This is a genomic window from Mesorhizobium sp. M4B.F.Ca.ET.214.01.1.1 (assembly GCF_004791545.1).
Classification (GTDB): domain Bacteria; phylum Pseudomonadota; class Alphaproteobacteria; order Rhizobiales; family Rhizobiaceae; genus Mesorhizobium; species Mesorhizobium abyssinicae.
Map to the genome: position 1 here is coordinate 230,687 of NZ_SRUX01000001.1, position 229,800 is coordinate 460,486.

A 229,800-nucleotide genomic window follows, 5' to 3' on the forward strand; every position below is an offset into this window, starting at 1 on the left:
TGACGGCGAGCGCGTCGACAATGCGGCCGCGCGGATCGACAATGGCGGAAATGCCATTGTTAGCCGCACGCAACAAAGGCAATCCATTCTCCACCGCGCGAATCTGGGCCTGCCTGAAGTGCTGGTATGGGCCCGGCGTATCACCGAACCACGCATCGTTCGTGACGTTCACAATAAGCTGAGCTGACGTTGCGTCAACTGCCACAAGGTCGGGGAAGATGACCTCGTAGCAAATGAAGGGGAGCGCGCGGACGCCATCCGGCAATACGATCGGATGGCGCTCGTTGCCGGGCGCGAAATTCATCGGGCCGGCGACCAGCTGCTCGACCCCGAAGCGGTCGAAAACGTCGGCGAAAGGCAGATATTCGCCGAACGGCACCAGATGGATCTTGTCGACGGCGTCGGCGATCTCGCCCTTGTCGTTGATCGCCACCACGGAATTGTAATAGCGGCTGCCGGCGCCTGCCGCCGAGCCGCCCTCCTCGCGGACGACGCCAGCGATCAGCATCTGGCCTTCGCCGAGCATGTCGCCCAGCGCCGTCAGCGCGTCCGGGCGCTCGGTGAACAGGAACGGCACCGAGGTCTCCGGCCACAGGATCAGCTGCGGCCTGGCATGGCCGGCTTCCGGCGCCTTGCCCGAAAGGCCAAGCAAGGTGGCGAAGATGCGGTCGCGAACCGAAGCGTCCCATTTTTCGCTGAGGTCGACATCCGGCTGGACGATGCGGACATCGACCGAACGGGTCGCCGGCTCGAGCGGAGCGGCAAGCCTGACATAGCCGAAGCCGACATGGGCGGCGACGAGCATGCCGAGCAGCGCGAAGCCCAGGCGAAGCTGGCGCCGCGCAGCGACCAGCGCGGGCAGCGAAAAGACGAAGACGGCGAGCGCGTTCATGCCGATCATGCCGGTCACGGACACGCTCTGCATCAGCAGGGGTACCGGCATCGCCGCATAGCCGACGGCGTTCCAGGGGAAGCCGGTGAACAGGAAATCGCGCAGCCATTCCGCCAGGCCGAAGCCGAAGGCCAGTGCCGCGATGCGGCCGATGCCGTTGCTCCACAACAGCCGCGCCACGACCGTGGCGAAACCGTAGAAGAAGGCGAGCCCGAAGGGGATGCCGACCACCGCGAAGGGCAAGGCCCAGGCGAAGCTGTCGGCCTCGACAAGCAGCGCCTGGCCGATCCACCACAGGCCGGCGAGAAAATAGCCGAAGCCGAACCACCAGCCGATGGCGAAGGCCGGCTTCAGCCGCCTCAGCCAACCGTCGGAAGCCTCGCCGGTGGCGCCGTCGAGCAGCCAGACCAGCAGCGGGAACGAGATGAAGCAGACGGCGAAGAAATCATAGGGCGCCTGAGCGAGGACCGCCAGCGCTCCGGCGAGAAACGCCACCAGCGCCCGTCGCCACCCCCAGAGCAGAATTATCCGGCCGGCCAGGCGCTGCATTGAGGCTTCCGAGTCGCGCGAATCACGGCAAAAGATTTATCAGGCCGCGGTCCGCGCTCCAAACATCGATAAGCGCAATCTGATGTTACCGGTGCCAGCCCTCGATGCTGTGGCCGCTCAGCCGCTCGGCTTCCTCGCGCGGGACCGCGCGCAAGGTCTGCGTGAAGGTCCAGACATGGCCTTCGGGGTCGCGGGCGCGGTATTGCCGTTCGCCATAGAACTGGTCGGTCGGTTCCTGGATGATCTCGGCCCCGGCCAGCCGCGCCTGCTCGCAATGGGCGTCGAGCCCGTCCTTCAGCCGGATATAGACAGACTGGGTGTTGCGGCCACCGACGGAAGCGGGGCTGGCGACATGGTCGGCCCACTCTGAATCGACGACGATGTAACCGTCGCCGAAGCGCATTTCGGAATGGACGAGGCGGCCCTCGGCATCGCTGACGACCATGCTCGGCTCGAAACCGAAGGCCGCTTCAAGCCAGGTCAAAGCCGCACGCGGGTCCTTATAGAATATGCCGGACCCGAGGACGGCATGCTTGAACGGATCCTCGACCGTCATCAGGCGGGTTTCAGGCCTGCTCGGTGCGGGCGGCGCGGCGGCGGCGCTCGCCCTTCTGGACCTGCACGATGCGCACGCGCTTGACGCGGCGCGGATCGGCGTCGAGGACATGGAACTCGAAGCCGGGTATGGCCTGCACCACCTCGCCGCGGGCCGGCACGCGGCCGAGCGTGTTGAAGATCATGCCGCCGATGGTGTCGACATATTCGCCATGCTCGCCGGCGGTGAAATCCTCGCCGATCATCTTGGCGACCTCGTCGATCTCGGCCTTGCCGTCGACGATGAAGTTGCCCTCGCCGGACTGGGTGATCATCGGCTCGTCGTCGTCATGCTCGTCCTCGATGTCGCCGACCACCATCTCGACGATGTCTTCCAGCGAGGCGAGGCCGTCGGTGCCGCCATATTCGTCGATGACCAAAGCCATCTGGGTGCGCGTCGTCTGCATGCGGCCCATCAGGTCGGAGGCAAGCATGGAGGGCGGCACGAACAGCACCGGACGGATCAGGTTGAGGTCGCCGATGGTGCGGGCGAGATCGACCTGGGCGAGGTCGAGAAGCGCCGCGGCCGGCGTCTTGCGGCTGGTGCGACCCTTCTTGACGCGGGCAACCTTGGTGATGTGGGCGAGCACGTCGCGGATGTGGACCATGCCGCGCGGGTCGTCGAGCGTTTCGGAGTAGACCGGCATGCGGGAATGACCGGACTGCTCGAAGAGGCCGAGCAGATCGCCCAGCGTCGTCGTGATCTCCACCGCCTCGATGTCGGCGCGCGGCACCATGACGTCCTCGACGCGGACTTCACGCAGCCGCAGGATGTTGTTGAGCATGGCGCGCTCGCCGGGGGAGAAGGCGCCGGCATCGCTCGCCGTTTCGGCAAGCGCGCCGGCGATCTCCTCGCGCAGGCTGGTGCCGTTGCGCTGCCTGAACAGGCCGAGCACGCGATCGAACAGGGAAGGACCGGCAGGCGATGGCTCGCTGGCGATGCTGCCGGTCGTGGTACTCGGACTCGAGCCCTCTTCCGTCTTTTCGGAAGGCTTGGCCGCACTGCCGGCGTCGGGGCGGGCGGCAGTCTCTGGTTTGTCGTTCATCGTCGTCCGGTCAATTGGTCTTTTTAGTTACGCGTAGGGATCGGGAATGGCAAGCCTTGCGAGCGCCGCGCGCTCGATCGCTTCCATCTCCTCGGCCTCGGCGTCGGTCTCGTGATCGTGGCCCAGAAGATGCAGCAGGCCATGGATGACGAGATGGGTGATATGGTTCGCCAGCGGCTTGTCTTCCAGTGCCGCTTCCCGCGCGACCGTCTCGGCGGCGAGCACGATATCGCCCAGCATCGGCGGCAGCGGACCGCCCTTCGGGAACGGAAAAGCCGGGAAAGACAAGACGTTGGTCGGCTTGTCCTTGCCGCGCCAGCCGGCGTTCAGCGTGCGGATGTGGGCGTCGTCGGAAAACACGATGCTGAGCTCGGAAGCGCCGTCGACGCCGGTTTCGGCAAAGGCGGCAGCCACGGCGCGATCGACCAGGCGCGTCAGCCCCGCCTCGTCGGGCCAATCGCCGGCCTCAATCGAAATATCGATGTCGACGGGCAGGCCGCCGCCTGGTTTCCTGTCTTCAGCCATGCGGCTTTTTTCGTCAGCTTTCCGCGCCCAGGCCCCTGGCCAGCTTGCCGTCGCGGTCATAGGCCTTGACGATCTCGGCGACCAGCGGATGCCTGACGACGTCGCCCTCGTTGAAGCGCACCGTCACCATGCCAGTGACGCCGTCGAGGATGCGCAGCGCCTCGACAAGCCCGGACTTGGTGTTCGGCGGCAGGTCGATCTGGGTCGGGTCGCCGGTGACGATCATGCGCGAATTCTCGCCGAGACGGGTGAGGAACATCTTCATCTGCATCGGCGTCGTGTTCTGCGCCTCGTCGAGGATGACGGCGGCGTGCGCCAGCGTGCGGCCGCGCATGAAGGCCAGCGGAGCGATCTCGATCACTTCGGCCGCGATCGCCCGCTCGACCTTGTCGGCCGGCATCATGTCGTAAAGCGCGTCGTAGAGCGGCCGCAGATATGGATCGACCTTCTCCTTCATGTCGCCGGGCAGGAAGCCCAGCCGCTCGCCGGCCTCGACCGCCGGCCGCGACAGCACGATGCGCTCGACCATGCCGCGTTCGAGCAGCATCGCGGCATGCGCCACCGCCAGATAGGTCTTGCCGGTGCCGGCCGGGCCGATGCCGAAAACGAGCTCGGAGCGCTCCAGCGCCCGCATATAGGCGTCCTGGTTGAGCGAGCGGGCGTAGATGGTCTTCTTGCGCGTCGCTATCTGGGCGGCGGACATCTTGCCCTTGCGCTCCAGCGTCGGCAGCGTCAGCTGGTCGTCGGCGGCGATCGCCATGCGCACGGCGCCGTCGACGTCGGACTGGCCGATGTCGACGCCCTTCTGGAGGATGCCGTAGAGGTTGTCCAGCGCGCGGCGCGCCTGCTCGGCGGCCGAGGCCGAGCCCTTGATCGTCAGCTGGTTGCCGCGCGAGCGGATGTCGACGCCGAGCTTCTGCTCGAGCCGCGCCAGGTTCTCGTCGAACTGGCCATACAGGGCGCTGGCAAGCTTGTTGTTGTCGAAGGTCAGAACGATGTGCGCCATGTCGGAAGCCCCGGATGCCTGGTTCGGGGGCAGGTTCTTCAGTTCAGCAGCGCTCAACCGTCTCTCCTCATCTGCCGAGGCTTGTGGCTATGCATGTCGTTGTCCCAAAACCGCGGGCTCAATCTAGCGACATGCATCAGGCCAACTCGGCGAACAGGCTATTGTAGCCCGTCCTTGTGATTCGTACCTCGATAATGTCACCGATTTCGCCGGCCTTTTCATCAATAATAACGGGCTGCAGCCAGGGCGAACGGCCGACCTTCTGGCCAGCCTGGCGGCCCGGCTTCTCGATCAGCGTGCCGATGGTCCTGCCGACGAGGCTGGCGCCGAAATCCTGCTGCTGCTTCAGGAGCAGGGCCTGCAGGCGCTGCAGGCGATCGTCCTTGACGGCTTCCGGCACGTGATCGGGCATTTCGGCGCCAGGCGTGCCCGGACGCGGCGAATATTTGAACGAGAAGGCCGAGGCATAGTCGACCTCGCGCACCAGCTGCATGGTCGCCTCGAAATCGGCTTCCGTCTCGCCGGGGAAGCCGACGATGAAATCGCCTGACATGGCGATATCGCCGCGCGCGGCGCGAATGCGATCGATCAGCGCCAGATAGTCGCGCGCCGTATGCCTGCGGTTCATCGCCTTCAGGATGCGGTCGGAGCCCGACTGCACCGGCAGATGCAGATAGGGCATCAGCGCTGGCAGGTCGCGATGGGCAGCGATCAATTCGTCATCCATGTCGCGCGGGTGGCTGGTGGTATAGCGCAGCCGCGCCAGGCCAGGGATCTCGGCCAGCCTGAACAGCAGGCGGCCCAGCCCCCATTCCTCGCCGTTTTCGCCCTCACCGTGCCAGGCATTGACGTTCTGGCCGAGCAGCGTCACCTCGCGCACGCCGGCCTCGGCCAGGCGTTCGGCCTCGGCAACGATCTGCGCCACCGGCCGCGAGACTTCGGAGCCGCGCGTATAGGGCACGACGCAGAAGGTGCAAAACTTGTCGCAGCCTTCCTGGACGGTGAGAAAGGCGGTGACGCCGCGCCTGGCGACCTCGGCGCGCTTCGGCTGCGGCAGATGCTCGAACTTGTCCTCGACGGCGTAGTCGGTCTCGACGATCTTCTCGCCGCCGCGCACCCTTGCCAGCACGTCGGGAAGCCGGTGATAGGTCTGCGGGCCGATGACCAGGTCGACGGCCGGCGCGCGGCGGATGATCTCGGCGCCTTCGGCCTGTGCCACGCAGCCGGCGACGCCGATCAGCAGCTCGCGGCCGGTGCCGGCCCGTTCGGCCTTCAGGTCGCGGATGCGGCCAAGCTCGGAATAGACTTTTTCCGCCGCCTTTTCGCGGATATGGCAGGTGTTGAGCAACACCAGGTCAGCATCATCGACCATATCGGTCGCGACATAGCCGTCTGCCGCCAGCGCATCGGTCATGCGCTGCGAGTCGTAGACGTTCATCTGGCAGCCATAGGTCTTGACGAAGACTTTCTTCGCCGCCGGAGGGGTAGCCAGGCCGTCGGCAGCGATGCCGATGTCGTTGCGTTCTGTCGTGTTCAGGTCCATCGGGCGGCTTCTAACGCCTTTCAGCGACAAAAAACAGACGATTCTCAACCTTGGCGCCGGGTCCCGGATGCGCGAAGGGGCGCGTCAGCGGCTCGGGCGCGGCTCGGCCAGCGCCGCCTGCACCATCTCGCGCACCCGGCTTTCCATCAGCCTTGCCGTCTCCTTGCGGTTCGAGCCCTTGGAGAAGGCAATCGGCTCGCCGAAATGCAGCTCGACATCGAGCGCGCCTTCGGCGAGCAGCACCTTGAGATGCGGCATCAGGTCCTCGTCGCCGATCCAGGCGGCGATCGGCCGGTGGCGGCGGCCGAGCGGCACGCCATGCAGCCTGGTGTAGACGATCGCCACCGGCTGGATAAACACTTGCTCGGTCGCCCCTTCCGAAATCGCCATCGAGGCGGCGCCGAACAGCGTGCTCTTGAAGGGCAAAAGCAGGTTGCCGTCGCCGGTCGAGCCTTCGGCGAACAGCACCATGGCGTCGCCATTGGCCATGCGGCCGGCGATCTCGCTGGCCTGGTCGCCCGAGCTGCGCTTGCGCTCGCGCTCGATGAAGACGGTGCGCTGCAGCTTCGACAGCATGCCGATCATCGGCCAGTTCGCCATGTCGGCGCGGGCGATGAACTTCACGTCGACCCTGGAGCCGAGCACCATGATGTCGGTCCAGGAGATGTGGTTGGACGCGACCAGCAAGGGGCGCTTGGCCGACAGCGCGCCCTTGACGTGGATGCGCAGGCCGAGCGCCCTGGCGATCATCCGGTGCCAGATCTTGAGGATGAAGGTTTCCGGCCACAGCCCGGTCTTCATCGACAGGATCTGCAGCGGCACCAGGACCAGCGAGCCGGCGACGACCAGACCAAGCGCCAGGAAAATCCGTAATTTCTTGATCATCAGCGCGCAGGCCCTGTCCCGGCGTGTCGCTAGCGAAGATCGCGGCGCATGACAAGCGCGCCGGTCGGGCCGCGCTCGGGCGATCTGTAGTAGTTGGCGCGCTTGCCGACCTCACGGAAGCCGAGCCGCCGGTAGAGCGCGATGGCCGCCACATTGGTCTCATCGACCTCGAGGAACAGCGCCTCGGCTCGTTGCGCGTGCAATTCGCGCAGCACCGCGTCCATCAATTGCCAGCCAAGCCCCTGGCGGCGGTGGGAGCGGGCGACGGCTACGGTGAGAATCTCGCCCTCGCCTGCCGCCAGCCGCGCCAGCACGAAGCCGACCGGTGGCTTGCCGCCCTGTCCGGTTTCGCGCGCGGCATAGCCGAATACGGTGTCCTGTTCGAGCAAAGCCGCGAACTCGCCGTCGCTCCACGGCCGCACAAAGTCCTCCTGATGCAGCACCGAGACAGCCTCGCTGTCGGCAACCGTCAGCGGCTGAAGCGCATAGTCCCTGCGGCGCGGCTGAAAGAAGGGAATGCGCATCAGCTCTTTTTTCCTTCCGGACCATGATCTTGCCCAAAAACCGGGGCCCACTTTTTGGGATCATGGTCTTGTCTTGGAAGAATGAAACCGGCTTGCGGCTTGGCATCGGCGCCGCGCAGATAGAGCGGCTTGGGCTTGTCGCCCACGCCCTTTTCAGCGGCCAGCCGGGCATAGACGGCGATGTCAGCGGTGGCGCCGGTCGGACCGATGTCGAAGGCGCGCCCGGCCGATGCGGCGATCTTCTCCGCGGCGGTGCCGGCCAGCGCGGCGGACGTCTCCACGGCAATAGCGGTGGCTTGCGCGAGCGTGGCCACCGCCGGACCGTAAGTCAAAACTAACGCTTTGTCATAGGCGGCGACATGGATCTCCTCGCGCCCGGCGTCGAGGGCGGCGAGCACGGCACGACCGGGAAAGGACGCGGCCGCCTCTGCCGCCAAAGCTTCGAGCGTGGTCACGCCGATCGCCGGGATCTTCAGCGCCAGCGCCAGGCCGCGCGCGGTGGAAACGCCGACGCGCAGGCCGGTGAAGGAGCCGGGACCGACGGAGACGGCAATGGCGTCGAGGCCCGCGTAGCCTGTGCCGGCCGCTTTCAGCGCCGCGTCGATGACCGCCATCAGATGCTCGGCATGGCCCTTGCCGAGGTCGAGCACCTGGCGGCCAAGCTCGCGCCCGGCCGCGGCGTCATAGATGCTGGCGGCGCAGAGAGTGGCGGCACAGTCGATGGCAAGCAGCTTCATGGTTCGCCGGTTAACGCCCTGGGTCGAAAAACAATTCCCTGTGCCCGCCACGGCCCGTCCCTGCAAGGGGCAAGGTGGATATTTGTTATGCGGCTTGGCATGGCCAGGGTCGAGAACGCCCTCCAACGATCGCGGTGGCTACGCCGGCTCTGAGATGCGCAGCATGTGATTGTCCCAGACATAGTCGGGCTCGGAGCGCCTGGCGCCATTGCCCTCGACGATCTCGCCGGCGCCGGTGGTGGCCATGAAGCCCGAACCATCGGGCGCCAGGCCGCAGACCTCGACCAGCGCCCTGGTGGCGACGACGTCGCCGCTGGCGGCGTCGATGACGGCGAGCGAATTGCCCTCCGGCGAGGTGACGGCGACCGTGCCGGCGGCGGGATTGGCGGCGACCGAGCCGATATAGTTGCGGAAGCCGGCGAGCACATCCTGCGGCATGTCGAGCAACTGCAGGTCCTTGCCGCGCGCCGCGCGACCGATCAGCAGCGGCCGGTCGGTCGCCGGGCCGCGATACTGGCAGCCGAACCAGACCGTGCCGGCCTGGTCGCAATCCATGTGGCGGATCGACAGCTGGTGGAGCGCCGACGGCAATTCGTGCTTTTCGATGAGATCGCCGGTGATGCGGTCGACCAGCACATAGGACGGCTTCATGGTGGCGATGTTGAGCTCGGCGCGGCCGTAGTCCGGATGGGTCTCGATGCCGCCATTGGCGACCGCGATCGTCCGGCCATCGCCGAGCAGAAGCAACTCATGCGGCCCCATGCCGTAGGTCGGGAATTCGCCGATGCGCTTGAAGCCCGAGCGCGCGTCATATACGCCGACGACGCCGGCAGCATTGTCGAAATCATTCTCGGTGGCATAGAGCAGCGCGCCGTCGGGCGAGAAGACGCCGTGGCCGAAGAAATGCCGTCCGGCGACGCTGGCGATGGTCAGCGGCTTGTCGCGGCCGGTGTGGTCGAACACCACGGCAAAGGTGCCGGGCTGCCGGGCAAAGACCACGGAGCGCTTCGACACCGGATCGAAGGTGACGTCGTGGCCACGGTCGGGCAGGTCGATCGCATGCAGCACATCGCCTGCCTCGGACAGCACGGCGGCGCCATAGCTGCCGTCGCGCCTGACGAAGGCGGTGGCGAAGACCGCGTCGGCATCAAGCGTCTTCGCCCAGGCACGCGGTGTCATCGCCGCCACGAAGCCGGCGCCGGCGGCCCTCAGGAAATCGCGACGGTCGATCAGCGGCGTGCGTACCGCAGTCATGGCTCAATCTCCGTCCAGGGACGAAAACCCGGCGGTGAGGCCGAACTCAGCGGTCAGCCTGGTGCCGATGAGGGTGGTCAGGCTGGAGGTGATAAGCGCGAAATGATCGAGCTTGCCGCGCAGCACCGGATCGGCGAGCGCTTTGTCGATCGGACCGGTGACGGATTTGGCGGTCGCGACGCCGTTGGCGAGCTGGATGTGGATGGACTCGGCCATCCATTGCGCATCGGCCGGAAGCGCATCGCCAAGCTTCGAAGCCACGAACAGCGCATCGATACCGGAGAGATTGCCGGCCAGGGAATCCGTCGTGTTTTGCGAGCGCCAATAGATCGCCTGCCTGGGCTTGTCGCCTTCCGGCTTGCCGCCCAGGAACCCTTTGAGGCGCACGTCGCGGACCATCTCCAGCTCGTTGATGAAGACGCCGACAAGTTCGGTCACAGCTTCGGTGCCGTCGCGGTAGAGCGCGTTCTGCGGTCCCGGATTGGCCCAGAGCGCGGCAAATCCGTCCGGCTTCTTCCACGCCTCGTCAACCTCGGCGGCCATCGTTTCGATATTGCCTGCGACGGCCGCGCCATAGCCGCAGCGATAGGGATCGTCCTTGCCGGCAAGAGCGTCGGCGCCGTCGCCGTAAAGCACGAACTCGAGCGCGCCGAGCCCTTGCATGGCGACGCTCTTGCCCGCCAGTTGCGCCGGATCGCTGGCGGTCGGGTCCTTGCCGGCCAATGCCGCCTGCACCTGCTTCAGGCCGATGCCCTTGCGGTCCGGCCAGTAGAGCATGCGCTCCAGCCGGTTGTTCTCCTTGATCGGCCCGAAAGCGATGATTTCAGCCGATGACCAGGCTTCGACCGTGGCCGAAAACTCGGCACGCGCCGCCTCGAGGCCGCTTTGCGACGGCGCATCACAGAGCGCCCGCACGGCCTTGGTCAAGCTGCCGGCATGGTCGCGCAGGTTGGCATAGGCAGGACGGATAAAACCATCGATCGCCCGCTGGATGACAGCGGAGGCCCTCACCTCAGCCGATGCCGGGGATGCGCCGACCATCGCCAGGGGAAGAAGGAGAGCAAACGCAAGACGCTTCGACATCACAGGGACTCCAGGAATTTGACCAGCGCATCGCGGTTCGCCGCATCGGCGGCGGCAAAGCGGTCGCGCGCCTTCTGCCCCTCGCCGCCATGCCAAATGATCGCCTCGGCGAGGGTGCGGGCGCGCCCGTCATGCAGGAAGAACATATTGCCGTTGACCGTTCCGGTCAGGCCGATGCCCCACAGCGGCGGCGTGCGCCATTCACTGCCTGTCGCGTCGCCGACAGCCTGTCCATCGGCGAGGCCCGGCCCCATGTCATGCAGCAGGAAGTCGGAATAGGGCCAGATCAGCTGGAAGGCCTGCGCCTTGTTGGGCGTGCCGCGCAACGTCACGAATTTCGGCGTGTGGCAGGAAATGCAGCCCATCTCGTAGAACTGCTTCTTGCCGGCGAGCACCTGGCGGTCGTCGATGTCGCGCCGGGCCGGCACGGCGAGGTTCTGCGAATAGAAGGTGACGAGGTCCATCACCGGCGGCGGCGCCTCGACCGGGCCGAGCCGCTGCTGCACGCCGTTCGGCATGGCCAAGCAAGCCTTTTCGGCCGCGGTGCAGTCGCCCCAATGCTTCGGCGCCTCCGGCGTCGAGATGCCGATGTCGCCGGCGAAAGCGTCCGCCGCCTGCTCGCGAATGGACGGCGTCTCAGCCTTCCAGCCGAAGCGGCCGAGCGTTAGCCCGCCGCTGGCGCCATCGCCCACGATGTTGGGACGGCCGGAAATGCCGTCGCCATCGCGGTCATCCGGATCGGCGTGGGCGAGGATGTCGGCGGGCGCGATCTGCTCGATCAGGCCGAGGCCGATCATCGGCGGCGTCAGGCGCGGCGACAGCGTGGTACGCGGATCGAGCGGACCGTAGCCGAGGCCGTCGACGGAATAGCCCGGCTTGCGCAGTGAGACCACGGAGCCGCCGGCGAGCGTCACCTTCTCTTCCTGGTAGTCGACGCGCATGCGGCCTTCGCCCTTGAGGCCGGGAACCGCCAGCCCCTGCAATTGCGAGCCGTAGACCGGATCGGGGAAGTTCAGTAACTTGCGGGCGGCAAGCTCGGCTCTCTCTTCCTCGCTGCTTGCATCGCGCGCCAGGCGCAGGAACATCGAGGTGGTGCCGGCGCCGCCTTCCGGCGGCCGGCCGCGGCCGTCCTTCAGATGGCAGTTCTGGCAGGCGCGCTCGTTGAACAGCGGCCCAAGCCCGTCCGATGCCTGGGTCGAGGAGGGTGAGGACACCCAGTTCTTGCGGAAAAGCGCATTGCCGAGCCTGAAGGTGCCTTCTTCCTCGAAGGTGATGTTGGCGGAGGGCTGCGAGAAGGCGTCGCGGCTGACGTCCTTGCGCGACGTGCCGGCGCCACCCTGCATCAGCTCGAACGGCTCGGGTTTGGAGAAATCCGCGGTTGGCCTGGTGACGGCGATGACACGCGCCAGGTCCTTCGGCGTCAGATCGCTGCGCGCGGCGGCAAGGCCCGCGGGCAGCGGGTCTCCAGCCAGCGCCGAAGCGGTGGCCACCACGGCAGGAATGAAAGAAAGCCCGCGAACCAGCCAGGCCAGCGAGCTTTTCCTGGAAGGCGAGGAAGGCGAGCCCTCGGCCCGCAGCGAGCGGCGCAGGAAATCTAGGCGGCGCCGCATTCCCGCATGTCCTTACTCCGCCTCGTTGGCCGAGTCGGCATTGAGCTGCCCGTATTTCTCCTCGCCGATCGAGGCGAGCAGGTCGAGCTGCGTCTCGAGGAAGTCGATGTGACCTTCCTCGTCGGCAAGCAGTTCCTCGAACAGTTTCATCGACACGTAGTCGCCGGCCTCCTGGCAGATCTCGCGCGAACGCTTGTAGGCGGTACGCGCGTCGTACTCGCCGGCAAGATCGGATTCGAGCACTTCCTTCACGTTCTGGCCGATGCGCAGCGGCGCCACGGACTGAAGGTTCGGATGCCCCTCGAGGAAGATGATGCGGGCCACCAGACGGTCGGCATGCTGCATTTCCTCGATCGATTCCGCCCGTTCCTTCTTCGCCAGCTTGGTGTAGCCCCAGTCCTCGAGCAGCCGGTAATGGACCCAGTACTGATTGACGGCCCCCAGCTCCAGAAACAGGGCTTCGTTAAGCCGCTCGATGACCTGCGGTTCGCCTTTCATGGGTTCTGCTCCCGTATTGGCCGCGCAAGCCTCTGACGCGGTCCAGGTGTGAAACGATGTCGGCGCCGCTCGCCTCCGAACGGGCGTGGTAGTGCTCGGTGACCCGAATGATCGTTTCCACCACATTTGGGAAGCAGCCGCAACAGCGACCGCGCTTGCGCATGGCATGGTAGACTTTCGCCGGCACGATCAGCTGCCAGGGATCCTCATCCAGCAGGCCGACGATCGTCTGCTCGATCTCCTTCTCGGTGATGATGTTGCAATGGCAGATCAGCATTCACTTGCCCTGGCTGACGGCGCCGCTCCGGCGCCGTTTGGCTTGTTTCTCATTCGAGCATGATCTTGTCCAAAAACCGACTACCCCTTTTGGGGATCATGCTCGCGCCTTACTTGAACACCTTGTCCGGCGCGTCGAGGCTGTCGGAACCTTCGAAGGCGATGTCGTTGAGCTTCAGGGAGCCGACGGCGCGCTCGATCGACTTGGTCTGGTCGATCAGCGCATCGATCGCCGCCTGCACGGTGGCGTTGCCTTCGGCGTTGCCCTCGGCGATCTGCTGGTCATAGGCCTCGCCGGCGAGCGCGCGCGCCTTGATCGCCTCCATCCTGGCGACTGAGACGTCGAGCTTGTCCGACAGTTCCTTGTCGATCGCCGGGTCGGCGGCCTTGACCATGTCGGACACGGAAGGCCCTGAAACGACCGTGCCGTCGAGGCGCGTATAGCTGGCATGGTAGGCGGCGCGGATGCCGACGGCGTCATAGAGGTGGGAGTTGTAGGTGTTGTCCGAGAAGCAGTCGTGCTCCTCTTCCGGATCATGCAGCAGCAGGCCGAGCTTCATGCGCTCGCCGGCGAGTTCGCCATAGGACAGCGAGCCCATGCCGGTGAAGATGGTCGAGATGCCGGCATTGGTGTCGCCATCGACCAGGTTCTTGCGGGCAGCGCCGCCTTCCTTCCAGTTGTCGACCATCTCCTGCAGGTCGGAGACCAAAAGGTCGCTCGCCGACTTTAGATATTCGGCGCGGCGGTCGCAATTGCCGCCGGTGCAGTTGGCGAGGTCATAGTCCGTGTAGGGTCGCTCGCCGGCGCCGGGACCGGTGCCGTGCAGATCCTGGCCCCAGAGCAGGAACTCGATGGCGTGATAGCCGGTCGCGACATTGGCCTCGACGCCTCCCGCCTCCTGCAGCGTGCCGGACAGGAATTCCGGCGTCAGCTTCGAGGCGTCGATCTTCTTGCCGTCGATCTCGATCTCCTTGTTGGCGATCACGTTGGCGGTATAGAGCGAATTGGTGTCGGACTCGCTGCCGTAGCTCTTGGCGACATAGTCGATCAGGCCTTCGTCCAGCGGCCAGGAATTCACCTTGCCTTCCCAGTCGTCGACGATCTTGTTGCCGAAGCGGTAGACCTCGGTCTGCTGGTAGGGAACGCGCGATGCCTTCCAGGCTTCGCGGGCGGCGTTCAGCGTCTCCGCCGACGGCTTGGCGAGGAGCGCGTCGACGGCCTTGTCGAGCGCCTGCGCGGTGGTCAGCGAATCCTCGTATTTGGCGAGCGCGATGTCGGCATAGGTCTTGATGACCGCCTTGGCGTCGGTTGCGGCCTTGGCCGGCAGCACGAACACCACAGCGGTCAGCGCGGCAGTCGCGCAGATAGCAGCGAGCCTGCCGCCATTACGTGCTGTCATCATCGTTCTCCAGTTCCTTGGGAATTCGCTAAAGGGCGCGCGTGCCAGCCCGCGCCGAGGCATGGGCATGCCGCCGGGCACAACATGGACCGCGCCGTTGCGCGGCTCGTGGAAGAAAGACACCGAAATGCCTCCAATCGAAAGGGTTCAAGGCCCAGACATCAAAGGGATGCGCTCGTCGCGCGAGCCCCCATAAAGCGGCGAAGGGGTTGGAAGTCAACAGGCCTATCCAAGAAAATTCAATTGAAACAACTGTTTAGAATAATTCTAAACTATAACTATCAACTTTAAGCCTTTGCCGACGCGACGTAATCGTGGAATGCGGCGATTGACAGGTGACCATTCCGGGTGCGACCCGGACCGGGGCGATTGCGGCGGCGGCAGACAATCGCCACCTGGCGGAAGATCCTAGATTTGAACGCAAAAAGGGCTGCGATGAAGAACGGGGTGGTCATTGTCGGTGCGGGTCACGCTGGCGTGCAAGCGGCGGCGAGCCTGCGCGAGGAAGGTTACGACGGCCGGGTCATCCTGATCGGCGACGAGAGCGAACTGCCCTACCACAAGCCGCCGCTGTCGAAGACCTTCATCAAGGACCCGGACGCAAAGCCGCAGCCCCTGCGCGGCGAAGCCTTCTATTCGGGCAGCGCCATCGACTACCGGCCGGGCGTCCGCATCGAGGCCATCGATGCCGGCGCCCGCAGGCTGGACGTATCGGGCGGCGGATCGCTCGCCTTCGATCACCTTGTTCTGGCGACCGGCGCCCGGCCGCGCCTGCTCAAGCTGCAAGGCTCGGAGCTTTCCGGCGTGGTGTCGCTGCGATCGCTGGCCGATGCGCGGCTGATCCGCGAGCTCAGCGCCCAAAGCGAGGATGTCGTCATCCTCGGCGGCGGCTTCATCGGCCTCGAGATCGCCGCCACGCTCAGGGCGGCAGGGCGCAATGTCACCGTCGTCGAAGCCGTCGACCGGCTGCTCGGGCGGGCGGTGGCGCCGGTCATCGCCAGTCATGTCAGGCAGCGCCTGGAAGCGATCGGCGTGCGGATTCTTACCGGCACCACCGTTGCCGGCCTGGAAGGCGAAGGCGGCCGTGTCTCGGCCGCGATCACCTCCGGCGGCGAAAGGCTGCCGGCGCAGATGGTCATCATCGGCATCGGCGTGGTGCCGAATGTCGAACTGGCCGAGGCGGCCGGCATCGCGATCGCCAACGGCATCCGCGTCGACCAGCAGATGCGCAGCTCGGCACCGGATATCCTCGCCATCGGCGACGCCGCCTCCTACCGGCACTGGTTCACCGGCGCCGATGTGCGGCTGGAATCGGTGCAGAACGCCACCGACCAGGCGCGGCTTGCCGCGCGCACCATCCTTGGCCACGCGGACGCCTATTCGGCGGTGCCCTGGTTCTGGTCGGATATCGGTGACATGAAGCTGCAGATGGTCGGGCTGACCTCGGGCGGCGACAGCCATGTCGTGCTGGGCGACCTGGCCGAGAACAAGTTCTCGATCTACCACTATGCGGGCAGCCGGCTGCTCGGCATCGAATCCGTCAACCGCCCCGGCGACCATATGCTTGGCCGCAAGATGCTCGGCGCCGGCTTCTCGCCGACGCCGCAGGCCGTTGCCGGCGGGCCCGATGTGCTGAAGGCGGCGCTCGCCGCCTTCCAGGAGGAGCCCGCCAGGGCTGCGGGCTAGACGCTCCAACCTCTCCCCGTGGGAAGGGTCGCTGCGAAGCGACGGGGGGCATCAGCCCCACCCGGACCTTCGGTCCGACCTCCCCACAAGGGGGAGGCAGGGTTGGCGCTACGCGGCGCGCGCCTCGCGAATCGAGCTTTCCAGAATGTCGAGCGCCTCGTTCATGACGCTATCCTGGATGGTGATCGGCGACAGGAAGCGGATGACGTTGCCGTAGACGCCGCAGGTGAGCAGGATCAGGCCCTTGTCCAGCGCCTTGAGGCGCACCGCATTGGCGATTTCGGCCGAAGGCAGGCCCTTTTTCACATCGTTGAACTCGACCGCGTTCATGAAGCCGGGCCCCCTGATGTCGACGATCTCCGGCACGTCCTCCCGGATCGACTGCAGCCGCTGCTTCAGCCTGCTGCCCAGCGCATTGGCGCGATCGCAAAGCTTTTCCTCCTCGATGACGTCGAGCACGGCGTTGGCGGCGGCGACGCCGATCGGGCTGCCGCCATAGGTGCCGCCGAGTCCGCCGGGGCCGGGCGCATCCATGATTTCGGCGCGTCCGGTGACCGCCGACAGCGGGAAACCGCCGGCCAGGCTCTTGGCCATCGTGGTGATATCGGGCGCCACCTCATGATGGTCCATGGCGAACATCTTGCCGGTACGGGCAAAACCGGTCTGCACCTCGTCGGCGATCAGCAAAATGCCGTGCTGGTCGCAGACCTTGCGCAGCGCGGTCATGAAATCACGCGGCGCCTCGTAGAAACCGCCCTCGCCCTGCACCGGCTCGACGATGATGGCGGCGACGCGGGCGGGATCGACATCGGCCTTGAACAGCCTGTCGAGGGCGGCGAGCGAATCGGCGACCGTCACGCCATGCAGCGCCACCGGGAACGGCGCGTGGAAGACATCGGCCGGCATGGCGCCGAAGCCGACCTTGTAGGGCACCACCTTGCCGGTCAGGGCCATGCCCATGAAGGTGCGGCCGTGGAAGCCGCCGGAAAAGGCGATGACGGCCGGGCGGCCAGTGGCGTTGCGGGCGATCTTGACCGCATTCTCGACCGCCTCGGCGCCAGTAGTGACGAAGATCGTCTTCTTGTCGAACTTGCCGGGCAGCAGGGCGTTCAGCCGTTCGGCCAGCCTGACATAGCTCTCATAGGGCACGACCTGGTGGCAGGTGTGGGTGAAGCGATCGAGCTGCGCCTTGACCGCCTCGATCACCTTGGGGTGGCGGTGGCCGGTGTTGACGACGGCGATGCCGGACGCGAAGTCGATGTAGCGGCGTCCCTCGACATCCCAGATTTCCGAGTTCTCGGCGCGATCGGCATAGATCTGCGTGGTCATGCCGACGCCGCGCGAGATCGACTGGTTCTTGCGTTCGGAAATGGCTGAATTTTTCATCTCATCCCTCATCGGGCCATCCCTCATCGAGACTGGGCCCGTTCTCGTTTGATGCCGTTGGCACCCGTTCTCGCCTTATTTAACGTTTTCCTCAAGTCGGCACCATCGCCGGGCAATTGGGCCTGCTCGGCACGGTCGCCTGAACATAACCAGTCCGCCCCCTGCGCGCAGGACAGAGGTTTTCTTTTTTCGGAGATCGACTATCCTCGCGATCGTCCGCGGCGCCTGCCGTAGGGAGCGGCCCGCGCGGTTGAGGGAACCATGAGCAGGAACGCGACGCCTTCCGTCCGGCCGCTTCCGGTCAACGCCTTAAAACTGTTGTCTTTTCCTGGTTCCACGATGCTCGCCTGCGCCTTGGCGGCGCTGTCGCTCGCTGGGTGCCAGAAGCAGGAGGCGGCGGCAAAGAAATTGCCGATCATGGTGCGCGCCGAAACGGTCAGGATCGCCGACTACGCGCCACGGACCTCGCTGACCGGCGTGATCGCCGCGCGCACGCTGAACAACCTGTCTTTCCGGGTCGGCGGCCGGATCGCCGAGCGGCTCGTCGACGTCGGCCAGCATGTCGACAAGGACGCGGTGCTGGCCCGCATCGATCCGCAGGAGCAGGAATCCGACCTGCGCTCGGCGCAGGCCGACCTCGATGCCGCGCAGGCGCAGTTGACGCAGGCCGCCGCCGCCTTCGAGCGCCAGAAGACCTTGCTCGGCCAGGGTTTCACCACGCGGCGCGACTATGACACGGCCGACCAGGCGCTGAAGGTGGCGCAAGGCAGCGTCGATGCCGCGCAGAGCGCGTTCGCGAATGCCAAGGAGAACCTGTCCTTCACCGAGCTCAAGGCCGGCGCGGCGGGCTTCATCACCGCCCGCCAGGTCGAAGCCGGGCAAGTGGTGCAGGCGGCGCAGACCGTCTTCACCATCGCCGAGGACGGCGATCGCGACGCGGTGTTCAACGTCCAGGAAACGCTGGTCGCGCGGACGCCGCAAACGCCAGCGGTGACGATCACGCTGTTGTCCGACCCGCAGGTCAGGGCGATGGGCAAGGTGCGCGAGATCTCGCCGGCGGTCGATCCGGCTTCGGGATCGATCCGGGTCAAGGTCGCCATTCCCGACACGCCCGCCGCCATGCCGCTGGGCGCGGCCGTGATCGGCTCGGCCAGCGCCAAGCCGATCAAGGCGATCCTGCTGCCCTGGCAGGCGCTGACCTCGACCGACGGCAAGCCGGCGGTCTGGGTGGTAGACCCATCGAACAAGGCGGCGACGACGACGCCGGTCGAGGTGCTGGCCTTCGATTCCGGTGTGGTCGTCATCAGCAGAGGGCTTGAGGCAGGCCAGAGTGTCGTCACCAATGGCGGCCAGTTGCTCAGCCCCGGACAGGCGATCGAGATCGCGGGAGCAGGCCAATGAAGCGGCTGCCGCCCGTGCTTGTGCCCGTCCTGCTGTTGCTTGCGCCGCTCGCCGGCTGCTCGCAATCGGAAGACAAGCCGCCCGAGATCATCCGGCCAGTGCTGTCGGTGGTGATCGAGCCGCGCACCATCCAGACCTTCGGCTTCGCCGGCTCGATCGAGCCGCAAGTCAGCGCCGACCTCTCCTTCCGCCTGCTCGGCCGCGTCGTCGCCCGCGACGTCAAGGTCGGCGACATCGTCACCAAGGGCACGACGATCGCAGCCCTCGACCCGACGGCGCTGGAGCTTGCGGTGCAGGCGGCCAAGGCCGAGCTTTCCAACGCCGAGGCGCAGTTCGCCAACGCCGCCGCCAGCGAGGAGCGCCAGCGCCAGCTGCTGGCCGCCGCCAACACCTCGCAGGCCGTCTTCGATGCCGCCCAGCAGGCGCGCAAAGCGGCCGAGGCCGGCGTCGAGCGGGCCAAGGCCTCGCTTGCCAAATCGCAGGAGCAGCTCGGCTATGCGCGCCTGTTCTCGGATTTCGACGGTGTCGTCACCGCCGTCGGCGCCGAGGTCGGCCAGACCGTGTCGCCGGGCCAGACGGTGGTCACCGTGGCGCGCTCGGACCTGCGCGAAGCGGTGGTCGACATCCCCGACCAGCTGACCGGCGACCTCGCCGCCGGCACGCCGTTCGAGGTCATCCTGCAATCGCTGCCGACCATCCAGACCGAAGCCAAGCTGCGCGAAATGGCGCCGCAGGCCGAGGGCTCGACCCGCACCCGCCGCGTCCGGCTGACGCTGACCGATCCGCCGATAGCGTTCCGGCTCGGCTCGACGGTGACGGCGACACGCGTGACCAAGGTCACGCCGACGATCGAACTGCCGCTGTCGGCGCTGCTCGAGAAGGACGGGGCCGCCAAGGTCTGGATCGTCGACCCGAAGACGTCGAGCGTCAGCGCGCGCGAGATCAAGGTGGCCGCCAAGGGCGCCGCCACCTTCACGGTCAGCGAAGGGCTCGAGGCCGGCATGCGCGTCGTCACCGCCGGCGCCCACAGTCTCGCCGAAGGACAGCAGGTCAAGCTACAAGAAGGGGGAGCCATATGAAGGGCTTCAACCTCTCCGACTGGGCGCTCAACCATCGCTCGCTGGTGTGGTACTTCATGCTGGTCTTCGTCGCGGCCGGCGTGTCCGCCTATCTGAACCTCGGCCGCGAGGAAGACCCCGCCTTCACCATCAAGACCATGCTGATCCAGGCCAACTGGCCCGGCGCCTCCGTCAACGAGACGGTAACGCAGGTGACGGATCGCATCGAGAAGAAGCTCGAGGAGCTCGACAGCCTCGACTATACCAAATCCGTCACCACCGCCGGCAAGACCGTCATCTTCGTCAACCTGAAGGACACCACCAAGGCGCGCGATGTCGTGCCGACGTGGATCCAGGTGCGCAACATGGTCAACGACATCTGGCCGCAATTCCCGCAAGGCGTGGTCGGGCCGTTCTTCAACGACCGTTTCGGCGACGTTTTCGGCAACATCTACGCCTTCACCGCCGACGGGCTGACGCCGCGCCAGCTGCGCGATTATGTCGAGGATGTCCGCACCAAGATCCTGACCGTGCCGAACGCCGGCAAGGTCGACCTTGTCGGCGCCCAGGACGAGGCGATCTACCTCGAATTCTCGAGCCGCCAGATCGCGGCGCTCGGCCTCAACCAGCAGGCGATCGTGGCCAGCCTGCAGGCGCAGAACGCCATCACGCCGTCCGGCGTCATCCAGTCCGGACCGGAGCGCATCAGCGTGCGCGTCGGCGGCCAGTTCACCTCGGAAGAGAGCCTGCGCGCCATCAACCTGCGCGTCAACGACCGCTTCTTCCGGCTGAGCGACGTGGCGACGATCAGGCGCGGCTATGTCGACCCGCCGACGTCGCTCTTCCGCTTCAACGGCCAGGACGCCATCGCGCTCGCCATCGGCATGAAGCCCAACGCCAATCTGCTGCAATTCGGCGAGGCCCTGCACGAGGAGATGAACAAGGTGCTGGCCGACCTGCCGGTCGGCGTCGGCGTGCATCTGGTCGCTGACCAGCCGGTGATCGTCGAGGAAGCGGTGTCGGGCTTCACCCGCGCCCTGTTCGAGGCGGTGGCCATCGTGCTTGCGGTGTCGTTCATCAGCCTCGGTATGCGCGCCGGCTTCGTCGTGGCGCTGTCGATCCCGCTGGTGCTCGCCATCACCTTCACCGTCATGGCCTATCTCGGCATCTCGCTGCAGCGCATCTCGCTGGGCGCACTGATCATCGCGCTCGGCCTGCTGGTCGACGACGCCATGATCGCGGTCGAGATGATGGTGGCGCGGCTGGAGGTCGGCGACAACCTGCGCAAGGCGGCGACCTACGTCTACACCTCGACCGCTTTTCCGATGCTGACCGGCACGCTGGTGACGGTCGCCGGCTTCATCCCGATCGGCCTCAACAACAGCGCCGCCGGCGAATACACCTTCACGCTGTTCGTCGTCATCGCCGTGTCGCTGCTGGTGTCATGGATCGTGGCGGTGCTGTTCGCGCCGCTGCTCGGCGTCACCATCCTGCCGGCGACGATGAAGGCCAAGCATCATGACCAGCCCGGGCGCTTCACCTCGATGTTCCGGCGCGTGCTCGTCCTTTCGGTGCGCCGGCATTGGCTGACCATCATCGCGACGGTGCTGCTGTTCGCCGCCTCCATCGCCGGCTTCGGCCTCGTCCAGCAGCAGTTCTTCCCGCCGTCCGACCGGCCGGAGCTGATCGTCGACTGGAACCTGCCGCAGAATTCGTCGATCACCGAGACGCGCGACCAGATGGAGCGCTTCGAAGGGCGCGCGCTGGTCGGCAATCCCGACATCGACCATTTCTCATCCTATATCGGCCAGGGCGCGGTGCGCTTCCTGCTGGCCTATGACGTGCAGCCGGCCAATCCCTATTTCGGCCAGACGGTCATCGTCACCAAGAGCATCGAGGCGCGCAACCGGGTCAAGCCGGCGCTGGAAAAGCTGCTGCGCGAGGAGTTCGTCGGCACCGATGCCTTCGTCAAGCCGCTCGAGCTCGGGCCACCGGTCGGGCGTCCGGTGCAGTACCGTGTCGGCGGTCCCGACATCCAGACGGTGCGCGACCTGGCGCAGGAGTTCGCCGGCATCATTTCCGCCAACCCGCAGCTGGCGGCGCCCACTTTCGACTGGAACGAGCCGCAGCGTATGCTGAGGGTCGACGTGCTGCAGGACAAGGCGCGCCAGCTCGGCATCACCTCCTCCGACATCGCCAGCGCGCTGAACAGCACGGTCGGCGGCGCCACCATCACCCAGTTGCGCGACGCCACCTATCTGATCGATGTCGTGACTCGCTCGCGCGAGGCCGATCGCGGCTCGGTCGCAACACTGCAGAACATGCAATTGCCGACCGGGACCGGCGATGCCATCCCGCTCGCCGCGGTGGCCAACATCCGCTACGAGCTCGAGCAGCCGACCGTGTGGCGGCGTGACCGGATTCCGACCATCACCGTGCGCGCCGGCCTGGTCGGCGACGTGCTGCCGGCCACAGTCGTCGACGAGCTGAAGCCGTCGGTCGACGCGTTCATCGCCAAGCTGCCGCCGGGCTATTCGGTCGAGACCGCGGGCTCTGTCGAGGAAAGCGCCAAGAGCCAGGGGCCGATCGCGGCCGTCGTGCCGTTGATGCTGTTCGTCATGGCGACCATCCTGATGGTGCAATTGCAAAGCTTCCAACGCCTGTTCCTGGTCGTGGCAGTGGCGCCGCTCGGCCTGATCGGCGTGGTGGCGGCACTGGTGCCGAGCGGCGCGCCACTCGGCTTCGTCGCCATCCTCGGCGTGCTGGCGCTGATCGGCATCCTGATCCGCAACTCGGTGATCCTGATCGTGCAGATCGAGGACCTGGTCGCCGAAGGCAAGGACCGCTGGGCCGCCGTCATCGAGGCGACCGAGCACCGCATGCGGCCGATCGCGCTGACGGCCGCGGCCGCCAGCCTGGCGCTGATCCCGATTGCGCGCGAAGTGTTCTGGGGACCGATGGCCTACGCGATGATGGGCGGCATCATCGCCGGCACCGCGATCACGCTGCTGTTCCTGCCGGCGCTTTACGTGACGTGGTTCCGCATCAAGGAGCCGAAAGACCGGCGGCAAGACGGCGTGCATAACGAGGCGGTGTCAGAGAGTGGTGCGGCGCATTTGTGAGTCAAGTTGCGCGGCACAGAAAGCTACGCCCTCACAAACCCCTCACTCGCCCTCAACAGGTTGCGCGTATAGTCCTCGCTGACCCGGTGGCCGATCAACTGGCTCGCGGTCAGCGTCTCCACTGCATCGCCGTTCTGCATGACCATCAGCCGCTCGCACATATGGGTGATGATGGCGAGGTCGTGGCTGACCATCAGGAAGGTCAGCTTGCGCCGTCGCCGCACCTCTTCGAGCAGGTTCAGCACCTCCGCCTGAACCGAGGCGTCGAGCGCCGAGGTCGGCTCGTCGAGCAGCAGGATCGAGGGCTCGAGGATCAGCGCGCGGGCGATGGCGACGCGCTGGCGCTGGCCGCCGGAGAGCTGGTGCGCGTAGCGGAAGCGGAAACCATTGCCGAGGCCGACCTCGTCCAGCGCGCGTTCGATACGCTTCTCGCCGTCGGCAAAGCCGTGGATGGCGAGCGGCTCCTGCAGCAGGCGGTCGACCGTCTGGCGCGGATGCAGCGAGCCATACGGATCCTGGAAGACCATCTGCACCTCTCGGTAGAAGGCCTTGTCACGCTTCTTGCCCAGGGTCTTGCCGTTGACGGTGATGCTGCCGGAGGCGATCGGCGCCAGGCCGGCGATTGCCCTCAGAAGCGTCGATTTGCCGGAGCCGCTCTCGCCGACCAGCCCGTAGGACTCGCCTTCCTTGACCTCGAGGCTGACGCCCTTCAGCGCGCGAAAGCGATCGAAGATCACTTCCACTCCGTCGACGGAAAGCGCCGCGGTCATGCAGCCCACTCCGGCTTGCGGTCGAGCACCGGCAGCGGATGGCGCTCGAAGCCGATCCTCGGCATGCAGTTGAGCAGGCCGCGCGTATAGGGATGCCGGGCGTCGCGCAGCTCTGAAGCCTTGAGCTGCTCGACCACCTTGCCGGCATACATGACGATCACCCGGTCACAGAAGGACGAGACCAGGCGCAGATCATGCGAGATGAAGATCAGGCCCATGCCGCGCTCGGCGACCAGCCTGTCGAGGATGTTCAGCACGTCGAGCTGCACGGTGACGTCGAGCGCCGAGGTCGGCTCGTCGGCGATCATCAGCTCCGGCCCGGCAATCAGCATCATGGCGATCATGGCGCGCTGACCCATGCCGCCCGAGACCTCGTGGGGGTGGAGGTCGAAGACGCGCCGGGGATCGCGGATCTGCACCGCCTCCAGCATGGCCAGCGCCCGCTCGCGCGCTTCTGCCTTTGAGACGCGCTCATGCGTGCGCAGCGTCTCAACGATCTGGCGGCCGATGCTCATCACCGGGTCGAGCGAATATTTCGGATCCTGCAGGATCATGGCGATGCGGTTGCCGCGCAGCGCCCGGCGCTGGCGCGACGGTATGGAGAGCAGGTCGATGCCGTCGAAGCTGAGCTTCTTGGCCGAGACCTCGGCCTGCGGCGCGGTCAGGCCCATGATGGCGCGGCCGGTCTGCGATTTGCCGGAACCGCTCTCGCCGACGATGCCCAGCCGCTCGCGGCCGAGCGAGAAGGTGACGCCGCGCACGGCCTGGACCAGGCCGGTGCGGGTCGGGAAGGTGACCCGCAAATCGTCGACGTCGAGGAGTGTCCCCTTTGACTGCGCGCTCATTGGTCGCCGCTCCTCGGATCGAGCGCGTCGCGCAGGCCGTCGCCGAGCAGGTTGAAGCCGAGGCTGACGATAAGGATGGCGGCACCCGGTGCGGCGGCCACCCACCACTGGTCGAGGATGAAGCGCCGGCCTGACGCGATCATCGCGCCCCATTCGGGCAGCGGCGGCTGCGCGCCGAGGCCGAGGAAGCCGAGACCGGCGGCAGTCAGGATGATGCCGGCCATGTCGAGCGTCACCCGGATGATCAGCGAGGAGATACAGAGCGGCATGATGTGGCGCAGCACGATGCGGAACGGCGAGGCGCCCATCAGTTGCACCGCCTTGATGAAATCCGAATTGCGCACCGTCAGCGTCTCGGCGCGCGCGATGCGGGCGTACGGCGGCCAGGAGGTGATGGCGATCGCCAGCACGGCGTTCTCGATGCCGGGGCCAAGCGCGGCGACGAAGGCCAGCGCCAGCACCAGTTTCGGGAAGGCGAGGAAGATGTCGGTGATGCGCATCAGGACGGCGTCGGTCCAGCCGCCGGCGTAGCCGGCGACCGTGCCGACCAGAAGGCCAATCGGCGCGGCGATGACGGCCACGAGGATCACCACGTAGAGCGTCCAGCGCGAGCCGTAGACGATGCGGGAGTAGATATCGCGACCGAGGTCGTCGGTGCCGAACCAGTGCGCGGCGCCGGGCGGCAGCAGGCGCGCATTCTTGAGGTCGCCGACGGTCGGCGAATAGGGCGCCAGCACGTCGGCGAAGGCGGCGACCACCAGCAGGGCGATGATGATCAGCAGGCCGAGAACCGCCAGCCGGTTGGCGGAGAAGCGCCGCCACGCCACATAGGCGCGGCCGAGCCTTGCCTGCATGCGCGAGGCCGGCCGCTCGCTGAGCAGCCATTCGCGACGGCTCTGGATGATCTCGGCGCTCATGCAGTCTTGGTCCTCGGATCGAGCACGCGGTAGAGCAGGTCGGAAAGAAGATTGATGCCGATGAAGACCGAGCCGATGATGATGGTGCCGCCGAGCACCGCATTCATGTCGGCGTTCTGCAGCGAATTGGTGATGTAGAGGCCGATGCCCGGCCAGGAGAACACGGTCTCGGTCAGCACAGAGCCTTCGAGCAGGCTGGCATAGGAAAGCGCGATCACCGTCACCATCGGAACCGCTGCGTTGCGCAGCGCGTGGCCCCAGATGATGCGCGTTTCCGACAGGCCCTTGGCGCGCGCAGCGACGACATATTCCTGCGCCAGTTCGTTCAGCATGAAGGAGCGGGTCATGCGGCTGATGTAGGCGAGCGCGAAATAGCCGAGCAGCGAGGCCGGCAGGATGATGTGGCGGAAGGCGTCGTAGAAGACATCCCATTGCCCCTGCATCGCCGCGTCGAGGAGGTAGAAGCCGGTGATCGGCGTGAAGGTGTATTCGTAGACGACGTCGAGCCGCGCAGGAAAGGCCACCCATTGCAGCTTGGCGTAGAACAGGACGAGGCCGAGCAGTCCCAGCCAGAAGATCGGCACGGAATAGCCGATCAGTCCGATAATACGCACGATCTGGTCGATGAGACTGCCCCGCTTCACCGCGGCCAGTACGCCGAGCGGCACGCCGATGACGGCGCCGATGATCGTGCCCAGCGTCGCCAGTTCGATGGTCGCCGGGAAGACGCGGCGAATGTCGGACATCACCGGATTTGTGGTCAGCACCGATGTGCCGAAATCGCCGCTGAGGGCGCTTTTGACATAGATGAAGAACTGCTCGATCAACGGCAAATCGAGGCCCATCTCGCGACGCGTGCGCTCGACGACGGCGGTGGGAGCCCGGTCGCCGAGCACGGCCAGAACCGGATCGATCGGAATGACGCGGCCGATAAAGAAGGTAACCGCGAGCAGACCGAGATAGGTCGTCACCGCGATCACCAGGAAGCGGCCGATCGACGACAGAATGGCCACGGCAGGGGCGCTGCCACGCCCCGCCGCCGCCTGGTTTTCAGCCACGCTCACGCGCGCGGTCCGACGAGGCTATTCCTTCGAGACCACCCCGACGAAATTGGTGTCGAAGCTCGGGCCAAGCGCGAAGCCCTTCAGGTTCTTGCGCAGGCCGGCCACCTCGAGTTGCTGGTGGATGACGACGAAGGGGCTGGTGTCGAGGATCTTCTTCTGCAGGTCCTCGTAGAGCGCGGCACGCTTGGCGGAATCCTTCTCAAGCAAGGCCGCCTCGGTCTGCTTGGTCAGGTCCGGAATGTCCCAGGCGTTGCGCCAGGCCAGCGTCTTGATCTTGGCGGAGTCGGAGTTGTCCGGGTTCGACGCAAAGGTCTGGGCGTTGGAGTTCGGATCGAAATAGTCCTGGCCCCAGTTGCCGATATAGATGTCGTGGTTGCGGGCGCGGTACTTGGTCAGCGTCTGCTTGCCGTCGCCGGGGATGATCTCCAGCTTGATGCCGGCCTGGCCGAGCGTCTGCTGGATCGATTCCGCCATGCCGGTGGTCGGCTGGCCGACGCGCACATCCATGGTCACGCTGAAGCCGTCAGGCAGACCGGCCTTGGCCAGCAGTTCCTTGGCCTTGGCGACGTCGAACTTGTACGGATTCGCATCGATAGCGCCGAGGTCGCCCTTGGGCAGGAAGGACTGGTGGATCTCGCCGATGCCCTTGAGGATGGTCGAGCTCAGCGCATCATAGTCGACCAGGTATTTGAACGCCTGGCGGACTTCCGGCTTGGCGAGGTTCGGGTTCTTCTGGTTGAGGCTGATATAATAGACCGTGCCCTTGGGCGCGCTGGTGGTGGTGAGATCGTCCTTCTTGGCGATGGCATCGAGGTCGTTCGGCTCGAGGTTGCGGGCGACGTCGATGTCGCCGGCCTCCAACGCGAGGCGCTGCGCCGAGCTTTCCTTCATGTTGCGATAGATAACGCGGGCGAGCTTGGCCTTCTCGCCATTGTAATTGTCGTTGCGCTCCAGAACGACGGCCTCATTGGCGCGCCATTCGCGCAGTGTGAATTGGCCGGAGCCGGCATAGCCGGTCTTCAGCCAGGCATTGCCGAAATCATTGTCCCATTTGTAGTCGGCGCTCGGCGTGACCGCCGCGACATGTTCCTTGACCAGCTTGGCATCGACCACCGACGCGACCGTTGCGGACAGGCAGTTCAGGACGAAGCTCGGCGCATAGGCCTTGTCGACGACGAACTGGAACGTGGTGTCGTCGACGGCCTTGGCCTTCTCGGCGACATTGTCGCCGCTGATGCCGAACTGGTTGATGATGAAGGCCGGGCTCTTGTCCAGCTTGATGGCGCGCTCGAAGGAATAGGCGACGTCGGCAGCAGTGATCGGGTTGCCGGAGGCGAACTTCATGCCGGGCTTGAGTTTGAAGGTGTAGGTCAGGCCGTCGTCCGAGACGCTCCAGCTCTCGGCCAGATCGCCCTTGACCTTGGAGGTGTCGCTGAGGTCGAGGCGGACCAGGAGGTCATAGGTGTTGCCGGTGACCTCGGCGGTCGACAGTTCGAACGCCTCGCCCGGATCCATGGAGATGATGTCGTCGATGGCGAAGCCCTCGACCAGCGTGTCGGCCGGGGTGACCGCGAAAGCGGGCGCGGCGAGCAGAGCGGACAACGCCGCGCCCGCAAGCAAGGCACGAGAGCGAAGAGCAAACTTTTCCAGCATCATGGTGGTCGTTCCCTGTTTTGTTGATTTGTCGACCTGAGTTCCCGGCTCAGGATTGCAGAATTCTTTTCGAGGTCGCGCGCGTATCGAGCCGCTTACCGTCGTGTTTTTTGTCCAGTTGGTCAACACCATATCCGGCGGCCCCGAAGCCGGCAACGCGCATTTGCTAGGCAACGTATTGGACCAGAACGAGCCATTGCGAGGCGAGGCATGGGCCGGCCAATGGGCGCCGCCGATCGAGGACAATTTGCTATTTTTCGCCGTTACTTCAGCGCAGCGACAAGGGCGGCGTCGGGGAAGCAGGTGGCGGCGCGACCGTTCTTTGCCTGCCAGTCGCCGATCGAGCGGCGCGTCTTGAAGCCCGGCAGGCCATCGGCGCTGCCGACGTCGTAGCCCTTGGCCTCCAGCGCCCGCTGCAGGGCGGCGATGTCGGAGCGGTGGAGGTCGCCGACCGGCCCCCAGCTTGCGGTAAAGGTGGCATCCCCCCTGGCGATGCGGTCGGCGGCATGGCCGATGAACAGCGCGTAGAGGTCGCTGGTGTTGTATTCTTTGAGCACATAGAAATTCGGCGTGACAATGAAAGCCGGTCCGCTGCGGCCGGCCGGCATCAGAAGAAAGCCCTCGGCCTTGAGCTCGCTTGCCTGGAACGCCTTGTTGTCGGCGCGCCTGATGCCCATCGCCACCCAGTCGGCAAACTTCTTGCCTTGGTCGGGTCCTTCGAGCGAGCAGGATACTTTGGCAGGCACGATCACCTCGGTTCCCCAGCCGCGGCCCCTCACCCAGCCATAGTGGACGAGATAGTTGGCGATCGAGGCCAGCACATCCGGCGTCGAATTCCAGATGTCGGGCCGGCCGTCGCCGTCGAAATCGACGGCATGCTTGAGGAAGGAGGTCGGCATGAATTGCGGCTGGCCGAGCGCGCCCGCCCAGGACGATTTCATCGCGTTGACCGGCGCCAGCCCACGCTCGACGATCTCCAGCGCCGCCAGCACCTCGGTGCGGAAGAAATCCTTCTTGCTCGACATGAAGGCCTTGGTGCCCAGCACCTCGAAGGCGTCATAGGGCATCTTGGCCGCGCCGAAGCCGGTCTCGCGGCCCCAGATCGCCAGAAGCACCTCGCCCGGCACGCCGTAGCGTTTCTCGATCAGCCCCAGCACCCTCGCATTGGCGCCCTCGCGGGTCCGTCCGCCGGCGGTGACGGCGCGAACAGTCTTCTCGGCGAAATAGGCGCCGGGCGGCCCGAACTCGGCCTGGTGCTGCTTCTCGGGCGTCGTCGGCTTCTCGCCGGGCATGACGAGGTCGGGCAGCTTCAGGTTCGGCTTCACGCCGATGAAGGCCTCGTCGAAGGTCTTCCTGGAGATGCCCTTGGCCTTGGCTTCCGGCCAGAGGTCGCTCTGCAGCCAGGAGCGAAACTGGTCGTCGACGGAAGCGGCGGAGGCGGGCAGGGTGAGGAGCAAAATGAACAGAGCCGCGAAGAGGGAAAGCGCAGCCAGTTTTGAATGCTTGCGTTCTGTCGCGCCCCCCTCTGTCCTGCCGGACATCTCCCCCACTTGGGGGGAGATTGGCCGTCGCCTTGGCTTTCGCCAATCGCCAACGCTGAAGGAAGAACGCCGCGAGCGAAGCTGCCAATCTCCCCCCTTGTGGGGGAGATGTCCGGCAGGACAGAGGGGGGCGCGAAGGAATGCTGTCATTTCCAGGCTACCTCCTCGTTGAAGCCCTCAAAACGCTGTCCTTGACCGCAGCGCGGCGGCCAGTGTGCCTTCGTCGAGATAGTCGAGCTCGCCGCCGACCGGAACGCCATGCGCGAGCCTTGTCACCTTGACCTCGAAGCCGGAGAGCTGGTCGGTCAGGTAGTGCGCCGTGGTCTGGCCTTCGACCGTGGCGTTGACGGCGAGGATCACCTCCTTGACCTCGCCGCCGGCGACGCGGTCGACCAGCGAGCGGATGTTGAGCTGGTCGGGGCCGATGCCGTCGAGCGGCGACAGCGTACCGCCGAGCACGTGGTAGCGCACATTCATCGCCGCCGCGCGCTCCAGCGCCCAGAGGTCCGAGACGTCCTCGACGACGATGAGCGTGCCGGCGTCGCGGCGCGGATCGGTGCAGATCATGCAAGGGTCGGAGGTGTCGACATTGCCGCAGGTCGAGCAGATGCGCACCTTGTCGACCGCCTCGCCCATGGCGGCGGCGAGCGGCTCAAGCAGCTGCTCCTTCTTCTTGATCAGATGGAGCGCGGCGCGCCTGGCCGAACGCGGGCCCAACCCCGGCACCTTGGCCAGGAGCTGGATCAGGCGTTCGATCTCTGGACCGGCGATTCGTTTCGACATCGCACTGATCTAGGATTTTTCAGAGCGGTTTGGAACATGCACCAGCGGGGAATGATCCGCCATGCTGCCAGGCGGACCATCGATTGCCGGTCAGATCAGTAGGCTTCGAGCGGCCGGCTCTGGCTGACGATCATCGCGCCGATGGCATCGGTGTTCTCGGGCGTCGACTGGAAACCCATCGCGGCTTCCTGCGGCGCGCTCGGCACCGAGGTGATGTAGCGGTTGTTCAGGGCGCCGCCGAAACGCGAAGCATCCGGCTCTGCCATCGGCTCCTGCATCGCCACCACAACCGGTTTCGCCGCGACGCGGCCCGCCTTCGCCGCAGGCGCAATGGCGGCGGTCATATAGGTTTGCTCGGCAGCACCGGCTCGGTTCGTTGCCGTCCTGGCCGCGGACGCGGGCTCCACGGCAGCGGTCATCAAGGCCTGCTTGGCCGGATCCGGACGGACAATCGTCTTGACCACCGGCTCGGCGGACGCGACCAGCACCGGGGCGGTGGCAGGCGCCGGCTGCCTTGGCGTGGCCGAGGCCATGGCGACCATCGGCTCGTCCGGCAGCGGCTGCCAGTTGCGGCCGCGCTTCTCGTAGAAGGCGTTGCCGCCGGCGACCATCGTGTAGTGCATGTTCTTGTAAGGGAAGCGCAGGCCGGCGGTGTGGAAGAACATGGTGTTCTTCAGCTTGGCGTTGCGCTCGCCCTTGAGCACGGCGTCGGCGGCCTCCTCGACATCGGGCATCGCCCTCGAATTCATCGGCCGCGTCATCACGCCGGGGGCAAACTGGCCCCGCTCGCCGACGACCTCGCAGATCGTGCTGCCGTGCTGACCCGAGCGCAGCCGGTTCATGACGACCGTGCCGACGGCGATCATGCCGTCGCGGCTCGACCGGTTGGATTCGAAGAACATCGCCCTTTGAAGGCATTCCCTGTCCTTGGGGGTGGCGCCGTAGGAGCGCGAGCTCAGGAAACTCGGCGTGATGGCATCGGTCAGCTTGGCCACCGACATGCCGTGCGAAGTGGTCTGGCTGCAGCCGGCCAGAAGCAAGGGGGAAGTGACGATGCCGAGGAACAGCAGCGGCGTCTTCCATCGCGTCGCGATCAACAAAAAAGCCTCATTTCCAGATGCCAGCCCGCCCCGAGATGTGGCAAGAATGAGACTCTTAAAGGCAAAAAGATGGCTAAAGGATTAGCATTCGTGCAGCATAGGTAAAACTTTATGAATGGCTGGAAACGACCGCGTGAACAAAGCCGGGGAATGTCTTAACAACTGCCCCGGCGTCCGATTTCCGTTCATAATCAATTAACTGGAGGCAGCCGGCTCAGAACGGCAATTTCATTCCGGGCGGGATCGGCAAGCCTGCCGTGAGCGCCTTGGTCTTTTCCTGCATGACCTGCTCGACCTTATTTTTGGCGTCATTGTGGGCGGCGAGAATGAGGTCCTCGACGATCTCGGCCTCATCCTCCTTGAGCAGCGACGGATCGATCTTCAGCACCTTCATCTCGAACTTGCCGGTCAGCGTCACGCTAACCAGGCCGCCGCCCGCCTGCCCGGTGGCTTCGAGCGTGGCGATCTCATCCTGCATGGCCTGGAACTTGGCCTGCATTTCCTTCGCCTTGCCCATCAGGCCGAGAAGATCCTTCATCCAAATGTCCTCTTCAGTTCATTGTTGGAGCATGATCTTGTCCGAAAACCGGTTCCCACTTTTCGGGATCATGCTCTAGATTTCGTCGTCATCCGCCGCCGGATCGACCGCCAGGTCGGCCTCGGCCTCTTCCACTTCCGGCACGTCCGGAATGCGCACATCGATGATCTTGGCGCCAGGGAAGCGGGCGAGGATGGCGGCGACCGTCGGGTCGCTCTTGGCATCAAGGAAGGCGATCTCGCGCTTCGTCGTTTCCATCTCAGCCAGCGTCTGCCCGCCATCTTCCTTCGACAGCGAGACCAGCCAGTTGCGGCCGGTCCAGGCACGCAACTTGGCGGTCAGGTCGTTGAGCAGCATCTTCGGCGCATCTTCGGTCAGGCTGACGTCGAGGCGGCCGGGCTCGATGCGCACCAGCCGCACGCAGCGCTTGATCAACACCTTGAAGGCGATGTCGCGATTGGCATCGGCAAGGGCGGCAATGTCGGCCAAGGACTTCACCGGCACAGCAGGCGTTTCGACGACCGGTTCCGGCGCCGCGACAAAGGCCGCGGGCACGGGCTGCGCCTCGACCAGCCGCATCGTCTGCGCGCCGCCTCCGGCGGACGGCATGCGCGCCTGCGCCACAGCGCTGGCGCCGCCATTGCCGGGGCTTGCCGGCGCCCCGTTGGCGCGCGGCGCGCCATTCGGAACCGGCGAAGCGCCCTCCAGCGATTTCAGCGCCTCGTCCAGTGTCGGCAGGTCGGCGGCATGGGCGAGGCGGATCAGCACCATCTCGGCGGCGCTCACCGGCCGGTTGGAGGACTGCACTTCGGGGATGCCCTTCAGCAGCATCTGCCATGTCCTGGACAGCACGCGCACCGACAGGGCGCTGGCGAAATCGCCGCCGCGCCGGCGCTCATCCTCGGAGAGCGAGGCATCGTCGGCAGCCGTCGGCACGAAGCGCAGCCTGGTGACGAGGTGGTTGAATTCGGCAAGGTCGGTGAGCACCGCGGCCGGATCAGCGCCGGTGTCGTACTGGGCGCGGAATTCGGCCAGGGCCGCCGCGACGTCGCCCTTCATGACATGCTCGAACAGGTCGACGATGCGGGCGCGGTCGGCGAGGCCGAGCATGGCGCGCACGGCCTCGGCGCTGACCGTGCCGCTGCCATGGGCGATCGCCTGATCGAGGATGGAGAGCGAATCGCGCGCCGAGCCTTCGGCAGCGCGCGCGATCATCGCCAGCGCGTCGTCGTCGACCGAAATGCCTTCCTTGGCGGCGATCGCCGACAGATGCGCGACCAGCGCGCCGGCATCGATGCGCCTCAGATCAAAGCGCTGGCAGCGCGACAGGACCGTGATCGGCACCTTGCGGATCTCGGTGGTGGCGAAGATGAATTTGACGTGCGGCGGCGGCTCTTCCAGTGTCTTCAGCAGGCCGTTGAAGGCCTGGGTGGAGAGCATGTGCACTTCGTCGATGATGTAGACCTTGTAGCGGGCCGAGACCGGCGCGTAGCGCACGCGCTCGATGATGTCCCTGATGTCGTCGATGCCGGTGTGCGAGGCGGCATCCATCTCGATGACGTCGACATGGCGGCCCTCCATGATCGCCTGGCAATGCTCGCCTGGGATCGACAGATCGACCGAAGGCTGGTCGACGGTGGCGGTCTTGTAGTTCAACGCTCGCGCCAGAATGCGCGCCGTGGTCGTCTTGCCGACACCGCGCACACCGGTCAGCATCCAGGCCTGGGCGATGCGCCCGGAGGCGAAGGCGTTGGTCAGCGTGCGGACCATCGGCTCCTGGCCGATCAGCTCGGAGAAATTCGAGGGGCGGTATTTGCGCGCCAGAACCCGATAGGCGCCTGCCTTATCCGTCCCCAAGTTTCCGGCTTCGCTCATTCGCCGTCAAAGCTCCCAGGACCGCGACGGAAGGCGGCCGATACCTGCGCATAGTTTCGCCCGCACGGCTTGGCGCCGTCAATGTCGCGAGAGAAAGGCGAAGAGGCGGGAGGCTGGAACAATGACCCGTTCCGGGCTCGTTAGGGCTGCTTCCTTCCGGACCTGACCCGGTTGGCGAGTGGATCGTCCACCACCAACCTCCCGCGCTCCATATCGGCAATTCGGCGATGAAATGCAAGGGCAGACCTGATTGAGCAGCCCAAACCGGATGTGCCGCGGGGCAGCAAGACCTTCAAATCCGCAATATCGGCCAATGATTCGCTTGCAGCCCCATTGCAGCCGCTCTAGCGTTCATGGCTCAAAAGACGCTGCAATGCCCACAAAAGTGAAGGAAACGCCAATGCTGCCGGGCCTCAAGGCCGGATTCACGCTCGACGCCAGGCTGGAGGCGGACAGCGAGCAGCTGATGTGGCTCGGCCTGTGCGAACTCAGGCTGATGAACGATTGCCGCTGGCCATGGCTCATCCTGGTGCCGCAGCGGCCGGGCGTGGAGGAAATCCATGACCTGACGCCGCTCGACCAGGCGATGCTGACCTTCGAGACCAACATGGTGGCGCAGGCGCTGAAGAAGGCGACAGGCTGCACCAAGATCAATACCGGCGCGCTGGGCAACATCGTGCGCCAGCTGCACATCCATGTCATCGCCCGTTCGGAGGGCGATGCGGCCTGGCCAGGGCCGGTCTGGGGGCATGGCCTGCGCGAGCCCTACAGCAGTTCCGAGATCCGGCGGTTTGCCGAAACGATCAAGGCGGCGCTATAAGCTGACCTCGTGCCCATCCCCGAAGCCCTGAGTCCCCATGACCTTCCGCCTGTTTGACGCGCCCTTGCGGGAGCCGAGCCAATTCGTCGGCTTCGCCGGCAACACGATCGACCGGCAGTCGGAGACGCGCGCCGACGACTCCGTCGAACAGGCGCTCGCCGATGCCGCGACGCGGCTTCTCTTGATGCATGGCGGCCGGCTCTACCTGAAACTCGACGCCGACAACTTCGACCCCTGGTTCGCGGCACCGGAAAGCCAGCCGTTCAAGGTCGCGCTCGACCAGGGTGTGCTGCTCGGCTTTTCCGACGCCGGCCCGGTGCTGGCGGTGCCGGCGGGCATCGAGCCGGAAGAGCTTCCCGAGACCGTCAAAGCGATCGACTACCGCTCCGTCTACATGCAGGGCCTGATCGACGAGGCGGCGGCCGGCGCGCTGGCGCAAGGGGCGGCTCTTCTTGCCTGGCATGCCAGCCACGCCTTCTGCTCGAAATGCGGCAACCGTTCGGAAATGCGCGCCGGCGGCTACAGGCGGCACTGCCCGGCCTGCGGCACCGATCACTTCCCGCGCACCGACCCGGTGGCGATCATGCTGACGGTGACGGCGGACAAATGCCTGCTCGGGCGCGGCCGGCATTTTGGACCCGGCATGTATTCAGCACTTGCCGGCTTCATCGAGCCCGGCGAAACGATCGAGGCGGCGGTGCGCCGCGAAACGCTGGAGGAGGCCGGGATCCGGCTCGGCCGCGTCGTCTACCACGCCAGCCAACCGTGGCCGTTCCCCTATTCGCTGATGATCGGCTGCTTCGGCGAGCCGCTCAACGACGACATCCAGGCCGATCTCAACGAGCTGGAGGACTGCCGCTGGTTCTCGCGCGACGAGGTGCGCCTGATGCTCGACAGGACGCATGCCGATGGCTTGATCACGCCGCCCAAGGGGGCTATCGCGCATCACCTCATCCGCGCCTGGGTCGACAGCGAATAGGAGCAGAAGAATGATCCGTCACACCGTTGTGTTCACGCTGAAGCATCCCTTGCAGTCGCTGGAAACGAAGCGCTTCCTGCACGACGCCAAAAAGATCCTCACCGGGATCAAGGGCGTCACGCATTTCGAGCAGTTGCGGCAGGTGAGCCCGAAGAACGACTACCAGTTCGGCTTCTCGATGGAGTTCGCCGACCAGGCGGCCTATACCCGCTACAACGAACATCCCGACCATGTCGCCTTCGTCCGCGACCGCTGGGTGCCCGAGGTCGAGAAATTTCTCGAAATCGATTATGTGCCGCTTGGCTTTGGCTGAGATTGGATCGAGCGCCAATGTCTGAGATTAGCCCGGACCTTCATGAGGTCGTCATCCCAGGGCGGAGCGACGCATCAAAGGGCACAGAGGAGCAGAATTCTGCACCGTGGGCGGCGCTCGACCCTAACGGCATGGATCCTCGGGTCTGCGCGCGTCGCGTCGCTCCTTGCTTCGCCCGTGGATGACGAAGCGTCTCGCCTGACCTCGCAAGCGCAGCCAGCTAATCCGCGACCTTCCACTGCTCGCGCGACGCGCTTGCCGGATAGACGCCGAGGATGCGCATTTCGCGCGAGAAGAAGCGCAGTTCGTCGAGCGCCAGCTTGACCAGCGGATCGTCCGGATGGCCCTCGATGTCGGCATAGAACAGCGTCGCGGTGAAGGCGCCGAGCTGGTAGCTCTCCAGCTTGGTCATGTTGATGCCGTTGGTGGCGAAGCCACCCATCGCCTTGTAGAGCGCGGCCGGCACATTGCGGACGCGGAAGATGAAGGTGGTCATCATCTTGGCATCGGCAGACGGCCGCTCGGCCCACTGCTTGTTCTTGGTCAAAACGACGAAGCGGGTGACGTTGGAGTCGGTGTCCTCGACGTTCTTCTCGATGATGTTGAGGCCGTAAAGCTCGGCGGCGAGTGCCGGCGCCAGCGCCGCCATGGTGCGATCCTTGACCTCGGAGACCATCTTGGCCGAGCCCGCCGTGTCGCCGGCGACCACCGGCTTCCAGCCATTCTTGCGGATGTATTTGCGGCACTGGCCGAGCGCATGAATGTGGCTGTGCACGGTCTTGATCTCTTCGCGCTTCACCCCCGGCAGCACCATCAGCTGGAAATGGATCGGCAGGAAATATTCGCCGACGATGTGCAGCCGCGATTCCGGCAGCAGGTGATGGATGTCGGCGACGCGCCCGGCAATCGTGTTCTCGATCGGGATCATGGCGAGCTCGGCCTTGCCGGTCTCGACCGCGTTGAAGGCATCCTCGAAGGTCGGGCACGGCAACGGCTCCATCGACGGGAACATGTTGCGGCAGGCGGTGTCGGAATTGGCGCCCGGCTCGCCCTGGAAGGATATTCTGTTGGTCTTTTCAGGCATGCCCAATATCTCAGTTTGAAAGGATTTCCCTGGCGCGCTCCAGGTCGTCGGGCGTGTCGACGCCGAGCGGCACGGACTGCACGATCTCGGCATCGATGCGCATGCCGGCCTCCAGCGCCCGCAGCTGTTCCAGCCGCTCGCGTCGTTCCAGCGGCGACGGCTTCAGCGCGACGAAGCGCTCGAGCGCGGCTCGCCGATAGGCGTAGAGGCCGATATGGTGATAGAGCGGCCCCTCGCCCCAGGGCGCGGTGGCGCGGGTGAAATAGAGCGCCCTGAGCCGTGTCGCAGACAGCGGCGAACCGACGATCTTGACGACGTTCGGATTGGTCTTCTCCTCGTCGCGGACGATCTCGACGCCGAGCGTCGCGATGTCGACCGATTTATCCTCGAGCGGCTTCAGCGATGCGCCGATGATCTGGGGATCGATGGTCGGCAGGTCGCCCTGCACATTGACGATGGTTTCGACCTTTTTCTCCGGATCGAGCGCATTCAGCGCCTCGAAAATGCGGTCGGAGCCGGACTGGTGATCGTCACGCGTCATCACGGCCTCAAAGCCGTGCGCGCGCACCGCTTCCGCCACCGCCTCGGTGTCTGTCGCCACCACGACCCGGCCAAGCCCGGCCTCGGCGCCGCGGCGGGCGACATGGACGATCATCGGCACGCCAGAAATGTCGGCCAGCGGCTTGCCCGGCAGGCGGGTCGAGGCCATGCGGGCCGGGATAAGGATGAGCGTGGACATCGGTGCGACGGGGCGTTGGAAAAGGGGGCTGGCGAAAGTGGCAAAAGGTCTCACTGGAAGCGCCCTTATAGGTGTTGCAACGCCGGAGCAAAAGACCTAGTTTCCGCCCGATTTGACCGGCCTGAGAGGTCGGTTCGGGATACCGACGGACGGAGTGGACGGATCGGTCCGCCGGAAAAGGGAGCAAGGGGCGCATGGATTCCAACGAAGTCAACAAGCTGCTCGCCGGTCTCCTTGGCACCGTCTTCGTCGTCTTTTCGGTCGGCATCGTGTCCGACGCGCTGTTTGCCTCGCCCGCACCCGAGAAGCCCGGCTTCGCCATCGAGGCGGCAGAGCCCGCCGAAGGCGGCCCGGCCGCCCCGGCCGCTGAAGCCAAGCCGATCGCCGACCTGCTCGCCACCGCCAATGTCGAGGCGGGCGCGGCCGTGTTCAAGAAATGCCAGGCCTGCCATTCCGGCGAGAAGGGCGGCCCGAACAAGGTCGGCCCCGATCTCTGGGACATCGTCGACCGTCCCGTCGCCGAGCATGAGGGCTTCGCCTATTCGGCCGGCATGAAGGATTTTTCCAAGGGCGGCGCCGAGAAGTGGACCTACGACAACCTCAACCACTTCATCACTTCGCCGAAGAAGTTCGTGAAGGGCACGGCGATGGGTTTTGCCGGCCTGCCGAAGGACGAGGACCGTGCCAACGTGATCGCCTATCTGCGCACGCTGTCGGACAGCCCCAAGCCGTTGCCGGCGCCCGGCGCTTCGGCCGAAGCCAAGCCTGCGGAAGGCGCCGCGCCGGCCAAGCCGGCCGAGGGCGCAGCCCCCGCCAAGCCGGCGGCACCCGCTCAATAAACAATTTGTCATAAAGACATCCTCAGAAAAGCCGGGTTCGTCCCGGCTTTTCTGTTAGGAAAACCGCATGTGTGGCGACAAAGCCGGCGCATTGCGGTTTCCACGGTCGTCAAATGATCTAGATTGCCGGTGGGGATTGTTCGCTAGAGGAGAACGCATGACGGTTGGCCGAACTGTTCTCAAATCCGCACTGATAGCGGCCGCCCTTGCCGGCAGCCTGCAGGCCGGCTTCGCGGATGAATGGCGCACCACCTCCTCGCTGATCGGCGACTCCAAATACGGCGACAACTTCCAGCACTACGACTATGTCAATCCGGACGCGCCGAAGGGCGGCACCTACAATTCCGTCGTTCTCGGCACCTTCGACAGCTTCAACCCCTACATCGTGCAGGGTTCGCCGGCCGCGGGGCTGGTCGGCTTCGGTGGCGGGCTGCTCTACGACACGCTGATGGAGCAGTCGACCGACGAAGGCAGCACCAGCCATCCGCTGATCGCGGACGCCTACAAATATCCGGCCGACTATTCCTCGGCGACCTACCGGCTGGACCCGAGGGCCAAATGGCACGACGGCGAGCCGATCACCACCGACGACGTGATCTGGTCCTTCCAGGTGCTGAAGGCCAACAGCCCGCAATACAGCCGCTATTTCGAGAACGTTACCGACGCCGTCGCCATCTCGGACCGCGAGGTCGAGTTCCATTTCAACCAGAAGGGCAATCGCGAGCTGCCGAAGATCATCGGCGACCTCGCGGTGCTGCCGAAGCACTGGTGGGAAGGCACCGACGCCAACGGCAAGAAGCGCGATGTCACCAGACCGACGCTGGAACCACCGCTCGGCTCGGCCGCCTACAAGATCGCCAGCTTCAAGCCGGGTTCGGAAATCGTCTGGCAGCGCGTGCCGGACTATTGGGCCGCCAAGCTGCCGGTGAAGATCGGCCGCGAGAATTTCGATACGCAGCGCTTCACCTACATCCTCGATGACAATGCCGCCTGGCAGGCCTTCACAAAAGGCGGACTTGACGACATCAAGCCGGAAAACAGCTCGAAGCGCTGGAAGACGTTCTATAATTTCCCGGCGATCCAGGCCGGCGACGTCATCAAACAGGAATTCAAGACCACCTCACCCGAGCCGATGCAGGCCTTCATGCTGAACCAGCGGCGTCCCCTGTTTGGGGATCGCCTGGTGCGCGAGGGACTGACCTATCCGCTCGATTTCGAGACGATGAACCGCACGCTTTTCTATGGTTTCAACACCCGCACGCAGAGCTATTTCCAGGGCACGGAACTGGCATCCAGCGGGCTGCCGCAGGGCAAGGAGCTGGAAATCCTGGAAAAGTACCGCGACAAGCTGCCATCCGAGCTCTTCACGCAGGAATTCAAGCTGCCGGTCTACGATACCCCTCAGGCCGAGCGGAAATATCTGAAGCAGGCGGTCGAGCTGTTCGCCAAGGCCGGCTGGGTCATCAAGGGCGGCAAGATGGTGAATGCCAAGACCGGCGCGCCGTTCAAATTCGAGATCCTCGGCTGGAACGATACCGACCAGGTCATCGCCAGTCCCTGGATCGCCAATCTGCGTAAGATCGGTGTCGATGCGACGCTGCGCATCATCGACCAGACCCAATATGTCAACCGCGTCAACAATTTCGACTACGACGTCATCATAGGTCAGCTCGGGCAGTCTGAATCGCCCGGCAACGAGCAGCGCGACTTCTGGACTTCGAAGGCCGCCGATAAGCCTGGGTCGCGCAACTATGCCGGCATCAAAGATCCGGTCGTCGACGCGCTCGTCGACCGCATCATCTTCGCCACCGACCGCGACGACCTCGTCGCCGCCACCCACGCGCTCGACCGGGTGCTGCTGTGGAACTTCTATGTGGTGCCGCAATATTACCGCGCCGTGTTGTGGCTCGCCTACTGGAACAAGTTCGGCATCCCGGAAAAGCAGCCGACCTATAGCGGCGCCGACCAGAGTTCCTGGTGGATCGACCCGGCGAAGGAAAAGGCGCTGGCCGCCAAATACAAGAGCAGCAATTGATGGGTCGACAACCGACGATGGCGCGCTCCCGCCGCGATGTCCTGGCGCTCGGCGCCGCCGCCACGGCCGCCGCGCTATTACCCAGCCGCGCCTTCGCCGCCACTCCGACGGGCGTGAAACTGCACGGCCTGTCGGCCTTCGGCGACTTGAAATACAAGCGGGATTTCGCGCATTTCGACTACGTTAACATCGACGCGCCGCAAGGCGGCACGTTCAACTTCTCGCCGCCCAACTGGGGCTACAACCAGAGCCCGCAGACCTTCAACACGCTGAACTCCTACACGCCCAAGGGCGATTCGCCGCCCCGCATGGGCCTGTGCTTCGATTCGCTGATGACCAGGGCGCTGGACGAGCCGGACGCCGTCTACGGCCTGATTGCCGACGGCGTGACGATTGCGGACGACCGCAACAGCTTCACCTTTTCGCTGAGGCCCGAGGCGCGCTTCCATGACGGCACGCCGCTGACCGCCGAGGACGCGGCCTTCTCCTTGAAGCTGTTCAAAGAAAGGGGCCATCCCGACCTGTCGCTGTCGCTAGCCCATCTCGACGATGCGGTCGCCGTCGATCCGCGCACGCTCAGGCTGAGTTTCTCCGGCAAGCAATCCGCCCGCACCATCCTCAACATCGTCGAATTCCCGATCCTGTCGAAGGCCTTCTATACCGCCAACCCATTCGATTCCTCGCAACTCAACCCGCCGCTCGGATGCGGCGCCTACAAGGTCGGCCGCTGGTCGGCCGGGGCCTGGATCGAATTTGAGCGGGTGGCCGACTATTGGGGCAAGGATCTTCCGGCCAATCGTGGCCAGAACAATTTCGAGCGCATCCGCATCGAGTTCTACCAAGATCGGACCGCCGGCTTCGAAGCCTTCAAGAAGGGCGAGATCCTCTACAGGGAGGAGTTCACTTCGCGCGTCTGGGCGACGGCTTACGACTTTCCGGCCTTCACCGCCGGCAAGGTGGTCAAGCACGAATTCCCGGCCGAGGCCTTGCCCTCGATGCAGGCCACCGCCGTCAACCAGCGGCGTGAGCAGTTTCGCGACCCGCGCGTGCGGCAAGCGATCGGGCTCTGCTTCGACTTCGAATGGACGCGGCGCAACTTCTTCTACGGCTCCTACGAGCGCTCGCAATCGTGCTTCGAGAAATCGGACTTTCGCGCGCAAGGCACGCCTTCGCCCGAGGAGCTTGCCCTGCTGGAGCCGCTGCGCGACCAGCTGCCGCCGGAGACCTTCGGCGAGGCGGTGACGCAACCCGCCTCGGACGGTTCGGGGCGCGACCGCAAGATGCTGGGCAAGGCGGCCAAGCTGCTCGCCGGGGCCGGCTGGAAGCGGTCCGGCGATTTCGTCGTCAACGACAAGGGCGGACGGCTGGCGGCCGAGTTCCTGGTCGATGACGAAACCTTCGTCCAGGTCTATTCGCCTTGGATCGCCAACATGAAGGCGGTGGGCATCGACGCCACGATCAGGCTGGTCGATTCAGCGCAGTATGAGCTCAGGCAGTCGACCTTCGATTTCGATCTGTTGTCGGCCGCCTTCTCCTTTTCGGCGACACCGACCCGCGACGATGTCGAGATCTTCTTCCATTCGAGCACGGCGACGGTCACCGGCTCGCGCAACCTGCCGGGCATAGCAAGCCCGGCGATCGACGCGCTGATCGACGCCGTCGGCGCCGCCAAGGACCGCGAAAGCCTGACCGTTGCGATGCGGGCGCTCGATCGGGCCTTGCGCGCGCGGCGCGATTGGATTCCAAGTTGGTTCCTGGCGAATCACCGAAGCGCCTATTGGGACATGTTCGGCTTTCCGGAACAGAAACCCGATTTCGGCTTTCCGGTCGAGACGCTGTGGTGGGTCGACAAGGGCAAGGCGGCAAAGATTGGCAAAGGGTGAATTTCTTGCGGGCGTTGGCGCCGCCCCTCACCTGCCTGCCGGCATCCTCTCCCCGTATGGTAACGGGGAGAGGGAGGCCTTCACCAATGGTTTCGCCAATCGCAAGCGTCGCAGCGAAAGCGCCGAGATTGGGGCCAGCCCCTTTCTCCCCGTCTCTATACGGGGAGAAATGTCCGGCAGGACAATGAGGGGCGGCGCCGGCGTCGACAATTGGTCTGAAGCGACTGCCTTGGCGACGCTTTCAGGTACGGCGGGCCTACTCAAGAAGGACGATGCCTGATGGGCGCCTATATACTGCGCCGCATCCTGTTGATGATCCCGACGTTGTTCGGCATCATGGCGATTTCCTTCGCCGTCATCCAGTTCGCCCCCGGCGGGCCGGTCGAGCAGGTCATCGCCAGGCTCACCCACCAGGGCGGCACCGACCGCCTGGGCGGCGGCGGTGGCGATGCCGGCGGCGGTGGCGGCAATGTCGATGTCGCCGGCGACGTCAGCTCGAAATATCGCGGCGCGCAAGGGCTCGATCCGGAATTCATCAAGAAGCTGGAAAAGCAGTTCGGCTTCGACAAGCCGCCGCTCGAGCGCTTCGGCATGATGCTGTGGAACTACGCCCGCTTCGATTTCGGCGACAGCTATTTCCGCGACATCTCGGTGCTCAAGCTGATCCTGGAAAAGATGCCGGTGTCGATCTCGATCGGCCTGTGGATCACGCTTCTGTCCTACCTGATCTCGATTCCGCTCGGCATCCGCAAGGCGGTCAAGGACGGCTCGGCCTTCGACGTCTGGACCAGCGGCGTGGTCATCGTCGGCTACGCCATTCCCGGCTTCCTGTTCGGCATCCTGTTGATGGTGCTGTTTGCCGGCGGCTCGTTCTGGGACTGGTTTCCGCTGCGCGGCATCGTCTCGGACAATTGGGACCAGCTCTCCTGGCCGGACAAGATCGTCGACTATTTCTGGCACATGACCTTGCCGCTGACGGCGCTGGTGCTGTCAGCCTTCGCCACGACGACGCTGCTGACCAAGAACTCCTTCCTTGAAGAAATCCGCAAGCAGTATGTGGTGACGGCGCGCGCCAAGGGCCTGTCGGAGCGCAAGGTGCTCTACGGCCACGTCTTCCGCAACGCCATGCTGATCGTCATCGCAGGCTTTCCCGGCGCCTTCATCTCGGCCTTCTTCACCGGGTCGCTGTTGATCGAGAACATCTTCTCGCTCGACGGGCTCGGCCTGCTCGGCTTCAAGTCCGTCGTCGACCGCGACTATCCGGTGGTGTTTGCCAACCTCTACATCTTCTCGCTGCTCGGCCTGTTCATCAATCTTCTGTCCGACCTCATCTACACATGGGTCGATCCGCGCATCGATTTCGAGCGGAGGGACGTCTGATGGCGGAAGCCGCTGCCGCAACGACGCCCGCCCGCATCGCCCGCCCCTGGCTGTCGCCGCTCAACCAGCGGCGCCTGCAGAACTTCAAGTCGAACCGGCGCGGCTTCTGGTCGTTGTGGATCTTTCTCATCCTGTTCGTGCTGTCGCTGTTTTCCGAGTTCATCGCCAACGACAAGCCGATCATCGCCTCCTACAAGGGCGAGATCCTGTTTCCGGTGCTGGTCGCCTATCCGGAAGAGAAATTCGACGGCTTCTATGCCGTGACCGATTATCGCGACCCCGTCATCCAAGACGAGATCAACGCCAATGGCTGGATGATCTGGCCACCGGTGCGCTACTCCTACCAGACGGTCAACAACGCCATTCCCGAGGCGGCTCCGACCAAGCCGTCCTGGCTCTACGACAAGAAGACGCTCTGCAACCAATACCCGCAAGGCGCGGCCGACCCGAACTGCTCGGTCGGCAACTGGAACTGGCTGGGCACCGACGACCAGGCGCGGGACGTGCTGGCGCGGCTGATCTACGGCTTCAGGATATCCGTCCTGTTCGGCCTGATCCTGACCGTGGGATCGTCGCTGATCGGCGTGGCGGCCGGCGCCATGCAGGGCTATTTCGGCGGCTGGACGGACCTTCTGTTCCAGCGCTTCATCGAGATCTGGTCGGCAATCCCGGTGCTCTATCTGCTCCTCATCGTCGCCGCCATCTTGCCGCCCGGCTTCTTCATCCTGCTCGGCCTGATGCTCTTGTTCTCCTGGGTGGCGCTGGTTGGCGTGGTCAGGGCCGAGTTCCTGCGCGCCCGCAACTTCGAATATGTCAACGCCGCGCGCGCCCTCGGCGTGCCCAACCGCACGATCATGTTCCGGCACCTGTTGCCCAACGCCATGGTGGCGACGCTGACCTTCCTGCCCTTCCTGCTCTCCGGCTCGATCTCGACGCTGACCTCGCTCGACTATCTCGGCTTCGGCCTGCCGCCGGGCTCGGCCTCGCTCGGCGAAATGCTTAAGCAGGCGCAGCGTAACCTCAACGCGCCGTGGCTCGGCATTTCCGCCTTCATCGTCATCTCGCTGATGCTGTCGCTGCTGGTTTTCGTCGGCGAGGCGACGCGCGACGCCTTCGATCCGCGCAAGACGTTCAAATGAGCGAGCCCCTGCTTTCCGTCCGCGATTTCAGCGTCGCCTTCGCGCAAGGCGGCAAGCAGTCGCTGGCCGTCGACCACATCTCCTTCGACATCGCCAAGGGCGAGACGGTGGCGCTGGTCGGGGAGTCCGGTTCCGGCAAGTCGGTCTCGGCGCTGTCGGTGCTGAAGCTCCTGCCCTACCCGACGGCCAGCCACCCGTCCGGACGGATTCTGTTCCAGGGCGCCGACCTGTTGGCCATGGACGAGAAAGCGCTGAGGCGCGTGCGCGGCAACAAGATCACCATGATCTTCCAGGAGCCGATGACCTCGCTCAATCCGCTGCACACAATCGAGCAGCAGGTCGTCGAGGTGCTGAAGCTGCACCAGGGGCTCGGCGACAGGCAGGCTCGAGCGCGCACGCTGGAACTGCTCAACGAGGTCGGCATACGCGACCCGGAAAAGAGGCTCGACGCCTATCCGCACCAGCTTTCCGGCGGCCAGCGCCAGCGTGTCATGATCGCCATGGCGCTGGCCAACGAGCCGGAGCTTCTGATCGCCGACGAGCCGACGACGGCGCTCGACGTCACCGTGCAGGCGCAGATCCTCGAGCTGCTTGCGAAGCTCAAGGCCCGCAAGGGCATGTCGATGCTGTTCATCACCCATGATCTCGGCATCGTCAGGAAGATCGCCGACCGCGTCTGCGTGATGACCAAGGGCAAGATCGTCGAGAGCGGCCCGACCAAGGACATCTTCGCCAATCCGCAGCATGCCTATACCAAGCACCTGCTGGCGGCCGAGCCGAAAGGCAAGCCGCCGGCTGCGAATACCGACGCCAGGGCGGTGATGATGGGCAAGGACATCAAGGTCTGGTTCCCGATCAAGCGCGGCTTCTTCCGCCGCACCGTCGACAATGTGAAGGCGGTGGACGGGATCGACGTCACCGTGCGGGCCGGCCAGACGCTCGGCGTCGTCGGCGAATCCGGCTCGGGCAAGACGACGCTTGGGCTGGCGCTTGCCAGGATGATCTCGTCGACCGGAACCATCCAGTTCGACGGGCGCGACATCAACCAGCTCTCCTTCAATGCCATGCGGCCGCTCAGGCGCGAGCTGCAGATCGTTTTCCAGGACCCGTTCGGCTCGCTCAGCCCGCGCATGTCGATCGCCGAGATCATCGAGGAAGGACTGAGGATCCACGAGCCGAAGCTCACGCCCGACCAGCGCGACGACAAGGTCGTCGACGTGCTGAAGGAGGTCGGGCTCGATCCCGAGACGCGCAACCGCTATCCGCACGAATTCTCCGGCGGCCAGCGCCAGCGCGTGGCCATCGCCCGCGCCATGGTGCTCAACCCGCGCTTCGTCATGCTGGACGAGCCGACCTCGGCGCTCGACATGAGCGTGCAGGCGCAGGTCGTCGACCTCCTGCGCAGCCTGCAGGCCAAGCACGATCTCGCCTATCTGTTCATCAGCCACGACCTGAAAGTCATCCGCGCGCTTGCCAACGACGTCATCGTCATGCGCAATGGCCAGATCGTCGAAGCCGGGCCTTCCGAACAGATTTTTGGCAGCCCGCAAACCGACTATACTCGGGCACTGATCTCGGCCGCGTTCCGGATCGAGACGGCGCCGACCGGCGTGGTCAGCGAATAGGCAGGGCCAAAGCTGAAATGACAGGGAAGAAAAATCCGCACATGGAAAAAGGCCGCGTCCTGCTTGCCGTCACCGGCTTTCATCCGCAGCGCTGGCGCGAGCTGCTCTCGGCCCAGCGCGAGGTGGTGCTGGAGCCGGACGGCGCCAGCGATCCCTCGATTACCTATGCGGTGGTGTGGAAGCAGAAGGCCAACCTGCTTTCGTCCCTGCCCAATCTGCGCGCCATCTTCTCGATCGGCGCCGGCGTCGACCATATCTTCGCCGATCCCGGCCTGCCCGACGTGCCGATCGTCAAGGTGGTCGCCGACAACCTCACCCAATACATGACCGAGTATGTGGTCTGGCGCGTGCTCGACCATCACCGCCAGGGCATGCTCTATCAAGCGCAGCAGAAGAAGAAGACCTGGCACGAACCGCCGCAGCGGCCGGCCGGCGACATCTCGGTCGGCATCATGGGGCTCGGCAATCTCGGCCGCGCGGCGGCGTCGGTGCTGTTGTCGCTGGGCTTCGCGGTCAATGGCTGGTCGCGGACGGAGCGGCCGATGAAAGGTGTTTCCACCTATGCGGGCGAGGTCGGGCTGATCCCTTTCCTCAACGCCACCGACATATTGGTGGTGCTGCTGCCGCTGACGGCCCAGACACAAGGCATCGTCAACTACAGTCTTCTGAAGGAACTGCGCAAGCGCAACGGCCTCGGCGGCTCGGTGCTGATCAATGCCGGACGCGGACGCCTGCAGAAGGATGCCGACATCCTGCGCGCGCTGGAGGACGGCACGCTGAAGGAGGCGAGCCTCGACGTGTTCGAGGTCGAGCCGTTGCCGAAGACCAGCCCGCTATGGGCGCATCCGAAGGTGTTCGTGACGCCGCATGCGGCGGCGACCTCCGATCCTGTGCATCTGGTGCCGATCATGCTGCGGCAGATGGCGGCTTACGAGCGCGGCGAGAAGCTCGACAATATCGTCGACCGCGAGGCCGGATACTAAATCCTCAAGACGGCTTCGAGCCGGGCAGTTCGAACTTGTTCTTCTTTTTCGGCTGGCCGCAGTCGCGGCGCTCGATCGACCGGTTCATGGCGTCGATCTGGCCGCTTGCCCTGTCGCTGTCGCGCGTCGCCTTGGAGCGCATGTCGGGCGTGAACGGACCGAAACCCATGGCCGGGTTGGAGAAGGTCGTCTTGGCGGTCGTCGGCAGGTGATTTTGCTCGGCCAGCCCATTGCGCTGGGCAATCAGCTGATCGCACGGCACGCTGTCATATTGCAGCGAGGACTGAACGTCCTCGTCCTGGCGTTCCGCCATCGAGGTGCCGCCGACGCAGCCGGCCATTGCCAGGCACGAGGCCAAGGCCATCATGTTCCAGCGCATGGTGTCCCTCTCTTTCTGTGTCCGCCCCGTACAACCCCGACACGAGATTCGGGCTTTTTCGCAGCAGGAACCTGGCGCAGGTTCACGACGTCGACGATTTCCCCGCCACCACGGCGAGGCCATCGATCGGCTCGTGGCGGTCGTGGCGGACGATCGTGCTGTCCAGCGACAAGATCGAAAAGCCGCTGGCGGCCAGAACGCCCCGCACGTAGCCTTGCGAATGCGCATAGCGGCGGGACGGGCGCAGCGCGAAACCGTTGCCGCCGTCCAGTTCTCCATCAGCCAGCGTCTCGACGGAGAAGGCAAACAATCCATCCTCGGAAAGCATGCCGGCGACGGTGCTCACAATGCCTTCGAGCGCGCCGACATAGATGAACACGTCGGCCGCCACCACCAGATCGGCCTTCGGGCCGGCAAACGCAAAGTCCTGCAGGTCGGCCTTGACGAGCCGGTCGTAAATGCCCTTGGCCCGCGCCTGCTTCAGCATGGCCGCCGAGATGTCGCAGCCCTCCAGCCGGTCGGCGATCGGCCGCAGCCTTTCGCCCATCAGGCCGGTGCCGCAGCCGAGGTCGACCGCCAGAGAGAAGCGGCCCGGCCGGACCGATCGAATGGCGTGATCGAGGAATTCTGGCATCCGGTAGCCGAGCTTGCCGACGAGCGACTCCTCAAAGGTAGCTGCATACTGGTCGAACAGGGTCTCGACGAAGGCGCTGGGCGGGGCTGCCGCAGCCGGCGCCTTGCCGATTAGTTGCAGCTTCAGCGCGGCGCCCAGCCGGTCCGCAGGCTCCAGCCGCATCGCCATCGCCCAGGCCTGCGCGGCCTGCTCGGGCTGGCCGGCGGCTTCCTGCATCTCGCCGAGGCGGAACCAGCCGGCCGACCATTGCGGCGCCAGCTCGAGCGCGCCGAGCAGCAGCTCCGCCGCAGCAGTGGGATCGCCGGAGGCGCCGAGCATCTCGGCGAAGTCGGCGCGGCGGTCGGCGGTCAGGTCGCCGGACGAGGCCTGGAACGGTTTCATGGTGCAAGGATCCCACCGGCGATCGGACCGGCGACTGGCTGTAGGATGAGTCAGCAGTCTCTGGCAACAGGCTTCCCGCGCCGGATTTAGCCACTATCTTGAAGCCATGCGCGCCAGCGACCTGCTCAAGCCCCGCCCCGAGGGCCTCTACTGCCCGCCCGGCGATTTCTTCATCGACCCGGTGCGGCCGGTGGCCCGCGCGCTGATCACGCACGGCCATTCCGACCATGCGCGCTCCGGCCACGGCTCGGTGCTCGCGACCCGGCAGACGCTCGACATCATGGCGTTGCGTTATGGCGAGGATTTTGCCGGGGCCACGCAGGCCGCCGTCCTCGGCGAGACGATCGACCTCAACGGCGTGTCGGTCAGCTTTCATCCGGCGGGCCATGTGCTGGGCTCGGCGCAGATCGCAGTCGAGCATCGGGGCATGCGCATCGTCGCTTCCGGCGACTACAAGCGCCAGAAGGACGCCACCTGCCAGCCGTTCGAGCCGATCCCTTGCGACATCTTCATCACCGAGGCGACGTTCGGCCTGCCGGTGTTCCGCCATCCGCCGGACACCGAGGAAATCGTCCGGCTGCTGAAATCGGCGGCGCAGTTTCCGGAGCGCTCGCACCTGATCGGCGCCTATGCGCTCGGCAAGGCACAGCGCGTCATGCGGCTCTTGCGCGACTGCGGCTACGACAGGCCGATCTATATCCATGGCGCGCTGGCGAAGCTCAGCGAATATTACCAGAGCCAGGGCATCGACCTCGGGCAGCTCGACCCAGCAACGGTCGACAGCGGCGGCAAGGACGATTTCGCGGGCGCCATCGTCGTCGGTCCGCCGGCGGCCTTCGCCGACCGCTGGGCGCGGCGATTTCCCGACCCGATCTCCTGCTTCGCCTCGGGCTGGATGCGCATCCGCCAGCGCGCCAAGCAGGGCGGCGTCGAACTGCCGCTGATCATCTCCGACCATGCCGACTGGGACGAGCTGACCGCCACGATCAAGGAGACGGGTGCTTCGGAAATCTGGGTGACCCACGGCCGCGAGGAAGCGCTGGTGCGCTGGTGCGAGCTGGAAGGCATCGCAGCGCGGCCGCTGCATCTGGTGGGCTATGAGGACGAGGGCGATTGATGGGACATAGCTTGCCAATCGCCATCGCAGCGCTCTACGGCCCCCCTCTCTGTCCTGCCGGACATCTCCCCCTCAAGGGGGGAGATTGGCAGTTTCGATGCCGACGCATCCCTCGCGGCGCTGGAGATTGGCGAAAGCCGGCGCGACATCCGATCTCCCCCCTCGAGGGGGAGATGGCCGGCAGGCCAGAGAGGGGGGCCTCGCGCCAGCTTTCGCAATTTGCGCAGAGCGCCCAGCCATGAACCGCTTCGCCGAGCTCCTCGACCGCCTCGTGCTGACGCCGTCGCGCAACGGCAAGCTGACGCTGCTGACCGACTATTTCCGCAGCGTCGAAGACCCGGACCGCGGGCTGGCGCTGGCAGCGATCACCGGGGACCTGTCGATCGCGGCGGTGAAGCCGGCGATGCTGCGGGCGCTGGTGGTCGAGCGCATGGACCCGGTGCTGTTCGGCTATTCCTACGACTATGTCGGCGACCTCGCCGAGACGGTGTCGCTGGTCTGGCCGCAGGCGCCCGGAAATATCCCGAACCACGCGCCGACGCTGGCCGAGGTGGTTGGCAAGCTGCAGGCGGCGAGCCGCTCCGACGGACCGAAGGTGCTGGCGAGGCTGCTCGACAGCGCCAGCATCTCGGCGCGCTTCGCCATCATCAAGCTGGTGACCGGCGGCCTGCGCATCGGCGTTTCGGCGCGGCTTGCCAAGCAGGCGCTGGCCGATCTCGGCCAGGTCGACGTCACCGAAATCGAGGAGCTGTGGCACGGGCTGACGCCGCCCTACATCTCGCTGTTCGCCTGGCTGGAGGGCAAGGCCGGCAAGCCCGAACGGACCGCGCTGGCGCTGTTCAGTCCGGTGATGCTGGCCAATCCGGTCGGCGACGGCGATCTCGAAAAGCTCGATCCGGCCGACTATGCGGCCGAATGGAAGTGGGACGGCATCCGCGTCCAGGCGGTGTGCGAAGGCGGCATCCGCCGGCTCTATTCGCGCACCGGCGACGACGTCTCCGGCGCCTTTCCGGACCTTGCGGCGTCGATGGATTTCGAGGCAGCGCTCGACGGCGAATTGCTGGTCGGCGATCCGCGTGAAGCGACGGGTACCTTTTCCGACCTGCAGCAGCGGCTGAACCGCAAGAGCGTGTCGTCGAAAATCCAGCAGCAATATCCGGCCTTCATGCGTTGCTACGACGCGCTGCTGATTGGCGGCGAGGATTTGCGCGCGCTGCCTTTGCGCGAAAGGCGGGCCCGGCTCGCGGCCTTCATCGGCACGCTCGATCCAAGCCGCTTCGACCTCTCGCCGCTGGTCGAATTCCCCGACTGGCAGGCGCTGGAGGAGCTTCGCCAGGCGCCGCCGCATCCGATCATCGAAGGGGTGATGCTGAAGCGCTGGGATTCGCCCTATCTCGCCGGACGGCCGAAGGGGCCGTGGTTCAAATGGAAGCGCGATCCGCACACGGTCGACGCGGTGCTGATGTATGCGCAGCGCGGCCATGGCAAGCGCTCGAGTTTCTACTCCGATTACACCTTCGGCGTCTGGTCGGGCCCGGAAGGCGCGGAAGAGCTGGTGCCGGTCGGCAAGGCCTATTTCGGCTTCACCGACGAGGAGCTGAAGCAGATCGACAAATATGTCCGCGACAACACTGTCGAGCGCTTCGGCCCGGTGCGCTCGGTTCGCGCCGACCGCGACAACGGCCTGGTGCTGGAGGTGGCGTTCGAGGGGCTCAACCGCTCGACCCGGCACAAATCGGGCGTCGCCATGCGTTTTCCGCGTATTTCACGGCTGCGCTGGGACAAGCCGGCGGCCGAGGCGGACCGCATCGAGACGCTGCAGGCGCTGCTGGATTAGGAAATCCGACGCTACTGCGCGATCGAGACGCGGACCTCGTAGATGTCGACCGACTTGCCCTGCTTGTCGAAGTCGGAGTTGATGGCAATGGTGCCGGCCGCGCCCGGCTGCTTGTCCGGGAACTGCACGTCGAACAGATATTCGTTGCGTTCATGACCGACCGCATAGCGCTTGCGGCCGCAATCGCCGAGCTCGCCGAAATTGCAGTCGACTGAGATCTGCGTCTCCTTGCCCTCTTCCGAGCGGGCGACGATGTCGAACATGGCATGCTTGCCGACGAGCTTTTCCAGCACGCCCTGGCCGACGTCGAAGGCGATGGCCGAACCGGAAGCGCCGGAGCGGATGCGCAGGAACGAGCCGGTGTCGTCCTGCATCACCTCGGCCTTGGCGTCGGCGGGCGCCGCGACATGGGTCGGGTCAGCCGGTGAGAAGACACTGATCCAGTCGCGCTGCTGCGCGGCCTCGCCCTGTTTTTCCGGCGACCCGGCGGGCGGCTCGGCCGCCTCGTCGTCCTCGACCGTCGGCGGCGCCTGGGGCGGGCCGGTGTCGAGTTCGGCCGCGGTCTTGAAGACGCCGGTCTGCTTGGCGAAATAGAGCCCGATGCCGGCGGCGGCCAGCAGCGTCACGCCGAGGAAGATCGCCGTCAGCGGCAGGCGACGTCCCCTGATCCGCCGCTCGTCGCGATCCGGCGCCACCTCCGCCTCGCCGTCTTCCGCTGCGGCGGATGCCGGCGAATCGAGCGTCGGCGCATCGGGAAGGTCGCCGGGCATGATGTCGGGGACGACTGGCAGCACGCGCGAGCGTGGCGCATCGGAAGCTGAAGGCTGCACAGGGCCATCGACCACGATCGCCGGCGACGGCTGAGCGGTTTGCGTCGGCGGTTCCACAGTGGGCGCCGGCGCGGCGGTCTCGTCCGACATGGCGATTTCAGGGGCAACCGCCGCCGCCGTGTCACTCTCGTCCAGCGCGGCGACATCGGGGACCGCCGGCAGGAACTCCGATTCGATCTCGGCGATCTTGGCCTGCACCGCCTTGCGGCGCTTGATGGCCATTTCCACGGTCACGTTCGGATTGGCCTGCAGCACGCGGTCGAGCGCGGCAAAGGCCGAGCGATAGACCCGCTCGCGAAAGACGCGGTCCTCGGCATTGCCCTTCTCGAAGGCGTTGCGGATCGCTTTTTCGATCGCGTCCAAGCCAAATCCCTCTGCACATTCCTGCCATGATCGTTAGCGGCAGGCGGCCAATCAATCAACGGGCCGGCGGCCGCATTCTGCGCGGCGCAACCGGACAAACCGGATTTCGGCGGTTTTTTTCAAGGAAATCAACCTATTTCGCCGAAGCGGTCCCGCACCAGCCGGCAGGCGCCGTGCTTCGAACCGGCGTCGCATTGCTCCTGCGGCTGCTTTGAGGCAGACCCGGAGCCGGCGCGAATGCCAGTTCCGGCCCGAATTCGCGGTTGCTTATTTGAATTCGCCGCAAGCCATCTTGAATTCGCGGCGGGTTGAGTCTATCACGCAGCCCATCTTGGAGGCCTAGCGCTTCCCGGGCCGCTTTAGCTCAGTTGGTAGAGCACATCATTCGTAATGATGGGGTCGCGTGTTCGAGTCACGCAAGCGGCACCAGTTCCTCTGCTCGAAATGCTTTATTTCCAAGAGGATACACTGGATCTGGGTGGCATTCCAACCACCCGAAAATCCACCTCGGATGACTTCGTTGGCAGGTCGGGTCGTGTCTCCATCTTGAAATCTGGCCGCTGTCGTCGCCAGCTTTCCCAGCCATCCGGTGCAGACGCTGCTGAGGGTTTGAGCGATCTCTGGCATCTATGGCCGATACAAAAGCACCGGCACGGTGGCGTCAGCCGGTTACACAGAGCGGGAAATATCTCCGGCCTTCTGGGCGTGGTGCGTCAGCGTCCCAGGAATAGGCAAGGTCAAGCTGCGTTCCGCGTCGGCGAAGGGCGGAGGACTGGGAGAGATGAGCACCATGCGCGCGGCGCGTCTGGAAGTCGGCAGGACATGGACGGGGGGCGGTCCGCGTGCGGACGCCTGGCCGACGGGTGCAACGACCACGCAGCGTCACCTCGCGGCGATCCTGGCTTGCGACGTGGTCGGCTATTCGCGCCTGACGGAACGCGACGAGCGCGGCACGCTCGAACGGCTGAAGATCTACCGCAAGGATCTCCTCGAACCACTGGTCTCCGAGCATCGGGGGCGGATCGTCAAGCGCACCGGCGACGGCATGCTGTGCGAGTTCGCCAGCGTCGTCAACGCAGTGAACGCGGCGATCGCGATCCAGCAGGCCGTGGCGGACCGCGAGGCGGAGACGGCCGAGGAAGAGCGGATTCACTTGCGCATCGGCGTCAATCTCGGCGACGTGGTCTGCGAGGAGGACGGCGACCTCTACGGCGACGGGGTCAACATCGCCGCCCGCCTCGAAGGCATCGCCGATCCTGGTACCGTGGTTGTCTCGGGCACCGCCTACGACCACCTTCAGGGCAAGCTCGACTGCGGCTTCACGCCGCTCGGCGAGCTGCGTCTGAAGAACATCGAGCGGCCCGTGCGCGCCTACCGCGTCGAGACCGACGCCAGCGCCGCGGTGGCTGCACCGCCTCCCTTGCCCGAGAGACCCTCGATCGCTGTCCTGCCTTTCACCAACATGAGCGGCGACCCCGACCAGGAATACTTCGCCGACGGGCTGGTCGAGGACATCATCACCGGATTGAGCCGGGTGAACTCCTTCTTCGTGATCGCCCGCAATTCGTCCTTCACCTACAAGGGCCGGGCGGTGGACCTGCGCCAGGTCGGGCGCGAGCTGGGCGTCCGCTACGTGCTCGAGGGCAGCATCCGCAGAGCAGGATCGCGGGTGCGCATCAGTGGGCAGTTGGTGGACGCGATCAGCGGACACCATATCTGGACCGACCGTTTCGAGGGCGACCTGAGCGACATCTTCGACCTGCAGGACAAGGTGACCGAGAGCGTCGTCGGCGCTGTCGAGCCGAGCATCCGGCTGGAGGAGATCAAGCAGGCGCGCATGAAGCCGACCGACTACATAAGCGCCTACGACCTCTACCTTCGCGCGCTGCCGCGCTTCTACAGCATGACGCGCGAAGGCTTTGCCGACGTGCGCCGGCTCACCAACGAGGCGCTCAGCATCGACCCCGGCTTCAACCTGGCGAAGGGACTCGGCGCCTATATCCGCAGTCTGTCCGTGAGCCAGTGCTGGCATGAGCCGGACGATACCCGCGTCGCCGCGCGCATGGCGCGCGAGGTGCTGGCGGAAGCGCGCGACGACCCCACGAGCCTGCGCTTCGCCGCGCAGGTGATTGCCTACAGCGCGAAAGAGTACGAGATGGCGCTGCGCACGATCGAACGATCCCTGCTGCTCAACCCCAATTCGGCGCAGGGCCATACGGGCTGCGGCTGGGTGAACGCGCATTCCAGCCGCCCGCTCGTCGCGATCGAGCACTTTCACAGGGCCATGCGGCTGAGCCCGGTCGACCCCGAGAAGGGCATCGCGCTCTCCGGCATCGGCATGAGCTACCTGATGCTCGAGCGCTACGAGGAAGCGCTGGCATGGGGAGAACGCGCGCTGCACGAGATGCCGAACTACGGCTCGTCGCACCGGGTGGTTATCATGGCGCTGGTCAAACTGAACCGGCTTCACGAGGCGCAGGCGGCGGCGCGGCGGCTTATGGAGGCTTTCCCGACATACACGCTCACCCTGCAGAGACAGATCAACCCGTGGCTGGACAAGGTGTTCGCCGAGCGTTACGTCGAGGCGCTGAGCATCGCCGGCGTGCCGGAGTGATCGTCGCGGCTGCAAAGATGCGCTCTCCCGCGCGTCACGCCCGCAAGTCAGACAGCGTGCCGCAGGTCCGGGTCCTTGTCGAAAAGGTCTCGGGACGCGAGGCAAGTGCATAGGCGATGTCCATCGCCGACCCGAGCGATCCGGTTTTTCGCGCCTAACCTGCGATCATCACCGAAGCGGCAGTCGAAACGCCCGCGCCGTTTCCAACGCGGGCGCTGCCGATCGGTGCGGTTTGGCACGGCATTCGCCCCATAACGAATTTGATCCATAGCAATGAGCGAGGACGTATCCTGCGCTAATATCGGCAAGGATCGATCGGCAGAAATTCGCGAGGCCGAAGCCGGCTGAAAAAGGGAGGTCACACAGATGATGATCCGCACTCTCTCCACCCTGGAATGCACGAAAATGCTGGCGGCCAACCGCACCGGACATTTGGCTTGCGCGAAGGACGGACAACCCTATGTCGTGCCTTTCAACTACGCCTATGCCGACAGCCACCTCTATGCCTTCTCGCTGTTGGGCAAGAAGGTCGACTGGATGCGGGAGAATCCCCTGGTGTGCGCCCAGGTGCAGGAACACACGCAGGGGCGCGGCTGGAAAAGCGTGATCGTCGAGGGCCGCTATGAGGAACTGCCGGACCGGATCGGCCACAAGGTTCAACGCGACCATGCCTGGGCAGTGCTGAGCAAGCACGCGGGCTGGTGGGAGCCCGGCGCGCTCAAGCCTGTCACGCCTCCTCTTTCAGATAGCCTGCCGCATGTCTTTTTCCGGATCCTCGTCGAGCAGGTCTCGGGACGGGAGGCAACTGAATAGCCAGCGTCCACGGCAGCAACCGGAGCATCTCCGGAGCCTATCCGCCCAGCGTCGCCACCGTCTTCAGCGCGCCATCCAGCATGTCGCCCTTCTCGTCCTTCAGCGCGGCTTCGCGCAGGCGGCGGATCCAGTCGGCGGCATCGCCGCGAGGCCTAGCGCTTCCCGGGCCGCTAATGATGAGGTCGCGTGTTCGAGGCACGCAAGCGGCACCAGTTTCCCCTCCAATCGCAATTGTACCACCGCGGCGCGTCAAGCCGTATTTGGCGACGTCAGTGTTATGAAAGTCTTGGCCCGCTCGCAGCGGTCAATGCCAGAATCCATCAGACCGCATGTCGACTACAAATCTTCATCTTCGCAAACATCCGTTGGCATATTAGTATCTAATATTAAATTACTCTAATTTAGCTGCAGATACTTCAAGTTACTAGTTTCAAACAACTACAACTTCTGCGTTCAATGTTAATTATTGTCTTTCATAGTGACATCCATATGGAGTCACACATGAGCGACATCTCGGCATCAAGGTACATTCTGAGCGGATTGACGGCTTTTTCCTATGTCGTCGTCTATTCACTCGCGTCAGCGCTCGGCCTGAAAGTCGAAAACGTTCTGGGCGTCCCTGAAGCTCTTTTGCTCGTTGCGGCCATCGTGGCGAGTGCCAGCCTTCTGAACAGGGCACCTCTGTTCAGGGCCGCACTGGAAAATTTTCTTTACGGGACGCTGCTCGTTTTTCCGATCACAATCGCGGTCTATCTCGCCGCACGCTCGAACGTGCCTTGGGCCGACGAAGAGCTGCGGCAGATGGATCAGGCGCTGGGCATCAACTGGCCAGCCTTGATCGCTTTCGTGGACAGCCGAAAAAATCTCTCATTCGTCCTGAACATCGCCTACAGAAGCTTCCATTTCCAGCTCCTGATTCTGCCCTTTATGTTGGCATCGACCGGGCATGTCCTGCGGTCGTATCAGATGACAATTGCGTATGCCGTCATCTGCTTCGTTTCCTGCGTCATTTCTATCTGGTACCCAGCGCTAGGCACCTACAGTGTCTACCATATGGACCCCAGCAATCTAAAATACATCGACGGAAAGCTGGCGACCGTCTTCCTTGATGAACTGATTGGGATCCATTCAAATTCCAACTTTGTTTTCGATTTTGGGCGAGCCGAAGGGATCATGACTTTCCCTTCCGTCCACGCCGCCATTGCGGCCCTCTGTGCATGGGCCGCGTGGGATGCGAAATGGCTCCGCTACCCCATGCTCCTCCTGAACATACTGATGGCAGCTTCCGCCGCCATCGTATCGAACCACTACGTGGTGGACGTCATCGCCGGCATAGGGGTCGCCGGGTTTTGTATTTCAGCGGTGTCGTTCGTTACCCGACCGAGGCGTTCGGCAATTGGCTCGCGCCCGCAAGGCCTCAACGCTCTACCCGTTCCGTCAATCTCCGACATATCTGCGTGATCTCGGCCCTGGCCATCTCCCAAAGTGCCAAGAACCGTTCCTTGGAACCCGCATCGCCGTCTTGGCGAGCCGCAATCCACGATTTCCAAAGGAGTGGCTGCAGCCTTGCTGTCCCCCCTATCCCAGCGTCGCGACCGTCTTCAGCGCGCCATCCAGCATGTCGCCCTTCTCGTCCTTCAGCGCCGCCTCGCGCAGGCGGCGGATCCAGTCGGCGGCATCGTCGCGGCCCTTCAGCATATCGAGCGCTGAAAGCACGCGGTCGAATTTCGACTGGGCGCGGGCGTGGGTGTCGCTGTAGCCCTTGATCAGCCGGCGGCAGTTCAGGATTTCCGTGCCAAGCGCGTAATCTTCGCGGGCGTGGGCGAGCGCCAGGTCGTACCAGCGTTCCAGATGCTCGACCTCCATCCTGTGGCGCAGCAGGCGGCGGCGCCAGCGGCGCAGGCCGCCAATGACCCACAGCATGGCGAAGCCGGTGAAACTGTCGGTGCGGATGTGGCGGCCGCGGTTGATGCGGCGGTCGAGGAAAGCGGCAAGCTTCGGCCGGTCCTCGATGTAGCTGCCCAGCCCGGCTGGCAGCGTGCCGCAGAACTCCTCGATGCGCGGATGGAAATATTCGGTGACCTGCAGTACCGTTCCGTCCTTGACGCCGACCTCCTTGCGCACGCGCCTGTCGCGGGTCGAGCGAGTCTTGAGGTCGGCGACGCGGATCATGTCGTCGTAGCACATGGCGTTGGCCAGATGTTTCGCCGCGGCGATCGACAGCGCATAGGCGTGCTCCGGGCCATCCAGCGCGACGGCCTTGTCCAGCCGGTCGAGATACTCGCCGCCATAGGCGATGTCCTGGTAGTCGACGACTTTTTTCAGGCCGCGTTCGGCCATGTCGCGCACCGGCTCTGGCAAGGCACCCACGCGGGCGGCGAGCTCCTGCCAGCCTTTCAGCAAGATTTCCGGTCCACGGACCTTCGCCGTTGACCTGGCTTCAGGAGCGGCAGGCTTCGTCGCCGCCTGCTCGCCTGCCGGTGCAGCCGCGATGCCGCGCGCGCGATCGTAAGCGGCGGCGAAGGCGGCGAGGCTGGCTCTGACGCCGCGGCCGCCGGCGCCGATCGCCTGCTCATAGTTCTCCCGCGCAAAGGGCAGCGCATCGGAACCGGCCAGCGCGCCGAGCAGGCTGGCCGAGATCATGGTGCCATTCTCGGCGGCGATCTGGTCCATGTCGAAGGCGATGAATCGCCTGGCCGCGGCTTGCGCCGTCGCGTGCACCCTCTCCGACGAGGCGCGGCCGTCGCCCGGCTCGATCTTTTCCGACACCGCGGCGATGCGATGCGAGGAGGCGATCAGAGTCGTGCGCTCGGGCGTCACGAATCCCCTGATGATGGCGCGGCCGGCTTCCATCAGCTCGGCGGCGATCAATATGTCGACGTCGCCCTGCGAAGGCGACAGCGCGAAGACGGGCAGCCGGCCGGTGTCGCGGGCCATCTCGATATAATAGATCGTAGCACCCGTGCGCTGGGCGACGCCTGCCACCGAGGTCGACTGGGCGATGTAGCCACTGCGCTCGGCGACGTCGGTAATCCAGTCGGCGAGCACGCCGCCGCCCTGGCCGCCGACGGCGAGCACGGCGAGCTTTATCACGCGCTCTTCGTCATGGGCGCCCGTCCTCGGGTGCAGCGCTGCGTTGTGATCAAGCATCGGCAAACACCAGCCGGCGGCTTTCGCGGCGGCGCTGCAGGCGCCCGATCACCGCACGCCGCGCGCTTTCGAGGAAACGGTCCCAGCGGCCGGGATTGTGGACGACATCGGCGCGGTAGAAGGACGGGCAGAGCACGGCGGCGTCCGCCACCTCGCCGCAATTGCCGCAGCCGACGCAATTCTGGTCGATCGATGCCACCGGATCGTCGCGCAGCGGGTCGTCGAGCGACTTGACCGACAGCGAGGGGCAGCCCGAGAGCCGCATGCAGGCGTGGTCGCCGGTGCAGATGTCCTCGTCGACGCCGAACTTCGGTTTGACGACCCTTGTCCCCCCCTTGATCGCCTTGTCGACCAGCGGCTTCTCGCGGCGCTGGCGGTTCAACATGCATTCGGAGGAGGCGACGATGACTTTCGGCCCCTTCTCCTCGGTCGTCAGCGCCTCGCGCAGCGTCGCTTGCATCTTGCCGACGTCATAGGTGCGATCGATGTGGCGCAGCCATTTCACGCCCATGCCCTTCACCGCCTCGGTGATCGGATGTTTTGTGGATTTGGTGCGGTTCGAGGCGCGCGAGGACAGGATGTCCTGCCCGCCGGTGGCGGCCGAGTAGAAATTGTCGACGATGACGATGACGCCGTCGTTCTTGTTGAACACCGCATTGCCGATCGAGGAGGTCAGGCCGTTGTGCCAGAAGCCGCCGTCGCCGACGAAGGAGATCGAGCGGCGTTTTGCATCAGGCGAATTGAACGCTGACGCCGAGGCCGGCCCCAGCCCGTAGCCCATAGTGGTGGCGCCGAGCTCGAAGGGCGGCATGATCGAGAACAAATGGCAGCCGATGTCGGAGGCGATGTGGTGCTTGCCGAGCTCCTGCTCGACCAGCTTGGTCGCGGCGAAGATCGGCCGTTCCGGGCAGCCGATGCAGAAGCCAGGCGGGCGGCCGGGGACGACGTTGATCAGGTCGGCGGTGTCGACGCCTTCGCCCGATTTGTTCGGCGCCCTCACCTCGCCCGGCAGCAGATGCGGAGCATGCGCCCGCAGGAAGGAGCCGATGCCGTCGAGCATGACCTGGCCGGTATATTCGCCGGCCATCGGCAAATGCTCCTTGCCCACCAGCCTGGTGCCGCGGCCGGCCTTGTGCAGCATGGCGGCAAAAGCCTGTTCGATGTAGTTGGGCTGGCCTTCCTCGACGACCAGCACCGCTTGCTTGCCCTCGCAGAAAGCGAGGAACTCGTCGTCGACCAGCGGATAGACGGCGTTCAGCACATAGAGCGACACGTCGGTGTCGCCATAGGTGTCGGCGAGGCCGAGCCGCTGCAGCGCGCGGATGACCGAATTGTACATACCGCCCTGCATGACGATGCCGACCGAGCCATGATCGGAGCCGAAGATCTCGTTGATCTTGCGGCTCCTGATGAAATCGACCGCCGCCGGCCAGCGCTTCGCCACCTTCTCCTTCTCATGCAGGAAGGAGGCGGGCGGCAGCACGATGCGGCCGGTGTCGCGGCGCGGCGCTTCCAGCGCATCGGCCACCGACATTGGCGGCCGCTTGTTGTCCTTGGCGACAAAATGGCCGTGGACGTGGCAGCAGCGGATGCGCACCTGCAGCATGACCGGCGTGTTGGAGGCTTCCGACAGCTCGAAGCCGTCCTCGACCGCCTTGACGATCGAGGGCAGGTTCGGGCGCGGATCGAGCAGCCAGACCTGGCTCTTCATGGCGAAGGCGTGGCTGCGCTCCTGCATAATGGAGGAGCCCTCGCCATAGTCCTCGCCGACGATGATCAGCGCGCCGCCGGTGACGCCGCCGGACGCCAGATTGGCCAGCGCATCGGAAGCGACATTGGTGCCGACCGTCGACTTGAAGGTGGCGGCACCGCGGATCGGGTAATGCACGGAGGCGGCAAGCATCGCAGTGGCGGTGGCTTCCGAGGCACTCGCCTCGAAATGCACGCCGAGTTCTCCGAGAATGTCCTGCGCGTCGGCGAGCACGTCCATCAAATGGCTGATCGGCGCGCCCTGATAGCCGCCGACATAGCCCACGCCGCATTGCAGCAGCGCCTTGGTGATGGCGAGAATGCCTTCGCCGGCGAACTCCTGGCCGGCACCGAGCCGGAGCTTCTCGACTTCCTTGGCAAAAGACCGTTCGGCCATGGTGGCCTCCTTCCGTTGCCGCCGGCATCCGGCGGCGCGTACGTCTAGATGTCGTGCTTGCGGATGTTCTTGAGCATCTTCTGCAATATGGCGATCAGGGCCGCGTATTCGGCGTCGTCGACGCCGTCGAACATGGCCTCGAAGGCATCGTGCATGGCCGGCCAGGCGCGTGTGAACAGAGCCCGGCCGTCATCGGTAAGGAATACATGGCGGAAGCGGCTGTCGGAGACACCCTGTTCACGCCGCACCAGGCCCTGCCCCTCAAGCGTGTCGAGCGTCCGGCTCAAGGTCGACTGCTCGATCACCGTGTAGACCGAGAGGTCATTGACGGTGACGCCGTCGGTCACCGACAGCACGGCCAGCGTGCGGACCTGCGGAATGGTCAGGCCCTGCTTGCGGAAATCCTCGCGCAGCGTGGCGTTGTAGCGGCCCATGATGCGGTTCATCAGGTAGGGCGCGAACTGCTGCAGGCCGATCTCGCCCAGGGTCGAGATGCGCTGGCGCTTCTGCTGGACCTTCTCCTCCATCACAGCCTCCCTGCCAGCAGGTAGCCGGAGCCGCCGCCAAGCCCGGCGCCGGGATGCGTGGAGGCGCCGATATGGTAGAGGCCCTTGATGCCGGTCGCATGGTTGCGGCTTGCCTTGAACGGCCGCCACAGGAAGGCCTGGTCGATGGTCGACGAGCCGCCATAGGGATCGCCGCCGACCAGGTTGATGTTCATCGCTTCGAGATCGGCCGGCGAATAGGCACGGCGCGCGATCACGCTGGCGCGGAAGCCGTCGATGTGGTTGGCGAGGATCGCTTCGACGCGGTCGGCATAGGCCTCGCGCAACTCGGCGGTCCATTGCCCGTCCGCCGGAGCCGCGAGCTTGCCGGCGGCATCGCCCTTGATGTGGCGCGGCGCCTCGGGAAGCTGCAGCCAGAGGATCGCCTTGCCCGCCGGGCAACGCGACGGATCGAGCGCGTGCGGCTGGCCGACGCAGATGGTCGGCACTTCCGGCAGCAGGCCGCGCAGCGCTTCGTTGCAGGCTTTGGAGACGCCGTCGAGGCCGGGCGTCAGATGCAGCAACGCCACCTTGTCCAGCCCCTCGCCGCGCCAGGCCGGCGGCTTGCTCAAGGCATAGTGGATCTGGAAGTTGCCCTTGCCGTAGCGATATTCGCGCGTCGCGTCGACAGCCGCTTCCGGCGCATCCCTGCCGAGCAGGCGGCCATAAAGCTGGGTCGGCGTGACCGAGCAGATGACGCTCTTTTTTGCGTGCACCGTTTCGCCAGAGGCCAGCCGCACACCGGTGGCGCGGCCGCCTTCGAGGATGATGGAGGCGACGTCCGCGTCGGTGGAGATCACGCCGCCGCGCTCCTTGATCAGCGCCTCGAAGGCGGCGAGCAGGTTTTTCGCGCCGCCCTTGACGATCGGCGCGCCGGCAGCCTCCAGCGCAAACGCAATGACCTTGGCGATCTGACCGGAAAAGGCGTCTTCCGGCCCGAGGCCGGCATGCAGCACCCAGGGCGCCCAGAGCGCACGGATCGTCTCGGATGTGTAGGCCGTCTCCAGCCAGCCGCGCGCCGGCGCCAGCGCCTCGCCGAGGAAGGCGGCGAGGTTGCGCGGCCCGCGCCGCCAGGCTTCGCCGGTGAGCAGCTTGGTCGTCGGATAGGACCACAAGGCGCCGCCGAGCAGGCCGAACAGCAGGCCGGCATTGCGCTCGACGCCGCCGACATCGTTGCCGTGGCGGTCGCCGTCGCCCGAGGCGACCTTGTTGAGCGCCGCGATGTTGGCGGCGCGGTCGGTGCTGAGCACGGCATGGCTGCCGTCGGGCCTCAGCACGCCGGTCGGGGTCGCGGTGTGGCAGAACTCCAGCCCATGCCGCGCCAGATCCTTGCCAAGTGCGGCAAAGGCCGGCGAGGTGATGAACAGCACGAAGGTGGTCGCCATCACGTCATGGACGAAGCCGGGCGCGGTGATCTCTTCGGTGCGCATGCAGCCGCCGATGCGGTCGTTGCGCTCGAGCACGAGCACCTTCGCGCCCTTGCCGCCCAGCATCGCCGCGCAGACCAGGGCGTTGATGCCGCTGCCGACGATGATGTGGTCGGGGGCGTTCATTGGGGGGTGCTCCCGGCCGTCGGAAGGTGGCGATCAGGTGCGCAAAGCCGCGTTCCTGCGCGCCCCCCTCTGCCCTGCCGGACATCTCCCCCACAAGGGGGGAAATTGGCCGTCATCACGGCTTTCGCCAATTGTCCTCGTTGCAGGGTTGAGCGGGGCGCCGAAACTGCCAATCTCCCCCCAAGCGGGGGAGATGTCCGGCAGGACAGAGGGGGGCGCCGCAGAGCGCTGACGCTCCAAGACGGCCGTCTCGACTTCATCATCACTTCATTGCCTGCGAGCATGATCTTCTCCCGAAGACCGCCACCTCGCCCTATTTGCCCGGCACCAGCGCAAGGGCGCGGATCGGGCTGCCGGTGCCATGCTCGATCTTGAGCGGCGCAGCGATCAGGATCGCGCCTTTCGGCGGCAGCTGGTCGAGGTTGCAGAGGCTGGCCAGACCATAGCGATTGGCCTTGTGCATCAGCGTGTGCGCCGGGAACGGCGGCTCCATGCCGCCGGCCTTGCCGGCATCGGTGCCGATGGTCTCCGAGCCCCAGCCCTTGATGTCCTTGCTTATCAGGAACTGGATGGCTTCCGCCGTCGGGCCCGGCGTGTGCGGGCCGGTTTCGTTGGCGTTGAGGAACTCGGCTTCCGAGCCGTTGCGCTTGTACCAGTCGGTGCGCATCACCACCCACTCGCCGGGATTGATGGCGCCATGCTTGGCTTCCCAGGCCTTGATGTGGTCGACGGTGAGCAGGAAATCGTGGTCGGCGGCCGATTCCTTCGAGCAGTCGATGACATTGACCGGGCCGACGAAATTCTGCGCCGGAATGGTGTCGGTGGCGCCGTCCGGATAGTCCTTGCCGGTGATCCAGTGCTGCGGCGCATCGAAATGCGTGCCCGAATGCTCGCCGAGCTTCAGCCAGTTCCAGGCCCACCACGGCCCGTTCTTGTCATATTTGGAGATGGCGTGGATCTCGACCTTCGGCGTGTCGACGGCGAGCTCCGGCGGCAGCTTGATCAGCGGCGTGTTCGGCCCGAGCGGCGCCGACAGGTCGACCACGCGGATGGCGCCCGAAAGCAGCTGGCCGGCGACCTCGCCGAGGAGTTTTTGCGTGTCCATGGTCTCAGTTCCCTCTTTGTCGATGAAGATCGAGGCTCGTTGCGGCCCTTAATATCCTACTAGACGAAAACATATGCATCTGCAATTATCTTTAAGCATAAAGCATTTTGGGGCGAGGCGTGAGCGAGTTCGACGCCATCTTTGTCGGGGCGGGCCACAACAGTCTGGCATGCGCCGCGCATCTGGCGCGCAAAGGCTGGAAAACAGCCGTTTTTGAACGCAGTGCAGCAATCGGCGGCGCGGTGCAGACCCGCGAATTCACCTTGCCCGGCTTCCGCCACGATTTCGGCGCGATGAATCTGAGCCTGTTCGCCGGCTCGGCCTTCCACCGGAAATATGCAAATGAATTGAAAAACCACGGGCTGGAATTCGCTCCGGTGGCGGACTGTTTCGCCAGCGCCTTCCCGGACGGCAAATGGTTCGGCGTCAGCGACGACCTGGAGAAGACCGCCGCGCGGCTGGCCGCCTTCTCCGCAGCGGACGCCGATACTTGGCGGCGTCTTGTCGACGCCTTTCCGGGCGAAGCCGAGCATCTGTTCCGGCTGCTGGGCTCGCCGATGAGCGCCCGCGCGCTGGCCGGCACGGCCTGGAAGCTCTGGCGCAAGAAGGGCGTTGCCGGCGCGCTCGACACCGGCCGGCTGCTCCTCTCCTCGCCGCGCGCGTGGCTGGAAGAAAATTTCGAGACGCCGCATGTGCGCGCGACGCTCGCCGCCTGGGGCATGCATCTCGACTTCGCGCCCGACATCGCCGGCGGCGCCGTGTTCCCCTATCTGGAATCGATGGCCAACCAGAGTTTCGGCATGGTGCTGGGCAGGGGCGGCGCCGACACCATGATCCGCGCGCTTGCCGGCATGGTGACGGCGGCTGGCGGCAAGATCGCAACCGGCGCCGAGGTCGCCGAGATCACGGTCGCGGGCGGCCGGGCGACCGGCGTGCGGCTCGCGTCCGGGGATTTCCACGTTGCCAGCAAGGCAGTGATTGCCGGCGTCGCGCCGAAGGCGCTGCCGGGCAAGCTTCTGCCCGACGGTTCCGGCGATGCCGGTTTCGACGCGGCGATGAAGAAATTCCGTTACGCGCCAGGCACGATGATGATCCACCTGGCGCTGGACGACCTGCCCGACTGGAGCGCCGGGGCCGAGCTGCGTCAGTTCGCCTATGTGCATCTTTCGCCCTCGCTCGACGCCATGTCGCGCACCTACCAGCAGGCGACAGCGGGCATGCTGCCGGACCAGCCGGTGCTGGTTGTCGGTCAGCCGACGGCCGTCGATCCGTCGCGCGCGCCCGCAGGCAAGCATGTGCTGTGGGTGCAGGTGCGCATGCTGCCGGCCGAAATCCTCGGCGACGCGGCCGGCAGGATCGAGTCCGGTCCGTGGGACGCGATCAAGGACGCCTATGCCGAGCGCGTGCTCGAGATCATCGAGAGTTACGCGCCGGGCCTGCGCCAAAAGATCCTCGGCCGCGCCGTCTTCTCGCCGCTCGATCTCGAGCGCGAGAATCCGAACCTCGTCGGCGGCGACCAGGTCTGCGGCAGCCATCATCTGGCGCAGAATTTTCTTTTCCGCCCGGCCCGTGGCTACGCCGGCTGGAACACGCCGGTCTCAAACCTCTACCTCACCGGCGCCGCGACATGGCCCGGCGCCGGCACCGGTGCCGCCTCGGGCTTCATGCTCGCTGAACAGCTAGGCGGGAGGTAGGAGCGACGATCTTTCCGGGATGCAGGGGGCAAGGCGCGGTTGCCCAAGGAGCCTGAACCCAACGATCGAATGAGAATGCCGCGCGAAGAAACACAACCACAGGGGAACGACTATGACCATAAACAGACGTGACTTGCTCGGATACGGCGCGGCGGCGATCGGCGCGACCGCGCTCGGCCTGCCGAAGGCAGCCAAGGCGGCGGGAGAACTGACCATCGCCTATAACGTCAATTTGCCGTCCTGGGACCCGACGACCGGGCCTTCCGCCGTCAACCCGACGATCCAGGGTCTCTACCAGTCGGTGTTCGACCAGTTCATCCCGCAGAAGCCCGACCTTTCCTTCACGCCCGGCCTGCTCACCGAATGGGGCTGGAACGAGGACCGCACCAAGGTGACGATGACGGTGCGCGAGGGCGTGAAGTGGCATGACGGCTCGCCGTTCACGCCTGAGGACGTGGTCTGGTCGCTGCAGCGGGCCGGCGACGAGAAGACCGGCAACCCGATCCAGTTCGTCTGGAAGAACGTCAACAATTTCAAGATCGACGGCAACAAGATCACCGGCGATGTCGTGCAGTTCGACCCGGTCTATTTCAAATGGATGTCGTTCCTGACCGGCTACATCATGCCGAAGGCCTATTACGAGAAGGTCGGCGCCGAAGGCTTCGAGAAGGCGCCGATCGGCACCGGCCCGTACATGGTCGACAAGTTCGAGCGCAACGCCTTCCTGCGGCTCAAGGCCAATCCGAACTACTGGGGCGCCAAGCCGGCCTTCGAGAATGTGACGATCAAGTTCGTCACCGACGCGGCGAGCCGCGTCGCCGAGATCGAGTCCGGCTCCTCGCAGGTGACGCTGGAGATCCCCTATGAGGAATATGACCGGCTGATCACCAAGGACGGGCTCGCGGGCTCGATCAAGAACGTCTCCGACATCGGCATGATCTTCTTCAACGACATCGAGGCGATGCTGGACAAGAACGTCCGTCAGGCTGCGGTGATGGCGGTGGACAAGGAGCTGCTTGTCAAGCGGCTGCTGCGCGGCTACGGCCAGCCGATCGCCACGCTGGAGACGCCGGAATACACGGCCTTCGATGCCTCGATCAAGGTCGAGCACAATCCGGAAAAGGCGAAAGAACTGCTCGCCGCTTCCGGCTTTTCGCCGGAGAAGCCGGTCAAGTTCACGATCCAGACGACCAAGGGCTTCAAGCCCAAGGATTATGAGATGATCCAGGCCATCGTCGGCATGTGGCGCAAGGTCGGCATCGAGGCGACGATCGAGGTCTACGAGATCGCCAAGCACTATGAGCTGCGCGCCGCCGACAAGCTGGCGCCGGCGGCCTTCTACAACTGGGGCAACGCGATCGGCGATCCGACGACGTCGACGGGCTTTGCCATGTACGGCCCGAGCCCGCATTCGGTCTGGGACAGCAAGGACCTGATCGACATGATCAACCCGCTCTGGGGCGAGAAGGACGAGGCCAAGCGTATCGCCGGCTGGAAGGCGGTCGACAAATACATCGCCGAGCAGGCCTATGTGCTGCCGCTGATCCAGTATGCGCAGCCGATCGTGCACGCCAAGGGCGTCAATGTGGTGCAGCATGTGTCGGGTGCCTTGCTGCCGGCGCTGATGACCCCGGCCTGATCATCGGCCTTGGATTGCCGCGCGCCGTCGCGAAGACGGCGCGCATTTTTTCATCCGGGCATACAGGCTGATGCTGCTGCAAAGATTCCTCGTTCGTCTGCTGACCATGCTAGTCACGCTGTTCGGCGTGGCTGTGGTCGTCTTCGTCGTCATCCGGGTGGCGCCCGGTGACCCGATCGCGATGATGTTGCCGCCCGGCGCCAGCGATGAGGACATCGCCAGGTTGCGGGCGCTCTACGGGCTCGACAAGACCATCGTGCAGCAGTTCTTTATCTGGCTCGGTGGCGTCCTGCGCGGCGATTTCGGCACCTCGATATCGCTGCGGCAGGATGTGCTGAGGCTGGTCTTCGACAGGCTGCCGGCGACGCTGGAGCTTGCGACCGTGGCGCTTCTGATGGCGGTGGCGATCGGCGGCACGGCGGCGATCCTCGGGGCGCGCGAGCGCGGCACGGCGGTCGAGGCCGGCATCGACATCGCCAGCGGCACGGCGCTCTCCATCCCCGATTTCCTGTGGGGACTGGTGCTGATCCTGCTGTTCGGCGTCCTTGTCCCGGTCTTCGACATTTCCGGGCGGGTGTCGCCGCAGCTCGACCTGCCCTTCGTCACCCAGTTCTATCTCGTCGAGAGCCTGCTTCGGCTCCGCTTCGATCTCACCTGGGACCTGCTCAAGCACATGCTGATGCCGGCCGTGGCGCTGGCGCTGCCGCTGGCCGCGATCATCGCGCAATTGCTGAAACAGTCGCTGAAGGAAGTACTCGACCTCGACTATGTCGTGCTGGCGCGCGTGAAGGGCTTTTCGGAGACGCAGGTCATCCTGCGCGAAGCGCTGAAAAACGCGGCGCTGCCGACACTGACGCTGGTCGGCGTGCAGTTCACCTTCCTCATCGGCGGCACCGTCATCGTCGAGCGTCTGTTCTCCTACGAGGGCCTCGGCAACATGGCGATCGACGCCGTCATCAACCGCGACCTGCCGCTGATCCAGGGCATCGTGCTGGTCTTTGCGCTGCTCTTCGTGCTGATCAACCTCGCGGTCGACATGATGTACGCGCTGCTTAATCCGAGGCTGCGCCATGGATGACGCCCGCATCTCCCGAAGCGGATCGAGCCCGAGGCTTTGGCTGGCCGGCGGCTGGCTGCTGCTCGCGCTGCTGGCGGCAGTCCTTGCGCCGCTGATCGCGCCGCAGGACCCGCTCGCGCAGGACCTGATGCTGGAGCGCCTGCCGCCCTTCTGGCTTGATGGAGCCGAGCCCGGCTATTGGCTGGGCACCGACAGCCTCGGCCGCGATCTGCTCTCACGATTGATCTTCGGCGGCCGCATCGCCTTCATCGTCGCCTTCGCTGCCGCTTCGGCCGCTTGCGTGGTCGGCTCGGCACTGGGGCTGATTGCCGGCTATTTCGGCGGCTGGGCCGATCGCATCATCTCGCGCATCGTCGACATCTGGATGGCCTTCCCGCCGGTGCTGTTCGCCATCCTTCTGGTGGCGGTGCTGGGCACCGGCCTCAGCTCCGTCATCATCGCCATCGCCGTCATCGACTGGACGCGCTTCTGCCGGGTCATCCGCGCCGAGGCGATGGGCCAGGCGCGCATGGACTATGTCGAAAGCGCGCGCATCGCCGGCTATGGCCGTATCGGCATCATGCTGCGCGAGGTGTTGCCCAACGTGCTGCCGTCGATCGTCGCGCTGCTGTCGCTGGAGATGGGCATCGCCGTCATCGTCGAGGCGATCCTGTCCTTCGTCAACCTGTCGATCTCGACCGACGATCCGACCTGGGGCGGCATCATCGCCGAAGGCCGGTTGTCGATCCACCAGGCCTGGTGGGTGCTGGTGTTTCCGCTGATCACGCTGATCCTCACCGTGCTGTCCTTCAGCCAGTTCGGCGAAGCGCTGAAGGCGCGTTTCGATCCGGTGCTGCGATGAGCGCGGCCTGTCTCGACATCCGCTCGCTCAGCGCCGTGCTGCCCAACGGCCAGCGCGTGCTGCGCTCGGTGTCGCTGTCCGTCCAGCCGGGCGAGGTGCGCGCGCTGGTCGGCGAAAGCGGCGCCGGCAAGACGATGATCGGCAAGGCGGTGCTCGGCGTGCTGCCGACCAGCGTGCGCGTCGTCGAAGGCGACATGCTGCTGGAAGGCGAGGATCTCGGCGCCCTGCAGCCCAAGGCGCGGCGCAATTTGATCGGCGCCCGCACGGCGCTGATCCCGCAGGATCCGCTGACCGCGCTCAACCCGTCGCGCCGCATCGGCCCGCAGATGACCGACAGGCTGGTCCGCATCCTCGGCTGGAGCGGCGAGCGAGCCGACAGCCGCATCCGCCAGTTGCTCGACGAGGTGCAGATACGCGACCCCGAGCGCGTGCTGAAAAGCTATCCGCACGAACTGTCCGGCGGCATGCGCCAGCGCGTGCTTATCGCGGCAGCCTTCGCCGCCGAGCCGAGGCTGATTGTCGCCGACGAGCCGACGACGGCGCTCGACGTGACGGTGCAGAAGCAGATCCTGCGGCTGATCGCGCAGCTGCAGCGCGACCACGGCACGGCGATCCTGTTCGTCACCCACGACCTCGGCGTCGTCGCCAAGATCAGCCAGAAAGTGTCGGTGCTCTATGCCGGCAAGGTGGTCGAGGAAGCCGACACCGCCGAGCTCTTCGCAGCACCCCGGCATCCGTACACACGGGCGCTGATCGCGGCGACGCCGCGCTACACGGACCCCTACGCATCGCTGAAGCCGGTGGACGAAACGGTGCTCGCCGGGCTGGCAGCGGAGATCGCTGCCGCCGACCAGTCCTGGAGGCCAGGCCATGGCTGAGCCGCTGTTTTCCGTGCGCGGGTTGAAGGTGGCGCTGCCCGACATGACGCGCAAGCCGCTGATCGGCCGCGCGCCACTGGCCGAAATCCTGAAAGGGCTGGATTTCGACCTGCCGAAGGGATCGGTGACTGGCATTGTCGGCGAGTCCGGGTCGGGCAAGTCGACGCTCGGCCGTACCCTGGTGCGGCTGCTGGAGCCGAGCGCCGGCTCGATCAGCTTCGAAGGCCGCGACATCAGCAATCTGTCGGAAGCCGAACTGAGGCCGCTGCGTCGCGACTTGCAGATGATCTTCCAGGACCCGATGTCGTCGCTCAACCCGCGCCATACGATCTTCAACATCATCGCCGCGCCGCTGAGGCAGAACGGCCTCGGCGACAGGCTGAAGGAACGCGTGGCGGAAGCGCTGCAGCGGGTCGGCCTGCCGCAGAATTTCGCCAGCCGTTACCGCCACCAGCTCTCGGGCGGCCAGCGCCAGCGCGTCGGCATCGCGCGAGCGCTGGCGCTGTCACCGAAATTCGTGCTGGCCGACGAGATCGTCTCCGGCCTCGACGTGTCGACGCAGGCGCAGATCCTGACCCTGCTGGAAAAACTGGCGGCCGAAATGGGGCTGACGGTGGCCTTCATCAGCCACGATCTGTCGGTGATAAGGCGGCTCTGCCAACAGGTCATCGTCATGCGCGAGGGCAGGATCGTCGAGGCCAGCGCCACCGATGCGCTGTTCGAAAATCCGAAGCAGGCCTACACGCGCGATCTGCTCGCCGCCATCCCGCTGCCCGAGATCGATCCGGACTGGCTGCGACCGCCCGAAAAGGCTTCGGCATAGACCTCTCCGCACGCCGAACAGCGGGCCTCGGATGTGCGTCTTCAGGTCAGCCCGCGAATGGAGGGTGACATGAACTTCGCAAAGCGCGGCGCGCTGCTTGCCGCAATCCTGCTCGGCTCAATGGGAGCGGCCGCGGCAGATTCGATCCCCGGCATGCGCGGCCACGACCACACAGGCATCACCGTGCCCGACATGAAGCAGGCCGTCGATTTCTTCACCAATGTCGTCGGGTGCAAGAAGGCGATGGCGTTCGGCCCCTTCGCCGACGACAAGGGCACGTTCATGCAGGATCTGCTCGGCGTCGACCCGAAGGCGGTGATCGAGGAGATCACCCAGATCCGCTGCGGCTACGGATCGAACATCGAGCTGTTCAAATACACCGCGCCCGACCAGAAGGACCTGACGCCGAAGAACAGCGACATCGGCGGCTTCCACATCGCCCTCTATGTCGACGACGTCGCCGCCGCGAAGGCCTATCTCGACGGCAAGGGCGTCAAGACGCGCATGGGGCCGCTGCCGGTCAAGGAAGGGCCGGCCGCCGGCCAGACCATCCTCTATTTCCAGGCGCCATGGGGGCTGCAGCTCGAAGCGATCAGCTATCCCGACGGCATGGCCTACGAGAAAGGCGCCGAGACGGTGCTGTGGAGCCCGAAGGATCCGGCCAAGTGACCGATCCGCAGGGCGCGCAGGCAATTATTCAATCATGAAACTTCAAGCTTGAAATAATTTCGCTTCGGCGCGATACTAAGAACCGGGACCGCCGTAGCGGCCCCGGAAGCGAAGAGGAGATCGCAGGCATGAAGGTTGCGGTTCTCGGCGGCGGGCCGGCCGGGCTCTACTTTGCCATCTCGATGAAGCTGCGCGACGCCGGCCATGAGGTGACGGTGTTCGAGCGCAACCGCGCCGACGACACGTTCGGCTGGGGCGTGGTGCTGTCGGCCGAGACGCTCGATAACCTCAGCCGCAACGATCCGGTCAGCGCGGTCTGGATCAAGAAGCATTTCGCCTATTGGGACGATATCGCCGTCATCCATGACGGCGTGCGCACCGTCTCCTCCGGCCACGGCTTCTGCGGCATCGGCCGCAAGCGCCTCCTGATTCTCTTGCAGCGGCGGGCACACGAGCTCGGCATCAAGCTGCAGTTCGAAACCGATATCGCCGACCCCAGGCCGTTCATGGAATCGCACGATCTGGTGGTGGCGGCGGACGGGCTGAACTCGAAAGCGCGCGGCGCCTTCGCCGAAATCTTCAAGCCCGATATCGACACCCGCAAATGCAAATTCGTGTGGCTGGGCACGAACCAGAAGTTCGACGACGCCTTCACCTTCATCTTCGAGAAGACGGAGCATGGCTGGGTGTGGGCACACGCCTACCAGTTCGACAGCGAGACCGCGACCTTCATCGTCGAATGCAGCGAGCAGACTTGGGATCGCTTCGGCTTCGGCGCGATGTCGCAGCAGGAATCGATCGCGGTCTGCGAACGCATCTTCGCCAAGCATCTCGGCGGCCATGCGCTGATGACCAACGCCAACCACATACGCGGCTCGGCCTGGATCAACTTCCCGCGCGTGCTGTGCGAGCGCTGGTCCTACAAGAACCTGGCGCTGATGGGCGATGCGGCGGCATCGGCGCATTTCTCGATCGGCTCCGGCACCAAGCTCGCGCTGGAAAGCGCCGTAGCGCTGGCCGACTATGTCGAGTCCGAGCCCGACCTCGAGGCGGCATTCCGCAAGTACGAAGACGCGCGGCGCACCGAGGTGCTGAAACTGCAGTCGGCGGCGCGCAACTCGCTGGAATGGTTCGAGGAGGTCGAGCGCTATCTCGGCCTCGATCCGGTGCAGTTCAACTATTCGCTGCTCACCCGCTCGCAACGCATAAGCCACGAGAATCTTAGGTTGCGCGACGCCGAGTGGCTGGGTGCCGCCGAAGAATGGTTCCAGCGCCAGGCGGGCGCCGGCGGCAACAGGCAGCGCCGGGCGCCGATGTTCGCGCCATTCAAGCTACGCGACATGGCGCTCAACAACCGCATCGTCGTGTCGCCGATGGCGCAGTACAAGGCCGTCGACGGCTGCCCGACCGACTGGCATTTTTCGCACTACGCCGAGCGCGCCAAGGGTGGCGCCGGGCTGCTTTACATCGAGATGACCTGCGTCAGCCCCGAAGGGCGCATCACGCCCGGCTGCCCAGGCTTTTACGCGCCCGAACATGAGGCGGCCTGGAAGCGGCTGGTCGACTTCGTCCACTGCGAGACCGAGGCAAAAATCTGCGCCCAGATCGGCCATTCCGGAGCCAAGGGCTCGACCCGCGTCGGCTGGCAGGGAACGGACGTTCCGCTGCCCTCCGGCAACTGGCCGGTGATGGCGCCGTCGGCCGTGGCGTGGTCGCCCGAGAACCAGGTGCCGAAGGCGATGGATCGCGCCGACATGGACAGGGTGCGCGGTGAGTTCGTCGCCTCTGCCGAGATGGCAGCCCGCTGCGGCTTCGACATGCTGGAAATCCATGCCGCGCATGGCTACCTGCTCTCCTCCTTCATCACGCCGCTGACCAACCGGCGCACCGACAACTATGGCGGTTCGCTGGAGAACCGCATGCGCTATCCGCTGGAAGTCTTCCGCGCAGTGCGCGCGGCGTGGCCGGCGGAAAAGCCGATCTCGATGCGCATCTCGGCCAATGACTGGGTCGGCATCGAGGGCGTCACCCCATCCGACGCGGTCGAGATCGCAAAACTGCTGCATGAGGCTGGCGTCGACCTTTGCGACGTGTCGGCCGGGCAGACCTCGATCGCGGCAAAGCCCGTCTACGGCCGCATGTTCCAAACGCCGTTCTCCGACCGCATCCGCAACGAGGTCGGCATGGCGACGATGGCGGTCGGCAACATCTACGAGCCGGACCATGCCAATTCGATCCTGATGGCGGGCCGTGCCGATCTGGTGGCGCTGGCCCGGCCGCATCTCACCGATCCCTACTGGACGCTGCATGCGGCGGTGGCGCTTGGCGACCGCGGCGTCAGATGGCCGGATCCCTATTTGCCTGGCCGCGACCAGCTCTACCGGCTGGCCGAGCGAGAAGCGGCCGCGGGGCTGAAAGTATGAGCGCGGCTCAAGCAATCGCCGGCAGGCACGCGCTGGTCACTGGCGGCGGCTCAGGCGTCGGCAAAGCCATCGCACTGGCGCTGGCGGAAGCGGGCGCCAAAGTCACCATTTGCGGGCGGCGCGAGGCGGTGCTTGCCGAAGTCGCGAAGGAGAATGATCGCATCTTTGGCCTCGCTGCCGATGTCACGTACGAAGCCGAGATGACGGACGCCTACCAAAAGGCGGAGGCCGCACGCGGGCCGGTGGACATCGTCGTCGCCAATGCCGGCATGGCCGGCAGCGCGCCGGCGCACAAGACCTCGCTCGCCGACTGGCAGCGCACGCTCGACGTCAACCTCACCGGCGCCTTCCTGACGGTGAAGCCGGCGCTGGCCGGCATGCTGGCGCGCAAGTCGGGACGCATCGTCTTCGTCGCTTCGACCGCCGGGCTGAAGGGCTACGCCTACGTGGCCCCTTACGTCGCGGCCAAGCACGGCGTCGTCGGCCTGATGCGGGCGCTCGCGGCCGAAACCGCCAAGTCCGGCGTCACCGTCAATGCAGTCTGCCCGGGCTTCGTCGACACGGAGATGCTGGAGCAGTCCATCCAGCGCATCGTCGACAAGACCGGCCGGGCTGCCGATGAAGCACGCGCAAGCCTTGCGGCGACGAACCCGCAAGGGCGCTTCATCCAGCCTGAGGAGGTCGCCGAAGCGGTGTTGTGGCTGTGCGGCGACGCCGCCCGCTCGATCACCGGACAGGCGATCTCGGTTTCGGGAGGCGAGACATGGTAGCCGGTCCGCTGCCCACGCATTCCGGTCCCGGCAAGGACAGGCTGCGCCTGTGGATCAGGCTGCTGCGCGCCTCGCGCACGATCGAGGCCGAACTGCGCGAACGGCTGAAGACGGAATTCAACACCACGCTGCCGCGCTTCGACGTGATGGCGGCGCTCTACCGGTCGCCCGAAGGCATGCTGATGAGCGACCTGTCGCGCTTCCTGCTGGTGTCGAACGGCAATGTCACCGGCATCGTCGACCGGCTGGTGTCGGAAGGGCTGGTGACGCGGGCGCGCCGCAACGGCGACCGCCGCACCTCGATGGTGCGGCTGACCGAGGACGGCTCGAAGGCATTCGCGGAGATCGCCGCCGCGCATGAGAATTGGGTCGGCGAACTGCTCGGCAACGTCAGTGAGGAAGAGGCGCGCCGGCTGACCGGCATGCTGACTTCGTTCCGCAGCAATTGGGAGGGACGCGAATGAGCGCCATGGCCAATCTCAAGCCCAAGCATTTTCTCTGGGATGTCGAAGGCAAGGTCGCCAGGGTCCGGCTCGACCGCCCCGAGCGCAAGAACCCGCTGACCTTCGACAGCTATGCCGAACTGCGCGACACGTTTCGCGATCTCGTCTATGCCGACGATGTCGACGCCGTGGTGTTCCTGCCCAATGGCGGCAATTTCTGCTCGGGCGGCGATGTCCACGACATCATCGGGCCACTGGTCAAGATGGACATGAAGGCGCTGCTCGCCTTCACCCGCATGACCGGCGACTTTGTCAAGGCGATGCTCAACTGCGGCAAGCCGATCATTTCCGCTGTCGACGGCGTGGCGGTCGGCGCCGGCGCCATCATCGCCATGGCCTCCGACATCCGCATCGCCACGCCGGAAGCCAAAACCGCCTTCCTGTTCACCCGCGTCGGTCTTGCCGGCTGCGACATGGGCGCCTGCGCGATCCTGCCGCGCATCATCGGCCAGGGCCGCGCCGCGGAGCTGCTCTACACCGGCCGTACCATGAGCGCGGCCGAAGGCGAGCGCTGGGGTTTTTACAACCGGCTGGTGGAGCCGACCGCGATCGAGGCCGACGCGCTCGACATGGCGGCACGCATCGTCTCCGGCCCGACCTTCGCGCATGGCATCACCAAGACGCAGCTCAACCAGGAATGGTCGATGGGCATCGACCAGGCGATCGAGGCGGAAGCGCAGGCGCAGGCGATCTGCATGCAGACCGGCGATTTCGAGCGGGCGTACAAGGCGTTCGTGGCGAAGGAAAAGCCGGTGTTCGAGGGGAATTAGCGATGAATGGTTTTCGCCCAGGCACCCCCCTCTGGCCTGCCGGCCATCTCCCCCGCAAGGGGGGAGATTGGCTGCCTCCACGCCGCCGCCCATCCTGCAATGCCGGCGATTGGCGAAAGCATAGCTTTCAGCTGATCTCCCCCCTTGCGGGGGAGATGTCCGGCAGGACAGAGGGGGGTGTGAAGGAACGCGACGCAGGAGGCTTTCGCTATGCCTGACCGTTCCTTCCTCAACTGGCCCTTCTTCGAGGAGCGCCATCGCCAGCTCGCCGACCAGCTCGACGCCTGGTGCGCGAAGAACCTGCCGGTCGACCATCACGATGTCGACGCCGCCTGCCGGGAGCTGGTGGCCAAGCTCGGCCATGACGGTTGGCTGAAGCCGACGGCGCTCGACACGGACAATCCCGGACCGCTCGACGTGCGCACGCTCTGCATCACGCGCGAGACACTGGCCCGCCATGACGGGCTGGCCGATTTCGCCTTCGCCATGCAGGGGCTCGGCACCGGCGCGCTCAGCCTGTTCGGCACGCCGGACCAACAGCATTGGCTTGACCAGACGCGGGCCGGCAAGGCGATCTCGGCCTTCGCGCTGTCGGAGCCGCGCTCCGGATCGGACGTCGCCAACATGGAAATGACGGCCACGCGCGACGGCGACGATTATCTGCTGACCGGCGAGAAGACCTGGATTTCCAATGGCGGCATCGCCGATCTCTACATCGTCTTCGCCCGCACCGGCGAGGCGCCGGGCGCCAAGGGGATTTCCGCCTTCATCGTACCGGCCGAGACCGAAGGCCTGAGCATCGCCGAGCGGCTGGAGACGATCGCCCCACACCCGCTGGCGCGACTGTCATTCGACAACGCCCGCGTCCCCGCTTCCGCGCTGATCGGCAAGCCCGGTGACGGCTTTCGCATCGCCATGTCGGTGCTCGACGTGTTCCGCTCGACCGTGGGTGCCGCGGCACTCGGTTTTGCCCGTCGTGCCCTGGACGAGAGCGTCAGTCGCGCCGCTGAGCGCGAACTGTTCGGCGCGCCGATGGCGGACCTGCAGATGGTGCAGGGCCACATCGCCGACATGGCGCTGGACGTCGACGCCGCGGCGCTTCTCGTCTACCGCGCCGCCTGGACCAAGGACATGGGCGCCCCCCGCGTCACCCGCGAGGCGGCGATGGCGAAGCTGTTCGCCACCGACCGCGCGCAGGAGGTGATCGACACGGCCGTGCAACTGCATGGCGGCGACGGGGTGCGCAAGGATCACATCGTCGAAAGCCTCTATCGCGAGATCCGTGCGCTGCGCATCTATGAAGGCGCATCCGACGTGCAGAAGGTGGTGATCGCGCGGCAAGTGATGGGAGCGGCGTGAAATTGGTCCATGCCCTGCAAACCGCATTTGAATTAGGGGGAGTCTAGTCATGCACACCATCCTGCAGCCGGAAGGCTGGGCAAAGCCCATCGGATACGCCAACGGCGTCGCCGCGCGCGGCCGGCTGGTGTTCGTCGGCGGCCAGGTCGGCTGGAACGCCGAGTGCCGTTTCGAGACCGACGATTTCGCTGGCCAGGTGCGCCAGACGCTGGCCAATATCGTCGCGGTGCTGGCGGAAGCGGGCGGCGAGCCGCATCACGTCACTTCGATGACCTGGTATTTCACCGACAAGGCCGAGTATCTCGCCAACCTCAAGGGGATCGGCGAGGCCTACCGCGCGATCATCGGCCGACACTTCCCGGCCATGGCCGCCATGCAGGTGATGGCGCTGGTCGAGGACCGCGCCAAGGTGGAGATCCAGGCGACGGCGGTCATACCGGAGTGAATTGCGCCAAGTCGACAGGCGCGCCGAAAACTCGCGCTGAAAACCAAAGCGTCAGCGCCGCCCCTCACCTGCCTGCCGGCATCCTCTCCCCGTATAGTGACGGGGAGAGGGGTGCTGTCGCCGGCGGTTTCGCCACTGACCAACGTTGCGGGATGGGCGCCTCGCTTGCGACCGCTCCCTTCTTCCCGTCATTATACGGGGAGAAGGTGCCGGCAGGCGGATGAGGGGCAGCGCTGTCGTTTGAAGGCATAGGCCCGATTCGATCAGAGATCATCGCCTTGACTATTCGAACCGCCGCTTGGCTCTAAACACAAACTGTGATCAGATGATCACGCTTGCTTCGGCGGGCGCACTCGGCATCGCACATAGCTTCTGCCGGCATCTGAGGAAAGCAAAACCGTGGCTCTGGGCTTCGAACCCGTATCGGGACGCATCACCGTCCAGGATGGCGTCTACCAACAGCTCCGCCATGCCTTGATGGTCGGCAGCTTCGATCCGGGACAGGTGCTGACCATCGCCGCGCTGGCCGAGGCCTTCGGCACCTCAAACATGCCGGTGCGCGAGGCCTTGCGGCGGCTGGCGGCGGAGAACGCGCTGGAGATCTCGCAGAACGGCTCGGCCTGCGTGCCGGTCGTCACGCGGGCGCGGCTCGACGACCTCTGCCGTGCCCGCCTGGCGGTCGAAGGGCTGGCGGCCGAGCTCGGCGCGCCGCGCCTGACGGCGGTCGAGATCGCCAGCCTGCAGCGCATCACCGACGACCAGCAGGCGATCGGCCGCGACGGCAGCATCTATGAGCTGATCGCCAAGAACCAGCAGTTCCATTTCATCATTTACCGCGCCTCAGGCTCGGACGTGCTGTTCCAGCTAATCGAAACGCTGTGGCTGCGCTTCGGCCCCTATATGCGGCTGTTGTCCAACCACGTGGCGCCGCTGATGCGCGCCGGAACCATGGAACCGTCCGGCCGGCATATCGCGATCATCGCCGCGCTGAAGGACAAGGACTTTGCTCGCGCCCGCGACGAGGTGGTGGCCGACATCACGGCGACCCAGATGACGCTGCGCGCCATCTGCCCCGATGTGCCAGAGCCCAAGACGGTCGACTTCACCGGTTTCGGCAAAGCTTCCTGATCTTCCTCAGCTTGGGCTGACCCAAAGACCGAGAAGGTCCTGTCGCGGCCGCGCTGGACCAAAGCAATCGGCTGCTTATTGGCACCTCGCCGTTTTTCTTTAGCCTTAAAGGATTGATCCTCGCTCCGTTTTGTGATCACATGATCACAAGGGAGCGAGACAGAAGATGTCCGGCTATTTTCTCTACCACTCGATCGGCACTTTCCCCGGCAAAGCCGAGCGGATGGCTGCCGCGCTGGCGGACTTCTCCGGCATCTGGTCGGCGCAAGACGATGGCCAGTGGCCGGCGGCGCTCGCCGCGCGGCAGCGCTTCATCGATGCCTGGATCAGGCTGATCGAAGCACCACATGGCACGCTCACCACCGCTGAGAATGTCACCGCCGCGCTCCACAGCCTGATCGGCGCCCTGCCCTCCGAGCGTCTGGCGGGAAAGCGCCTGCTGGTTGCCGCCGATTGTTTTCCGAGCCTGCATTTCCTGCTGGCAGGCTTGGCCCAACGTTTCAATTTCACGCTCGACACCGTGCCGCTTAGGCCTGGCGAAAGCTGGGTGCGCGACGAGGATTTCGTTGCCCGCTGGCAAGAGGATGTCGGGCTGGCGCTCATCACCTTCGTGACCTCGACGGCCTCGCACCGCTGCGATGTGGCGAAGCTCGCGGCGCATGGCCGGGCGATGGGCAGCGTCGTCGGCGTCGATGTCACGCAGGGTATCGGCGTGGCGCCATTTTCCGTTGCCGCGACGCCGGTCGATTTCGTCGTCTCGACCTCGCTCAAATGGCTGTGCGGCGCCTCCGGCGCCGGCATTTTGCAAGTCGCGCCCGACCTTCTTTCGACATGCCGGCCGGAGCTGCGCGGCTGGTTCAGCCAGCCGAATCCGTTCTCCTGGGATCTCGACGCTTTCAGCTACGCAAGCGACGCGCGCCGCTTCGACCACGGCACGCCGGCGATCCTGGCCAGCGTCGCCTCGCTGCCCGGCCTGCAATGGCTGGAAGAGACCGGCATCGACGCCATCCGCGCGCAGAACGCGGCGCATGTCGGGCGCATCATCGACGCCGCGATGAGCAATGGCTGGACGATCCGCTCGCCGCTCGATGCGGAGAAACGCGGCGGCAGCGTGATGATCGGCCTCCCGCAAGGGGTCGAGGCGGCGAAGCTCGTTGCGACGCTGCGCGACGAGCAATTTTACTGCGACGCCCGCGGCACGACGCTCAGGCTGTCGCCCGGCATGGTCACGACGAGCGCGGCGGTCGATGCGCTGATCGCGCGGCTGCGGGAGCTGATCGGCTCGCGCCAGCGCCTCGCATCCTGATTTCAGGCGCCGCCTCGCCTGCGGCGTCCGGGAGCTGGACGCCGAAAGGGGCGGAAGAGGAAATGCGCCACGCGAAGTGGCCGAACCAGAGGGAAGCAACATGTTCAAACGTCTAGGACTGATTGGCGTGGTCATCGCTGCCGGCGTCGCCTTCGCCGCGCCCGCCTTCGCCGACAAGATCATGGTCGGCGCCTACCCGGCCAACCCGCCATGAGAATACAAGACCGATTCCGGCGGCTTCGAGGGTTTTGAGGTCGATGTCGCCAACGACGTCGCCAAGCGCATCGGCGCCGAGGTCGAGTTCCAGGATCTCGGCTTCCAGGCGCTGTTCGCGGCGACCGCTTCCGGCCGCATCGACTTTGCCGTGTCGTCGATCTCGATCACCAAGGAGCGCCTGCAGAACCAGGGCTTCACCCAGGCCTATTACGACAGCGACGGCACCATCGTCGGCAAGGCGGACTCGACCATCAAGTCGCTCGACGACTTGAAAGGCAAGACCATAGGCGTCATCGCCGGCTCGACCGGCGAGGCCTATATGAAGGAAAACGCCGGCAAGCTCGGCGTCGCCGAAACCAAGAGCTACAACGCCCAGCAGGACCTGCTGCTCGACGTGCAGAACGGCCGCATCGACGGCGGCGCCGGCGAGCTCGCCGGCTTCCTGTTCGCCATCAAGCAGATGCCGGCGCTGAAGATCCTGGTGCGCATTCCGACCGGCGAGCGCTTCGCCATGATGACCAAGAAGGGCCACCCGCTGCTCGAAAAGGTCAACGACGCCATCACCGCGATGAAGAAGGACGGCACGATGGCCGCGATCCACAAGAAGTGGTTCGGCGTCGATCCGGAAGCCGGCACCAGCACGGTGACGCCGGGGCCGATCCCGCAATAGGGCCAGCAGTCGCAAACTCGCACGAGAGCGCCGGTCACGGCCGGCGCTCTCGCTTCGACCATTCGGATCCGCCTGCGCGGCGGGCCGCGTCTAACGGGTGACGCCGATGGAGCTGATCGACACCTTCTTCAACTGGGGCATCCTCGTCCGATCGTTTCCGATCCTCATCCGCGGGCTCGGCAACACCATCCTGCTCGGCTGCGCCGCAATCGTCTTCGGCACCATTGCCGGGCTGGCGATCTGCCTGATGCGGCTCTATGCGCCGAAGCCGCTGAGGCGGCTGGCGATCCTCTACATCGACATCTTCCGCGCGCTGCCGATCCTGGTGGTGCTGATCCTGATCTATTACGCCCTGCCCTTCGTCGGCATCCGCCTGTCGTCCTTCGTGTCGGCGGCCCTTGCCTTGTCATTGGTGCTTGCCGCCTTCACGGCGGAAGTCTGCCGCGCCGGCATCGAGAACATTCCCAAGGGCCAGTTCGAGGCTGCCGCAGCGCTCGGCCTGCCGTTCTGGGTCGCCATGCGCAAGGTGATCCTGCCGCAGGCGATCCGGGTCGTCATCCCGCCGCTGACCAGCAACTGCGTCTCGGTGTTCAAGGACACCGCGCTGGCCTCGGTGGTGGCGATGCCCGACCTTCTGAAGCAGGCCACCGACGCGCAGGCGCTGATGGCCAATCCGACGCCGCTGATCGGCGCCGCAATCATCTATCTCGCCTTCCTGTGGCCGCTGGTGCGGCTGGTCGGCTACCTCGAAGAGCGCGGCAAGGCCCGGTCCGGCGCGCACTGATCCCACCTTGAACGACATCGATACACTGAAGGAGACGTCCGTGAACCAACACCATATCTCGAAGGCACAGGACGGCGCCGCTTCGTTCCCGGTCGAAAAGATCCGCGCCATGTTCCCGGCGCTCAGCCAAGCGGGCGAGTTCATCTTCATGGACAATGCCGCCGGCGCGCAGATCCCGCAAAGCGTGCTCGACGCGGTGACCAACCATCTGGTCGGGCACAATGTGCAGCGCGGCGGCCGTTATGGCCGCAGCGTCACCGTCGACCGGTCGGTCGCCGAGGCACGCGACAGCGTGGCGCTTTTGATCAACGCCTACAGTCCGTCGGAAATCTGCTTCGGCATGAACGCCACCTCGTTCATCCGCCTGGTCAGCCTCGGCATCGGCCAGATGCTTTCGGAACGCGACGAGATCGTCGTCACCGACATGGACCATGACGCCAACATCGCCACATGGCTGGCGCTGGAGCAGGCCGGCGCCAGGTTCAAATGGTGGCGCATGCGCGAGGACGGCAATCTGCATGTCGACGATCTCAAGCCGCTGCTGTCGGAGCGCACCCGCCTCGTCGCCTGCACGGTGACCGCGCATTCGATCGGCTCGATCGTCGATGTCGCCTCGGTGGCGAAGATCGCGCATGCGGCGGGCGCCGAGGTGTTCCTCGACTGCGTGCATTACGGACCGCACGGGCTGATCGACGTGCAGGCCTGGGGCTGCGACTATCTCGTCTGCTCCGGCTACAAGAATTTCTCGCCGCATATGGGCTTTCTCTGGGGCCGCTTCGAGACGCTGAAGCGGCTGCCGACTTTCCGCGAGGATTTCATCCCCGACGAACCGCCCTACAAGGTCGAGGCCGGCACCTTCATCTACGAGAACGTCTCGGGCATGGACGCGGCGGTGCGTTATCTGGAATCGGTCGGCCGCAATTTCCTGGCCGAGAACAACCGCTCGCGCCGCGACAACATCGTTGCCGGCATGAACGCCATCCGCGATTACGAGCTGATGCTGGCGCGCGAGATGCTGAAGGTGCTCAAAGACTGCGGCGCCACCATCTACGGCGTCGCCGACGAAGCGCGCCTGCACGAGCGCGTGCCGACCTTCTGCTTCAACATCGGCAAGCTGTCGCCGCAGCGGATCGTCGAGGAGATGGCCGAGCTGCAGATCGGCATCCGCGACGGCCATATGTATGCGCCGCGGTTGATGAAGCGCCTCAACCTGTCGATGGACAGCGGCGCCATCCGCGCCTCGCTGGTACACTACAACACGGTTGAGGAAGTGCATCGCTTCGGCGAAGCGCTGCGGGCGATTATCGCGAAGCTGTCGTGATCTGACGACCTTTGGTCCGAGCCTGCACAGGTCATCGGGAGGGGCTGCCTCCGCTTCGTCATCCACGGGCGGAGGAGCGAAGCGACGCGGCGCAGACCCGAGGATGACGAAGGGACGTCTACGCCGCCTTCTTCTTGGCCAGCCTTGCCTTGATCGAACTGACGTCGGCGCGCGGCGTCGCGGCGAACAGGGTCTTGGTGTAGCTGTGTTTGGGGTCTGCAAAGACCTCGTCGCGCGGGCCGTATTCGACCGCCTCGCCGAAATACATCACCATGACGTCGTCGGCGATGTAGCGGACCACCGACAGGTCGTGACTGATGAAGACATAGGTGAGCTGGAACTCGTCCTGCAGGTCGGCGAGCAAATTGAGCACCTGCGCCTGCACGGAAAGGTCGAGCGCCGAGACCGGTTCGTCCAGCACCAGCAGGCTGGGATTGAGCATCAGCGCGCGGGCAATGGCGATGCGCTGGCGCTGGCCGCCGGAGAACATGTGCGGATAGCGGTTATAGTGCTCGGGTCCGAGGCCGACCTTCTTCAGCATCTTCATGGCGAGGTCGCGCCGTTCCTCGGCCGGCTTGTCGGTGTTGATCAGCAGCGGCTCGCCGAGCACGTCGCCGATCTTCTGGCGCGGGTTGAGGGAGCCATACGGATTCTGGAAGACGATCTGCACCTTGCGGCGCATCTCCTTCGACAAACCGTCCCTGGCGATATCGACCTTGTTGCCGTCGATGAACAATTCGCCCGATGTCGCCGGATCGATCAGCGTGATGATACGGGCGAGCGTGGACTTGCCGCAGCCGCTTTCGCCGACGATGGCAAGCGTCTTGCCCTTGTCGACGCTGAAGGAGACGCCCTTGACCGCATGCACCGTGCGCGCGCCGCGGAACAGGCCGCCACCGACATGGTAGTCGCGCACGATGTTCTTGCCTTCGACGACCCTGGTGCTCATGAGGCGGCTCCGGTACTTGCCCCCTGGGGCGCCGGTTCGAACAGCATGTCGGAGACGGTCGGCAAGCGGTCGCCGACGGCGTTCTCGGGCAGCGCCGAGAGCAGCGCGCGCGTGTAGTTGCTCTTCGGGCTCTCGAACAGCGACAGCACGTCGGCCTCTTCCATCTTGCGGCCCTTGTACTGGACAATGACGCGGTCGGCGGTCTCGGCCACCACGCCCATATTGTGGGTGATCATGATCAGGCCCATGCCATATTTGGCCTGCAGCGAGACCAGCAGGTCGAGGATCTGCTTCTGGATGGTGACGTCGAGCGCCGTGGTCGGCTCGTCAGCGATCAAGAGCTTCGGATTGCAGGCAATGGCAATCGCGATCATGACGCGCTGGCACTGGCCGCCCGACATCTGGTGCGGGAAGGAGTTCAGCCGCTCCGCCGGCTCGGGAATGCCGACCTGCTTCAGCAGTTCGATGGCACGCGCCCGGCGCTGCGCCCGGTCCATGCCCATATGGAAGCGCAGCACTTCCTCGATCTGGAAACCGATGGTGAAGCACGGATTGAGGCTGGCCATCGGCTCCTGGAAGATCATCGACATGTCCTTGCCGACGATCTTGCGCCGCTCGGCAGGACTGAGCTTCAGGAGATCACGGCCGGCAAAACTCATGCGATCCGCGGTGACGGTGGCCGTCCAGGGCAGCAGCCCCATCACCGCCAGCATCGACACCGATTTGCCGGAGCCGGATTCGCCGACGATCGCCAGCACCTCGCGCTCGTCGACATGGAGCGAGACGCCGTCGACGGCGCGGAACGGGCCCGATGCGGTCTGGAACTCGACGACGAGATTCTGGATGTCGAGCAGCGCCATCACGACCTCCTGAGCTTGGGATCGAGCGCGTCGCGCAGGCCGTCACCGATCAGGTTGATGGCAAGCACGGTGATCAGGATGGCAAGACCGGGGAAGGTCACCACCCACCAGGCGCGCAGGATAAACTCGCGCGCCGAGGCGAGCATCGTGCCCCATTCGGGCGTCGGCGGCTGGGCGCCGAGGCCGAGGAAGCCGAGGGCGGCGGCTTCGAGGATGGCGTTGGAGAACGACAGCGTGCCCTGGACGATCAGCGGCGCCAGGCAGTTCGGCAGGATGGTGGCGAGCATCAGCCGGAGATGGCCCGCGCCGGCGACCTTGGCGGCCACGACATACTCCCGGCTCTTCTCGGCCATCACCGCGGCGCGCACCAGGCGGGCGAAATGCGGCTGCAGCACGAGCGAGATCGCCAGCATCGCATTGAACAGGCCGGGGCCGAGGATGGTGACCAGCACCAGTGCCAGGAGCAACGACGGGAAGGCGAGGATCAGGTCCATGACGCGCATGATCGCGACGTCGACCCAGCCACGGAAGTAGCCGGCCAGCAGGCCGAGCGTGATGCCGCCGGTGAGCGCCAAAGTCACCACCACCGCGCCGATCAGCAGCGAGAAGCGCGCGCCGTAGAGCAGGCGCGAGAGGATATCGCGGCCGACCGCATCGGTGCCGAGCAGATACTGGGCGCTGCCGCCGGCCTGCCAGGCCGGAGGCCTCAGAAACGCGGTCTTGTCCTGGACGTCGGGCGCATAGGGCGCGAGCAGTGGCGCGAAGAGCGCCGCCAGAACCAAGAGGATGAAGACGAACAGGCCGATGACGGCGCCGCGGTTCACCGAGAAATAGTGCCAGAAGGTCCTGAAGCCGGTGAGGCGGTCCGGGCTGCCGCTGGCCATCGGGGCGATTTCGGTCGACTGGCTCATCACGCGGCCCTGATGCGCGGGTTGATGACGGCATAGAGCACGTCGACGATCAGGTTCACGGCCATGACGATGAGGGCGATCAAAAGCAAGCCTGACTGCACGACGACGTAGTCGCGCTTGAAGATGGAATCGACCATCCACTTGCCGATGCCCGGCCAGGCGAAGATCGTCTCGGTGAGGATGGCGCCGGCAAGCAGCGTGCCGACCTGCAGGCCGATGGTGGTGACCACCGGGATCAGCGCGTTGCGCAAGGCATGCACGCCGATAACCCGCGCCGACGACAGGCCCTTGGCGCGCGCGGTGCGGACATAGTCCTCGCCCAGCACCTCGAGCATGGCCGAGCGCGTCTGGCGGGCGATCACCGCCAGCGGGATGGTGCCGAGCACGATCGCCGGCAGCACGAGGTGACTTAGCGCCGAGCGGAAGGCATCCCATTTGCCGTAGAGGATGCTGTCGATGGTCATGAAACCGGTGATCGGCTTGAAGAAGAACTGCAGGCCCATGCGGCCGGAGACCGGCGTCCAGCCGAGATAGCCGGAAAAGAAGATGATCAGCAACAGGCCCCACCAGAAGATCGGCATCGAATAGCCGACAAGGGCGGTGCCCATCAGCGACTGGTCGAACCACGAGCCGCGCTTGACGGCCGCGAAGATGCCGGCCGGGATGCCGAGCACCATGGCGAAGATCATGGCGAAGAACGACAGTTCCAGCGTTGCCGGGAAGAGCGTCTTGAACTCCTCGATAACCGGCCGCTTGGACGAGATGGAAACGCCGAAATCGCCGGTGGCGACCTCGCCGACATAGCGCGCATATTGCTGCCAGATCGGCAGATTGTAGCCGAACTGTTCCTTGAGCTCTTCGTAGCGCGCGGGCGTCACGCCATGCTCGCCGGCCATGGCGAGGATGGGATCGCCGGGCAGCAGCCTGACGAAGGCGAAGGCACAGATGGTGATGCCGACCAGCGTCGGGATCAGAAGTGCGATTTTGTTGAGAAGATATCGGAGCATCTTGAAAAAAGGGGCGGCGCCGAACGGCGCCGCCCGCTCTAGAGTTCTATTCGGCCTTGTCGGTGCCGTCGAAGCGGTGGATGCCGAGCGGGTCCATCATGAAGCCGCTGACATTCTTGCGCACGACCGCATAGACCTGGCTGTGCGCCAGAAGGAAGGCCGGGGCCTGCTTCTGGAAGACAACCTGCGCCTGCTCGTAGAGCTTGGTGCGCTCGGCCAGGTCGCTGGTCTTCTTGGCCTTCTGGATCAGGTCCTCGAAGTCCTTGTCGCACCAGCTGGAGTAGTTCGACACACCAATCGCCGAGCAGGCGAAAAGGGTGGCGAAGAAGTTGTCCGGATCGCCATTGTCACCGGTCCAGCCGATCTGGAAGGCGCCGGGGCGTTCCTTCTTCTTGCCTTCCTCGCGGTACTTGGTCCACTCGTAGTTGACGATCTCGGCCTTGACGCCGACCTTGGCCCAGTCGGCCTGGATCAGCTCGGCGGCGCGCTGGAAGTTCGGGTTGTACGGGCGAACGCGGTCGGAAGCCCAGAGCTGGATTTCCTTCAGCCCGGCATCGGCCAGCACTTTCTTGGCGGCTTCCGGATCATAGGAATCGAACTTCACGTCCTTGTTCCACGACCACATGGTCGGCGGGATCAGGTTCTGGGCAGCCGTGGCGCCGGCATCCTGGAACAGCGACTTGATCAGCGCTTCCCGGTCGATCGCCTGGTTGAGCGCGTGGCGAACCTCGGGCTTGTCCAGCGGCGGGATCGTCGTGTTGTAGCTCATGTAGCCGATGTTCAGGCCGGCCTGGTCGAGCAGGGTGACGTCCTGGTTGGCCTTGATCGTGCCGATGTCGGCCGGGTTCGGATAGGGCGCGACGTCGCATTCGCCGGCCAGCACCTTCTGGATGCGCGCGGTGGCATCGGGCGTGATGGCGAAGACGAGATCGTCGAGCTTTTCCTTGCCCTTGAAGTAATCCGGGTTGGCCGCGTAGCGGATGACCGAATCCAGCTGGTAGTCGACGAACTGGAACGGACCGGTGCCGATCGGCTTGGTCGAGAAGTCGGCCATCTTGCCGTCCTTCGCGAGCTGGTCGGCATATTCCTTCGACACGATCGAGGCGAAATCCATGCCGAGATTGGCCAGCATCGGCGCGTTCGGCTCGGTCAACGTCAGCTTGACGGTCAGGTCATCGACCTTTTCCCACTTGGCGACGTATTTCGGCATGTCCATGCCGGTGTAGTAGTCCCAGGTCAGGTTCGGCAGATACTTCTCGCCGTTCCAGGGGTTTTCCTTGTTGAACTGGCGATCGAAGGAGAAGACGACGTCGTCGGCGTTGAGGTCGCGGGTCGGCTTGAAATAGTCAGTGGTCTGAAACTTCACGCCCGGATGCAGGTGGAAAGTATAGACCAGGCCGTCGTCCGAGATTTCCCACTTGTCGGCGAGGCCGGGCTCGATCTCGGTGCCGCCATGCTTGAATTCGACAAGGCGCGAATAGACCGTGCGCGAAGAAGCGTCGAAATCGTTACCGCCCGTCGTCGTACCCGGGTCGAAATTGGCCGGCGATGCTTCCGAGCAATAGACCAGCGTCTTGGCGTTGGCCACGCCACTGAGGACGCTTGCAGCCAGCAACGCGGCTGCAAAAGTCAGTTTCTTTTTCATTGAGCACTCCCTGATGTTCTGCCAAGCCCCTCTAGCAGGCTCGCGAAGCGCGCATATAAGCACCGTTTTTCGGGCTTTGGAACACCCCGTTTGCGTACCCCATGGGAAGCAGGAAAAGAATCCGAAATCTCCTAAAATGCCGAAAGAAATTAGCATGATTTTCCGCTCACGTTAATGTTAACGATCGCATTTTTTTATTGATCGGCGCCTTCGCGAAATCGGCGCGGCGCGGCTTCCTTCGCGCGGGCCGCTGTTCGGGAAGCTGCGTTCCGGGCGCGGGAGGACGGAAGGATTTCGACGGCAAATCTTTGGGCTTCTGCCGCAAGGGCAAGACTTGCACGGCCAAGGATAGTCGCAATACATAGACGGCACGCTGGATTTCTTGAGGAATCCGCAACCATTGCGGCGGAGGACGCTTCTGTCATTCAGAGGCGGCGCGGCACGAGTGAACGACGACGGGAGGGACAGGGTGGCGAAGGCAGCGAAAACCACGGCTCCGGCCAAGACGAACGCCGCGTCAAAGCCGGCCGCCGGGTCCGGCAAGACGGCGCCTGCGGCCAAGGCAGCGGCCAAGTCGAAGGCGGCCACCCCCGTGAAGGACACGGCCAAATCCCCGGCCAAGGCCGCTCCGGGAAAGGCTGCCAAGCCTGCCTCGACGAAAGCTCCTGTCGCGACGAAAACTCCAGCCGCGGCCAAGCCGGTGCCGGCCAAATCCGCTGCGAAAAAGCCCGCTGCCGCAAAGCCGGCCGCGAAGGCAGTTCCGACAAAGGCGGTCCCGCCAAAGCCGGCCGTGAAACCGGCGCCGGCCAAGAGGTTGCCGAAGGCGCTGACGGAGCTTGCCGCCGGCCTGCCGGAAAAACCGTGGCTGGCCAGCTATTCGAAGAACATGCCAGCCGAGATCGGGCCCTTGCCCTACGGCTCGATCGGCGACTTCCTGGTCGGCGCCTGCAAGCAGTTTGCCGGCCAGCCGGCCTTCGTCTGCATGGGCAAGGCCATCACCTATGCCGAGCTCGAGCAGCAGTCGGCCGCCTTCGGCACCTATCTGCAGTCGAAGGGCCTGCAGAAGGGGGCGCGCGTGGCGCTGATGATGCCCAACGTGCTGCAGTACCCGGTGGCGATGATGGCGGTGCTTCGCGCCGGCTTCACCGTGGTCAACGTCAACCCGCTCTACACGCCGCGCGAGCTCGAGCACCAGCTCAAGGATTCCGGCGCGCAGGCGATCGTCATCCTCGAGAATTTCGCCAACACGCTGCAGGCGGTGATCGCCAAGACCTCGGTCAAGCACGTCGTCGTCGCCGCGATGGGCGACATGCTCGGGGGCCTCAAGGGGACGCTCGTCAACTTCGTCGTGCGCCGGGTGAAGAAGCTGGTGCCGGCCTGGTCGCTGCCGGGCCACGTCAAGTTCAACGCCGCCCTGAAGGCCGGCGCCGGCCTCGCCTTCAAGCCTGCCAGCGTCAGCGCCGACGACATCGCCTTCCTGCAATATACCGGCGGCACCACCGGGATCTCGAAGGGCGCGATCCTCTTGCATTCCAATGTGCTTGCCAATGTCGCGCAGAACGCGCTCTGGCTGCAGGACGCCTATGCGGTGAAGCCGAAGCCGGCGCATCCCAATTTCATCTGCGCGCTGCCGCTCTACCATATCTTCGCGCTGACGGTGAACGCGCTGATGGGCATGCAGCAGGGCGCGCAGAATGTGCTCATCCCCAATCCGCGCGACATTCCAGGCTTCGTCAAGGAGCTGGAGAAATACCCGGTCCACATCTTCCCGGGCCTCAACACGCTGTTCAACGCGCTGCTCAACAATGAGGATTTTCGCAAGCTCGACTTCAAGCCGCTGATCCTGACGCTGGGCGGCGGCATGGCGGTGCAGAGGGGTGTGGCCGAGCGCTGGAAGGCGCTGACCGGCTGTCCGGTCACCGAAGGCTACGGGCTTTCGGAAACCTCGCCGGTGGCGACCGCCAACAAATTCAGCGGCGGCGACTTCACCGGCACGATCGGCCTGCCGCTGCCGTCGACCGAGATCGCCATCCGCGACGACGACGGCAACAATGTGCCGCTCGGCGAAGTCGGCGAAATCTGCATCCGCGGGCCGCAGGTGATGGCGGGCTACTGGAACCGGCCGGACGAGACCGCCAAGGTGATGACCAAGGACGGGTACTTCAAGTCCGGCGACATGGGCTTCATGGACGAGCGCGGCTACACCAAGATCGTCGACCGCAAGAAGGACATGATCCTGGTCTCCGGCTTCAACGTCTATCCGAACGAGCTGGAAGAGGTCGTTGCCCAGCATCCGGGCGTGCTGGAAGTGGCGGCGATCGGCGTGCCGGACGAGCATTCGGGCGAAGTGCCGAAGCTGTTCGTGGTCAGGAAGGATCCGGCGCTGACCCTCGAGACGCTGACCGCCTATTGCCGCGAGAACCTGACCGGCTACAAGCGGCCCAAATACATCGAGTTCCGCACCGAATTGCCGAAGACACCGGTGGGCAAGATCCTGCGGCGGGCGCTGCGGGGATAGGCACGAGCTTGAACGATCGTCCTGCCGGCAAGGCGACGCCTACCCGTCCCGATCCGGCGGGGTTCATCAAGGCGAACATGCGCCTTGCGCCTGTCGCCGCGCTTCCGGAAATCCAGATCTTCAGCGCCCATCCCGGCAGCGGGCTGCGGCGGCTCGTCGATCCTGACGACGAAGACGCTGCCGCGCCAGAGCCGCAGCCGCCCTATTGGGCCTATGCCTGGGCCGGCGGCACCGTCCTTGCCCGCTATATTCTCGACCGGCCGCAAACGGTTGCGGGGCGCCGTGTGCTCGATCTCGGCGCCGGCTCGGGCCTGGTCGGCATCGCTGCGGCGAAGGCTGGAGCGCGCGCGGTGATCGCCGCCGAGATCGACCGCAACGGCATCGTCGCGCTCGGCCTCAACGCGGCGGCGAACGGCGTCGCCATCTCGGTGATCGGCGAAGACGTCACCGCCGGGCCGCCACCGGCGGTCGACCTGGTGCTGGCCGGCGACGTGTTCTACGGGCATGAGGTGGCGAGGCGCGTGATCCCCTTCTTCGACCGCTGCCTTGCCGCCGGCATCGAGGTGCTGGTCGGCGATCCGCGCCGCACCGACCTGCCGCTCACGCGGCTCAAACTTCTTGCCGAATATCAGGTGCCGGATTTCGGCGATGCCAAAGGCACGGCGTCGAGGCCGAGCGGGGTCTTCTCGTTCGAGACGCTCAGATCGTCTCCTTGACCCGCGCGGCGAGGAAATCCGGCAGGTCGGCAACCGAGTTGAGCACGACATCGGCGATCGCCGACAGCGATTCACGCGTGCCTGTGCCGGAAAGCACGCCGACCGCCAGCCCGCAGCCGCCGGCCCGCGCCATTTCGAGATCGTGGCGATTGTCGCCGACCATGGCGATCTCGGCGGGTTTCAGCCCGGTCAGGTCGGAGAAGGCAAGGATCGTATCCGGCGCCGGCTTCGGCCTGGCCACCGAATCATAGCCATAGGCGGCGTCGAAAAGCTGCGCCACGCCGAGCGTCACCAGCGTCTTTTCCGCGCCGCTGGTCGAATCGTTGGTGGCGACGCCAAGCCGGTAGGATCGCCTGTGCAGGACGGCCAGCGTCTCGACGATGCCCGGCAGCGCCACCGCCATGCTGGAGCCCTGCACCGAGGTGATCTCGTTGAAACGGGCCACGGCAAGCATCTGGTCGTCCTCGGAGAGGCGCGGGAACCAGAGTTCGACGACATCCATGTTGGTGCCGGAAGCGAAGATCGAATCGGGCTTGAAGCGCTTGCTGAGGAAATCGAAGCCGGCTGCCGCGAGCAGCCTGTCTGCCTTCCAGCGGTCGCCCTCGGCGGCATCCATGGCCATGAAGTCGGCAATGCCCAACCATGTCGCGTTGAAATCGACAAGCGTTCCGTCCTTGTCGAACAATATGCCTTTGATCTCCGCCAAGCCTGTCACTCCGATCCGCGCAATCGGTGAATGTGTCCCACCAGACCAGCAGTCGAGGCATCCCGCTTTGCGGCATTCTCCTTGCCTTCCACGACAGGCAGCAGGCCGGTTGCCAGTTCCTTGCCGAGTTCGACGCCCCACTGATCGAAGGAATTGATGTTGAACAGCGTCCCCTCGACGAAGACGCGATGCTCGTAGAGCGCGACCAGGCGGCCGAAGGTGCGCGGATCGAGCTTGCGGTAGAGAATGGTCACAGACGGGCGGTCGCCGGAGAAGACGCGGTGCGGGGCGATCCTGTCGACGTCGGCCGGCTTCATGCCCTTGGCCAGCATCTGCGCGCGCGCCTCCTCCAGCGTGCGGCCCTTCATGAAGGCCTCCGACTGCGCCAGGCAGTTGGCGAGCAGGAGATCGTGGTGATGCTTCAGCTCCGGCTCGTGGCCGACAGCGGCGGCGATGAATTCGACCGGAATGAAGTCCGTACCCTGGTGCAGCAGCTGGAAGAAGGCGTGCTGACCGTTGGTGCCGGGCTCGCCCCAGACCAGCGGGCCGGTCGGCGTGGCGACCGCGCCGCCATCCAGCGTCACGCTCTTGCCGTTCGATTCCATGTCGAGCTGCTGCAGATAGGCCGGCAGCCTGGAGAGCCGCTGGTCGTAAGGGATCACGGCGCGGGCCGGATATCGGCAGACGACCCGGTGCCACCAGCCGATCAGCCCCAGCAGCGCCGGCAGGTTCTTCTGCAGGGGTGCTGAGCGGAAGTGCTCGTCCATCTCGTACGCGCCGTCGAGGACGGCGCGGAAATTGCGCGGGCCGATGGCGATCATCACCGGCAGGCCGATCGCGCTCCAGACCGAATAGCGGCCGCCGACCCAGTCCCAGAAACCGAACACGCGATCGGACGCGATGCCGAACTTCGCCACCAGGTCGAGCGCGGTCGAGACGGCGGCGAAATGCTTGCCGACGGCTTCCTTGCCCAGCGCCTTCTCCACCCATCGGCGCGCCGTCTCGGCATTGGTCATCGTCTCGACCGTGGTGAAGGTCTTGGAGGCGACGATGAACAAAGTGGTTTCGGCCGACAGGTCCTTCAGCGTGTCGTGGATGTGGGCGCCGTCGATGTTGGAGACATAGTGCGCGCGCGGGCCGTCATGATAGGGCGCCAGCGCCAGCGTCGCCATCACCGGGCCGAGGTCGGAGCCGCCAATGCCGATGTTGACGATGTCGGTGATCTTCTTGCCGGTGGCGCCGGCCGCCTTGCCGGAGCGGATGGCATCGGCGAAGGCGCCCATGGCGTCGAGAACGGCGAGAACCTCGGCCTTGGTATCCTGGCCATCGACCACGACGCCCTTGCCGGTCAGGTTGCGAAGCGCCGTGTGCAGCACGGCGCGGCCTTCGGTGATATTGATCTTCCTGCCTTCGAACATGGCGGCGCGGCGACCCGCCAGATCGGCGGCTCCGGCGAGCTTCTCCAGCATCGCCATCGTGTCGGCGTCGACCGCGCATTTCGACCAGTCAAGCAGGAGATCGCCGTCGCTGGCGGAAAACGTCTCGAAGCGTTTGGGATCGGCCGCGAAAGCCTCACGCATCGTGCCTTTGGCCGCCGCGCGGTGTTCGCGCAAGGCGGCGACTTGCTTGTCGAAGGATGATTGATCCAATGCGGGCTCCTGGCGGGTTTTTGAACCTATCTTAACAGGCCGGATGTTTCCGGCGCATGTCGTCGCGACATTCTATCGAGCCGATTCCATTTCATTCAAGGGCGGCATTGCCGCACTGCATCACGCTTTGATGACGGACTGCATCACGCTTTTATGATGCCTTGCATTACCCGGCGACGGAGGATGCGACGACGCTGCGCGTCGCTCACCAACCGGCAGGCCGCGACGCAGGCGACGACGCTGCGCGTCGCGCAATGGATCACATTCGTGACCAATGGATCACTGGCATAAATCCCAGCGATCAGAAAAATTGATTGGCGCAACCCCTTGTGCCACCCCTACACTCGACTGGTCCAGCCAAATACAAAAAGCTGGCCATCGAGGAAACTCTTCCATGCCACAGCGCAACGACACGGCCATATGGTCCGGCCTGTTCCGGATTTCGGCTGAATCCGGCCAGACCCTGCAGGCGCAGATCCGCCAGGCGATCGTCGCCGCCATTCTGGACCGGCAGATCGCCGCTTCCATGCCGCTTCCTTCCTGCCGCATCCTGGCCGAAAAACTGGGCGTCGCCCGCGGCACCGTGGTGCTCGCCTTCCAGCAGCTCGTCGACCAGGGCTTTCTGGTGGCGCGCGAGCGGCGCGGCCATTTCGTCAATCCGGACGTGCTGGCCACCCCCGCCAAGCCGCACCAGAAGGCGCCCGACCAGCAGAACGAGATCGACTGGAAGGCGCGCCGGCAGATCGCCGCCAGCGACATGCCGCCGCCGGCCAAGCACGACAACTGGATCAAGTCGTCCTACCCCTTCGTCTACGGCCAGTTCGATCCGGCGCTGTTCCCGACGGCCGAATGGCGCGAATGCAACCGCATGGCGCTCGCCGTGCTGGAGATCCGCAACTGGGCATCCGACATGGTCGACCGCGACGATCCGCTCTTGATCGAGCAGATCCAGGCGCGGCTCTTGCCGCGGCGTGGCATCTTCGCCAATCCGGACGAGATCATCGTCACGCTCGGCGCGCAGAACGCGCTTTACATGCTCGCCTCGCTGCTGATGACCAAGGGCTCGAAGGTGGCGATGGAGGATCCGGGCTATCCCGACGCGCGCTCGATCTTCCGGCTTGCGGGCGCCGACATCCAACCGGTTCCGGTCGACCAGTCCGGCATCGTGACCTCTTCGATCCCGCAGGATTCCGGCTTCGTCTTCGTTACGCCCAGCCACCATTGCCCGACTATGGTGCCGTTGTCGGCCGAGCGCCGGCAGGACCTCCTGGCGCGGGCCAACCGCCACAACCAGATCATCATCGAGGACGGCTATGACAGCCAGTTGCTGGACGAGGCGCCGCAGCAGGCGCTGAAGAGCCTCGATCGCTCAGGCCGCGTCATCTATGTCGGCTCGATGTCGAAGACCCTGGCGCCGGGCCTCAGGCTTGGCTACATCGTCGCCTCGGCCGGGCTGATCGCCGAGTTGCGCGCGCTGCGCCGCTTCATGCTCAGGCACCCGCCGGCCAACAACCAGCGGGCGGTGGCGTTGTTCCTGTCGCTCGGCCATCACGAGGCGCTGGTGCGGCGCCTGTCCAGCGCCTTCGACGAGCGGCGCAAGCGTCTGGTCCATGCGATTTCCGCTTTCCTGCCCGAGTGGCGCTCGACCGACTCGGCCGGCGGCACATCGCTCTGGCTCGAGGGGCCGCGCGGCACCGACTCGCGGGGCCTCGCCGAAGCGGCCGCCTCGCGCAGCGTCATCATCGAACCCGGCGACCGCTTCTTCGACCGCACCGAAAAACCGTCGCGTTTCATGCGCTTGGGCATTTCCTCGATCGCGCTGCAACACATCGAGCCCGGCATTCGGGAACTCGCCACCGCGGCCGGCCGCAGACCCGCGGCCGCCTGATCATCAACTGACGCTGAATTCCCAAAGAGAGCCGGCCTTCGCCGGCTCTCTTTGCTTTAGCGCTCTGGCATATTCGACGGAGCTGGCTGGCTCATAGGCTGTGCCAATGCCGGCGGCATAGTCGAGCCATAAGGGGACGAAGCAGGGCCGATGGTGGACCAACCGCCGCGTCCCGCCTCGCAGCAAAAGGTGGAGTGCTTCCATGTCAGTGGCTCTTGAGAAGCAGGACGCTTCGGCCGACCAGCGGTCACGGCGATCCGGCGGGCGCGAAGCGCGCCGTGCGATGCGGGCGGCACCGCTTGCCGACGACATCAGGCCGGTGCGGCCGGGCCTCGAAGGCGGCAGCTATGGGCCGCTCAGCGAAAACGACCGAGAGCGCATCCATGAGGCGGTGCTGACGCTGCTGGAAACGGTCGGCTTCGCCAACGCGATACCCTCCTGCATCGAGGCGCTGACCAGGATTGGCGCGACCTATGGCGACGATGGCCGCATCCGCCTGCCGCGGGCGCTCGTCCTCGACACGATCAAGAATGCGGCCCGGCATTTCACGCTGCACGGCCAGGACCCCAAGCACGACATGGTGATCCAGGGCAAACGCGTGCATTACGGCACGGCGGGCGCGGCCGTGCATCTGGTCGACGTCGAGAAGCGCGAATACCGCGAGTCCCAATTGCAGGACATCTACGACGCCGCGCGCCTGGTCGACGGCCTCGACAACATCCATTTCTTCCAGCGCACCATGGTGCCGCGCGACATTCCCGATCCGCTGGAGATGGACTTCAACACGCTCTACGCCTGCGTGATGGGGACCGCCAAGCATGTCGGCACCTCGTTCACGGTGCGCGAGAACGTCAAGCCGGCGCTGGAGATGCTCTATGCGATCGCCGGCGGCGAGGAAAATTTCCGCGCACGCCCCTTTGTGTCGAATTCCAACTGCTTCGTCGTGCCGCCGATGAAGTTCGCCGAGGACGCCTGCGGCGTGCTCGAGGCCTGCGTCGAAGGCGGCATCCCGATCCTGCTTCTGTCGGCTGGCCAGGCCGGCGCCACGGCGCCGGCGGCGATTGCCGGGGCGGTGGTGCAGGCGGTCGCGGAAGTGCTGATGGGCCTGGTTTATGTCAACGCCATCAAGCCCGGCCATCCGGCGATCTTCGGGACCTGGCCGTTCGTCTCCGACCTTCGGACCGGCGCCATGTCCGGCGGCTCGGCCGAGCAGGCCGTGCTGACCGCCGCCTGCGCGCAGATGGCGCAATATTACGACCTGCCGGGCGGCTCGGCGGCCGGCATGACGGATTCGAAACTGCCCGACATCCAGTCCGGCTACGAGAAGGGCATCACCAATGTGATGGCCGGCCTCTCCGGCCTCAACCTGGTCTATGAGTCGGCCGGCATGCATGCCTCGCTGCTCGGCTTCTGCCTGGAAAGCCTGATCATCGACAACGACATGCTCGGCCACTGCCTGCGCTGCGTGCGCGGCATCGAGGTGACCGACGAGGCGCTGTCGATCGACACCATCGCCGATGTCTGCCTGAAGGGCCCCGGCCACTATCTCGGCAACGAGCAGACGCTGAAGCTGATGCAGACCGAATATTTCTATCCGGCCATCGGCGACCGCTTCTCGCCGAAGGAATGGAACGAGAAGGGCCGGCCCGACATCCTGCAAAGGGCGATCGCCGAGAAGAAGCGCGTGCTTGCCGAGCGCTTCCCGCGCCACGTGCCGAAAACGGTCGACGACAAATTGCGCGCCCGCTTCGGCGAGATGATCAAGCTGCCGCGCGGCGGCATGGGCGGCTAGGCCGGGTTGAGCATCCTACTCGGCGCTTAGGCCGAAGCGCTCCACCACCTCGGCGCTGATCAGCTTTGCATGCAGCGCCATCAGCACGATCTGCGCATCGAGGCTGTCGCCGGTCTCGAGCGCGTCCTCGATGCGGCGCTCCGCGTCCAGCCTGCGCTCGCGGCCATTGGCCTGTTCGAACGTCTCCGGCCCGGCAACGCAATAGCCGAACAGCTGCGCGAGCGAGGCGTAGGCCTGCGCCGGCGGCTCGTCCGGCCAGTGATCCTTCATCAGATTGACGATGGTGAGCTTGACGCCCTCCGGCACGAGCGCGGGATGGAGGTCGGCGCCGCGCAAGGCGGCATCGAGCGTCCGCAGATCGCCCGAGCGGCCGAACATGCCGAGGAAGCCTAGGGAAGAGCGCCGTTTCGTCATGGATGGTCCTGTCCGTTTGCCAGCATATGGCATCGCGCGCGCCGTTTTGCACAAGACGACGTATTGCCCAGAGGAGCCGGGCGCCTATCTGGCGGGGCTATGGTCACAATCTGATCTGGTTTCGCGGAGGCCACAGAGGGACCAGAGCAAATTCTGTGAGGAGTGCCATGAAGAAGACCTATCACGGCAGTTGCCATTGCGGCGCTGTGCATTTCCAGGCCGATCTCGACCTCGCCGAGGGCATTCGCAAATGCAATTGCAGCTTCTGCTGGAAACTTGGCTACCGCAAATCCTTTACCGCCTACCAGGCGCTCAGGGTGATGGAAGGCAGTGACCGGATGCGGGACTACAAGGCTAGCCCGTCCAACTGGCCGGAAGGCGACATCAACCACTATATGTGCCCGAACTGCGGCGCGAATGTCTTCTCGCGCGGCTATCTCGATTTCATGGGCGGGAATTTCTGGGCTGTGAACGTCGCCTGCCTGGACGACGTCAGCGAGGAGGAACTCGCTTCCGCACCGATCATCTACGAGGACGGTAAACGCAACAGGCAGGACCAGGCGCCGGAGATCACCGGTTACCTGTAAGCACAGCGGGACAGCAGCCCTGGGTCAGCAAAAACGGCGGCTTGATCCACGATCAAGCCGCCGTTCGCGCGAGCGAGGTTGCCGGCGCTCAGTGGTTGTCGCGGGGCACACCCCTGGTGTGCGCGACATCCTGGTACTTCACCGCCGGCTTCAGCACCATGCCGGCGTCAAACTGGTCGACGATGCCGCGCTGGATCTCCTGCCACGGCGTCTGGTGCTGGGGATAATGGAAGCCGCCATTGCCCTGGAGCGCGGCGCGCCGCCTGGCGATCTCCTCGTCGCTGACGAGGATGTTGGCCGAGCCCTTCTTCAGGTCGATGCGGACGCGGTCGCCGCTCTTGAGCAGCGCCAAGCCACCGCCTATCGCCGCCTCCGGCGAAGCGTTGAGGATCGAGGGCGAGCCTGACGTGCCCGACTGGCGGCCGTCGCCGATGCAGGCCAGCGAATGGATGCCCTTCTTGATGAGGTAGGCCGGCGGCTGCATGTTGACCACCTCGGCGCCGCCGGGATAGCCGACTGGGCCGGCGCCGCGCATGAACAGGATGGTGTGCTCGTCGATGCCTTGCGCCGGATCGTCGATGCGGGCGTGGTAGTCCTCCGGGCCGTCGAAGACCATGGCGTTGCCCTCGAAGGCTTCGGGATCCTTCGGGTTGGACAGATAGCGCTGGCGGAATTCCGGCGAGATGCCGCTGGTCTTCATGATCGCGGAGTCGAACAGGTTGCCCTTCAGGTTGATGAAGCCGGCATTGGCCTTCAGCGGCTTGTCGACGCTGTGGATGACCTCCGGGTTTTCGTTGGCGGCATCGCGGCAATTGTCGCCGATCGACTTGCCGTTGGCGGTAACCGCATCCGGATGCGGCAAAAGCCCGCCCTTCAGCAGTTCGGCGACGACCGCCGGAACGCCGCCGGCGTGGTGATAGTCCTCGCCGAGATATTCGCCCGTTGGCTGCAGATTGACGATGAGCGGCACGTTGAGGCCGACCTTCTGCCAGTCGTCATTGTCGAGCGGCACGCCGAGATGGCGAGCAATGGCGTTGAGGTGGATAGGCGCGTTGGTCGAGCCGCCAATGGCCGAGTTGACGACGATGGCGTTCTCGAACGCCTGGCGCGTCATGATGTCGGACGGCTTCAGGTCCTCATGCACCATGTCGACGATGCGCTTGCCGGTCTCGTAGGCGATCTGGCCACGCTCGCGATAGGGCGCGGGGATGGCGGCCGAGCCCGGCAGCTGCATGCCGAGCGCCTCGGCCAGCGAATTCATGGTGGTGGCGGTGCCCATGGTGTTGCAGTAGCCGGTCGACGGCGCCGAGGAGGCGACGATGTCCATGAACTCGTCGTAATTGATCTCGCCCGCCGACAGGCGCTGGCGCGATTCCCACACGATGGTGCCGGAGCCGGTGCGCTTGCCCTTGTGCCAGCCGTTCAGCATCGGGCCGACCGAAAGCGCGATGGCCGGGATGTTGACAGTGGCGGCGGCCATCAGCAGCGCCGGCGTTGTCTTGTCGCAGCCGATGGTCAGCACGACGCCGTCGAGCGGATAGCCGTAGAGCACCTCGACAAGGCCGAGATAGGCAAGGTTGCGGTCGAGCGCCGCGGTCGGGCGCTTGCCGGTCTCCTGGATCGGATGGCACGGGAACTCGAAGGGAATGCCGCCCATCGAGACGATGCCCTCGCGCACGCGCTTGGCGAGCTCGAGATGATGCCGGTTGCAGGGCGACAGATCCGAGCCGGTCTGGGCGATGCCGATCAGCGGCTTGCCCGACATCAGCTCGGCGCGCGTCAGTCCGTAGTTCAGGTAGCGCTCGAGATAGAGCGCCGTCATGCCCGGATTGTCGGGATTGTCGAACCACTCCTGCGAGCGAAATTTTTTCTTCTTGGTGGGGGCGCCGGCCATCGTGGTCTCCGTATTTGTATGACAAATCGATATGACAATGCGCGGATGCAGGCAAGGGGCACGCGCCATCCGAACCCGCACTTTGGTGCGATAGACATAAGTCTGCCCCTGCGCTAGGGCTTCCGGGCAGTCTTTCCGGGAGGTTCTTGATGGCTTTGGTGATCGAAGGCGAGGAACGGATTGCCGCACCCCTGCAAAAAGTATGGGAAGCGCTGAACGACCCGGACATTCTGAGGGGCAGCATCCCCGGCTGCCAGAGCCTGGAAAAGAAATCCGACACCGAAATGGCGGCAACCGTCGTGCTGAAGATCGGGCCGATCAAGGCGACGTTCAACGGCGAGGTCGTGCTCAAGAACCTCAAGCCTCCGCATTCCTACACCATCCAGGGCGAAGGCAAGGGCGGCATTGCCGGCTTCGCCAAGGGCGGCGCCGACGTGACGCTGACCGCCGACGGCGCCGACACGACGGTGCTCAAATATGCGGCCAAGGCCGATGTCGGCGGCAAGATCGCCCAACTCGGCAGCCGCCTGATCGAATCGACGTCGAAGAAGCTCGCCGGGCAGTTCTTCTCGACGTTCGGCGAGAAGGTCGGCGGGTGACCCTCGCGCCGAGGGATCACTCGAACACGATCGAGGGCACCGCGGCTTCCGCCGCGCCACGCTCCTCATTGACCCTGCCCCAGACCTTTGCCGCAATGTCGCGGTAGATCTTCGCCTCGGCGCCTTCCGGCTTCGAGACCACCACCGGCGCGCCGGCATCCGAGCTTTCGCGAATGCCCATTTCCAGCGGCACCTCGCCGAGGAAGGCGACGCCCAGCCGCTCGGCCTCGCGCCGCGCCCCACCATGGCCGAAGATGTCGTAGCGCTTGCCGGTGTCGGGGGCGAGGAAATAGCTCATGTTCTCGACGATGCCGATCAGCGGCACGTCGACCTTCCTGAACATGTTGAGGCCCTTGCGGGCATCGATCAGCGCCAGGTCCTGCGGCGTCGAGACAATGACGGCGCCGGCGAGCGGCACCTGCTGGGCCATGGTCAACTGGGCATCGCCGGTGCCGGGCGGCATGTCGACGACCAGCACGTCGAGCGGGCCCCATTCGACCTCGCGCAGCATCTGGGTCAGCGCCGACATCACCATCGGGCCGCGCCAGATCATCGGCGTTTCCTCATCGACGAGGAAGCCCATCGACATCACCTTCAGCCCATAGTTCTGCATCGGCTTCAGGATCTTGCCGTCGACCGTCTGCGGCCGGCCGTGGATGTTGAGCAGCCTTGGCATGGACGGGCCGTAAATATCGGCGTCGAGGACGCCGACCTTGAGGCCGTTGGCGGCAAGACCGAGCGCCAGGTTGACCGCTGTGGTCGACTTGCCGACGCCGCCCTTGCCGGAGGCCACCGCGATGATCGCGTCGATGCCGGGCACGCCGCGCTTGCCGTGGCTGTGCGATGCCGGCGCCTGCGGCACGGGGCGCTGCGGCGCGGCAGCCGGTGCCGGCCGCGGCGCGGGACGCGGCGGCACCGGCGCTTCCATGCCGCCGCCCTTCTTCTCCGCCGTCAGCGCCACGACGGCGCCGGCGACGCCCGGAATGGCCTTGACCACGCGCTCGGCTGCGGCGCGCAGCGGCTCCATCTCCTGGGCGCGGGCGGCGGGCACGGTGATCGAGAAGAACACCTTCGAATCGGCAATGAAAATCTCCGAGACCAGGCCGAGGTCGACGATGTTGCCGGTGAAATCCGGCCCGTTGACCGTTTTCAGGCGCTCGATGACGGTTTCCTTGGTGACGGCCATGGTGTTTCCTCGGGGTTTTGGCGATGCAGATAGTGCAGTTTCCGGCAAGAACCAAGCCGTGGAGCAAAGGCTTGCCCGGCGTGCCACGGAAAACGACCGGCAGTGTCGGATTTGCCCGATGACGTTTCCCGGTCGACCGGCAGTTCAACGCCTGCCCATGGCCAATCGATCCACGGGCCCTATCTCGCTTGCCATGAGCGGCGACACAACAAATCCGGGAAGGAGACTGTCATGCTCGCAAACAGCAATGCAGCAGCCAATCTGGCGGTGAAAGACCTGGCGAGAGCCAAGACATTTTATGAGGGAACGCTGGGTCTCAGGCAGGTGGACGACATGGCTGGCGAACTGGTCGTCTACAAAAGTGGTGACACGGTCATCAACGTCTATCATTCGGATTTCGCCGGAACCAACAAGGCAACGGCTGTGACCTGGAACGTCGGCGACGAGATCGCTCCTGTCGTCAAGTCGCTGAAATCGAAGGGCGTCGCCTTCGAACACTATGAGATGCCCGGCCTGTCGCTGGACGGCGACATCCATGTCGGCGACGGCATGAAGGTCGCCTGGTTCAAGGATCCGGACGGCAACATATTGTGCCTCGCGGGCGAGTAGGTCTTTGCGCCCCGCTCCGCGTCAGCCCACCAGGCGCGTGGCGAAATAGGTGAGCGCCGAAATGGCGGCGGTGGCCGGCAGGGTGACGACCCAGGCGACGACGATGTTGCCGGCAATGCCCCAGCGCACGGCTGAGACACGGCGGGCGGCGCCGACGCCGATGATGGCGCCGGTGATGGTGTGCGTGGTCGAGACCGGAACGCCGAGCCAGGTGGCGGCGAACAGCGTGATGGCGCCGCCGGTCTCGGCGCAAAAGCCCTGCATCGGGTTCAGCCGGGTGATCTTCGAGCCCATCGTGTGGACGATGCGCCAGCCGCCGAACAAGGTGCCTAGCGCCAGCGCCGACTGACAGGTGATTACCACCCATAGCGGCACGTGGAAGGTGCCGCCGAGCATGCCTTGCGAATAGAGCAGCACGGCGATGATGCCCATGGTCTTTTGCGCGTCGTTGCCGCCGTGGCCGAGCGAATAGAGCGAGGCGGAGAAGAACTGCAGGACACGGAAGCTGTTGTCGACGGCGAATGGCGTCTGGCGCACGAACAGCCAGGAGACGATGAGGACGAGCAGGAGCGCCAGCACGAAACCCGTCGCCGGCGAGAGCACGATGGCCGCGACGGTCTTGCCGAGGCCCGACCAGACGATGGCGCTTGTGCCCGCCTTGGCGACGCCGGCGCCGACCAGCCCGCCGATCAGCGCATGCGAGCTGCTGGAGGGAATGCCGGCGATCCAGGTGACGATGTTCCAGACGATGGCGCCGACCAGCGCGGCAAAGATCACGGCCGGCGTGACGATGCTGGCGTCGACGATGCCCTTGCCCACCGTCTCGGCGACATGCAGGCCGAAGAACATGAAGGCGATGAAGTTGAAGAAGGCCGCCCAGAGCACCGCATAGTGCGGCCTCAGGACGCGCGTCGAGACGATGGTGGCGATCGAATTGGCGGCGTCGTGCAGGCCGTTCAGGAAATCGAAGAACAGCGCCACGGCAACGAGGCCAACCAGCAGGGGAAAGGTGATGGTGGCGTCCATCGCCTAAACGTTCTCGATCACGATGCCGCTGATCTCGTTGGCGACGTCCTCGAACCGGTCGACAACCTTCTCCAGCTCACCATAGATCTCAGAGCCGATCAGATAGGCCATCGGATCGCTGCGGCCGTGCCGTTTGAACAGATCCTTCAGCCCCTGCTCGTGCAGGTCGTCGGCGCGGCCCTCGGCGCGCATGACCTCCTCGGCAATGGCGTTGAGACGAACGCTGTGGGCGCCGACCTTGCCGAGCAGCGGGATCGCCTCGGCGACCAGCTTGGCGGCGTCGACGATGACGGCGCCCATCTCCTGCATCAGCGGGTCGAACTCGGTCTTCTCGAACAGCTTCACCGTCTTGACGGTCTTGTGCATCATGTCGATGGCGTCGTCCATCGACTGGATCAGGTCCTTGATGTCGCCGCGATCGAAGGGGGTGATGAAGGAGCGGCGCACGGCCAAAAGCACCTCGGCAGTGATGCGATCGGCCTCGTCCTCGAGATCGATGATCTTCTGGCTCCAGCGGTCGATGTCCTTGCCCTGCAGGAGCTGCTGCAGCGCCTCGGCGCCGCCGACCACCGTGCGGGAATGGCGTTCGAACAGGTCGAAGAAGCGATCTTCGCGCGGCAGCAGCTTGCGGAACCAGCCCAGCATGTCGATCTCCCGTCGTGTCTACACCCGTCACTGACATAACGCCGCAAGGCGCCCCGGGAAACAGTAAGCCGGCTGAAAAGATGTGGATGCCGGGCGACGGCAGATGCGACTTGCGGCGCAGGACAATTTCCCCGACCCTGCGCGGAACGCGCGGACAGAAGGTCCGCAACAGGCATCAAAGGCATGATCGACAAGCTGGAATTCTTCATCGCGCTCGCCAGGGAGGAACATTTCGGCCGGGCGGCGGAAGTGTGCGGCGTCACCCAGCCGACGCTGTCGGCGGGGATCAAGCAGTTGGAGGAACAGCTCGGCGTCATGCTGGTGCTGCGCGGCTCGCGCTTCCAAGGGCTGACGCCGGAAGGCAAGCAGGTGCTGGTGTGGGCGCGCCGCATCGTCGGCGACAGCCGCACCATGCGCGAGGAGATGCGCGCGGCCCGGCACGGCCTGTCCGGCCGCATCCGCATCGCCGCCATCCCGACAGCGCTCGCAATGGTGGCGCGGCTGACGACGCCGTTCCGGGCCAAGCATCCCGGCGTCACCTTCTCGGTGCTGTCGCGCACCTCGATCGAGGTGCTGTCGCTGCTCGGCAATTTCGACGTCGATGCCGGCATCACCTATCTCGACAACGAACCGCTCGGACGCGTGGTGAGCGTGCCGCTCTATGACGAGCGCTATCAGCTGATCACCGCGGTCGGAAATCCCTTTTCCGACCGCGACAAAGTGACGTGGGCGGAGATCAGCCAGCTGCCGCTCTGCCTGTTGACGCCCGACATGCAGAACCGCCGCATCATCGACCAGCATCTGGCAGAGGCCGGAGTGCAGGTGCGGCCGACGCTGGAATCGAATTCGATGATCGTGCTGTTTTCGCACATCCGCACCGGCAAATGGTCGTCGATCATGCCGCTCAACCTTGCGGAAACATTCGGCTTTTCCGAACCGATCAGGGCCATTCCGATCGTCGATCCGGACGCCAGCCACACGGTCGGCCTGGTGGCGGCGCCGGGCGAGCCGCACACGCCCTTGGTGCAGGCGCTGCTGGACGAGGCGATGACGCTTGCGGACGATTTCCGCGCCCATCGCTAGGCTAGACAATGCAGGTCGAGCGCGCTTGATAGAAAATTTCTATCAAGCAACGGGACAGCTTTATTGATTTCGGAGGTTTCCTCTGATTTCGTAAGGACTTAGCGATATTGCGCCGGGTGCGTGTCGTTGCCCCAAAACCGCTCTATATTTTGATATTTTGGGTGACACACATCGGGTCGCCACGACCAGGGAGGGCGCTGCATGCCAATGCAGCCTGCAAGTACCGAGATCGCATCGCGCGCAGCCGCGATCATAGATGAATTGAAGGACCTCGAAGGTCCGCTGCTGCCGATCCTGCACGAGATCCAGGAAGAATTCGGCCATGTGCCGCAGGCAGCGCTGCCGGTCATCGCCGACGGGCTGAACCTTTCCAGGGCCGAAGTGCACGGTGTCGTCACCTTCTACCATGATTTCCGCGCCCGCCCGGCCGGCCGGCATGTGCTCAAGCTGTGCCAGGCGGAAGCCTGCCAGTCGATGGGCTCGGATGCGGTCGCCGCCAAGGTCAAGCAATTGCTCGGCATCGGTTTCCACGAGACCACCCGCGACGGATCGGTTACACTGGAGCCGGTCTATTGCCTCGGGCTTTGCGCCTGTTCGCCGTCGGCGATGCTGGACGGCGAGGTGATCGGGCGGCTCGATGACGAGAAGATCGAAGAGATCGTCGCGGAGGTACGCTCATGATCCCGCGCATCTATATCCCCGGAGATTCCGGCGCGCTGGCACTCGGCGCCGAAAAGGTCGCCAAGGCGATCGAGAAGGAACTCGCGGAGCGCGGCGTCGAGGCCAAGATCGTGCGCAACGGCTCGCGCGGCGCCTATTTCCTGGAGCCGATGGTCGAGGTTGCGACGGCCGAGGGCCGCGTCGCCTACGGGCCGGTCAAGCCTTCCGACGTCAAGAGCCTGTTCGACAGCGGCTTCCTCAAGGGCGCGCCCCATAAGCGCTGGCTTGGCGCGCCGGACAAGATCCCCTTCCTCGCCAAGCAGACGCGGCTGACCTTCGCGCGCTGCGGCGTCATCGATCCGCTGTCGCTCGACAATTACAAGGCGCATGGCGGGCTGAAGGGCCTGCACAACGCCGTCGCCATGGCGCCCGCGGACATCGTCAAGCAGGTCACCGAATCCGGGCTGCGCGGCCGCGGCGGCGCCGGCTTCCCGACCGGCATCAAGTGGAAGACGGTGCTCGATACCGCTTCGGACCGCAAATACATCGTCTGCAACGCCGACGAGGGCGACAGCGCCACTTTCGCCGACCGCATGATCATGGAGGGTGATCCCTTCGTGCTGATCGAGGGCATGGCGATCGCCGGCATCGCCACCGGCGCGACCAAGGGTTTCGTCTATATCCGCTCGGAGTATCCGCATGCGGTGGCGACGATGAACAGGGCCGTCGAGATCGCCCGCAAGCACGGCGTGCTCGGCGTCAACGTGCTGGGCTCGCCCAACGCCTTCGACATGGAAATCCGCGTCGGCGCCGGCGCCTACGTCTGCGGCGAGGAAACCTCGCTTCTGAACAGCCTGGAAGGCAAGCGCGGCGTGGTGCGCGCCAAGCCGCCGCTGCCGGCAATCCAGGGCTTGTTCGGCAAGCCGACGGTGATCAACAACGTGATCAGCCTGGCCTCGGTGCCGATCATCATGGACAAGGGTGCCGCCTTCTACAAGGATTTCGGCATGGGCCGCTCGCGCGGCACGATCCCGATCCAGATTGCCGGCAACGTCAAGCATGGCGGCCTGTTCGAGACGGCCTTCGGCCTGACGCTGGGCGAGATCGTCGACGACATCGGCGGCGGCACGGCTTCCGGGCGTCCGGTGAAGGCGGTGCAGGTCGGCGGTCCGCTCGGCGCCTATTTCCCGCGCGCGCTGTTCGACACGCCGTTCGACTATGAGGCCTTTGCCGCCAAGGACGGGCTGATCGGCCATGCCGGCCTCACCGTGTTCGACGACACCGCCGACATGCTGAAGCAGGCGCGCTTCGCCATGGAGTTCTGCGCCATCGAGAGCTGCGGCAAGTGCACGCCGTGCCGGATCGGGTCGACGCGCGGAGTGGAGGTTCTCGACAAGGTCGCCTCCGGCATCGAGGCGGAGAAGAACCTCGCTCTGGTCACCGACCTCTGCAACACGATGAAGTTCGGATCGCTGTGCGCACTGGGCGGCTTCACGCCCTACCCGGTGATGAGCTCGATCACGCATTTCCCCGAGGATTTCAAGCCGGCGCCGACGCGCGTGGCGGCTGAATAGGAGCTGGCAGATGAACATCAAGGCCGACTTCCCATCGCTCATCGAAGAGATCGACTACGGCACCCCGGAGTCGAGGGCGGAAAAACAGATCACGCTGATCGTCGACGGCCGCAGCATCACGGTGCCGGAAGGCACCTCGATCATGCGCGCGGCGATGGAGGGCGGGGTCGAGATCCCGAAGCTCTGCGCCACCGACATGCTGGATTCATTCGGCTCATGCCGCGTCTGCCTGGTCGAGATCGACGGACGCGGCGGCACGCCGGCTTCCTGCACGACGCCGGTCGGCGAAGGCATGGTGGTGCGCACGCAGTCCGAGCGGCTCGATGCGATCCGCCGCGGCGTTATGGAGCTCTACCTCTCCGACCATCCGACCGGCTGGAACGAGACGGCCGGTACCGGCGCCAGCGAATTCGACGTGGTGGCGAAGTCCGTCGGCCTGAGCGAGAACCGCTACGGCGTCGAGGGCCGCAACCACGTCAAGGAAGAGAACGGCGTCGCGCCAGGCCATGGCTCGCTGGCGGTCGACTACATCGCCCGCGACGAATCCAACCCCTATTTCACCTACGACCCGGCGCAGTGCATCGTCTGCTCGCGCTGCGTGCGCGCCTGTGAAGAGGTGCAGGGCACCTTCGCGCTGACCATCGAGGGCCGCGGTTTCGAATCGCGCATGGTCGCCGGCATGCACGAGGATTTCATCGCCTCCGAATGCGTGTCCTGCGGCGCCTGCGTGCAGGCCTGCCCGACCGACGCGCTGCGCGAGAAGACGGTGCTCGAGAAGGGCATGCCGGAGCGCTCGGCGGTCACCACCTGCGCCTACTGCGGCGTCGGCTGCTCGTTCAAGGCCGAAGTGAAGGGTGACGAGGTCATCCGCATGATGCCCTACAAGGACGGCAAGGCGAACCACGGCCATAGCTGCGTGAAGGGCCGCTTCGCCTATGGCTACGCCACCCACAAGGACCGCATCCTGTCGCCGATGATCCGCGACAAGATCTCCGATCCGTGGCGCGAGGTGAGCTGGGAAGAGGCGATCGCCCACACGGCCAAGGAATTCCGCCGCATCCAGTACCAGTACGGCCGCACCGCGATCGGCGGCATCACCTCCTCGCGCTGCACCAACGAGGAGACCTATCTCGTCCAGAAGCTGGTGCGGCAGGGCTTCCGCAACAACAATGTCGACACCTGCGCCCGCGTCTGCCACTCGCCGACCGGCTACGGGCTCGGCCAGACCTACGGCACCTCGGCCGGCACGCAGGATTTCGACTCGGTCGAATTCACCGACGTCGCCGTCGTCATCGGCGCCAATCCGGTTTCCGCCCACCCGGTGTTCGCCTCGCGGCTGAAGAAGCGCCTGCGCCAGGGCGCCAAGCTGATCGTGCTCGATCCGCGCCGCACCGAGATGGTCAAGTCGGCGCATATCGAAGCGGACTATCACCTGCCGCTGAAGCCCGGCACCAACGTTGCGGTGCTGACGGCGCTGGCGCATGTCATCGTCACCGAGGGCCTGTTCGACGAAGCCTTCATCCGCGAGCGCTGCGACTGGGCCGAGTTCCAGGACTGGGCGTCCTTCGTCGCCCTGCCGGAAAACAGCCCCGAGACCGTCGGCAAGCTGTCCGGCGTCGACCCCGAGCTGATCCGGGGTGCGGCGCGGCTCTACGCCAAGGGCGGCAATGGTGCGATCTACTACGGCCTCGGCGTCACCGAACACAGCCAGGGCTCGACCACGGTGATGGCGATCGCCAACCTCGCCATGGCCACTGGCAATATCGGCCGTCCGGGCGTCGGCGTGAACCCGCTGCGTGGCCAGAACAACGTGCAGGGCTCGTGCGACATGGGCTCCTTCCCGCATGAGCTGCCGGGCTATCGCCACATCTCAGGGGAAGCGGTGCGCGACATCTACGAGAGCCTGTGGGGCGTCAAGCTCGACGACGAACCGGGCTTGCGCATCCCCAACATGCTGGACGCCGCCGTCGACGGCTCGTTCAAGGGCATCTACATCCAGGGCGAGGACATCCTGCAGTCCGATCCCGATACCAAGCATGTCGCCGCTGGTCTCGCCGCGATGGAATGCGTCGTCGTGCACGACCTCTTCCTCAACGAGACGGCGAACTACGCGCATGTCTTCCTGCCGGGCTCGACCTTCCTCGAGAAGGACGGCACCTTCACCAACGCCGAGCGCCGCATCAACATGGTGCGCAAGGTGCTGGAACCGAAGGCGCGCTACGCCGACTGGGAGGCGACGCAGGAGCTTGCCCGCGCCATCGGGCTCGACTGGAACTACCAGCATCCGTCCGAGATCATGGACGAGATCGCCAAGACGACGCCAAGCTTCGCCAACGTCTCCTTCGAGATGCTCGACCGCGTCGGATCGGTGCAGTGGCCCTGCAACGACAAGGCGCCGCTCGGCACCCCGATCATGCATGTCGATGGCTTCGTGCGCGGCAAGGGCAAGTTCATCCGCACCGAATATGTGGCGACGGACGAACGGACCGGCCCGCGCTATCCGCTGCTGCTCACCACCGGCCGCATCCTGTCGCAGTACAATGTCGGCGCGCAGACCAGGCGCACCGAGAACGTGATGTGGCATGCCGAGGACCGGCTGGAACTCCATCCGCACGACGCCGAGAATCGCGGCATCCGCGAGGGCGACTGGGTGCGGCTGGTGAGCCGTTCGGGCGAAACGACGCTGCGCGCGCTGATTACCGACCGTGTCTCGCCGGGCGTCGTCTACACGACCTTCCACCACCCGGACACCCAGGCGAACGTCATCACCACCGACTTCTCGGACTGGGCGACCAACTGTCCGGAATACAAGGTGACCGCCGTGCAGGTGGCGCCGTCCAACGGCCCGACCGACTGGCAGAAGGACTATAACGAGCAGGCGCGGCAGAGCCGCCGCATCGCTCCGCTGGAAGCGGCGGAGTAATTGTGTCGAGACATGGTCGACCCCCACTCCGTCGAGCTTCGCTCGACACCTCTCCCCCGATCGACGGGGGAGAGGAAAGGCGCGAGCCTTGGTCGGGAGTCGCACTTCCTCTCCCTCCGGAGGGGGGAGAGGTGGCGCTGCGAAGCAGCGACGGAGTGGGGGAAGGCCCGGAAGAGCCATCGCCCGTTGAAGCAAGGTGCTTCCTAAGTGAGATAGCTGGCAGGCCAGAGGTTGGCGCCTCGTGACCCGCCCTCCTGTCTCTCAGACCTCTCGTCTCGCGCACCGCGCCAGCGGCACGACTGCGGCGAACCGCATGGTGCCGGAGGAGACGCCGGTGGCATTCTCCTATGCCGGCACCACCCATGCGGTGATGATGGGGAGCCCGGCCGATTTCGAGGATTTCGCGCTCGGCTTCTCGCTGACCGAAGGCATCGTTGCCGATCCGCAAGAGATCGAGGCGATCGAGGTCGAGGATCTCGGCGCCGGCATCGACATCCAGATCAGGCTGAAGGACAAGGCCAACACGCGCTTCCAGGCAAGGCGGCGCAGGCTCGCCGGGCCGGTCGGCTGCGGGCTGTGCGGCATCGAATCCATCGAGGAGGCGATGCGTTCGGTCGACGCGGTCGGTTCGTCAAAGCTTACGCTTGACGCCGACGACATCACCCGCTCGGTCAAGCTCCTGTCGAAGGTGCAGCCGCTGCATACCGAGACCGGCGCCGTGCACGCCGCCGGCTTCTACGTGCCGGGCAAGGGCGTCGTCATGGCGCGCGAGGATGTCGGCCGCCACAATGCGCTGGACAAGCTGGCCGGCGCGCTTGCCAAGGCCGGCATCGACGGCGCGACGGGCGCCGTCGTGGTCACGTCGCGAGTGTCGGTGGAGATGGTGCAGAAGACGGCCGCCATCGGTGCGGCCATCATCATCGCCGTTTCGGCGCCGACGGCACTTGCCATCCGCACAGCCGAGGCCGCCGGCATGACGCTGGTGGCGCTGGTGCGCGGCGAAGATTTCGATATTTTCACCCACCCCGACCGGGTGGTTTCCGGAGTTGCCAAGCATGTCGCATGACGAAGACCACATCACCAGCACCAGGGAAAAGCTGGTGCGCATGGCCAACCAGATCGCAACCTTCTTCGATTCCAAGCCGCGCGAGGAAGGCATCACCGGCGTCGCCGAGCACATCAACAAGTTCTGGGAACCGAGGATGCGGCGGCAGCTGTTCGAGATGCTCGACGACGGCACCGAGACGTTCAACGAGCTGGTAGTGGCCGCCTCGGCAAAGATCAAGCGGCCCAAGACGTCCGAACAGGCCGACACGAGCATCGGTTACACCGGGCCTGCGCAAGGCGGGAACGGTGCCTTGCACAAGTAACGCGGCCGTCGCTCCCGTTCACCAAAGACCTTATATTTTAGCTCTCTAAAGTTTGTCTGCCGCGGACGGCATAGCTCTGCTATGGTCGACGACAAGAAGTCGTCTGGCCGGCGGGGTGTTGCGTGAGGCCGATCGAGACCCGGTACGCCCGTAGCGGCGATGTGCGGATCGCCTATCAGGTGGTCGGCCAGGGCTCGTTCGATCTCGTCTTCGTGCCGGGCTTCATATCCAACCTCGACCTGCAGTGGGAGGATGAGGGCTACAGCCGTCTGCTGAAACGGCTTTCGGCCTTCTCGCGGCTGATCCTGTTCGACAAGCGCGGCACTGGCCTCTCCGACCGCGTCGACGGCCGCCACCTGCCCAGCCTCGAGACCCGCATGGACGACGTGCGCGCGGTGATGGACGCCGCCGGCAGTGGCCGCGCGGCGATCCTCGGCGCCTCGGAAGGGGCGCCGATGGCGATGCTGTTCGCGGCCACCTATCCGGAGCGGACACGGTCGCTGGTGCTTTATGGCGGCTATGCGAATTTCCACAGATGGGTGATGCCGCCAGAGCGTCTCGAGGCCTTCATCGAGACCGCGGAAACGGCGTGGGGGACCGGCGCCACGCTGCCCAATTTCGCGCCGGGCCGGATCGACGACCCGCATTTTTCGCAATGGTGGGCGCGGTTTGAGCGGCTGTCGGCGAGCCCGACGGCGGCGGCCGCGCTGGCCCGCATGAATGCCGGTGTCGACGTGCGCGGCATCCTCAGCACGATCAGCGCGCCGACGCTCCTGATCCATCGCCGCAACGATGTGCGGGTCGACCCCGAGGCGAGCCGCTTCCTTGCCCACAAGATCCCCGGCGCCCGGCTGGTCGAGATAGCCGGGCGCGACCATCCGGTGTGGACCGGCGACGTCGACCGCGTGGCCGACCTGATCGAGGAGTTCCTGACCGGGGAACCGGCGGTGGCCGACACCGAGCGCGTGCTCGCCGCACTGCTGGTGACGCGCATCTACGACACCGCCAAGCTCGGCGACCGCATGTGGAGCGAGCGCAGCCAGCGCTTCCAGGAAACCTGGCGGCTGCTGGTTGGCCGCCATGGCGGGCGCGCCGCCGGCACGCATGGCGAGTTGATGGTCTCGCGCTTCGACGGGCCGGGGCGCGCCATACGCTGCGCGGCGGCGCTGCGCGAGGCGGCGCAGCAGATCGGCGTGGCGAGCGCGCAAGGGGCGCATGTCGGCGAGATCGAGTTGCGCGGCCAGCCGGTCGGGCTCACGGCGCGCGTGACCCTGCAGCTTGCCAGCCATGCCGGGCGCGGCGACATCCTAGCCTCCCGGCTGGTTGCCGACCTCACCGTCGGCTCGGGGCTGCATTTCACTGAGGCCGGCCGCATCAGCCTCGACGAGCTGGACGAGCCGCTGCCGGTGGTGCACGCGACCTCGGAACAGCATCTGGAACCAGCCTGCCGGCCGAAGGCCAGGCCAGCCGAGCCGGCGACGCTGACGGCGCGGGAAAGCGAGGTGGTGAACCTGATCGCCGACGGAAAGAGCAACGCTGCGATCGCCGCAGAGCTCAGCCTCAGCGAACACACGGTCAAGCGTCACGTCGCCAACATCCTGCTCAAGCTCGACCTGCCGTCGCGGGCGGCGGCGGCGGCGTTTTCGGCCAGGCACACTGGCCCGGACGGGCCATGAGAGCCATGGCGCTTTTGGGCGAAGCGGCGCGGCGCGGCAGAGCGCTAGGATTTTCTTCATGCAGGCCAGGCGGATTTCGCCGCGAAGCACCTGCCAATGGAGGATGAGATGGAGAAGTCGAACCGGACACTCAAATCGCTGGTGATCGCGGCAGGCGTTGGCGCGATCTTCACGCTTGCTCCCGCCAAAGCCGAAGATTCCTCGGCCACCGCTGCCTACAAAGACATCCAGGCGACGCTCGGTTCGGTGCCCGACATGTTCAAGACGCTGCCTGACGTGGCGGTCGCCGGCGCCTGGGCCGAGATCAAAGGCGTGCAGCTCAATCCCAACACCGCTCTCGACGGCAAGACGAAGGAGCTGATGGGGCTTGCGGTGGCGGCGCAGATCCCCTGCCAGTACTGCATCTACTTCCACACCGAGGCGGCCAGGCTCAACGGCGCGAGCGACGAGGAGATCAAGGAGGCGATCGCGATGGCGGCCATCGTGCGCCACTGGTCGACGATGCTCAATGGCAGCCAGGTCGATCTCGCCACCTTCAAGAAGCAGACCGACGACGTATTCGCCGCCGTCAAGGCGAAGTCGCAGTGAGGAATGCATCTGCCCGGCGCTTGAGCCGGGCAGCGCCCCCGATCAATCGAACGTCCCGCCTTACGGCGGGCCATGGAGGAGAAAATGTTGACCAAGACTCAACTGGTGGACGGCGCTGCCATCAAGAAGGCAATCGAGGGCCGTGACGGCAAGCTGCTGGCGAGCTTCTACACCGACGACGCGCTGGTGCGGGTGATCGACCGCAACAATCCGCCGAGCAAGCCGCGCGAAATCCGCGGCCGCGCGGCGATCACCACCTTCTGGGACGACATCTGCAGCCGGGCGATGACCCATAAGGTCGACACCACCATCGCCGATGGCGACAACCTCGCCTTCACCCAGGCCTGCGCCTATCCCGACGGCACCAAGGTGTTCTGCGCGGCGATGCTGGAGCTCAAGGCCGGCAGGATCGCGCGACAGACCGTGGTGCAAGCCTGGGACGAGTAGCAAGCAGATCAACAGCGGCTGGGCCGCAAACTCGCAGGAGAACGACAATGTTCAGCGCCAGATGGCAGATCGACGCCAAGTTCGGCCACAAGCAGACCGTGCTCGACATGATGCGGCAATGGGAACGCGACGTCGGCTCGCAGGTCGGCATCTCAGATCTGAACTTCCAGATCATGACCGGATCGATCGGCGCGCATGAATCGAGGATCGAGTCGCATCACCAGGTCGAAAGCCTGGCCCAGCTGGAAGCGTTCTTCGCCAAGCTCGGCAAGATCGAAGCGCACGCCAAATGGGGCAAGGCGCTGGAGCCCTATGTCGTGTCGGGCACCAATGTCTGGCAGATCTTCCGGATCGTCGAATAGCGGCGGCCCCAATCGGCATGCCTGTCGCCCGCAACCGCTCCGGGGCGACAGACGTTGGTCCGGCCGTCAGCTCTTGCGGCCGAAACTGCTGCGCTGCCCCGAAAAGCGCGCCTCCCTGGCCAGCCCCGCTGCCGCCTGGCGGCCGGCCGGACCCTGATTAGGCAGGGTGGCCTGCTTGGCCAACGCCGCAGCGATCATGGCGTCCGCCTGGCGCGCGCGCTCGGCGGCATTGCCTCCCGGCAAGCCTGCGGCCGCGGCATTGGCGGACGACGGCCGCGGGCGCCTGAACGCGAGGAACAGGAGCAGGGCGCCGAGCGCCGCCGCGCCGGCGGCCAGCATGACACGCGTGCCGGTCATTCCGGCCCGCTCGATCTGTGTCGCCTTGGCGGGATTCTGAACAACCACGAGCTTGTCGCCAACCTGCGGCTCACGGCCTCCGCTCTTGTTCAGGTCCATGGTCGCCTCGACGGCGTCCGCGCCGGCGCCGACGCGCAAGATGCCGGTGAATTTCTGTTTCACCGTCCATTCCTTGTCGGCATGGACCGACTTGAATGCTTCCACCAATTCGCATGGGATCGAGGCGCTGCTGACTGTCTTGTAGACGATCCTGTGCTGGGTCGATTCCATCAGGCATTCGACCGTGACCGCCGTGATTTCGGCCGGCACCTGCGGCCAGCCGCTCTTGGCGATGATGTCCTTGGCACAGAAGAAGGCGACCAGCAGGCAGAAGCCGCCGATCATTGTCAGCTTGATCTTCGAGACAGTCATGCGCGAACCCCCTCGCTGCGTGGTTTCCCGTCAGCGAAGCTGCTCGCACAGGTTGAATATTCAGTAAATCGGCAACCGTCGCCACGCGGCGGCAGTTCAACAGACTTAACGGATGACAACCGGTGAACTGAATACTTTAAGGATGGCAGTCCCGCCGCCATCCTTTTTTGCCCGAAGCCGCAACCTACATCAGGCCAAGCTGCTTGTAGAAACCGAGCGCATCGTAATAGTCGCTCTGGGTTGCGATCTTGCCGTCCTTGAGTGAAAACATCGAGGCCCCGGTGAAGGAGAACTTCTTGCCGGTTGCGGCGGTGCCGTCGGCCCAGGGGCCGGTGTTGGTGCCGGAAAACTCCCATTCGAAGGAGGCGCGGTCGCCCTCGATCACAGGCGCGCCCTTCATCGTCCAGACGGCGTCGGGGACGGCCTTGAGGAAATTGTCGATGACGCCGGTCTTGGCCGCTTCCTTGCCCTTGACCGGCGTGCCGACCGACGCGTCGTAGTAGGTGACGTCGTCGGCGAAATAGCCCGCGGCCTTGGCGGAATCATGAGCGTTCCACGCGGCGAGGTATGCTTCGATAACCGACTTCGCGCTGTCGTCGGCAAAGGCCGGCGCGACGGCAAGGAGCGTGGCGGCAATGGCTGCTGATGTCAGAAACTGGCGGCGATGCATCTTCTTCCTCCCTGGTTTTGAATGGTAGGTTCCCTGCGAATGGCGCTAGCCGTGGGCCACCATGACATGGCGGACGGCGGTGTAGTCCTCCAGCGCGTAGAGCGACATGTCCTTGCCGTAGCCGGACTGCTTCAATCCGCCATGCGGCATCTCGTTGGTCAGCATGAAGTGGGTGTTGATCCAGGTGCAGCCATATTGCAGGCGGGCAGCCGTCGCCATGGCGCGCGACACGTCCCTGGTCCACACCGACGAGGCCAGCCCATAATCGCTGTCGTTCGCCCAGTTCACCGCTTCGTCGACCTCCGAGAAGCGCGTGACCGAGACAACCGGGCCGAACACCTCGCGGCGCACGATCTCGTCCTCCTGCAGCGCGCCCGCGACGACTGTCGGCTGGTAGTAGAAGCCCGAGCCCTCGCCCGGCTTGCCGCCGGTGGTGATCTCGATGTGCTTCAGTTCCGAGGCGCGCTCGACGAAGCTCGACACGCGGTCGCGCTGGCGGCGCGAGATCAGCGGGCCGATCTCGTTCTCGGTGTCGTCCGGCCGGTTGTACTTGATGGTCGAGACGGCGGAGGAGAGGTCGGCGACCAGCTTGTCGTAGACCTTCCTGCCGGCATAGATGCGGCAGGCGGCGGTGCAATCCTGGCCGGCATTGTAGTAGCCGAAGGCGCGCAGGCCGCTGACCACGGCGCCGAGATCGGCGTCGTCGAAGACGATGACCGGCGCCTTGCCGCCGAGCTCGAGATGCGTGCGCTTGACCGACTTGGCGGCCGCCTGCAGCACCTTCTTGCCGGTGGCGACGTCGCCGGTGATCGAGATCATGTTGACCTTGGCATGGTTGATCAGCGCGTTGCCGACGCTTTCGCCACGGCCGAGCACGACATTGACGACACCTTCCGGCAGGATCTCGGCCAGGATCCTGGCCAGCTTCAGCGCCGTCAGCGGCGTCTGCTCGGACGGCTTGAAGACGACGGTGTTGCCGCCGCCGATCGCCGGCGCCAGCTTCCAGGCCATCATCATCAGCGGATAGTTCCACGGTGCGATCGAGGCGACGATGCCGATCGGGTCGCGCCGGACCATCGAGGTGTGGCCGGGCAGATATTCACCGGCGACCTGGCCGGGCATCGAACGGACGGCGCCGGCAAAGAAGCGGTAGCAGTCGACGATCGCCGGGATCTCGTCATTGAGCACGGAGTTGATCGGCTTGCCGCAGTTCAGCGCCTCGAGCGCAGCGAATTCCTTGGCCTCGGCCTCGATGCGGTCGGCGATCTTCAGCAGATAGCCGGAGCGCTGCGCCGGCGTGGTGCGCGACCAACTGAGGAACGCTTGTTCTGCGGCACCGACAGCCGCCTCGATCTGCGCCGGGCTGGCTTCAGGCAGGCTTAGAATGGTCGCCCCGGTCTTTGGATTGAGGATCGGCTCCTCGGTCTCGGTGCCCTTCTCGAAGGTCGAGCCGATCAGCATCTGGGTGTCCATAAGATTTCTCCTTGATCAGGAGCGAGTAGCGAATAGCGAGTAGCGAATAGGGTTGGCGGTCGACTTTTCCCTTATTCGCTATTGGCTATTCCCTATTCGCTGTTCTTCATTTGCCCGAACCAGCGATCTGGTCGCCGTCGCGGGTCAGGTAATAGGCAAAGAGGATCGGCAGCAGCGTCACCAGAACCACGACCATGGCCACGACATTGGTGACCGGGCGCTGGCGTGGGCGGATCAGTTCCTCGAGCATCCAGATCGGCACGGTCTGCTGCTGGCCGGCGGTGAATGTGGTGACGATGACCTCGTCGAAGGACAGCGCAAAGGCGAGCATGCCTCCTGCAAGCAGCGCGGTGGCGATGTTGGGCAGCACGACATGCCTGAAGGTCTGGAAGCCGTCGGCGCCAAGATCCATCGAGGCCTCGATCATCGAGCCGGAGGTGCGGCGGAAGCGCGCGACGGCATTGTTGTAGACGACGACGACGCAGAAGGTGGCGTGACCGAGCACGATCGTCCAGAACGAGAAGGGGATGTCGGCCAGCGCGAAGGCCGAGCGCAGCGCGATGCCGGTGATGATGCCGGGCAGCGCGATCGGCAGGATGACCAGCAAAGAGATGGTCTCGCGGCCGAAGAAGCGCGTGCGCGAGACGGCGGCGGCGCACAGCGTGCCGAGCACCAGCGCGATCGCCGTCGAGATGGCGGCGACGCGGATCGACAGCGACAGCGCCTCCCACACATCCGGCCGGTTCCAGGTGACGGCGAACCATTGCGTGGTCAGCCCCGGCGGCGGCCAGACGAAGCTCTTTTCCTCCGTCGTGAAGGCGTAGACGAAGATCAGCAGGATCGGCAGGTGCAGGAAGAGCAGGCCGCAGGCGGCGGCGATCTTCAGGCCGAGCGGGGCGGAAGGCGAGCCGTCAGAGCGCATCGAAGGCCCCCATGCGCTTGGCGCCCCAGAGGTAGAAGCCCATGATGACGATGGGCACCACGGTGAAGGCGGCGGCCAGCGGGATGTTGCCGGCCGTGCCCTGCTGCGAATAGACGGCCTGGCCGATGAACAGGCGCGAGGTGCCGATGATCTGCGGGATGATGTAGTCGCCCAATGTCAGCGAGAAGGTGAAGATCGAGCCGGCGACGATGCCGGGCAGCGCCAGCGGGAACAGCACGTTGCGGAAGGTCTGGCCGGGCGAGGCGCCGAGATCGGACGAGGCCTCGACCAGATTGCCCGGCACGCGCTCGAGCGCCGCCTGGACGGGCAGGATCATGAACGGCAGCCAGACATAGACGAAGGCGATGAAGGTGCCGGTGAAGGACACCGACAGCGAGTTGCCGCCGACGATCGGCAGCGACAGCCAGGCATCGAGCAGCCACAGAAGGTTCAGCTTGCCGAGCAGCCAGGTGAGGATGCCCTCCTTGGCGAGGATGAGCTTCCAGGCATAGACCTTGACCAGGTAGCTCGACCACAGCGGCAGCATGACGCCAAGGTAGAACAGCGCCTTCCAGCGGCCGCGCGCGTAGCGCGCCGCGTAGTAGGCGATCGGGAAGGCGATGATCGCCGAGGCCAGCGTGACGAGCGCCGCCATCGTCACCGTGCGCAGGATGATGTCGAGATTGGCGGCCTGGAGCAGGTCGCCATAGGTCTTGAGCGTGAACTCGCGGTTGATGAGGCCCGAGAACTCGTCGATGGAGAAAAAACTCTGCGCCAGCAGGGCGAACAGCGAGCCGATATAGACAACGCCGAGCCACAGCACCGGCGGCAGCAGCATGAGGAGCAGCAACAGCTTCGGCCGGCGCCAGAACAGGTCGGAGAGCGCGCCGCGCAGGCCGCCGCTGCCCGGCAGGATGGCAGGGGCGGCGGGGTTGGATTGAACAGCGGCGATGGTCATGGCGCCGCCGCTTGTTGAACGGGATTATGGGAGAGGCCGAGATCCTTCGCCCCCCTCTCTGTCCTGCCGGACATCTCCCCCTCAAGGGGGGAGATCAGCGGTTTCTCGGCCTCGCCAATTCTGCCACGTCGGCGATTGGCGAAGCCGGAATGGATAGCCAATCTCCCCCCTTGAGGGGGAGATGTCCGGCAGGACAGAGAGGGGGGCCAGGCGCCAACCGTCATCATGCCGGCTCGTCCATCAGATGCAGGTGGTCACGGTTGAAGGTGAGCAGCACCGCCTCGCCTTCCTCAGGCACTCCCATGCCGGCGGGCACCATGGCGTGAAGCCTTAGTCCATCGGCGTCGAGCGCCAGCCTGGTGGTGGCACCGAGATAGTTGGTCGAGACCAGGCGGGCGGCAACGCCGTCGCCGCTCGCGTCGCGCGCGACACGGATGGATTCGGGGCGCAGACTGCCCCAGCGATGCTGGCCGCAATAGCGCTGGACGAAATCCGGCGGCAGCACGTTGGACGAGCCGACGAAGTCGGCGACGAAGCGTGTCCTCGGGCGCTGGTAGATGTCTTCAGGCGTGCCGATCTGCATGATCCTGCCGTCGTTGAAGACGGCGACGCGGTCGGCCATCGACAGCGCCTCGCCCTGGTCGTGGGTGACGAAGACGAAGGTGATGCCGAGCGCCTTCTGCAGCGACTTCAACTCCTCCTGCATGTTCTCGCGCAGCTTGAGGTCGAGCGCGCCGAGTGGTTCGTCGAGCAGGAGCACCTTGGGCTGGTTGACGAGCGCGCGGGCGAGCGCGACGCGCTGGCGCTGGCCGCCGGAGAGCTGGCCCGGACGGCGAGCGCCATAGCCAGGAAGCCTGACCAGCGACAGCGCCTCTTCCGCCGCCTTATGGCGCTCCGGCTTGCCGACGCCCTTGACCATCAGCCCGTAGGCTACGTTGTCGAGGACATTCAGATGCGGAAAGAGCGCGTAGTCCTGGAAGACGGTGTTGACGTTGCGGCGGTAGGGCGGGACGCCCTCGGCGCGCTCGCCGAAAATGGAGATCGAGCCCGAGGTCGGCTGCTCGAAGCCGGCGATCAGGCGCAGGCAGGTGGTCTTGCCGGAGCCCGACGGGCCGAGCATGGCGAAGAACTCGCCGGGCGCGATGTCGAGATCGACGGCGTCGACGGCGCGAACGCTGCCGAAATGGCGGGAGACTTTTTGAAAGGATACGGCCGAGGTCATGGGCTGTCAGTCAGTTGCCGGTTTGGTTCTGTCGGATCGCGATAGCGCGCTGCTTCACCTCCCCCTCCATGGGGAAGGTCGCGGCGAAGCCGCGGGTGGGGTGGCTGGCACGGACCGCCACCCCGACGCTGCGCGTTTACCCTCCCCACAAGGGGGAGGGTGATGGATCACCGTCCGCCGATGACGCCGATATAGTCAGACACCCAGCGGTAATAGGGGACGCACTGGTTGTTCTCGCTGGCGCATTTCGACACCGGCGTCTTCCAGAACTTGATCTTGTCGAAATTGTCGTAGCCGTTGGTCTTGCAGCCTTCGTCGCCGAGCAGTTCATTGCCCTTGCAGGCGGCGGGCACTACCGGCAGCGAGCCGAACCAAGCCGAGACATCGCCCTGAACCTTGGGCGACAACGAGTGCTCGAGCCACATATAGGCGCAGTTCGGATGGGCGGCGTCCGCCTCCATCATGGTGGTGTCGGCCCAGCCGGTGACGCCTTCCTCCGGCACGGTCGAGGAGACCGGCTTCTTGGCGGCGACCAGCGTGTTGACCTGGTACGGCCACGAGCCGGAGGCGACGACGCCCTCGTTCTGGAAATCGTCGACCTGGATCGCGGCATCGTGCCAGTAGCGGCCGACAAGCGTGCGCTGGACGCGCAGCAGGTCGAGCGCAGCCTTGTACTGGTCCTCGGTCAGTTCGTAGGGATCCTTGATGCCGAGTTCCGGCTTGTGGAACATCAGGTAGTTGGCGGCGTCGGCAATGTGGATCGGACCGTCATAGGCCTGGACGCGGCCCTTGTTCGACTTGCCGTCGGGCAGGTTCATCTCCTCGAAGACGACATTCCAGCTCTTGGGCGCTTCCTTGAAGACGTCGGTGTTGTACATCAGCACGTTCGGGCCCCACTGATAGGGAACGCCGTAATGCACCTTGTCGACCGTGAACCAGGGGGCGTCCTTCAGCCGGTCGTCGACGCTCTTCCAGCTCGGGACGAGATCGGTGTTGATCGGCTGCACGCGCTTGCCGGCGACGAGGCGCAACGAAGCATCGCCCGACGCGGTGACGAGGTCGAAGCCGCCCTCGTTCATCAACGAGACCATCTCGTCCGACGTGTTGGCGGTCTTGACGTTGACCTTGCAGCCGCTCTCCTTCTCGAAGGAGGTGACCCAGTCATAGCCCTTGTCGGTTTCGCCGCGCTCGATATAGCCCGGCCAGGCGACGATGTTGACCTCGCCCTCGCCCTTGCCGAGTTCCTTGACCTGGGCGACGGCCTGGCCGGAGAAGGTCAGCGCGACCGTCAATGCAGTGCACGACTTCAGGAATGAATTCATCATCGATCTCCCATTTTGGCGCATGTCTCCGATAAGATCACGCGCACCCTCAAAACATTGAAGCGTCCGCCGACCAGGAAAATGGGCGGCGCTCCAAGGGGCCGCACTCTGCGGCGGCTTTTGGTTCCCTAACCGGAGGTTGCTGCGAAATTCCCGGTTTCGCAAATTCATTTATCAGAAAGCCGATATCGGTTTTTCCGATAGATAAATGCGCGAGCTTTCAGGGGCGCTGGCGGACCATGCGCTGCGACTGGGCAAGGCCGATGAAGTCGCGCGCGGCCTGCGGCAGGCTGGAGCCGCGGCGCCAGACCATGCCTACCTGGACCACCGGCAAGGCGCCGGAAATATCGCGCGATTCGATGCGGTCGCCTTCCAGCGACCATGGCCGGTAGACGAGGTCGGGCAGCAGCGCCACGCCGGCGCCGGTGGCGACGAGGCTGCGCACCGCCTCGACCGAGCGGGTGCGGAAGGCGACATGCGGCCTGGCGCCGAGCGCCGCGAGCAGCTTGCCGGTGTTCTCCTCGATCTCGTCGACGGTCAGCATGATCAGCGGCTCCGAGACGATGTCGCTGAGATCGATAATGTCGGCGCTGGCGAGTTTGTGGCTGAGCGGCACCCACAGGCGATAGGCCGAGACCTCGAGGATTTCCGACTGCAGCGCGGTGCGGTCGCGCAGGTTCGAGGTGACCATGACGGCGATATCGAGCTTGCCGCCGATCAAAAGGTGCTCGAGATAGTCGCCATTGTCCTCGATGGCCGAGACCTCGACACCGGGATAGGCGCGACGGTAGCGGGCGAGAAGATCGGACAGCACATAGCCGGCGACCAGCGAGGTGACGCCGAGCTGGAGGCGGCCGCCGGCCACCAGCTGGTCGCCGAAGAAGGCGCGGCGGGCGTCCGACACATCGGCGAGGATCTTGGTCGCGTGGCGCAGGAACTGGTGGCCTTTGTGGGTGATGTTGAGGCCGCGCGGATGGCGCTCGAACAGTTCGACGCCGAGGTCGCTTTCCAGTTCCTTGATCGCCTCGGTGACCGAGGATTGCGAGATGGAGAGGTTCTGCGCGGCGCCGGACACGGTGCCCTGCTCGGCGACGGCGACGAAGAACTGCAGCTGGCGGATGGTGAAAGCCATGGCGGGACTAAACACTGGCGCAGGGCGGAAGGAAAGCGGGCCACTTGGCGGCCCACAACATCGCTGTCCCGGTCTTAGCTGCCGTCGCCACCGGCTATGCTGATCCGCCCGCCGGCCGCGGCGAGCGCCGCGGCGATGTCGCGCGGCGGTGGCAGGTCGGTGGCGAGTTCGGAAAAGCCGTCGAAGCCGCAGACCCGGACCAGACCCTGGCGGCCGAACTTGCTTTGATCGGTGACCACCACAGAGCGCTGGCCGCGCGACAGCACCATGCGGGCGAACTCCGCCTCTTCCAGATCGTAGTCCATCAGGCCGGCGACGGCGTCGACCGCGCCGATGGAGATCACCGCGTGGCTGACGGAGAAGCGGCTGACGAAGTCGATGGCCGAGACGCCGAAGGCGGCGCCGGAATCGCTGCGCAACTCGCCGCCGGCCATGTAGACCTTGTTGCCGTTGACGGTGGCCAGCGTGCGGGCGATGTCCGACGAATTGGTGACGACGGTGAGCCGCCGGTGGCCGAGCAGCTCGCGGGCAAGGAACGAAGTGGTCGTGCCGGTATCGAGCATGACCGACTCGCCATCGCGTATGGTGGCGGCGACCATGCGGGCAATGGCGCGCTTGGCGTCGGCATTCTCGCGCATGCGCCGCTCGAACGGCGCTTCGCCCGCCATTGCCGGCAGACTGACGGCGCCGTGCATCTTCAGGATCGAGCCGTCATTGGTGAGTGGCTTGACGTCGCGGCGCACGGTCTCCAGCGAGACTCCCAGCCGGTCGGCCAGGCTGGCGATGGTGATGGTGCCCTCCTCGTTGAGGAGCCGCAAAATCTCGCCATGCCGTTTCGAATGGATCATACGGGCTTCCAGGATTTTGACCGATTCTAAGGCAATCCTGCCGTTTTTAAAGGAAGTGCTTATACTTTCGGGCAAAACACCCAAAAAAAGTCACGGCTTTTGATTGACAGCCGACCAACACTGGCGTGAGATCGAAGAAAGGTGACAGGCTCGAAAGCGCCACGGGAGGGTGATGGCAGAGCCGCAATTCACGGACCAGATCACCCGGAACGGGCCTGGTGCAAGGCATTTTCAGATCCGCGGGGGCGGATGCCGGGATCACAAACCTGGCCAAGGGGCTCGTCGGTGCGGTGCGGGATACCGGTCCTGGCGTCCCGCACCGACGAGATTTTCCCACTCCCCTCCGCCGTCGCCGCCCTGTCCGTGGCGCTTTGTCGAAGCTCAGCCTAACCAGGGATAGACCGTGACCGTCGAAGACCGCATCCGCGCCCTGCCCTGCTGGACCGGCACGATCGAGATTGAGCCGCTGCCGGGCGGCCTGAGCAACGCCAACTACCTGGTCCAGGACGCGGCCGGACGGCATGTGGTGCGCTTCGGCCAGGATTTTCCGTTCCACCACGTCTTTCGCGAGCGCGAGGTGATGACCTCGCGCGCGGCGCATGCCGCGGGCTTCGCGCCGGCCGTCCGCTATGCCGAGCCGGGCATCATGGTGACGCAGTTTCTCGGCGCCAGGACCTATACCGCCGAGGACGTGCGCGCCAACATCGGCCGCGTCGCCGCCCTGATGCGCGGCTTCCACCGCGAAATGCCCAATCACGTCTCCGGCGCCGGTTTCATGTTCTGGGTGTTCCACGTCATCCGCGACTATGCGCGCACGCTGGATGAAGGCGACAGCCGCAAGCGGGACGAATTGCCCCGCTACCTGACGCTCGCCGATGAACTGGAACGCGCGCAAAAACTGCTGCCGATCGTCTTCGGCCACAACGATCTTTTGCCGGCCAATATTCTCGACGACGGCAACAGGCTGTGGCTGATCGACTTCGAATATGCGGGCTTCAACACGGCGATGTTCGACCTTGCCGGGTCGGCCTCCAACGCCGGCCTGAGCGACGAGGAATCCTTCGCCCTGCTCACCGCCTATTTCATGAAGGAGCCGGACGATGCCATCCGGCGCTCGCATGCCGCGATGCAATGCGCCTCGCTGCTGCGCGAGGCGATGTGGAGCATGGTCTCCGAACTCTATCTCGACGCGCCCGGCATCGACTACGTCGCCTACACCGAGGAGAACCTGACGCGGCTCGACGCGGCGCTGGACCACTACCAGACCAAATACGGAAGGCTGAGCCCATGACTTTGCCCAGCCATGCCGGGATCGTCGTCATCGGCGGCGGCATCATCGGCTGCTCGACGGCCTATCATCTGGCGCGCGACCACAAGGCCGATGTCGTGCTCCTGGAGCAGGGCAAGCTGACCTCGGGCTCGACCTGGCACGCGGCCGGGCTGGTCGGCCAGCTGCGTTCGTCGGCCTCGATCACGCGCGTGCTGAAATACTCTGTCGAGCTCTACAAGGGGCTGGAGGCCGAGACCGGACTCGCCACCGGCTGGAAGATGACCGGGTGCCTCAGGCTGGCCACCAATGCCGACCGCTGGACCGAGTTCAGGCGGCTGGCGACGACGGCGAAAAGCTTCGGCATGGATATGCAATTGCTATCGCCGGACGAGGTGAAAAAGATGTGGCCGCTGATGGAGACCGGCGACCTCGTCGGCGCCTCCTGGCTGCCGACCGACGGCCAGGCGAGCCCTTCCGACATCACCCAGTCGCTGGCCAAGGGCGCGCGCATGCATGGCGCCAAACTGTTCGAGGAGGTGCGCGTCACCGGCTTCGCGATGAAGGACGGCCGCATCACCGCGGTGAAGACCGACAAGGGCGACATCGCCTGCGACAAGGTAGTGAACTGCGCCGGGCAATGGGCCCGCCAGGTCGGCGCGATGGCCGGCATCAACGTGCCGCTGCAGCCGGTCAAGCACCAGTACATCATCACCGAGAAGATCGACGGGCTGGCGACCGACGCGCCGACGATCCGCGACCCCGACCGCCGCACCTATTTCAAGGAAGAGGTCGGCGGGCTGGTGATGGGCGGCTATGAGCCGAACCCGCAAGCCTGGACGACGGGCGACGTTCCCAACGACTGGGAATTCCGGCTGTTCGACGACGACTACGATCATTTCGAGCAGCATATGGCGCAGGCGATCGAGCGCGTGCCGGCGCTGGCCCATGCCGGCGTCAAGCAGATGATCAACGGGCCGGAAAGTTTTACGCCGGACGGCAATTTCATCCTCGGCGTGGCACCCGAATGCGCCAACATGTTCGTCGGCGCCGGCTTCAACGCCTTCGGCATCGCGTCTGGCGGCGGCGCCGGCTGGGTGCTGGCGCAATGGGTGGTCGACGGCGAGGCGCCGCTCGACCTCTGGGTGGTCGACATCAGGCGCTTTTCCAACCTGCATCGCGACCGGCAATGGGTCTGCGACCGCACGCTGGAGGCCTATGGCAAGCACTACACGATCGGCTTCCCGCATGAGGAATATCTCTCCGGCCGGCCGCGCATCGTGTCGCCGCTCTATGAACGACTGAGAGAGCATCGCGCCGTGTTCGGCTCGAAGCTCGGCTGGGAGCGGCCGAACTGGTTCGCGCCCGACGGCGTCGAGCCGGAGGACGTCTATTCGATGGGCCGGCAGAACTGGTTCCAGGCAGTCGGCGAGGAACATCGGCATGTGCGCGAGAAGGTCGGCATCTTCGACCAGTCGTCCTTCGCCAAATACGAGATGACCGGCGCGGATGCCTTGAAAGCGCTCGACTGGATCTGCTCCAACGACGTCGCCAAGCCGGTCGGCCGGCTGACCTATACGCAGCTTCTCAACACGCGCGGCGGCATCGAGGCTGACCTGACCGTGTCGCGGCTCGGCGAGGATAGGTTCTACATCGTCACCGGCACCGGCTTCCGCACGCATGATTTGTCGTGGATCGAGGACCATGTCGGCAAGGGGCTCGACGTGGCGCTCAAGGATGTCACGGAGGATTTCGGCACGCTGACGCTGATGGGGCCGCGCGCCCGCGACGTGCTGTCGGCAGTGACGGACGCGGATGTCTCCAACACCGCCTTCCCGTTCGGCCACGCGGGCGAGATCCAGATCGCCGGCCATACGGTGAAGGCGCTGCGCGTCACCTATGTCGGCGAGCTCGGCTGGGAACTGCATGTGCCGATCGCGGCGACCGGCGAGGTGTTCGACGCGCTGATGGCGGCGGGCGAGGCGCACGGCATCCGCCCGATCGGCTACCGGGCGCTGGAATCGCTGCGGCTGGAGAAAGGCTACCGCGCCTGGGGTTCCGACATCACGCCCAACGACACGCCGCAGGAGGCTGGCCTCGGCTGGGCGGTGAAGCTTCGCAAGAACACCGACTTCGTCGGCCGAAGGGCACTAGAGGACGCCGCCGGCGAGGCGCTGAAGAAACGCTTTGCCGGCTTTACTGTCGACGACCCCGCGATCGTGCTGGTCGGACGCGAGACCATCCTGCGCAATGGCGAGCCGGTCGGCTACCTCACCAGCGGCGGCTATGGCTACACGCTGGGCAAGAACATCGGCTACGGCTATGTGCGCAACGCGGCCGGCGTCGGCGACGATTTTCTCGCTTCCGGCGACTATGAGCTGGTGGTGGCGATGGAGCGGACGCCGGCAAAGATCCATCTCGAGCCGATGTACGATCCGGCCGGGGAAAAAATCAAAGCCTAGGGCCTCAGATCACGCGCAGGACCAGGCCGCGGCTGGGCACGGTGTCCGCCTCGCCGGGCATCGACACATAGGGCGCGGTCTCTTCGACGCGGACGACCGTGCGCCCTGCCTCGAGCGCGGTGACGCGCTTAGCAAAGCCGGCCTCCCACAGCGTGTTCTTGACCGTCAGCACGATCACCCCGCCCGGCCGGCAGATGCGGATCAACTCGTCCAGACCCTCGGCGCCGACATGGCCTGAAGTGAAGACGCCTGCCGAGACGATGCCGGCATAGGCATTGTCCGCGAAGGGCAATGGCCCACCCATCGCCAGGCAGTGAAGCGCCGTGTAGACGCCTTTGGCGGCAGCCTTGTCCAGCATGCCTTGCGAAATATCCAGCGCCTCGACCTCGGGGTAGCCGGTGATGGCAAGCCATTCGCCGATCAGGCCGGTGCCTGCGCCGGCATCCAGCAGCGGCGCGGCGCCGCGCGGCAGATGGCGGGCGATCAGCGCCAGACAGATCGTCGGATGGCGGTAACCGGCCGCCGACATGTCGGCGTCGTAGGTCTCGGACCAGCGGTCGTAAAGCGCTGCCACCTCTTCCGGCCGCTTCGCCGCGTAGGCCGCGGTGAGCGGTCCAAGATGCTTGCTGTCTGCCATCTTTCTGTTGCCGCCGCCTGATCGAGTCGACTTTGATCGGATGATAGCCAAATGGCGAAAATTGTGGAACCGTTCCTCCATAAACAAGGTGAGAAGGTAAACACGGGGGCATAATGACGGATGAGGCACGCGCGGCATTGGCCGCGATTCCGGTGCTGGCGGGCTACCAGGGACCGCTGGAACGGCTCGGCGGCCTGACCAATCTCGTCTACAGGGCCGGCGATCTTTGCCTGCGCATCCCCGGCAAGGGCACAGAGGAGTATATCAACCGCGCCAATGAGGCGGTGGCGGCGCGCGAGGCGGCCAAGGCCGGGGTCAGCCCCGAGGTGCTGCATGCCGACGCCGGGACGGGCGTGCTGGTGAGCCACTACGTCGCCGGCGCCGAGACGATGTCGCCGGAGAAGTTCAAGACGAGGGCGGGCAGCCCGGCGCGCGCCGGCGAGGCCTTCCGCAAGCTGCATTCATCCGGCGCGGTGTTTCCCTTCCGCTTCGAGCTGTTTGCGATGATCGACGACTATCTCAAGGTGCTGTCGACCAAGGATGTGGCGCTGCCCGCCGGCTATCACGACGTGGTGCGCGAGGCCGACAGCGTGCGCGCGGCGCTTGCCGCCCACCCCATTCCAATTGTCGCCTGCCACTGCGATCCGCTGTGCGAGAATTTTCTCGATACCGGTGACAGGATGTGGATCGTCGACTGGGAATATTCGGGCATGAACGATCCGCTCTGGGACCTCGGCGATCTCTCCGTCGAAGGCAAGTTCGACGCCGCGCAGGACGAGGAATTGATGCTCGCCTATTTCGGCCGCGCGCCGAAGCCCGCCGAGCGCGGCCGCGTCGTCATCTACAAGGCGATGTGCGACCTTCTGTGGACGCTGTGGGGGCTGATCCAGCTCGCCAACAACAATCCGGTCGATGATTTCCGCGCCTATGCCGACGGCCGTTTCGTCCGCTGCAAGGCGTTGATGGAGACGGCGGAGTTCTCGCTCCACCTTGCGGCGATACGCAAGGGTTAGCCGCCCGAACTGCGAGCCCTAGTTCACGCCCTTCGGCACGTTCTCCGGGGGAACCACCGTCTCCACCACCTTCTGGCGATGGAAGATGAAGATGCCGGCGAGCACGACGATCGCCGAGCCGACCAGGATGCGAAGGCTCGGCACGTCGCCGAAGAAGGCCAGACCAAAGACGATCGCCCACAGAAGCAAGCTGTAGTGCAGAGGCGCCAGCGTCGAGGCCGGAGCCAGCTTCAGCGCCCTGGTGATCATCAGATGGGCGGCGCAGGAGACGACGCCGAGCAACAGCATGGCGCCGAAATCGAGCGCGGACGGTGTGCGCCAGGCCCCGATGGTCAAGACCCCACCGACAATCAGCGTGCCGATGGTCTGCCAGGTGACGAGCGTAGTGTCGCTGGTGCCGCGCAGACGACGGCCAAGGATGATGGCGAAGCCGAAAGCGATGCTGCCGACCAGCGCAAAGCCCGAAGACATTGAGAAGGCGGCAGAGGACGGCTTCAGGATGATGAGCACGCCGCAGAAGCCTACCAGGATCGCCAGCCATCGCCGCCAGCCGACCTTCTCGCCGAGCAGCAGGTGCGACAGCGCCGCGACATAGATCGGGCCGGCCATGTAGAAGCTCATCACGTCGGCGAGCGGCAAATAGACGACCGCGGCGTAGAAGAACCCGGTATCGAGCGTGGTCGCCGCGACGCGCAGGACCTGCAGCATCGGCCGGTCGAGACTGAACAGCTTGCCCGTGCCCTGGTTGGCGATCATCGGACCGAGCACGATGAAGGCGCCGATCGAGCGGATCAGCACCACCTGACCGACCGAGAAGGAGGCGACCAGCCATTTGCCCATCGCGTCGTTCAACGCGAACATGAAATCGCCGGCCAGCATCAGGAGGATGCCGGCGAGAAGCATGTTCTTGATCGTAAAGCCACGGGCGAAAGACTGAGCCATGGCGGGCGTCCTAGCTTCAAGCCGGGGATTTGACGAGCAAAATCCCGGCAATCCGTAAGACCAGCGACGAAAATCGGCTGGTTCTAGCTCGATTTATGCCTTCGGTTGACATTTTGCGGCCTGCCCGCGATCGACAGGCGCGTTTCCTGCTTTGTCCGCTCCGCCACCACCTTGCCCCGGGCGATGACGCAGAGCCGTTCAGCGCGCAGGCGCACCGCCTCGATCGGATTGCCGGCATCGAGGACGACGAGGCTGGCGCGCTTGCCGACGGCCAGCCCGAGGTGATCGAGGCCCATGATGGCGGCGTTGACGTTGGTGACCATGTCGAAACAGCGCGCCATGTCGGCCGGGCTCGACATCTGGGCGACATGCAGGCCCATGAACGCGACGTCGAGCATGTCGGCGGTGCCCAGCGAATACCAGGGGTCGAGCACGCAATCCTGGCCCCAGCCGACACGGATGCCAAGCGCCAGCATCTCCTTCACCCGAGTCAGGCCGCGTCGCTTGGGGAACGTGTCGTGGCGGCCCTGCAGCATGATGTTGATCAGCGGATTGGGGATCGCCGACACGCCGGCCTCGGCGATCAGCGGCAACAGCTTGGAGACGTAGTAATTGTCCATCGAATGCATGGAGGTGAGGTGCGAGCCGGCCACCCTGCCCTGCAGGCCGAGCCGCTCGGTCTCATAGGCAAGCTGCTCGATGTGGCGCGACAGCGGATCGTCGGTCTCGTCGCAGTGCAGGTCGACCATGAGGCCGCGTTTGGCGGCGATTTCGCAGAGCTCGGTTACCGAGCGCGTGCCGTCGGCCATGGTGCGCTCGAAATGCGGGATGCCGCCGACAATGTCGACGCCGAGATCGAGGGCGCGGACGGTGTTTTGACGCGCCGTCGGCGAGCGGTAGAGCCCGTCCTGCGGGAAGGCGACGAGCTGCAGGTCGATATAGGGCGCGACGGTCTTCTTGACCTCGAGCAGCGCCTCGACCGCCAGCAGCCGGTCGTCGCAGACATCGACATGGGTGCGGATGGCAAGCAGCCCCATCGACACCGCCCAGTCGCAATAGGCGAGCGCCCGCTCGCGCACCGCCTCATGCGTCAGCAGCGGCTTCAGTTCGCCCCACAGCGCGATGCCTTCGAGCAGCGTGCCGGAGGCATTGATGCGCGGAATGCCGTAGGAGAGCGTGGCGTCCATATGGAAATGCGGATCGACGAAAGGCGGCGAGACCAGATTGCCACGCGCGTCGATCACCGTGCCCGCGGCGGCGGTCAGTTCGGGCTCGATCGCGGCGATCGTCTCGCCGGCGATGCCGATGTCGGCAACCCTTCCGTCCGGCAGCGTGCCGCCGCACACGATCAGGTCGAAATCCATCTTCCGTCATCCCCTTGGTAGAATCAGCGCCATCCTGGCGCAAAAGAGGGTCTGCCGCAGCCGTTTCGTTCCGCAAGTGCGAAAGGTTCCATCCGGCGGCAACTCGCTCTATAAGCCGCCTCTCGCCCTCGTGGCGAATCCGAAATTCGCTCAGAGACTCCAGCCAGGCACGGGATCAGCCGTTTGTTTCGTTTCTTCCGTTCGTCGGAAAACCAGAGCCTCATCGCGAGGTTGGTGAGGGAATCCTTTCACCAACACAAGTTCGGCTATGGCGCCGCCATAGTTTCAATGCTGGTGGTGGCCGCCACGACCGCCGCCAGCGCCTGGATCCTCAGCGTAATCACCAATGAATTCGTGATCTACAAGAGAGTCGAACGCGTTAACTGGATAGCCTTTGCGGTCGCCGCAATCTTCATCGCCAAGGGCATCGCCAACTTCGTCCAGGCCTATTTCATGAGCCGGGTCGGCAACGCCATCATCGCCGACCGCCAGCGCAAGATCTATGACCGGATCCTGGCGCAAGGCATCGAGTTCTACCATTCGACGTCGTCATCCGACCTGATCACGCGCATGACCAACAACGCGCAGGCCGCACGCAGCGTCCTCGACCTCGTCGTCACATCCTATGTGCGGGATCTGGTGACCTTGATCGCCTTGGTGGCCGTCATGGTCTGGAAGCAACCGGCATTGTCCCTGATCTGCTTCGTCGTCGGGCCGGTCGCGATCTACGGCGTCAACCGCATCCTGAAGCGCATCCGCAAGATTGCGTCGATGGAATTTCGCTCGCTCGGCCAGATCGTGCATGTGATGCAGGAAACGGCGATCGGGGTGCGTGTCGTCAAATCCTTCAACCTCGAAGGAGCGATGCGCAAGCGCATGTACAAGGCGGTTTCCGACGTCGAGAACCGCGCCAACAACATCGCCACACTGGAAGCCGCCACCAGTCCGGTGATGGAAACGCTTGCCGGGCTGGCGATCGCCGGTGCGATCTTTGTGAGCGGTTTCCTGGTTTTGCAGGGCGGTCAGATGCCGGGCAACATCATGGCCTTCATCGGGGCATTGCTGCTGGCCTATGAGCCGGCCAAGCGTCTGGCACGCGTGCGCATTTCGCTTGAGACCGGCATCGTCGGCGTGCGCATGATGTTCCAACTCGCCGATCGGCCGCTGACACTTGCCGAAAAGCCGGACGCCACACCGCTGCGACCGGGGCCCGGCGAGATTAGGTTCGAAGACGTAACTTTCGCCTATCCCGAGAGCGCGCCGGTCTTCAAAGACTTGAACCTCACCCTGGCGCCCGGCAAGATGACGGCGCTGGTCGGGCCGTCGGGCGGCGGCAAGTCGACGATCCTCAATCTGATCATGCGCATGTACGACCCGCAGAGCGGCAAGGTGGCGTTCGACGGCCAGGATATCTCGCATGCCACGCTCGCCTCGCTCAGGCAGAAGATCGCCTATGTCAGCCAGGACACGTTCCTGTTCGCCGGCACCGTCATGCACAACATCCGCCTCGGCCGTCAGGATGCGACCGAAGCGGAGGTGATCGCCGCCGCCAAGGCCGCCAACGCCCATGACTTCATCAGCGCCATGGCCAAGGGCTACGAGACAGAGGTCGGTGAGAACGGCTCGCTACTGTCCGGCGGCCAGCGCCAGCGCATCTCGATCGCGCGCGCCATGCTGCGCAATGCCGAAATCCTGCTGCTCGACGAGGCGACCAGCGCGCTCGATGCCGAGTCGGAAGCGCTGTTCCGCGACGCGCTGCAGCAGCTCACGGTCGGGCGCACAACCATCGTCATCGCGCACCGGCTGTCGACCGTGCATCAGGCCGACACGATCGTGGTGCTGGAGAACGGCAAGGTGCAGGAAAGCGGCCCGCACAAGACCCTGCTCAAGCAGGGCGGGCTGTATCAGAAGCTTTATGAATATCAGCTGATGCCGTGAGCTTACCCTCCCCCTTGTGGGAAGGGGTCGGCGCCGCCCCCCACCCGGACCTTCGGTCCGACCTCCCCACAAGGGGGAGGTAGGGGTCGCAGCTTAACCCTACTCCGGCACTTTCCGCACCGCACCCTTGTCGGCGCTGGTGGCGAAGGCGGCGTAGGCGCGCAGCGCGGTCGTGACCTTGCGCTTGCGCTTTTCCTCCGGCTTCCAGGCATCCGCGCCCTTGACCGCCATGGCCGAGCGGCGGGAATCGAGCTCGGCCTCGCTGACCGCCAGATGGATCTTGCGGTTGGGGATATCGATCTCGATCGTGTCGCCTTCCCGGACCAGGCCGATCAGCCCGCCTTCGGCGGCTTCCGGTGAGACATGGCCGATCGACAGACCCGACGTGCCGCCGGAGAAGCGGCCGTCGGTGATCAGCGCGCAGGCCTTGCCGAGGCCTTTCGACTTCAGATAGCTGGTCGGATAGAGCATCTCCTGCATGCCGGGGCCGCCGCGCGGACCCTCATAGCGGATGACGACGACATCGCCGGCCTTGATCTCATTGCCGAGGATCGCCTTGACCGAAGCGTCCTGGCTTTCGAACACCCTGGCCGGACCGGTGAACTTCAGGATCGACTCGTCGACGCCGGCGGTCTTCACGATGCAGCCGTCGAGCGCCAGGTTGCCTTTCAGCACGGCAAGGCCGCCATCCTTGGAGAACGGCGTCTGGGCCGAGCGGATGACGCCCGTTTCACGGTTCGTGTCGAGGTCGTCCCAGCGGCGGTCCTGGCTGAAGGCGACCTGCGTCGGCACGCCGCCGGGGGCGGCGAGGAAGAAGTCGCGCACATTCTGGCTGGAGGTGCGAGAAATGTCCCAATGGTCTAGCGCCTCGCCAAGCGTCGCCGTGTGCACCGTTGGCAGGTCACGGTTGATCAGCCCGGCATTGTCCAACTGGCCGAGGATGGCCATGATGCCGCCGGCGCGGTGGACGTCCTCCATGTGCACGTCGGACTTGGCCGGCGCCACCTTGCAAAGCACCGGCACCTTGCGCGACAGCCGGTCGATGTCTTCCATGGTGAAGTCGACCTCGCCCTCGTGGGCGGCGGCCAGGATATGCAGAACCGTGTTGGTCGAGCCGCCCATGGCGATGTCGAGCGCCATGGCGTTCTCGAAGGCGCCCTTGGAGGCGATGCTGCGCGGCAGGGCGCTTTCGTCCTCCTGCTCGTAGTAGCGCTGGGCGAGGTCGACGACGAGATGGCCGGCCTCGACGAACAGGCGCTTGCGGTCGGCATGGGTGGCAAGCGTCGAGCCATTGCCGGGCAGCGACAGGCCGAGCGCCTCGGTCAGGCAGTTCATCGAATTGGCGGTGAACATGCCCGAGCACGAGCCGCAGGTCGGGCAGGCCGAGCGCTCGATGACCTTGACGTCCTCGTCGGAGATCTTGTCGTCGGCGGCTGCGACCATGGCGTCGACGAGGTCGAGCGCCTGCGTCTTGCCGGCCAGCACCACCTTGCCGGCCTCCATCGGTCCGCCGGAGACGAAGACGGTCGGGATGTTGAGGCGCAGCGAGGCCATCAGCATGCCGGGGGTGATCTTGTCGCAATTGGAGATGCAGACCATGGCGTCGGCGCAATGGGCGTTGACCATGTATTCGACGGAGTCGGCGATCAGCTCGCGCGACGGCAGCGAATAGAGCATGCCGTCATGGCCCATGGCGATGCCGTCATCGACGGCGATGGTGTTGAATTCCTTGGCGACGCCGCCCGCCTTCTCGATCTCGCGCGCCACCAGCTGGCCGAGATCCTTCAAATGGACATGGCCGGGCACGAACTGGGTGAAGGAGTTGACCACCGCGATGATCGGCTTGCCGAAATCCGAATCCTTCATGCCGGTGGCACGCCACAGGCCGCGGGCGCCGGCCATGTTGCGGCCGTGGGTGGTGGTGCGGGAACGATAGGCGGGCATGCAATTTTCCTTAGCTGGCTGGCCACGCTCGATGCGGAGCGCGGCGGCGCTGAATTCAGGTCGCAGGCGTTATAGACGCCGAAGCCTGGTCTGGCCACAATTTTGCGGCGCGCCAGATTTTCCAGGAAAATTCGATGCCATTGTCGGATCGCGCGCCGCGCGGCCGTCCTTGGACAGACGGCACGGAATGGCACCATTCCCGGAGTCAGCCGTTTCATCGTAAGAAGCAACCCGAGGAGCAAGAGATGCAAAAGATCACCACCTGCCTGTGGTTCGACGATCAGGCCGAAGAGGCGATGAATTTCTACGTGTCCATCTTCAAGAATTCGAAGGTGCTGAGCGTGATGCGTTGGCCCGAAGGCCACGCCGATGAAGGCAAGGCGCTGGTGACCACGTTCGAACTCGACGGCGTGCAGTTCCAGGCGCTCAACGGCGGACCGCAATTCAAGTTCAACGAGGCGATGTCACAGTCGATCGACTGCAAGACGCAGGAAGAGGTGGACTATTTCTGGGACAGGCTCATCGAAGGCGGAGGCGAACCGTCGCAATGCAGCTGGCTCAAGGACAAGTTCGGAGTGTCCTGGCAGGTCGTGCCGGAGCAGTTGCCGCGGCTGCTTCTGGACCCGGACCGGGCCAAGGCCGGCCGCGTGATGTCGGCGATGATGGAGATGAGCAAGATCGACATCGCCAAGATCGAGGAAGCGGCGCGAGGCTGAGTGAAATCTCAAACGCCGGCGCCGCCCCTCAACCGCCCTTCGGGCACCTTCTCCCCCGTGAACGGGGAGAAGGAAAAATGAGTAACTACGCCGCCTTGTCGCGGACCTGGTAGTCCTTCACCGCGGCGAAGCGGATCGCCTTCCAGCGCTCGGCTTCGTAGTTGAGCGAAAAGGCGTGCTGGGCGAGGAACACAGGATCGTTGTCGAGATCGCGGGCGATGTCGCCGCGATGCGCTTCGATGAAGCGCTGCACCTCGGCCCTGTCGTCGGCCGAGATCCAGCGGCAGACGGAAAAGCGCGACATTTCGAAATCGACCGGCAGCGTGTACTCGATGTTCAGCCGTTCCTTGAGCACGTCGAGCTGCAGGGCGCCGACGACACCGACGATGGCAGGCGAGCCGTCCTCGGGCGAGAACAGCTGCACGACGCCTTCCTCGGCCATCTGGTGCAGGGCTTCCTTCAGCTTCTTGGCCTTCATGGCATCGCCGAGGCGGACGCGGCGCAGGATTTCCGGAGCGAAGTTCGGCACACCGCGGAACAAGATCTCCTCGCCCTCGGTCAGCGTGTCGCCGATGCGCAGCGTGCCGTGGTTGGGGATGCCGACGACGTCGCCGGCGAAGGCCTCGTCGGCGGTGACGCGGGTGCGGGCGAAGAAGAACTGCGGCGCCGACAGGCTCATCGGCTTGCCGGTGCGCACCAGCTTGGCCTTCATGCCGCGCTCGAGCTTGCCGGAACAGACGCGCACGAAGGCGATGCGGTCGCGGTGGTTGGGGTCCATGTTGGCCTGGATCTTGAAGACGAAGGAGGTCATCTTCTCCTCGGTCGCCTCGACCTTGCGGCTGTCGGCCTCCTGCGCGCGCGGCGGCGGCCCGAAGGCGCCGAGCGCCTCGATCAGGTCGCGCACGCCGAAATTGCGCAGCGCCGAGCCGAAATAGACCGGCGTCAGATGGCCCTCGCGGAAGGCGTCGATATCAAGGGGTCTGCACGCTTCCCGCGCGAGTTCCAGCTCCTCGATGAAGGCTTCCCGCTCATTGTCGGGCAGCAGCCCGGCAACGCGGTTGGAATCGGGACCGTTGACCGGCGTGCGCTCCTTCTCGTCATCGCTCTTGCGCACGGCGTTCAGCGCCAGATGGTAGGTGCCCGAAAAGGTCTTGCCGCGGCCGATCGGCCAGGTGACAGGCGCGGTGTCCAGCGCCAGCTTCTGCTCGATCTCGTCAAGGATCTCGAAGGGATCGCGGCTCTCGCGGTCCATCTTGTTGACGAAGGTGATGATCGGGATGTCGCGCAGCCGGCAGACCTCGAACAGCTTCAGCGTGCGCGGTTCGATGCCCTTGGCGGCATCGATGACCATGACGGCCGAGTCGACCGCCGAGAGCGTGCGATAGGTGTCGTCGGCGAAATCCTCGTGGCCGGGCGTGTCGAGCAGGTTGAAGACATTGTCGTCATACTCGAAGGTCATCACCGAGGTGACGACCGAAATGCCGCGCTCGCGCTCGATCTTCATCCAGTCGGACCGGGTCTGGATGCGGTCCTTCTTGGCCTTGACCTCGCCGGCAAGCTGGATCGCGCCGCCGAACAAAAGCAGCTTTTCGGTGAGCGTGGTCTTGCCGGCGTCGGGGTGGGCGATGATCGCGAAGGTGCGACGGCGCGATACCGCGTTTTCGATGTCTTCTGCCAAGTCGTGGAATCCTGTCTGTGGCGCGGGCTTCTAGCAGCGCTTTTCCGGCCTGTCGACAGTTTCGGGCCGATCGGTCCGAGGCGACCGGAAATCGGCCGCGCAGATCAGTTCCACAGCCAGCCGCGACCATCCCTGCTGCCGTAGCGGGTGACCAACGCGATCTCGGAGCGATCAATGCCGATGTCGCGCAGCAGGTGGTCCGGAAATTCGTGAAGCCGCGCCCGGTCCCTGCGAATGCGGATGATGCGGAAGGCGCCGACGCCGAAACGATCGATGGCCGTCACGAAGAAGCGCCAGCCGAAGGGCCGATCGATGGTGAATTCCAGTCCATCAAGGGATGACATTGTCGTGTTTCCTTCTGTTTGAACGATGGGAGATCGGGAGGGCCATGCAATGACCCTCCCGATGCGGTGCCGGGTCTTGGCTGCGTCAGGACTGATCGTTGGCGCAGCTCACATAGGGGTTCCAGTCGGCGAACATGCCGGCCGGATTGTGCCGCCAGTGCCAGACATGCAGCTCGTAGTAGGGGTCCACCGGATGGACGCCCACGGTCGTCTTGCGCTGCAGGGTGCGGCCGAGGAACTCGGGAACGCCCTTGCCCTTCCAGTCCTTCTCGAAGACGATGTACTCCATGCCGACGAGCTGCATGGAGCCGTCCGGCTCCGGCTCGTAGGTCAGCACGTCCGGCTCGGCGAGCACGAGCTTGCCATCGCCGGCACGGCCCGGATGGATGAAGTGGACCCCCATCGTGCCGTGCTCGTCATGCGTCGTGCATTCGAAGAGCTGCTGGTAGCCTTCGGCCTTGGCGACCTCGATGTTGACGTACCTGGCCGCCATTTCCCGAGACCGGTTGAGCACCGGATCCGGCGTATCATGGGCATCCGCGGTGCCGCAGGCGAGCGCGGAGGCCCAGATGGCGCCGGACAACGCCGTGCCGAGGACGAGATTTGCGAAGAGTTTCACCACCCGTGCCTCCCCGTCAGGCGCTGGCGTGCGCCGTCGTCGGATCGAACAGGCGCTTCACCTGCGTGATCTTGGTGGCCGGGAAGCCGCTCATCTTGGCGTGGCGCTGGATGATCGCCTCGTCCTTGGCGAGATAGACGCAGAAGGTCTTGTCGTCGGTGACGAACGACTCCACCCACTGGATCTCGGGGCCAAGTTCGGCGAGGACGGCGTTCGAGGCCTTGGACGCGTCGCGGAGCTGCTCGCGCTCAAAAGTGCCGACCTTGGGAATGTCCCGCTCGATGATGTACTTCTGCATTGTCGTAGTCTCCTCATCTTGGCTTCAAAAGCCGGCTGGCGGCCCGACCAGGTCGCTGCCGGTGACATGCCTGGGGTTGCTGGGCTAAAGTGCCGCTTGGCTCGCCAGGCACGGGAAGAATGACAGGAGGGGCGGCCGACAGTCCTTACGCCGCGCTTATCTTCTCCTGATCCTTTGCCCATTGTCGTTGGAGGGAATGCTGCCGATGGGGGTCTATTGCTTCGGCGACTTCGAGCTGAACGAGGAATCCCGCGCCCTTCGCCTCGCCGGCAGGGAGGTCGAGGCGCAGCCGCTGGTCTTCGACTTCCTCGCCATGCTGCTGCGAAATCAGGAGCGGGCGCTGAGCAAGGACGAACTGCTCGAAACGCTGTGGCCGGGCGTCACGGTGACGGAGGCCTCGCTGCAGCGCGTGGCGAGTCTCGCTCGCAGCATCCTTCGCCAGGGCGGAATTGAAACGGCGCTGCGCAACCTGCCCCGGTTTGGCTACCGGATCTACCTGGATTCACCTGCCGCTCCGGAAAACAAGATCGTTCCGGCCGGCGAGGTGAGCAAGCCTTCGAGCCCCGGCTCGCCAATCCTTTTGGCACGCGCGGCCGCTGCGGGCAGAAAATGGCGTGAGGCCGCGGCCTCCTTCGCCGAAGCAGACGCCACCGACGAGTTGTTGACGGCCGATCTCGAAGAATGGGCATTGGCACTGGAGTGCATGGGACGGCCAGCGGAAGCCATTCCGCTCCTGGCGCGCGCGGTGACGGAGTACGGCGTCGCCGGCGAACGCCTGCGCGCGGCCTCTCCGGCAATCACCCTTGCCATGATCCATCTGGAGAGAGGAGAGCTTGCCGCCGCCAATGGCTGGCATAAGCGTGCCGCGCAGTTGATCGATGGCGCCACCGAGAGCAGGGAGCATGGCCTCTGGTGCTGGATGGGCGCGCGCATCAAGGGCGCGGAAGCCGAGCCGGAGCACGCGCTCGCGCTCGCCGAGCAGGCTTTCGAGGTCGGCAAGCAGCTCGAGGATCCGGTTGTCGAGTCGCTCGGTCTCATCTATCGCGGCTTCTTCAAGCTTTGCCTTGGGGAAACAAGGTCCGGGCAGGAAGACCAGGATTTTGCCGCAGCGCTTGGTCTCTCCAGCGATGTCGACCCGATCGTCGGCGGTATCCTCTACTGCAACATTCTCTGGGCCTGCCGAAATTTCGGCGACTGGGCGAGAGCCAACCAATGGACCCTCAGCTACGAGGGCTGGTGCAGAGGACACGGGCTGGAGGAACTCACGGGCTCGTGCCGGCTGCATCGGGCCGAGGTGCTCGGCGTCCATGGCACGCTGAAAGAGGCGGAGACCCTGGTGCGTGCCGCGCTCGACCAGCTTGCGCTCGACGCGCCTTGGGCCACTGGCGATGCGCTGCGCGTCCTGGGTGACATTCATCTTGCCGCCGGCGATTTCGTCGAGGCAGAAACAGCCTATCGCGCGTCCCACGCCGCGGGCTGGGACCCGCAGCCCGGCCTTGCGCTGCTGCAGCTCGAGCAGGGACAGGCGGAGGCCGCTTTCAGCGCGCTCGAGCGGTCCCTGGTTGGGAACCGCTGGCCAACCCTGCAGCGGCGCGGCATGGTCCTTGCCACGCTCGCCAAGGTGGCGGCGCGGACCGATCGGCTGGAGCGCGCGAAGCAGGTGATCGCCGAACTGGAAAGCGAGCCGCAACGTTGGCCGATGGCCTCGATCCGGGCGCTGACTGCCGAGGCCAAGGCGGAACTGTTCATGCGGGAAGATCGCCTCGTGGAAGCGGCGTGGGAGCTGCAGACCGCATGCTCGCGCTGGGCCGAGATCGGCTCGCCGACCAGCTGCGCGGATGCCAGGCTTTCGCTCGCGGCGCTGCTCATCCGGCTGGGTGACCGCACCGGCGCGGAGCTGGAGCTCGGCACGGTGCTCGCGGTCGCGAAGAAAGTCGACTCGCCGCGCCTCATGCGGCGGTACGACGAGTTGAAAGGGCTGCTCGCCGGCACCAAGCAAGAGGCGCTTGGGTAGCGCATGGACGCCTTCTCGCTTGAGGTCGGCTCGGTGCGATGGCATGACGGGAAACCCCGATGGAGCCCGGCATGAGCAGCGCGAAAGAAGTCATCGTCATCGGCGCCGGCATCATCGGTGCCTCGATCGCCTGGCATCTGACGGGAGCCGGGGCGCGGGTGACGGTGATTTCGGATAGCGGCGCGGGTGGCGTCGCGACACCCAATTCGTTTGCCTGGATCAATGCCAGCTGGGGCAACCCCGAGACCTATTTCCGGCTGCGCCGGCGCGCCATGGCCGAATGGACAAGGCTGGCGAAGGATCTGCCCGGCCTGCCGCTCGCCTGGTGCGGCGGCCTGTGCTGGGACATGCCGGCGGACGAGCTCGAGGCCTATGCGGCCGAGCATTCCTCCTGGGGCTACGGCATCGAGCGCGTCGGCCGTGATCGGGTGGCCCGCATCGAGCCCAATCTTGCCGAGCTTCCGGAGCTTGCGCTCTATGTGGCGGAGGAAGGCGTCGCCGAGCCGGTTGCCGCCACCAGGGCGCTGCTGGCCGATGCCGAGCGGCGCGGCGCGAAGTTGGCAGCCGGAACCGTCACCGCCCTGGTGCGATCCAATGGCAAGGTCACGGGCGTGGAGATGCCCGGCGAGCAGCTTGCCGCCGACGAGGTGGTGATCGCGGCCGGCGCCGGAGCGCCGGGGATCGCCGAAACAGTCGGGGTCAAGCTGCCGATCGAAACACCGCCCGGCCTGATCGTCCATTCGCGCCCTTACAAGAAGCTGCTCAACGGGCTGGTGCTGGCCGAGCGGCTGCACATGCGCCAGACGGCCGAGGGCCGCATCATCGCCGGCTCGGATTCGGCGGCGCCGATCCGGGCGAGAATGCGGAGGACACGGCGCGCGAGCTGTTCAAGGCGACGAAGACGATGCTGCGCGGCGCCGAGGGGCTGGAGCTCGATTTCCACACGGTCGGCTACCGGCCGACCCCGGTCGACGGCTTCCCGATCATCGGCCGCGCCGAGAGGGTGGACGGGCTCTATGTCGCCGTCATGCATTCCGGCATCACGCTGGCGCCGGCCGTCGGTCTCTTTGCCGCTCGCGAAATTCTGGCCGGCGAGCGCGATCCATTGCTTCAGCCTTACGGGCTTGGCCGTTTCTCTCAATAGCCGGTCGGCCTGCGATAGCCGTCAGTGAGTGGCGCGATCGCTGACGCGATGCCGAGCAGCCGCGATTCCGACCATCGCCTGCCGACCAACTGCAGGCCGATGGGCAGGCCCTCTCCATCGTACCCGCCGGGTATCGTCAGCGCCGGATGGCCGGAATAATTGAACACCGCGCCATAGGCCGGCAGCATCCAATAGTTCTCCTCTCTGCCGTTGACCTCGATCGCCGTCCCCGGCGCGCAATGCGGGAAGGCGGTGGTCATGGCGACTGGGCAGAGCAGCGCATCGCAGCTTTCGAAGAACCGGTCCCAGCCGAGAATCGAGCGGTCACGGCGGGCGAGCGCCGTGAACCAGCGCGAGACGGGCGTCGGCTGCTCCGGCGGGTCCGGCTGCGCGGCCTCCAGCATCATGCCGATCAGCGCGCCGCCCTCGGCGAGATCGTCGTGCAGATCGAGCCGGGGCAATTTTGCCTCATCGACCATGGCGCCTGCCGATCCGAGCTTCTCGCCAAGCTTCTCGACGGCGGCGCTGATCTCGCCAGCCACCGGGAAGCCAGGGAAGGTCGTGGCGACGGCGAAGCGCAGCGTGCCGACGTCCGGCGTATCCGTAGCCTCGACCGGCACCGGCGCAAGGTCGGTGTCGCCTCCATCCGGTCCGGCGATGATCCGGTAGATCAGTGCCAGGTCCTCGGCGCTGCGCGCCAGCGGGCCGAGGCACGACATCAGCCGGACGCTGCGCGCCATCCCGCCCGGATCGGGAAAAGCGCCGGCCAGCGAAACGCGGTGCTCGGTCGGCTTCAGGCCGTAGACACCGCAGAAGGCAGCCGGCAGCCGGATGGAATCCTGCATGTCGGTGCCGACCTCGAACGGCGTCATGCCCGCTGCAACAGCCGCCGCCGCGCCGCCGCTGGAGCCGCCTGCGGTGCGCGACAGATTCCAGGGGTTGCCGGTGCGGCCGAACAGTGGATTGTCCGATTGCCAGTCGCTGAGCATGGTCGCGACATTGGTCTTGCCGATCAGTATTGCGCCAGCCGCCTTCAGCCGCGCCACGACCGGGCTGTCCTTTTTCGCCACATAGTCGGCAAACGGCGGGAAGCCGACCGTGGTCTTCATGCCGGCCGTGTCGTGCGTATCCTTCAGGGTGAAGGGCACGCCGTGCAGCGGACCCAGCGCATCGCCGCGCGCCAGCGCAACGTCCGCCTGCCTGGCGCGCTCGCGAGCCCCTTCCCTGTCGAGGGTGACGATGGCGTTGACCGCCCCGTTGCCCCTGTCGATCTGCGCAAGATGCGCATCCAGCGCCACCACGGCCGAGATTCTTCGCGCGGCGATCGCGGTGGCGAGATCGATGGTCGAGGCGAAGGCGATGTCCATGACGAATGCTCCGGCTTGCTGGCCGCGCCCGCTGATCAAGATGGCGGACTGTGGCGCGGCTTCAAGCCGAGTTCAGCATCCGAGGATCGGCCTCGCTTGATCGGGATTGCGCTGGTATGCGCGGCCGGATGGTTCAGCTCGCGAGCGCCAACTCCGCCAGAGCCGGAGTAAAGGGCCGAACGACCATGCCATCGCGTGTGATGGTGACGAAGCTCGATGGCGGGATCGCCTGCCACTCGCCGCCTTCGCGGTCGAAGGGCTCCGAGACGATGCAGCGGCCCCTTCCAAAGGCCGAGGTGTAAAGCGTCGGCGCATGATCGTCGGTGGCGTAGCGCACGGCGTGCAGTGCCTTGCCGTCCGAGAAGGCGGCGGTGAGCTTCAGCGCCGGGTCCAGACCGGCGCGGCGCGAGGCGTCGAGCACGCGATTGGCGGCGCGCGTTGCCGCGCCATGCGGATCACGCGACAGGCCCTCGTCGATCATCAGCAGGAAGAACAGCTCGGAATCGGTGCTGCCCGAGCGCCGGTCGTAGACGGCGTCCGAAAGCGAGTTTTCCAGTCCGCGGCGTATCCTTTCGAAGCTGTGGATCTGGCCGTTATGCATGAACGACCAGCGGCCGGAAATGAACGGGTGGCAGTTCATGCGGCTGGTGCCGCCACCGGTCGAGGCGCGGACGTGGGCCAGGAAAAGGCCGGATCTGATCTGCTGGCACAGGCTTTTCAGATTGGGGTCTGACCAGGCCGGCAGAATATCGCGATAGAGCCCAGGCTCGGGCCGCCCGCCATACCAGGCGAGACCGAAGCCGTCGGCATTGGTCGGCGATTTCGCCTCCCGCGCGTCGCGGCTCTGAACGATCAGCGAGTGGGAAGGTGCGGTGACGATCTCTTCAAGGAATATCGCTTCGCCGAGATAGGCGGCCCATCTGCACATTGTCGCGTCATCCTCTTTTGCCCATCCAACCGGGGCCGCGAATGAAAACCATTCGCCGCCGGTGAGGCGCCAGAGATGACAGGAGGACGGTTTGGCGTCCTTACGTCGCGCTGATGTTTTGCTGATCCTTTGCCCAAGGCAGGCCGGAAAGATGGCGGCGATCGCCGGGCGATTCCGGCCCGGACCGCACCGGTCTCGACGGATCGAGATCGTGTTTAGCCGACCAGCGCCAGCTTGTTCGCTGCAGGTGCAAAAGGCCGAATGCCCATGCCGTCCGCCGTCATGGTGACGAAGCTCGACGGCGGGATCGCCTGCCACTCGCCGCCGTCGCGGTCGAAGGGTTCGGAAACGATGCAGCGGCCCGCGCCGTTGCGGAAGACGGAGGTGTAGAGCGTCGGCGCATGATCATCGGTGGCGTAGCGCACGGCATGGAGCGCCTGGCCGTCGGAGAAAGCAGCCGTCAGCTTCAGCGCCGGCTCGAGGCCAGCGCGACGCGAGGCTTCCAGCACGCGACTGGTGGCGCGCGACACCGCGCCTTGCGGGTCTTCGGACAGACCCTCGTCGATCATCAGGAGAAAAAAGAGCTCGGAATCTGTGGTGCCCTCGCGCTGGTCGAAGACGGCGTCGCAGAGCGAATTCTCCAGCGCGCGACGGATCTTCTCGAAACCACCGATCTGGCCGTTGTGCATGAACGACCAGCGGCCGGAGATGAAGGGATGGCAGTTCATGCGGCTGGTGGCGCCGCCGGTCGAGGCGCGCACATGGGCGAGGAACAGGCCGGACTTGATCTGCCGGCACAGGCTCTTCAGATTGGGGTCCGACCAGGCCGGCAGGATGTCGCGATAGAGGCCGGGCTCGGGCCGGTCGCCATACCAGGCAAGCCCGAAACCGTCGCCATTGGTCGGCGACTTGGCTTCCTGGGCGCAGTGGCTCTGGGCGATCAGCGAATGGCAGGGCGCGGTGATGATGTCTTCGAGGAAGACCGCTTCACCAAAATAGGCCGCCCACCGGCACATCGCATTCCACCGTTGCTAGGCGCGGTCCATCAGAGCCTTGGGCTCCTTGACCGCGTGTGAGCCTCTGTTGTGCGTCCGCTCATAGAGCTCGCGGACGATTCGGCTGGCGGTAGTCTCGAACAGAAATGGCAAGAAAGCGTGAACGAGCGCTGCGCCCGCGGCCATCGACAGGCGCGAGCAGAACCAAGCGGCGAAGGCCATGTGGCTGAAATAGGTCTCGCCCACCTTGGCCGGGTGAGAGGTGAACAGCTTCGAAAACGTCGTCATGGTGATCCCTCCTGCCGGGATGAGCCCCGATGCTGGGTATCGTGCCACGGGTCAAAGGTTCATCGATCCCAAATTGTCCTTGCGATGAGCAACAATTTGGGACATTCATCCCATGATGAGCATAGAAATCGATGAAATCGATCGAAGATTGCTGGCGGAGCTGCAACGCGACGGCACGTTGTCGGTCGATCAGCTGTCGGAGCGGGTGGCGCTGTCGCGCAATGCCTGCTGGCGGCGGGTCAAGCGGCTGGAGGAGGACGGCGTCATCACCGGGCGCGTGGCGCTGGTCAATGCCGACAAGCTCGGGCTGGGCCTCTCCGTGTTCATCCTGGTCCGCACCTCCAACCACGATCCGGACTGGCTGCAGAAATTCCGCGCGGCGGTGACCGGCTTTGCCGAGATCACCGGCGTCTACCGCATGTCGGGCGATCTCGACTATGTGCTGAGAGCCCGCGTCGCCGACGTGAAGGCCTATGACCGGCTCTACCAGCGGCTGATCGCCAAGGTGGCGCTGTCGGATGTCTCGGCCTCCTTCGTCATGGAGGAGATCAAGGAGACGACCGTCGTACCGGTAGAGCTGCGCTGAGCAGGAACCGCCTCGAAAGAAAGGCGTTGATAGCGTTGCTGCCGGGTTGACCTTTCCGGCACTCGCGCCGATAGGAATGGGCTCATGCGCACAGCTGTCTATCCCTCCTCCGTCATCGGCCCCTCCGTCGGTTTCGTCCGGCTTCCGCATGGCGAAGGCCTGCCACTGCCGGCCTATGAAAGCTCAGGCGCCGCCGGCATGGATTTGCGCGCCGCGGTGCCGGAAGACCGGCCTTTGCTGATCCTGCCCGGTAAACGCGCGCTGGTGCCGACCGGGCTGATCGTGGAAATTCCCGAAGGCATGGAAGGCCAGGTCCGGCCGCGCTCCGGTCTTGCCTTCAAACACGGCCTTACCGTTCTCAATTCACCCGGCACCATCGACAGCGATTATCGCGGCGAGGTGAAGGTGCTGCTGGTCAATCTCGGCGACGAGGACTTTGCGGTGACGCGCGGCATGCGCATCGCCCAGATCGTCTTTGCCGCGGTGACTCAGGTGGCGGTGGAAGAACGCTCCCTGGCTGGCAGCACGACGCGCGGCGGCGGCGGTTTCGGGTCTACCGGCACCGCTTGATGCGTGGGCCCTTTCCAAAGCTGGTCATCTTCGATTGCGACGGGGTTCTGGTCGACACCGAAAACCTTGCCAACCGGCGCCTCGCCGAATGGCTGAGCGGCGCCGGCTTCGCCACCACCTTCGAATATTGCCGCAAGAACTTCTCCGGCCGCAGCATGGCCTCGGTGCAGAAAGAGATTGAAGCGGTGACCGAGGTCAGGCTCGGCGTCGATTTCGTCGACCGCTGGAACGCCGGCCTGCCGGACCTGTTCGCGCATGGCGTCGAGGCGATCCCTCATGTTCGCGACTTCATCGAGAAGGTGCGAGCCGCCGGCATCGCCTACTGCGTCGCCTCCTCGGCGCGGGTGTCGAAGATGCACATCACCCTCGGCCAGACCGGGCTGCTGCCGCTGTTCGAGCACGCCATGTTCTCCTCGACCATGGTCGGGCGCGGCAAGCCGTTTCCGGACCTGTTCCTCTACGCGGCAAAGACCATGGGCTTCGCGCCGGCCGACTGCATCGTCATCGAGGACAGCGTCGCCGGCACCGAGGCCGGCATCGCCGCCGGCATGCGCGTCTTCTCCTATCACGCGGACCCCTATTCCGATCCGCACGGCCTGGAAGAGGCCGGCGGCATCCTGTTCGACGACATGCGCGAGCTGGCCGGGCTGGTGCCGATCCCCTGAGCCTATGTTCGACCTTGCCCCCGGCTGTGCGCTGCAAAACTCCGTGCTAGCGTGCGCTCTTTCGAGGGGCACCCGCACATATGATTTCCATTTTGTATCGCTTCATTCTCGCTTGCCTGTTCTTGCCCTGGCTGTGGGCAGCGGCAGGCGCACAGAACGCCAGCTTCCCGGAACTGAGCAGCGCCGTCCCTGGCCATAACGGCGTCACCTATCTCGACCTTGCCAACATGGTCGTTCCGGTTCTCGCCGGCACTTCGCCGATCAAGATCCGCCCCATCAGCGGTGAGGCCGATGACGAGGCGCCGCCTGCGACCGGCGACCTGTCGAGCGCCGCCGTGCTCGACATCAAAGCCGGCGGCGGGGAGCGGCTGACGATGCTGTTCGACCTCGGGCAAGCCTCCGACAGCGCCGAGGGTTTCGCTGTGCTGGCGCTCTACGACCTCAGCGGCGAGCCGAAACTGCTCGATGCGGTCAATGTCGCCACCGATCGGAGCACGTTTTTTCGCGAACCGGCCAGGCTTTCGATCAGCGCCGGCGATGACGCCGTCGTCATCACCAGCACGCATTTCAATTCGAACCAGGGCTATGTCAGCACGTTGCTGCTCATGGTCCGCAACGACCGCTTCGAGCTGGTCGACACCATCAACACGTTCGATGAAAACTACTGCTACAAGCGGACGCAGGATCTTGCCTTCAAGACGCTCGCGGACGGCCGGCGCTATGCGGCGATCAAGGCGACGGTCACAGACGCCACCGTGCCGGGCGAGGACTGCGAGGGCGAGCAGCCCAAGGCCTCGTCGCACAAGATCTCCGTGACCTACCGCTGGAGCAAGAAAGCGTCGCGCTACGTGCCTGGCTCCAAGGCGTTCGAGCGTTTGTCAGCAGAAAACGAGAAACGCTTCTGAGCCAAACGCATTCGTTTGCCCGGCGAAAATCGGCGCGATAGACTTTCCCGGCAATTCGATGTCTGGAGGGAAGCATCCATGGACAAGGGCAAGATCTTTCGCGACCTGCACGCCTCGACCTTCGTCATGCCCAACCCCTGGGATATCGGCACGACGAAGCTTCTCGCCTCCTTCGGCTTCAAGGCGCTGGCGACGACGAGCGCCGGCTTTGCCTTCTCGCGCGGCCTGCCCGACGGCGCGGTGACGTTCGACCAGATGATCCATCATTGCCGCGAGGTGACGGCGGCGACCAGCCTGCCGGTCTCGGCCGATCTCGAGCGCGGCAAGGGCGACAGCCCGGAACAGGCCGCCGAGACCATCTTCGCGGCTGAGGCGGCCGGGCTTGCCGGCTGCTCGATCGAGGACCACACCGGCGATCCGGAAAAGCCCATCTATGAATTTTCGCACGCGGTCGAACGCGTCGCCGCGGCTGTCGAGGCGGCGCGGGCGCTGAAGCACGATTTCGTCTTCACCGCGCGGGCCGAGAATTTCCTGTGGGGCCGGACCGATATCGACGACACGATCAAGCGGCTGCAGGCCTTCGAGCAGGCCGGCGCCGACGTGCTCTATGCGCCAGGGTTGAGCGACGTCGAGACGGTGCGGATCGTCTGCTCGTCGGTGAACAAGCCCGTCAATGTCATGGCGCGGCCAGGCTTCACCACCGCCGACCTCGCCCAGGCGGGCGTCAAGCGCATCTCGCTCGGACCGTGGCTGACCAATTTCGCCTTCGGCATGCTGGAGACGGCGGCACGCGAGATCCAGCAGGACGGCACGTTCGGCTTCACCCGCTCCGCGATGCCGTTCGGCAAATTGCAATCGCTGTTTGGCAAGCCGGGCGACTGACGGCCGGACAGAGTTACGCCTTTTCCCGCGCCGATACCGCCTTGTGCAGGTTGACCATCATGGCGGCGGCGAACAGCGGGGTCAAAAGGTTGAGCAGCGGCACGGCGAGGAAGGCGGCAATGACCAGGCCGGCCAGGAACACCGTGCCGGCATGTTTCCTGCGCAGCGCCTTGGCCTCTGCCTCCGGGCGGAAGCGCATGGCGGCGAATTCGAAGAACTCGCGCCCGAGCAGGTAGCCGTTGACGATGAAGAAGGCGGCGATGTTGATGCCCGGCACCAGGAGCAGCAGCAGGGCGACTATGTTGCCGAGGACAACGACGCCGAAGAATTTTATCGCCAGCACCAGCGCGTGCAGGGCTGGCACGGGACGGCCCGGCGGATCATCCGGATAGTCGATACGCTCGACCACTTCGGCGACGTCGTCGAGGAACAGGCCGGCGATCACGGCCGTCACCGGCGCGACAAGAAGAGCCATCCCCATCGCCAGAAGGATGCCGGTGACAATGGCGCCCAGCCATCCGGCCCAGGACGGCAGGCCGGGCAGAAGCCCCTGCAGCCACGGCCAGGCCAGCCATTCGAGCAGGCTCTCGATGCCGAACCAAAAGGCCACCAGCGCCAGCAGGGTCAGCCCCAATGTCTTAAGGAAGACGGAGCGGAATTCGGGCGAGAACAGCCGGCCGGCGGCGGCGCGGGCAGCGTCGAGGATCACGGCGTCTCCAACCCCTCATCGACAAAGACGCTTCCGAGATAGGCACCCTTGTCGAGCAGCGCAACTATTGCGCAAGCTTCCTCTGCCGCGCGGGGATGGTCATCGCCGCGACGCCGACGACCACGAAACCCATGCCGAGCCAAGCCGTCGGACCGAGGCTCTCGCCCAGGAAGAGCGCGCCGATGCCGACGCCGATCGGCACGCGCAGATAGGCCTGCGACGTGGTGCCGACCGAGCCCAGCGTGTGGATGAGGCGGAAGAAGATCGAGAAGGCGAGCGCGGTCGAAAAGACCGAAAGTCCAATCAGCGCAAGGATCGATGCCGTCGATGGCGAGAGCGTCCACGGCCGGTCGAAAACAAGGCTCAGCGGGATCAAAATCGCGGCGCCGCAGATCATCGAGCCAGCGGCCGGCAGCATCGGGTCGAGCCCCCTGAAGTTGCGCCCGAAAATGGCGGCGCCCGCATAGCTGACGGTGGCGGCGATGACGGCAAGCTGCGCCCATAGCTGATGGCCGAGGCCGCCGAGCGCCTCCGTGCCGACGATCAGGCAGATGCCGGCAATGCCGGCGCCGACGCCGACCAGCTTGCGCAGCGTAACCGACTCGTGGCGAGTGATCAGCGCGGTCAGAAGGAAAGTGAAGATCGGCGATGTGGCGTTGAGGATGGTGGCGAGGCCGGCATCGATGGAGCGCTCGGCGGCGGCGATCAGGGTGAAGGGCACGACGCTGTTCAGGCAGGCCTGGAAGGCGAAGCGTCGCCAGGTTGCGGCGTCTCTCGGCATGGCGAGGCCGCGCCAGCGGATGATGGCGAGCAGGATGGCGCCGGCGATCAGGGTGCGTGCGGCGATGAAGGTGACCGGCGGGATCGTCTCGACGCCGACCTTGATGAAGCTATAGGACGCGCCCCACAGCACGGCCAGCACGCCAAGAAGGGCCAGTTCGGTGGTCATGTCGGTCTTTGCGGGCATTGCCGGTTCGCACTTTTCAGAAACTTCGATCGGATCGCTTCTAGCCGACGGCCAGGCGGAAATGTTTCGATCCCGATGCAACCATAGCCGCCATCGTCACGGCCGATATGGTCCAGTTTGATGCGATGGCTGCAGCAGCCGGCGAATAAGCGCGGCCATTGGCCGGAATGGCGGAACCCGATGCCGATTTTCGGGGTAGGCAAAAGGGCGGCAACTCGCTAGACCCGCGCCCGGCCGGCATGGCAGAAAGCCGGCAGGTTCCCAGGCGGAGAGATTGATGCCGGACTATGACGTGCTTTGCATCGGCAATGCCATTGTCGATATCATCGCCCAGTGCGACGACGCCTTCCTCGAGACCAACGGCATCATCAAGGGCGCGATGAACCTGATCGACACCAGGCGCGCCGAATTGCTCTACAGCCGCATGGGCCCGGCGATCGAGGCCTCCGGCGGCAGCGCCGGCAACACGGCGGCGGGCATCGCCAGCTTCGGCGGCCGCGCCGCCTTCTTCGGCAAGGTCTCGAACGACCCGCTCGGCGAAATCTACACCCACGACATCCAGGCCCAGGGCGTCGCCTTCGACACCAAGCCACTCCAGGGCCAGCCGCCAACGGCGCGCTCGATGATCTTCGTCACGCCGGACGGCGAGCGCTCGATGAACACCTATCTCGGCGCCTGCGTCGAGCTCGGTCCCGAGGATGTCGAGGCCGACAAGGCCTCCGGCGCCAAGGTTACCTATTTCGAGGGCTATCTGTGGGATCCGCCGCGCGCCAAGGAAGCGATCCGGCAGACGGCGAAACTGGCGCATGAAGCCGGACGCGAAGTGTCGATGACGCTGTCGGACTCGTTCTGCGTCGACCGCTACCGCGACGAGTTCCTCGACCTGATGCGCTCGGGCACCGTCGACATCGTCTTCGCCAACAGCCACGAGATCAAATCGCTCTACCAGACCTCGTCTTTCGAGGACGCGCTGGCGGCGATCCGCAAGGATTGCAAGATCGCAGCCGTCACCCGCTCGGAAAAGGGCTCGGTCATCGTGCGCGGCGACGAGACCGTCACCATCGAGGCAACGACGATCCGCGAACTGGTCGACACCACCGGCGCCGGCGACCTCTATGCCGCCGGTTTCCTCTACGGTTACACTGCTGGACGCAGCCTGAAGGATTGCGGCAACCTCGGCTCGCTGGCGGCCGGGCTGGTGATCCAGCAGATCGGGCCGCGGCCGCGGCAGAATTTGCGCAGCGCGGCCCAGCTGGCGGGGTTGCTGTAGGTCTCTTAGCTCTCCCCTTGTGGAAGAAGTCGGATTGCCCCGATTTATCCTTCACAAATCGGCTGGCAATCCGGGTGAGGTGGATGCTGGCGCCAAGCTGGAACACCCCTCAACCGTCTCGACGCTGCGCGCCGAACCACCTTCTCCAACAGGGGAGAAGGAAGAACGCGATTTGTCGCACGCCTGTCATAGAGCACACCTACACGCAGACTGAGGCGTCCCGTGACTGACATTTCGGGATGTCCAGTTGGGGTGCAAGAAATGCAAGACAGCAACCTGTCGGGTCGCTGTGTTTGTCGTTGCTGCCATTTTCGCTTCCTGCTGTAGCCATTTCAATCGGCCGCAGCTGGGGAGGAGCGCGCGTGGCCTGCAAGACAGATACATGACCAGATTTCAAAATCCGACGGATGCGATATCGCAGGATGCCCTGGCGGGCCTCGTGGCCGAGGCGGTGCAACAGGCACTAATCCAGCATGGGGTCGTTCTTGACGCACAGACCCTGGGTTCAACCAGCGCCTTCGCCGGCAATGTTGCCGCAAGCCTGCCTTTCCTTCCGCAGGCACAGCGGCTCGCGATTGGCTCTTTCAAGGGCGAATGGAGCGCCTTGGCCTCGGAGTTGGTCCATGCAGTAACGGCCGCACAGCGCGACATGGCGAATACCTCGGATGACATCGCTGCTTTGGCATCGGCAGGCGACAGCCGGAAACCCGCTTCCCCCGACCCGCGCGAGCGAACCAACGATCTCCAATCGGCGCTGATCGAGGATTGGGCCGGCGAGGTCGCAGGGTCGACCTATCTGGAAGAGAATTTCCGCATACCGCGCTCGACCCTGCATCGCTGGCAACGGCGAAACGAGGTCATTGCCTTGCGCAAGGGTGGCCGCAAGCATGTCTTCCCGCTCGCCCAGTTCGTCGACGGCAGGCCGGCGCCGGGGATCAGCGAGGTGCTTTCGCTAATTGCCAATCCAAGGCTGGCCTGGTTCTGGCTGACCCGCCCTTCGCCCGATCTCGGTGGTCGCACTCCCATTGAAATGCTCAAGCACGACATGGTGCGCGAGGTGGTGCAGGCCGCACGCGAGTTTACATCGGCAGACAGTCTCAGCGGCGCTTCAGTCTGATTTTCGGCCTTCAAATCAAACGGTTGGCCAATTCTTGATGCCTCGTTCGTTAATCGACTAAATTCCTTTCATCAGATAGTCATATTTACGCTTACTCTAGGTTGTGCAAATCTATCTCAGTGTTGCGTTTGTACTGTTTGTTCCGTTTGTGCCAAGTTCGGTGAGATATTCGTGGTATTTGCGCAACAATACTTTTCGAAGAATCCAAAAGCCCTTTTTCAGACATGATCTCTGTTGAATAGCGCTCCCGCTTGGGCCATGTCGGGGACGAAAAGGACGGCGCGATGCGCGTCATTTTCAACAGTGGGGACGGGGCGGCAACGCTTGCCCTTCAGCAAAGATATCAAACCCGTTTAACTTTTGTCTGGAGATCAGAAAATGAACATCAAGAGCCTTCTTCTCGGCTCAGCTGCGGCCCTGATCGCAGTTTCCGGTGCGCGCGCCGCCGACGCCGTTGTCGTCGCCGAGCCGGAACCGGCCGAATACGTCAAGATCTGCGACGTGTACGGCTCGGGCTACTTCTATATCCCCGGCACCGAAACCTGCCTTCGCATCGGCGGCTATGTCCGTTACGACGTCGGCATGGGCGACGTCGGCTCGTTCGACGGCGCGAAGTCCTTCGACCACCAGGACGGTGACCAGCAGGACACCTGGAAGAAGAATGCCCGCTTCACCTTCAAGACCTGGACCGGCCAGGAAACCGAACTCGGCACCTTGAAGACCTACACCGAAATGCGCTTCAACTTCGGCAACAGCAACGGCTATGGCACCCTCGCCTCCGGCAATCCCGCCGTCGACAAAGGCGTCTCGGTGAAGTTCGCCTGGATCCAGCTCGGGGGTCTGCGCGTCGGTAAGGACGAATCTGCCTTCGATTCGTTCATCGGCTACGCGGGCGCCGTCATCCAGGATACCCTGGTTCCGTACGGCGATTTCGACACCAACGTCGTCCAGTACTACTTCGACGCCGGCAACGGCTTCTCGGCCGTGGTCTCTCTCGAAGAGGGCTCTGGCGTCGTCGGGACGATCGACAGCTACGTTCCGCATGTCGTCGGCGGCGTGAAGTACACGCAGGGCTGGGGCGCCATCACCGGCGTCGTCGCCTATGACAGCAACTATGAAGAAGTCGCCGGCAAGGTCCGTCTCGACGTCAAGCCGATGGACAACCTGTCGCTGTTCATCATGGGCGGCTACGGCACCGACGACAATCTCAACGACGACGCCGGAAACGTCATCGACGCGCACGGTCGCGGCTTCTACAAGCAGTGGAGCGGCAACTGGGCAATCTGGGGCGGCGGCACCTATACCATCAACGAGAAGACCTCGTTCAACGCCCAGCTCTCCTATGACGAAGGCAAGAACTTCGGCGTCGCGGCCAACGTTGCCTATGAAATCGTCAAGGGCTTCAAGATCACGGCCGAAGTCGACTATCTGCATGTCGGCGAGGACACCGTCACCAACTGGACCAAAGCCGACAAGGAAAACAGCGTCGGCGGCATCCTCCGCTTCCAGCGCTCGTTCTGATCAGTCCTACAGTCTCGAAAGAAAGGCCCGCAGCATGTCGCTGCGGGCCTTTTCGTTTCAACTCAAGCCGGCCTGCCTTAGCGCTGAATAGACCCGCTGGCGCAGATCGTCCGGCACCTGGCCGACGACCGCGTCGAACGAGGCGACCGTCAGCCCCTGGTCCATGCGCCTTGCCTCGGCGATGACGGCCCTGGCTTCCTCCGCGCGGCCGAGCGCGACAAGGGCGGCGGCCAGCCCCAGCCTCGACCAGGTCTCGCGCGCATTAAGCGCGGTGGCACGCCGGGCGGCAGCCTCGGCGGCGGCGAAATCGTCCAGGCAATAGTGGCAGAACGACTGCAGCGTCATGAACATCGAGCCGAGCGGATCCCTGGGGTTCAGCCGCACCGCCTGGCCGATATGATGCAGCGCCTCGCGCGGCCTGCCCGACCAGAAATGCAATTGCGCCATGCCGAAATAGGCCTGCGCGAAACTCGGGCTAAGATCGATCGCCATCGAAAGATGGTGGGCGGCGCGCGGCCGATCGCCGATGAAGGTCAGCAGGCGTCCGAGCACGACATGGCTGAAGGCGTCGCCGGCATCTAGCGCCAGCGCCTTCTCGGCCTGCGCTATGCCGGCGCCGAGCGTCTGCCCGACATCGGTAGTGAAGTGCCAGGTCACCGCCGACAGGCAGACATAGGCGAGGCCGGCATTGGGCAGGCTGAACCCCGGCTCCAGCTCGAGGGCACGCTCAAAATGCCCCTGCGCCAGCTGATGATCGTCCCTGGTGAACCGGTAGGCATGCCACATGCCGCGATGGAACAGTTCCCAGGCATCGAGATTTTCCGGCCGCTTGCGCGCCGCGCTTTCGCGCTCCGCCGCCCGCACCTCGGCGTCGATGTTGGCGATGATGCGCCTCACCACCTCGTCCTGCAGGTCGAAGACGTCCTGCGCCGGCCGGTCATAGCGCTCCGCCCAGACGCAGCGGTCGCCGGACGCATCGATCAGCTGCACGGCAACGCGAAGCTGGTCGCCGCCGCGCCGCACGCTGCCGGCAAGGATGTATCTGACGTCGAGGTCGCGCGCGGCGATGCCGGCCTCGCCGGCGCCGCTGGCATAGCCGACGGTCGACTGCGGCGCGATGACCAGGAAATCGCGCTGCCGCGACAATTCCGTGATGATGTCCTGCGAGATGCCGTTGGCGAGGAAATCCTGCTCGCCGTCATTCTTGCCGGCAAAGGGCAGGACGGCGATCGACAGGCCGCGCGGCCGCTCGGTCGGCCAGCTTGGGGCTGGGGCAGCCTCTTGCCCCATTGGTGAAACAGGGCCGTCCGGCGGACGGATGGCCGCATCCCCCGCCGAGGCAGCATCGGACGCGATCTGGCGCGACAGCCGCACTGTTTCCTGCGACGGCTCGACGCCGAGTTCGCGCTTGAGCAGTTCGCGGCAACCCCGGAACTGGGCCAAGGCACGCGAGCGTTCGCCTGCCCTGGCGTAGAGGCGCATCAGCAGCCGGTGGCTTTCCTCGCGCAGATTGTCGATGGCGAGCAGGCGCTGGCCGACGGACTGTGCCTGCGAAAGGTCGCCGGCATCGGCCAGCCGGAGCGCCATGCCTTCGAGAACGGTCTGCGCCAGATTGCGGCAGCGGGTGCGTTCGAAGGTCAGCCAGTCGGAGAACTCGGCGCTGGCCGACGGACGGCTTTCGAGGAATTCACCGTAGCGCCAGACCGGAGCAGCGCCTTCGTCTATCCCGGCCGGGTTGCTGGCAAGGCTGGCGAGCCGGTCGGCGTCGACGGCAAGCGCGGCCGGATCGAGGGTGACGGCATCGCGGTCTCCGCCGAGCGCCCGCGGCCCTAGCGCGGCGCGCAGCGACGACAGCGCCTTCCTCAGGCTACCGCGCGCCTGCTCCTCGTCGCGATCGCTCCAGAACAGCGCCGCGAGCTTGTCGCGGCCATGCAGCCGTCCGGCGGGCATGGCCAGATAGGCCAGCAGCAATTCGCATTTGCGTGTCGGCAGTTCGACAGGCTGCCCGGCCGCGTCGCGCAGCGAAAACCCGCCCAGCAGGCACAGTTCGAACGGCCCGCGATCGGTCGTCGGGCTCGCCCTATCATGCGCCGGGACGCTTTCCCCCACCCGCCACAGCTCCTTTTCGCGATGATTTCCCGAAGATTTCACGCTTCGCGAACGCCGGCTTCCCGGCCGTCGCCGATATCCGGCCCATAGCGATCACGGAGATCGCGCCAAACCGGAGAAGACCAATGACCCTGCATAGCATGAAAGACACCCTGCCCCTAGCCGCGACGCCGGCCGGATGGATGTCCGGCATTCTGCGCCGCACCATCACGCGCTCCGTCAGCGACGCGGCGCGGGATGAAGCCGTTCGCCGCAGCCTGCGCCATGTCGGCGGCTTCGACGACCGCCTGCTCCGCGACATCGGTGTTGGCCGCGACGAGATCTTCAACGTCGTCGCGCTCGGCATCAAGCCGGCCAGTCGCCTCGCCTGAGCCAACCAAACAAACAAATCCAAGGAACGATGAGATGTTCACCAAGACAAATACGTCCAACCTCGCCGGCGCCGTCATCGTGCTGGCGGCGATCGTCGGTGGCGGCGCGCTCACGAGCGGCGCCCATGCCGGAGATTTCAAGGTCAAGCACGGCATCGCGCATGCGGTGACGCAGGGCGGCGGGGTAAACGTGCATGGCCGCCCCGCACCCAGCCCCGGCGGCTTCAAGGCGGCGAGCAGGCTGCCGTCGCTGGTCGACAGGGTGCAGCCGCGCATCCACGCCAAGATCGACTGCGTGCCCAATGGCTGCAAGTCGGGTCCGCCCGACCTCTACAAGCACAAGAAGCTGCCGTGCGAGCTCTTCGGCTGCAAGCCCGACCATGGCGGCCACCATCACGGCCACCACAAGCACGGCGCCTGGGGCTGGGGCGGAGTGACCATCGTGGCCTCCGACCACGGCGGCTGCGGCTATGAATTCTGGAAGTGGAAGGTGACCGGCTGGCGCTTCTGGAAGCACGCCTATCTCGCCTGCCGCGACTGGGAGTAGGATTTTCGCAACGCCTTCAAATGCCTTGCCTTCCCCTCGCCTTGCGGGGGGAAGGTTTTCGGCCGGTCGGTCCTGCTCGATGGATGCCCGCCCGTCGGGGCTAGGCGATGCGACGCTGGCGGCGCGACGACTGGCCGCCGCTGGCCCCGGACTGCTCCAGCGCCAATTGGTCGGAAGTGACCAGCCGGCCACGGCCTTCCTTCTTGCCGACATACATCAGCCGGTCGGCGAGCGCGACCAGCGCGTCGGGATCGGCGGCTTCCGTCGGATAGATGGCGACACCGACGGTGCAGCCGACCTGTATGTCGCCGTTCGGGGCCGGAACCTTGATGCGCAGCCGCTCCAGCACGCGCTCCGCTACGCGCACCGCCTTCTCCCTGGCCAGATCCGGCTTGCCTGAGAACAGGAAGGCGAACTCGTCGCCGCCGAGCCGCGCGACGAAGTCGGCGCTGCGCAGGATCGTGCGCAGCTTGTCCGACACGCGCTGCAAGAGCGCATCGCCGGCCTCGTGGCCAAGCGTGTCGTTGACCTCCTTGAAGCGATCGAGGTCGATGAACAGCAGGCCCGCCGCATCGCCGGTTGCGGCGCAGCGGCCGATCACCGATTTGAGCTCGTTGTGAAAGGCGCGCCGGTTGGGCAGGTCCGTCAGGAGATCGTGGTTGGCCGAATGGTCGCTCTGCTGCTTGGCCAGCTCGATCTCGCGCTTTTGCACCGACAGTTCCTCGTTGGCGGCCTTGAGGTCGAGCAGAAGCTGGGCGTTGAGGTCCTCGACGACCTTGCGGTCGCTGATGTCAACGACGAAACCCTCGAGGAATTCGAGCTCGCCGGCCTCGTCCCAGACACCGCCGCCGATCTCGCGGACCCAGAGGGGCTCGCCGACCCTGGGTACGATGCGGTAGTCGACGTTCCAGTTGCAGCGCGCCTCGAGCGCGTTGTCGACGGCGGCGTAGACAGCGGCGAGATCGTCAGGATGGATGGCCGAGACGTAGTCGCGCACCGCATTGTGGATGAAATCGCTCGGCCGGTAGCCGCTGACGGTGAAAATGCCGTCGCTGATATAGAGCATCGTGTAGGACTGGTCGTTGCGGCAGCGGTAGAGATAGCCGTCCATGCGACCGGTGATGCTGAGCAGCGCGTCCAGCCGCTCGTCGTGGTGGCCCCCCTGGCCGACCGCGGATGCAGAAACCCCGTCATGCTTCATGGCCGCACCCCCGAGTTAGCGGTCTGAGCGCGCCGTAGATGCCGTTACGGCAAGTCGGCAAGAGGCCTTCTATATCAGGTGAGTATTATCAATCTGTTATGGCGATGCGCCCTTAGTGCACCGCTTCTCAGTTGCCCGCCGTGTAAGCCGCGATCGCCGCCATGTTGACGATGTCTGAATCCTTGGCATTCAGCGAGACGATCTGCACCGGCTTGTTGAGGCCGACCAGCAGCGGGCCGATGACGGTCGAACCGCCGAGCTCCTGCAGCATCTTGGTCGAGATCGAGGCCGAGTGGAACGCCGGCATGATCAGCACGTTGGCCGGGCCGGTCAGCCGGATGAACGGGTACTGCGCCATGGCGCGGGCGTTGAGCGCCACGTCGGCCGCCATCTCGCCATCATACTCGAAATCGACGCGGCGCTTGTCGAGGATGCGCACGGCCTCCTGCACGCGCTCGGAGCGCTCGCCCTGCGGATGGCCGAAGGTCGAATAGGCGAGCATGGCAAGTCTCGGCTCGTAGCCCATGCGGCGGGCGAAGCCGGCCGCCTCCTCGGCGATGTCGGCGATCTGCTCGGCGTTCGGCATGTCGTGCACGGCGGTGTCGGCGACGACGACGGTGCGGCCCCTGGCGAGTACGATCGAGACGCCGATGACGCGGTGGCCGGGCTTGGCGTCGATGACGCGGCGGATGTCGTCGAGCGCGGTCGAATAGTTGCGGGTGACGCCGGTGACGATGCCGTCGGCATCGCCCAGCGCCACCATGCAGGCGGCGAAATGGTTGCGGTCGTTGTTGATCAGGCGCTGGCAGTCGCGGAACAGGAAACCCTTCCGCTGCATGCGCTCATAGAGATAGTCGGTGTAGATGCCGTTGCGGCGCGACAGCCTGGCATTGATGATCTCGATGCCCTGCTTGTTGAGCTCGATGCCGGCGTGCTTGGCGTTTTCCTTGATGACGTCGTCGCGACCGAGCAGGATCGCGGTGCCGAGGTTCTGGTTCACATAGGAGACGGCGGCGCGCATCACCTGCTCCTCCTCGCCCTCGGCGAAGACGATGCGCTTGGGCTGGCGGCGCACGCGGTCGTAGATGCGCTGCAGCGTGGAGGCGATCGGATCGCGGCGGGCGGAAAGCTCCTGCGCGTAGCGGCCGAGATCGAGGATCGGCTTGCGGGCGACACCGGACTCCATCGCGGCCTTGGCGACAGCCAGCGGGATCGCCGCGATCAGGCGCGGGTCGAACGGCACCGGGATGATGTAGTTGGGGCCGAATTTCGGGCGGTTGCCCTGATAGGCGGCGGCGACGTCGTCGGGCACGTCCTTGCGCGCCAGCTCGGCCAGCGCGCGGGCGGCGGCGATCTTCATCTCGTCATTGATGGTGGTGGCCCGGACATCCAGCGCGCCGCGGAAGATGTAAGGGAAGCCGAGCACGTTGTTGACCTGGTTCGGATAGTCCGAACGGCCCGTGGCCATGATGGCGTCGGTGCGGATTTCGGCCACTTCCTCGGGCGTGATCTCGGGATCGGGATTGGCCATGGCGAAGATGATCGGGTTCTTGGCCATCGACTGCACCATGGCGGTGGTCAGCGCGCCCTTGGCGGAGAGGCCGAGGAAGACGTCGGCGCCGTCCAGCGCCTCGGCCAGCGATCGCGCCTCGGTCTTGACGGCATGCGCCGACTTCCACTGGTTCATGCCCTCGGTGCGGCCCTGGAAGACCACGCCCTTGGTGTCGCACAGGATGATGTTTTCCGGCGAAAAACCCATCGCCTTCATCAGCTCGATACAGGCGATGCCGGCCGCGCCGGCGCCGTTGCAGACCATCTTGGTGGTCTTCATGTCGCGGCCGGTTATCTCCAGCGCGTTGATCAGGCCGGCCGCGGAGATGATCGCGGTGCCGTGCTGGTCGTCGTGGAAGACGGGGATGTCCATCAATTCCCGCAACCGTTGCTCGATGATGAAGCATTCCGGCGCCTTGATGTCTTCCAGATTGATGCCGCCGAAGGAGGGGCCGAGGAAGCGCACGCAGTTGATCAACTCGTCGGCGTCCTCGGTGTCGACCTCGAGGTCGATGGAATCGACGTCGGCGAAGCGCTTGAACAGCACCGACTTGCCTTCCATCACCGGCTTGGAGGCGAGCGCGCCGAGATTGCCGAGGCCGAGAATGGCGGTGCCGTTGGAGATGACGGCGACCATGTTGCCGCGCGTCGTGTAGTCGAAGGCGCGGCTCGGATCCTCGGCGATGGCGCGAACCGGAACGGCGACGCCCGGCGAATAGGCGAGGCTGAGATCGCGCTGCGTCGCCATCGGCTTGGTGGCGACGATCTCCAGCTTGCCGGGGCGGCCCATGGCGTGGAATTCCAGCGCCTCCTGCGCGCTGACGGACGGACCGCTGTTTTCGGTTTTCCTGGCCATGATCTCTTGATTTCCTCACCGGTGCGGCGCCCTTGAGATGGGCGCCATGTTATTGAGCTTCCGGATTAAGGCCAGAGGCCGCCGCTGTAAACCGGCAAGCTCGGCAAAGCTCGCCCTACGCCCACGAAGCCGCTCAGGAACGTCCCGCAGCCGCCGCGGATGCCGCGATCTCGCGCGCATGCTGGCGTACCGTTCCGTAGCGCCGCAACGACCCGGTTCCGGGAAAGGGCCATTGCGAAAGCGTTGGCTCGGCGCTTCCCATGCGCTCGCGCAACGCCGACAGGAATTCCATCAGCTCCCGCCGCTGCGGCCACACCTTGGCCATGGTGCGGCTGCGGATCTCGTCGCGCGGTATGGCGCGTTCGCGCAAGGTTTCGACGGCGCGCCTGATCGCCGCCGGTTCGGGCTCGGCGATGATGCAATAGTCCGGATCGAAATAGACATCGCGGCCGCCGACGCTCGGCGTGCTCACCACCGGCAGCCCGGCCATGAGATATTCCATGCTCGAGCACATCGCCCCCTCGACGGCCGACAGGCAGAGCCCGACCGCGGCCTGGGCGTAGACGCGATTGACTTGTTGCGGCGTCAGCCGGCCGGTCCGGCCATCGACGATCGGATTGGCGATCCGGTGCAGCGGCGACTGCGCCTGCAGGCGCCGGATGAAGGCGCGGTCGCCGGCCGGCGGCAGTTCTCCGATCGAGATGGCAATATGGACCAGCCTTTCGATGTCGAAGCCGAGATAGTGGCGCTTGGTGTTCGAGATGCGGCCGTTGTAGACGGCATCGAATTCGACCGGGACATCCGGCAGCGGCCGGAAGATGTCCTCCGAGACCATCAGATTGTGGTTGGAGAAAATCGCCGTGCCCCCGACCGCGGCAACGAGGCGGCGCTCCGCCTCGTTGTTGCAGAGAAAAATCAGCTCGTGGAGCGGGAAGCGCTCGCGATACCAGGCGATGTCCTGGCCGAGCCTGGCGATCACGTGCGGCCGTTCGAGTGTCCAGCTCGGCATCAGCAGGAATGCGGCGCGGCGCGAGGCGAGGTGCCGGCCGATCGCCGCTATCGAGCTGAGCGGGCGCTCGCCGCCGATCGGCATGTAGATCAGCAGCGGATCATGGCTGAGCACATGGATCGCGACCTTCATGCCGCCGCCGAGGCCGGACAGCGGGCCGCGGTCGGGAAGCAGGAAAGGCAGTCGCTTTTGCACCGAGTGACGGAGACGGCCCAGCCTGTCGCCGGCGCGCCGCTGCAGGCGTTCGAGCGGCGTGCCGGCCGACCCGACCATCTCCTCGAATGATTCCTGACCGAACCTGTCCATCGACCCCGCCCCCGAGCTCCGTGGATGATTATGCCGGCCACCGGCGCGTTGCAATGCCGGCACGCCTTGGCCGCCGCTGGCCGGAGCGACGCGGTCTTCCCCTGCTTTTCGAGCGGCCGGCATTAAACCCGGCAACCACATCTGCTAGCGTGCCCCAATGAACATGCACATGCCGACCGACAACGACGCCCCGGACACGATGGCGCCGGCGCCCGCAGTGGGCGGCGTCACGCCGATGATGGAGCAGTATATCGAGATCAAGGCGGCGAACCCGGATTCGCTCCTGTTCTACCGCATGGGCGATTTCTACGAGCTGTTCTTCGACGATGCCGAGAAGGCAAGCCGCGCGCTCGGCATCGTGCTGACCCGGCGCGGCAAACACCAGGGCCACGACATTCCGATGTGCGGCGTGCCGGTGCATGCGGCGGATGACTATCTGCAGAAGCTGATCGCGCAAGGCTTCCGCGTCGCCGTCTGCGAGCAGACCGAGGACCCGGCGGAGGCCAAAAAGCGCGGCTCGAAATCGGTGGTGCGGCGCGACGTGGTGCGGCTGGTGACGCCCGGCACCATCACCGAGGACAAATTGCTGGCGCCGTCGGAATCGAGCTTCCTGATGGCGCTGGGGCGGGTGAAGGGAGGCAGCAACGATCATGCCTTCGCGCTGGCCTGGATCGAGATCTCGACTGGGGTCTTCCGCGTCGCCGAGACCACCGCCGACCGGCTGCTCGCCGACATCTTCCGCGTCGACCCGCGCGAGCTGATCGTCGCCGAGCCGGTGTTTTACGACCCCGAGCTGAAGCCGCTGTTCGACGTCATCGGCCGCGTCGCCAGCCCGCAGCCGCCGTCGCTGTTCGATTCGGCCTCGGCCGCGGGACGCATCGCACGCTTCTTCGCGGTGGCGACGCCGGACAGTTTCGGGACGTTTTCGCGCGCCGAGCTGTCGGCCATCTCAGGCACTATTGCCTATGTCGAGAAGACGCAGAAGGCCGAGCGGCCGCCGCTGTCGCGACCGGAGCGCGAGGAGAGCGGCTCGACGCTGTTCATCGACCCGGCGACGCGCGCCAATCTGGAGCTCTTACGCACGCTTTCGGGCAGCCGCGACGGCTCGCTGTTCAAGGCGATCGACCGCACGGTGACCGGCGGCGGCGCGAGGCTCTTGGCCGACCGGCTGATGGCGCCGCTGACCGATCCGGCGGCGATCGGCGCCAGGCTCGATTCGGTGTCGTTCTTCCGCGCCGAAACGCGGCTCTGCCAGGCGGCGCGGACGAGCCTGAAGAGCGTCGCCGACATGCCGCGCGCGCTGTCCAGGCTGGCGCTCAATCGCGGTGGTCCGCGCGATCTCGGCGCGTTGCGCGCCGGCTTCGAGGCGGCCGACGCAATCGTGCATCTGTTTGCGGCGACCACCCTGCCGCGGGAACTTGCGGCGGCGCTGGCCTCGATCAAGGCCTTGCCGCGCGATCTGCGCGACCATCTCAGCCAGGCGCTGGACGAGGAATTGCCGCTGTTGAAGCGCGACGGCGGCTTCGTGCGGTCGAGTTACAATGCCGAGCTCGACGAGATGCGGGCGCTGCGTGACGAGTCGCGCAAAGTGATCGCCGGGCTGGAGCGCTCGCTGATCGAGGAGACCGGCATCCGCTCGCTGAAAATCCGGCACAACAACGTGCTCGGCTACTACATCGAGGTCACCGCCAATCACCATGCAGCGATGACCGGCAGCGACGAGGCCAAGGGGCGCTTCATCCACCGCCAGACCATGGCCAACGCCATGCGCTTCACCACGACGGAGCTGGCCGAGCTGGAATCGAAGATCGCCAACGCCGCCGACCGGGCGCTGAGCATCGAGCTCGCCGCCTTCGACCGGCTGACGGCCGAGGTTGTCGGCGAAGCCGACAGCATCCGCGCCGGCGCCGAGGCGCTTGCCGCGCTCGACGTGTCGGCCGCCCTTGCGCTGCTTTCGGAAAGCGAGGCCTGGTGCCGGCCGGAAGTCGATTCCAGCCTCGCCTTCGAGATCGAAGGCGGCCGGCATCCGGTGGTCGAGCAGGCGCTGCGGCGATCGGGCGAAGGCCCGTTCGTCGCCAACGACTGCGACCTTTCGCCGGAAGGCGGCGCCAAGGCCGGCGCCATTTGGCTGCTGACCGGTCCCAACATGGGCGGCAAGTCGACCTTCCTGCGGCAGAACGCGCTGATCGCCATCCTTGCCCAGACCGGCTCCTTCGTGCCGGCCGAGCGCGCCCACATCGGCGTCGTCGACCGGCTGTTCTCGCGCGTCGGCGCCTCCGACGACCTGGCGCGCGGCCGCTCGACCTTCATGGTCGAGATGGTCGAGACGGCGGCGATCCTCAACCAGGCGGGCGAGCGGGCGCTGGTCATCCTCGACGAGATCGGCCGCGGCACGGCGACCTTCGACGGCCTGTCGATCGCCTGGGCGGCAGTCGAGTATCTGCACGAGAAGAACCGCTGCCGGGCGATATTCGCCACCCATTTCCACGAGATGACGGCGCTGGCCGGCAAGCTCCCGCGCCTCTCCAATGTCACCATGCGGGTCAAGGAATGGGAAGGCGAGGTGGTGTTCCTGCACGAGGTCGGCAAGGGCGCGGCGGACCGTTCCTACGGCGTGCAGGTGGCGCGGCTCGCCGGCCTGCCGGAAGCCGTGGTCGCCCGCGCCAAGGAGGTGCTGCACCAGCTTGAGGAAGGCGAGGTTTCGGGCAAGGCCAACCGGCTGGTCGACGACCTGCCGCTGTTTTCGGTGGCGGTGAAGCGGGAGGCGCCGAAGCCGGTGAAGAACGACGCGCTCGGCGCCGCGCTCGGCGACATCAACCCCGACGAGATGACGCCGCGCGAGGCGTTGGAAGCGCTATACCGGCTGAAAGGATTGATCGGCAGTTAGCGCGAGAAGTCTACGCTCAAAGAGATTTTTGACGGCCGCCCGCCTTGGTGATTTAATATATCTTCACAAGAAGACATGAGCGCTCTTACGTTCTTTTCCGAGAGGATGTGCGTTCTCGCGACCTCATCCGCCAGATACATGAAAAGGATGTGATCCTCGCTATCACTGTTTTCATTTACGATACTTATCGAGGCATAATTCGTATTTCTTATGTCGTATAGATTTTCTGTTTTTATAAAATTGTATCCGTATCTTTTGAAGATCGACCTGATAACTTGTTTCAGCACAACAGCGCTCCAGACAGACAGTCAGGCAGGCAGGCAAATTTGGTCCTCATCCGAGTCGGCGTGCAAAAACCCTCGACGAGAGGCGACAAAGCCATAGCACGCTATTCGACTTGACGTCATTGTACCGGTCGGTACAATCTCTCATCGAAATTGCCCAATGGAACACCGCCATGAGCCGTCCGCCGCTGCCGCCCTTTACCGCCGAAACCGCCGCACAGAAGGCGCGCATGGCCGAAGACGCCTGGAACAGCCGCGACCCCGAACGGGTCTCGCTCGCCTATACTGAGGACAGTACCTGGCGCAATCGCGCCGAGTTTGTTTCAGGCCGCAGCGAGATCGTCGGTTTCCTCACCCGCAAATGGGCGCGCGAACTCGACTATAGGCTGATCAAGGAGGTCTGGACCTGGAACGAGAACCGAATTGCGGTGCGCTTTGCCTATGAATGGCGCGACGACAGCGGCCACTGGTTCCGCTCCTACGGCAATGAGAATTGGGAGTTCGACGCGGCCGGGCTGATGCGCCGGCGCGTCGCCAGCATCAATGACCTGCCAATCACCGAGGCCGAGCGCAAATATCACTGGCCGCTCGGCCGCCGGCCCGACGATCATCCGGGCCTGACCGAACTTGGCTTGTAAGGCGCCTATGCGCAGGATCGCGCCCGAGCGCGCCGATCTGCTCTCCATCATCGGCGAGGTCTTTCGCGAGCACGGCTATGAAGGGGCGAGCCTGGCGCTGATCGGCGCGGCGACGGGATTGGGCAAGGGCAGCCTCTATCACTTCTTTCCCGGCGGCAAGGAGGAGATGGCGAGAGCCGTCATTGCCCATATCGACGGCTGGTTCGAGGACAATGTCTTTGCGCCTTTGCGCGACAACGCCGATCCGCGGGCCGGGATCGAGCACATGTTCGAGGCGACGGACAGCTACTTCCGCTCGGGGCGCCGGGTTTGCCTCATCGGCGCCTTCGCGCTGGATGATTCGCGCGACCTGTTTTCCGGCCAAATAAGGGACTATTTCGGCCGCTGGGTCGCGCGTCTCGCCGAAGCGCTGACGCGATCCGGGTATCGACCGGGCGAGGCCAGCGAGCTGGCCGAGGAAGCAGTCGCCGTCATCCAGGGTGCGCTCACGCTTGCCCGCGCCGCCAACGACCTCGATATATTTTCAAGGGCATTGCGGCGAGTGCGCATGCGGCTTGAGCCTCCGGCCAAGATCTAGCCGGAACCCCTACAAAGGCTCGAAGCGGAAGGCTGTCTCGGTTCGAAAAATCCGACCGACGCCCGGTGAATCGAGATGCGCTCCCGCCACGCACCAGGCATTGTCGGCGGCAAGGGCAAAGATATGCAGCCGGCTCGCCCGCGCCTGCGCCTGGTCGGCGTCGAATTCCCATGCGACCTCCGGCCGATCGAACTGAAGCGACGGCACATGCACGAGGTCGCCCCAAACCAACAATGTTCCGCCGTCGCTCGTGACACGAAAACATGAGTGACCAATTTCGTGGCCTGGCGCCGCGACCGCCTCGACATTCGCGCTCAGGCGCTGCCCGGGGTCCAAAGGTTCTGCTCGATCATGGAAGCCGCTCAACCTCGCTACCGACCGGAACATGTCGAGCTCGGCTCGAGGCACGAGCAGGCGGGTGAGTTGCGGGAAACTGTCCCGGCCATCCGGACGGACGATCCCGTGGATATGATCGAGATGGGTGTGGGTGAAAGCGACCGTCCGAACTCGGTCAATGGCGATCCTCGCCTCGCTCAGCGCCTGCGGAAGAAGCCCCATCGTCGGGTGCCAGGCGTTCGAGGACCCCGTGTCGATCAGCATGACGTCTTGGCCGTCGTCGATCGCAAAGGCATTGACCGACAATCTGAGCGCGCCGTCGAAGAGCGGCACCTGCAACGGGAGATCGTCGCCAAAGGGCTCGTCTCCCGGATGGCGCAGTCGGCGGATCGGCATGTCGACATAGCCGTCGCGCAACGACGTGACGCTAATGCCCCCGATCTTGTACGTCGTGTGATGCGGCCCGGCTGAGATTCGTTCCAACGCTTGCTCTCTTTACCACGATTGCGAATGCAGATTTCGGTCAGATCATCTCCAGCCCGCGCTTGCGCGTCGGCGGCGGGAAGGCGCGGTCGAGCTCGGCGAGATCCTCCGGCGTCAGCCTGATGTCGAGTGCGGCGGCGTTCTGGCGGACGTGCTCGGGCTTGCTTGCCTTTGGGATGGCGATGACGCCTTCCTGCGCCATCACCCAGGCAAGCGCGATCTGCGCGGCCGTCACGTTGTGGCGGGCGGCGATGGCTTCCAGCCTGGCATTGCGCGCCAGCGCGCCCTGCTCGACCGGCGAATAGGCCATCAGCGGAATGCCGCGCTCTCGGCTCCAGGGCGCGAGATCGAATTCGGGGCCGCGGCGCGAGAGATTGTAGAGCACCTGGTTGGTCTGGACGTTGCCGCCGTCCCGCAGGCCGACCAGTTCCTCCATCTCATCGGTGTCGAAATTGCTGACGCCCCAATGGCGGATCTTGCCGGCCGCCTTCAGTGCCTCGAAGGCCTCGACGGTCTCGATCAGCGGGACGCTGCCCGGCCAGTGCAGCAGATAGAGGTCGATGCGGTCGGTGGCGAGGCGCTTGAGGCTGTTCTCGCAGGCCCGCTGCACGCCGGCGCGCGAGGCGTTGGACGGCAGGACCTTGGAGACCAGGAAGGTCTCGTCGCGGCGCCCGGCAATCGCCTCCGCCACCACCTCCTCGGCGCCGCCGCTGGCATACATTTCGGCGGTGTCGATCAGCGTCATGCCGAGATCGAGCCCGAGCCGCAGGGCCTTCACCTCGTCGGCGCGGCGGCGGCTGTCCTCGCCCATCTTCCAGGTGCCCTGGCCGAGCACAGGCAAGGCTTCGCCCGAGGGCAGCGTGGTGGTTCTGATGGTAGATGCCATGGCAGGCTCTCATTGACGGCGGGATCGCATCACAGGCGTAGCAAGAAATCCAGTCCCAAGCCCCGCCCGGACTTCCGGCGTGCTAAATCTAGTCCGCCTGATGGGCGGCGAGCCAGGCCTGCATCTCCTTGATCTCTGCCTCCTGCGCCTTGATGACCGCTTCGGCCATCTTGCGGATTTCCGGGTCCTTGCCGTTGGCCAATTCCACCTTGGCCATGTCGATAGCGCCCTGATGGTGCGGGATCATGCCGCGGACGAAGTCGACATCGGGATTGCCGGAATTGGCATTTGCCATCATGTCGGCATGCATCTTGTCCATCGCCGCCTTGTAGCCGGCGGTCGACGGGCTCTCCGCGCCCATCGCCATGCCGGACATGTCGTGCTTCATCTCCTGCGATTGCGCCGGAACGCTTTCGAGGAAGACGGCGAGCAGCATTCCCGCCGCCATCAAGAGCAGCACAATCTTCTTGGCCAAGGTCATCCATGATCTCCTGTTGATGGACTGTCGTATTTGGGGGCTTCGCTCAGAGTTTCAACGTTCTGAGTCGCAACGCGTTGCCGATGACCGAGACCGAGGACAGGCTCATCGCCGCCGCGGCCAGCATCGGCGACAAAAGCGTGCCGGTGAGCGGATAGAGCACGCCTGCTGCTATCGGCACGCCGAGCACGTTGTAGAGGAAGGCGAAGAACAGGTTCTGGCGAATGTTGCGGATCGTCGCCCGGGCCAGCGTGCGCGCCCTGACGATACCGTTGAGGTCGCCCTTGACCAGCGTGATCCCCGCGCTTTCGACCGCGACATCGGCGCCTGTGCCCATAGCGATGCCGACATCGGCGGCGGCCAGCGCCGGCGCGTCGTTGACGCCGTCGCCGGCCATGGCGACGCCGGCGCCCTTGGCGCGCAGTTCCTCGACCAGCGCTCCCTTCTGCTCGGGCAGCAGGCCGGCGCGCACCTCGTCGATGCCAAGCTTGCCGGCGATGGCGCGCGCCGTGCGCTCATTGTCGCCAGTCGCCATGATGATCCGCAAGCCGCTGTCGTGCAGCGCGCCGATCGCCGCCGTTGTCGTCGGCTTGACCGGGTCGGCGACGGCGACGAGGCCAGCGAGCCTGCCGCCGACGGCGACGAACATCGCCGTCTTGCCCTCGCTCCGCAGCGCGTCCGCCTGCGCTGAAATCGAGACCGTGTCGATGCCGAGGTCGGCCATCATCGCCGCATTGCCGAGCGCGACCTTGCTGCCGGCCACCGTGCCGGACACACCCTTGCCGGTGACCGCCTCGAAATCGCCGGCAGCGGCGACTGTCACGCCGCGTTCAACCGCGCCCTCGACGATCGCCTCGGCGAGCGGATGCTCCGAACCCTTCTCAAGCGCGGCGGCCAGCGCCAGCAGTTCGCTTTCCGCGATGCCGTCGGCGGCGAAGACGTCGGTGAGCTTTGGCCGGCCCTCGGTCAAGGTGCCGGTCTTGTCGACGATCAGCGTATCGACCGAAGCGAAGCGCTCGAGCGCTGCCGCCTCCTTGATCAGCACGCCGGCATGGGCGCCGCGCCCGGTCGCGGTCATGATCGACATCGGCGTCGCCAGCCCCAGCGCGCAGGGACAGGCGATGATCAGCACCGACACCGCCGAGACGATGGCGAAGATCAGGCTGGGCTGCGGGCCGAGGACCGCCCAGGCGGCGAAAGCGGCGAGCGCCACCAGCACGACGGCCGGCACGAAATAGAACGAAACGCGGTCGGCCAGGCCCTGGATCGGCGCCCGCGAGCGCTGCGCCTTGGCGACCAGTTCGACGATGCGCGACAGCGTCGTCTCGGCGCCGATGCGCTCGGCGCGCATGACCAGCGAGCCGTTCTTGTTGAGCGTGCCGCCGGTCAGGGCGTCGCCCCCGGTCTTCTCGACCGGCAGCGGCTCGCCGGTGATCATCGATTCGTCGATGGCCGAGCGTCCCTCGATCACGACACCGTCGACCGGAACGGCATCGCCGGGACGGATGCGCAGCCGGTCGCCGGCCTTGACCGTGTCGAGCGGCACGTCGGTTTCGGAGCCATCAGCGCTGATCAGCCGCGCCGTCTTCGGCGCCAGGTCGAGCAGGGCGCGGATGGCCGAGCCGGTGCGCTCGCGGGCCCTGAGCTCCAGCACCTGGCCGAGGAAGACCAGCGCGACGATGACGGCGGCGGCCTCGAAATAGACCGGCACGGCGCCGCCATGGCCGCGGAACTGGTGCGGGAAGATGTCCGGGAACAGCGTGGCCGCGACGCTGTAGAGATAGGCCGCGCCGACGCCGAGCGAGATCAGCGTCCACATGTTGGGACTGCGGTTGAGGATCGACTCCCAGCCGCGATGGAAGAAGGGAAAGGCCGCCCACAGCACGACCGGGCTCGCCAGCGCCAGCTCTGCCCATGTCTTTGTCAGGTCGTCGATGAGGCTGTCGAAGCTCAGGCCGAGCATCGGCGCCATGGCGATGACGAGCAGCGGCAGGGACAGCACCGCGCTGACCCAGAAGCGCCGGGTGAAATCGACCAGTTCGGGGTTCGGCCCTTCCTCGCCGGTCGGCACGCCCATCGGCTCCAGCGCCATGCCGCAGATCGGGCAGGCGCCCGGCTTGTCGCGGATGATCTCGGGATGCATCGGACAGGTGTATTGCGTGCCCTTCGGCATCGGCTGTGGTGCCGGCCGGTCGCCGAGATAATTTCCCGGCGCGGCCTCGAACTTGCCCTTGCAGCCGGCCGAGCAGAAATAGAAACCCTGGCCCTCATGGCGGACGAAATGCCTGGCGCTGGCGCGGTCGACGCTCATGCCGCAGACCGGATCGGTGGCGGTCAGGTATTTTTCCGGCTCGGCGACGAATTTGGCGCGGCAGCCCTCGCTGCAGAAATGACGGATGTCGCCACCGTGCTCGGCCGTCGGCTTGCCGGCGGCCGGATCGACAGTCATGCCGCAGACCGGATCGCGAACGACCGCCTCCGCGACAGGCGCGGCGGCCTTGGCGGAGCAGCAGCCGCCGGCATGGGCGTGGTGGTCATGGTCGGAATGGGCCATCTGGAATGCCTCTGATGCCTTGATCTGAGGCCGAGGTAGGGCTTCCAGTAACTGGAAGGTCAAGGGTCGGCCGCAATTTTTCTCGCCAGGCGCATTGTCGGACGGTAAAGGCAGGGCAGATCATGCGGTGTCGTGACAGGGGGCCGCCCCATACCCAGCACCGCGAAAACGCGCTATAGACGCCGCCCGAAAGGCGAGGCCGACCTCAGCACATGGCAAAAATCTCCCTGAAACTCGACGAGCTGATCGACGGCGTGATGTTGCGCGGCGACATGACGAAGCTGACCGCGGCCCATGCCGGCGACGGTTCCGGTCAGGCGACGCGCGGCGCCGTTCTGCAGCTGCTCAAGGCTCGGCTGGCCGATGGCCGCAAGATCGCGGAAGCCATGCTGAGGGAGGATGGCGGCGGCACCGCCTGCGCTGCCCGGCTGTCGCATCTCATGGACGAGATCATCCGGGCGCTCTACGATTTCGCCGCGACCCACGTCTATCGCGTCAAGAACCGCTCCGCGGCCGAGCGCATGGCGGTGGTGGCGGTCGGCGGCTATGGCCGCGGCACGCTGGCACCTGGCTCCGACATCGATCTTCTGTTCCTGCTGCCCTACAAGCAGACGCCCTGGGGCGAGCAGATCGTTGAATACATGCTCTACATGCTGTGGGATCTCGGGCTGAAAGTCGGCCATGCGACGCGCAACATCGACGAGTGCCTGAGGCTGTCGCGCACCGACGTCACCATCCGCACCTCGATCCTGGAGGCGCGCTTCCTGTGGGGCGAACAGAAGCTCTATGACGAGCTTTTGACGCGCTTCGACCATGAGGTGGTGCGCACCACCGGCCCCGAATATGTGCAGGCCAAGCTTGCCGAACGCGACGATCGCCACGCCAAGGCCGGCGAAAGCCGCTATCTGGTCGAACCCAACGTCAAGGACGGCAAGGGCGGGCTGCGCGACCTGCAGACGCTGTTCTGGATCGGCAAATATTTCTACCGGGTGCGCACCGGCGAGGAACTGGTCGAGAAGGCCGTCTTCACCGAGGCCGAATACCGGGAATTCCTCAAGGCCGAGGACTTTCTCTGGGCGGTGCGCTGCCACATGCACTTCCTCACCGGCAAGGCCGAGGAGCGGCTGCATTTCGACATCCAGCGCGAGATCGCCGAGCGGCTCGGCTACACCAGCCATCCCGGCCTGTCGGCGGTCGAGCGCTTCATGAAGCACTACTTCCTCGTCGCCAAGGATGTCGGCGACCTCACCCGCATCTTCTGCGCCGCGCTCGAGGAAGAACAGGCCAAGCACGTGCCTGGTTTCAACCGCATCTTCCTCACCTTCCAGCGTCGCAAGCGCAAGCTGGCCGGCACGTCCGATTTCATCGTCGACAATCACCGCATCAACGTCGCCGACGACATGGTGTTCGAGCGCGACCCGGTCAATCTGCTCAGGCTGTTCTGGTTCGCCGACAAGCATGGGTTGGAATTCCACCCCGACGCGCTGAAGCTGCTCACCCGTTCGCTCGGCCTCGTCGGCAAAGCGCTGAGGCGCGACGAGGAGGCCAACCGGCTGTTCCTCGACATATTGACTTCGGACCGCTACGCCGAGCTCAATCTCAGGCGCATGAACGAGGCGGGGCTGCTGAGCAAGCTGATCCCGGACTTCGGCAAGATCGTCGCCATGATGCAGTTCTCGATGTACCACCACTATACGGTGGACGAGCACCTTATCCGCTGCATCGGCGTGCTGGCCGAGATCGAGCGCGGCGACGGCGAGAAGGTGCACCCGCTGTCGCATTCGCTGATGCCGGGGCTGAAGAAGAGCCGCGAGGCGCTCTATGTCGCCGTGCTCCTGCACGACGTCGCCAAGGGGCGGCCGGAGGATCATTCGGAAGCCGGCGCCCGCATCGCGCGGCGCATCTGCCCGCATATGGGGCTGTCGGCCGCCGACACCGAGACGGTGGCCTGGCTGGTCGAGAACCATCTCGTGATGTCGATGACGGCGCAGACGCGCGACCTCAACGACCGCAAGACGATCGAGGATTTCGCCTCGATCGTGCAGTCGGTCGAGCGGCTGAAGCTGCTGTTGATCCTCACCGTCTGCGATATCAGGGGCGTCGGGCCGGGCGTCTGGAACGGCTGGAAGGGGCAGTTGCTGCGCACGCTGTACTACGAGACCGAGCTGCTCTTGACCGGCGGCTTCTCCGAAGTGTCGCGCGCCGAGCGCACTTCCGCGGCGCGCGAGCGGCTGGCCGAGGCGCTGGCCAACTGGCCGGCGAAGGAGCGCAAGCGCTACGTCGCCCAGCACTACGAGAACTACCTGCTGACCGTCGACCTCGCCGACCAGCTGCGCCATGCCGAGTTCGTCCGCGAGGCTGATGCCGCCGACAAGAAGCTCGCCACCATGGTCAAGACGCACGAGTTCGAGGCAGTGACCGAGATCACCGTCCTGGCGCAGGACCATCCACGCCTGCTGTCGGTCATCGCCGGCGCGTGTGCCGCCGCCGGCGGCAACATCGTCGACGCGCAGATCTTCACCACCTCGGACGGCCGGGCGCTGGACACGATCCTGATTTCGAGGGAATTCGACCTCGACGAGGACGAGCGCCGGCGCGCCGAACGGGTCGGCCGGCTGATCGAGGACGTGCTGTCGGGCAAGACCTGGCTGCCGGAAATGATCGAGAAGCGCACCAAGCCCAAGCGCGGCGCCAAGGTGTTCCGCATTCCGCCGCGCGCCGAGATCCGCAACACGCTGTCGAACCGCTTCTCGGTGATCGAGATCGAGGGGCTCGACCGGCCCGGCCTGCTCTCCGAGATCACCGGGGCGCTGTCCGATCTGTCGCTCGACATCGCATCGGCGCACATCACCACCTTCGGCGAGAAGGTCATCGATACCTTCTATGTCACCGACCTGACGGGACAGAAGATCGACAGCCCGACGCGCATGGCCACCATCCACAAGCGGCTGATCGAGACCCTGGACGGGACCGCGCCGGAGCGCGGCGGCAAGGCCAGGGCGGCGGCCGAGTGACCATCACTTTGTCCCAATCGCACAGGCAGTCTCCCCGCGCATGAGCCTTGTCAAGAAATTCGCCACGGTCGCCTCCGGCACGCTGATGAGCCGCGCGCTCGGCTTCGGCCGCGAGATGCTGATGGCGGCGGCGCTGGGCACCGGGCCGGTCGCCGATGCCTTCAACGCCGCCTTCCAGTTCCCCAACACCTTCCGCCGGCTGTTCGCCGAGGGCGCCTTCAACGCCGCCTTCGTGCCGCTGTTCGCCAAGGAGATCGAGACGCACGGCACCGAGGGCGCCAAGCGCTTCTCCGAGGAAGTGTTTGGCGTGCTGTTCACGGCACTGCTGGCGCTGACCATCGCCATGGAGTTCGCGATGCCGCTGATCGTGCGCTACCTGGTGGCGCCGGGCTTTGCCGACACGCCGGGCAAGTTCGAGACGACGGTCACGCTTGCGACCATCATGTTCCCCTATCTCATCTGCATGTCGCTCGGCGCCATGATGGCCGGCATGCTGAATTCGCTGCGCCGCTATTTCGCCGCGGCGGTGGCGCCGGTCTTCCTCAACATCATCCTGATCGGCGTGCTCGGATACGCCTGGTACAATGGGCTGGATGCGCACGACGTCGGCTTCGGCCTGTCCTGGGGCGTGCTGGCGGCGGGGGTGGTGCAACTCGCCATCGTCTGGGTGGCGGTGCGCCATGCCGGCATCTCGATCGGCTTCCGCCGGCCGAAGATGACGCCGAGCGTCAAGCGGCTCCTGATCCTGGCGCTGCCGGCGGCGATCACCGGCGGCATCACCCAGATCAACCAGCTGATCGGCACGGCGATCGCCTCCGCGCAGGACAGCGCCGTTTCCTCTCTGGCCTATGCCGACCGCATCTACCAATTGCCGCTCGGCGTCGTCGGCGTGGCGGTGGCGATCGTGCTGTTGCCGGAACTGTCGCGGGCGTTGAAGTCGGGCAACCTGATCGAGGCGGCCAACCTGCAAAACCGCTCGGTCGAGTTCACGCTGTTCATGACCTTGCCGGCGGCGGCCGCGTTGTGGGTGATGTCGGAGCCGATCGTGCGGCTGGTCTACGAGCGCGGCGCCTTCGCCGCCAACCATTCGACGCCGATCGTGGCCTCGATCCTGGCGATCTTCGGTCTCGGCCTGCCGGCCTTCGTGCTGATCAAGGCCTTCACCCCCGGCTACTTCGCGCGCGAGGACACGCGCACGCCGATGATGTTCGCCGCCATCTCGGTCGGCGTGAATGTCGCCACCGCGCTGTCGCTGTTTCCGTCGATGGGCGCGCCGGGCATCGCGGTGGCGTCGGCCGTGGCCGGCTGGGTCAACGCACTGATGCTGCTTGCCGTGCTGATCCGGCGCGGCCATTGGGGCCGCGACATCCCGCTGTTGAAGCGCATTCCGAGGCTGGTGCTGTCCGCCGGGATCATGGCGACCGCGCTTTACTTCGCGGAGCGGCATTTTGCGACGCAGATCGGACCCGGCTCACCGCTGGTCGTGAAAGCAACGACGGTGCTTGCACTGGTCGCCGGGGGTGCTGCGCTCTATTTCATCGCCGCCTTCGCGACCGGCGGCGCCGATTTCGGCATGATCCGCAGGAATGTGAAGCGCGGCGAGGCAAAGGCAGCGCCGCCGGTTACGGAACAGTCTCCAGATCCGTGAGCCTGAATTCGTCGGCCGTGGAAAGCATCGGAACGGCGTAGTGGCGTGCGCAAGCGTAGTGGAAACAGTCCGCCAGGTTCAGTCGGATGGCGTTGTTGCGAAACCGCGACGCGGCCTCGATGGATAGCGATGCCGCGTCCAGCGCCGGCGGCAGCTCGCGCAAGGCAATTGCGCGCTCTTCAAGAAAACGGGTCACAATCTCAGCGCTTCTGGCAACCGGTATTGCCAGCTTTTCCGGCCGGGATAGGGCCATTGAGGCTTCCCAGACAGCGATTGCGGAGGTGAATGGAGCCGAGGCGTCCACGACCGCTTGCGCGCAGCGTTCGGCCTCAGCTTCATTGCTCAGCATCGCAACGATAGCGGCTGCATCGACGAACATCAGTCCTCGCCGGACAGTTCATCATAGAACGAGCGGGGCAACGGCCTGCGCGCCTGCTCGCCCAACTCAATTCCAAACTCGGCCCTCAGCCGGGCTGCCGTCTCCAACGGCGTCTCGCGGTTGCGCCGCCGTTCGAGGGCTTCGCGCATGGCGATCACGATGGCCTCGGTGATGCCGACGCCCTCAGCTTTGGCGAAGGCGCGGGTTAGCCTGTCGGCTTCCTTGTTGTTGATATTGATGGTCATGACTACATTCTTTCGTGTAGCTTGAAACATGTAGCCACCGCATGCCAATGTCAATAGCCCGTTAATCGGCACGTTGGGTGCCTCTTGATCGGATGCCGGGCTTCGTCCATAAGCGCGCCCGTCGAAAGACTTTCGCCGCGCGCGAAACGGCCCTCCACAAGCCAATGAGGAAAAAATGTCAGCCTTCAAGCCACTCGTCTTTTCCGGCGTCCAGCCGACCGGCAACCTGCATCTCGGCAACTATCTCGGCGCCATCAAGAAATTCGTCGCGCTGCAGGACCAGTCCGACTGCATCTATTGCGTCGTCGACCTGCATTCGCTGACGGCGCAGCTCGTCCATGACGACCTTGCCGACCAGACCCGCTCGATCACCGCCGCCTTCCTCGCCTCCGGCATCGACCCCAAGAAGCACATCGTCTTCAACCAGTCGCGGGTGATGCAGCATGCCGAGCTTGCCTGGATCTTCAATTGCGTGGCGCGCATCGGCTGGATGAACAAGATGACGCAGTTCAAGGACAAGGCCGGCAAGGACCGCGAGAACGCCTCGCTCGGCCTTCTCGCCTATCCGAGCCTGATGGCCGCCGACATCCTGCTCTACCGCGCCACCCATGTGCCGGTGGGCGAGGACCAGAAGCAGCACCTCGAGCTGACCCGCGACATCGCCCAGAAATTCAACAATGACTTCTCCGACCGCATCGCCGCCCTTGGCGTCGGCGTCGACATGCAGGTCGGCGAGGAGACGGTGAACGGCTATTTCCCGATCACCGAGCCGGTGATCGGCGGGCCGGCGGCGCGCATCATGAGCCTGCGCGACGGCTCCAAAAAGATGTCGAAGTCGGACCCGTCTGACCTGTCGCGCATCAACCTGACCGACGATGCCGACACCATCTCGAAGAAGATCCGCAAGGCCAAGACCGATCCCGAAGCCTTGCCGGGCGAGGTCGACGGGCTGGCCAGCCGTCCCGAGGCGGAAAACCTGGTCGGCATCTATGCCGGGCTTGCCGAAATCTCGAAGGCCGACGTGCTGAAGGAGTTCGGCGGCCAGCAGTTCTCGGTGTTCAAGCCGGCGCTGGCCGACCTCGCGGTGGAGAAGTTGGCGCCGATCGCCGGCGAGATGCGCCGCATCGAGGGCGACCGCGCCTATGTCGACGCGGTGCTGAAGGACGGCGGCGAGCGCGCCGGCGCGCTGGCGGAATCGACGATGCGGACAGTGCGCGACATCATCGGCCTGTTGCAGGACTGATCGATCCAATCTCGTCGATCGCTACCGCCATGAAGGCCGGCGGCTTGCCGCCGGTCTTTGGCGGTGGCAGATTGCGGCCGAATTGATACCGAGCAGACAGACATGGTCTCCAAACGTCTCAGCCGCGAAGTTGGCCACCGCCGCAAGTTCCTGGCGATCATCGACGACACGCCGGAATGCGAGCGCGCCGTCGCCTATGCCTCGAAGCGGGCGCAGAGCACCAGCGGCGTGCTGGTGCTGCTCTATGTCATCGAGCCGGACGATTTCCAGCACTGGCTGGGGGTCGAGAAGATCATGCGCGAGGAGGCGAACGCCACGGCGCGCGCCGCGCTCGATACCTACGCCAACAAGGTGCGCCAGAAGCTCGGCATCGAGCCGGAACTGGTGGTGCGCGAGGGCAAGCCGACCGAAGAGATCCACAAGCTGATCGAGGAAGACCAGGACATCGCCATCCTGGTGCTGGCGGCAGGCGCCGGCAAGGAAGGCCCCGGGCCGCTGGTCAGCGCCGTGGCCGGCAGGGGCGCCGCCTTCCCCATCCCGGTCACCGTGGTGCCGCAGAATCTGTCGGATGAGGAAATCGACAGCCTCGCCTGAGGCGTGCTGATATCCAGGTGAGGCCGGCCTGACCTGAATCTCGACACGCCTCGCCCTACGTACCGGAGGCTTGGCAAAAACATTCCGCCAGCCAGCCGTTGCGGCGACGCGTTTCGCTTGAATGTCCCGCCGATAGCGCCTATTTAGAACCATTCCAAACTATCCGCCCGAAACGGGCATGGAGACCGCCATGTTCATCCAGACCGAATCGACGCCGAACCCGGCAACGCTGAAGTTTTTGCCTGGCAAGGAAGTGCTGCGCGAAGGCACCGCCGATTTCCGCGACGCCGACAGTGCGGCGAGCGCCTCGCCGCTGGCCGGCCGGCTGTTCGAGATCCCAGGCGTCACCGGCGTCTTCTTCGGCTATGACTTCATCACCGTGACCAAGGACGGTCCCGACTGGCAGCATTTGAAGCCGGCGATCCTCGGCGCCATCATGGAGCATTTCATGTCGGGCGCGCCGGTCATGACCAAGGCCGGCCCGGCGGCCGAGACAAGCGAGACCGGCGAATTCTACGACAAGGCCGACGAGGAACTGGTCATCACCATCAAGGAGCTGCTCGACACCAGGGTGCGCCCGGCGGTTGCCCAGGACGGCGGCGACATCACCTTCCGCGGTTTCGAGAACGGCACCGTGTTCCTGCACATGAAGGGCGCCTGCGCCGGCTGCCCGTCGTCGACGGCGACGCTGAAGCATGGCATCCAGAACCTGCTTCGTCACTTCGTGCCCGAGGTGCAGCAGGTCGAGCAGGTCGCTTAAGCGCAAAGCTCTTCCGTCAGCAGGCAACAAAAAACCGGGCCGAATTGCCCGGTTTTCTGTTTTGGGACGTCCATTTGTTGCCTAGACGGTCCGCGTACTCAACTTTTCAGGTGGACCATGACCCCCGAATACGGGGATCGCGGTCCCTACATCACGATGACCTTGGCGCCGACAGAGGTGCGGTTGTAGAGGTCGATGATGTCCTGGTTCATCAGCCGGATGCAGCCCGACGACATCGCCTTGCCGATCGAATTCCATTCCGGGCTGCCATGCAGGCGGTAGCCCATGTCGCCGCCCTTGTTGAACAGGTACATGGCGCGGGCGCCAAGCGGGTTCTTCAGGCCCGGATCCATGCCGCCAGCGAATTTGGCGAGTTCCGGCTGGCGCTTGATCATCTGCGAGGGCGGCGTCCAGGTCGGCCATTCGCGCTTCAGCGCGATGCGCGCTGTGCCGTGCCACTCGAAGCCTTCACGGCCGACGCCGATGCCGTAGCGTATCGCCAGCCCGTCACCCTCGACGAAGTAGAGGAACTTGTTCTGGGTATCGACGATGATCGTGCCCGGCTTTTCCCTGGTGTCGTACTCCACTTCCTGCCGGTGAAAGCGCGACGGAACCTTCTCGATGGGGATGCGCGGCAATTGATAACCCGCATCGGTGACCGCGCCATAGTCGTTGGTGAACAGTCGCGCGCCGATGGTGCTGCAACCACTGATCGCGGTCGACATCGCCAAAGCAGCGACGATTGCAAGAGACTTCAAGCGCATGAATAGGTCCGATGCCCAGCCCGTTGATCGCGGCACGAGTCGGCCGCTTTTCCTGAAATCATTCATGCTGGCATTTCTTTTGCTTGCCAAGCGCGCGATGCCTATATGCAGGACCTTACCTGCCGGTAGATGCACAACTGCGTCTTTTCGGCAACAGGGCTCACAGGATTGTGAAGCAAAATCAATGGGGCCTCCGACTGGGGTCCGGATTGTGGAGAGCGCCATGAATGTCGGAGACGCCGCCGAGCGGTCCGGCTTGCCGGCCAAGACCATCCGCTACTACGAAGAGATCGGCCTGATCCGGCCGGCGCGGGCCGAGAACGGCTATCGCGACTATTCCGGCGACGACATCCACCGGCTGGCCTTCCTGCGCCGCGCCCGCAATCTCGGCTTCTCCATCGACGACTGCCGCCAGCTGATGGCGCTCTACAAGGACCGCGACCGCGCCAGCCACGACGTGCGCGAGATCGCCGCCGCCCATGTCAGGGCGATCGAGGAGAAGGTGCGCGAGCTGCAATCGATGCGCGCCACCTTGCAGACGCTGGTCCACGCCTGCCACGGCGACCACCGCCCGGACTGCCCGATCCTGGACGACATGGCGGGGTTGACGGCGGACGGCGAGCACAGCAAGACGGCGAACTGATCGCCGCAGCCACGACAGGATCGCGCCCGCTGCGGCAAGGCGGCGAACCCGCGTCATTCCATAGAGGGGAAGACGCGGGCTAGGTTGCCACCTGTTGCAATCACCAGCGGCGAATGCAACCGGACACAACCATTAACGATGGCTAATGTCTAGGGTGGGCCGGCGCAACCCCTGCTGCCGGCGCGATCAGTTCGCATTCATCGCAGCCGTTGCTTTAAGGGTCCCTGTTGGGTTCGACATGCATCCGCCGGGAAGGATGCGTCATTCATCCGGTGGAACGGGACAGGGCCGGTGAATTAGGCGCGAAGCTGCGCTTTCGCTTCCTGAGCGGCTTCGATAAGGAGGTCTAGGTCGTCTGTCCGCATCGGGGAGAAGGTCGAATCTTCGCCCGACTGTACGCTCATACGGCACGTCCGTTCGCCATCATCTGACTGGTAGATTTTGAACGAGATCATGAGCCATTGGGCCCTAACGTTGTACTGGGCGATGAGCTTGCGCGACCAGAACCGCCGCCAACCGTTTACCAGCGATTGAAAAAGCAAGACGACCCCGTTTCCCCCGAGATTGGAAGCTATTGCCGGGCGCTTGGGGTTTGTCAAAGATACAATCGCCCCTCTAACGATGATTATATATTTGACAGACCCATTGGCGAATCCGGGGCGTTTTGATATGAAAAGCGCATGGGGGAATTCATCAGATCTTTGGTCGGCAGCTTCCTCGGCAAGTTACTCGCCGGGCTGGTCATTGCCGTACTCATTCTGCTTGGCTTCGGGCCGAACGCATGGGCTGCTTGGCTTATGAGCCACTCATGGGCTCAGTTGTCCCTGATAGCGATTGCGGTCGTCCTGGCTGGGCTGTTGGCCGTCAACATCTATCTTCAGTGGCCCCGCGCCGCGCGTCTTGCAAAGCCACGGCGGCTTTCGTCAGCCCAGAAAAGCGCCTTGGCTGACTCCCTTAAGAGCCGCAACTTCCGCCCGAACGATGTGGCGGTACGGTTTGCCGCCGGGAACGATGAATGCCGCGAGTATGCTGAAGATTTCGCGGATGTCTTGCGACGGCTAGGATGGACTGACCGTTCGGAGACCTCAATCGATGAGGACCCCCACCAGACGAAGCTAAGACTAGTGATCGACTCACAGGACGCCCACCCACAAAACGCTGCGGTGATAGCCGATGCATTCCGGGATGCTGGCGTGAGCTTTGAGTGGGGCCAAATGGACGGGCCGTTAGGCACTCCAACCATTCTTTACGTCTACCGAAACGCCTAGCTCTCCCCGGTTGCCTTTTTCGCCTTGTCGTCTTTTTGGCGGCGGCGGTGACTTACCCACCTTCCTAATTGCGGCGTTCAACGGCTCTTCGGAATCGACGGTCTCAATCTCGCGCGCCAGTTCGCGGAACTTTTCGATTTGGGACTTAAGCGCTACCTGCTTGGGCATATTTCGGCTCCGTGAACCTGGCTTTCCTAAGCGATTATCTGGTTGACAAACCACGAGTGCGAACAGCTAGTCGCCCCATGAAAACGTGAACCGAAATGGATTGGTTTTGATCCCCGGCGGCCAACATCTCTTTACGCCCTTAGCGAGCAACGGAGTGGCCTCCGCCATCGCCTCGGAATGAGGCTCATAAGCAACCACGGTAACGGCTTTCGCCTTGTCAGCCGGACCTGATTTGACCTCGAATGTCACCTTGAATGGGGCATCCCCGATGGAGACTGGAATGACTAAGCAGCCGCCGATCTTCTCACTGAGGTAATCCAACTCGCCTGCGTGTGCGGTACCGACGCAAACCAGCAACCCCCCGACAATGGCCGCTCGCATTCCATGGCTATTAATGCGATGGCACAGGAACCACGCGGTCTTGTAGGTGATTTCCAGAGCGCGGTGCAGCTGATGGGCCGAAACACCCTTCTTGCTGGCGCACATCGCGTGCAGGGCCTGAAGCCAGATGTGCAGCGGCAGCTTCGACTCTTCGAAGATCGTGCCCATGCGGACCGTGAACTTCTTGCGGCAATCCGAGCACTTGTAGAGGCCGTGGATTTCGAGGCCGTGCGGGTTCTTCTTGGAAGGCTTCGTGCGACCGCCCTTCAAGGCGTAATGCTTTTCCATGGAGCCGCAATGATGGCAGACCGGACCCTGCGGCCACAGCACACCCTCGACATGCTCGAAAGCGGCAGCTTCCTCATGGAAATAGGGGCGGGACAGAACGGACATAGCGATAACTCCTTGGATTCGTTATCGCATATCTGGTTGGGTCTGTCAAATATATAACCGCCCCTTTAAGGGCGATTATCTGGTTGACAAACCAAGAGTGCGAACGACATAGAGGCTGGCGGCCTTGTCGGTCCACCGAATGACCGGCGTTCCTCCATTAAGGGCGCATGTCTTAAAACAGGTCCGGCCGGCCGCAACACTGCAAACTTGTCGGTTTCGTTACGCGGCTATTGGATTCTTAACATATCGTAACTATTTTCCTCCGATTGCCCGGCGCGGAGGAATTTTAAGTGTCAGACTGGTTGAATTTTGAAACGACAACTGCACCTAACCCAGATAAGAAGAAAGACCCCCTCACTATCGCAATATCGCCCCTGATGGTGGCAGGTACGTTGGCCCAGAATAGGCGAACGCCGATCTATCAGGCATGGACACACGTTCTGGGAAAGCTTCCTCCGATAAATAACATCGGGCAGGTCGAGGCGGCGAACCCACCGCCAACGGTGACCACACTGCACGACGCCGTGGCATGCTTTGGTGGCCTCCAGCGCCCACATGACGACGAAAGCGACGGCGCCTCGGTACTTGTCTACGTGCTCGCGCCCACTATATCGGTCGAGTACTCCCCGAGCATGGTATGCTTGGCAAGACCGGTGAAAGTGCCGTCGAATACTGTGCTGACGGTCCAGGTGCGACCGTATTTCCCTTTACAGGGCGTGCCAGACGGCATAAACGGCTTGGTAACGCGTATTGAGCCAGTGTTCGCTGAGACGGGTGATTCGCGCTTACCGGCAAAATTCAAGACGCGCTACGGGCAAAGATTTTGGTGAGGCTGATATGACCGAGACAATCATGGCGGCTGGTGCCCCTCGTGAGCACCGGCCTAAAGCCGTTTATTTTCACGATTCGGACTGCGTCGAATACGTTCAGGAAGACGGATTTGTCATCTATGATCGCGTTGACGAATTCCTCACCCTGATTCACGACCGCACCCAGAAGTTCGTTGTCGGCTTCAAGCTGAAAGGCTTCAAGTTCATTCTGACCAAGTCTCTGGCTCCGTCCTACAGGCTATCCGACAAACAATTCGTTAGCCTTGTATCCGCAATCGAGGCCATAGCGGAAATCGTCGGCGACAAGCTATTCGAGGACGAGGAACGCGCTCGCTGCTATCAGGCCGCGCTCAAGATTGCAGCAAACGATAACGTCTACCTGCACGACGCTGGGCTTCTCGCCGCCTAAGGCTTGCTCCCGCCGCGCTGGCGGCGGGCCAATTCCTTTATCTCTTCATTGCTGAGCTTCGGAGCCTTTGCGATCTTCTGCACATCGGCTTCGAACACAGCTTCGGACTGATCGGTTTTCAGTTCCCGCGCGGCATCTCGAAACTTCTCAATCTGCGATTTGTCCGTTGACTTGGGCATAGGAATATAGACTCCGATTCCGCCGCATGATAAACCATGGGGCAGGGACAAATCCCCGCCCCATGGCCTCTATCTTATGAGACGCGGACAAAATACCGCCGCGCCTCGGTCAAGACGGAGGATCATTGGAGCCTCCAGTCCCCCGGGATCTACCAGTCCCGGGTCTGGCCGCCGGTCAAGCGGAAGGTTCACCAAGAGCCGTTATTCTGGTCCTTGGTCTCGAAAGGAGAACTGGCAGGTTCTCCGGTGATTTGCGAAGACGTGACCGACTTGTCATCGGTCACGTTTTTCATTTCTACGGACGGCCCAGCAGTGTCGCCCCATTCCTCCAAGCCATAGCCGCCAAGCTCGCGAATGTTATTGAAGCGGGCTGATGTGCTAAGTGTCGATGCCAGCGCCTTCGACGGTACGGCGCCTCCAATGATGATGCCAGCCCTCTTTATGACCGCGAACAGTTCGCCGGACGATGCTCGACGGCCGGTGTCCTTCAAGTGACTCCAAACGGCATGTTCGACTTCGTCCCGCTTCGATAGGCGCTCGCGAACCCTTGGAGGAAAGCGAACAGGCCTCTTGTCTTCGCCCTCTTTCCGAGAGCCGTTAAGCAGCGCGATAACCTGGCGCACTGTGAGCAGCCTCTGAAAGGTAGGATTGGTCTCCAAGACCATCAAAAGGTCTGCCTCTTCGGCTTCTGCGGCGGCAAGGATAGAATCAGACATAACATGAACCTTTTCTGGTTCTGACCGGCATACTGCGACTCTAACGCAGCGTCAACAGTCAGAACCAGAATGCCAGAACTAAATTCACAGAAGTCGATTCTGAAATATCAGAAGCCTGCCCGACCAAGGTTTGCGCGGTTAACGCCTTCGATAGCGCCAGAGAGGAAGCTCTAGCTGCACCGGCTTGCGGTAATGCCTGCGCTTATCGTCAAGCAGGTCTGCGATAGGTGAGGCGCTTACCCTTCACGCCGTTCAACGCGATGAACGCGCGGGTGCCGTCATCGACGCCAAGAGCGATGCGGTTCGAATAGCGGAAATCGAATTCGGCAAGGTAGCGGTGCAGATGATGTTCGCTGCAATGCTGATAGACGCCCTTCATGCCGCGCTTGAAGATCGAGAAGAAGCCTTCGACGGTGTTGGTGTGGACGTTGCCACGAACATATTCGTCCTTGGAATGCGTGACGAACTCATGCGAGGCGAAATCCTGGCTGGCGCGGCGATAGATGCCGCTCTCGTCCGTCATCAACGCGCTTTCCTTGGCGATGTTGGCGCGGACGATAGGCATGACGTTGCCCATGCGGGCGGTATCGACATGGAAGGAACGGGCCTTGCCGCCGCGCTCGACAAGCGTAACGACGGTGTTCTTGTGCGCGCCGCCTTGCTTAACCGGGGCGCCCTTCAAGCGGCCGATATAGGTTTCGTCAACTTCGACGGCGCTACCGCCACCGCCCATCGGAGCAAGCTCGCCAGAGGCCATAGCAAGGCGAATGCGATGGCACAGGAACCAAGCGGCCTCATAGGAGCATTCGAGTATGCGGTGCATCTGGTGGGCGCTGATGCCCTTCTTGGAGGCGCACATAAGGTGGATAGCCTGTAGCCACTTGGTGAGCGGCAAATGGCTTTCCTCGAAGATCGTGCCCATGCGGACGGTGAACTGCGAACGGCAAGCGCTGCACTTGTACAGGCCGTGGCGCTCGACGCCGTTCGGGTTCTTTTTGGAAGGCTTGGTGCGAACGCCCTTCAATGCGTAGTGGCGATCAACGCTACCGCACTTGGGGCAAACGGGACCGTTCGGCCACAGTATGGATTCGACATGCTCGAAAGCCTTGGCTTCGTCATGGAATTCGGGGCGGGACAGAACGGACATAGCGATAACTCCTTGGAATCGTTATCGCAGTTCCAATTGGGTTTGTCAACCAGATAATCACCCCTTTAAGACGGGTTCAAACCGTGAACAAAATCTGGCATGGTGCCGGCCATGCCCATCATCTCACCGATTCCCCTTAACCCCTTGATCGACGGTCGCCAGTCGGAGCGCGCCATGCTGGTGCGGCGCGGGGTGCAGCGGCTGCTTGCCGCAATGGGCGCGCATGTGCTGCCGGAACTGTCCCTCGCAACCGGCCGGCGCGCCGACCTCGTTGCGCTGACCCGCCAGGGCGATATCTGGATCATCGAGATCAAATCCTCGATCGAGGATTTCCGCGTCGACCGCAAATGGCCCGATTACCGGCTGCATTCCGACCGCTTCTTCTTCGCTACCCATCCCGGTGTGCCCTCGGAGATCTTTCCGCAGGAATGCGGTTTCATCCTCTCCGACGGCTATGGCGCCGAGATCCTGCGCGAGGCACCTGAGCACCGGATGGCGGCGGCAACGCGCAAGGCGCTGATGCTGCGGATCGCGCGCGCCGGCGCGGCGCGGCTTTTGGCGGCGGAGCTTGCCGGCGTTTCGGTGCCGGCGCTGGACGGCGAGAGCGAGTAGCGGCCGCTTACGCTTGTTATGAATTTCCACCGTTTGCGCCGCCCCTCATCTGCCTGCCGGCATCTTCTCCCCGTGAACGGGGAGAAGGGGCGTCGTCGCGCAAGATTTCGCCAATCACCAGCGCGGCGGGAGTTGAGCGCCGACGTGGTCCCAAGCCTCTTTCTCCCCGTTCACGGGGAGAAATGCCCGGCAGGGCAATGAGGGGCAGCGCGACGCTGGAAATTTCCCATCTGTTGGCGGGAGCCCGAAGCGCTATTCGATTTCCTCCTCCACACCCGCCGCCGGCGCCATGACCAGCACTGCCGCGCCGAGCAGCGCGGCGACCAGCGAGCCGGCGAGGATGCCGACCTTGACCGCGTCTTGCAGTGCGGCATCGCTGGCGAAGGCGAGCAGGCCGATGAACAGGCTCATGGTGAAGCCGATGCCGCACAGCAGCGATATGCCGATCATGTGCGGCCAGCCAGCATTAACCGGCAAATCGGCGAGGCCAAGCCGGATGGCGAGCGCCGAGGAGCCGAACACGCCGACCAGCTTGCCCAGCACCAGGCCGGCGGCGACGCCTAAGGTCAGCGGCTCGACGAGGGCGGCCATGCTGAGGCCAGCGAGCGAGACGCCGGCATTGGCGAAGCCGAAGATCGGGATAACGATGAAAGGCACCAGTCTGTGCAGGCCGTGCTCCAGCCTGTGCAGCGGCGAATGTTCGATATCGTCGCCGATGCCGGCGGCGCGCTCGAGCGGGACGGTGAGCGCCAGCGCCACGCCGGCGAGCGTCGCGTGCACGCCCGATTTCAGCACCAGCACCCAGAGCACGGCGCCGAGCACGAGATAGGGGATCAGGTTCATCACCCGCATGCGGTTGAGCGCGACGAGCGCAGCGATGACCGCGAAGGCGGCGCCGAGATAGGCGAGCGAAAGACCGCTGGTGTAGAACAGCGCGATGATGATGACGGCGCCGAGATCGTCGATGATGGCGAGCGCGGTGAGGAAGATTTTCAGCGAGGCCGGCACGCGGTTGCCGAGCAACGAGAGCACGCCGAGCGCGAAGGCTATGTCGGTGGCTGTCGGGATCGCCCAGCCGGAGAGCGCGGCCGGATTGTCGCGGTTGATCAAGACATAGACCAGCGCCGGAACCACCATGCCGCCGGCGGCCGCGATACCAGGCAGCACGCGGCGCGGCCAGGTCGAGAGCTGGCCGTCCAGCATCTCGCGCTTGATCTCCAGGCCGACCAGCAGAAAGAACACCGCCATCAGCCCGTCATTGATCCAGTGCGAGACGCTGAGCGGTCCGAGATAGGCGTGCAGCAGAGCGAAATAGGCTCCCGCGAGCGGCGAGTTGGCGACGATGAGGGCAAGCGCCGCCACCACCATCAGGATGATGCCGCCGGCCGCCTCGCCGTCGAGGAATTCGCGCAGGATGGATTTCGGCCGCTGCTCCAAATCCTGCACGTCGCCCTCCCTCATGCACCGTCCACCGCGCGATGATGCGCAAACTTCAAGGACCGGGCAAGCATCGATCCGGCAAACGGGCTCGGCTTCAAAGCCCCATCCCCTTTCCGAACGCCAGCGCTGCCCCTCATCGCCCTGCCGGGCACTTCTCCCCGTATAGAGACGGGGAGAAGGGGCTGGCCGCAGCCTCGGCGCCCATTCTGCAACGCCGAAGATTGGCGAAATCGGGGATGAGAGCGCCCCTCTCCCCGTCACTATACGGGGAGAGGATGCCGGCAGGCAGGTGAGGGGCGGCACCAACTTTCGAGAATTGGCAGCCTGCACCAAAAGTTGGAAACTCCGGAGCTGTTGCCCTGGCTCTGTCCGGGACTCCCAGTCACCGTGGCGCGCGCTTGGCGAGGATCCGCTGCAGGGTGCGGCGGTGCATGTTCAGCCGGCGCGCGGTTTCCGAGACGTTGCGGTCGCACATTTCGTAGACGCGCTGGATGTGCTCCCAGCGCACGCGGTCGGCCGACATCGGATTTTCCGGCGGCGCGGCGCGTTCGCCGGAGGTGCGGGTGAGCGCGGCGAAGACGTCGTCGGCGTCGGCCGGCTTGGAAAGATAGTCGATGGCGCCAAGCTTCACGGCGGTCACCGCGGTGGCGATGTTGCCGTAGCCGGTGAGGATGACGGCGCGGGCGTCGTCGCGCTTCTCGCGGATGGCGGCGATGACGTCGAGGCCGTTGCCGTCGCCGAGCCGCATGTCGACCACGGCGTAGGCCGGCGGATGGGCGCGCGCCTTGGCCACCGCCTCCTCGACGCTGTCGGCGGTATCGACCGCGAAGCCCCTGGTTTCCATGGCGCGGGCAAGCCGGGTCAGGAACGGCTTGTCGTCGTCGACGATCAGCAGCGAGGTGTCCTCGCCCTCAACCATTGCGCCAGTCGTTTCGTCTCCACTCATGGTGTCCAGAATTCCTGCTGACTTAAGCTTACGCAGATACAGTTCCGCGCCACTATTGTCCAATTTTTCGCGCCTGCAACGGGCACCGATGAGGCCACGATGCAGGTTAAAGCCGGGTTTCAGGCGGTATCGAACATGCTGGAGGACGATTCGGGGTTGAGAAAGACGCCGCGCGGCCAGGATATCTGCACCACCGCGCCCTCGCCCAGCCCGCTCGAATTGCGGAAATCAAGCGTCGCGCCGGAGCGCTCCAGCAAGGTCTTGGCGATGAACAGGCCAAGGCCGAGGCCGCCGCCGGCCTCGGTGCCCTGACGCGTCGACATATAGGGCTCGCCGATGCGGTCGATGATCTCCGGCGGGAAGCCCGGCCCATCGTCGGTTATCGAGAAGACGACGTCGGCGTCGTCCCAGCTCCAGCTGACGGTGACGGTCTTGCGGGCGAAATCGACGGCGTTCTCGACAAGGTTGCCCAGGCCGTAGATGACGCCGGGGTTGCGCCGCCCGACCGGCTCGGGGCCGATGCGCTCGCCCGGCCGCAGCTTGATCGAGATGCCGAAATCGCGATGCGGCGCAGTCACCTCTTCGACCAGCGAGGTCAGCGGCAAGCGCGACAGATGCGCTTCGCCTTCGGACGAAAGGCTGGTTAGCCGCTTCAGGATCTCGCGGCAGCGCTCGCTCTGCGAGCGCAGCAGTTTCACGTCCTCGCCGAATTTCTGATCCTTGCCGAGCGCCTTCTCCATCTCCTTGGCGACCAGCGTGATGGTGGCGAGCGGCGTGCCGAGCTCGTGCGCAGCGGCGGCGGCGAGCCCGTCCAGCGCCGACAGATGCTGCTCGCGCTGCAGCACCAGCTCGGTGGCGGCGAGCGCGTTGGCGAGCAGGCGCGCCTCCTCGGCGACGCGGAAGGCGTAGATGGCGGTGAAGGCGATCGAGGAAAACACCGCCATCCACATGCCGGCGACGTAGATGAAGGGCATTTCCAGCGGCGCGCCGTCATACCAGGGCAGCGGCTGGTGGAAGAAGACCAGCAGCGTGGCCGTCACCATGACCAGCGCGCCCAGCACCGCGGTGAGGCGCAGCGGCAGCGACGCCGCCGAGATGACGACGGGCACGGACAGCAGCACCGAGAACGGATTGGTGAGACCGCCGGTCATGTAGAGCAGGCCGGCAAGCTGCAAGCTGTCGAAGGTCAGGATGACGAAGGCCGAGAGCGGGGTGAGCCGATGCGCCGCCGGATAGCGGAAGGTCAGCCACAGGTTCATCCACGCCGAACAGGCGATCAGCGCGAAGCACATACTGACCGACAACGGGAATTTCAGCCCGTAGGCGACGACAAGCACCGTCAGGCTCTGGCCGACGATGGCCAGCCAGCGCAGCCGGATCAGCGTGTTGAGGCGCAGCCGCTGGCTTTGCTGGAAGTCTGGTGAGCGCAGGATGTTGATCATCGGCTTACGATTATCGCCGGCCACGCAGAAAGGCTAGGTGCCTCTAGGCTTGGCGCGGCTGGTGGCGGTGGCGGCGAGCGGGTTCTCCGGCCAGACATGGCGGGGGTAGCGGCCGCGCATGTCGCTGCGCACATCGGCCCAGGAGCCGCGCCAGAAGCCGGGCAGGTCGCGCGTCGTCTGGATCGGCCGGTGCGCCGGCGACAACAGCTCGAGCGTCAGCGGCACGGTTCCATTGGCAATCGCCGGGTGCTTGTCGAGGCCGAACAGTTCCTGCACGCGCACCGCCAGCACCGGCCATTCGCCGTCATAGCGGATCGGCACGTGGCTGCCCGACGGCGCATCGAAATGGGTCGGCGCCAGCGCGTCGACCTTGCGCTGCAGATCGTGCGGCACCAATGACGTGAGGCCCGCCGACAGGGCGCCGGAATTGATCGCGGCAAAGGACGCCACGCCGGTCAGAAACGGCAGCAGCCAGTCGTCGAGACGGTCGAGAAGGGCGGCGTCGGACACATCGGGCCAAGGCGCGCCGAGGCCGCGATTGAGCCAGCCGAGGCGCTGGCGCAGCGTGTCGGCCTCCTTGCCCCAGTCGAGCAGCGACAGGCCATGCTCGCGCAGGGCATCGAGGATCGCGCGATCCGCTTCGGCGCCGGACGGCGCCGGCAGCATGCGTTCGGCCAGCGTGATAGCGCCGAGCCGGGCCGTCTCGCGCACGCGCACGGCGCGCCGGTCGCGGTCGAAGCTCGTCTCGCGGCGGGTCTCGATACTATCGGCTAACGCGGCGCGGATGTCGGCCTCGTCGACCGCAGCGGCGGCGGTGATGCGGGCATTCTGCGCCTTGCCCTGCAAATCGGCGACGACCAGCCAGGTTTCGCCGGCCAGCGGATCGGCGGCGTCGAGCATGGCGCCCGAGCCGTTGGCCAGCACGAAGCGGCCGCGCTCGCCGCGCGCTCGCGCCACCCGATCCGGCCAGGCATGGATGAGGAGCGCGCCGGCGGAAGCCGGTTCGCTGCTCCTTCCTCCGCCGGCCTGCCTTGCCAGCCGTTCGGCAAGCTGGCGGGCCGAGACGGAACGCGGCGACTTCTCGGTGCGAAAGCGCATCAGACGGCGTTCGAGATCGGCGCCGTCGCCGCCGAGCCCGCGCTCGGTGAGCAGCACGGCAAGGGTGGCCGCCGCCGGCGCATGGCCGGTTGCGGCGGCTTCGGCGACCATATGGGCAAGGCGCACCGGCAGCGCGAGCCTGCGCATGGCGGCACCGGCGTCGGTGAGACGCCCGGCGTCGTCGATGGCATGCAGGGCGACCAGCAAGGCCCTCGCTTCGTTGAGCGCCGGAACCGGTGGCGGATCGAGGAAGGACAGGCTCGTGGGATCGGCGACGCCGAAGGCTGCGCAGTCGAGCAGCAGGCCGGAAAGATCGGCCTCGAGGATTTCAGGCGGGGTGAAGGCGGGAAGCGCTGCCGTCTGCTCGGCCCGCCACAGCCGGACGGCCACGCCTGCTTGCGTGCGCCCGGCGCGGCCGGCTCGCTGGTCGGCCGAGGCCCGGCTGACGCGCACCGTCTCCAGTCTGGTCAGGCCGCTGGCCGGCTCATAGCGCGGCAGCCGCGACAGGCCGGAATCGATAATGACGCGCACGCCGTCGATGGTGATCGAGGTTTCGGCTATCGACGTCGCCAGCACCACCTTGCGGCGGCCCGGCGGCGACGGCCTGATCGCCGCGTCCTGCGTCTTGTTGTCGAGCTGGCCATAGAGCGGCACGATGTCGGTGTCGGTAGCGACGCGGTCCCGCAGCCGCTCGGCGGTGCGTTCGATCTCGCGCTGGCCGGGCAGGAAGGCAAGCAGGCTGCCGCTCTCGTCGGCAAGCGCCGAGCGAATCGCCCTGGCCATGGCATCCTCGATCGCAATGCCCGGCGCCCGCTCGTGATAGCGGATGTCGACCGGGAAGGCGCGGCCCTCGCTCTCGATCACCGGCGCGCCGGACAACAGTCTCGCGACGCGCGCGCCGTCGAGCGTCGCCGACATGACCAGCAATCGCAGGTCCGGTCGCAGCGCGCCCTGCACGTCGAGCGCCAGCGCCAGGCCGAAATCGCCGTCCAGCGAACGCTCGTGGAATTCGTCGAAGATGACCGCCGAGACGCCCGGCAGTTCCGGGTCGTCGAGGATCATGCGCGCGAGAACACCTTCGGTGACGACGAGGATTTTCGTCCGCGCCGAGGTGCGGTTCTCCATGCGCATCGCGTAGCCGACAGTTCCGCCGGGCTCCTCGCCGAGCAGCTCGGCCATGCGGCGGGCGGCGGCGCGGGCGGCGAGCCGGCGCGGCTCCAGCAGGACGGTCTTGCCGGCGCCGAGCCACGGCGCGTCGAGCAGCGCCAGCGGCACCAGCGTCGTCTTGCCGGCGCCGGGCGGCGCCACCAGCACGGCGTTGCTCTTTGTCGCCAGCGCTTCCCCGAGCGCCGGCAGCACGGCTGAGACCGGAAGCTCCGGCAAAGGGTTTGTCCTCATCGCGCCCGCATATCAGCGCCCATGGCCGGCGCGCAACAACGCGCTGCCGGCGCCTCAAAGCCTGGTGCGCGAAAACGGGTTCCAGCGCACCGTGCCCAGCCGCACCTCCTCACGCACCATTGTGAGCAGGCCGGATGCGCCGACGACGGCGAGACCGGTGAGCGTCAGCACGTCGGGATCACCGCCCGCCGACCCATTTCCCAACGATTTCAAGCCTCGGGCGCGCCATGTTGCAACGCAGCAACGAATTCGCTTGCGTTGTTTAGTAAAACGAGCATTACTAAACAAATTACTAAACATCGCCGGCGCTGAAGCGTGGCCATGTTTAGGCCCCGGAGGAGAGGGGTTTGAGGGCTCTTGAAACCGTCATCCGGACGTGTTTCGCAAATGGGAGGAAGGCATGAAATCGACCATGAAACTGACGTTGGGTCTGGCCTCGGCGATGCTTGCGTCGACCGCCGTCTCGAACGTCGCGCATGCGGAAGACCTGACGCTTTGCTGGGCCGCCTGGGACCCGGCCAACGCACTCGTGGAACTGTCCAAGGACTTCACCAAGGAAACCGGCATCGGCATGAAGTTCGAGTTCGTGCCGTGGACCAATTACGCCGACCGCTTCCTCAACGAACTCAACTCGCACGGCAAGCTCTGCGACCTGATCATCGGCGACAGCCAGTGGATCGGCGGCTCGGCCGAGAACGGCCACTACGTCAAGCTGAACGACTTCTTCGACAAGGAGAAGATCAGCATGGACGACTTCGTGCCGGCGACCGTGGTCGGCTATTCGGAATGGCCGAAGAACACGCCGAACTACTGGGCCTTGCCGGCAATGGGCGACGTCGTCGGCTGGACCTACCGCAAGGACTGGTTCTCCAAGCCGGAACTGCAGAAGGAATTCAAGGAGAAATACGGCTGGGATCTCGGCCCGCCGGCGACCTTCGACCAGTTGAAGCAGATCGCCGAGTTCTTCCAGAAGCGCGAGATCGACGGCAAGACCGTCTACGGCGCCTCGATCTACACCGAGCGCGGTTCCGAAGGCATCACCATGGGCGCCATGGATGTGCTCTACAGCTTCGGCTTCCAGTACGAGAACCCGAAGAAGCCCTACGAGATGGAAGGCTTCGTCAACTCCGAGAAATCGGTGAAGGGGCTGGAGTTCTACAAGGCGCTCTATGACTGCTGCACCCCGCCCGGCGCCTCCAACAGCTACATGGGCGAAGGCGTCGATGCCTTCAAATCCGGCCAGGTGGCGATGCACATGAACTTCGCCTTCACCTGGCCCGGCCTGCAGAAGGACGAGAATGTCGGCGGCGACAAGATCGGCTACTTCGCCAACCCCAAGGGCCCGGACGGCGACCAGTTCGCCCAGCTCGGCGGCCAGGGCATCTCCGTGGTCTCCTATTCCGACAAGCAGGAATCGGCGCTGAAATACATCAAGTGGTTCGCCAACAAGGACGTACAGGCCAAGTGGTGGTCGCTGGGCGGCTTTTCCTGCCTGAACGCCGTGGTCAAGGATCCCAAGTTCCCGGCCAGCCAGCCCTATGCGCAGACCTTCCTGGACTCGATGGCCATCGTGAAGGACTTCTGGGCCGAGCCAAGCTACGCCCCGCTGCTCCAGGCCTCGCAGAAGCGCTTCCATGACTATGTCGTGGCCGGCCAGGGTTCGGCCAAGGACGCGCTCGACGGACTGGTCAAAGACTGGACGCAGGTCTTCCAGGACGACGGCAAGATGTAAGGCTCCTCCCGAGCTTGACCCCAGAGCCGGATGATTTCGGGTCGAATAGACCTGAAATCATCCGCTCCGGACCAAAGAGTGGGTGAGCATGATGTCGTCCGAAAACCGCTTCACACTTTTCGGCATCATGCTCGTGGTCCCGTGCCGCCCTTGGCACGGGACGCAGTTCAGATAAATTCCATCGTCGAGACATCCAAGTGACCGAAGCAGGACTCACCATGCTCAATCGGACTGCGGACAACGTTGCCCGGGCCACGCCGGAGCCGTTGGCCCGCCGGGTCCGGGGCATCAGCGACAAGGGCCTCGCCTGGCTGTTCATCTCGCCGACGATCCTCCTGCTGCTTGCCATCAACATCTTCCCGCTGTTCTGGGCGATCTATCTGTCGTTCACCAACTTCCGGGCCAACCGCCCCAATGAGGTGGTGAAGAACCTCGGCCTGGCCAATTACAAGCGCATCCTCACCGACCAGGACATCTGGATCGCGATGCAGACGACGGCGCATTTCGTCTTCTGGACCATCCTTTTGCAGACAGTGATCGGCTTCACGCTGGCCTGGCTGATCGACCGCAAGTTCCGCGGCCATGCCTTCTGGACGACCATCATCCTGGTGCCGATGATGCTGTCGCCGGCCGTGGTCGGAAATTTCTGGCGCTTTCTCTACGAGCCGCAGATCGGGCTGTTCTCCTATGTCATCTCCTTCGTCACCGGCATCCCGCCGACGAATGTGCAGATGCTGTCGAACGTCGAGCTGGCGCCGTGGTCGATCATCATCGTCGACACCTGGATGTGGACGCCCTACGTGATGCTGATCTGCCTCGCCGGGCTGCGCTCGATCCCCGAATACATCTACGAGGCGGCCGAGGTCGACCGCGCCTCCAACTGGCGGCAGTTCTGGTCGATCACGCTGCCGATGGCGCTGCCCTTCATCATGCTGGCGGTGCTGTTCCGCGGCATCGAGAACTTCAAGATGTTCGACATGGTCAATCTCCTGACCGGCGGCGGGCCGGGCTCGACCACCGAGGTCGCGTCGATCACACTGAAGCGGCAGGCCTTCGAGAGCTGGCGCACCGGCTATTCCTCGGCCTTCGCCATCATCCTTTTCGTCGCCGTGTTTGGCCTCGCCAACATCTACGTCAAGGCGCTCAACAAGGTGAAGCAGAGATGAGCCTGACATCAGCCCATTCCGTCGTCGCGCCCTCGGCGAATTCGAAGCTGGTCGCCGGCACGATCATCGTCGCCTATGCGCTGATCTCGATCGTGCCGCTGCTGTGGATCTTCGCCACCAGCTTCAAGACGCCGCCGGATTCGATCGCCTATCCGCCGAAGATCGTGTTCCAGCCGAGCATCGAGGGCTATTGCAACCTGTTCACGACGCGCACCCGGCAGACGCCGGAATACATCAACTCGCTCGGACCGGCGACCGGCTTCTGCGACGAGACGGTGCGCAAGCGCAACATGGTGATCGCCGGCCCGTCCAACTTCCTGCCGCGCTTCGTCAATTCGCTGATCATCGCCTTCGGCTCGACCTTCTGCGCGGTGTTCCTTGGCACGCTGTCGGCCTACGGCTTCTCGCGCTTCAAGGTGCCTTTAGCCGACGACCTTCTGTTCTTCATCCTGTCGACGCGCTTCATGCCGCCGATCGCGGTCGCCATCCCGATCTACCTGATGTACCGCGAGCTCGGCCTCTCCGACACCGCGCTCGGCATGATCCTGCTCTACACGGCGGTCAACGTCTCGCTCGCGGTGTGGCTGCTCAAGGGCTTCATCGACGAGATCCCGCGCGAATACGAGGAAGCGGCGATGATCGACGGCTATACCCGCCTGCAGGCCTTCTGGCGCACCGTGCTGCCGCAGGCGACGACCGGCATCGCCGCGACCGCCATCTTCTGCCTGATCTTCGCCTGGAACGAGTACGCGTTCGCGGCGCTGCTGACCTCGGGCTCCGCCCAGACCGCGCCGCCCTTCATCCCGACCATCATCGGCGAAGGCGGCCAGGACTGGCCGGCGGTGGCCGCGGGCACGACGATCTTCCTGGTGCCGATCCTGGTCTTCACCATCCTGCTCCGCAAGCAATTGCTGCGCGGCATCACCTTCGGCGCGGTGCGCAAATGATTGATGTGGGAATAAGTCGACCCCCGCTCCGTCGAGCTTCGCTCGACACCTCTCCCCCGATCGACGGGGGAGAGGAAGGGCGCGAACTTCATTCAGCGAGGCTCCCTTCCTCTCCCTCCGGAGGGGGGAGAGGTGGCGCTGCGAAGCAGCGACGGAGTGGGGGAACCACCTGGCAACCATCTCTCCCCTTGAACGGGGAGAAGGAAGGGGGTGTCGCATGAGCCGCACTGTTGTCTCCAAGCGCTCCTCATGGCCCCGCTGGGCACGGCGCGGCCTGCTGGAGAACATCGCCACGGCGATCATCGCCATCGGCTTCCTGATGCTGTTCCAGCCCTTCGCGCTGTCGCTCTACACCTATTCCTTCGTCACCATGCTTGCAGGCACCTTGATGTTCATCATCGTCTCGAAATTCCCGGAGTAGGACGATGGCCGAAATCCGCGTCCAACATCTTAGGAAAGCCTTCGGCGATTTCGTCGCCGTGCAGGATTCCAACTTCGTCGTCGAGGACGGCGAGTTCTTCGTCATGCTGGGGCCGTCGGGCTGCGGCAAGACCACGACCTTGCGCATGATCGCCGGGCTGGAGTTGCCGACCGGCGGCAAGATCCTGCTCGGCGGCGAGGACGTCACCATGCGCCGGGCGCGGGAGCGCGACATCGCCTTCGTCTTCCAGCTGTTCGCGCTCTATCCGCACATGAATGTGCGCAAGAACATCGGCTTCCCGCTCTTGGCGCAAGGCATGCCGTCGGCCGAGATCCGCCAGCGGGTGGAGGAGACGGCGAAGCTGCTTCGCATCGATCATTTGCTTAACAAATCGGTCTCCGGCCTTGCCGGCGGCGACCGCCAGCGCGTCGCGCTCGGGCGCGCCATCGTGCGGCGGCCGAAATGTTTCCTGATGGACGAGCCGCTCGGCACCCTCGATACCGAGTTCCGCGATCTGATGGTGCATGAACTGCGCGAGCTGCACAGCCGCATCCACGCCACCACTGTCTACGTCACGCACGACCAGATGGAAGCGATGTCGATGGCCGACAAGATCGCCGTCATGAACCACGGCATCATCGAGCAGTTCGGGACCCCGCGCGAGATCTACGACCGCCCGGCGACGATGTACGTCGCCGAGTTCATCGGCTCGCCGCCGATGAATTTCCTCAGGTTCGGCGGCGGACTTGCCAAGGGCGCGAAGGAGATACTCGTGCAGGGCGCCAAGGTCACCGTGCCGGAGGTGCGCGAGGACATCGCACCCGCCGACATGGCGCTGGGCATCCGCCCCGAGCACATCCGCTTTGACGACGCCTCGAAATTGCGCGGCGCCATCTACGGCACCGAATATCTCGGTACCACGCAGATCGTGGCGGTGGAGACGGCGGACGGCATCATCAAGGCGCGGGTGCCGGCCGAGATCCGGCTCAATCCGGGCGAGCCGGTCGGCCTGTCGCTCAGCAGCGCTCGGCTGTCGCTGTTCGAGAAGGGCTCGGGCCGCGCGGTGAAGACCGCCATGTATGACAAGGCAGCGGAGGCGCGCCATGGCTGACGTGCACATCAAGGGCGTGAGCAAGAGTTTTGGCGAGACCATCGCCGTCGACAATCTCGACCTGCAGATCAAGGACGGCGAGTTCGTCGTGCTGCTCGGCCCGACCGGCGCCGGCAAGACGACGACGCTCAGGCTGGTCGCCGGGCTGGAGCGGCCGGATAGCGGCACGATCCACATCGCCGGCCGCGACGCCACGGTGCTGTCGCCGGCCGAGCGCGACACGGCCTTCGTCTTCCAGCAATATTCGCTCTATCCGCACCTCTCGGTCTTCGACAACCTCGCCTTCCCGCTGCGCTCGCCGGCCCGCAAGCTCAGCGAGGACGCGGTGCGACGCCGCGTCGAGGAGGTGGCCAGGCTGGTGCGCATCCACCACAAACTCGACAACCGCTCGACCAAGCTCTCCGGCGGCGAGATGCAGCGCGTCGCCATCGGCCGGGCGCTGGTGCGCAAGCCGTCCATCTATCTGATGGACGAGCCGCTGTCTTCGCTCGACGCCAAGCTGCGCGCGGATCTCAGGCTCGAGTTGAAGCGCATCCAGTCCGAACTCGGCGCCACCATGCTCTATGTCACGCACGACCAGATCGAGGCGATGACCATGGCCGACCGCATCGGCATCCTCTCGGAAGGAGAGTTGGTGCAGATCGGCACGCCGCGCGCCATCTATTCGGAGCCGGCAAACCTTCATGTCGCCGCCCGCCTCGGCCAGCCGGCGATCAACCTTCTGCCTGCAGGGCTGCTGCCGGATGGGGGCGCGCCAACCGGTACCAGGACGATAGGCGCGCGCACCGAACACCTGTCGATCGAGAAGGCCGCCAACGGCCATGCCGACGGAGTCGTCGACTGGGTCGAGCATCTCGGCGACCAAAACCATCTGCATGTGACGGTCGGGCCGAAGAAACTGGTCACGCTGACCGATCCCGACACGCCGCTCGAGAGGGGAGACCTCGTGACGATCCGCTATCGCATGCCGCTTTATTTCGGTTCGGACGGACAGCGGCTGACGTAGCTGGCTCGATCGCAACATTCGCCACACATCGATTGACGACCGCAGATATTACGGACTGGACGAAATCCATGAAGCACTTTTTCAACCGCAAGGACTCGATCGTCACCGAAGCGCTGGACGGCTTTCTCGCCACCGCGGGCTCCGGCACGCTGGCGCGCCTCGACGGCTATCCGGAAATCAAGGTCGTGCTGCGCGCCGACTGTGACAAGACCAAGGTCAGCGTGGTTTCCGGCGGCGGCGCCGGGCACGAGCCGTCGCATGCCGGCTTCGTCGGCGCCGGCATGCTGACGGCGGCAGTCTCCGGCGAGATCTTCGCCTCGCCGAGCGTCGAGGCGGTGCTGGCGGCGATCCGCGCCACGACCGGCCCGGCCGGCTGCCTGCTGATCGTCAAGAACTACACCGGCGACCGGCTCAATTTCGGCCTCGCCGCCGAGAAGGCGCGCGTCGAAGGCTTTGCGGTCGAGATGGTGATCGTCGGCGACGACATCGCGCTGCCCGACATCGCGCAGCCACGCGGCGTCGCCGGCACGCTGTTCGTCCACAAGATAGCCGGGCATCTTTCCGAAACCGGCCGAGACCTGGTGTCGGTAGCAGCGGCAGCGCGGGCGGCGGCAAAGGACATTTTTTCGCTCGGCATCTCGCTCTCCTCGTGCTCGATCCCCGGACAGGCGCATGAAGACCGCTTCGGCGCCGAAGACGGCGAGCTCGGCCTCGGCATCCATGGCGAGCCGGGCGTCGAGCGCATCGCCTTGCAGAGCGCCAGCTCACTCGTCGCCATCATGGCCGAGCGCCTCGCCGCGCGGCTCGATCCGGGCAGCCGCTACGCGCTCCTGATCAACAATCTCGGATCGGTGCCGCCGCTCGAAATGTCGCTGATCGCCAATGCGGTGCTCGCCTCGCCGCTGGCGAAGGCGGTGACGCTGACGATCGGTCCCGGCCATCTGATGACCGCGCTCAACATGAACGGCTTCTCGCTGTCGCTGATCAGGCTGGATGCCGAAGGCGAGGCGGCGCTGCTGGCGCCGGTCGGTCCGCATGCCTGGCTGCCGGCGAAGCCGGTTCGCCAGCCGCTCGTCGTGGCGGCGGCCAAGCCGGCGGTTCACGCCACCGCGAAGGCGGCGAGTCGCGACGCCGCCGCCGAGCGGTTGATCACCGTCGTTTGCGAGAAGCTGATCTCGCTGGAGGAGCCCTTGAACGGGCTAGACGCCAAGGCCGGCGACGGCGATACAGGGTCGACGGTGGCGACCGGCGCGCGCAGCGTGCTCGAGCGTCTCGACACGCTGCCGCTTGCCGACCGGGCGGCAGCGCTGGCGGCAATCGGCGATACGCTGGGGACCGCGATGGGCGGTTCGAGCGGTGTGCTTTTGTCGATCTTCTTCACCGCAGCGGCGCAGACTTTGGGTTTTGGCGCGACTCTGCCCAAGGCGCTGCTCGCCGGCCTCGACCGGATGACCTTCTACGGCGGCGCCAAGATCGGCGACCGCACCATGGTCGATGCGCTGGAGCCGGCGCTCAAGGCGCTCGATACGGGCGGGCTGGAAGCAGCCGCGACGGCCGCGCGGCATGGCGCGGAGGCCACTGCCGCGATGCGCAAGGCGAAGGCCGGGCGTTCCGCCTATATCGGCCGGCAGCTTGACGGCGTCGCTGATCCCGGCGCCTTTGCTGTAGCGGAAGTGTTCGCGGCCGTTGCCGCCATGTTCGCCCCGGCTTGAAGGACAGGCAATGGCCGCATCCGATTTCTCCAGCTTTATCGCGGCGGCGGCGGACACGATCGCGGCGCATGCCGAAGAACTAACCGCGCTCGACCAGGCGATCGGCGACGGCGACCATGGCCTCAACATGAAGCGCGGTTTTGAGGCCGTGCGCGCCGAGGCGGACGCTTTCGCGGCAAAGCCGCTGCCCGACGCGTTGAAGGCAGTCGGCACCAAGCTGGTGATGACGGTTGGCGGTGCCTCCGGCCCCTTGTTCGGCACGCTGTTCATGGCTCTGGGCAAGGAATTGCCGGTGGCGCCGGACCGCGACGGGCTGACGGTGGCGCTGGGCAAGGCCATCGAGGCGGTCGCGGCGCGCGGCAAATCGCAGCCGGGACAAAAAACCATGCTCGACGTGCTGCAACCGGTGTATGAGGCGCTGGCGCGAGGCAGGACTGGCAAGGAGATCGCCGATGTCGCCGACAGGGCGGCGGACGCCACCGTGCCGATGAAGGCGTTGCGCGGGCGGGCGTCCTTCCTGGGCGACCGCTCAATCGGGCATATGGACGCCGGTGCGCGCTCGACCGCGCTGCTGGTGCGCGCAGTCGCTGAAGCCGTCGAGGACCACCAATGAGCAATGTCGGTATCGTCATCGTGTCGCATTCGCCGCTGGTCGCCGAAGGCACGGCCGACATGGTGCGCCAGATGGTGGGTGACGAAGTGCCGCTTGCATGGTGCGGCGGAAACGGCCATGGCGGGCTCGGCACCAGCGTCGAGGCGATCATGGGCGCGATCGAAAAGGCCTGGTCGGAGGCTGGCGTCGCCATCCTCGTCGATCTCGGCGGCGCGGAGACTAACTCGGAGATGGCGGTCGAGATGATCGGCGAGCCGCGCTCGCACAAGATCGTGGTCTGCAACGCGCCGATCGTCGAGGGCGCGGTGATGGCGGCGACGGAAGCTTCCGGCGGCGCCTCGCTCAAGGAAGTGGTGGCGACGGCGCATGAATTGTCGCCGTCGTGAATGAACGGGAACCGACTGAATGTCCGCATCCGCCGAAGCCACCGTCCTGATCACCCACACCGTGGGTCTGCACGCGCGCCCTTCGGTGAAGTTCACCAAGCTCGCCAAATCGTTCGCGGCCGAGGTCGAGGTTGCCGTCGCCGCCAACGGCCCCTGGTTCGACGCCAAGAGCATCGTCAAGGTGATGGCGGCCAAGGCGCCTAAGGGAACGCTGCTGCACATCCGGGCCAAGGGCGACGGCGCGAGCGAGGCGGTCGACGCGCTGGTCGACCTGGTGCAGCGCGATTTCGACGAGGATGCGGACCATGCCCGGTCCGCTTGAGACCGACTTGCATGTCCGTCCGGCCGCAAGGAATGCGGACGATGCGCATTGAGGGTATCCCGGCTTCCGCCGGCTATGCCGAAGGGCCGCTGTTCGATCTCGACCGGCCGCCTGCCGCCTACACAAGCAAGTCGAGTGCGGCGGAGGAGATTGCGGCGCTGGAGACCGCGATCGGCAAGGCGGTAAGCCGGCTCAGCGCAATGATCGAAACCGCCGACGGCGATGCCGCCGGCATCCTGGAATTCCATATCGCCATGCTGCAGGACGATGCGCTGAGCGCGCCGGCCTTCGCCTCGATCGGCTCCGGTCAGGCCGCCGATGTCGCATGGCGGGCGGCGCTCGACGCCGAAATCGCCGGCTACGACGCGTCAGACCAGGACTATTTCCGCGCACGCGCCGCTGATCTGCGCGACATACGCGATCAGGTCCTGCGTGCGCTGAGCGAGGACGGGGAACCCACGGCACCCCTCGGCGCCATCTTCCATGGCGAGGACGTCGCGCCGACGCGCTTCCTCGAAATCGACTGGAGCGCCGGTGGCGGCATCGCGCTCAGGGCCGGCAGCACCGCCAGCCATGTCGCCATGCTGGCGCGTGCGCGCGGCGTGCCAATGGTGGTCGGGCTCGGCACCTTCCCGGGCAGCCTCGCAGGCATGGCGTTGCTCGATGCCGAGCATGGCGGGATGGTGCTCTCGCCCTCACCGGCCGAGATCGACGCCTTCCGGCAATCATCGTCCTCCTTCGCCGCGCGCCAGGGCGCGGCGCAGTCTTTCCTGACCCGGCCGGCGGTGACCAAGGCGGGCACCGCCGTGCGCGTGCAGGTCAACATCGCCAACCCTTCCGATGTCGACGGCATCGACATCTCGACCTGCGACGGCGTCGGGCTGATGAGGACGGAGTTCCTGTTCGGCAAGACGCTTCCCGACGAGGAGACGCAGTATCATGCCTACCGCAAGGTGCTGGAATGGGCAGGCGACAAGCCGGTGACCATCCGCACCGTCGACGCCGGCGGCGACAAGCCGGTTGCCGGCTTCACCGTCGAGGAGACCAACCCTTTTCTCGGCCTGCGCGGCATCCGGCTGTCGCTCAAGCGGCGCGACATTTTCCGGGTGCAGATCAGGGCATTGCTGCGCGCCGCCATCCACGGCAATCTGAAGGTCATGTTTCCGATGATCGCCACGCCCGAGGAATACAGCCAGGCCGCCGCGCTGTTCGCGGAGGAGCAGGCGAGCCTTGCCGCGCGCGGCGTCGCGCACACGATGCCGCCGCTCGGCATCATGGTCGAGGTGCCTTCTGTGGCGATTGCGCCGGAAGCTTTCGCAAACGTCGCCTTCTTCTCGATCGGCTCCAACGACCTGACGCAATATGTGATGGCGGCGGCCCGAGACAATGCCGCCCTCACCTACCTCAACTCGGTTCGGCATCCGGCGGTTCTTAGGTTGTTAGAAGCGGTGGTGCGCTTCGGACGCGAGACGGAGATCCCGGTCAGCCTGTGCGGTGATGCCGGCGGCGATCCGGCCGCCATCCCGGCGCTGCTCGAAACCGGCCTGCGCGACCTCTCGGTCGCCCCAGCCCAACTCGCAATGGCGAAAGCGGCCATTGCGGAAGTCCCGGTCTAGGCGCGGCATGGCCGAGGCGGAGAAGATACCCGAAGCCGGCTCGGAAGAGGCGATCCGCGCCTACAAGACGATCCTGTCGCACGTCATCGACCAGCGGCCGTCCGGCATGCGCCAGCGGCTGGCGGACGCGCTCGGCAAGCATCGCAGCTTCGTCACCCAGATCTCCAGCCCGGCCTATTCGATCCCGATCCCGTCAAAGCATCTGCCTTCGATCTTTTCCGTCTGCCATTTCAGCCCGGCCGAGCGCGACCAGTTCCTCACCGCCTATCACCAGGCGCATCCGGGCAAGATGTCGGCGGCCTCCGGCCTGCGCAAGACGCGCCATGTCTCGCTCATCGTGCCGGATTTCGGCGACGACAAGCAGAATGCGGCGCTCGACCGGGCGATCAACGACTTCATCCAGAAGATCACCAGCATCGCCGGCAAGGGCAGCGGCTAACCAAGCAATTCCAGGAAAAGCAGCGGTTTTCCGTTCGGAATTGCATAAAAATTCGAGACTGTTCCGGGAGGACAGCCATGAAGAAATTCATCAATGCGGTGGACACGGTGCTGACCGAGAGCCTCGACGGCTTTGTTGCCGCCCATTCGGAGATCCTTGTGCTGGGTGACGAGCACAAGTTCGTCCGCCGCAGGGCGCTGAAGCCGGGCAAGGTGGCGCTGATCTCGGGCGGCGGCTCGGGCCACGAGCCGCTGCATGGCGGGCTGGTCGGCCACGGCATGCTGGACGCGGCCTGCCCCGGACAGGTGTTCACCTCGCCGACGCCCGACCAAATGCTGGCGGCGGCCGGGGCCGTCGACACCGGCGCAGGTTGCCTGTTCATCGTCAAGAACTATGAAGGCGACGTGATGAACTTCGACATGGCGGCCGAAATGTCGGAAGGCGTGCTGCGGGTAGTGACCAATGACGACGTCGCGGTCGAGAACTCGTCCTACACGACCGGACGGCGCGGCGTCGCCGGCACGCTCGTGGTGGAAAAGATCGTCGGCGCGGCGGCCGAGCAAGGCATGGCGCTGAAGGAGCTCAAGGCGCTCGGCGAGCGCGTCAACGGCGCGACGCGCTCGATGGGCGTGGCGCTGACCAGTTGCACCGTGCCGGCGGCGGGCAAGCCGACCTTCGAGATCGGCGACGGCGAGATGGAATTCGGTGTCGGCATCCATGGCGAGCCCGGCCGGCGGCGGGACGCCCTGAAGAGCGCCGACGCCATCGCCGAGGAAATCTGCGCGGCGATAACAGGCGATCTCGGCGGCCGCAGCAAAGGCCCGGCGCTGCTGTTCGTCAATGGCTTCGGCGGCACGCCGTCTATGGAGCTCTATTTGATGTACAACTGCGCCCGCAGGATCTTCGAGACAAGCGGTATCAGCGTTGCCCGCTCGCTGGTCGGGTCTTATGTCACGTCGCTCGACATGGCCGGCTGCTCGATCACGCTGACCATGCTCGACGACGAGATGACGACCCTGTGGGACGCGCCGGTGCATACGGCGGCGCTGCGCTGGGGGATGTAGCCTCCAGGGATACCTCTTCGCCAAGTCAAATCAGGCGTGAGCTTTGTTGCCGTCGCACTGGTTTCCATGGTGCTTTTCTGCAACCATATTGGCGACACAAGTCCTCCATCGCGCAAACACCGAACGGGTTGATGCTGCCACCACTTGCGCCTGCCGACGAAAAACTGCTGCTGAATTATGCGGACCCCGAGGCCCAGCCGGCCGAGGTTCCCACGGCGGGAACCCTGCTGGCCCTGCTCGACAATGCCGAATTCCACGGCGTTCTGCCGATCATGCTGCGCAAGCTCAAGGAGCGCGGCGACGCCCATTTGCCGCAAGATGCTGCCCTGCTAGCGAGATTGACCGAACTGCGCGAGGCATCGACGCTGGTCACCGGCCAGTCCATGCTGCTGCAGTACCATGGCGAGCGCATCATGAAGGCGCTGGCGGCGAAGGCCATTCCGGCGCGGATCGTCAAGGGGCCGGTCTTCGCGCGCAAGCTCTACAAACATGTCTCGGATCGGCCGTTCACCGACATCGACATCCTGGTCGAGCCGGCCAGCATCAACGACGCCAATCAGGTGATCGGGGCCTCCGGCTTCGAGCTCCACAGCGGCGAAGCCCAGTCACACGATTTGCAGGAGTTCAAATGGCTGGAAAAGGAGAATTCGAGCCTGCTGATCGAGCTGCACGGCAATCTGGTGCATGATTCCGGCATGCGGCGGCGGCTGTCGCTGGGTTTCCGCGAATTGCAGGCCATCGACGGCGACGGGACCGACACGCCGGCGGCGCTGCTGACCATCGCCATCGTGCATGCCGCCGGCGGACACAAGTTCCACCGACTGCAGCTATGCGTCGACGTGCTGCAGGGCGTGCGGGCTTTGCCATCACCGGAAGCGGAAGCGCAGTTGCTGGAGGCCGCGCGCATGACCGGCATCGAACTCGAACTGGCGACGGTGCTCGACGTGACCGGCCGGCTTTTCGACGAGGCGCGCGCGCTCGACCTCGCCGACCGGATCAAGTCTGATCTCGGCATCCGGCTGGCCAGGCGGCTGATCACCCGCGAGACCCTGCTCGGCGTCAATTCCAGGGACAAGATGCGCTCGCGGCTGCGCCGCGACGCATTCCGCTGGATCCAGCGGCTGGCGAGGCCGAGGCCGTATCGTGCCTGATCACGCAGCAGCCCCGGACAAGCCGATCTCGGCCGTGTTCATCATCGAAATCACGCCGATCACCGCCCCGATGCTCGCCGGCTGGGTGGAGAAGGGCCACCGCGTCGCCGCGATCGTCGTGCCTGGTCCGCGGCCCGGCAAACAGTCGAGCTTCGGCACATGGCGGCGACGCTGGAGACGCAGGCTTGTGCTTAGGCAGCATCTCGTTCCCGCCGAAGTGCCGGTGATCGAATTCGGCCGCCCGCATGACTGGGCGGCACTGTGCCAACGCCTCGCCGGTTTCAACGCGGACGTCCTCATCACTTTCGGGTTTCCTACCCTTATTCCGGAGACCGTGCTGAAGCTGTTCGCGAAGGGCGGGCTGAACCTGCATCCGGCGCTGCTGCCCAACTACAAGGGCCCGCATCCGATCGCGCGGCTCGTCCTCGATGGGCAAGACGAGACGCATGGCGGGCTCAGTCTGCACAAGATGACGTCCGGCTTCGACGAGGGCGACATCCTGGCCCAGATCGCGTTTTCTCCCGGAGATTGGCAGTCGACGGCGACGCTGTCGCGGGCGCTGGCCAGCGGAATGAAAATGCTGGTGGCGGAGGCCGCGTCCGATCACAGCGCCGGCGTGCTCGAAGGCATGCCGCAGCCGGAGGGCACCTTCACCTGGGCGCAAGTCGGCCGCACGCCGGTAGTGGTCGGCAGTCAATGGTCGAGCGCCCATGTCGCCAAGATCTGGCGCGTCGTCGGGCGCGCCGTCGCCCTCTATGTGCCGATAGACGGCAAGCTCGCCCGGCTGGCGCACCCGATCCGCCGGCTCGGACCGGCGACAGGCGAACCGCCGGCGAGGCGGTGGGGCATGATCGAATTCGATTGCGCCGACGGCCGCGTCGCGCATCTTGCCTATAGCGGCTTCGCGCGGCAGCTGACGCGCTGGCAACGCGCGTTCGGCCGGGTCCGGCTCGGCCAGCGGTTCTTTGAAATACGCCGCTTTGGGGAGCGGACCGAAGGATCGCGCTGATTCAGGCAGCGGACAGGGTGGACTGGATCAATCGCGCCGCATCGGCCGGCCGCGCGCCCACTTCCAGGGTGAAGGTCGGCACTGTGGTGACCAGCCTGGCGATCGTCGCCAGCCGGTTTTTCTGCACCTGCAGCAGGCCGGTCATGCCGGTCCTGACATTGTCGGCGGCCAGCGCGACCATGGCGTCGGTCCTGGCCATGGGATGAAGCCTGCTCTCGCCATCGGCGGAGCGGGCAAGATGCAACAGCGCCGAGACCGGCCTGGCGACAATGTTTTCGACGCGCAATATCTCGCCGAGGCGCTCGAGCGACACGGCCTGTTCGCCATTGCGGTCCCAGGAGGGGCCGAGGCAGGGCAAGACGAGCGGGACAAGTTCGGCGGTCTTGCGGTGAATCTTCACATGGCGAGGCAGGCCCCAGGCAACGGCCTTGTCCCGCGCCACGTCGAGGATCATGGAATCGTCGGCGCAGAGGCCGAAGCCTTGCGAGGCCAGCGCCAGCGATGTCGTGGTCTTGCCGGTGCCGCTCGGCGCGTGGATGAGGACCACGGCATCGCTGCCCGGCAGCGTCAGGCCGGCGGTGTGCAGCATATACTGCCCACTGGCGTCGAGCGCGGCATCCAGCACCAGCATCCACGCCGTCCAGGTGACCCTGACGCCCGGGCCGGTGCGGATTTCGGCCCGGCGCTGGCCGGTATGGATGGAAATCGTCTGGCGGCCGGGAAAGACCAGGTGGACGAGGTCGCCGCCATCGATCATCCGGCAATGGCCGTCCTCGGGCACCTCGCCGTCGAAGGCAAGCGTTCCCTCAGGCGTCTCGGGCAGCGTCGGTGTCTCGACGATGTCGATGCGAAAGGCGGCATCGACGGGTTCGGCGGCGCTCAGGCCCGAGAGCATCCGGTCGAGATCGCGCCAGAGCTCGGCGCGTTCGGCCGATATGCCGACGACCTGACCGTTGAGGGCGTAGCTGACGGAAGCGGTCAAGCGGCGCGCGCCTTTCCGGGCTCGGCATGATGGCGGTAGATTTCGACCATATTGGGAAGGCTGTCGCTGACCACCGGCCGGCCCTCGAGGCAGACCCAGCAATGCGCCGACAGGCGCGGCGCATGCAGCGATTGCGGATCGACGCCGAAGCGCAGGTCCGGATCGAAGCCGGCGAGACGCAGGAAGCGATGGGCGAGCAGGCCCTCCCTCAGGCATCTGCGGTCGCGCATCAGCCAGGGATGCCTGACCGCGCGGTTGACGCTGGCGACGATGTAGGCGGACGGCAGGCCGCGATAGGGAGTCGACGATGTCAGCGGCGCCCATTTAAGCACCGCTTCGAAGTCGCGCTTGCCGACGAGGGCCGGCATCAGCCGCGCGCTGGCCCACAGATGGGCGCGAAACAACGCCCGCAGCAGCGGCCCGTCAGCCATCATGCACCGGGGTCGGCGAGGATGCCTTCCGACACCAGTTCCGCGGCAAGCGCCGCCATGTCCTGGTCGAGCATATCCTTGTCGACCTCGAACTCGTCGGAAAGCAGATCGACGATCTGGTCGAGGCTGCGCGCGCCGTCGACCTTGTCGAGAAAGGCTTCGGTGGTGCCGTTGCAAGTATAGAGCTGGCCGCTGCGCGCCAGAAGCACGACGGCGCCATCGCCGACATGCTGCACCGAGGCGTCGTCGGCCAGCCGCAGAACCATCTCAGATGCGATTTCGACCATGGGCCATCTCCAGTCCATGCAAAAATGCTGGAGAGCCATTAGCGCGGCAAGGCGGTGCTGTCCATTGCTCTGACGGCCTGCCCGCGACGGGCTGCGGCTCGGTTGGCGAGGAAAATCACGCGCGTGAGGGTTGCGGCGCAGCGGTCACGGCGGACAGCTTTCGCGCTTGCTCCACACCGCCCTTTGGTAGGCCTCTTCATGGCAACCCCGGAAACGACCGACGACCGCAACTGACAATGAACGCCATTGCCCGGCAAGCTGGCAAAAACCGGGGGTGTTGCCTTCTTTCCCCTAAGTAAGCTATGGAATCGCCGGGGTTTGGGGAAAGGGTGACGAGTATGCGTTACAATTGGGATAGGGCTCCGACGGCGTTCGAACGCCATCGGAGAGCACTTGCGGCTGCGATACTGATCGCCGGCGGCGTCGGATTGATGCTCGCGGCCTTGCCGCTTTAAGCCGGCAAACAGTGCCGACAGTCAGGAACGGTGCCGTGGCACCGTCGCCAGGGATTGCCTGCCCCGGCCGCCGGCGCTGTTCAGCGCGCCTGGCCTGTCACCGCGATGAAGCCGCGGTCGCGACCTTCGAAGCCCTGGCTGAAGCGCAGCACCAGCACGGCGATGACCGCCGGCTTGCCCTCGGGCGCGAATTCGTAGGCCTCCGACAGGGACTAGGAGGTCGGGCAGTTCCCCGAGCCCGGCACCGCCTTGTCCTCGTGCAATATCTTCAACGGCTTGCCGTCCTGGCCCTGCAACGTCAGCCGGAAGCCGAGCGCCTTGCCCGATATGTCGCCATCTTGCTGTGTCTCGAAGCTCGCCGAGCAGTCCGCCGTGCTCGCTGCCTGGCCCAACGCATGGCGGGCAGCTACCGGCATGCCAAGGTGCCGGATATTTGCGACCGAGGCGAGATCGGCCATCGACGAAATTCGGGGAAGACATGGCCGGCCGGAAGGGCATAGGCTATTTGGGGGTGGCAAATTTTCCGGGGAGGAAGCTGGATGGCGTCACGCTACCACGAGGTCTATGAGAGCTGGAGGCGCGATCCGGTAAGGTTCTGGGCCGAGGCGGCCAAGGAGATCGACTGGTATTCACCGGCCGAACGCGTCTTCGACGCCGAGGCCGGCGTCTATGGCCGCTGGTTCACCGGCGCGACCTGTAACACCTGCTTCAACGCCATCGACCGCCATGTCGCCGGCGGCCGCGCCGACCAGGTGGCGCTGATCCATGACAGCGCGATCACCGGCACGATCCGGAAATACACCTATGCCGACCTCAAGCGCGAGGTGGTCGCGCTTGCCTCGGTGCTGAAGAACCGGGGCATCGGCAAGGGCGACCGCGTCATCATCTACATGCCGATGGTGGCGGAGGCGGCCATCGCCATGCTCGCCTGCTCGCGCATCGGCGCCGTGCATTCGGTGGTCTTCGGCGGGTTTGCCTCGCATGAGCTTGCCACCCGCATCGACGACGCCAAGCCGAAGCTGATCATCTCGGCATCCTGCGGGTTAGAGCCCGGCCGTGTCGTGCCCTACAAGCCGCTGCTCGACAAAGCGATCGAGATGTCGAGGCATAAGCCCGATGCGTGCCTGATCCTGCAGCGCGAGCAGCTGCGCTGCGAGCTGAAGGACCACTACGACATCGACTATGCCGACGCGGTTGCGCGCGAGCGGGCCGCCGGCGCCAATGTCGACTGCGTTCCGGTGCTGGCCACCGACCCGCTCTACATCATCTACACATCGGGCACGACCGGCCAGCCGAAGGGCATCGTGCGCGACAATGGCGGCCACATGGTCGCCTTGAAATGGACGATGGAGAACGAGTTCGGCGTCAAGCCCGGCGAGGTGTTCTGGGCGGCCTCCGATGTCGGCTGGGTGGTCGGCCACTCCTACATCGTCTACGGCCCGCTGCTGCATGGCGCGACCAGCATACTTTTCGAAGGCAAGCCGATCGGCACGCCGGACGCCGGCACCTACTGGCGGGTGATATCGCAGCATGGCGTGGTGGCGCTGTTCACCGCGCCGACCGCGTTCCGCGCCATTAAGGGGCAGGACCCGCGCGGCGAGTTCGTGCCGAAATACGATTTGTCGAAATTCCGCACGCTGTTCCTCGCCGGCGAGCGCGCCGATCCGGAAACCATCAAATGGGCCGAGCAGAAGCTCGCCGTGCCGGTCATCGACCACTGGTGGCAGACCGAGACGGGGTCGCCGATGACCATCAATCCGGCCGGTCTGGGGCTCTTGCCGGTTAAATACGGTTCGCCCGGCGTACCGATGCCGGGCTACGACATCCGCGTGCTCGACGATGCCGGCCACGAAGTGGCGCGCGGCACGCTGGGCAATGTCGTGGTCAAGCTGCCGCTGCCGGCCGGCTGCCTGCCGACGCTGTGGAACGCCGACGGCCGTTTCCGTCAGGCCTATCTCGAGGAGTTCCCCGGCTTCTACAAGACGGCCGACGCCGGCATGCTCGACGAGGACGGCTACCTCTATGTCATGGCCCGCACCGACGACATCATCAACGTCGCCGGCCACCGGCTGTCAACAGGCGCGATGGAGGAAGTCCTTGCCGCGCATCCCGACGTCGCCGAATGCGCCGTCATCGGCATCGCCGACGCCATGAAAGGCCAGGTGCCGCTCGGCTTCGTCGTGCTCAACGCCGGCGTTTCGCGCGATACCGCCCTCATTGAAAGCGAGGTGGTGGGACTGGTGCGCGAGCGCATCGGCCCGGTCGCCGCCTTCAAGACGGTGGTGACGATCAAGCGTCTGCCCAAGACCCGCTCCGGCAAGATCCTGCGCGGCACCATGCAGAAGATCGCCGACAAGGAGGAATGGACGATGCCGGCGACCATCGACGACCCCGTCATCCTCGACGAGATCACCGCGGCGCTGAAGGGGCGCGGCATCGGGGTTTAGCCGGCCTGCATCATCGCCTGCAACTGCGGGACCAGCCCCGGCGCAAGGGCGATTGCCAGCCGATGACAGCGAGGCCCAAGACGGCTTAACTGCCGGTTCCCCACGCCTGAAGTAACGAACGAGTAATGTTCGCGCCGGTATGGAAATTCCGGCCGAGCATGATATCGAGGCTTCATGCGTGCCGTGTGACATGCTCCCTGAAACTGGGATAGACCCCTAGCGAGCATCGAGCCTCAATCCGTGAGCCTGTTCCAGCGATCGAGACGACCCCGGACCGCGCCGCGCGACCGCCTGGAAATGGATATGCAGGACACGGTCGTCTATGCAATCGGCGACGTGCACGGCTGCTACAGCGAATTGCGGTCGCTGGAGCAGAAGATCCTGCTCGATGCGCTGCCCTTTCGCGGCCGCAAGATCATCATCATGCTCGGCGACTATGTCGACCGCGGCCCGAACTCGAAGCGCGTGCTCGATCATCTCGTCGCGCCGGCGCCGAAAGGTTTCCTGCGCGTCTGCCTGGCGGGAAACCACGAGGTCGCGATGCTCGGCTATCTCGACGGCCATCTGTCGCGCGAGCTGTGGCTGGCGATCGGCGGGTTGGAGACCCTCTATTCCTACGGGGTCGACCCGGCGCGACTCTCTGACCTCTACGGCTCAAGCGACGAGGTCGACCGGCGCATTCGCGAAGCCATTCCCGCCAGCCATGTCTCCTTCATGCGCACACTGCCGGTGATGGTCTGCTCGCGGAAATTCGTCTTCGTCCACGCGGGCATCAGGCCCGGCATCGACCTCGTTGACCAGGACGAGGACGACCTGCTCAACATCCGCGCGGAGTTCTTCGAGCAGGCTCAACTCCTCGACCGCTGGGTGGTGCATGGCCACACGATCGTCGATGCGCCGAAGTTCGAAGGGCACCGGCTCGGCATCGATACCGGCGCCTTCCGGAGCGGCCGGCTGACCGCGGTCAGGATCGTCGGCAAGCACGGCAAGCTGCTGTCTTCGGCGAGTTAAGGAAGAGCACAGCGTCGCCGCTCTCAGATCGGCGCAAGCTCGGCCTCGGCGGCGGCGCCATAGGACAGCAAGTCGCCCTGCCATTTGCTGCGCTTGAGAAACTGTTCCCAGGTCAGCGCATTCGGATCGATCTTCCGACTCCAGGTCAGATCGCGCCCGGGAGCGTAGTAGCCATATTCGACGGCATATTCGACCATGCCCACCAATTCGCGCACGAGATGCTCGTTGCCGGCGAAACCCGGAAAATGGCGCAACAAGTCTTCGCGCGAGTATGCAGAGGCGTAGCGCGCGCGCTTGCCGGTGACGCGCACAAACGTGTCCACCATTTGCTGTGCCGAGATAAACTCGCCGATCACGGGCAGCGCCTCCCCGGCGTATCGCGCGGGGTGATCGAAGATCTCGCGCACCGCTGGACCGGCCGCAGTGAGCGGGTCGCAGAACGGCACGGGGACGTCCGGAGGCAAGTATATGGCGAAATCTATGCCGTCCTTCACACCTTGCGGCACGTAGTATTCCAGGAAATTGGTGTAATAAAACGCCAAGTATACAAACGAGCTGCGAATGGGTAAGCTGCGGATGTAATCCTCTACCTTTGCCTTGTCCGTGAAATGCGGTGCCCACTTGGTGCCGCCGGTGATCGCTTCGACATTTTCGAGCCCGCTGAAAACCACGTGTTCGACACCAGCGGCCACTGCCGCGTCGGCCAACTCCTTTCCGAGGTTGAGTTCGGGTTCCGCCGGCGGCACCTTGACGATCGGCGGCGTCATCAAGAACGCCCCGGCCGAACCTTTCAGTGCTTCGGTCAGTTCGGCCTGCCGGCCGAGTTCCAGGGGCGCCACCACGACCTCAGCCCCCTTCTTCGCCAAGGCTTGCGCTGGTTGGCTGTCGAGACGGCGAGTCAGCGCACGCACGCGGTAGCGTCCACTGTCGAGCAGGGACTTGGCGACGCTGCGACCCTGCTTGCTCGAGGCCCCGACAACAGTGATCAGGGGTTTGGAGGTATCAATCTGGCTCATGCTGATTATATCCCGGCTTGAGGGCGAAATCGCTTCGGCCCCGGACAGACGATCACGCCTGGCCGCCGAAAAGCGTGCCGCGACGTTTGGCTCAGCAAGAGTCTCGGACGATTCTACGTATTTTTGAAATCGCATAAGTGATCGGCTACTATCCATTCCATGGATACCAAACGCCTTGATCTCAATCTGTTGGTTACGCTGGAGACGCTGCTGATCGAGCGCAACGTCACGAAGGCGGCTGCCCGACTGCATCTGAGCCAGCCAGCGGTAAGCGCCCAGTTGAACCGCCTCAGACAAGAGTTCGACGACCAACTGCTGATTCCCGCCCAGCGAGGGATGACGCCGACGGCCAAAGCAATGGAACTGCTCGACCCGTTGCGCCAAACCCTTGATCAAGTTCGCGCCACGGTCAGCTCGCATCGGAACTTCAATCCGGCGAAGGCCAGGCTGATCTTCGCGATTGCCTGTACGGACTATCTGCAAGCTGCGATAGTCAAGCCGCTTGTCGTGGAGCTCAGGACGCTAGCACCGGGCGTTCGCGTTGCGATACGCAATCTGGACCTGCCGCAATTGGAAGCGCAGATGGCGCGCGGTGATGTGGATTTGGCACTGATGACGCCGCAGGAGGCCCCGCAAGGTCTTCGCGCTCGACATCTATTCGATGAGCGCTACGTGCTTATCGGCCGCAAGAAGCATCCGCGGCTGCGGGAAGGAATCACGGTCGCTGAATTTGCCGAGTTGGAGCAAGTGGTCGTGTCCGTGGAAGGCGGCGGCTTCGCGACACCGGTAGACAGTGCCTTGGCCGCTCTCGGACACAAGCGTAATGTCGTGCTCTCCGCGGCTTCGTTCCTGTTCGTCCCCGAGATCGTGTCTCGCTCGGACTTCGTCGCGCTGGTCCCGGAACGGCTGGTGCGTGATTCCGCGGACAAGCTTGATGTGATGGACTGTCCGTTTCCCGTTGAAGGCTTTGCGGTGGGAATGGTGTGGCATGAGCGCAGCCATGGACACAGCGGCCAGCGCTGGATCCGTGAGACCGTAGTCTCGCTTGTCGCGAATGAATCCTCGTCTCGGGCGCGCCATGGTTCCAACTAGACCGGTTCGGCGTTCATTGAAACGCCGAACCGCTCTGTCTCTTTGGCGCGATTTCGGACGGAAAACCGTCCACGCCTTTTCAGGAATTGCGTCACGCAGCCTGTTTGGTGCGCGCGTCCGACTTCTCCAGATAGTAGGTCGAATAGCGGTCGAAGAATTTCTCGGAGCCACCGAGCGATCCGTATTTCGCCAGCCGCTTCAGATCGACCTTGTTGAGCACGGCGCCAATGATCTTGTTGGCGACGTAGGGCTCCGATTCCAGCATCGAGCGCACCATGGCGCGCGGCGTGCGGCCCCATTCGGTGACCAGCACGAATCCGTCGACGAGCGGCGCGAAGGCCTTGGCGTCAACCACGGGACCCAGCGGCGGCAGGTCGACGACGATGTATTCGAACGTCTCCTTGGCGTTGTCGATGAAGCGGCGCATGCCGGCCGAGGAGAGCAGCTCGCTGGTGTGCGAGAACTGGCCGCGCAGCACCGCCGGGATGATCGCCAGCTTCGTCTGCCGGTCGACCTTGCCGACCGACTGCCAGGTCTGGCCGCTGACCACCGCTTCCATCAGCCCTTGCTCGGTTTCCATGCCAAGGCTGCGGCTGAGGCCGGGATTGCGCAGATCGCCATCGATCAGCAGCGTCCTGGCGCCGTTGGCGGCCAGCAGCCCCGCCAGGTTCGCCGCCACCGTCGACTTGCCCTCGCCGGGCAGAAGCGAGATCACGCCGATGACGCGGCTGCCCTGACCTTCCATCACCACGTCGAAGGCGATCTTGGCGTTGCGCAGCGTTTCGGCGAACATCGATGCCGGCGCATCGATGCTGACCCGCATGCGCGCCCGTTTCTCCGCCGCCGACAGGCTGGCGACCTTGGGATCGGTTTCGGCGTCGTCGGACTTGTTGTCCTTGCCGGACCTACCGCCGCCGATCGTCGGCAGGTAGCCGAGGAATTTGAGGCCGACGCGGTCGCGGATGTCATCGCCGGTCCTGAAGAAGCGCTCGTTGAACTCGTTCAGGCCGCCAAATCCGGCGCCGGCCAGCACACCGAGCACGAGGAAGAGCGCCAGCACCTTGGACGTGCGCGGGCTGGCGGCGGAGAGCGGCATCGTCGCATCGGAAATGATGCGCACCTTGCCGACCGGGAAGGACTGCTGCTGCGAGGCCTCCTCATAGCGGCCGAGGAACGTCTGGTAGAGCGTGGTGAGCGCCGTCGCCTGCTGGGTCAGATCGCGCAGCTTGACCTGCGACTGGTTGTCGATGGAGCTCTTGCCGGCCGCGTCGGCGATCTTCTGCCTGAGCGCCGTCTCACGTGTCTGAGCCACCTCATATTCGTTGCGGTAATTTTCGGTAAGCTGCTTCAACTCGCCGAAGATCTGCGCCGACACATCGGCCTTCTCCTTGGCAAGCGCCACCGCCTGGGGATGGTCCGCGCCATAGTTGGCCGAAACGTCCTGCAGCCGCTTGGCGATGGCGAGATAGCGGGTCTTGAGCGTCGTGATGACCGAGCTGCTCGGCTGATCGCTCGCGATGGCGGAATCGTTGAAAGCATTGTCGGAGCCGCTATCGACGATCGCCTTGTATTGCTGATAGCGGGCGCTGGCGCGAGCCGTGTCGGCCTGCGCGACGATGAGCTGGGCATTCAGGTCGGCGAGCTGCTTGTCGCTCATCAGCTGCCCGTCGCTGTTGGCGGACAGTCCGTGCTCGGCCCGGAACATCTCGACCGCCATCGACGCCTTCTGCGAGCTTTCGCGAAGCTCCGTCAAGCGGCCCTGCAGCCAGACCGCCGCGCGTTCGGTGGCGTCGAAGCTGGCGTTGAGCTGGTCGGCCAGATAGGCCTCGGAATAGGCCTTGGTGATCGCCGTCGCCAGCGCCGGATTCGGCGACTGGTAGGCGATGGCGATGACGTAGCTGCGGCCATTGCGCTGCGCCAGCACCTCGTTCTGCAGCTTCAGCACGGCGTAGTCGTGGCTCGCTTCCTTGATCATGGCGTCGCGCGTGGCGGCGTCGACATTCTCGATGCCGGGGAGCTGGTCGGCGGAGCTGCTGCGGAAATAGCCGATCACGCCGCGCACGAAACCGATGCCCTTGGCCAGAGCCGATTGCGGCGGGTTCATGAAGTCCTGGTTCTGGTCGAGCTTCAGCTTGTCGACCACCACCGAAGCCAGGCGCGCCGAGTTGATGATCTCGATCTGGCTGAGCAGGGCGGCGTCCGTCTGCATGGTGACGGAGGCGGCGGAGATGTCGTCGACGACCTTGTTCAATCCCTCGTCGATCAGGACACTGGCGACCGACATGTACTGCTTGGGCGTGGTCTGCAGATAGAGCACGCCGAGGAACAGGCCGATGACGGCGCACACCGCCACCACCTTGACCTGCCGCGCGGCCATGCCGAGCAGGCGTTCGATGTCGATGAAGTCCTCACCTTTTTCCGCGTCCGCGCTGGGCAATGGCATCCTCTTGTCGAGGGGAAAATTGGCATAGTTCATCGTCGGTCCAATTCCAGGTTGCAGGCTCTATCGGCCTTCGAAGATTGGCGTCGTCACCAGAAAAGACCACGCAACATTCATGCCAGAAAGCGCTTGGCCGGGTCGGCCAAGCGCGGCGGCGTTTGTCGCGCCATCATCGATACGCATATGCACCCAAAAGATGGGCATTATGCGGCTTCTTCCCGGCGCTCATGCGTCCGGACGAATTGCTGCAGCATCTCGAAGACCGGTCCTTTCATGTCGTCGCGCGCCAGCGCAAAGGCGATGGTGGCCTCGATGAAGCCTTCCTTCGAGCCGCAGTCGAACATGCGGCCATTGAAGGGCTGGGCATAGAAGGACTGGCTCTGCGCCAGCCGCACCATGGCGTCGGTGAGCTGGATCTCGTTGCCGGCGCCGCGCTGCTGGTTGCCGAGCAGGGCGAAGATCTCCGGCTGCAGGACGTAGCGGCCGTTGATGTAGAAGTTCGACGGCGCATTGGCGGGCGCCGGCTTCTCGACCATGGCGGTCACCTCGAAGCCGCTGCCGATCTCGGCGCCGCGGCCGACGATGCCGTATTTGCTGGTCTCGCTCGGCTCGCAACGCTCGACGGCGATGACGTTGCCGCCGGTGCGCTGATAGAGGTCGACGGTCTCGGCAAGGCAGCCGCGGCCGCCGAAGGACACCATGTCGGGCAGGAGCAGGGCGAACGGCTCGTCGCCGATCACCTCGCGCGCGCACCACACCGCATGGCCGAGGCCCTGCGGCGACTGCTGGCGGATGAAGGAGGTGGCGCCGGCGACGGGCAGCAGGCTTTCCAGCGACTGCAGCTGCGCCTTCTTGCCGGTCTGCTCGAGGGTCCCGATCAATTCAGGATGCAGGTCGAAATAGTCCTCGATGACCGCCTTGTTGCGGCCGGTCACGAAGACGATGTGCTCGATGCCTGCCTCGAAGGCTTCGTCCACCGCATATTGGACGACCGGCTTGTCGACCACGGGCAGCATTTCCTTCGGCATCGACTTGGTCGCCGGCAGGAACCGCGTTCCAAGCCCCGCCACCGGTATGACTGCCTTCCTGACTTTCTTCATCGCATAGTCCTTTTGAGAAGATCGATTTCAATATGCCGCAGGCTCCGAACCCACTCTCCGTCAGCCCGCACTCTCACCTCCCCGCCCCACGGCAAACTGTGCCGCAACCCTTCGCAGCCGGACGGCGATCGGCATGCTCATATGCCTGACCGCCGCCGGATCACTGAGCGCCGTCCATATCGCCTTGAGCGGCGACCGCGCCTTGATGTGCTGGACCAATGACAGGAACGAGGCCGCCCTGCGCAGGCTACGGCCGCGCCTCAGGAACGCGGCCTGCGCCTTGCCTTCCATGGAATTGGAATAAGTGCTCGCGAAAGCGGCATCCGCCCCAAGCATCGCCTGGACATGATGCAGCTCCAGCACGCGGGAGATCGATCCGGTGCGGATGTGGTAGACGTAGCCGGTCGTCGGCTCGACCACGCATTTGCCGCCCCTGGCGAGCGCGCTGGCGAGCAGGATGTAATCCTCGCCGATGATCAGCCTCTCGTCGTAGCGAAGGCCGCTCTCCTCGAGGAAATCGCGCTGGAAGATCGGCTTGAGATAGCCGAGATTGAAGCGCGACTCGAAGACGATGTTGCCGGCGATGTAGTCGGCGAGCGAGATTTCGGCCAGGCCCTCGAGATAGTCGGCCGGGAACATCGTGTCCTCAGCAACGCCGTCCTCGCGCACGACCTGGAGATTGTCGACCGCGATCACCGCGCCCGCCTTCTCGGCCCGCGCGATCATCGTGCATATCCGGCCGGGATAGACGGCATCGTCGGAATCGAGCACCGCCACCCACCGGCCGCGCGCGGCCTCGAGGCCGGCGTTCCTGGCGCCACCGGGGCCGCGATTGCGCTGAAGCGCGACGACGCGCACGATGTCCTCGGGGTAGGAGCGCGCCACGTCGAGCGTCCGGTCGCGCGAGCAGTCGTCGACGACGATGACCTCCACGGAAACGTCGCGCTGGGCCATGGCGCTGGCGATCGCCCGGTCGAGCGTTGCCTCGGCATTGTAGGCGGCGATGATGAAGCTGACGTCAGGCTGCATGCTTGCCCCCTTGCTGCGGCGAGGACAGGCCGTACTGACGGATCTCGCGTACGCCGACGAGGCCGCTGACCACGCCGACATGCATGATGCCGCGCAGCACGCTGCGGTTCCTGCGCACCGGGCTGATCGCGGTCAGCGCCGCCATGGCGAAGCAGTAGGCGGCCTTGGCCGAGGCGAGGCCGACTTGCGCGACGCGCCTGATGCCGCTCGCGCCGTGCCCGATGAGGTGTCCGTGCGTCTGCCCGAAGCGGAAGCGGCGGCGGCGCAGCCAGTCGAAGGCCGCCCTGGCATGCGGCACGACTTCCTCGACCAGCGCATCCGGCGCAAAGGCGATGCGGCCGCCGTCCCTGACCATGGTGTCGAAGAACTCGGTGTCCTCGCCGCCGGTCTGGCCACGCGCCAGGCTGAAGCGGCGGCCGCGCAGGCTCGCTTCGCTGGTTCTCAAGAGGACATTGCAGGTATAGCCGGTGCGGATCTCGCCGCGCACCCAGACCGGCAGGGTCGAGTGGAAATCGCCCTTGCGCATCCAGGCCGGCGCATCCGATCCGTAGCGCGCCCGCACCGGTCCGAGCACGGCGGTGGCGCCGCTCGCCTCGGCAGTCGCCACGAGCTCGGCCAGCCAGCGCACCGAAGCGGTCTCGTCGTCGTCGATGAAGGCGACAAGATCCGATACGCTGGCGTCGAGGCAGGCGTTGCGGGCGATCGAGATGTTGCGCGCCGGCGCGTGGCGGTAGCGGATCGGCAGCTTCAGTTCCTGCGCAAGCGCCTTCACCAGCGGCTGGGCGCTCGGCTGGTCGTCATTGTCGGCGACGACCACGCCGATCTCGAAGCCGGCGGGCCTGTCCATGGCGGCGATGGAGCGCAGCGTGTCGGCAAGCTCGAGCCGCCGGAACGTGCAGACGCAGATATCGATGGAGCGGGTGTTGCCGGCCATCACGCCACCCCGCGCTGCGATCGGCGCCCGAGGAGCTGCAGCCAGAAGCCGACGGACCAGCCGAAATGCATGACCATTGCCGACACGCCGACAAGCGTAAGGCCTGGGTTACGCTGCCGGATGGCGGTCACGAGGCCATAGCCGAGGCAGACCGCCGCCCACACCATGAACGGCACCGCCGCCAGCCAGTGGACGAAGGAGAAGGCTGCAAGCAGGACGACCGGGAACACCAGCAGCGGGATCATCTGCCGGAGCTTCGGCACCATGCGGTGCTTGAGCACGTTCCTGGCGCGGCCGCGGCCGTAACCGAGATACTGGAAATAGAGGCTCTTCAGCGACGAGCGCGGATAATAGATCATATGCGTCCTGCCGCTCATCCAGATGCGGTGGCCGGCCTGGCGCAGCCGGTAGTCGAGCTCGGCATCCTCATTGTGGCTGAAGGTCTCGTCATAGCCGCCGACCGCAGAGAAGGCCGCTATGCGCATCAACGCGTGGTGGCCGTGATCGACCCATTCTCCGGCCGACTGATGCCGGTGCTTGGAGCCGCCGGTGCCGAGCTTGGAATTCTGTGCCGCCGCAACCGCCTTCTGCACCGCCCCGGTGCCGCTGGTCAGCATGGAGACGACGACCGAATCGGCGCCGGTGGCCGAAGCCTCCTCAACCAGCCGGTCGCAATAATCGTCAGGGTAGCCGCCATGCGCATCGATGCGGATGAGGTAGCGCGCGCCATCGCCATGGCTGGCGACCGCGAGATTGATCGCGGCACTCTGAATGCGCTTCGGATTATGCATGAGCACGACCCGCGCATCGTGCCGGGCGATCCCCTCGACGATGCCAAGCGTGCCGTCGGCGCTGCCGCCGTCGGCAACGACGATCAGGGCGCCGAGCCTTTGCGCGGCGGGTCGCAACTGCTCGAGCAGCGCTCCGATATGGGCGGCCTCGTTCAGGCACGGAATCACGATCAGATTCGATGCAGGCACTGCGTTTGACGTCATGCGGTTCTTTCCATCCTATGCCAGCGCTTCGGCCGCGAAGGGCCCGGGCGCCGCCACAAGGCCGCGCAGCTTGTCGACGAAGGCGCGGCAGTCGCTGCGGTCGTAGCTCCAGGTCCTCGGATTGCGGGCCAGCACGCGGGTCTTGAGCTTGCCGAAGCGTTCCTGCTCCATCCGTCCGAGCGCCGTTTCGAGCCCTTCGGGCGTGGCCTCGGACAAGAGGACGCCGATGTCCTGCTGGTTGAGGAAACGGCCGGTTTCGGTGTGGCCCATCGAGATCGGCACGGCGCCGAAGCGGCAGCCCTCGTAAAGGCGGTTGGGCAGCAGCCATTCGGAGTTCTGCCCGGCTTCGAAGAAGTCGATGGCCCAGGAAAAATGCACGTCGCCATAGATCGCCGCCATGTCCTCCGGGTTGCGGTAGGGTCCGCGAAAGGAGAGCCAGGGCTCGGCCTCGACGAAAGCGTGGAAATCGGGAAATTCGGAGAGCGCCGGACGGCCGCGCAGGACGACCTCGAAACGTCCTTCGCGACGGCGGGTGAACTCAGCCAGTAGCTCCAGCGAGCGGCGGCAGCGCAGGGCGCCGAACCAGCCGATGCGCCAAGGGGGTGCGGCGGGACTCTGCGCCTTCAATCGTTCATCAACGGCCACGGCCGCGGTGTCGAAATATTTGTTCTCGACCAGTTCGACGGGCGCGGCGACCTGACCGAACGGCTTGAAATAGTTGGCGATGAAGGCCGGAGACGAGGTCACGAGGAGCTTAACGTCGCGGGCGAGATAACGTTCCGCGCCGCGCAACGCCTTGCCGACCAGATCGTCGCGCAGCACCAGGCGATGGATGTCGAGGCATTCGTAGACGAGCGGAACCCTGGCGCCGAGCGCGGCCTTGGCGCGGCGGGCAAGCGCCAGCATTTCGAGGTTGCGCGCAATGATGAGGTCGGGCCTCGGCATCGCCGCCAGCTTCGCGCCGATCCCGAACGCCGCCCTGGCGACCGCCGCCAGACGCTGGCCGAATCGGCCGTCGCGCGTCGCGCCGAGATCAATCGGGCGCAATCCTTCGATGTCGGCAACCGGGCTGGTGGTGCGGCGGAAACCCGCCAGCGTCACCTTGGCCCCGCCTGCCCTGAGCATTGTGATCCGCCGGCGAACCGCCGGGTCGGATACGTCATGCACAAGGTACAAGACATGCAGCATGAAACTCGACCGCTGTTGGCCCACCCACGGCGAAGTTAGTACAGCTCTTGCTGCATCGCAACATTTTTGGTGCAGTGTAGCAAGAAAGCGAGCATTTTTGTTGCGCTGCAAAAAACATCCGTTAATCTTGGCTGTGCTCGAGCGCCAGCCAACCGTTGGCCCTATGCCGCGCTTGGACGGCTACACGGATGCCGACCAGATCCAGCTGCCTGACCGTAGAACCAACTCACGAATGGGGTGATACGATGAACATCGTCGTTGAAAACACAGTCTGCCTGAACACCGGGGATGCAGCAATTCTGCTGGCGATCCGCCATATCCTCAAGGCAGTTGTCGGCGACGAACCGCGGTTCTTCGTCTTCGACAGCCAGCCTGAAGTCGCCGCAAAACTCTACCCCAAGAAGGACTACCCGGACTTGGAATTTCACAAGCTGCTGTCGGAAACCATGTTCCGTTACAGCTACGGCAGCGGGCTGAAACACCGGCTAAAGCCGCATTATAACCGGCTCGTTCTTCGGGTTTTGCAGCGTTTCGGCACCGAAAGCTTCATTAGCCGCATCTTGTTCGGCGAAAGCGCCCGCCGCAGCCTCGAGATCTATCGGAACGCCGATCTCGTGGTCACGACAGGCGGCACCTATCTGGTCGAGAATTACAATCTCGAAAGGCGCCTGAACCAATTCCGTGTCGATGCGATCCTCGGTAAGGATCCGGTTTTCTTCACGCAATCCCTCGGTCCGTTCAACAAAAGTTACAATCGACAGGAACTGGGCCCGATCTTCGACCGGAGCCCGCTCATCCTGCTTCGCGACGAGCGCTCCAGAAACCACATACTGGACATGGTGAAGGAGCCCGGTAAGTGCCACGTCGTGGCCGATGCCGTCTTTGCGCTCGCCGACACGGACAGGATCGGGAAACGGCTGGCTTCCGCCCAACCGCCGGTGGAAACGGGCCGCGTCGCCATCTCCGTCCGCCACTGGAACTATGTCAATGACGGTGAAGGCGGCATGCGCCGCTATCTCGATTCGGTGCGCGAAATCGCAACTATCCTCGTCAGGGATCACGCCAAGGAAGTGACCTTCGTCTCCACCTGCCAGGGCGTGCCGGAATACGCGCATGACGATTCCAAGACGGCGCGCGCAATCGTAGCCGAGCTTGATCCGGAGATCGCCAAGCATGTCAGCGTGGACGCTTCGTTCCACACCCCGGACCAGCTGATGGCGCTGGTGAAAGGCTTCGACTTCGTCGTCGCGACGCGTATGCACATGATGATCATGTCGCTTTGCGTCGGCACACCGGTGCTGCCGATCGCCTATGAATTCAAGACCAAGGAAGTCGCCAAGCGCATCGGTGTCGCAGACCTGTTGCTCGACATCGACACGGTGACGCCGCAGGAGGCGGCCGAAAAGCTCGGCAGGTTTGCCGCCAACCTCGACCAGTATCGCCGTACCAGCCTGCAGGCCGTGCTTGAAGAGCATGCTTCGGCAATGTCGGCCACAGGCCTGCTGAAGCCACTTGTTCCAGGTGCTTCAGCGGATGTTGCGCGCGATGTTGGGAAGGGTGGCGGAAAGCATCCTGCGCGATTGGGGAAGGATCAGCATCAGGACGAGGGCAAGCCCGTAGTTGAGGCATAGCGCCAGGGCCACGGCGAGAAGGTCTGATTGGCCCGTGAGCGACGCCGGCAGCCCCAGATAGGCCAGCCAGGCGAGCAGGGACGAGACGATGAAGAGCCCCTGCATGATCAGGAAATCGCCGGCAGTCACCGGGCCGACGCGGTGGACCAGCACGGCAAGCACCGGAACGCGCAGCACGTAGCCGCTGATCGCGTAGGCGGCCGCGACGCCGACAGCGCCCCAATGCAGGCCGACGATGAAGGCGGCGACCGTCGTCAGCGACGAGTAGATGCCCCACTGAAACATGGTCTTGGTCTTGCCCTGGCAGATGAATATCCACCCCGTGGTGCTTGAGACGGACTGCGTCAGGCTGGCGATGCCGAGCCAGGCAAAAATAGGCGCCACGGCGGTCCAGCGCGGCCCGAAAAGGAGCGCGACCACCTGATCCGAGGTCAGCGTCAGCGCCGCGATACCAGGCATGGTTACGGCCGCCAGCATCCAGTTGGTTCGCACGTAAAGGTCGCGAAACCGCGCCTTGTCCTCGTGAATTCGGCTGAGCAGAGGCACCATCACGCGCGTCAGCGGCTGGGTGATGTTCTGCAATGGGAACAACAGCAGCTTGTAAGCGCGGTCGTAATAGCCGAGCTCGATTGCACCGGAATATTTTCCGATGAGGATGTTGTCGAGATTGCGCGAGAAAAAGTTGACGAGGTTGAAGCCGGTCAGATTGGCGCCGAACGACAATATGTCGCCGTCGACTTTCAGGTCAGGCCGCGACGGCGTCCAACGGACCACCAGCCATGCTGCCGCCAGCGCAACGACTGCCGCGACAGCCGGCCCCAACACCAGCGACCAGTAGCCCATTCCCGCCCAGGCCGCGATCGCGGCGGCGAGAAGTCCGGCAGCGGCGGTTACGACATCGTTGAGCGCCAGCTGGCCGAATTGCAGGTGGCGGTTCATCAGCGCCAGCGGCACCGCGGCAATACTGCCAAGCAGCAGCGGCAGAGCAGATGCAAGTGTGATGCCGAGCATGCGCTGATCGCCGTAGAAGGCGGCAATGGCCGGCGCGAGGGCTGCAACCACCACGGAGCTGCCCAATCCGACAAGCGCGCTGACCCAGAAAACCTGATTGAGCTGTCGGTCGCTGATGTCCTTGCGCTGGACCAGCGCCTGCTGCAGGCCAAGGTTTTGCAGCAATCCGACGAAGGCGACGATCGGTCCGACGGACGCCACCAGGCCGAAATCCTCGGGCACAAGAAGTCGGGCCAGGATGATGACCGAGATGAACTGGATCACCATCTTGAAGCCTTGCGAGCCGGCCGTGACCAGCCCGCCTCGCAGGGCGACGCGGCCGAACTGAGGAGGCGGGTTGGCATTCATACGGGCGATCTCATCTTACAAAGCTGCGTTGCCATCTGGGCGAACCGCTCGTTGAGCATGTCCGCATTGAAATCCGCCTCGATCTTCTTTCGCGCAGCGAGCGCGATAGGCTCACACAGCTTTGGGTTCTCGGCGATCCAGGAGAGTTTGCCGGTCAGCGCCGCGACGTCCCGCTCGGGCGCGAGAAAACCTGTCTTCTGGTCCTCGATCAGCTCGGGAATGCCCGAATGATAAGTGCTGACCACGGTCAAGCCGGCGGCCATGGCCTCCATGAGGGCAACCGGTATGCCCTCGAGATCGCCATCGCGCGCGCCGACGCTTGGCAGAACAAACACATGGGCATCGCGCAGGCGCTGCTTGACCTCGGCATGCGGGCGTGGCCCGAGGAAAGTCACCCTGTCGGCG

General features: G+C 65.1%; 204 protein-coding genes, 1 tRNA gene, 1 other RNA gene and 4 pseudogenes (2 of these 210 only partly in view). 104 read left to right on the forward strand and 106 right to left on the reverse strand.

The window, feature by feature from the left end; translation table 11 throughout:
* The 15 genes from lnt to EN857_RS01140 all read right to left on the reverse strand — a co-directional run.
* Positions 1-1,441: the 5' portion of an apolipoprotein N-acyltransferase gene (lnt, locus tag EN857_RS01070; protein ID WP_135857616.1), read on the reverse strand. The gene continues 152 nt to the left of window position 1, outside the view; 1,441 of the gene's 1,593 nt are visible here — the first part of the coding sequence; it begins with the start codon at positions 1,439-1,441; its stop codon lies off the left edge, out of view.
* 85 nt (positions 1,442-1,526) lie between these two features.
* A complete protein-coding gene (locus EN857_RS01075; protein ID WP_135857618.1) occupies positions 1,527-1,997 on the reverse strand; it encodes a VOC family protein in 471 nt (156 codons plus the stop codon).
* Between the two features lie 10 nt (positions 1,998-2,007).
* On the reverse strand, positions 2,008-3,081 hold the full coding sequence (locus EN857_RS01080) for a hemolysin family protein (RefSeq protein ID WP_127282753.1): 1,074 nt from the start codon (positions 3,079-3,081) through the stop codon (positions 2,008-2,010).
* A gap of 27 nt (positions 3,082-3,108) precedes the next feature.
* Positions 3,109-3,606, reverse strand: coding sequence for an rRNA maturation RNase YbeY (gene ybeY, locus EN857_RS01085; protein WP_135857621.1), 498 nt, complete (start codon positions 3,604-3,606; stop codon positions 3,109-3,111).
* 13 nt (positions 3,607-3,619) lie between these two features.
* Positions 3,620-4,669 carry a PhoH family protein gene (locus EN857_RS01090; protein WP_126056677.1) on the reverse strand — a complete coding sequence of 350 codons (1,050 nt, stop codon included), beginning with the start codon at positions 4,667-4,669 and terminating at the stop codon, positions 3,620-3,622.
* A 79-nt stretch (positions 4,670-4,748) separates the two neighbouring features.
* Positions 4,749-6,155, reverse strand: a complete 1,407-nt coding sequence (miaB, locus tag EN857_RS01095) for a tRNA (N6-isopentenyl adenosine(37)-C2)-methylthiotransferase MiaB (protein ID WP_135857623.1) — start codon at positions 6,153-6,155, stop codon at positions 4,749-4,751.
* An 84-nt stretch (positions 6,156-6,239) separates the two neighbouring features.
* Positions 6,240-7,040: a 1-acyl-sn-glycerol-3-phosphate acyltransferase gene (locus EN857_RS01100; protein WP_135857625.1), complete on the reverse strand. Its 801-nt coding sequence runs from the start codon at positions 7,038-7,040 to the stop codon at positions 6,240-6,242.
* A gap of 29 nt (positions 7,041-7,069) precedes the next feature.
* Positions 7,070-7,564 (reverse strand): ribosomal protein S18-alanine N-acetyltransferase, encoded by a 495-nt coding sequence (gene rimI / locus EN857_RS01105; protein WP_127282749.1) that lies wholly within the window; start codon positions 7,562-7,564, stop codon positions 7,070-7,072.
* Complete coding sequence (tsaB, locus tag EN857_RS01110) at positions 7,564-8,301, reverse strand: tRNA (adenosine(37)-N6)-threonylcarbamoyltransferase complex dimerization subunit type 1 TsaB (RefSeq protein WP_135857627.1); 738 nt, start codon at positions 8,299-8,301, stop codon at positions 7,564-7,566. The genes rimI and tsaB overlap by 1 nt, the downstream gene beginning before the upstream one ends.
* A 138-nt stretch (positions 8,302-8,439) precedes the next feature.
* Positions 8,440-9,555, reverse strand: a complete 1,116-nt coding sequence (locus tag EN857_RS01115) for a DUF1513 domain-containing protein (RefSeq protein ID WP_135857630.1) — start codon at positions 9,553-9,555, stop codon at positions 8,440-8,442.
* A 3-nt stretch (positions 9,556-9,558) separates the two neighbouring features.
* On the reverse strand, positions 9,559-10,638 hold the full coding sequence (locus tag EN857_RS01120; RefSeq protein WP_135857632.1) for an imelysin family protein: 1,080 nt from the start codon (positions 10,636-10,638) through the stop codon (positions 9,559-9,561).
* On the reverse strand, positions 10,638-12,248 hold the full coding sequence (locus tag EN857_RS01125) for a di-heme oxidoredictase family protein (RefSeq protein ID WP_135857634.1): 1,611 nt from the start codon (positions 12,246-12,248) through the stop codon (positions 10,638-10,640). Before EN857_RS01125 ends, EN857_RS01120 begins: the two co-directional genes overlap by 1 nt.
* 12 nt (positions 12,249-12,260) lie before the next feature.
* On the reverse strand, positions 12,261-12,746 hold the full coding sequence (gene bfr / locus EN857_RS01130) for a bacterioferritin (RefSeq protein ID WP_126056685.1): 486 nt from the start codon (positions 12,744-12,746) through the stop codon (positions 12,261-12,263).
* Positions 12,712-13,023, reverse strand: coding sequence for a (2Fe-2S)-binding protein (locus EN857_RS01135; protein WP_126056686.1), 312 nt, complete (start codon positions 13,021-13,023; stop codon positions 12,712-12,714). Before EN857_RS01135 ends, bfr begins: the two co-directional genes overlap by 35 nt.
* A 109-nt stretch (positions 13,024-13,132) precedes the next feature.
* Positions 13,133-14,422, reverse strand: coding sequence for an imelysin family protein (locus EN857_RS01140; protein WP_135857956.1), 1,290 nt, complete (start codon positions 14,420-14,422; stop codon positions 13,133-13,135).
* A 435-nt stretch (positions 14,423-14,857) separates the two neighbouring features.
* Between EN857_RS01140 and EN857_RS01145 the strand changes: the two genes are divergently transcribed.
* Positions 14,858-16,108 carry an FAD-dependent oxidoreductase gene (locus tag EN857_RS01145; RefSeq protein ID WP_135857637.1) on the forward strand — a complete coding sequence of 417 codons (1,251 nt, stop codon included), beginning with the start codon at positions 14,858-14,860 and terminating at the stop codon, positions 16,106-16,108.
* 108 nt (positions 16,109-16,216) lie between these two features.
* On the opposite strand, the gene EN857_RS01150 is transcribed toward EN857_RS01145, so the two are convergent.
* Positions 16,217-17,494, reverse strand: coding sequence for a 4-aminobutyrate--2-oxoglutarate transaminase (locus EN857_RS01150; RefSeq protein WP_135857641.1), 1,278 nt, complete (start codon positions 17,492-17,494; stop codon positions 16,217-16,219).
* A gap of 261 nt (positions 17,495-17,755) precedes the next feature.
* On the opposite strand from EN857_RS01150, the gene EN857_RS01155 reads away from it, so the two are divergent.
* From EN857_RS01155 to EN857_RS01165, 3 genes are read left to right on the forward strand one after another with little or no spacing between them, the layout of a single operon-like run.
* Positions 17,756-18,895, forward strand: coding sequence for an efflux RND transporter periplasmic adaptor subunit (locus tag EN857_RS01155; RefSeq protein ID WP_135857645.1), 1,140 nt, complete (start codon positions 17,756-17,758; stop codon positions 18,893-18,895).
* Positions 18,892-19,974, forward strand: a complete 1,083-nt coding sequence (locus tag EN857_RS01160; protein ID WP_135857648.1) for an efflux RND transporter periplasmic adaptor subunit — start codon at positions 18,892-18,894, stop codon at positions 19,972-19,974. Before EN857_RS01155 ends, EN857_RS01160 begins: the two co-directional genes overlap by 4 nt.
* Positions 19,971-23,075, forward strand: a complete 3,105-nt coding sequence (locus EN857_RS01165) for an efflux RND transporter permease subunit (RefSeq protein ID WP_135857652.1) — start codon at positions 19,971-19,973, stop codon at positions 23,073-23,075. Before EN857_RS01160 ends, EN857_RS01165 begins: the two co-directional genes overlap by 4 nt.
* A gap of 23 nt (positions 23,076-23,098) precedes the next feature.
* Here the strand turns inward: EN857_RS01165 and EN857_RS01170 are convergent, their stop codons facing one another.
* The 11 genes from EN857_RS01170 to ffs form a co-directional block, all read right to left on the reverse strand.
* On the reverse strand, positions 23,099-23,845 hold the full coding sequence (locus tag EN857_RS01170; protein ID WP_135857655.1) for an ABC transporter ATP-binding protein: 747 nt from the start codon (positions 23,843-23,845) through the stop codon (positions 23,099-23,101).
* On the reverse strand, positions 23,842-24,690 hold the full coding sequence (locus EN857_RS01175) for an ABC transporter ATP-binding protein (protein WP_135857659.1): 849 nt from the start codon (positions 24,688-24,690) through the stop codon (positions 23,842-23,844). Before EN857_RS01175 ends, EN857_RS01170 begins: the two co-directional genes overlap by 4 nt.
* Positions 24,687-25,607 carry a nickel transporter permease gene (gene nikC / locus EN857_RS01180; protein WP_135857663.1) on the reverse strand — a complete coding sequence of 307 codons (921 nt, stop codon included), beginning with the start codon at positions 25,605-25,607 and terminating at the stop codon, positions 24,687-24,689. Before nikC ends, EN857_RS01175 begins: the two co-directional genes overlap by 4 nt.
* The gene (locus tag EN857_RS01185) at positions 25,604-26,671 is read right to left on the reverse strand and encodes an ABC transporter permease (protein ID WP_135857666.1); all 1,068 of its coding nucleotides are present in this window, start codon (positions 26,669-26,671) and stop codon (positions 25,604-25,606) included. The genes nikC and EN857_RS01185 overlap by 4 nt, the downstream gene beginning before the upstream one ends.
* Before the next feature lie 18 nt (positions 26,672-26,689).
* Positions 26,690-28,327: an ABC transporter substrate-binding protein gene (locus EN857_RS01190; RefSeq protein WP_135857668.1), complete on the reverse strand. Its 1,638-nt coding sequence runs from the start codon at positions 28,325-28,327 to the stop codon at positions 26,690-26,692.
* Between the two features lie 260 nt (positions 28,328-28,587).
* Positions 28,588-29,865 carry a lytic murein transglycosylase gene (locus EN857_RS01195; protein ID WP_135857670.1) on the reverse strand — a complete coding sequence of 426 codons (1,278 nt, stop codon included), beginning with the start codon at positions 29,863-29,865 and terminating at the stop codon, positions 28,588-28,590.
* A gap of 177 nt (positions 29,866-30,042) precedes the next feature.
* Complete coding sequence (gene recR / locus EN857_RS01205) at positions 30,043-30,648, reverse strand: recombination mediator RecR (protein WP_040985994.1); 606 nt, start codon at positions 30,646-30,648, stop codon at positions 30,043-30,045.
* Positions 30,649-30,743: 95 nt separating this feature from the next.
* Positions 30,744-31,745 carry a cell wall hydrolase gene (locus EN857_RS01210; protein ID WP_135857673.1) on the reverse strand — a complete coding sequence of 334 codons (1,002 nt, stop codon included), beginning with the start codon at positions 31,743-31,745 and terminating at the stop codon, positions 30,744-30,746.
* Positions 31,746-31,962: 217 nt separating this feature from the next.
* A complete protein-coding gene (locus tag EN857_RS01215) occupies positions 31,963-32,286 on the reverse strand; it encodes a YbaB/EbfC family nucleoid-associated protein (RefSeq protein WP_127310768.1) in 324 nt (107 codons plus the stop codon).
* A 75-nt stretch (positions 32,287-32,361) separates the two neighbouring features.
* Positions 32,362-34,161 carry a DNA polymerase III subunit gamma/tau gene (locus EN857_RS01220; protein WP_135857675.1) on the reverse strand — a complete coding sequence of 600 codons (1,800 nt, stop codon included), beginning with the start codon at positions 34,159-34,161 and terminating at the stop codon, positions 32,362-32,364.
* A gap of 105 nt (positions 34,162-34,266) precedes the next feature.
* An RNA gene (ffs, locus tag EN857_RS01225) (signal recognition particle sRNA small type) lies at positions 34,267-34,363 on the reverse strand.
* A gap of 198 nt (positions 34,364-34,561) precedes the next feature.
* On the opposite strand from ffs, the gene EN857_RS01230 reads away from it, so the two are divergent.
* From EN857_RS01230 to EN857_RS01240, 3 genes are read left to right on the forward strand one after another with little or no spacing between them, the layout of a single operon-like run.
* A complete protein-coding gene (locus EN857_RS01230; RefSeq protein WP_127285627.1) occupies positions 34,562-34,981 on the forward strand; it encodes an HIT family protein in 420 nt (139 codons plus the stop codon).
* A 37-nt stretch (positions 34,982-35,018) separates the two neighbouring features.
* Positions 35,019-35,960 carry an NAD(+) diphosphatase gene (gene nudC / locus EN857_RS01235; RefSeq protein WP_135857678.1) on the forward strand — a complete coding sequence of 314 codons (942 nt, stop codon included), beginning with the start codon at positions 35,019-35,021 and terminating at the stop codon, positions 35,958-35,960.
* A gap of 10 nt (positions 35,961-35,970) precedes the next feature.
* Complete coding sequence (locus tag EN857_RS01240; protein WP_127285625.1) at positions 35,971-36,273, forward strand: Dabb family protein; 303 nt, start codon at positions 35,971-35,973, stop codon at positions 36,271-36,273.
* Positions 36,274-36,493: 220 nt separating this feature from the next.
* On the opposite strand, the gene EN857_RS01245 is transcribed toward EN857_RS01240, so the two are convergent.
* Together EN857_RS01245 and EN857_RS01250 are read right to left on the reverse strand one after the other, a co-directional pair.
* Positions 36,494-37,357, reverse strand: a complete 864-nt coding sequence (locus EN857_RS01245) for a prephenate dehydratase (RefSeq protein WP_135857680.1) — start codon at positions 37,355-37,357, stop codon at positions 36,494-36,496.
* A 10-nt stretch (positions 37,358-37,367) separates the two neighbouring features.
* Positions 37,368-38,096, reverse strand: coding sequence for a 3-deoxy-manno-octulosonate cytidylyltransferase (locus EN857_RS01250; RefSeq protein WP_127285623.1), 729 nt, complete (start codon positions 38,094-38,096; stop codon positions 37,368-37,370).
* Positions 38,097-38,290: 194 nt separating this feature from the next.
* Between EN857_RS01250 and EN857_RS01255 the strand changes: the two genes are divergently transcribed.
* The 8 genes from EN857_RS01255 (at position 38,291) to EN857_RS01290 (ending at position 47,980) form a co-directional block, all read left to right on the forward strand.
* Positions 38,291-38,935 (forward strand): cytochrome c family protein, encoded by a 645-nt coding sequence (locus tag EN857_RS01255; protein ID WP_127285622.1) that lies wholly within the window; start codon positions 38,291-38,293, stop codon positions 38,933-38,935.
* A 157-nt stretch (positions 38,936-39,092) separates the two neighbouring features.
* Positions 39,093-40,970, forward strand: a complete 1,878-nt coding sequence (locus EN857_RS01260) for an extracellular solute-binding protein (protein ID WP_135857682.1) — start codon at positions 39,093-39,095, stop codon at positions 40,968-40,970.
* Positions 40,970-42,853 carry an extracellular solute-binding protein gene (locus EN857_RS01265; protein ID WP_245511246.1) on the forward strand — a complete coding sequence of 628 codons (1,884 nt, stop codon included), beginning with the start codon at positions 40,970-40,972 and terminating at the stop codon, positions 42,851-42,853. The genes EN857_RS01260 and EN857_RS01265 overlap by 1 nt, the downstream gene beginning before the upstream one ends.
* Positions 42,840-43,133 carry a hypothetical protein gene (locus EN857_RS01270; protein WP_127391804.1) on the forward strand — a complete coding sequence of 98 codons (294 nt, stop codon included), beginning with the start codon at positions 42,840-42,842 and terminating at the stop codon, positions 43,131-43,133. Before EN857_RS01265 ends, EN857_RS01270 begins: the two co-directional genes overlap by 14 nt.
* On the forward strand, positions 43,133-44,233 hold the full coding sequence (locus tag EN857_RS01275) for a microcin C ABC transporter permease YejB (RefSeq protein ID WP_128274875.1): 1,101 nt from the start codon (positions 43,133-43,135) through the stop codon (positions 44,231-44,233). Before EN857_RS01270 ends, EN857_RS01275 begins: the two co-directional genes overlap by 1 nt.
* Entirely contained in the window at positions 44,233-45,372 is a 1,140-nt protein-coding gene (locus tag EN857_RS01280) for an ABC transporter permease (protein ID WP_135857685.1), read from the forward strand. The genes EN857_RS01275 and EN857_RS01280 overlap by 1 nt, the downstream gene beginning before the upstream one ends.
* Positions 45,369-46,997 carry an ABC transporter ATP-binding protein gene (locus tag EN857_RS01285; protein ID WP_127393952.1) on the forward strand — a complete coding sequence of 543 codons (1,629 nt, stop codon included), beginning with the start codon at positions 45,369-45,371 and terminating at the stop codon, positions 46,995-46,997. Before EN857_RS01280 ends, EN857_RS01285 begins: the two co-directional genes overlap by 4 nt.
* Before the next feature lie 41 nt (positions 46,998-47,038).
* Positions 47,039-47,980, forward strand: coding sequence for a glyoxylate/hydroxypyruvate reductase A (locus EN857_RS01290; RefSeq protein ID WP_128275637.1), 942 nt, complete (start codon positions 47,039-47,041; stop codon positions 47,978-47,980).
* A 4-nt stretch (positions 47,981-47,984) separates the two neighbouring features.
* Here the strand turns inward: EN857_RS01290 and EN857_RS01295 are convergent, their stop codons facing one another.
* Entirely contained in the window at positions 47,985-48,359 is a 375-nt protein-coding gene (locus EN857_RS01295; protein WP_127286553.1) for a hypothetical protein, read from the reverse strand.
* 82 nt (positions 48,360-48,441) lie between these two features.
* Positions 48,442-49,374 (reverse strand): methyltransferase domain-containing protein, encoded by a 933-nt coding sequence (locus EN857_RS01300; protein ID WP_135857688.1) that lies wholly within the window; start codon positions 49,372-49,374, stop codon positions 48,442-48,444.
* Positions 49,375-49,480: 106 nt separating this feature from the next.
* Here EN857_RS01300 and EN857_RS01305 point away from each other — a divergent pair, with 106 nt between their 5' ends.
* Both EN857_RS01305 and EN857_RS01315 read left to right on the forward strand, forming a co-directional pair.
* On the forward strand, positions 49,481-50,491 hold the full coding sequence (locus tag EN857_RS01305) for a ligase-associated DNA damage response exonuclease (RefSeq protein WP_127286551.1): 1,011 nt from the start codon (positions 49,481-49,483) through the stop codon (positions 50,489-50,491).
* Positions 50,492-50,729: 238 nt separating this feature from the next.
* Positions 50,730-52,328: a cisplatin damage response ATP-dependent DNA ligase gene (locus tag EN857_RS01315; RefSeq protein ID WP_135857690.1), complete on the forward strand. Its 1,599-nt coding sequence runs from the start codon at positions 50,730-50,732 to the stop codon at positions 52,326-52,328.
* An 11-nt stretch (positions 52,329-52,339) separates the two neighbouring features.
* Here EN857_RS01315 and EN857_RS01320 read toward each other — a convergent pair whose 3' ends face one another.
* Positions 52,340-53,521, reverse strand: a complete 1,182-nt coding sequence (locus EN857_RS01320) for a hypothetical protein (protein ID WP_135857692.1) — start codon at positions 53,519-53,521, stop codon at positions 52,340-52,342.
* Positions 53,522-53,874: 353 nt separating this feature from the next.
* Here EN857_RS01320 and EN857_RS01325 point away from each other — a divergent pair.
* From EN857_RS01325 to EN857_RS01335, 3 genes are all read left to right on the forward strand, one after another.
* Positions 53,875-53,950 (forward strand) — tRNA-Thr (locus EN857_RS01325).
* 352 nt (positions 53,951-54,302) lie between these two features.
* Complete coding sequence (locus tag EN857_RS01330) at positions 54,303-56,135, forward strand: adenylate/guanylate cyclase domain-containing protein (RefSeq protein ID WP_245511247.1); 1,833 nt, start codon at positions 54,303-54,305, stop codon at positions 56,133-56,135.
* Positions 56,136-56,501: 366 nt separating this feature from the next.
* Entirely contained in the window at positions 56,502-56,948 is a 447-nt protein-coding gene (locus tag EN857_RS01335; RefSeq protein ID WP_135857694.1) for a pyridoxamine 5'-phosphate oxidase family protein, read from the forward strand.
* A gap of 37 nt (positions 56,949-56,985) precedes the next feature.
* On the opposite strand, the gene EN857_RS34570 is transcribed toward EN857_RS01335, so the two are convergent.
* On the reverse strand, positions 56,986-57,147 hold the full coding sequence (locus tag EN857_RS34570; RefSeq protein ID WP_187331360.1) for a hypothetical protein: 162 nt from the start codon (positions 57,145-57,147) through the stop codon (positions 56,986-56,988).
* 302 nt (positions 57,148-57,449) lie between these two features.
* Between EN857_RS34570 and EN857_RS01340 the strand changes: the two genes are divergently transcribed.
* The gene (locus EN857_RS01340; RefSeq protein ID WP_187331359.1) at positions 57,450-58,409 is read left to right on the forward strand and encodes a phosphatase PAP2 family protein; all 960 of its coding nucleotides are present in this window, start codon (positions 57,450-57,452) and stop codon (positions 58,407-58,409) included.
* A gap of 117 nt (positions 58,410-58,526) precedes the next feature.
* Here the strand turns inward: EN857_RS01340 and EN857_RS01345 are convergent, their stop codons facing one another.
* The 5 genes from EN857_RS01345 to EN857_RS01370 all read right to left on the reverse strand — a co-directional run bounded on the left by EN857_RS01345 (position 58,527) and on the right by EN857_RS01370 (position 65,447).
* Positions 58,527-60,098, reverse strand: a complete 1,572-nt coding sequence (locus tag EN857_RS01345) for an indolepyruvate oxidoreductase subunit beta family protein (protein WP_135857699.1) — start codon at positions 60,096-60,098, stop codon at positions 58,527-58,529.
* Positions 60,091-62,244 (reverse strand): indolepyruvate ferredoxin oxidoreductase subunit alpha, encoded by a 2,154-nt coding sequence (locus tag EN857_RS01350; RefSeq protein ID WP_135857702.1) that lies wholly within the window; start codon positions 62,242-62,244, stop codon positions 60,091-60,093. The genes EN857_RS01345 and EN857_RS01350 overlap by 8 nt, the downstream gene beginning before the upstream one ends.
* A 44-nt stretch (positions 62,245-62,288) precedes the next feature.
* Complete coding sequence (locus EN857_RS01355) at positions 62,289-62,771, reverse strand: MarR family transcriptional regulator (protein WP_127284494.1); 483 nt, start codon at positions 62,769-62,771, stop codon at positions 62,289-62,291.
* Positions 62,771-64,342: an NAD(P)/FAD-dependent oxidoreductase gene (locus EN857_RS01360; RefSeq protein ID WP_135857704.1), complete on the reverse strand. Its 1,572-nt coding sequence runs from the start codon at positions 64,340-64,342 to the stop codon at positions 62,771-62,773. The genes EN857_RS01355 and EN857_RS01360 overlap by 1 nt, the downstream gene beginning before the upstream one ends.
* 313 nt (positions 64,343-64,655) lie before the next feature.
* Positions 64,656-65,447 (reverse strand): cyclase family protein, encoded by a 792-nt coding sequence (locus EN857_RS01370; RefSeq protein ID WP_127310356.1) that lies wholly within the window; start codon positions 65,445-65,447, stop codon positions 64,656-64,658.
* Positions 65,448-65,566: 119 nt separating this feature from the next.
* Between EN857_RS01370 and EN857_RS01375 the strand changes: the two genes are divergently transcribed.
* The 18 genes and pseudogenes from EN857_RS01375 to EN857_RS01470 all read left to right on the forward strand — a co-directional run bounded on the left by EN857_RS01375 (position 65,567) and on the right by EN857_RS01470 (position 84,764).
* Entirely contained in the window at positions 65,567-67,141 is a 1,575-nt protein-coding gene (locus EN857_RS01375; protein ID WP_135857708.1) for an NAD(P)/FAD-dependent oxidoreductase, read from the forward strand.
* A 112-nt stretch (positions 67,142-67,253) separates the two neighbouring features.
* On the forward strand, positions 67,254-68,780 hold the full coding sequence (locus tag EN857_RS01380) for an ABC transporter substrate-binding protein (protein WP_135857710.1): 1,527 nt from the start codon (positions 67,254-67,256) through the stop codon (positions 68,778-68,780).
* Positions 68,781-68,850: 70 nt separating this feature from the next.
* A complete protein-coding gene (locus EN857_RS01385; protein WP_135857713.1) occupies positions 68,851-69,858 on the forward strand; it encodes an ABC transporter permease in 1,008 nt (335 codons plus the stop codon).
* Entirely contained in the window at positions 69,851-70,699 is an 849-nt protein-coding gene (locus EN857_RS01390; RefSeq protein ID WP_127391693.1) for an ABC transporter permease, read from the forward strand. Before EN857_RS01385 ends, EN857_RS01390 begins: the two co-directional genes overlap by 8 nt.
* On the forward strand, positions 70,696-71,577 hold the full coding sequence (locus EN857_RS01395) for an ABC transporter ATP-binding protein (protein WP_135857715.1): 882 nt from the start codon (positions 70,696-70,698) through the stop codon (positions 71,575-71,577). Before EN857_RS01390 ends, EN857_RS01395 begins: the two co-directional genes overlap by 4 nt.
* Positions 71,570-72,400 (forward strand): ATP-binding cassette domain-containing protein, encoded by an 831-nt coding sequence (locus tag EN857_RS01400; protein ID WP_127391691.1) that lies wholly within the window; start codon positions 71,570-71,572, stop codon positions 72,398-72,400. Before EN857_RS01395 ends, EN857_RS01400 begins: the two co-directional genes overlap by 8 nt.
* 69 nt (positions 72,401-72,469) lie before the next feature.
* The gene (locus EN857_RS01405; protein WP_127285421.1) at positions 72,470-73,069 is read left to right on the forward strand and encodes a VOC family protein; all 600 of its coding nucleotides are present in this window, start codon (positions 72,470-72,472) and stop codon (positions 73,067-73,069) included.
* Positions 73,070-73,197: 128 nt separating this feature from the next.
* Positions 73,198-75,492: a bifunctional salicylyl-CoA 5-hydroxylase/oxidoreductase gene (locus tag EN857_RS01410; protein WP_135857717.1), complete on the forward strand. Its 2,295-nt coding sequence runs from the start codon at positions 73,198-73,200 to the stop codon at positions 75,490-75,492.
* Positions 75,489-76,262, forward strand: a complete 774-nt coding sequence (locus tag EN857_RS01415; protein WP_135857720.1) for an SDR family NAD(P)-dependent oxidoreductase — start codon at positions 75,489-75,491, stop codon at positions 76,260-76,262. Before EN857_RS01410 ends, EN857_RS01415 begins: the two co-directional genes overlap by 4 nt.
* Positions 76,256-76,726: a MarR family transcriptional regulator gene (locus tag EN857_RS01420; RefSeq protein WP_127285418.1), complete on the forward strand. Its 471-nt coding sequence runs from the start codon at positions 76,256-76,258 to the stop codon at positions 76,724-76,726. Before EN857_RS01415 ends, EN857_RS01420 begins: the two co-directional genes overlap by 7 nt.
* Complete coding sequence (locus EN857_RS01425) at positions 76,723-77,535, forward strand: enoyl-CoA hydratase family protein (protein ID WP_135857722.1); 813 nt, start codon at positions 76,723-76,725, stop codon at positions 77,533-77,535. The genes EN857_RS01420 and EN857_RS01425 overlap by 4 nt, the downstream gene beginning before the upstream one ends.
* A 210-nt stretch (positions 77,536-77,745) precedes the next feature.
* A complete protein-coding gene (locus EN857_RS01435; RefSeq protein WP_135857724.1) occupies positions 77,746-78,894 on the forward strand; it encodes an acyl-CoA dehydrogenase family protein in 1,149 nt (382 codons plus the stop codon).
* A gap of 49 nt (positions 78,895-78,943) precedes the next feature.
* Positions 78,944-79,339, forward strand: coding sequence for a RidA family protein (locus tag EN857_RS01440; RefSeq protein WP_135857726.1), 396 nt, complete (start codon positions 78,944-78,946; stop codon positions 79,337-79,339).
* A 399-nt stretch (positions 79,340-79,738) separates the two neighbouring features.
* Positions 79,739-80,467: a GntR family transcriptional regulator gene (locus EN857_RS01450; RefSeq protein WP_128273802.1), complete on the forward strand. Its 729-nt coding sequence runs from the start codon at positions 79,739-79,741 to the stop codon at positions 80,465-80,467.
* Between the two features lie 166 nt (positions 80,468-80,633).
* Positions 80,634-81,773 carry an aminotransferase class V-fold PLP-dependent enzyme gene (locus tag EN857_RS01455; RefSeq protein ID WP_135857728.1) on the forward strand — a complete coding sequence of 380 codons (1,140 nt, stop codon included), beginning with the start codon at positions 80,634-80,636 and terminating at the stop codon, positions 81,771-81,773.
* Positions 81,774-81,873: 100 nt separating this feature from the next.
* Positions 81,874-82,659 (forward strand): annotated as a pseudogene (locus EN857_RS01460) (ABC transporter substrate-binding protein).
* Positions 82,660-82,765: 106 nt separating this feature from the next.
* Complete coding sequence (locus tag EN857_RS01465; RefSeq protein ID WP_127282835.1) at positions 82,766-83,443, forward strand: amino acid ABC transporter permease; 678 nt, start codon at positions 82,766-82,768, stop codon at positions 83,441-83,443.
* Between the two features lie 40 nt (positions 83,444-83,483).
* Positions 83,484-84,764 (forward strand): cysteine desulfurase-like protein, encoded by a 1,281-nt coding sequence (locus EN857_RS01470; RefSeq protein ID WP_135857730.1) that lies wholly within the window; start codon positions 83,484-83,486, stop codon positions 84,762-84,764.
* A 118-nt stretch (positions 84,765-84,882) separates the two neighbouring features.
* Here EN857_RS01470 and EN857_RS01475 read toward each other — a convergent pair whose 3' ends face one another.
* Genes EN857_RS01475 through EN857_RS01495 form a run of 5 tightly spaced genes read right to left on the reverse strand, consistent with a single transcriptional unit; the run spans position 84,883 to position 90,136 of the window.
* Positions 84,883-85,713, reverse strand: coding sequence for a dipeptide ABC transporter ATP-binding protein (locus EN857_RS01475; RefSeq protein ID WP_126056740.1), 831 nt, complete (start codon positions 85,711-85,713; stop codon positions 84,883-84,885).
* Positions 85,710-86,573, reverse strand: coding sequence for an ABC transporter ATP-binding protein (locus tag EN857_RS01480; RefSeq protein ID WP_127282837.1), 864 nt, complete (start codon positions 86,571-86,573; stop codon positions 85,710-85,712). The genes EN857_RS01475 and EN857_RS01480 overlap by 4 nt, the downstream gene beginning before the upstream one ends.
* The gene (locus tag EN857_RS01485; RefSeq protein ID WP_245478370.1) at positions 86,573-87,457 is read right to left on the reverse strand and encodes an ABC transporter permease subunit; all 885 of its coding nucleotides are present in this window, start codon (positions 87,455-87,457) and stop codon (positions 86,573-86,575) included. Before EN857_RS01485 ends, EN857_RS01480 begins: the two co-directional genes overlap by 1 nt.
* Positions 87,458-87,483: 26 nt before the next feature.
* The gene (locus EN857_RS01490) at positions 87,484-88,491 is read right to left on the reverse strand and encodes an ABC transporter permease subunit (protein WP_126056743.1); all 1,008 of its coding nucleotides are present in this window, start codon (positions 88,489-88,491) and stop codon (positions 87,484-87,486) included.
* A 46-nt stretch (positions 88,492-88,537) separates the two neighbouring features.
* On the reverse strand, positions 88,538-90,136 hold the full coding sequence (locus EN857_RS01495; RefSeq protein WP_135857732.1) for an ABC transporter substrate-binding protein: 1,599 nt from the start codon (positions 90,134-90,136) through the stop codon (positions 88,538-88,540).
* A 469-nt stretch (positions 90,137-90,605) separates the two neighbouring features.
* Here EN857_RS01495 and EN857_RS01500 point away from each other — a divergent pair, with 469 nt between their 5' ends.
* Together EN857_RS01500 and EN857_RS01505 are read left to right on the forward strand one after the other, a co-directional pair.
* On the forward strand, positions 90,606-92,654 hold the full coding sequence (locus tag EN857_RS01500; RefSeq protein WP_135857735.1) for a long-chain fatty acid--CoA ligase: 2,049 nt from the start codon (positions 90,606-90,608) through the stop codon (positions 92,652-92,654).
* Between the two features lie 8 nt (positions 92,655-92,662).
* Positions 92,663-93,370, forward strand: coding sequence for a methyltransferase (locus EN857_RS01505; protein WP_245511248.1), 708 nt, complete (start codon positions 92,663-92,665; stop codon positions 93,368-93,370).
* Here EN857_RS01505 and EN857_RS01510 read toward each other — a convergent pair.
* Together EN857_RS01510 and pgi are read right to left on the reverse strand one after the other, a co-directional pair.
* Positions 93,354-94,076 (reverse strand): HAD family hydrolase, encoded by a 723-nt coding sequence (locus EN857_RS01510; RefSeq protein WP_135857738.1) that lies wholly within the window; start codon positions 94,074-94,076, stop codon positions 93,354-93,356. The genes EN857_RS01505 and EN857_RS01510 overlap by 17 nt on opposite strands.
* A 5-nt stretch (positions 94,077-94,081) precedes the next feature.
* Entirely contained in the window at positions 94,082-95,725 is a 1,644-nt protein-coding gene (gene pgi, locus EN857_RS01515) for a glucose-6-phosphate isomerase (RefSeq protein ID WP_135857740.1), read from the reverse strand.
* 394 nt (positions 95,726-96,119) lie between these two features.
* Between pgi and EN857_RS01520 the strand changes: the two genes are divergently transcribed.
* Together EN857_RS01520 and EN857_RS01525 are read left to right on the forward strand one after the other, a co-directional pair.
* Positions 96,120-97,613 carry a PLP-dependent aminotransferase family protein gene (locus tag EN857_RS01520; RefSeq protein WP_127309567.1) on the forward strand — a complete coding sequence of 498 codons (1,494 nt, stop codon included), beginning with the start codon at positions 96,120-96,122 and terminating at the stop codon, positions 97,611-97,613.
* Between the two features lie 202 nt (positions 97,614-97,815).
* Positions 97,816-99,405, forward strand: coding sequence for a trimethylamine methyltransferase family protein (locus tag EN857_RS01525; RefSeq protein WP_127392617.1), 1,590 nt, complete (start codon positions 97,816-97,818; stop codon positions 99,403-99,405).
* Between the two features lie 15 nt (positions 99,406-99,420).
* On the opposite strand, the gene EN857_RS01530 is transcribed toward EN857_RS01525, so the two are convergent.
* Positions 99,421-99,819 (reverse strand): hypothetical protein, encoded by a 399-nt coding sequence (locus EN857_RS01530; protein WP_127392618.1) that lies wholly within the window; start codon positions 99,817-99,819, stop codon positions 99,421-99,423.
* A 167-nt stretch (positions 99,820-99,986) separates the two neighbouring features.
* Here EN857_RS01530 and EN857_RS01535 point away from each other — a divergent pair, with 167 nt between their 5' ends.
* On the forward strand, positions 99,987-100,406 hold the full coding sequence (locus EN857_RS01535) for a GFA family protein (protein WP_135857742.1): 420 nt from the start codon (positions 99,987-99,989) through the stop codon (positions 100,404-100,406).
* Between the two features lie 88 nt (positions 100,407-100,494).
* On the opposite strand, the gene EN857_RS01540 is transcribed toward EN857_RS01535, so the two are convergent.
* Positions 100,495-102,300, reverse strand: a complete 1,806-nt coding sequence (locus tag EN857_RS01540; protein ID WP_127282847.1) for an IlvD/Edd family dehydratase — start codon at positions 102,298-102,300, stop codon at positions 100,495-100,497.
* Between the two features lie 149 nt (positions 102,301-102,449).
* On the opposite strand from EN857_RS01540, the gene EN857_RS01545 reads away from it, so the two are divergent.
* Complete coding sequence (locus EN857_RS01545; RefSeq protein ID WP_127282848.1) at positions 102,450-102,899, forward strand: carbon monoxide dehydrogenase subunit G; 450 nt, start codon at positions 102,450-102,452, stop codon at positions 102,897-102,899.
* Between the two features lie 16 nt (positions 102,900-102,915).
* Here EN857_RS01545 and EN857_RS01550 read toward each other — a convergent pair whose 3' ends face one another.
* Positions 102,916-104,085: an Mrp/NBP35 family ATP-binding protein gene (locus tag EN857_RS01550; protein WP_135857744.1), complete on the reverse strand. Its 1,170-nt coding sequence runs from the start codon at positions 104,083-104,085 to the stop codon at positions 102,916-102,918.
* A 231-nt stretch (positions 104,086-104,316) separates the two neighbouring features.
* Between EN857_RS01550 and EN857_RS01555 the strand changes: the two genes are divergently transcribed.
* Positions 104,317-104,694, forward strand: coding sequence for a VOC family protein (locus EN857_RS01555; protein WP_127282850.1), 378 nt, complete (start codon positions 104,317-104,319; stop codon positions 104,692-104,694).
* A 21-nt stretch (positions 104,695-104,715) separates the two neighbouring features.
* On the opposite strand, the gene EN857_RS01560 is transcribed toward EN857_RS01555, so the two are convergent.
* Positions 104,716-105,720, reverse strand: coding sequence for an inorganic phosphate transporter (locus EN857_RS01560; RefSeq protein ID WP_135857746.1), 1,005 nt, complete (start codon positions 105,718-105,720; stop codon positions 104,716-104,718).
* 3 nt (positions 105,721-105,723) lie between these two features.
* Entirely contained in the window at positions 105,724-106,365 is a 642-nt protein-coding gene (locus EN857_RS01565) for a DUF47 domain-containing protein (protein WP_127282852.1), read from the reverse strand.
* 183 nt (positions 106,366-106,548) lie between these two features.
* Between EN857_RS01565 and EN857_RS01570 the strand changes: the two genes are divergently transcribed.
* The 10 genes from EN857_RS01570 to EN857_RS01620 all read left to right on the forward strand — a co-directional run bounded on the left by EN857_RS01570 (position 106,549) and on the right by EN857_RS01620 (position 117,048).
* Positions 106,549-107,448, forward strand: a complete 900-nt coding sequence (locus EN857_RS01570) for a LysR family transcriptional regulator (RefSeq protein ID WP_127282853.1) — start codon at positions 106,549-106,551, stop codon at positions 107,446-107,448.
* Between the two features lie 201 nt (positions 107,449-107,649).
* Complete coding sequence (locus EN857_RS01575; RefSeq protein ID WP_127282854.1) at positions 107,650-108,129, forward strand: formate dehydrogenase subunit gamma; 480 nt, start codon at positions 107,650-107,652, stop codon at positions 108,127-108,129.
* On the forward strand, positions 108,126-109,682 hold the full coding sequence (locus tag EN857_RS01580) for an NADH-quinone oxidoreductase subunit NuoF (RefSeq protein ID WP_135857748.1): 1,557 nt from the start codon (positions 108,126-108,128) through the stop codon (positions 109,680-109,682). Before EN857_RS01575 ends, EN857_RS01580 begins: the two co-directional genes overlap by 4 nt.
* A gap of 10 nt (positions 109,683-109,692) precedes the next feature.
* Entirely contained in the window at positions 109,693-112,605 is a 2,913-nt protein-coding gene (gene fdhF, locus EN857_RS01585) for a formate dehydrogenase subunit alpha (RefSeq protein ID WP_135857750.1), read from the forward strand.
* A 241-nt stretch (positions 112,606-112,846) separates the two neighbouring features.
* Positions 112,847-113,671 carry a formate dehydrogenase accessory sulfurtransferase FdhD gene (gene fdhD / locus EN857_RS01595; RefSeq protein ID WP_135857753.1) on the forward strand — a complete coding sequence of 275 codons (825 nt, stop codon included), beginning with the start codon at positions 112,847-112,849 and terminating at the stop codon, positions 113,669-113,671.
* Positions 113,661-113,975 carry a formate dehydrogenase subunit delta gene (locus EN857_RS01600; RefSeq protein WP_127282858.1) on the forward strand — a complete coding sequence of 105 codons (315 nt, stop codon included), beginning with the start codon at positions 113,661-113,663 and terminating at the stop codon, positions 113,973-113,975. The genes fdhD and EN857_RS01600 overlap by 11 nt, the downstream gene beginning before the upstream one ends.
* A 122-nt stretch (positions 113,976-114,097) precedes the next feature.
* The gene (locus EN857_RS01605) at positions 114,098-115,651 is read left to right on the forward strand and encodes an alpha/beta fold hydrolase (RefSeq protein WP_135857756.1); all 1,554 of its coding nucleotides are present in this window, start codon (positions 114,098-114,100) and stop codon (positions 115,649-115,651) included.
* 108 nt (positions 115,652-115,759) lie between these two features.
* A complete protein-coding gene (locus tag EN857_RS01610) occupies positions 115,760-116,239 on the forward strand; it encodes a carboxymuconolactone decarboxylase family protein (protein WP_127309814.1) in 480 nt (159 codons plus the stop codon).
* Positions 116,240-116,323: 84 nt separating this feature from the next.
* Entirely contained in the window at positions 116,324-116,686 is a 363-nt protein-coding gene (locus EN857_RS01615; protein ID WP_127282448.1) for a nuclear transport factor 2 family protein, read from the forward strand.
* A gap of 47 nt (positions 116,687-116,733) precedes the next feature.
* Positions 116,734-117,048: a hypothetical protein gene (locus EN857_RS01620; protein WP_127282449.1), complete on the forward strand. Its 315-nt coding sequence runs from the start codon at positions 116,734-116,736 to the stop codon at positions 117,046-117,048.
* Between the two features lie 66 nt (positions 117,049-117,114).
* Here the strand turns inward: EN857_RS01620 and EN857_RS01625 are convergent, their stop codons facing one another.
* From EN857_RS01625 to EN857_RS01670, 9 genes are all read right to left on the reverse strand, one after another.
* Positions 117,115-117,816, reverse strand: coding sequence for a hypothetical protein (locus EN857_RS01625; RefSeq protein ID WP_127393762.1), 702 nt, complete (start codon positions 117,814-117,816; stop codon positions 117,115-117,117).
* Positions 117,817-118,000: 184 nt separating this feature from the next.
* Positions 118,001-118,486 carry a nuclear transport factor 2 family protein gene (locus EN857_RS01630; protein WP_127282451.1) on the reverse strand — a complete coding sequence of 162 codons (486 nt, stop codon included), beginning with the start codon at positions 118,484-118,486 and terminating at the stop codon, positions 118,001-118,003.
* A gap of 45 nt (positions 118,487-118,531) precedes the next feature.
* Positions 118,532-119,959 carry a gamma-aminobutyraldehyde dehydrogenase gene (locus EN857_RS01635; protein ID WP_135857758.1) on the reverse strand — a complete coding sequence of 476 codons (1,428 nt, stop codon included), beginning with the start codon at positions 119,957-119,959 and terminating at the stop codon, positions 118,532-118,534.
* Positions 119,960-120,065: 106 nt separating this feature from the next.
* The gene (locus EN857_RS01640; RefSeq protein ID WP_127282453.1) at positions 120,066-120,881 is read right to left on the reverse strand and encodes an ABC transporter permease; all 816 of its coding nucleotides are present in this window, start codon (positions 120,879-120,881) and stop codon (positions 120,066-120,068) included.
* Positions 120,871-121,839 (reverse strand): ABC transporter permease, encoded by a 969-nt coding sequence (locus EN857_RS01645; protein WP_135857762.1) that lies wholly within the window; start codon positions 121,837-121,839, stop codon positions 120,871-120,873. The genes EN857_RS01640 and EN857_RS01645 overlap by 11 nt, the downstream gene beginning before the upstream one ends.
* 223 nt (positions 121,840-122,062) lie before the next feature.
* Complete coding sequence (locus tag EN857_RS01655; protein WP_127309808.1) at positions 122,063-123,061, reverse strand: ABC transporter ATP-binding protein; 999 nt, start codon at positions 123,059-123,061, stop codon at positions 122,063-122,065.
* Between the two features lie 167 nt (positions 123,062-123,228).
* Positions 123,229-124,383: an ABC transporter substrate-binding protein gene (locus EN857_RS01660; protein WP_127282456.1), complete on the reverse strand. Its 1,155-nt coding sequence runs from the start codon at positions 124,381-124,383 to the stop codon at positions 123,229-123,231.
* Positions 124,384-124,603: 220 nt separating this feature from the next.
* Positions 124,604-125,515, reverse strand: coding sequence for a LysR substrate-binding domain-containing protein (locus EN857_RS01665; protein WP_127282457.1), 912 nt, complete (start codon positions 125,513-125,515; stop codon positions 124,604-124,606).
* Between the two features lie 74 nt (positions 125,516-125,589).
* Positions 125,590-126,363, reverse strand: a complete 774-nt coding sequence (locus EN857_RS01670; RefSeq protein WP_127282458.1) for a DeoR/GlpR family DNA-binding transcription regulator — start codon at positions 126,361-126,363, stop codon at positions 125,590-125,592.
* Between the two features lie 403 nt (positions 126,364-126,766).
* Here EN857_RS01670 and EN857_RS01675 point away from each other — a divergent pair, with 403 nt between their 5' ends.
* Positions 126,767-127,654 (forward strand): phosphotransferase family protein, encoded by an 888-nt coding sequence (locus EN857_RS01675; RefSeq protein WP_135857763.1) that lies wholly within the window; start codon positions 126,767-126,769, stop codon positions 127,652-127,654.
* The gene (locus EN857_RS01680; RefSeq protein ID WP_135857765.1) at positions 127,651-130,092 is read left to right on the forward strand and encodes an FAD-dependent oxidoreductase; all 2,442 of its coding nucleotides are present in this window, start codon (positions 127,651-127,653) and stop codon (positions 130,090-130,092) included. The genes EN857_RS01675 and EN857_RS01680 overlap by 4 nt, the downstream gene beginning before the upstream one ends.
* A gap of 4 nt (positions 130,093-130,096) precedes the next feature.
* Here the strand turns inward: EN857_RS01680 and EN857_RS01685 are convergent, their stop codons facing one another.
* Positions 130,097-130,729: a class I SAM-dependent methyltransferase gene (locus EN857_RS01685; protein ID WP_135857767.1), complete on the reverse strand. Its 633-nt coding sequence runs from the start codon at positions 130,727-130,729 to the stop codon at positions 130,097-130,099.
* Between the two features lie 110 nt (positions 130,730-130,839).
* Between EN857_RS01685 and EN857_RS01690 the strand changes: the two genes are divergently transcribed.
* A complete protein-coding gene (locus EN857_RS01690; RefSeq protein WP_135857770.1) occupies positions 130,840-131,742 on the forward strand; it encodes a phosphotransferase family protein in 903 nt (300 codons plus the stop codon).
* A gap of 18 nt (positions 131,743-131,760) precedes the next feature.
* Here the strand turns inward: EN857_RS01690 and EN857_RS01695 are convergent, their stop codons facing one another.
* Positions 131,761-132,684, reverse strand: a complete 924-nt coding sequence (locus EN857_RS01695) for a DMT family transporter (RefSeq protein ID WP_135857772.1) — start codon at positions 132,682-132,684, stop codon at positions 131,761-131,763.
* Positions 132,685-132,767: 83 nt separating this feature from the next.
* Entirely contained in the window at positions 132,768-134,048 is a 1,281-nt protein-coding gene (locus EN857_RS01700) for an amidohydrolase family protein (RefSeq protein ID WP_135857775.1), read from the reverse strand.
* Between the two features lie 183 nt (positions 134,049-134,231).
* On the opposite strand from EN857_RS01700, the gene EN857_RS01705 reads away from it, so the two are divergent.
* Positions 134,232-135,986: an ABC transporter ATP-binding protein gene (locus EN857_RS01705; RefSeq protein ID WP_128346844.1), complete on the forward strand. Its 1,755-nt coding sequence runs from the start codon at positions 134,232-134,234 to the stop codon at positions 135,984-135,986.
* 99 nt (positions 135,987-136,085) lie between these two features.
* Here EN857_RS01705 and ilvD read toward each other — a convergent pair whose 3' ends face one another.
* Positions 136,086-137,930 carry a dihydroxy-acid dehydratase gene (ilvD, locus tag EN857_RS01710; RefSeq protein WP_127282466.1) on the reverse strand — a complete coding sequence of 615 codons (1,845 nt, stop codon included), beginning with the start codon at positions 137,928-137,930 and terminating at the stop codon, positions 136,086-136,088.
* Positions 137,931-138,175: 245 nt separating this feature from the next.
* Between ilvD and EN857_RS01715 the strand changes: the two genes are divergently transcribed.
* Positions 138,176-138,646 (forward strand): VOC family protein, encoded by a 471-nt coding sequence (locus tag EN857_RS01715; RefSeq protein ID WP_127282467.1) that lies wholly within the window; start codon positions 138,176-138,178, stop codon positions 138,644-138,646.
* Between the two features lie 85 nt (positions 138,647-138,731).
* Here EN857_RS01715 and EN857_RS01720 read toward each other — a convergent pair whose 3' ends face one another.
* The 4 genes from EN857_RS01720 to EN857_RS01735 form a co-directional block, all read right to left on the reverse strand.
* The gene (locus EN857_RS01720; protein ID WP_127282468.1) at positions 138,732-140,324 is read right to left on the reverse strand and encodes a peptide chain release factor 3; all 1,593 of its coding nucleotides are present in this window, start codon (positions 140,322-140,324) and stop codon (positions 138,732-138,734) included.
* Between the two features lie 104 nt (positions 140,325-140,428).
* Entirely contained in the window at positions 140,429-140,668 is a 240-nt protein-coding gene (locus tag EN857_RS01725) for a DUF1127 domain-containing protein (RefSeq protein WP_135857777.1), read from the reverse strand.
* A gap of 85 nt (positions 140,669-140,753) precedes the next feature.
* Positions 140,754-141,287, reverse strand: a complete 534-nt coding sequence (locus EN857_RS01730; protein ID WP_127391725.1) for a hypothetical protein — start codon at positions 141,285-141,287, stop codon at positions 140,754-140,756.
* Positions 141,288-141,303: 16 nt separating this feature from the next.
* Positions 141,304-141,585, reverse strand: a complete 282-nt coding sequence (locus EN857_RS01735) for a DUF4242 domain-containing protein (protein ID WP_127282471.1) — start codon at positions 141,583-141,585, stop codon at positions 141,304-141,306.
* A gap of 205 nt (positions 141,586-141,790) precedes the next feature.
* On the opposite strand from EN857_RS01735, the gene EN857_RS01740 reads away from it, so the two are divergent.
* Both EN857_RS01740 and EN857_RS01745 read left to right on the forward strand, forming a co-directional pair.
* Positions 141,791-143,599 carry a winged helix-turn-helix domain-containing protein gene (locus tag EN857_RS01740; protein WP_210235130.1) on the forward strand — a complete coding sequence of 603 codons (1,809 nt, stop codon included), beginning with the start codon at positions 141,791-141,793 and terminating at the stop codon, positions 143,597-143,599.
* A gap of 71 nt (positions 143,600-143,670) precedes the next feature.
* Positions 143,671-144,743 (forward strand): annotated as a pseudogene (locus EN857_RS01745) (FAD-binding oxidoreductase).
* Here EN857_RS01745 and EN857_RS01750 read toward each other — a convergent pair.
* From EN857_RS01750 to EN857_RS01765, 4 genes are all read right to left on the reverse strand, one after another.
* Complete coding sequence (locus tag EN857_RS01750; protein ID WP_135857781.1) at positions 144,737-146,110, reverse strand: amidase; 1,374 nt, start codon at positions 146,108-146,110, stop codon at positions 144,737-144,739. The pseudogene EN857_RS01745 and the gene EN857_RS01750 overlap by 7 nt on opposite strands.
* Positions 146,111-146,243: 133 nt before the next feature.
* Positions 146,244-147,038 (reverse strand): class II glutamine amidotransferase, encoded by a 795-nt coding sequence (locus EN857_RS01755; protein ID WP_127282475.1) that lies wholly within the window; start codon positions 147,036-147,038, stop codon positions 146,244-146,246.
* 215 nt (positions 147,039-147,253) lie between these two features.
* Complete coding sequence (locus EN857_RS01760) at positions 147,254-148,054, reverse strand: class II glutamine amidotransferase (RefSeq protein WP_127282476.1); 801 nt, start codon at positions 148,052-148,054, stop codon at positions 147,254-147,256.
* 15 nt (positions 148,055-148,069) lie between these two features.
* The gene (locus EN857_RS01765; RefSeq protein ID WP_127391730.1) at positions 148,070-148,321 is read right to left on the reverse strand and encodes a DUF6356 family protein; all 252 of its coding nucleotides are present in this window, start codon (positions 148,319-148,321) and stop codon (positions 148,070-148,072) included.
* 115 nt (positions 148,322-148,436) lie between these two features.
* Here EN857_RS01765 and EN857_RS01770 point away from each other — a divergent pair, with 115 nt between their 5' ends.
* The 5 genes from EN857_RS01770 to EN857_RS01790 all read left to right on the forward strand — a co-directional run bounded on the left by EN857_RS01770 (position 148,437) and on the right by EN857_RS01790 (position 151,929).
* Positions 148,437-148,907: an Lrp/AsnC family transcriptional regulator gene (locus EN857_RS01770; protein WP_135857965.1), complete on the forward strand. Its 471-nt coding sequence runs from the start codon at positions 148,437-148,439 to the stop codon at positions 148,905-148,907.
* A gap of 84 nt (positions 148,908-148,991) precedes the next feature.
* A complete protein-coding gene (dut, locus tag EN857_RS01775) occupies positions 148,992-149,477 on the forward strand; it encodes a dUTP diphosphatase (protein WP_128274709.1) in 486 nt (161 codons plus the stop codon).
* Positions 149,477-150,142 (forward strand): HAD family phosphatase, encoded by a 666-nt coding sequence (locus tag EN857_RS01780; protein WP_135857784.1) that lies wholly within the window; start codon positions 149,477-149,479, stop codon positions 150,140-150,142. Before dut ends, EN857_RS01780 begins: the two co-directional genes overlap by 1 nt.
* An 80-nt stretch (positions 150,143-150,222) precedes the next feature.
* Entirely contained in the window at positions 150,223-151,047 is an 825-nt protein-coding gene (locus EN857_RS01785) for a hypothetical protein (protein ID WP_135857786.1), read from the forward strand.
* Between the two features lie 78 nt (positions 151,048-151,125).
* Positions 151,126-151,929 (forward strand): oxaloacetate decarboxylase, encoded by an 804-nt coding sequence (locus tag EN857_RS01790; protein ID WP_127282481.1) that lies wholly within the window; start codon positions 151,126-151,128, stop codon positions 151,927-151,929.
* A gap of 13 nt (positions 151,930-151,942) precedes the next feature.
* Here the strand turns inward: EN857_RS01790 and EN857_RS01795 are convergent, their stop codons facing one another.
* A complete protein-coding gene (locus tag EN857_RS01795) occupies positions 151,943-152,638 on the reverse strand; it encodes a sulfate transporter family protein (RefSeq protein WP_135857787.1) in 696 nt (231 codons plus the stop codon).
* Between the two features lie 64 nt (positions 152,639-152,702).
* Positions 152,703-153,605, reverse strand: coding sequence for an EamA family transporter (locus tag EN857_RS01800; RefSeq protein ID WP_135857789.1), 903 nt, complete (start codon positions 153,603-153,605; stop codon positions 152,703-152,705).
* 277 nt (positions 153,606-153,882) lie between these two features.
* On the opposite strand from EN857_RS01800, the gene EN857_RS01805 reads away from it, so the two are divergent.
* From EN857_RS01805 to EN857_RS01815, 3 genes are all read left to right on the forward strand, one after another.
* The gene (locus tag EN857_RS01805; protein ID WP_127282484.1) at positions 153,883-154,875 is read left to right on the forward strand and encodes an adenosine kinase; all 993 of its coding nucleotides are present in this window, start codon (positions 153,883-153,885) and stop codon (positions 154,873-154,875) included.
* A gap of 382 nt (positions 154,876-155,257) precedes the next feature.
* Entirely contained in the window at positions 155,258-155,992 is a 735-nt protein-coding gene (locus EN857_RS01810) for an antitoxin Xre/MbcA/ParS toxin-binding domain-containing protein (RefSeq protein WP_135857791.1), read from the forward strand.
* Between the two features lie 378 nt (positions 155,993-156,370).
* Positions 156,371-157,513, forward strand: coding sequence for a porin (locus tag EN857_RS01815; protein ID WP_135857793.1), 1,143 nt, complete (start codon positions 156,371-156,373; stop codon positions 157,511-157,513).
* Positions 157,514-157,570: 57 nt separating this feature from the next.
* Here the strand turns inward: EN857_RS01815 and EN857_RS01820 are convergent, their stop codons facing one another.
* Positions 157,571-159,622 carry a BTAD domain-containing putative transcriptional regulator gene (locus EN857_RS01820; RefSeq protein ID WP_135857795.1) on the reverse strand — a complete coding sequence of 684 codons (2,052 nt, stop codon included), beginning with the start codon at positions 159,620-159,622 and terminating at the stop codon, positions 157,571-157,573.
* A 125-nt stretch (positions 159,623-159,747) separates the two neighbouring features.
* On the opposite strand from EN857_RS01820, the gene EN857_RS01825 reads away from it, so the two are divergent.
* Together EN857_RS01825 and EN857_RS01830 are read left to right on the forward strand one after the other, a co-directional pair.
* Positions 159,748-159,993 carry a DUF1127 domain-containing protein gene (locus EN857_RS01825; protein WP_135857797.1) on the forward strand — a complete coding sequence of 82 codons (246 nt, stop codon included), beginning with the start codon at positions 159,748-159,750 and terminating at the stop codon, positions 159,991-159,993.
* Between the two features lie 34 nt (positions 159,994-160,027).
* Positions 160,028-160,540 carry a hypothetical protein gene (locus EN857_RS01830; RefSeq protein ID WP_128273618.1) on the forward strand — a complete coding sequence of 171 codons (513 nt, stop codon included), beginning with the start codon at positions 160,028-160,030 and terminating at the stop codon, positions 160,538-160,540.
* 100 nt (positions 160,541-160,640) lie between these two features.
* Here EN857_RS01830 and EN857_RS01835 read toward each other — a convergent pair whose 3' ends face one another.
* From EN857_RS01835 to EN857_RS01845, 3 genes are all read right to left on the reverse strand, one after another.
* Positions 160,641-161,741: a sensor domain-containing diguanylate cyclase gene (locus EN857_RS01835; RefSeq protein WP_135857799.1), complete on the reverse strand. Its 1,101-nt coding sequence runs from the start codon at positions 161,739-161,741 to the stop codon at positions 160,641-160,643.
* A 127-nt stretch (positions 161,742-161,868) separates the two neighbouring features.
* Complete coding sequence (locus tag EN857_RS01840) at positions 161,869-164,148, reverse strand: NADP-dependent malic enzyme (protein WP_135857801.1); 2,280 nt, start codon at positions 164,146-164,148, stop codon at positions 161,869-161,871.
* Positions 164,149-164,281: 133 nt separating this feature from the next.
* A complete protein-coding gene (locus tag EN857_RS01845; protein ID WP_135857804.1) occupies positions 164,282-165,463 on the reverse strand; it encodes a glycosyltransferase in 1,182 nt (393 codons plus the stop codon).
* Positions 165,464-165,632: 169 nt separating this feature from the next.
* Here EN857_RS01845 and mutS point away from each other — a divergent pair, with 169 nt between their 5' ends.
* The 3 genes from mutS to EN857_RS01860 all read left to right on the forward strand — a co-directional run bounded on the left by mutS (position 165,633) and on the right by EN857_RS01860 (position 169,849).
* Entirely contained in the window at positions 165,633-168,350 is a 2,718-nt protein-coding gene (mutS, locus tag EN857_RS01850; protein ID WP_245511251.1) for a DNA mismatch repair protein MutS, read from the forward strand.
* Between the two features lie 457 nt (positions 168,351-168,807).
* Entirely contained in the window at positions 168,808-169,272 is a 465-nt protein-coding gene (locus EN857_RS01855; RefSeq protein ID WP_127391416.1) for a nuclear transport factor 2 family protein, read from the forward strand.
* 7 nt (positions 169,273-169,279) lie between these two features.
* On the forward strand, positions 169,280-169,849 hold the full coding sequence (locus tag EN857_RS01860) for a TetR/AcrR family transcriptional regulator (RefSeq protein WP_135857808.1): 570 nt from the start codon (positions 169,280-169,282) through the stop codon (positions 169,847-169,849).
* 9 nt (positions 169,850-169,858) lie between these two features.
* Here EN857_RS01860 and EN857_RS01865 read toward each other — a convergent pair whose 3' ends face one another.
* The 4 genes from EN857_RS01865 to EN857_RS01880 all read right to left on the reverse strand — a co-directional run bounded on the left by EN857_RS01865 (position 169,859) and on the right by EN857_RS01880 (position 174,586).
* The gene (locus EN857_RS01865; RefSeq protein ID WP_135857811.1) at positions 169,859-170,668 is read right to left on the reverse strand and encodes an MBL fold metallo-hydrolase; all 810 of its coding nucleotides are present in this window, start codon (positions 170,666-170,668) and stop codon (positions 169,859-169,861) included.
* A gap of 40 nt (positions 170,669-170,708) precedes the next feature.
* Entirely contained in the window at positions 170,709-171,554 is an 846-nt protein-coding gene (locus tag EN857_RS01870; protein ID WP_135857815.1) for an aldo/keto reductase, read from the reverse strand.
* An 88-nt stretch (positions 171,555-171,642) separates the two neighbouring features.
* Positions 171,643-172,035 carry a DUF305 domain-containing protein gene (locus EN857_RS01875; protein ID WP_135857819.1) on the reverse strand — a complete coding sequence of 131 codons (393 nt, stop codon included), beginning with the start codon at positions 172,033-172,035 and terminating at the stop codon, positions 171,643-171,645.
* A 43-nt stretch (positions 172,036-172,078) separates the two neighbouring features.
* Complete coding sequence (locus EN857_RS01880; RefSeq protein WP_135857823.1) at positions 172,079-174,586, reverse strand: heavy metal translocating P-type ATPase; 2,508 nt, start codon at positions 174,584-174,586, stop codon at positions 172,079-172,081.
* A gap of 212 nt (positions 174,587-174,798) precedes the next feature.
* Here EN857_RS01880 and EN857_RS01885 point away from each other — a divergent pair, with 212 nt between their 5' ends.
* Together EN857_RS01885 and murJ are read left to right on the forward strand one after the other, a co-directional pair.
* On the forward strand, positions 174,799-177,600 hold the full coding sequence (locus tag EN857_RS01885) for a [protein-PII] uridylyltransferase (protein WP_135857827.1): 2,802 nt from the start codon (positions 174,799-174,801) through the stop codon (positions 177,598-177,600).
* A 40-nt stretch (positions 177,601-177,640) separates the two neighbouring features.
* Entirely contained in the window at positions 177,641-179,248 is a 1,608-nt protein-coding gene (murJ, locus tag EN857_RS01890) for a murein biosynthesis integral membrane protein MurJ (protein ID WP_135857831.1), read from the forward strand.
* Here the strand turns inward: murJ and EN857_RS01895 are convergent.
* Together EN857_RS01895 and EN857_RS01900 are read right to left on the reverse strand one after the other, a co-directional pair.
* Positions 179,223-179,627 carry a type II toxin-antitoxin system VapC family toxin gene (locus EN857_RS01895; protein ID WP_127283977.1) on the reverse strand — a complete coding sequence of 135 codons (405 nt, stop codon included), beginning with the start codon at positions 179,625-179,627 and terminating at the stop codon, positions 179,223-179,225. The genes murJ and EN857_RS01895 overlap by 26 nt on opposite strands.
* The gene (locus tag EN857_RS01900; RefSeq protein WP_135857835.1) at positions 179,627-179,872 is read right to left on the reverse strand and encodes a type II toxin-antitoxin system VapB family antitoxin; all 246 of its coding nucleotides are present in this window, start codon (positions 179,870-179,872) and stop codon (positions 179,627-179,629) included. Before EN857_RS01900 ends, EN857_RS01895 begins: the two co-directional genes overlap by 1 nt.
* 175 nt (positions 179,873-180,047) lie before the next feature.
* Between EN857_RS01900 and trpS the strand changes: the two genes are divergently transcribed.
* From trpS to EN857_RS01915, 3 genes are all read left to right on the forward strand, one after another.
* Positions 180,048-181,115, forward strand: a complete 1,068-nt coding sequence (trpS, locus tag EN857_RS01905) for a tryptophan--tRNA ligase (protein WP_135857837.1) — start codon at positions 180,048-180,050, stop codon at positions 181,113-181,115.
* A 102-nt stretch (positions 181,116-181,217) separates the two neighbouring features.
* On the forward strand, positions 181,218-181,709 hold the full coding sequence (locus EN857_RS01910; RefSeq protein ID WP_127283974.1) for a universal stress protein: 492 nt from the start codon (positions 181,218-181,220) through the stop codon (positions 181,707-181,709).
* Between the two features lie 190 nt (positions 181,710-181,899).
* Positions 181,900-182,469, forward strand: coding sequence for a NifU family protein (locus tag EN857_RS01915; protein WP_127391409.1), 570 nt, complete (start codon positions 181,900-181,902; stop codon positions 182,467-182,469).
* A 146-nt stretch (positions 182,470-182,615) separates the two neighbouring features.
* On the opposite strand, the gene EN857_RS01920 is transcribed toward EN857_RS01915, so the two are convergent.
* Complete coding sequence (locus tag EN857_RS01920; RefSeq protein ID WP_127391408.1) at positions 182,616-183,233, reverse strand: L,D-transpeptidase; 618 nt, start codon at positions 183,231-183,233, stop codon at positions 182,616-182,618.
* A gap of 223 nt (positions 183,234-183,456) precedes the next feature.
* Between EN857_RS01920 and cueR the strand changes: the two genes are divergently transcribed.
* Together cueR and EN857_RS01930 are read left to right on the forward strand one after the other, a co-directional pair.
* A complete protein-coding gene (gene cueR, locus EN857_RS01925; RefSeq protein ID WP_135857839.1) occupies positions 183,457-183,876 on the forward strand; it encodes a Cu(I)-responsive transcriptional regulator in 420 nt (139 codons plus the stop codon).
* A 680-nt stretch (positions 183,877-184,556) separates the two neighbouring features.
* Positions 184,557-185,144 carry a hypothetical protein gene (locus EN857_RS01930; RefSeq protein WP_135857842.1) on the forward strand — a complete coding sequence of 196 codons (588 nt, stop codon included), beginning with the start codon at positions 184,557-184,559 and terminating at the stop codon, positions 185,142-185,144.
* Between the two features lie 561 nt (positions 185,145-185,705).
* On the opposite strand, the pseudogene EN857_RS01935 reads toward EN857_RS01930, so the two are convergent.
* A pseudogene (locus tag EN857_RS01935) lies at positions 185,706-186,086 on the reverse strand (IS1595 family transposase); the annotation flags it as partial.
* Positions 186,087-186,923: 837 nt separating this feature from the next.
* Here EN857_RS01935 and EN857_RS01940 point away from each other — a divergent pair.
* Complete coding sequence (locus EN857_RS01940; RefSeq protein WP_135857844.1) at positions 186,924-187,325, forward strand: hypothetical protein; 402 nt, start codon at positions 186,924-186,926, stop codon at positions 187,323-187,325.
* On the opposite strand, the gene EN857_RS01945 is transcribed toward EN857_RS01940, so the two are convergent.
* From EN857_RS01945 to EN857_RS01955, 3 genes are all read right to left on the reverse strand, one after another.
* Positions 187,322-187,504 (reverse strand): hypothetical protein, encoded by a 183-nt coding sequence (locus EN857_RS01945; RefSeq protein WP_135857846.1) that lies wholly within the window; start codon positions 187,502-187,504, stop codon positions 187,322-187,324. The two genes, EN857_RS01940 and EN857_RS01945, sit on opposite strands and share 4 nt — an antisense overlap.
* A 188-nt stretch (positions 187,505-187,692) precedes the next feature.
* On the reverse strand, positions 187,693-188,220 hold the full coding sequence (locus EN857_RS01950; RefSeq protein WP_135857848.1) for a hypothetical protein: 528 nt from the start codon (positions 188,218-188,220) through the stop codon (positions 187,693-187,695).
* Positions 188,221-188,428: 208 nt separating this feature from the next.
* Positions 188,429-189,367 (reverse strand): IS1595 family transposase, encoded by a 939-nt coding sequence (locus tag EN857_RS01955; RefSeq protein ID WP_135857850.1) that lies wholly within the window; start codon positions 189,365-189,367, stop codon positions 188,429-188,431.
* A 111-nt stretch (positions 189,368-189,478) separates the two neighbouring features.
* Here EN857_RS01955 and EN857_RS01960 point away from each other — a divergent pair, with 111 nt between their 5' ends.
* Positions 189,479-189,979, forward strand: a complete 501-nt coding sequence (locus EN857_RS01960; protein ID WP_187331495.1) for an MmcB family DNA repair protein — start codon at positions 189,479-189,481, stop codon at positions 189,977-189,979.
* A gap of 252 nt (positions 189,980-190,231) precedes the next feature.
* Here EN857_RS01960 and nhaA read toward each other — a convergent pair whose 3' ends face one another.
* The 5 genes and pseudogenes from nhaA to EN857_RS01985 form a co-directional block, all read right to left on the reverse strand.
* On the reverse strand, positions 190,232-191,425 hold the full coding sequence (gene nhaA, locus EN857_RS01965; RefSeq protein ID WP_135857967.1) for a Na+/H+ antiporter NhaA: 1,194 nt from the start codon (positions 191,423-191,425) through the stop codon (positions 190,232-190,234).
* A 376-nt stretch (positions 191,426-191,801) separates the two neighbouring features.
* Positions 191,802-192,365, reverse strand: a complete 564-nt coding sequence (locus EN857_RS01970) for an ActR/PrrA/RegA family redox response regulator transcription factor (protein WP_127283968.1) — start codon at positions 192,363-192,365, stop codon at positions 191,802-191,804.
* 119 nt (positions 192,366-192,484) lie between these two features.
* On the reverse strand, positions 192,485-193,807 hold the full coding sequence (locus EN857_RS01975; protein WP_135857853.1) for an ActS/PrrB/RegB family redox-sensitive histidine kinase: 1,323 nt from the start codon (positions 193,805-193,807) through the stop codon (positions 192,485-192,487).
* Between the two features lie 33 nt (positions 193,808-193,840).
* Positions 193,841-196,303, reverse strand: coding sequence for an ATP-dependent helicase HrpB (hrpB, locus tag EN857_RS01980; RefSeq protein WP_135857855.1), 2,463 nt, complete (start codon positions 196,301-196,303; stop codon positions 193,841-193,843).
* 54 nt (positions 196,304-196,357) lie between these two features.
* Positions 196,358-196,480 (reverse strand): annotated as a pseudogene (locus tag EN857_RS01985) (EamA/RhaT family transporter); the annotation flags it as partial.
* A gap of 223 nt (positions 196,481-196,703) precedes the next feature.
* Between EN857_RS01985 and EN857_RS01990 the strand changes: the two are divergent.
* The 15 genes from EN857_RS01990 (at position 196,704) to EN857_RS02060 (ending at position 210,998) form a co-directional block, all read left to right on the forward strand.
* Positions 196,704-198,035, forward strand: coding sequence for an ABC transporter substrate-binding protein (locus EN857_RS01990; RefSeq protein WP_127311667.1), 1,332 nt, complete (start codon positions 196,704-196,706; stop codon positions 198,033-198,035).
* 218 nt (positions 198,036-198,253) lie between these two features.
* Complete coding sequence (locus EN857_RS01995; protein ID WP_127286273.1) at positions 198,254-199,201, forward strand: sugar ABC transporter permease; 948 nt, start codon at positions 198,254-198,256, stop codon at positions 199,199-199,201.
* Complete coding sequence (locus EN857_RS02000) at positions 199,198-200,148, forward strand: carbohydrate ABC transporter permease (protein ID WP_127286270.1); 951 nt, start codon at positions 199,198-199,200, stop codon at positions 200,146-200,148. The genes EN857_RS01995 and EN857_RS02000 overlap by 4 nt, the downstream gene beginning before the upstream one ends.
* A gap of 217 nt (positions 200,149-200,365) precedes the next feature.
* A complete protein-coding gene (locus tag EN857_RS02005) occupies positions 200,366-200,569 on the forward strand; it encodes a hypothetical protein (RefSeq protein WP_128272958.1) in 204 nt (67 codons plus the stop codon).
* A gap of 4 nt (positions 200,570-200,573) precedes the next feature.
* Positions 200,574-201,680 carry an ABC transporter ATP-binding protein gene (locus EN857_RS02010; RefSeq protein ID WP_135857859.1) on the forward strand — a complete coding sequence of 369 codons (1,107 nt, stop codon included), beginning with the start codon at positions 200,574-200,576 and terminating at the stop codon, positions 201,678-201,680.
* Entirely contained in the window at positions 201,673-202,686 is a 1,014-nt protein-coding gene (locus EN857_RS02015; protein WP_135857861.1) for an ABC transporter ATP-binding protein, read from the forward strand. Before EN857_RS02010 ends, EN857_RS02015 begins: the two co-directional genes overlap by 8 nt.
* Positions 202,687-202,754: 68 nt before the next feature.
* On the forward strand, positions 202,755-204,398 hold the full coding sequence (locus EN857_RS02020) for a dihydroxyacetone kinase subunit DhaK (protein ID WP_135857863.1): 1,644 nt from the start codon (positions 202,755-202,757) through the stop codon (positions 204,396-204,398).
* 10 nt (positions 204,399-204,408) lie between these two features.
* Positions 204,409-205,011, forward strand: a complete 603-nt coding sequence (gene dhaL / locus EN857_RS02025; RefSeq protein WP_135857865.1) for a dihydroxyacetone kinase subunit DhaL — start codon at positions 204,409-204,411, stop codon at positions 205,009-205,011.
* Complete coding sequence (gene dhaM, locus EN857_RS02030) at positions 205,008-205,397, forward strand: dihydroxyacetone kinase phosphoryl donor subunit DhaM (RefSeq protein WP_127287338.1); 390 nt, start codon at positions 205,008-205,010, stop codon at positions 205,395-205,397. Before dhaL ends, dhaM begins: the two co-directional genes overlap by 4 nt.
* 19 nt (positions 205,398-205,416) lie before the next feature.
* Positions 205,417-205,719, forward strand: coding sequence for an HPr family phosphocarrier protein (locus EN857_RS02035; protein ID WP_128272513.1), 303 nt, complete (start codon positions 205,417-205,419; stop codon positions 205,717-205,719).
* A gap of 41 nt (positions 205,720-205,760) precedes the next feature.
* Positions 205,761-207,335: a phosphoenolpyruvate--protein phosphotransferase gene (ptsP, locus tag EN857_RS02040; RefSeq protein WP_189521628.1), complete on the forward strand. Its 1,575-nt coding sequence runs from the start codon at positions 205,761-205,763 to the stop codon at positions 207,333-207,335.
* Positions 207,336-207,342: 7 nt separating this feature from the next.
* Positions 207,343-207,774, forward strand: coding sequence for a hypothetical protein (locus EN857_RS02045; RefSeq protein ID WP_127309342.1), 432 nt, complete (start codon positions 207,343-207,345; stop codon positions 207,772-207,774).
* Positions 207,775-207,851: 77 nt separating this feature from the next.
* The gene (dhaK, locus tag EN857_RS02050; RefSeq protein WP_135857869.1) at positions 207,852-208,838 is read left to right on the forward strand and encodes a dihydroxyacetone kinase subunit DhaK; all 987 of its coding nucleotides are present in this window, start codon (positions 207,852-207,854) and stop codon (positions 208,836-208,838) included.
* Positions 208,839-208,969: 131 nt separating this feature from the next.
* Positions 208,970-209,989 (forward strand): nucleotidyltransferase family protein, encoded by a 1,020-nt coding sequence (locus tag EN857_RS02055; RefSeq protein ID WP_135857872.1) that lies wholly within the window; start codon positions 208,970-208,972, stop codon positions 209,987-209,989.
* Positions 209,982-210,998, forward strand: coding sequence for a formyltransferase family protein (locus tag EN857_RS02060; protein ID WP_135857874.1), 1,017 nt, complete (start codon positions 209,982-209,984; stop codon positions 210,996-210,998). Before EN857_RS02055 ends, EN857_RS02060 begins: the two co-directional genes overlap by 8 nt.
* 1 nt (position 210,999) lies before the next feature.
* On the opposite strand, the gene EN857_RS02065 is transcribed toward EN857_RS02060, so the two are convergent.
* The 4 genes from EN857_RS02065 to EN857_RS35445 all read right to left on the reverse strand — a co-directional run bounded on the left by EN857_RS02065 (position 211,000) and on the right by EN857_RS35445 (position 213,611).
* Positions 211,000-211,980, reverse strand: a complete 981-nt coding sequence (locus EN857_RS02065) for a serine kinase (protein ID WP_135857876.1) — start codon at positions 211,978-211,980, stop codon at positions 211,000-211,002.
* A complete protein-coding gene (locus EN857_RS02070) occupies positions 211,977-212,411 on the reverse strand; it encodes a lasso peptide biosynthesis B2 protein (RefSeq protein ID WP_135857969.1) in 435 nt (144 codons plus the stop codon). Before EN857_RS02070 ends, EN857_RS02065 begins: the two co-directional genes overlap by 4 nt.
* Positions 212,411-212,698, reverse strand: a complete 288-nt coding sequence (locus EN857_RS02075; RefSeq protein WP_135857878.1) for a PqqD family protein — start codon at positions 212,696-212,698, stop codon at positions 212,411-212,413. The genes EN857_RS02070 and EN857_RS02075 overlap by 1 nt, the downstream gene beginning before the upstream one ends.
* Positions 212,699-213,365: 667 nt before the next feature.
* The gene (locus EN857_RS35445; RefSeq protein WP_245511254.1) at positions 213,366-213,611 is read right to left on the reverse strand and encodes a hypothetical protein; all 246 of its coding nucleotides are present in this window, start codon (positions 213,609-213,611) and stop codon (positions 213,366-213,368) included.
* 81 nt (positions 213,612-213,692) lie between these two features.
* On the opposite strand from EN857_RS35445, the gene EN857_RS02085 reads away from it, so the two are divergent.
* Entirely contained in the window at positions 213,693-215,600 is a 1,908-nt protein-coding gene (locus EN857_RS02085; RefSeq protein ID WP_135857880.1) for a propionyl-CoA synthetase, read from the forward strand.
* A 303-nt stretch (positions 215,601-215,903) separates the two neighbouring features.
* Entirely contained in the window at positions 215,904-216,611 is a 708-nt protein-coding gene (locus EN857_RS02090; RefSeq protein ID WP_245511255.1) for a metallophosphoesterase family protein, read from the forward strand.
* Positions 216,612-216,634: 23 nt separating this feature from the next.
* On the opposite strand, the gene EN857_RS02095 is transcribed toward EN857_RS02090, so the two are convergent.
* Entirely contained in the window at positions 216,635-217,627 is a 993-nt protein-coding gene (locus EN857_RS02095; protein ID WP_135857885.1) for an NmrA/HSCARG family protein, read from the reverse strand.
* Positions 217,628-217,786: 159 nt separating this feature from the next.
* On the opposite strand from EN857_RS02095, the gene EN857_RS02100 reads away from it, so the two are divergent.
* Entirely contained in the window at positions 217,787-218,719 is a 933-nt protein-coding gene (locus EN857_RS02100; protein WP_135857888.1) for a LysR family transcriptional regulator, read from the forward strand.
* A gap of 91 nt (positions 218,720-218,810) precedes the next feature.
* Here the strand turns inward: EN857_RS02100 and EN857_RS02105 are convergent, their stop codons facing one another.
* From EN857_RS02105 to EN857_RS02130, 6 genes are all read right to left on the reverse strand, one after another.
* Complete coding sequence (locus EN857_RS02105; RefSeq protein WP_135857890.1) at positions 218,811-221,195, reverse strand: polysaccharide biosynthesis tyrosine autokinase; 2,385 nt, start codon at positions 221,193-221,195, stop codon at positions 218,811-218,813.
* A gap of 167 nt (positions 221,196-221,362) precedes the next feature.
* On the reverse strand, positions 221,363-222,259 hold the full coding sequence (galU, locus tag EN857_RS02110) for a UTP--glucose-1-phosphate uridylyltransferase GalU (protein WP_127391423.1): 897 nt from the start codon (positions 222,257-222,259) through the stop codon (positions 221,363-221,365).
* Positions 222,260-222,319: 60 nt separating this feature from the next.
* Positions 222,320-223,288 (reverse strand): glycosyltransferase family 2 protein, encoded by a 969-nt coding sequence (locus EN857_RS02115; protein ID WP_135857893.1) that lies wholly within the window; start codon positions 223,286-223,288, stop codon positions 222,320-222,322.
* A complete protein-coding gene (locus tag EN857_RS02120; protein WP_135857895.1) occupies positions 223,278-224,222 on the reverse strand; it encodes a glycosyltransferase family 2 protein in 945 nt (314 codons plus the stop codon). The genes EN857_RS02115 and EN857_RS02120 overlap by 11 nt, the downstream gene beginning before the upstream one ends.
* Positions 224,222-225,217, reverse strand: a complete 996-nt coding sequence (locus EN857_RS02125) for a glycosyltransferase family 2 protein (RefSeq protein WP_135857897.1) — start codon at positions 225,215-225,217, stop codon at positions 224,222-224,224. Before EN857_RS02125 ends, EN857_RS02120 begins: the two co-directional genes overlap by 1 nt.
* A gap of 15 nt (positions 225,218-225,232) precedes the next feature.
* On the reverse strand, positions 225,233-226,405 hold the full coding sequence (locus EN857_RS02130) for a glycosyltransferase (protein ID WP_135857900.1): 1,173 nt from the start codon (positions 226,403-226,405) through the stop codon (positions 225,233-225,235).
* A 245-nt stretch (positions 226,406-226,650) separates the two neighbouring features.
* Here EN857_RS02130 and EN857_RS02135 point away from each other — a divergent pair, with 245 nt between their 5' ends.
* Complete coding sequence (locus EN857_RS02135) at positions 226,651-228,036, forward strand: polysaccharide pyruvyl transferase family protein (protein ID WP_135857902.1); 1,386 nt, start codon at positions 226,651-226,653, stop codon at positions 228,034-228,036.
* Here the strand turns inward: EN857_RS02135 and EN857_RS02140 are convergent.
* Positions 227,932-229,395, reverse strand: coding sequence for a lipopolysaccharide biosynthesis protein (locus EN857_RS02140; protein WP_135857904.1), 1,464 nt, complete (start codon positions 229,393-229,395; stop codon positions 227,932-227,934). The two genes, EN857_RS02135 and EN857_RS02140, sit on opposite strands and share 105 nt — an antisense overlap.
* Positions 229,392-229,800: the 3' end of a glycosyltransferase gene (locus EN857_RS02145; RefSeq protein ID WP_245511256.1), read on the reverse strand. 725 nt of this gene lie beyond the right edge of the window; the window shows 409 of its 1,134 coding nt (coding positions 726-1,134); the start codon falls outside the window, past its right edge — the gene reads right to left on this strand; its stop codon occupies positions 229,392-229,394. Before EN857_RS02145 ends, EN857_RS02140 begins: the two co-directional genes overlap by 4 nt.

Bases quoted from the DNA above. Each gene is read 5' to 3' on its own strand.
- EN857_RS01735 (WP_127282471.1), bottom strand. From the start codon at position 141,585: ATGCAGAAGTACATCATCGAGCGGGACATTCCCAAGGTCGGCACTTTT.
- EN857_RS01800 (WP_135857789.1), bottom strand. From the start codon at position 153,605: ATGCCCGCAAAGACCGACATGACCACCGAACTGGCCCTTCTTGGCGTG.
- EN857_RS01275 (WP_128274875.1), top strand. From the start codon at position 43,133: ATGGGCGCCTATATACTGCGCCGCATCCTGTTGATGATCCCGACGTTG.
- EN857_RS01765 (WP_127391730.1), bottom strand. From the start codon at position 148,321: ATGACGACGTTTTCGAAGCTGTTCACCTCTCACCCGGCCAAGGTGGGC.
- EN857_RS01240 (WP_127285625.1), top strand. From the start codon at position 35,971: ATGATCCGTCACACCGTTGTGTTCACGCTGAAGCATCCCTTGCAGTCG.
- EN857_RS01330 (WP_245511247.1), top strand. From the start codon at position 54,303: ATGAGCACCATGCGCGCGGCGCGTCTGGAAGTCGGCAGGACATGGACG.
- EN857_RS01300 (WP_135857688.1), bottom strand. From the start codon at position 49,374: ATGAAACCGTTCCAGGCCTCGTCCGGCGACCTGACCGCCGACCGCCGC.
- EN857_RS02075 (WP_135857878.1), bottom strand. From the start codon at position 212,698: ATGGTCGAAATCGCATCTGAGATGGTTCTGCGGCTGGCCGACGACGCC.
- dhaM (WP_127287338.1), top strand. From the start codon at position 205,008: ATGAGCAATGTCGGTATCGTCATCGTGTCGCATTCGCCGCTGGTCGCC.
- EN857_RS01230 (WP_127285627.1), top strand. From the start codon at position 34,562: ATGCTGCCGGGCCTCAAGGCCGGATTCACGCTCGACGCCAGGCTGGAG.
- EN857_RS01970 (WP_127283968.1), bottom strand. From the start codon at position 192,365: ATGAGTGGAGACGAAACGACTGGCGCAATGGTTGAGGGCGAGGACACC.
- EN857_RS01895 (WP_127283977.1), bottom strand. From the start codon at position 179,627: ATGTTCGTCGATGCAGCCGCTATCGTTGCGATGCTGAGCAATGAAGCT.
- EN857_RS01545 (WP_127282848.1), top strand. From the start codon at position 102,450: ATGGCTTTGGTGATCGAAGGCGAGGAACGGATTGCCGCACCCCTGCAA.
- EN857_RS01685 (WP_135857767.1), bottom strand. From the start codon at position 130,729: ATGGCAGACAGCAAGCATCTTGGACCGCTCACCGCGGCCTACGCGGCG.
- EN857_RS01625 (WP_127393762.1), bottom strand. From the start codon at position 117,816: ATGACTGTCTCGAAGATCAAGCTGACAATGATCGGCGGCTTCTGCCTG.
- EN857_RS01790 (WP_127282481.1), top strand. From the start codon at position 151,126: ATGGACAAGGGCAAGATCTTTCGCGACCTGCACGCCTCGACCTTCGTC.
- EN857_RS01490 (WP_126056743.1), bottom strand. From the start codon at position 88,491: ATGCTCCGATATCTTCTCAACAAAATCGCACTTCTGATCCCGACGCTG.
- EN857_RS01640 (WP_127282453.1), bottom strand. From the start codon at position 120,881: ATGCGCTCTGACGGCTCGCCTTCCGCCCCGCTCGGCCTGAAGATCGCC.
- EN857_RS01750 (WP_135857781.1), bottom strand. From the start codon at position 146,110: ATGGACATCGCCTTCGCCTCGACCATCGATCTCGCCACCGCGATCGCC.
- EN857_RS02005 (WP_128272958.1), top strand. From the start codon at position 200,366: ATGAGCCGCACTGTTGTCTCCAAGCGCTCCTCATGGCCCCGCTGGGCA.
- EN857_RS01410 (WP_135857717.1), top strand. From the start codon at position 73,198: ATGAAGGTTGCGGTTCTCGGCGGCGGGCCGGCCGGGCTCTACTTTGCC.
- EN857_RS01600 (WP_127282858.1), top strand. From the start codon at position 113,661: ATGTCGCATGACGAAGACCACATCACCAGCACCAGGGAAAAGCTGGTG.
- EN857_RS01995 (WP_127286273.1), top strand. From the start codon at position 198,254: ATGCTCAATCGGACTGCGGACAACGTTGCCCGGGCCACGCCGGAGCCG.
- EN857_RS01290 (WP_128275637.1), top strand. From the start codon at position 47,039: ATGGAAAAAGGCCGCGTCCTGCTTGCCGTCACCGGCTTTCATCCGCAG.
- EN857_RS01655 (WP_127309808.1), bottom strand. From the start codon at position 123,061: ATGACCTCGGCCGTATCCTTTCAAAAAGTCTCCCGCCATTTCGGCAGC.
- EN857_RS01940 (WP_135857844.1), top strand. From the start codon at position 186,924: ATGACCGAGACAATCATGGCGGCTGGTGCCCCTCGTGAGCACCGGCCT.
- EN857_RS01340 (WP_187331359.1), top strand. From the start codon at position 57,450: ATGAGCGACATCTCGGCATCAAGGTACATTCTGAGCGGATTGACGGCT.
- EN857_RS01220 (WP_135857675.1), bottom strand. From the start codon at position 34,161: ATGAGCGAAGCCGGAAACTTGGGGACGGATAAGGCAGGCGCCTATCGG.
- ybeY (WP_135857621.1), bottom strand. From the start codon at position 3,606: ATGGCTGAAGACAGGAAACCAGGCGGCGGCCTGCCCGTCGACATCGAT.
- EN857_RS02105 (WP_135857890.1), bottom strand. From the start codon at position 221,195: ATGAACTATGCCAATTTTCCCCTCGACAAGAGGATGCCATTGCCCAGC.
- EN857_RS01495 (WP_135857732.1), bottom strand. From the start codon at position 90,136: ATGAAAAAGAAACTGACTTTTGCAGCCGCGTTGCTGGCTGCAAGCGTC.
- EN857_RS01855 (WP_127391416.1), top strand. From the start codon at position 168,808: ATGAGCCGTCCGCCGCTGCCGCCCTTTACCGCCGAAACCGCCGCACAG.
- EN857_RS01425 (WP_135857722.1), top strand. From the start codon at position 76,723: ATGAGCGCCATGGCCAATCTCAAGCCCAAGCATTTTCTCTGGGATGTC.
- EN857_RS01250 (WP_127285623.1), bottom strand. From the start codon at position 38,096: ATGTCCACGCTCATCCTTATCCCGGCCCGCATGGCCTCGACCCGCCTG.
- EN857_RS01885 (WP_135857827.1), top strand. From the start codon at position 174,799: ATGGCAAAAATCTCCCTGAAACTCGACGAGCTGATCGACGGCGTGATG.
- EN857_RS01580 (WP_135857748.1), top strand. From the start codon at position 108,126: ATGATCCCGCGCATCTATATCCCCGGAGATTCCGGCGCGCTGGCACTC.
- EN857_RS01955 (WP_135857850.1), bottom strand. From the start codon at position 189,367: ATGTCCGTTCTGTCCCGCCCCGAATTCCATGACGAAGCCAAGGCTTTC.
- EN857_RS01835 (WP_135857799.1), bottom strand. From the start codon at position 161,741: ATGAAGCATGACGGGGTTTCTGCATCCGCGGTCGGCCAGGGGGGCCAC.
- EN857_RS01370 (WP_127310356.1), bottom strand. From the start codon at position 65,447: ATGGACACGCAAAAACTCCTCGGCGAGGTCGCCGGCCAGCTGCTTTCG.
- recR (WP_040985994.1), bottom strand. From the start codon at position 30,648: ATGTCGAAACGAATCGCCGGTCCAGAGATCGAACGCCTGATCCAGCTC.
- EN857_RS01480 (WP_127282837.1), bottom strand. From the start codon at position 86,573: ATGGCGCTGCTCGACATCCAGAATCTCGTCGTCGAGTTCCAGACCGCA.
- EN857_RS01380 (WP_135857710.1), top strand. From the start codon at position 67,254: ATGACCATAAACAGACGTGACTTGCTCGGATACGGCGCGGCGGCGATC.
- EN857_RS01100 (WP_135857625.1), bottom strand. From the start codon at position 7,040: ATGATCAAGAAATTACGGATTTTCCTGGCGCTTGGTCTGGTCGTCGCC.
- EN857_RS01830 (WP_128273618.1), top strand. From the start codon at position 160,028: ATGTTCACCAAGACAAATACGTCCAACCTCGCCGGCGCCGTCATCGTG.
- murJ (WP_135857831.1), top strand. From the start codon at position 177,641: ATGAGCCTTGTCAAGAAATTCGCCACGGTCGCCTCCGGCACGCTGATG.
- EN857_RS01660 (WP_127282456.1), bottom strand. From the start codon at position 124,383: ATGAATTCATTCCTGAAGTCGTGCACTGCATTGACGGTCGCGCTGACC.
- hrpB (WP_135857855.1), bottom strand. From the start codon at position 196,303: ATGAGGACAAACCCTTTGCCGGAGCTTCCGGTCTCAGCCGTGCTGCCG.
- EN857_RS01080 (WP_127282753.1), bottom strand. From the start codon at position 3,081: ATGAACGACAAACCAGAGACTGCCGCCCGCCCCGACGCCGGCAGTGCG.
- EN857_RS01175 (WP_135857659.1), bottom strand. From the start codon at position 24,690: ATGAGCGCGCAGTCAAAGGGGACACTCCTCGACGTCGACGATTTGCGG.
- bfr (WP_126056685.1), bottom strand. From the start codon at position 12,746: ATGAAAGGCGAACCGCAGGTCATCGAGCGGCTTAACGAAGCCCTGTTT.
- cueR (WP_135857839.1), top strand. From the start codon at position 183,457: ATGAATGTCGGAGACGCCGCCGAGCGGTCCGGCTTGCCGGCCAAGACC.
- EN857_RS01215 (WP_127310768.1), bottom strand. From the start codon at position 32,286: ATGAAGGATCTTCTCGGCCTGATGGGCAAGGCGAAGGAAATGCAGGCC.
- EN857_RS01260 (WP_135857682.1), top strand. From the start codon at position 39,093: ATGACGGTTGGCCGAACTGTTCTCAAATCCGCACTGATAGCGGCCGCC.
- EN857_RS01385 (WP_135857713.1), top strand. From the start codon at position 68,851: ATGCTGCTGCAAAGATTCCTCGTTCGTCTGCTGACCATGCTAGTCACG.
- EN857_RS01530 (WP_127392618.1), bottom strand. From the start codon at position 99,819: ATGACGAAACGGCGCTCTTCCCTAGGCTTCCTCGGCATGTTCGGCCGC.
- EN857_RS01520 (WP_127309567.1), top strand. From the start codon at position 96,120: ATGCCACAGCGCAACGACACGGCCATATGGTCCGGCCTGTTCCGGATT.
- dhaK (WP_135857869.1), top strand. From the start codon at position 207,852: ATGAAGAAATTCATCAATGCGGTGGACACGGTGCTGACCGAGAGCCTC.
- EN857_RS01315 (WP_135857690.1), top strand. From the start codon at position 50,730: ATGAACCGCTTCGCCGAGCTCCTCGACCGCCTCGTGCTGACGCCGTCG.
- EN857_RS02135 (WP_135857902.1), top strand. From the start codon at position 226,651: ATGAACATCGTCGTTGAAAACACAGTCTGCCTGAACACCGGGGATGCA.
- EN857_RS02120 (WP_135857895.1), bottom strand. From the start codon at position 224,222: ATGGCCGGCAACACCCGCTCCATCGATATCTGCGTCTGCACGTTCCGG.
- EN857_RS01150 (WP_135857641.1), bottom strand. From the start codon at position 17,494: ATGAAAAATTCAGCCATTTCCGAACGCAAGAACCAGTCGATCTCGCGC.
- EN857_RS01285 (WP_127393952.1), top strand. From the start codon at position 45,369: ATGAGCGAGCCCCTGCTTTCCGTCCGCGATTTCAGCGTCGCCTTCGCG.
- EN857_RS01715 (WP_127282467.1), top strand. From the start codon at position 138,176: ATGCAAAAGATCACCACCTGCCTGTGGTTCGACGATCAGGCCGAAGAG.
- EN857_RS01355 (WP_127284494.1), bottom strand. From the start codon at position 62,771: ATGGAGGAGAAGGTCCAGCAGAAGCGCCAGCGCATCTCGACCCTGGGC.
- EN857_RS01695 (WP_135857772.1), bottom strand. From the start codon at position 132,684: ATGGCTCAGTCTTTCGCCCGTGGCTTTACGATCAAGAACATGCTTCTC.
- EN857_RS01570 (WP_127282853.1), top strand. From the start codon at position 106,549: ATGATCGACAAGCTGGAATTCTTCATCGCGCTCGCCAGGGAGGAACAT.
- EN857_RS01975 (WP_135857853.1), bottom strand. From the start codon at position 193,807: ATGATCAACATCCTGCGCTCACCAGACTTCCAGCAAAGCCAGCGGCTG.
- EN857_RS02125 (WP_135857897.1), bottom strand. From the start codon at position 225,217: ATGACGTCAAACGCAGTGCCTGCATCGAATCTGATCGTGATTCCGTGC.
- EN857_RS01740 (WP_210235130.1), top strand. From the start codon at position 141,791: ATGGGGGTCTATTGCTTCGGCGACTTCGAGCTGAACGAGGAATCCCGC.
- EN857_RS01170 (WP_135857655.1), bottom strand. From the start codon at position 23,845: ATGACCGCGGCGCTTTCCGTCGACGGAGTGGAAGTGATCTTCGATCGC.
- EN857_RS01550 (WP_135857744.1), bottom strand. From the start codon at position 104,085: ATGGCCGTCACCAAGGAAACCGTCATCGAGCGCCTGAAAACGGTCAAC.
- EN857_RS01525 (WP_127392617.1), top strand. From the start codon at position 97,816: ATGTCAGTGGCTCTTGAGAAGCAGGACGCTTCGGCCGACCAGCGGTCA.
- EN857_RS01950 (WP_135857848.1), bottom strand. From the start codon at position 188,220: ATGTCTGATTCTATCCTTGCCGCCGCAGAAGCCGAAGAGGCAGACCTT.
- EN857_RS01405 (WP_127285421.1), top strand. From the start codon at position 72,470: ATGAACTTCGCAAAGCGCGGCGCGCTGCTTGCCGCAATCCTGCTCGGC.
- EN857_RS01165 (WP_135857652.1), top strand. From the start codon at position 19,971: ATGAAGGGCTTCAACCTCTCCGACTGGGCGCTCAACCATCGCTCGCTG.
- EN857_RS01990 (WP_127311667.1), top strand. From the start codon at position 196,704: ATGAAATCGACCATGAAACTGACGTTGGGTCTGGCCTCGGCGATGCTT.
- tsaB (WP_135857627.1), bottom strand. From the start codon at position 8,301: ATGAAGCTGCTTGCCATCGACTGTGCCGCCACTCTCTGCGCCGCCAGC.
- EN857_RS01540 (WP_127282847.1), bottom strand. From the start codon at position 102,300: ATGGCCGGCGCCCCCACCAAGAAGAAAAAATTTCGCTCGCAGGAGTGG.
- mutS (WP_245511251.1), top strand. From the start codon at position 165,633: ATGCCGACCGACAACGACGCCCCGGACACGATGGCGCCGGCGCCCGCA.
- EN857_RS01145 (WP_135857637.1), top strand. From the start codon at position 14,858: ATGAAGAACGGGGTGGTCATTGTCGGTGCGGGTCACGCTGGCGTGCAA.
- EN857_RS01120 (WP_135857632.1), bottom strand. From the start codon at position 10,638: ATGTCGAAGCGTCTTGCGTTTGCTCTCCTTCTTCCCCTGGCGATGGTC.
- EN857_RS01700 (WP_135857775.1), bottom strand. From the start codon at position 134,048: ATGGATTTCGACCTGATCGTGTGCGGCGGCACGCTGCCGGACGGAAGG.
- EN857_RS01535 (WP_135857742.1), top strand. From the start codon at position 99,987: ATGAAGAAGACCTATCACGGCAGTTGCCATTGCGGCGCTGTGCATTTC.
- EN857_RS02085 (WP_135857880.1), top strand. From the start codon at position 213,693: ATGGCGTCACGCTACCACGAGGTCTATGAGAGCTGGAGGCGCGATCCG.
- EN857_RS02020 (WP_135857863.1), top strand. From the start codon at position 202,755: ATGAAGCACTTTTTCAACCGCAAGGACTCGATCGTCACCGAAGCGCTG.
- EN857_RS01560 (WP_135857746.1), bottom strand. From the start codon at position 105,720: ATGGACGCCACCATCACCTTTCCCCTGCTGGTTGGCCTCGTTGCCGTG.
- EN857_RS01680 (WP_135857765.1), top strand. From the start codon at position 127,651: ATGACTTTGCCCAGCCATGCCGGGATCGTCGTCATCGGCGGCGGCATC.
- EN857_RS02070 (WP_135857969.1), bottom strand. From the start codon at position 212,411: ATGGCTGACGGGCCGCTGCTGCGGGCGTTGTTTCGCGCCCATCTGTGG.
- EN857_RS01395 (WP_135857715.1), top strand. From the start codon at position 70,696: ATGAGCGCGGCCTGTCTCGACATCCGCTCGCTCAGCGCCGTGCTGCCC.
- EN857_RS01195 (WP_135857670.1), bottom strand. From the start codon at position 29,865: ATGTCCGGCAGGACAGAGGGGGGCGCGACAGAACGCAAGCATTCAAAA.
- EN857_RS01785 (WP_135857786.1), top strand. From the start codon at position 150,223: ATGATTTCCATTTTGTATCGCTTCATTCTCGCTTGCCTGTTCTTGCCC.
- EN857_RS01350 (WP_135857702.1), bottom strand. From the start codon at position 62,244: ATGGCCGAACGGTCTTTTGCCAAGGAAGTCGAGAAGCTCCGGCTCGGT.
- EN857_RS01115 (WP_135857630.1), bottom strand. From the start codon at position 9,555: ATGACTGCGGTACGCACGCCGCTGATCGACCGTCGCGATTTCCTGAGG.
- rimI (WP_127282749.1), bottom strand. From the start codon at position 7,564: ATGCGCATTCCCTTCTTTCAGCCGCGCCGCAGGGACTATGCGCTTCAG.
- EN857_RS01475 (WP_126056740.1), bottom strand. From the start codon at position 85,713: ATGAGCACCAGGGTCGTCGAAGGCAAGAACATCGTGCGCGACTACCAT.
- trpS (WP_135857837.1), top strand. From the start codon at position 180,048: ATGTCAGCCTTCAAGCCACTCGTCTTTTCCGGCGTCCAGCCGACCGGC.
- EN857_RS01840 (WP_135857801.1), bottom strand. From the start codon at position 164,148: ATGGCCAGGAAAACCGAAAACAGCGGTCCGTCCGTCAGCGCGCAGGAG.
- EN857_RS01255 (WP_127285622.1), top strand. From the start codon at position 38,291: ATGGATTCCAACGAAGTCAACAAGCTGCTCGCCGGTCTCCTTGGCACC.
- EN857_RS01665 (WP_127282457.1), bottom strand. From the start codon at position 125,515: ATGGCTTTCACCATCCGCCAGCTGCAGTTCTTCGTCGCCGTCGCCGAG.
- EN857_RS01575 (WP_127282854.1), top strand. From the start codon at position 107,650: ATGCCAATGCAGCCTGCAAGTACCGAGATCGCATCGCGCGCAGCCGCG.
- EN857_RS01825 (WP_135857797.1), top strand. From the start codon at position 159,748: ATGACCCTGCATAGCATGAAAGACACCCTGCCCCTAGCCGCGACGCCG.
- EN857_RS01565 (WP_127282852.1), bottom strand. From the start codon at position 106,365: ATGCTGGGCTGGTTCCGCAAGCTGCTGCCGCGCGAAGATCGCTTCTTC.
- EN857_RS01910 (WP_127283974.1), top strand. From the start codon at position 181,218: ATGGTCTCCAAACGTCTCAGCCGCGAAGTTGGCCACCGCCGCAAGTTC.
- EN857_RS02140 (WP_135857904.1), bottom strand. From the start codon at position 229,395: ATGAATGCCAACCCGCCTCCTCAGTTCGGCCGCGTCGCCCTGCGAGGC.
- EN857_RS01485 (WP_245478370.1), bottom strand. From the start codon at position 87,457: ATGGCCAGCGGCAGCCCGGACCGCCTCACCGGCTTCAGGACCTTCTGG.
- EN857_RS01440 (WP_135857726.1), top strand. From the start codon at position 78,944: ATGCACACCATCCTGCAGCCGGAAGGCTGGGCAAAGCCCATCGGATAC.
- EN857_RS02010 (WP_135857859.1), top strand. From the start codon at position 200,574: ATGGCCGAAATCCGCGTCCAACATCTTAGGAAAGCCTTCGGCGATTTC.
- EN857_RS01630 (WP_127282451.1), bottom strand. From the start codon at position 118,486: ATGCATCGCCGCCAGTTTCTGACATCAGCAGCCATTGCCGCCACGCTC.
- EN857_RS02035 (WP_128272513.1), top strand. From the start codon at position 205,417: ATGTCCGCATCCGCCGAAGCCACCGTCCTGATCACCCACACCGTGGGT.
- EN857_RS01755 (WP_127282475.1), bottom strand. From the start codon at position 147,038: ATGTGCAGATGGGCCGCCTATCTCGGCGAAGCGATATTCCTTGAAGAG.
- EN857_RS01945 (WP_135857846.1), bottom strand. From the start codon at position 187,504: ATGCCCAAGTCAACGGACAAATCGCAGATTGAGAAGTTTCGAGATGCC.
- EN857_RS02130 (WP_135857900.1), bottom strand. From the start codon at position 226,405: ATGCTGCATGTCTTGTACCTTGTGCATGACGTATCCGACCCGGCGGTT.
- EN857_RS01190 (WP_135857668.1), bottom strand. From the start codon at position 28,327: ATGATGCTGGAAAAGTTTGCTCTTCGCTCTCGTGCCTTGCTTGCGGGC.
- EN857_RS01670 (WP_127282458.1), bottom strand. From the start codon at position 126,363: ATGATCCATTCGAAACGGCATGGCGAGATTTTGCGGCTCCTCAACGAG.
- EN857_RS01880 (WP_135857823.1), bottom strand. From the start codon at position 174,586: ATGGCCCATTCCGACCATGACCACCACGCCCATGCCGGCGGCTGCTGC.
- EN857_RS01930 (WP_135857842.1), top strand. From the start codon at position 184,557: ATGGGGGAATTCATCAGATCTTTGGTCGGCAGCTTCCTCGGCAAGTTA.
- galU (WP_127391423.1), bottom strand. From the start codon at position 222,259: ATGAAGAAAGTCAGGAAGGCAGTCATACCGGTGGCGGGGCTTGGAACG.
- EN857_RS01845 (WP_135857804.1), bottom strand. From the start codon at position 165,463: ATGGACAGGTTCGGTCAGGAATCATTCGAGGAGATGGTCGGGTCGGCC.
- EN857_RS02045 (WP_127309342.1), top strand. From the start codon at position 207,343: ATGGCCGAGGCGGAGAAGATACCCGAAGCCGGCTCGGAAGAGGCGATC.
- EN857_RS02015 (WP_135857861.1), top strand. From the start codon at position 201,673: ATGGCTGACGTGCACATCAAGGGCGTGAGCAAGAGTTTTGGCGAGACC.
- EN857_RS02055 (WP_135857872.1), top strand. From the start codon at position 208,970: ATGCTGCCACCACTTGCGCCTGCCGACGAAAAACTGCTGCTGAATTAT.
- EN857_RS01390 (WP_127391693.1), top strand. From the start codon at position 69,851: ATGGATGACGCCCGCATCTCCCGAAGCGGATCGAGCCCGAGGCTTTGG.
- EN857_RS01135 (WP_126056686.1), bottom strand. From the start codon at position 13,023: ATGCTGATCTGCCATTGCAACATCATCACCGAGAAGGAGATCGAGCAG.
- EN857_RS02090 (WP_245511255.1), top strand. From the start codon at position 215,904: ATGCAGGACACGGTCGTCTATGCAATCGGCGACGTGCACGGCTGCTAC.
- EN857_RS02100 (WP_135857888.1), top strand. From the start codon at position 217,787: ATGGATACCAAACGCCTTGATCTCAATCTGTTGGTTACGCTGGAGACG.
- EN857_RS01645 (WP_135857762.1), bottom strand. From the start codon at position 121,839: ATGACCATCGCCGCTGTTCAATCCAACCCCGCCGCCCCTGCCATCCTG.
- EN857_RS01635 (WP_135857758.1), bottom strand. From the start codon at position 119,959: ATGGACACCCAGATGCTGATCGGCTCGACCTTCGAGAAGGGCACCGAG.
- fdhF (WP_135857750.1), top strand. From the start codon at position 109,693: ATGAACATCAAGGCCGACTTCCCATCGCTCATCGAAGAGATCGACTAC.
- EN857_RS01725 (WP_135857777.1), bottom strand. From the start codon at position 140,668: ATGTCATCCCTTGATGGACTGGAATTCACCATCGATCGGCCCTTCGGC.
- EN857_RS01140 (WP_135857956.1), bottom strand. From the start codon at position 14,422: ATGACAGCACGTAATGGCGGCAGGCTCGCTGCTATCTGCGCGACTGCC.
- EN857_RS01075 (WP_135857618.1), bottom strand. From the start codon at position 1,997: ATGACGGTCGAGGATCCGTTCAAGCATGCCGTCCTCGGGTCCGGCATA.
- EN857_RS01345 (WP_135857699.1), bottom strand. From the start codon at position 60,098: ATGCTTGATCACAACGCAGCGCTGCACCCGAGGACGGGCGCCCATGAC.
- nudC (WP_135857678.1), top strand. From the start codon at position 35,019: ATGACCTTCCGCCTGTTTGACGCGCCCTTGCGGGAGCCGAGCCAATTC.
- EN857_RS01875 (WP_135857819.1), bottom strand. From the start codon at position 172,035: ATGACCTTGGCCAAGAAGATTGTGCTGCTCTTGATGGCGGCGGGAATG.
- EN857_RS01360 (WP_135857704.1), bottom strand. From the start codon at position 64,342: ATGAACGCCCCCGACCACATCATCGTCGGCAGCGGCATCAACGCCCTG.
- EN857_RS01960 (WP_187331495.1), top strand. From the start codon at position 189,479: ATGCCCATCATCTCACCGATTCCCCTTAACCCCTTGATCGACGGTCGC.
- EN857_RS01805 (WP_127282484.1), top strand. From the start codon at position 153,883: ATGCCGGACTATGACGTGCTTTGCATCGGCAATGCCATTGTCGATATC.
- EN857_RS01610 (WP_127309814.1), top strand. From the start codon at position 115,760: ATGGAGAAGTCGAACCGGACACTCAAATCGCTGGTGATCGCGGCAGGC.
- EN857_RS01620 (WP_127282449.1), top strand. From the start codon at position 116,734: ATGTTCAGCGCCAGATGGCAGATCGACGCCAAGTTCGGCCACAAGCAG.
- EN857_RS01465 (WP_127282835.1), top strand. From the start codon at position 82,766: ATGGAGCTGATCGACACCTTCTTCAACTGGGGCATCCTCGTCCGATCG.
- nikC (WP_135857663.1), bottom strand. From the start codon at position 25,607: ATGAGCGCCGAGATCATCCAGAGCCGTCGCGAATGGCTGCTCAGCGAG.
- EN857_RS01815 (WP_135857793.1), top strand. From the start codon at position 156,371: ATGAACATCAAGAGCCTTCTTCTCGGCTCAGCTGCGGCCCTGATCGCA.
- EN857_RS01400 (WP_127391691.1), top strand. From the start codon at position 71,570: ATGGCTGAGCCGCTGTTTTCCGTGCGCGGGTTGAAGGTGGCGCTGCCC.
- EN857_RS01335 (WP_135857694.1), top strand. From the start codon at position 56,502: ATGATGATCCGCACTCTCTCCACCCTGGAATGCACGAAAATGCTGGCG.
- EN857_RS35445 (WP_245511254.1), bottom strand. From the start codon at position 213,611: ATGGCCGATCTCGCCTCGGTCGCAAATATCCGGCACCTTGGCATGCCG.
- dhaL (WP_135857865.1), top strand. From the start codon at position 204,409: ATGGCCGCATCCGATTTCTCCAGCTTTATCGCGGCGGCGGCGGACACG.
- EN857_RS01810 (WP_135857791.1), top strand. From the start codon at position 155,258: ATGACCAGATTTCAAAATCCGACGGATGCGATATCGCAGGATGCCCTG.
- EN857_RS01155 (WP_135857645.1), top strand. From the start codon at position 17,756: ATGAGCAGGAACGCGACGCCTTCCGTCCGGCCGCTTCCGGTCAACGCC.
- EN857_RS01435 (WP_135857724.1), top strand. From the start codon at position 77,746: ATGCCTGACCGTTCCTTCCTCAACTGGCCCTTCTTCGAGGAGCGCCAT.
- EN857_RS02115 (WP_135857893.1), bottom strand. From the start codon at position 223,288: ATGCAGCCTGACGTCAGCTTCATCATCGCCGCCTACAATGCCGAGGCA.
- EN857_RS01615 (WP_127282448.1), top strand. From the start codon at position 116,324: ATGTTGACCAAGACTCAACTGGTGGACGGCGCTGCCATCAAGAAGGCA.
- EN857_RS01770 (WP_135857965.1), top strand. From the start codon at position 148,437: ATGAGCATAGAAATCGATGAAATCGATCGAAGATTGCTGGCGGAGCTG.
- EN857_RS01920 (WP_127391408.1), bottom strand. From the start codon at position 183,233: ATGCGCTTGAAGTCTCTTGCAATCGTCGCTGCTTTGGCGATGTCGACC.
- ptsP (WP_189521628.1), top strand. From the start codon at position 205,761: ATGCGCATTGAGGGTATCCCGGCTTCCGCCGGCTATGCCGAAGGGCCG.
- EN857_RS01245 (WP_135857680.1), bottom strand. From the start codon at position 37,357: ATGCCTGAAAAGACCAACAGAATATCCTTCCAGGGCGAGCCGGGCGCC.
- miaB (WP_135857623.1), bottom strand. From the start codon at position 6,155: ATGGACCTGAACACGACAGAACGCAACGACATCGGCATCGCTGCCGAC.
- EN857_RS01870 (WP_135857815.1), bottom strand. From the start codon at position 171,554: ATGGCATCTACCATCAGAACCACCACGCTGCCCTCGGGCGAAGCCTTG.
- EN857_RS01900 (WP_135857835.1), bottom strand. From the start codon at position 179,872: ATGACCATCAATATCAACAACAAGGAAGCCGACAGGCTAACCCGCGCC.
- EN857_RS01280 (WP_135857685.1), top strand. From the start codon at position 44,233: ATGGCGGAAGCCGCTGCCGCAACGACGCCCGCCCGCATCGCCCGCCCC.
- ilvD (WP_127282466.1), bottom strand. From the start codon at position 137,930: ATGCCCGCCTATCGTTCCCGCACCACCACCCACGGCCGCAACATGGCC.
- EN857_RS01860 (WP_135857808.1), top strand. From the start codon at position 169,280: ATGCGCAGGATCGCGCCCGAGCGCGCCGATCTGCTCTCCATCATCGGC.
- EN857_RS01295 (WP_127286553.1), bottom strand. From the start codon at position 48,359: ATGCGCTGGAACATGATGGCCTTGGCCTCGTGCCTGGCAATGGCCGGC.
- EN857_RS01420 (WP_127285418.1), top strand. From the start codon at position 76,256: ATGGTAGCCGGTCCGCTGCCCACGCATTCCGGTCCCGGCAAGGACAGG.
- EN857_RS01915 (WP_127391409.1), top strand. From the start codon at position 181,900: ATGTTCATCCAGACCGAATCGACGCCGAACCCGGCAACGCTGAAGTTT.
- EN857_RS01265 (WP_245511246.1), top strand. From the start codon at position 40,970: ATGGGTCGACAACCGACGATGGCGCGCTCCCGCCGCGATGTCCTGGCG.
- EN857_RS01555 (WP_127282850.1), top strand. From the start codon at position 104,317: ATGCTCGCAAACAGCAATGCAGCAGCCAATCTGGCGGTGAAAGACCTG.
- EN857_RS02000 (WP_127286270.1), top strand. From the start codon at position 199,198: ATGAGCCTGACATCAGCCCATTCCGTCGTCGCGCCCTCGGCGAATTCG.
- EN857_RS02095 (WP_135857885.1), bottom strand. From the start codon at position 217,627: ATGAGCCAGATTGATACCTCCAAACCCCTGATCACTGTTGTCGGGGCC.
- dut (WP_128274709.1), top strand. From the start codon at position 148,992: ATGCGCACAGCTGTCTATCCCTCCTCCGTCATCGGCCCCTCCGTCGGT.
- EN857_RS01160 (WP_135857648.1), top strand. From the start codon at position 18,892: ATGAAGCGGCTGCCGCCCGTGCTTGTGCCCGTCCTGCTGTTGCTTGCG.
- EN857_RS01780 (WP_135857784.1), top strand. From the start codon at position 149,477: ATGCGTGGGCCCTTTCCAAAGCTGGTCATCTTCGATTGCGACGGGGTT.
- EN857_RS01415 (WP_135857720.1), top strand. From the start codon at position 75,489: ATGAGCGCGGCTCAAGCAATCGCCGGCAGGCACGCGCTGGTCACTGGC.
- EN857_RS01760 (WP_127282476.1), bottom strand. From the start codon at position 148,054: ATGTGCCGGTGGGCGGCCTATTTTGGTGAAGCGGTCTTCCTCGAAGAC.
- EN857_RS01305 (WP_127286551.1), top strand. From the start codon at position 49,481: ATGCGCGCCAGCGACCTGCTCAAGCCCCGCCCCGAGGGCCTCTACTGC.
- EN857_RS01455 (WP_135857728.1), top strand. From the start codon at position 80,634: ATGTCCGGCTATTTTCTCTACCACTCGATCGGCACTTTCCCCGGCAAA.
- EN857_RS01125 (WP_135857634.1), bottom strand. From the start codon at position 12,248: ATGCGGCGCCGCCTAGATTTCCTGCGCCGCTCGCTGCGGGCCGAGGGC.